The organism is Proteus sp. G2626 (genome assembly GCF_009915985.1).
GTDB classification, from domain to species: Bacteria; Pseudomonadota; Gammaproteobacteria; order Enterobacterales; family Enterobacteriaceae; genus Proteus; species Proteus vulgaris.
This window is the reverse complement of record NZ_JAABNH010000009.1, coordinates 115,343-346,028: the sequence shown is the minus strand read 5'-3', so window position 1 is coordinate 346,028 and position 230,686 is coordinate 115,343. Positions and strand designations below refer to the sequence as shown.

Genomic DNA, 230,686 nt, shown 5'->3' with positions numbered 1-230,686 from the left:
GAGTAATAAATATCCGCCTGCAATTGTCATGTTTTTCATAAACATTAATTGGTTCATGCCTTCAGCAAAATTACTGTGGAACAGTAACGCGGTTAAGAGAGTAAAGATCGCAGTAAAGATTGCTGTGGTGCGGGTTAAGAAACCAAATAAGATTGCTAATCCACCACCTAATTCTAATAAAATAGTCAGTGGTAATAAGAAACCGGGAACGCCCATTGCTTGCATATATTGCTGTGTACCTTCGTAACCACCAATTTTTCCATAGCCTGCGCTGATAAATAAAATTGGCATTAAAATACGGGCAATTAATAATGCAATGTCTTCAAATTTTTTCATGATGTTTATTCCTAATCAAACTCTATTATCTGCAATTTATATCTGTTTATATTTGTATTTTCGTTGGTTAATTTTCTTTTTTCAGAATTAATAACCACGGCTACAGTGTGAGAGATACAATAATGGGAAATTGAAAAAGAGGATATTAAGAAGAATTAACATTCATAGACAAAAAAATTGATGTTTAATCTGAGGTTTTTTTGAATGACTTCTGTATTGCTCTAATTAAGCCAAATGCACCGATAGCGCGTTGCCCTAACCGTATGATTTTTTTAGGGTGTTTAATACTATAAAGCGACATAAAACTGGCGCCTACTAAAAGGGCCGGTTTTAAAGAGACTAAAATGCGCCATGCTTTATCATAAGGCTCTGTTACATCAAGCCAAATTTGTGTACTTTGCCCTAAATCAGAGCGCTGTTGCTGAATTTTATTCAACAACAGCTTTTTACGTCTTGAGAGGATCGCCTGTTTATTTTGTCTGTTCATCATGATATTGCTCCAAAAGACGTTTATCTAATTCTAATTGCTGGCGAGTATCGCCTAACAGGGTAGAATTTCGCACTTTTCTTAATGTCATGATGGCGCCAATAAGCGCACAGATAAGTAAAACAGCCGTTGTGATAGCTAAAGCATAAATTCGATATTCAGGAGAAATAGCCCAAAAAACCAGTATAAGTAAGCTCATTAAACCAAATGCAGTGAGTAACAAGGTGACCCCAGTCATGAGAATAAGCTGGATCAACGTTGTTTTTTCTTCTTCTAGTTCAATGGCAATTAATCGTAGGCGAGTTTCAATCATGCCTATAACGATTGCACCAATTCTACTGAGAGAATTCAGAACCCCGGAAGCGGGGCCCTGTGGTCTTTGCGTGTCACTCATTATCAATTATCGTTTGGCAAGTAGAACACCAAGAACAACACCGACAGCAGCACCGATACCAATACCTGTCCATGGATTTTCACGAACGTAGTTATCTGCTTTTCCTGCCATTTCTTTAGTGTTATCAACAATTTCTCGGCCTGCATCGCTGAGTTTTGCTCGAGAACCTTTTATGGCAGATTCTGCTTTGGCTCGTAGGCTTTGGAGCTCTTCTTTGGATTTATCTGCAGAGGAGTTCAGCACTTCTTCTAGAGTATCAGCAAGAGATTTCAATTCACTACGCAGATCTTCGTTTGAACGTTGATGAGACATAAGTAACTCCTTTAATAGAGATAGAATGTGATACTTATAACAATAGACTAATTTGACAGCTTAATGAAATTAAATAATGACTTGATGGTAAAAAAAAGAGATAAATCTTAATTAAGTAGGGGGATTAAAAGAATGAAACAGGGATTAAGGAGTGAGCATTTGAAGAAAAAAGGCCTGTTTAATAAGATGAAACAGGCTTTTTTTACTGTGTAATGACAGTCAGAAAATCTTGATATTATTTGATAGGGATTAAGCCTTTGCTTTTTTTTTCTTTTTAATTACAACCCAGATACTACCAATTAAACCGATTACTAATAGGCAAACAGGTAATAGCATCAGGAAGTTCATTAAATGGTGTTCATATTGACGAAATAGTGGGCTATTACCTAATACATAACCCAATGTGGTCAGTATACCAACCCATAAAAGTCCACTTAGCCAATTGAAAATTTGAAAGCGAGTATTATTCAAGCCAGCAAGGCCTGCAATCGTTGGCAACAATGTTCTGACGAAAGCTAAAAAGCGACCGATAAGTAATGCGGCTAAGCCATGACGATGAAAAAGCCCATGTGCACGTTGGTGGTAATGTTCTGGTAGATGCGATAGCCAACTACGTACTAACTTTGTATTACCAAGCCATCGTCCTTGAAGATAGCCCAACCAACAGCCTAGGCTCGCACCTGCGGTTAAAATAAGTAAGGTTAATGGAAAGTCCATTGTGTCTTTAGCAATTAACACACCCACTAAAATTAATAAGCTATCTCCTGGTAAGAAAGCCGCGGGTAATACTCCGTTTTCTAGGAATAGTATGGTGAATAACAAAATGTAGATAATCCATATTAATGAGGGATTAGCTAAGGTTTCGTAATCTTGATGCCATAGCGCCAAGAAGAGCTCTCTTACGATTTCCATATAAAAGGCTTCCTAAAACTGAGTCATTTGGGGGTAAATATAAATTCAATAAGTGTTGTAATAAATTTACCCGTTTTCCACTTCATAGGGTCTATTTTTCATTGTTTAAAACAGCAACACTCTAACAAAATCAGGAAAAACTAGACAGAAAATTTTTCAACTCTATTACGATACAACTTACCCATAGATATGGGATCTTGAAAAATAGACATTTAATCTCTTTTTGAGTTCAGAGTAGGTGATTTTTTAAAAGAAAACCTTGAGAGAAAAGATATTAAAAAGAGAAATATCACATTTTATTTTTATCAAAAAAGATAAATTTTCAATATCAATTGAAAGAAAATAAAAGGTTATCTTATTTAAATCATTCATCTTTTTTGTTTATTATTTATACAAATTGTGCTTGGAGAGAGTGCGTGATTGTTAGTGATTATGTTAATAAAAAAACTATCAGTTGATTAAGATAACAAAAAAGAAGAGAAGAAAAATAAAAAACAAGGTATTTGGGTAAGTATAACTTACTGATAATAATAATTTCTTTCATTTTTGGTTGGTATACTAAAAAGAACAAAATCCTATTATGATCACAGATATGTTATTTATTTGTTAACAATGATGATTAATGCTGTATATTTTGCATAATCAGCTTTTCAGCGCGATTCAATTCCTTATACTGGCATTGCAAACACTCAAAAATGCCTTTTTTAAATATTATTTTAAGTAATGGAATAGCTATGGATAAACAACAATCCAGAGTCTTCAGCCTGTTCTTTAGGGGAAGCCTCGTCAAACAAATACTCATTGGTTTAGTTGCAGGGATCTTACTCGCTTGGTTAGCACCAGAAGTTGCCAAGATGATGAGCTTGTTAGGTACTCTGTTTATTAGTGCGCTGAAAGCCGTGGCGCCAGTGTTAGTCTGGGTTCTGGTAATGGCTTCGATTGCAAATCATCGCCAAGGGCAAAAATCGAATATTCGCCCTGTATTAATTTTATATCTATTAGCAACGTTCTTTGCTTCTTTAACGGCAGTTTTTGCAAGTTTTATGTTCCCATCTGTTTTAACACTAGTGGTCAACGAATCGCAATTAACTCCACCTGAAAATATCGCGGAGGTACTCAAAGGGGTGTTAATTAATGTGGTTGCTAACCCTGTTGATGCACTTATCAATGGTAACTATATGGGGATCTTAGCATGGTCTATTGGTTTAGGTTTGGCATTACGCCATGCAAGTGATACTACAAAAGCATTAACGCAAGATTTAGCTGACGCTGTAACAAATGTTGTACGTGTTGTTATTCGTCTAGCGCCTATTGGTATTTTTGGGTTGGTATCATCAACGATAGCAACAACAGGTTTTGAAGTTTTAGCCGGTTATTTACATGTTCTGGTGGTGTTGATTGGCAGTATGCTATTTGTTGCTTTAGTCGTGAATCCACTGATTGTATTTTGGAAAATCCGCAGTAACCCATATCCATTAGTATGGGCATGTTTGCGTGAAAGTGGCGTCACCGCCTTCTTTACACGTAGCTCAGCGGCAAATATTCCTGTGAATATGGCGATGTGCCGTCGCATGAATTTAAACGAAGATACTTATTCTGTTTCAATTCCATTAGGTGCGACAATCAATATGGGCGGAGCCGCAATCACCATTACTATTTTGACATTAGCCGCGGTAAATACATTGGGTATGTCTGTTGATGTGCCTACGGCATTGTTATTAAGTCTTGTTGCTGCTGTTTGTGCTTGTGGTGCATCAGGTGTTGCAGGGGGATCTTTACTGTTAATTCCATTGGCTTGTAGCATGTTTGGTATTAGCAATGATATCGCGATGCAAGTGGTTGCTGTGGGTGTGATGATTGGTGTATTACAAGATTCAGCAGAAACAGCACTTAACTCATCAACCGATGTTCTTTTTACGGCAACCGTCTGTATTGCTGAAGATAACCGTATTTCAGATAATCCATTAACTGAAAAAAATAATGGGTAAAATGGGTAAGTAGTAAGACAGGAAGAGTAGTAAAAAATAATAATTAATAATAAAAAAAGAACCCCACATTTTTATGTGGGGTTTCTTTTTACTCAGACATTGAAAAAGATATTAAATATCGAGCGCTAATTCTGTTCCTTGCCTAATAGCACGTTTTGCATCTAATGCACTGGCATCTTTGGCACCACCAATAAGATGAACTTTTTTATTGTCACTTTCTAAAGGAGCAAGTAATGGATGGTAAGCGCGTTGCCCTGTACACAAGATAATATTATCTGCGGGAATAAGTTGTTGTTTTCCCTCTTGTTCAATATAAAGCCCTTCAGAGGTGATTTTTTGATAAGCACAATGAGTTAAGAAGTTAACACCTTTATTTTCAAGTGTTAAACGATGTATCCACCCCGTTGTTTTACCTAAATTTAGCCCTATTTTGCCTGCTTTACGTTGTGTCATAATAATTTGTTTATTATCATCTTTTTTGGGGGTTGCAGGTTTTATACCACCACGATAAGAAAGTGTCGGATCAATACCCCATTCTTTATTAAAAGCACACGGGCTTAGGCTACTGCATTGGCCTTTTTGCGTAAGATAAAGGCCGGTATCAAAACCAATACCTCCGCTACCAATGATCACCACATTTTTACCTACAGCTTGATGGTGCTTTAACACATCAAGGTAAGTTTTAACAATCTCATTCTCTTGGCCGGTAATGTTAGGGCTGTGTGGAGTTACACCACTGGCTAAAATAACTTCATCAAAGTTTACCAGGTGATGAGGAGTGGCTTCGGTATTATTTTTAACAATCACCCCAGTGAGTTGTAGTTGTCGTTTAAAGTAGCGCAAGGTTTCTTGAAATTCTTCTTTGCCAGGAATTTGTCTGGCAATATTGAGTTGCCCACCAATTGCATCTTCTTTTTCAAAAAGTGTGACATGATGACCTCGTTTTGCCGCTGTTATAGCAAAAGATAATCCGGCAGGCCCTGCACCGACAACAGCTAACTTTTTAGGTTGTTGAGTTGGGATAATTAAGAGCTCGGTTTCTCGACAAGCAAAAGGATTGACTAAGCAAGTGGCTGGTTGGCCTGAAAATATTTCATCAAGGCAGGCTTGATTACAGGCAATACAGGTATTTATCTCATCTTCACGCCCTTGTTGGGCTTTAAGGACAAATTCTGGATCTGCGAGGAAAGGGCGTGCCATTGAAACCATATCGGCACAGCCTTCAGCCAAAATAGCTTCTGCCGTTTGTGGGGTGTTAATACGGTTTGAGGTGATGAGAGGAATATTCACTTTTCCCATTAGTTCACGTGTTACATTGGCAAATTGACCTCTTGGCACCATGGTAGCAATTGTTGGGATACGTGCCTCGTGCCAGCCGATCCCCGTATTGATCATGGTTGCACCCGCTTTTTCAATGGCGTTGGCTAGATAGAGTACCTCTGATGCATCTGAACCATCTTTAATTAAATCCAACATAGAAAGGCGGTAAATAATAATAAATTTTTCACCCACCGCTTTTTTTATACCTTTAAGAATACGTAAGGGGAAACGACAACGATTTTCAATATTTCCCCCCCATTGATCGTCTCGCTGGTTGGTATGATTAACTAAAAACTGATTAATTAAATAGCCTTCAGAACCCATAATTTCAACACCGTCATAACCTGCTTTTTGAGCTAATTGCGCACAACGAATGTAATCATCAATAGTTTGTTCTATTTGTTCATGACTCATTGCTCTCGGCATAAACGGGGTGATCGGGGATTGAATTGCACTTGGTGCAACTAAATCAGGTTGATAGCTATAGCGACCAGTATGCAATATCTGTAATGCAATTTTACCACCTTGCTGATGAACAGCATCAGTCACCAATTGATGTGGTGCAAGCTGGCATTCAGACATCAATGTTGCTGCGTGGGGTAATAATACACCCTGCTTATTAGGTGATATTCCACCTGTAACAATGAGTGCAACACCAGCCGCCGCCCTTTGTGCATAAAACTGTGCAAGTTTTGGAGCATCTTTAGGATCTTCTTCGAGTCCGGTATGCATAGAGCCCATTAAAATACGGTTTTTAAGTACAGTAAAGCCTAAATCAAGGGGCGAAAATAAGTGAGAATAATGTGCCATCAGATACCCTTTTTATACTGGTCAGATGAGATATCTATAGCATAACGAGAAGTGAGAGGTTAAGAGTTCATTATGTTAATAGGTTGTGATCTTAATCATGGAAAAGGTGATTAGGGTGTTATAAATCGATAATAATCTAAGTAATCGATTAATGAGAACAAATAATGATAATAAAAACTACACTCATTCATAATTATTCATCATATAATGGTTAATACCTATTAATACGTATTAAAAACACACATCATTATTTTGAATTTGGAGACGTTATGATTAATAAATTTAATCAACTTGTTGACTGTTCTGACTTGGGTAAGCTTGTACTACGTGTTTCTCTTGGTGTTTTAATGTTGTTGCATGGTCTTCATAAAATGGAACCAGGTGGATTAGCAGGTATTCAGGGAATGTTAGCTAACTTTAATCTACCTGCTTTTATTGCTTATGGTACGCTGGTTGGTGAAGTTGTTGCGCCTATTTTATTGATTATTGGTCTATTTACACGAGTATCTGCTTTGGTTTTAGCAGGTACCATGTTTGTTGCTGTACTCATGGTTCATTCTGGTGATTTGTTTGCATTAAACCCTAAAACAGGGGGATGGGCACCAGAAAGTGCTGGTTTCTATCTATTTGCTGCGATTGCAGTGATGTTTTTAGGTAGTGGCCGTTTTGCTGTTAAAAAAGATTAATAAATTTTATAGTCAGTATTCTTGAATGTGTTTATGGTGACTTGATTAAATTTGATGAATAAGCGCCCAGTTTAATAACAAACTGGGCGTTTTATTTTTCACTCTTCAAGGCTTATTTTTTATTGGGTGGTGTTAATTTAAAGACTTTTTCATTTTCTCCTAACCATTGGCGGGCGACTTGGTTGATATCATTCACTCTTAATGTTTTTATAATGGCTGGATTGGTGAGTAAACGCTGATATTGTTTGTCATCGGTTGCGACTTGTGCAAGGGCCTCTGTCCAATAACTTGCACTGTCATTGACCTGTGAATTTTCAGTTAGCCAGATATTTTTAGCCTCTTGTAACTCTTTCTCTGTAATACCTGATCGCTTAACTTCGTTGACGACTTTACGAGCTAAAGTGATAAGTTCATCAGCACGTTCTGGTGATGCGGTAAAATTTAAACGACCTGCGTAGTAACTTGTCGGTAATTTTGTGAGTATTTCAGAAAAACCCAGTGAGTAAATTCCACCTGCTTGTTCGCGTAAGTTAAGTCTTAAGCGTTGACTAACGACGGTATCTAGTAAATTCAGTGCCAGCACCTGTTGTTGTGACCATTGAGCAGGCGCTGCATATTGAATACTTACCATACTCTTATCACTGCTTGCGATAGGATATGTTTTGCTAAAGGAAGTCAGCTTTGGATTAATGGCTGGATCTGCCCAGAATAGACGTTGTTCAGAGCGTGTTGGCAGGCTGGCAACCCAGCGCTCAATCAGCGGTTTTATCTGATTAATATTGACAGAGCCACTGATAACTAATGTCATATCAGCAGGTTGCCCTAAAATCATTTGGTTGGTTTGTTTTAATTGTTGAGCTGTAAACTGTTTCCAAGCTCCTTGAGGCGAAACGATTAGACGCTCACCATTTTGATAACTTTCTTTATTGATATTATCTAAGAATGTGCGTTCAACAGGTGTTTTTGAAATACCTAATGCCATGGCTTGCTTCTGTTGATCTAACTTCTCACCATTAAACTGTGGAGAAGTTATTTTTAGATGCATTAATGTGAGTAAGGTTTCTAATTCGTCAATCGGGGCTTCGCCACGGAAACCATGGAATAACAGTTCACTGTAAGGACGTAAACTAATTTGGTGTTGTTTGGTAAATAACGCTAATTCACGTGCATTATAATGACCGTATCCACTTACTTCAGGTAATTTTAATGCCCACTGCACCATACCTAAGCTTTGATTCGTTTCAAGTGATGAGCCTCCTGGAATACGCAGAGAAACCTGAATATTATCTTTAAGATAATTGTCATTTTTTACAATCACTTTTACGTTATTGCTCAGTGTCCATTCTTGTGTTTTTTCAATCGGCAATGATTGTGTTGAAATAATTGAACCTGTGAGTTCAGGTTTAATATCTAACACAACAGCTTGCGTTTTTAACGTAAATGCCCCTAGGTTTGATTGTCTAATTTCTTGCCAGCGTTGTGCGACTTTGGTTGCATTAAACAAATTAGCATCACTATCAGGGCCAATGACGGCAACTCGTGGTGATGATTGTTTTAGGTATTGAGCAAAATAAGCTGATAATGTTTCAGGTGTGACTTTATTGATTAATTGATAACTTAAATTTAGCGCCTGTTTTTTAGTTTGAATTGGCATCTCCAATTCAATTGCCGTTGTGATTTGGTTGGCTAAATAATTGTGCTCATAATGCTCTTCACCCGTGGCTTGTTGGCTTAGACGTTTTAGCATTGCGTTACGGGCATTATCTAACTCTTCTTGAGTTACTGGAACAGAGGCTAGGCGTTGAACTTCTGTAAATAAGATATCTAATGCACCTTGATAATCATTGCCTTTAGGGTGCGCAATCATCAATTGTTGTGAACGACGAGAGTTCAGCATTGCGCCTTGCGTATTCGCACTAATAGAGGTAATTAAGCCATTATCAACGATAGTAGAGAAGCGTTGATTTAAAATTGATAACCATAATGAATCCATTAAATCTTCATATTGGCCCTGGCGACTGTTTAAAGGGGCGGGCAAAGTACGTTGCAAGGTGAACTGTAAGATACGTGAACCTTGCTCTTTGTCGAAAATCGTTTTAACCAGTAGATCTTTATGGTCAATAAAATTGTGCCAAGATGGTGAGTCAATGCCTTTATTCTCGCTATTTTTAGCATTAAATAGTTGTTTAATATCCGCAATAGCGTCACCTTGATTAAAGTTACCGACCAGCACTAATGCCATTCTTTCTGGTTGATACCAAGTATCATAATAGCGTTTGGCATCTTTGACATCGCCGTGCTTAACGATTTCCAAATCACCAATAGGATCACGTTCCAAATAACGACTACCGTAATAACGCAATTCTTCTAACTGACGGTTAATACGAAAACCGATACCTTGGCGTAAACGCCACTCTTCAACAATAACAGGGCGCTCTTTATCAAATTCAATAGGGTCAAATGTCATTTCAAATGCCCAGTCTGATAAGATCCTTAACCCTGTTTTAATCTGGATCGGGTTTGCATTCGGCAATGACAGTTTATAGGTCGTCGCATTTAAGCTTGTCGCGGCATTAACATGACTACCTAATTTCATGCCTAGGCTTTCAAGCTGTTTAAAGCCCGTAGTTCCCGGAAAATGAGTTGTCCCTTTAAATGCCATATGTTCAGTAAAGTGTGAAAAACCAAGCTGTTTTTCATCTTCTTGAACAGAACCACTTTTTACCAAAAGACGCATTTCAACACCTGTTTGTGGGCGTTGCAGTAAGTAGACCTCTAAACCATTATCTAGGGTAAAATGGCGAATATCAGGACGCAGCAATAGCGTGCTTTTGTCATTTTGATTCGAGGTGCTTGTCGCACAACCTAAAAGTGAAAGACTGACTGAAATAATCAGTAATTTACGATACATATTCGGTAACTCCAGCAGGTTGAGAGGAGGACTCGGTAGGGGCTTTGAGTGAAATCACATTATCTGCAATCACATGTGTAAAGCGTTGGTGGCTCACTAAGGCAATACCTGTAGTTGGCAGATGTTGTTTTAGCAACTGCAACATATTCAATGCATTTTGTTCATCAAGTGCAGAGGTGGTTTCATCTAATAAAATAAGATCAGGTTTATTGAGCAATAAACGGGCAAAAATAAGACGTTGTTGCTCACCGCCTGATAGACGTGTTGTCCAATCCGTTTCCAGTGAAAGTTGGTTTTTTATTTTGTCTAAGCCCACCAAATGAAGTACTTCTTCATACTCTTTAGTGGAGAATTGATTAGGCTGACAAGGATAAGCGAGCAAACTGTCTAAACGAGCAAAAGGCAGATACATACGTTGTGGGATCCAACACACATTTGGTGAACGTTGAATTTCCCCTTTGAAATAAGGCCAATGCCCACTTAATGCTCTAAGCAGTGTTGATTTACCTAAACCAGAGCAACCTTCAATAACGGTTAACTCACCTGCTTTTACAGAGAAGTTAATATCTTGGATTAACAGGCTGTCATCTTGCATAAACAGAGAAAGGTTGGCTTTCAATTTAGTCTGTTTATCATTTAAATCGGTGATTTCTGGCTCATGATCATGCTCTAAAAGTACCACGAAGTTATAAAGACGAGTCACCGTTGCCTGCCATGCGGCAATCTCTTTATAAGAGAAAATAAACCAGCTTAATGCACCTGCAACACTAGAGAATGCTTGTCTTAATTGCATTAATCCCCCTAGCATTAATTCGCCAGCAAGGAATTTAGGTAAGGCAAAAATAATCGGTGCCATTGCAGTCGCTTGTTGATAGCCCACAGTAAAGAATGCAAGATTTCTTTCGTAGCGAATGAGGTTGTTCCAGTTACGAATAACCCCTAAAAAACGACCCATTAATTCATTACGATCGCTCATTTCACCCCTCTGACCTGCAATTGCATCACCATGTTGTTTACGGGTGATGAGAGCAGTACGGTAATCAGCCTCTTTGCGCTGTTTATCCATATTAATCTTACGCAAGGGGGAGCCAATAAACTGCGTAATGGTGATCCCGATAATGGTATAGATAATGCAAGCCCAAAACATATACCCAGGAATAGTCCACTCACTCTTCCCTAATGTGAAAGAAATGGCACCAGACAATGACCAAAGAATGGTAGCAAAAGAGATAAGTGTGAGTAACGAGTGTAAGAACGTGACCGTTAAGCGCATTGTTGATTCAATTAGTAAACGAATATCTTCTGCAATACGCTGATCCGGGTTATCAGGCTCTTGAGACGTCAGTCTTAACATGTAGTGTTTACTGTTTTTTGATAACCAGCGACCGAGGACTTGTTCAGTCATGCCTTCTCGCCAGCGAATAACCATTTTTTGGCGTAAGAAATCACCCATTACCACGACAGTCATTAATCCCGCAATAATAACAACAAATTGTTGAAGAAGTGTGTAGAGCGCTTGTCCATCAAGTTGCTGTAATGCGTTATAGAAACTGCCATTCCATTCATTCATTTTGACGTTAAACCAGACGGATGACAGGGTTAAGGTCAAAGAGACAATCAATAGACACCAGCAGTAAAGGGCTTCACGCTGCCCCCAAAAAGGTGAAACTAAATAGAAAAATTGTTTTATTGTTTTCATTGCTTATTGGTCATATTTTTTATTGTGTATCGACTTGGTTGCTCACATTAACTTCAACTTCGGCAATTTATTAATAGTCGTAGCTGACTTGTAACCAGAACTGACGACCTGGTTCATACGATTTGTATTCTTTATCTTTGTAAGTAAAGTGATCAGCAACGTTTCGAGTATTTAATACGTTGTTAACTTCAATTGACATACCAACACCATGAGCAAACTCAGGTTGCCAGCTTAGTTTGGTATCCCAAGTAAAGCGGCTACTGTAGTTCTGTTTTTTATAGGCATAAATATAACCCGCTTCAGGTGTTTTAATTGGGTTGCCGTTATTGGTTTTTTCTGCTTGAGAGCGCCAGCTATTCCATTGTAATTGGTTAAACCAAGTCACATTCCATTCATCCCAAACACTCGTAAGATCTGCTGTGATTTTTAATGGAGAGTTGAAGTTACCAGAGGGTAAGTCTTTGGCATCAATGATTTTTCCGTCATATAGCACTTTGTTTCGGTTAACGTTTTGAGTATTTGGACTAAAGTCAGCATAACCTGAATCTTTAGGGGTATTGGTTTTGCTTTGTTGCCAACTTATTGAAGCATTAAAAATATGATCAGCTTGTGCTAATTCCCAAGGCTGGCTATTTTTCACCGATAAAGTCACAGTATCGTGTGAACTACGACCCTTGTTATTGAATGCACGAATATTCATTTTTTCGTAATTAGTGCTACCTGGATATTTTGTATCACTACGCACTTCATCACGACCATTACGATGAACGTATTGTAAACGCCAAGTGGTTGAGGCGATTTCTTGTTGCAAGCCTAATGTGAATTCGTCGTTGTAAGGCGTTTTTAAAGAATCTAGACCGTCAAAGTCTGTACGGTTATTCCAATTGGCATTAGGTGATTCGCAATTGAAGTAACAGTGTTGCAAGCCTGCATTTTGTGCCCCATACAATGCATAAGTTAACATGGAGCGGCCGTAGTAACGGTTTACACCACCGATTAAGAGCGTATTGCCTGTGCCCCAAATATCATAAGTACCACTTAAACGAGGTGAAATATTGTTTCTTTGAACAAAATCATCTCTATCTAAACGAATACCAGGACGCAGTGTTAAGCGTTTATATTGAATATTATCATCAAGATAGATTGCATAGTTTGTATAGGTTGCACTATGGCTTCCTGATCGGAAGCGTGTTGTATTTGAACGTCCGCCACTCCACTCGTTTGTATCGGGATTAGTTATTCCTGTATAGAAATAACTATAAAAATCTTTATCTCTGATATAAGAGCCTTTAGTTCGAGCAACTTCAAAACCCGTTGTGGGCTGGTGTATGGTTGAGCCTAAGTCGAACGCGTTAAAGCGCATTATCGCTTTAGTGCTTACGGTTTCTTGATTACTCTTTAGATCACCCTGACCCCCACTGTTATAACTTGTTGGTGTTGACCAACCAGTAATTGCATCATCTAAACGAATAAAGTAATTTTGATCATTCGTTCGTTTATCTTCTAGTTTTTGATAACCCGTTGTTAATTCTAATGTACCGAGATCTAATTTATGTTTATAAAGCGCAGTGAAACTTAAACCATTATGCTCATTATCATAGCCTGAGTTATAGACTGAACCTGAGAATAAATAGCTTTTATAACGCGCGATATTACTTGATAAATCAAGAGATTGGGTCTCTGAAATATCCCAAGAATATTTAATAAAATAGTTATCTGAAGTACGAGTTTGGTCGCGATAACCTGCGTTTTGTTCAACTTGTTCTAATTGATAGTCAGGTGTGTGAATAAAACCACCCGCACTACTCATCATCATCGGAATGGTTGATTCACGGCGAGAAGCAGAGAATATTAAACCTGTATGCTCAGTTAACCCTGTTTCAAACCAACCACCAAAGTTTTGTTTGTCGTATTTTTTCTGGAAACGGGCAGGATTACTAAAATCATTATTGGCTGTATCAAAATTTAGTTTTGGATCAGTAAAAATATTATTCCAACTTGAGCGCGTTGTGCGGTAATAAGCATTAGCATGAGTTTCACCAGACCAGCGACGACTTTGCACATCAACGGTGCCTCCTGTAAACCCGCCAAATTCAACAGGAATATTGTTATCGTAAACCGTGACGCTATCAATTAAACGACTATCAAGGTACATCCCTTGTTCATCACTGGTCACTCGAGTATTGGTTTCACCATTACCTGAATTAGCCGGATCAAAGTCATTGTTAAAACTGACACCATCAAGTTTATAAGAGTTTTGATAACTGCTAGAACCATGAATAGAAATACGTGAAGGTTTAATTTCACCCTGATTCATTGACGTGCTGTCATTATTGGAGAATTGAACTGCGGGGTTACTTTTTAGTAAGTCAGTGATGTTGCCATCACCGGTATTACGCTGTTTTATCTCTTCTGACGTGAGGTATTGAGGTGCTGAAACAACATCGGTAGCAGGATGATAAGTACTACCGACACCCGTGACTTTTACTTCAGGAATAATAATCGCGTTAGTCGTTACGAGAGGGCGAATAACAAATCCACTTCCTTGTGGAATAATGTCTAACCCACTACCTATTAAAACTTTTTGTAATGCAGTTTGAGTGTCAAATTGACCAGAAAGTGCTGGAGCACGTAGATTTTTGACCGAATTTGCATCAAATAAAATTTGGACTTGTCCTTGTTTTGCAATAGTGCTCAATGAGTCAGCCAAAGACTGTTCTGGTAAGGCCACAGAAATGGTAGATGCATAAGCACAAGGTACAGCAATAGTGGTACTTATAAGTAACGCTAGCAGAGACCTCTTAAGGGTCTCTTTTTTGTTATTCATTTTCATTTCACCAATCCCATTCACTAACTTAATAATTGTTGTTACTAAAGAAGAGGTGGAAATGAGAATTATCCTCACATGCAAAAAAGAATATTTTTCATATTTATTTTTACTTATTGATAATTAACGCATTATTTTTATCGGTGAAAACGACATTAACCGGCAATATAAGTGGGATTGCAGTAATAAAGCCTTTTGCATCGCTAATATTGGCAACACCAGAGACTTTCATTTTGGCAATATCGGGTGAGGCAATTTGAATATTAATATCAAGGTAAGGTTTGAGTTTAGTTATCACTTCATTCAATGGTTGTTCAAAGAAATGCAGTTGACCAAAACGCCAACTTCCTACGGCATCAATATTAACCGAAGAGATAACAAAACTATCGTTGTCTAATTTGCTGGTGGCCTGAGAACCGGCATACAAAAAAGCTGGAGAAGATTTAGGAGTTGCTTTTACTTCAACGATCCCTTCATGTACTGCAACATTAATTTGGTTGTTATTATAGCGATTGACTTCGAATTCAGTACCAACAACTTTGATTAATCGTGAGTCTGCTTGTACATAGAATGGACGATAAGGATTTGATTTTACTTTGAAATAAGCTTGACCTTTATCTAGCCATAATCGTCTTTCTTCTTGTACATAAGCGACTCTGACTTGTGTATTTCTGTCTAAGTAGACTTGAGAGCCATCAGCTAAAGTCATTTCTTTTGGTAAGTCGCTGGTTGCAAGCGTCATATTATCCATTAGTAATGCGGGTAAATGACTATAAGGGAGATATAAAACAGTGAGTAGGCAAAAAGTTGCGGTAGTGTGGATGACGGGGCGCCAAAGAGAACGTTTTTTCTTTTCAACAGTAGTTATTGTTGGTCGTGATAATGCATCACATTGACGCCAAATACCCGCAATATCTTGATACGCTTGCTGATTGACATCATTTTCTATCCAGTCTTTAAATTCTTGGCGTTGTTTGGGGGTCATCCTTTGGCTGTGTTGTCGGGTGAACCAAAGGGCTGCTTGCTCGTCAATAGAATCATTGAGTAATTCATCATCAGCTCCTAAGAAAAGAGGAGCGGTTTCCTCATTTGTATGAGGTTTAGTTTCCGGTATGTTTTTTTCCGGCTTACTCATCATTCGTGCATTTCTCCTGTCCTGCATCGACGTATCTTTTGCAATGTAATAGCGCAGCTGCAATATGTTTTTCCACCATACTGATTGAGATTTCCATTTGTTCTGCAATTTCGCTTTGTGATAAACCATCAAAACGATAAAGAATAAACGCTTCTCGTCGGCGTGGGGGCAATGTTGCAATTGCTTCACTAAGTAGATCTAAACGTTGTTGATGCTCTAGGACATACCCAGGATCGAGCTCAGTTGTATAATTTTGAGCAACATCATCTAATTGATAATCATCCTGATAGATATCTTTTTGCTTTTGATTTTTTCTCCAATGGTCAATCAAAACATGGTTCGCTATTTTAAACAGAAAAGCACGCTGTTGTTGCACCGGTGTTTGTTCTTTTCTGTTTAACCATAGTGTAAACACATCTTGAGACAAATCATCCGCATCATGGTAATTCCCCGTACGTTTGTGGAAAAAACGCACAAGTTGTCCATAGGTTGATTGATAGGCACAACTAATTTTTTGTGCCAATGATTTATCGCTAGCCATATTCTCTGGTGTCTAAAAAAGAGTGAAATAATAAGCTCTTACTGCTTCTCAAGCGAACAAGTTATAATAATTATCAAGCTAATTTTTTATTGTATTATTAATAATAAGCAATATCATTTGTGTTTGTATTATGCCTATAATTCATCAGAAAGAAAATCAGAGGCAAGAATTATGAGTAGTATGTCGGCGACTTTTCAACGCCGTTGGTCGTTTTCTCTTGGTGGATTAACTGCCAGTATTTTATTTCATACAACGCTAGTCGTTATCGCCATTGGCTGGATAACCTCTAAAGATGAACGTCATGGCGTTTTACCTCCCGCAATGACAATGGATCTTGGTATCTATCAATTAGCTCAGACAGAAACAAAAGATGTTCCTGTTGGGCCTGAAAAAGTGATGTCTGTTCCTGAGCCCGCAGAAACAGAACCTGAGCCAATTAAAGAAGTATTGGATTTACCAAAAATGCCGGTGGTTGAACAAGGAACTTATGAACATATTCCCGAAAAGCCAAAAGTAAAGCCAGTGGTTAAGCCAAAACCCGTTGCAGTAAAAGTCCCTGATGATCTCCCTATCTCAGAAGCCCCCTCTGAAGTAACGAGTGCACCGATTTCTGGGACGAGTACAGCCAGTAGTGCGCAATTTAATAGTTTCTCATCTTCTTCCGTAAGTGGGCAAATGGGGTGGGAAAGTTTGGTACATAGTCATATTGAGATGTATAAACGCTATCCAAGAACAGCGATACGTTTTAAAGCGACAGGTGTGACACAGGTTTCTATTGTGTTAAATGCCAAAGGTGAATTATTAGAGGCCAAAGTGGAAACATCATCAGGTAATCGCATTCTTGATCGAGAAGCGTTAAATACTATTAAACGGGCTTCGCCATTTCCTGCACCAGAAAGTTATCGTTTAGACAATGGGAGTATTTCATTTACAGCGCCTTTAAGCTTTGATTATAGGCAAGAGAGTTAATTAATACTGATTTACAAGTATTTATTAAATAAAAGATAATAAAAGAATTATTTAAATATAATCTAAATACAAAAAAGCAGAGAATAATCTCTGCTTTTTTGTTATCGCATAGAGTCAATAAATTCGATTATTTACTCATACGTTTGTACTTCATGCGACGAGGCTGAATAGCATCGTTACCTAATGTACGTTTTTTGTACTCTTCATATTCAGTAAAGTTACCTTCGAAGAATTCCACTTTACCTTCATCTTGGTAATCGATGATATGTGTGGCAATACGGTCAAGGAACCAACGGTCATGGGAAATAACCATGGCGCAACCAGGGAACTCTAACAGCGCATTTTCTAATGCACGTAAGGTTTCAACGTCGAGGTCGTTGGTTGGTTCATCGAGCAGTAACATGTTACCGCCAACTTGTAGCAGTTTAGCAAGGTGTAAACGACCACGTTCACCACCAGAAAGTTCGCCAACACGTTTACCTTGGTCAACGCCTTTAAAGTTAAAGCGGCCAACATAAGCACGACTTGGAATTTCAAAGTTACCAATACGCATAATGTCTTGGCCACCTGAGACTTCTTCCCAAACAGTTTTACTATCATCCATGCTGTCGCGGAACTGATCAACAGATGCTAACTTAACAGTATCACCTAGCACTAAAGTACCTGAGTCTGGTTGTTCTTGACCTGAGATCATACGAAATAGCGTTGATTTACCCGCACCGTTAGGGCCGATAATACCAACAATAGCACCTTTAGGGATAGAGAAGCTGAGATCATCAATCAGAACACGATCACCATAAGATTTTGTTAGATTATTAATTTCTAACACTTTATCCCCTAAACGTGGCCCAGGTGGAATAAAGAGTTCACTGGTTTCATTACGTTTTTGATAATCAACGCTATTCAGTTCTTCAAAGCGAGCCAGACGTGCTTTGCCTTTTGCTTGACGACCTTTAGGATTTTGACGGATCCACTCAAGCTCTTTTTGAATTGATTTATGGCGAGCAGCTTCTGTTGCGGCTTCTTGCTCTAGACGCGCATCTTTTTGCTCTAACCATGAAGAGTAGTTTCCTTCCCATGGAATACCTTCACCACGGTCAAGTTCTAAGATCCAACCCGCGACGTTATCAAGGAAGTAACGGTCGTGCGTGATTGCAACAACAGTACCTTCATAATCGTGTAAGAAGCGTTCTAACCAAGCCACCGATTCAGCATCTAAGTGGTTAGTTGGTTCATCTAATAACAGCATATCTGGTTTTTCTAACAGAAGACGGCAGATAGCAACACGACGGCGTTCACCTCCTGAAAGTTTCTCAATTTTTGCGTCCCATTCAGGTAAACGCAACGCTTCTGCTGCACGCTCTAGTTGATTTTCAAGGTTATGGCCATCATGAGATTGGATAATTGCTTCTAATTGACCTTGTTCTTTAGCTAATTTATCGAAATCAGCATCAGGATCAGCATAAGCAGCATAAACTTCATCGAGGCGGTTTAATGCGTTTTTCAGTTCGCTAACGGCTTCTTCAACGGCTTCACGTACTGTATGTTCGGGGTTTAATTTTGGTTCTTGTGGTAAATAACCAATTTTGATACCAGGTTGTGGGCGTGCTTCACCTTCAATATCGGTATCGATACCCGCCATAATGCGAAGTAATGTTGATTTACCGGCACCATTTAGACCCAGTACACCAATTTTCGCACCCGGGAAGAAGCTGAGTGAAATGTTTTTAAGGATATGTCGTTTGGGTGGGACAATTTTCCCGACACGCAACATACTATAAACGTATTGAGCCACTATAATTACCCTTTGATTATAAAAGAGATTTTCTCTGAGGCGCCGTTTTTCGCGATAAAAACAAATTTTTTGTAATTAAGTCGCGTTTTTAAGGCACCTAAATGAACAATAGCAAAGTCAATGCCAGTAATTTGCCAAAGACCCGAAAAAGATGAAAGTCGCCAGTATACCCGATTTATAAAAGAAAACCTTAGTCAAAAGCGAGGTTTTTATCTACCTTTCGTGCTTCCTCTGAAAGTAATGAAAATTTCTCTTAAAGAGGGGAACTTACATTGTTAATGATTATCATATTAGCTAATGTATTCAGTATTTGGTGGTTTATTCGAGGTGGGAGATATTACGTGGTTAAGCAAAAGTGGTCATTAGCAGTCGCAATAGGAGCTTTGTGTTTTTCAACATGGGCACAAGCAGATTCATTAAGTGAACAACGTGTTCGCTACCAAGAGATTAAGGCTGCATGGGATCTTAAAAAAACAGATGAAGTAGAAAAATTACTCCCGACATTAGAAAACTATCCACTTTACCCTTATCTGGAATATCGCCAAATTACCGATAATCTTGATGTTATTGCACCGGCTGTGGTGACTGAGTTTGTGGCCAAATACCCAACATTACCACCAGCAAAAGCACTTCCTTCGCTATTTGTAAATGAATTGGCTAAGCGTCAAGAGTGGCAAAATCTACTGACCTTTAGTCCTAATCCACCAAATCCTAAAGCGGCTAGATGTAACTATTATTATGCTAAGTGGGCAACCGGTGATATTCAAACGGCATGGATAGGGGCTAAAGAAGCATGGCTAAATGGCACATCAATGCCATCAAGTTGTGATCCTCTTTTTGATGAATGGGAAAAAGCTAATCAATTAACACCAGAACTAGTATTAGAACGGATTAACTTAGCAATTAAAAATGGTAATACAGGGCTTGCGGCATATTTAGCAAGACGTCTTCCAGAAAATTATCAAACGATGAGTGATGCGTTGGTTGAATTACAAGACTTTCCAAACTTAGTGGGGCGTTATGCAACCGTGCTTTCACCGACTGATTTCTCTCGTTCCATCATACAATCTGCATTTTCACGTTGGGCGAGAAAAGATGCAGATGCAGCTCGAGCTCAACTGGATAATATTGCGCATGCACAAAAAATGACGGCAAGTGAACGTCAGTTAATGCGTGATACCGTGGCATGGCAATATATGCCTTATGCGACACCTGAGCAGGTAAAATGGCGCGATAGTGTGATCCAAGATACTGCATCTGATACCTTGCGTGAACGTCGTGTACGTTTAGCATTAAGCCAAAATCAACCTGCTGAATTGTCATTGTGGTTAGAAAGGCTCTCTCCTGAAAGTAAAAATAAGGAAGAGTGGCGTTATTGGCGTGCAATGGTGTTGCAATCACAAGGTAAAAATAGTGAAGCACAAGCGATTTTAGAAGCACTAACACAAAATCGTGGCTTTTACCCAATGGTTGCTGCTTCTAAGCTCGGTAAGCCTTATGTAATGGTGATAGATAAAGCACCGAGTGTTTCATCAAGCATCCCTAATCAGCCAGAAGTACAACGTGTTCGTGAATTAATGTATTGGCAAATGGACAACTTGGCGCGCTCAGAGTGGGCAAACTACGTTGTCTCACAACCAGCACAAATGCAATCTCAATTAGCACGTTATGCATTTGAACAAAAATGGGCTGATTTAGCAGTACAAGCCACTATTACAGGAAAAATGTGGGATCATTTAGAAGAGCGTTTTCCACTTGCTTGGAAAAATGAGTTTGAGCAATACACAAAAGATAAATCTATAGATCGTAATTATGCGATGGCAATTGCTCGCCAAGAAAGTGCATGGAACCCACAAGCACGCTCTTCAGCTGGTGCAACAGGGTTAATGCAGGTAATGCCAAAAACTGCTGAGTTTACAGTAAAACAAGCGGGTATTACCGGCTATGTCAGTAGCGCGCAGTTAACAAACCCGGTGAAAAATATTGAGATTGGTACTGCTTATCTGGATTCTGTCTATCAAAGGTTTAACCAAAACCGTATTTTAGCTAGTGCTGCATATAATGCAGGCCCCGCGCGTGTTGATCGTTGGTTATCTGATGCAAATGGCCAATTAGATGCTATTGCGTTTGTAGAAAGTATTCCTTTTGCAGAAACCCGTGGTTATGTAAAAAATGTACTCTCTTTTGCTGTTTTTTATAGTTATTTTGCGGGCGAACAGCAACCGATATTAACTGAGAATGAATGGAATAGCCGTTATTAAGGGATAAAACAGCGATTTATCGTGAGAGCCTCTTTGTCCATTAGCAAAGTATGATATAGTTTGTACTAGTTAATGAGTGTGGCAAAAAGAGGCTTCCACGATGCAAGATCCTGCATTATCACCTGAAGAGAATGAGCACTGGCTAAGATTTGTTGAGTTATTACAACATGCATTTGAGCAAGATGTGCAATTTCCTATTTTACAGCTTTTAATGACACCTGATGAACGTAGTGCTTTAGCGACACGAGTACGCATTGTGCAAGAGTTAATGCGGGGAGACTTAAGTCAGCGTGAGCTAAAAGAAGAGTTAGGCGTTGGTATTGCTACTATCACTAGAGGCTCTAATAGTTTAAAAACTGCGCCACATGAAGTGAAGTTATGGCTTGAAAAAGAGCTAATGACAAAAAAATAGTTGCATTATGACTATGTAAATTAGAATAATAAAAAGCCATTTAATCACATGATTAAATGGCTTTTTGCTTTCTTTTTATCTAAAAAAACCGATCAGGTTAGTTGTTAATCTTCTTTTTGATTGAGTTCTTTATAGATAGCATGAGTTACAGGCACTAATGCCAGAACTAATGCTTGCTGATAAACAGACGTACGACTGAGTAGGCCATCGGTAAAATAACCAATTGCACCACCGCGCTGTTTAATGTTATCAATTTTGGTTAAGAAGGCCATTTCATCACCAAGCTCTCTGCCTTCACGGATCCCTTTTAAGATCTGTTCTGGTAGCATAAGACTTGCAGAGCGTGATTCACCTCGAATTTGTCCATGCTCGACAACAATCCAAGCAAAAGTCATATCATCTTCAATACCGGCTTCAACACCAACCCAAAAATCTGCTTCTGGACGAACTTGTCGGGCTGCCATCACGCGTTGACGTGCGCCAGTTCTCGTTTCTGTATTTCCGATAGGTTGTTGTGGAACACGGCTATCGACATTAATATCTTCAATATCAAAGGTATCTTTACCGAACACTTGCTCAAAAGCGAGTTTTATCGCGTTGATTTTTGCTGGATTCGTAGTGGCTGCAATGACATGATACATAATGAATTAATCATCCTTTGAAAAATTAGAGCAGTATAACGGAAAAAATGTATGTTACAGGTCTATCTTGTTCGCCACGGTGAAACTGAATGGAACGTGGCGAGACGTATTCAAGGGCAATCTGATAGCCCACTGACAGCAAATGGTGTGCGTCAAGCACAGCAAGTTGCTGAAAAAGTAAAATCAGCAGGCATTACCCATATTATCTCAAGCGATCTTGGCCGTACTCGTCAAACGGCAGAAATCATTGCACAAGCTTGTGGCTGTGAAGTAATCACTGACTCACGTTTACGTGAACTCAATATGGGCGTTCTTGAACAGCGAGAGATCGCAACATTAAAGACACAAGAAGAGGCTTGGCGCAAGAGTTTGATTGATGGTACACCTGATGGGCGAATTCCCCAAGGAGAATCAATGGCAGAATTAGCGACCCGAATGAAGGCTGCGTTAAATCAATGCCTTGATTTACCCCAAAATAGCCGTCCACTTTTAGTGAGCCATGGTATTGCATTAGGGTGTTTATTGAGTACAGTTTTGGGATTACCTGCATATGCAGAACGTCGTTTAAGACTGCGTAATTGTTCAATATCACGTGTCGATTATCAAAATAGTCCTTGGCTTGCCAATGGTTGGGTGATTGAAACGGCAGGTGATGTAAGTCATCTTACTGATACTGCATTAGATGAAGTTCAACGTTAAAAAATAAAAGCTCTCTTTGAAATGATTATCAAGAGAGCTTTTTCTTATGCGGTTACATCTTCACGTTTAATGGGGATGTAATATTCAAAGCGTTCGATATGATCTTGTGGTTCAGTTACCATCTCATTACTGTAACGCACATTTTTAAGATAGTATTTTTCGACGTCATAACCTTTACGGCGAGTTAGCCCCATAGTGGGTAAACAAACACCATAAATCAGGAATAAAAACTCCTGCATTGCACCTCGTTTCGCCTCACCTTCGAAATCAAAGCGAATATAATCGCCACCGGCTAATGAGACCTCATTGGCTGCATCATCCTCAATAAATGTTGCATAGTCAGGTTCAACTGCAGTGGTGTAAAGTACACGTTGTTCATCTTCATGTTCATCACTATGTTGTGCATGATGAAGACCATAAACTTGGTGAGGAACCGCATTTATTTTGCTCATATAGTAACGCCAAAATGTTTGGCGCATATCAGAACAGGCATCAGCCCATTGTTCAAGTGTATGGCTACATGTTTGCTCAATACCAATGAGTTTTTTCTCAGATAACTGCACAAATTCCCATTTAGGTAAATGTTGAGGATCTAAGGTAATTGGTGGGCAAATTCCTACCGCACACCATTCATCAGTGCGACGATAAAGAGCTGGAGTTCTATTAAATTGCTTTTTAAAAGCACGGGTAAACGTTTGTTGGGAATCAAAACGATATTGCAAAGCAATGTCTAAAATAGGGCGGCTCGTTAAACGTAATGCAACGGCAGCGCGAGATAGACGCCTTGAACGAATATAAGAACCAATCGCTTGTCCTGTAACTTCTTTAAACATGCGTTGTAGATGCCACTTGGAGTAGCCTGCTTTGGTTGCGACATTATCGAGGGATAATGGCTTATCGAGGTTACTATCAAGCCAAGCGAGCAAATCACGTATGATGTTGGTTTGATCCATACATCTCCCTTAGTCATATTCGTTTATTTATTGTTGTAGATGGTAAATAGGCTAAACACCTATAACAAGTTATATTGTTAGGTAATCGTAAAATATAGTCTTTTTCGGTGATAGATGTACACAAATTCTTCTATCAGTTAGCAAAAGATTGTTTTATTCTAGGTTTAATTATTTTCTCATCTTTTCAATGGAACAAAGTAAATATGTTAAATTTCAAAAAGATGCTAGCTGTGTCTATCTTACTCCCTTTTTCTTTGATGGCAAAAGCGGAAGAAATTGGCTATGTCGATACTGTGTTTAAGTTTTTTGGTGCTAACCATAAAATTGTGATTGAAGCGTTTGATGATCCTGAAGTTAAAAATGTGACTTGCTATTTAAGCCGAGCAAAAACGGGAGGGATCTCAGGAAGTTTAGGTCTTGCTGAGGATACGGCAGATGCGGCAATTTCTTGCCAGCAAGTGGGGCCTATTGAGTTAAGTGAAAAGGTGATAAAAGGAAAAAATCGAGGTGATGTTGTTTTCCAAAAAAGAACGTCTTTAGTCTTTAAAAAGCTTCAAGTTGTCCGTTTTTACGATAAAGAGCGTCATGCGCTGATTTACCTAACCTATTCCGATAAAGTCATTGATGGATCGCCAAAAAACGCGATTAGTGCAGTGCCTATTATGCCGTGGAAAGAGTGATTTTGAATTATTAGATAACTCAATGGTTAATAAAATTAATCTGAATAAGGTTTGAAATTTTTTTTAACAAGTCGCTCTATTTTTTTTCAAAATAGTTGCTGAGATCAATTTTCACCTTTTGTGATTTTATTAAGACGATTTTAGATAAAAGAAAACCCCCGAATAAAAATCGGGGGTTTTTTTATAAATTAACTATTTGATATAGAATCAAATTACTCGTCTAAATCACCACAGAAACGATAACCTTCACCATGGATTGTGGCAATGATTTCAGGAGTATCTGGTGTAGATTCGAAATGCTTACGAATACGACGAATTGTAACGTCGACAGTACGATCATGCGGTTTCAATTCACGACCTGTCATTTTCTTCAGTAATTCTGCTCGAGTTTGGATTTTTCCAGGATTCTCGCAGAAATGTAGCATCGCACGAAATTCACTGCGTGGTAATTTGTATTGTTCACCAGCAGGACTGATCAGTGAGCGACTATTAATATCAAGCTCCCAACCATTGAATTTATAGCTCTCGACTAAACGGCGTTCTTCTGTGCCATTAACTAAATTCATGGTACGTGACAACAAGTTACGAGCACGAATCGTTAATTCACGAGGATTAAAAGGTTTAGTTATGTAATCATCAGCACCAATTTCAAGGCCTAAGATTTTATCAACTTCATTATCACGACCCGTTAGGAACATTAATGCAACACTTGCCTGTTCTCGTAATTCACGAGCCAGTAACAGCCCATTTTTACCAGGAAGGTTAATGTCCATAATGACCAGATTAATATCGTGATCAGAGAGAACATTGTGCATTTCGTTGCCATCAGTGGCTTCGTGTACGATATACCCTTCAGCTTCGAATATGCTTTTCAGGGTATTACGAGTAACTACTTCGTCTTCAACAATCAGAATGTGCGGGGTTTGCATATTTGCTACCTAAAATTACCAAAAATAGAAAAAGGAAATCTGTGTTTAACTTCTGTGTGTGCACTTGTGTGGTTATTCATTTTTGTTATTAGCACGCAAAAACTAGACCCAGATTGAAATTCGATAAATAACCATCACGTTATTACAAAAAAATTACGATTTTAATCGACAATGAACGCTAAAATCAGAATGCAAAACGCCCATAGTCTATTAACAGCAATATAACACCAGTTGTATTAAATACCATCTAAAAAGCTAACTTTTGTTGACACATATCAAAATCAAGATAACAGCTTAACCCTGATTTCAATAGTTAACTATATAATTTGATTTATGTAATGTAAAAGAAAAATATATGTTAAATATAGTGGGGATTATTTTTTTTACCAGTTTTGTTACACAAATTAAAGGAGCCTAAAATACCTTATTCCTTATAAAAGTACAAATCCCCAAATAACACCAAAATAGTAGCTTTATTTTCTTTATTTATCCCTTTGTGATAGCAATATCTATACTACAATAGGAGTAACGATCGAATATATTTCATTTAGGTGAAATTTATTTTTTGAGTAAAAAAAAGAAAAAAATTGACATCTCTCTCGCTTTGCTTTAACCAGTATATAGTCAAACTAAATTTGAGACAGACAGGATAGTTATGCGTAGTTACAGCCCAGTTAAAATGACAATTATTACCACCACCGGAATTTTATATTGCGGGACGGGCTGTCGCATATAAAAAACGAAAATCGAAAAAGCCCGCATTGAGAAATGCGGGTTTTTTTTTGGGTGAAAAATCAGGAGAGTTGTATGCGAGTGTTAAAATTTGGAGGAACTTCAGTTGCCAATGCCGAGCGTGTGCTGAATGTTGCTGATATCGCTGAGAAAAAAAGAGAGCAAGGACAAGTCGCTCTTGTATTATCAGCACCAGCTAAAATAACAAATTATTTGGTTGCAATGATTGAAAAAACGGCAGAAGGCGAAGATCCCCTCACTCAAGTACGAGAAGCCGAACAAATTTTTGCCAATTTATTACAAGGTTTAAGAGAAAAACAGCCTGGTTTCGATTATGAACGTTTAAAAGATAAAGTTGAGCGTGAATTTGCTGAAATTAAACATATCCTTCATGGAATTTCGTTATTAGGACAATGTCCTGATAGCATCAATGCGGCAATGATTTGTCGTGGTGAAAAGCTCTCGATCGCCATTATGGAATCGGTTTTACAAGCTCGTGGCTATAATGTCACTGTTATTGATCCTGTAAAAAACTTACTCGCACAAGGTCACTATCTAGAATCTACCGTTGATATCCCTGAATCGACTCGTCGCATTTTGGAACTTAATATCGTGAAAGACGATATGATTTTAATGGCAGGTTTTACCGCCGGTAATGAAAAAGGTGAACTGGTTGTATTAGGTCGCAATGGTTCAGACTACTCAGCTGCAGTATTAGCAGCCTGTTTACGTGCTAAATGCTGTGAAATTTGGACTGATGTTGACGGTGTTTATACTTGTGATCCACGTTTAGTGCCTGATGCACGTTTGTTAAAAGGCATGTCATATCAAGAGGCAATGGAACTGTCTTACTTTGGTGCCAAGGTACTTCATCCTCGTACAATTGCGCCTATTGCCCAATTCCAAATACCTTGTTTAATTAAAAATACGGGCAATCCAGATGCGCCGGGTACCTTGATTGGTGATGGTCAAAAAGATGAGAGCACACCTGTTAAAGGAATAACTAACCTTAATAATATGGCAATGATCAACGTATCTGGGCCTGGAATGAAAGGAATGGTAGGAATGGCGGCTCGCGTGTTCTCGGTAATGTCGAGAGCGGGGATTTCAGTTGTTCTAATCACACAGTCTTCTTCTGAATACAGCATTAGTTTTTGTGTGCCACAAAAAGAGCTGATAAGAGCGCAAAAAGCATTATCAGATGAATTCTATTTAGAATTAAAAGATGGCGTACTTGATCCATTAGATATTATGGAAAATGTAGCGATTATCTCTGTGGTGGGTGATGGTATGCGTACCCTGAAAGGGATTTCAGCACGATTCTTCTCTGCATTAACACGTGGCAATATCAATATTGTTGCTATTGCTCAAGGGTCCTCTGAACGTTCTATTTCTGCGGTTATTGCTAATGATTCAGCAACCAATGCGGTACGTTTATGCCATCAAATGTTATTCAATACAAATCAAATTGTTGAAGTTTTTGTGATTGGTGTGGGGGGAGTAGGTAATGCATTAATCGAACAAATTCATCGTCAACAGGCATGGTTGAAAAATAAGCACATTGATCTTCGTGTATGTGGTATTGCTAATTCGCGCGCGATGTTAACGAATATGCAGGGTATTGATTTAGATAATTGGCAACAAGCATTAAAAGAAGCCAAAGCGCCTTTTAGCTTTAGTCAACTTATTCGTTTAGAAAAAGAGTACCACTTCTTAAATCCAGTGATTGTTGATTGCACATCAAATGAGGAAATTGCGCAACAGTATGCAAATTTCTTACAAAATGGCTTTAATGTGGTTACACCAAACAAAAAAGCGAATACGCTGTCGATGGATTATTACTATCAAATCCGAAAAGCCGCGGAAGCTTCACGTCGCAAATTTTTGTATGACACTAACGTGGGTGCCGGTTTACCAGTTATTGAAAACTTACAAAACTTGCTTAATGCAGGTGATGAACTAGTTCAATTTAATGGTATTCTCTCTGGCTCGCTCTCTTACATTTTTGGCCAGTTAGATGAAGGTAAGAGCTTGTCAGAAGCAACACTTTCAGCGAAAGAAAAAGGCTTTACAGAACCGGATCCTCGAGATGATCTTTCTGGTATGGATGTCGCACGTAAATTACTGATTTTAGCTCGTGAAGCGGGTTATAAATTAGAGTTAAGTGATATCGATGTAGAGCCTGTATTACCGGCTTCATTTGACAGCACGGGTGATGTTGCTAATTTCTTAAGCCGTTTACCTCAAGTTGATGTTGAGTTTGATGCTAAAGTCGAAGAAGCGCAGAAAGAAGGTAAAGTATTACGTTATGTTGGTATTATTAATGAGGGGCAGTGCCAAGTTAAAATGATGGCTGTTGATGCTAATGATCCTCTGTTTAAAGTAAAAAATGGTGAAAATGCTTTAGCCTTTTACACTCGCTACTATCAGCCAATCCCATTAGTGCTACGTGGGTATGGTGCGGGTAATGATGTTACTGCTGCTGGAGTGTTTGCAGATGTATTACGTACCTTATCATGGAAATTGGGAGTTTAAGCGTGGTTAAAGTTTACGCACCGGCATCAATAGGTAACGTGAGCGTCGGATTTGATGTTCTCGGCGCCGCAGTTTCACCTATTGATGGGCAATTACTTGGCGACTGTGTCGCAATTGAAGCAGCATCATCATTTACACTGGAAAGTAAAGGGCATTTTGTTAGCAAATTGCCTGCTGATCCTAAACAAAATATTGTGTATCAATGTTGGCAATTATTCTGTGAAAAACTAGGCAAAGAACTTCCAGTTGCAATGACACTTGAGAAGAATATGCCAATTGGTTCAGGTTTAGGATCAAGTGCTTGTTCTGTTGTTGCCGCATTAGTTGCACTTAACGAATTTGCTAAAAAACCCTTCAACGAAAGACAATTATTATTAATGATGGGTGAATTAGAAGGGCGTATTTCGGGGAGTGTACATTTTGATAATGTTGCGCCTTGTTATTTAGGTGGATTACAACTCATTCTTGAGCAAAATGATATTATTTGCCAATCAGTGCCTGCATTTGATGACTGGTACTGGGTAATGGCCTACCCAGGAATTAAAGTCTCTACGGCACAAGCTAGAGCGATTTTGCCAAAACAGTATTCAAAAGAAGATATTATTAATCATGGCCGTTATTTATCTGGATTTATTCATGCTTGCCATACACAGCAATCCGAGCTGGCAGCCAATTTAATGAAAGATGTGATAGCAGAGCCTTATCGTACTCAATTGCTTCCGGGATTTGAAAAGGCCAGAGAAGCTTCTCAAAAAAAAGGGGCATTGGCTTGTGGCATTTCCGGCTCAGGTCCTACTCTTTTTACCATCACCGATTCATTAGAAATTGCACAAGATATGGCCGAATGGTTAAAACAACACTATGTACAAAACAGTGAAGGTTTTGTGCATATCTGCCGTTTAGATACGCGTGGCGCAAGACAGATAGGGTAAGTCATGAAATTATACAATTTAAAAGATAATCAAGAGCAAGTGAGCTTTGCTCAAGCAGTAAAGCAAGGTTTAGGTAAACACCAAGGCCTCTTTTTCCCACAGGACTTACCATCGTTTTCTAAAGATGAAATTGATGAATTATTAGCGCTTGATTTTGCAACGCGCAGTAGCCGTATTTTAACGGCATTTATAGGTGATGAAATTCCAGCTGATGTATTAGCAAAACGAATTAAAACTGCATTTGCATTTCCTGCCCCAGTGACTCAGGTTGAAGATGATATTAGCTGTTTAGAGCTTTTCCATGGCCCCACACTGGCATTTAAAGACTTTGGTGGCCGCTTTATGGCGCAAATGTTGTCAGAAGTAGCAGGCAATCAACCGGTTACTATTTTAACTGCAACATCCGGTGATACGGGGGCTGCTGTTGCTCATGCATTTTACAAATTAGAAAATGTACAAGTGGTTATTCTTTATCCTGAAGGCAAAATTAGCCCATTACAGGAAAAACTGTTCTGTACATTAGGTGAAAATATTCACACTGTTGCAATTAAGGATGACTTCGATGCTTGCCAAACATTAGTAAAACAAGCTTTTGATGATGAGTTTTTAAAGAAAACAATGTATTTGAATTCAGCAAACTCTATCAATATTAGTCGATTACTTGCTCAAATTTGTTATTACTTTGAAGCGGTTGCTCAAATTCCTACTGAAAAGCATGAACAGCTCGTGATTTCTGTACCAAGTGGTAACTTTGGTGATTTAACGGCAGGTTTGTTAGCAAAATCTTTAGGTTTACCTGTTAAGCGTTTTATTGCGGCAACAAACGTCAATGATACAGTTCCTCGTTATTTAGATAATGGAAAATGGGAACCCCATCGTACTGTTGCAACATTGTCTAATGCAATGGATGTTAGTCAACCTAATAACTGGCCTCGTATTGAAGAATTGTACCGTCGTAAAGGGTGGGATCTTTCTGATCTTTCTCATGGTGCTGTCACGGATAAAACAACCGAAGAAACTGTACGGGAATTAGCAAAAAAAGGTTATATTTCAGAACCTCATGCGGCAGTTGCTTACCGTTTACTGCGCGATGAACTTCAAGAGGGAGAATACGGACTATTTTTAGGTACTGCACATCCAGCAAAATTCAAAGAAAGTGTAGAACGTATTTTAGGTGGTGAGTTGCCACTTCCTAGAGAGCTAGCAGAACGTGCGGATAAAGAATTGTTATCACACTTCTTACCCGCCGATTTTGCTCAATTACGTGCATTCCTACTTGAAAGAGCACCTAAGTAATAATTACTTTAAATAATTAAATTTATATTTAATTAAATAGCCCAATAAAGTATTGGGCTATTTTTTTATTAAAAATAAGAAAATAAGCATTTAAAATAAATAAAAATTAATTTATATAGTTTATTTCTAATAGCTTAATTTTATAAAATAAGGAAATTAAATATGAATGGATTCAAAAAAATTGCATTTAATGATGATATAAATAAAATTGTATTAAAAATAGAATGTCATATAAAAGAAAATAATAAAGAGTTATTCTTTTCTCTTAATTCAGTAAAAAGAGTTTTAATTGAAAACTATATATCCATTTTTATTTCTCAAAATGAGTATGCGGCAAATGAATTTATAGAAAATATAAATAATAATTTTTTACTCTATAATAAAAATGAATTTACTAAATGTCTTGATTTTATTAAAAAAGAAATTAATTCAAGTATAGAAAATTTGTTTTTTAATAGTGCAAAATTAGCAGGGAGAGAACCTAATAAAATACAAAAAGAAAAACTAAATTTATTAATGCGCCATAATTTATCTGGTGATTATTACCTTACGTTAGAAAATGGAAAATTATTTATACAAATAGATAATGAAAGTCATAATTTTAGTATTATTGATTTTGATGGGAATGTTGAGTTCTTTTATGATAAAAATAACCTCATTAATAAAATTAATGAGGTTATAAAAAATAAAGATAATAATAGTTTCTTACATTATCGATTTTATAATAAGAGAGAATATATTGGTTATTTTAATCTAACTCAAAGTTGGAAAGTAAGTAATAAAGATATTATTAGAGAAATTATCAATGATATTAAAATAAAAAAACAGATAACTATTAATAAAGATATCAGCATCGAACTTAATGAGAGTTATTCTTATAAAAATATCTTTATTATTAGGGATAAACTAAATAAGACAGAAAAGGTACTGCATATTTATGTCGATGATATAGAAGAAGCATTTACAATTGCAAAATCTAAATATGCTCAGATAACAGACAGTGGAGAACATTTACTTTATAAAGTTGGTACAGGTTGGTTTATTACTAAAATGAAAAATAATAGTATAAAAATTTTTTCACAATATATTGATCTATTAAAACCACTAGAAAGAGTAATGAGTCGAGTTAATCTAATTACTTCCACAGAAACTAATTATGATTTTAGTCATATTCATACTCTTGCTGGGTTATGTTATGGCCTGAGTTTGAATTATTTAGTTGAAGTTAGAAATAATGGTCTAGAAGGAGGAAACAAATATTTATTCTGGTTAAAAGAAAATATACGTTCTTATCAAGATAAAATTGAAGTCATAGCTGATAAATTTGATTCTATTATATTTAGTGGTATACAAGAATATGAAATATTAAATCTAATCAAAGAAATTAAGAATATTATATTGTCTCAACATTTTCAAATGGAGAGATTAAGTGAAAAAGCACAATATTTTATTTTTGACTCATTAAATTCGACTGAATTTAGCAAAATATTAGAGGATAGAGGACTAAAAAAATCACATATAAAAAAAATAGTGTTTGATAAAGATAAAATAAATGAACACTTAGAATATGTTATGAAAAATTATGATGATTATTATGCTATTATTGCTTTTAAAGATCATGCGATTGCTATTTCGTACAAAAAATATTCTGAAAGTAATCATAAATTTTCCTTGTTTGATTCTAATAGTGAATTACTAGAGCATTCTAGTATTTCATCTATAAATGAAGTTTTGGCGAGTAAAATGGATTTTTATGGATCTCATGAAGTTGATAATAAAAAATATATTATTTTTGATGAATATAAAAGAAGAGAAACTTCAAATTACCGAAGTGCATGGGACTATAATAATATAGAGATAAATAAGGGAGTTGCTGAAAATATAAAGAAGATAGGTTTTGCATTACCTTTCAATGATAATATTGTTGGGCGTGTTATTCATTATAGTGAACAAGTGGGGCTTGTTGTCGAGCTTAAAATAGAGAGTAAAATAGTAGAAGTCATTGTGAAAAATTCAAATGTTGATGACGGTGTTTATTTAATAAAAAATCATCTTGAGCAAATAATAGAAAATAGTGAAGCAAGTAAGATTATTTTAAATAAATATGATAATGACGATTTTGATATCGAAGAAGTTGAATTTGGTTCTTTTCAAGAAATAAGGAAAGGTAAGGGATATATAGAGTTTAGTGATACATACTATCCTGAATTAATTAAGATTAATAGCTACCTATTAAAAGGGAATAAAATAGTTTTATTAAATGAGATAATTTCTTTAATAAATGGGTTAAATGGGAATATATATTTTGATAAACTAGTTTCAAGCTTTTCTCTTATTAATAAAATTGGTATTTTTAATCAGAATAATAAAAATATCTCACTTAAAAGTATATTGAGTAAAGTAAAAGATAAACTAGAGAATAAATTATTTTATGATGAGTTTATTTATGGAAAAAATAATTTGATAGCACTAGCTGAAAAAAATAGTTTAGTTGCTGCAAAACTTTATCAATTAATGCTTAATGAAATTAATGAAGGTACAAGGGGTATTAGTAACTTTATTTATGATAATATCATTGAAAGCCCTTATTTATTATCGGATAAAAATAGAAATATGGGCGTTTATGGATATGATTATACTATTGAATTTAAAGAAAACTACCAATATTTAAATGAGATAATTAAAGGAATAGATATTCCTGAATTAAAAAATACATTATTGATAGAAGATCACAACAAACTACATCTAAAAGATAATTATAAAAATCTATTAGAGTATAAAAACAACAAATATGTAAATAAGTTACTTGATTTAATTAAGAATGAAATAGATTTAAAAAGAAATAATAGGTTGGGATCTTATCATGATTTATTTTTTGATTTTTTTATAAACCAGCAATTTAATAATAAAATGATTATTCATGAAATAGGTCAGTTAGAAAATTATTTTCTTAATCATTATAGAGAAAAAAATTATGGATACCATCTAAAGGATTTCTATATTCATGAAGATAATCCATATGTTCTTTTAGAAAAATCATTATGGCAAAATAAAAATAAAATAGATTGTAGCTATTTATTATTTGATGATGATGATGAAAATTTTAAATTCTTATTTTCTGAAAATTCGACTCTGACGGGTAAAATAATAGACAATATTATTGTTGATAATATAGATTATTGTTATCAAGATGATATTATAATATACTTTTATAATGGAGTTAAAAGTGAAGAGTTAGCACTCTACTTAGATAATAAGCCAGAAATAAGTCAGTTTTTAGATTATTGCTTAAAAAATAGAATACGTGTTACTGTAACAGGAAATCAAAAGCAAAATCTTTTTAATCAATCGTTTATTAGACAAAAAAATGAGGTTGAATCCTTATATAATATTATTATAGAAAATCAGTTTTTTAATGAAAGAACAATAATTTTTGCTAAAAAAGAGAAGTTGTTAAGTTATCAATACGGTGATTTTTTTATTGAAGGCATTGCTCAACGATTAAATATGCCTATTTATAAAATTAGTAATAATACGATATCGCTCTCAAAAGAGCATGTTATTATTAAGCCCGTTACGGAAAGAAATTATATTGATAAGCCGTTGTTAACGAATGTAACATTGTCTAATTTTATTACGCCTGAAGCGGAATATAAAGATATTACATCTATTTCATCAGAGGAAAAATTAAAAATAGAAAATAAACATTTAACTAAAGATGTTTATCAATTTGTTTCTGAGTTATATCCTAGTTATCGTGATAATATTGAATTTAAAAAAGGCTATCGAAAAGATATTAAAACCTTAATATATGATTATTCAGATAATATAACTATAGCAGATATTTTTAACTATATTCAAATAAATCGTTATGATCTTACAATTGAAGAAATTGGAACGTTAATTAAGAAAGTAGATATTATTAATAATGAACAGCATAGAGAGGTATTAAGAGATCTAAGTGATAAAATTATTAATAATAATATTTCTATACATGATGCCTATTTAATATATCCAGAATCGTTATCAGCTATTTTTAGAGTCGCTGATGAAAATATGATCAAAAGTCAGTTTATACAAGTAATATATGATCCATTAATTAATAGAGAATTTAATAAATATTTAATGGGTGAAATTTCTTTTGACCATGTATTTTTAAATCACCAATATGAAGCTGATAATTCAACATTAACTGAAAAAGCAAATAGAGCAATTGAACTGATTCATGCAATATATGACAATCCAAGTTTAATAAAAAATTTAAGTTTATTATCAGAAAAATTACTTTCTTCATTTTTTGATGAAAAGAGAAAGGGTATTTTATATAGAGTATTATTAGATGGAATTTCTACATTTGAAAACTATAAATATTTAATTACTAAGCTTCAATGTATGATTTATACAGATAGTGATAAAAACGTATTTGAGGGATTGTCGCCTGCCAAAGCAATTGACAAGATAAGTCATTTAAATATTTTAGATTATCTAAATAATAGTAATAATATTTTATCTAATAAAAATAAAGAAATAGTAAAAATAAATAATCTTTCTTTTGATAAAATGCTATTAATTCATCTAGGAGCAAAAATAGATGGTAAAAAAATAGATTTAATTTCATTAAGTACTATCGATAAATGGGAAGAAAAATTAACATTTGATCCATCTTGTTTTAATGATTATTTTTTGTCACTTTCTGGAACTGAAGAAGATAAGAAAGTCATTTCTATTTTAAAGTTTCTATTAAATAATAAAAAAGATAAAATTAAATATCTTCTTTCTAGCGATACAAATAGAATTGATTATCTAGTAGCCTCTGAAAGATTGTCTGAAATTATTAATCTAGATAATAAAAAATATGATCATAATGATTGGGATACTTTGAGGCAGTTCTCATTAAATATTCCTCGCCATATGCGAATAATTAGTAAAATTGGTTACTCAAATATTACTTTTAGCACGTGGCAATCTATTAATGCTACATTTATGCTTGCTGAACAGCTTAATAATCCACTATTAGTAGCAAAAGAACGTAAAGAAATTATTCATAATCTTGCTATTATGTGGTCTGAAATGGCTTACAATGGTCTTTCTGAAATAATTGAAATAGCTTTGGCTAAAGGATTATTAAAATATCGTCATAATCCATTAGAATATATCAATAAAATAAGTACTAGAGTTGGTGTCGGTCTTAATATGCTTTCTATTGGATTTGATATTTATAATGTTTACGATAATTTTAATCGAATTTCAGATGCGCCTAATGAAAAACAACGTATTGATTATATTGTCAATGGCTCTTTGGCTGTAGTATCTGGATTGGTAACATTGGGGGTTTCTATTGCTATGCTCGCAGGCTCTACTATTGCAGGCCCCATTGGTATTGTTGCTGGTGCTGTTATTGCTTTAGCAACCTCAATTTATACAGCAGTAAGACTAATTGAAGAATCAAAAACAAAAGTGCATTTTACGCCATTTGAAGAACTCAATAATGGCTTTTATGCATTTTTGATGGGAGATCTTATTCCGGATAAAAAAAATGAAATTATTTATTTGGAAACGGAAGCGCAATTAGAATTAATGATTGATAAAAATGCGATTAATTATCTTGATGAAATAAAAAAACAATCTGATTCTGCTCGTTATTTTTATACTAATGAAAAACAAATATATCAAGAATATTATTATTATAAAGTTATTCCTAATTTAATGGGAAAAACATTAGATTCAATTTTAAATCCGCTTGGTGAGTATGTTGCTCAGCGAATATCATTAAACATGAGCCAAAAAGAAGCAGAGAAAATAGCTGCACTCTCTTATCATTTTCGTTTGGAAAAAACAGAATATAAATATTATATTCCTAAAGAAGCTATAGCTACAAATGAAATACTTATTTTTGATATGGATTTTTATATTAATGAATTGAAGCGTTATTCTATAGATATTATTTCTGATAATGATTCACCTATTTTTGATGATATCGTTGAGAGTGACTTTTTTAGAAAAATAAAAACAACACGAGAAAATAGTATTCTTCTACTGGGTGAAGAAAGGATTGCTGAAAATTTAATAAAAGTTAACCAATATAAAAAATATTATAAATCAGATTGGAGTGAATACGACGCTTTCTATTTTAATACTTATAATGGTGATGATATTATTGCCGCCCCTTCAAATACTCAAAATAACTTCGATATTTATAATGGAACGAAAAGAATAAGTGGAGGAAATAAAAGTGATATATTCAATTTATTTACTTCAGATTCACCTCTTTATGCCAGTCGTTTTTATGGACGAGAGGGATGTGACACACTTCGTATTATTAAAACAACAAATAAATATACTGGTTATGAAGTGAGTTTATTAGATAATTATGTTAAATTTAAAAAATCAGCAGAAGAAACAAATAGCCAAAATTTTCATTCTAAGCTTTTTCTCTATCAAGAGAACGGGCGCCTTTACTCTAAGCAATTAGTTGATTCTATGCCTAACATCGTATTACAAACTCAAAAAGTTATTGCTTACTTAGACAGTATTGAAAATGTCATAGGAAGTGAAATAGGCAATGACACTATTTATGGTAATCAAGAAGATAATTATTTAGATGGAGGTGGTGGTACTGATTTATTATATGGGTTAGAAGGAAATGATACTTTAGTATTACAGGAGGGATATGCTGAAGGTGGCGAAGGAAATGATAGTTATATTATTTTAAGATCATCGTTAGAAAAAAATTACAATGTTCAGTTTGAAACTATTATTAATGAAAAAAGTGAATTGCAATCTAGTATTGTAAGGTTAAATTATAATTTTGATGAAATATACTCTATTCGACGTTATGGGAAAGATATTGTTTTTTATATTAAAGTTAATGATGGAAATAGAAATAATGAGACTATTTTTCATTTAATAACACTAAAAAATGTTTATAATGAAAAGGAAAATAATTTATTAGCTCATCGATATACTTTAACTACAATGGATGGTTTTATCTTGACAGCGAATGAAAATAAAACCATTGAAAATAATATATTATATAAATTTAGTTATATAGATAAATATAGTAATAATAAAGAAGAGCTTCAATCTTTATATATAGATGATGAAACTCATTCCTTGCTAATTTCATACCCTAATAAGACTAAAAAAATTAATTTATTGCCACAATTACAATATAGTGGATTTTCTTCAGGTGAAAATTTACAATTTACTATTCTGGGAAATAATCAAGATAATCAATATGTTGGTATTACAAAGAATTCGTTTATTACGTTAAGTGCAGGCAATGATAGTTATCAAATTAGAACATTTTTAGTTTCGGATAAAAATGACACTATCAGTCTTTCATTTTCTAAACAGATAGACATATTATCTCAGCACGATACTAGTAATTTCTTTTTATCCGATATTAGTGGTTTTGATTTGATATTTAGTGACGGTATTTTATCACATCGTTATCATCCAGACTCACACTTAAAACTGTTTTTTGAGCCGTCGAGTATTAACGCTATTTTTGGATCGGGTATGAATCTTCGTTTTATTGATAAAGATAATATTATTTTTACTCTTCCAACCAAAGAAAGTATGCAACGTTTGCTTATACCTATTACTGATTTAAATTTAGCGATGAATACAGAAGATAATGTACTGATGATCCCTGAATCACTAGCCTTAAATAAAGAGGCATTATCTGCCTATTCTCTTTATCCTTTTGACTCTCAATTAATGCCTATTCCCGTCACCTTGCAAGAGGAGCAAAGTCAAGCGATAGACTTATTGTCAGTTCTCTATCTTATGGATGGGAATGATATCGTTGTTAATCATAATAAAAATAGTTCTGTCATAGATGCGGGGGCAGGAGATGATCATATTGTAGTGAATCATGGACATCATATTTTAATTGCAAGAGAAGGTAATGATAATCTCAGTGCTGGGAGCGGGAATGATTTATTAATCTCTGAGTTTGGTAATGACTATTTAAGTGGTGGGGCTGGCAATAATGTTTATATTGTGAAAAAACGTCATGGTGAAGTTATTGTTTATGATGAGGGAAATCACAGTCACCTTTTTATTTCCGGATTATCTGAACATGAGAGACTTACTGCTTTTCAAGTAGGGGATGATATACAGTATAAAACTCAGGATAATCAGTTTGTTTTAACTGTAAAAAAGAAGCCAAATGAGATTAATCGATCCGTAACGGTTATTGAAAAGCAAAGTATACTGTCTGAGGCGTCTCTTGCGGTTATTATTCAAGAAATGGCTCAATTTAATGAGCAACAACTGACAATAATGCAAGGCAGTGAATTTGTTCCATCACCTACATGGTCACCTTTACCGTTAGTAACAAAACATTTGTGATCCTTAATATAAAAAACAGCACTTATTTTAGTGCTGCTTTTATTGTTGATAACTAAAGATAAATATTTTTATTTGACGAGTGATTCAGCGCGTTTAAATACTAAGGTGTTGCCTTCTGATGCGGCTGCATTAAACTGATAACCCTCTAAATCAAATTCTTTAAGTTGTGTTTTATTAGTGAGCTTTTCTTGAATAATAAAACGGCTCATTAATCCGCGAGCTTTTTTAGCATAAAAGCTAATAACTTTAAATTTGCCATTTTTTTCATCAAGAAAAACGGGTTTAATAATCTCTGCATTGAGTTTTTGTGGGTTAACTGATTTAAAATATTCATCAGACGCTAAATTAATTAAAATGTTATCACCTTGTTCTTCAAGAGCTTTATTTAGCGTTTCTGTAATGGTGTTTCCCCAAAACTGGTATAAATCCCTACCTTTTTTATTTTTTAGTTTTACTCCCATTTCAAGGCGATAAGGTTGCATTAAATCAAGAGGCCGCAATACACCATATAAACCTGAAAGTATGCGCAAATGTTGTTGAGCAAATTGAAAATTATCTTCAGAAAAAAGCTCAGCTTGCATTCCCGTATAAACATCACCTTTAAATGCTAAAATGGCTTGGCGTGCATTTTCTGGTGTGAAATTAGGTTGCCACTCACCGAAACGAGCTGCATTTAATCCGGCGAGTTTATCGCTTATTTTCATCAAGCTTGCAATATCACTTGAAGATAACTTTCGACACTCTTCGATAAGTTGCTGGGAATATTTTAGCAATTCAGGTTGGGTGAAATGCGTTGTTGCTAAAGGCGATTCGAAGTCCAGTGTTTTCGCTGGTGAAATAGTAATTAGCATAATTCCCTCAATTGGCTATTTTAATATTGATCGAATATAACAAATTCTGTCGATAATAGGCTAAATTATAGTGATAGGAAAAAACAATGGTTTCTCTTATTTGAGGTAAAAACCGATAATTTAAACGATTCAGCTTGCGGTATTCTTCTGTTTTTTTCCGTTTTTGTTTCGCGAAAACGTTTGGCATTCAAATAATTGCTTTGTATGAATTTAAGCGTCTTGTAGTGTGAGCAGTCCATGTTATTATCAATAGATATCCGCAGGTGACTGCAAACAGATTTACCTAGTAGATGAGATAAACAAAATGACCAACAAATTGACTTCTTTGCGTAAACTGACAACCGTTGTTGCTGACACTGGCGACATTGCAGCAATGAAACTGTATCAGCCTCAAGACGCAACTACCAACCCATCTTTAATTTTAAATGCAGCTCAAATTCCTGAATATCGTAAATTAATTGATGAAGCGATTGAATGGGCTCGCTCACAAAGCAATTCACGTGAACAACAAATCGTTGATGCTTGTGACAAGCTGGCAGTAAATATTGGCTTAGAAATTTTAAAACTGATCCCTGGCCGTATCTCGACAGAAGTGGATGCACGTCTGTCTTATGATACTCAAGCATGTATCGAAAAAGCGCGTCATTTAATGAAGCTGTATAACGATGCAGGTATTAGTAACGACCGTATTCTTATCAAATTAGCATCTACTTGGCAGGGAATTCGTGCCGCAGAGCAATTAGAAAAAGAAGGTATCAACTGTAATCTGACTTTACTGTTCTCTTTCGCTCAAGCGCGTGCATGTGCTGAAGCAGGTGTTTACCTGATTTCTCCATTTGTTGGTCGTATCATGGATTGGTATAAAGCCAATACAGATAAAAAAGAATTTGCCCCTGCTGAAGATCCGGGTGTGATTTCTGTTACTGAAATCTATAACTATTACAAACAACACGGTTATAACACAGTAGTTATGGGCGCAAGCTTCCGTAATATAGGTGAGATTTTAGAATTAGCCGGTTGTGACCGCTTAACTATCGCGCCAGCACTGCTAAAAGAATTATCAGAAGCTGAAGGCGAAGTTGAACATAAATTATCTTATAAAGGTGAAGTGAAAGCACGTCCAGAGGCTATCACTGAAGCTCAATTCTATTGGGAACATAATGCAGACCCAATGGCAGTAGATAAATTATCTGATGGTATTCGTAAATTTGCTGTCGATCAGGAAAAATTAGAGAAAATGATTGCGGATTTATTATAATTCGTCGTTAAATTCTTATAAAAATCTTAAATACCCATCTTTTATAGGTGGGTATTTTCATTTTTTTCTTCTCAAAATAACATTTAAGAAAATTTTAAGATTAAATTGATTGGAATATATTATTTATCCAGTAATAATTATAAAAATATATTATTAAAATACTCTATTTATTATTGGTGAATTATGAAAAAGATTGTCTTGGCAACGGTACTTGCATCGTTATTTCTTAGTGGCGCTGCAATGGCAGAGAGTAAAACCGCGTTCTCTTTACCTGCAATTGAAAAAAGTGCTGAAAGTGGAAACTCAGCATCTCAATATCAATTGGGCGTAAAATATGAGAATGGTGAAGGTGTTGAACAAGATGCACAAAAAGCGTTGGAATGGTATACCAAAGCTGCTGAACAAGGCCATGCTGAAGCACAGTTAAACTTAGCGCTTATGTATGATATGAGCGATGAGATTGAGCGTGATGCAGAAAAAGCGGTTTACTGGTATAACAAAGCTGCGGTTCAAGGCGTTTCTTTAGCACAATATAACCTAGCTGTTTCTTATGATGATGGTGATGGTGTAGAGCAAGATCATGAGAAAGCAGTATATTGGTACACTAAAGCCGGTGAGCAAGGTGATAGTGATGCACAATACAACCTCGGTATCTCTTATGATGAAGGTATTGGTGTAGCACAAGATCATGAAAAAGCGGTTGTTTGGTATACAAAAGCAGCAGAACAAGGCCACTCTGATGCACAATACAATCTTGCTGTCTCTTATGATGATGGTGAAGGAGTTGAACGTAACGGCACTAAAGCTGTTTTTTGGTACACCAAGGCTGCAAACCAAGGTAATCGTGACGCACAAAATAACTTAGGTGTGATGTACGATGAAGGCGATGGTGTGGCTAAAGATGCACGTAAAGCTGTTGAGTGGTACAGAAAATCAGCTATTCAAGGTAATGGTCTTGCGCAAAATAACCTTGCGTTAAATTATTACTATGGCAAAGGCGTTAAACGTGATCTGAAAGAAGCTTATGCATGGTTCTCTGTTGCCGTTGAAAATGGTGATGGTGATGAAGCGATGCTAAAACGCACCGCTCGTGCATTAAATGCAGCACAATTAGCTGAAGCAAAAAGTTTAGCTGCGTCTTATATTGCTAAATATATTGATGAGTAATATTAATTAGTATTATTCAAGATTAAAGAGGGGGAGCTTATGCTCCCTTTTTCTATATTTAGCTAACGATAAATAAATATAGATCTTTATCATTTTTTATTATCCATTCTCAATAATCAAATATTAAACATCAGTAATATATTGAGATTGTTTTTAATTCTCTTGTGTTCTCATGGTAATATCTGCGCGTAAGTTAGATGGTCATTGATTAATTGAGGTTGATATGAATGAATTACGCATAGGGTTAGTTTCTGTTTCTGATCGCGCATCAAGTGGGGTTTATGAAGATAAAGGTCTACCCGCTTTAGAGGCTTGGCTAAAAGCTGCGTTAACAACGCCTTTTCATATCGAATCTCGGTTGATCCCGGATGAGCAATTAATGATTGAGCAAACACTTTGTGAACTTGTTGATGAATCGGGTTGCCATTTAGTCCTTACAACCGGTGGAACGGGCCCTGCTCGCCGTGATGTTACGCCTGATGCGACTTTGGCTATTGCAGATAGAGAGATGCCTGGTTTTGGCGAACAAATGCGTCAAATTAGTCTGAAATTTGTACCAACAGCGATTTTGTCTCGGCAAGTTGGTGTTATACGTAACCAAGCATTAATTTTAAACTTACCTGGACAACCTAAAGCGATTGCAGAAACGCTGGAAGGGTTAAAAGACAGTGACGGTAAAGTCATTGTGAGTGGCATTTTTGCAAGCGTGCCTTATTGTATCCAATTGTTAGATGGTCCTTACATTGAAACAAACGAAAATATTGTTACCGCATTTAGACCAAAATCAGCCCGTCGTTCTACTTCTGCCTAAATAATTTAAGAGGTTATTCTAACTGTTTGTTTGTATGAGTGGATAGAATTCATACTATATTCAAGTAGTACAAAAATAACCTCATTTCTATTTAATCCCTTTTTCCTAGTGTTTTTTTTTTAAAAATACTTTGTTATCAATGTATTGTGGTTCTATTTTGAGTCTAATCTTCAGTCAATTGTATTAATTCGTTATGATATTATTTATTTTTGAAGTAATGTATTGATAAATAAACCTTTTTTGTTTATTGAGGCTTGTTTAACCTATTTTTTTCGCATTTTTTGCATTTTTTTTCATGATTCCCCTTGATGAATGTATTTATGACCCCATCTTCTTTTCAACTGCAATTACCACTCTTGAGTTGCGTTGATTTTATATCCGCTTTGAGATGATGTTGTAATAAGTCTATTAATTTGTGACTTGAAAAATGAATATTCATCCTCATATAGATTGGTAGTCAAATTGATAAAGAATTCTCTTTGGAGGCGTTTAAATGGGTAAAATTATTGGTATTGACCTGGGTACAACTAACTCTTGTGTTGCTGTAATGGATGGCAAAAATGCCCGGGTTATTGAAAACGCTGAAGGTGACCGCACAACACCTTCAATCGTTGCATATGCACAAGATGGTGAAATCTTAGTTGGTCAACCAGCAAAACGTCAGGCTGTGACTAACCCACAAAATACTTTATTTGCCATCAAACGTTTAATTGGTCGTCGCTTCGAAGATAGTGAAGTTCAGCGTGACGTTGCTATCATGCCTTACAAAATTGTAAAAGCTGATAACGGTGATGCGTGGATTGAAGCACGTAACGATAAAATGGCTCCACCACAAGTATCTGCTGAAGTCCTGAAGAAAATGAAGAAAACAGCAGAAGACTATTTAGGTGAAACAATTACAGAAGCCGTTATTACTGTTCCTGCTTACTTTAACGATGCTCAACGTCAAGCAACTAAAGATGCGGGGCGTATCGCCGGTCTTGAAGTTAAACGTATTATCAACGAACCAACTGCGGCAGCTCTGGCTTACGGCTTAGATCGTGAAGTAGGCAACCGCACTATCGCTGTTTACGACTTAGGTGGTGGTACATTCGATATCTCTATCATTGAAATTGATGAAGTAGATGGCGAAAAAACCTATGAAGTTCTGTCAACTAATGGTGATACTCATTTAGGTGGTGAAGACTTCGATAGCCGTTTAATCAACTACTTAGTTGATGAATTTAAAAAAGAACAAGGCATTGATCTGCGTAACGATCCATTAGCAATGCAACGTCTGAAAGAATCTGCTGAAAAAGCGAAAATTGAATTATCTTCAGCACAACAAACAGATGTTAACTTGCCGTATGTTACTGCTGATGCAACAGGCCCTAAACACTTAAATATCAAAGTAACTCGTGCAAAACTAGAATCTTTAGTTGAAGATTTAGTGAAACGCTCAATGGAGCCAGTACGTGTTGCTTTAGAAGATGCAGGCTTGAAAGTTAGCGAAATTAACGACGTTATCCTGGTTGGTGGTCAAACTCGTATGCCAATGGTTCAAAAAACCGTTGCTGATTTCTTTGGTAAAGAGCCACGTAAGGATGTTAACCCAGATGAAGCGGTTGCAATGGGGGCGGCTGTTCAAGGTGGTGTATTAGCCGGTGATGTTAAAGACGTTCTGTTACTTGACGTAACTCCACTGTCTTTAGGTATCGAAACAATGGGGGGAGTAATGACTTCTCTGATTGCGAAAAATACCACAATCCCAACTAAACATAGCCAAGTGTTCTCTACCGCAGAAGATAATCAATCTGCAGTAACTATTCATGTATTACAAGGTGAACGTAAACGTGCGAGCGATAACAAATCGCTGGGTCAGTTTAACTTAGATGGTATTCAAGCAGCACCACGCGGTATGCCACAAATTGAAGTAACTTTTGATATTGATGCTGATGGTATTTTGCATGTATCAGCTAAAGATAAAAACAGTGGACGTGAGCAAAACATCACCATTAAAGCTTCTTCTGGTTTAAATGAAGAAGAAATCCAAAAAATGGTACGTGATGCAGAAGCGAACGCAGAAGCTGACCGTAAGTTTGAAGAATTAGTGCAAACTCGTAACCAAGCTGACCAATTAGTTCACGGTACTCGTAAACAAATTGAAGAAGCTGGTGATAAATTACCAGCGAACGATAAAGAAGCTATCGAAAAAGCGGTAAGCGAGTTAGAAATAGCTTCTAAAGGCGAAGATAAAGACGCTATCGAAGCAAAAATTAAAGCATTAGTTGAAGCTTCTGAAAAGCTGTTAGAAATTGCACAACAACAAGCACAAGCGGGTGCTGCAGGTAATGCTGCTGACGCAGAGGCGAGTGCGAAGAAAGATGATGATGTTGTCGATGCAGAGTTTGAAGAAGTTGACGGTAAAGACAAGAAATAATGCCCTTAACGGGCCACGGTAACTCACCTGTGAATAGTTACTGATACCGAACACGGGCGTCGAGGAAACTCAACGCCCGTGTGCTTATGTCAAGGGTAATCTAGAATGGCGAAAAGAGATTTTTACGAAGTACTCGGTTTAAGTAAAAGTGCCGACGAAAAAGAAATTAAACGTGCATATAAGCGTTTAGCAATGAAATATCACCCAGACCGTAATCAGGGTGATAAAGAGTCAGAATCAAAATTTAAAGAAATCAAAGAAGCCTACGAAATTTTAAGTGATGCACAGAAACGTGCTGCTTACGATCAATATGGCCATGCAGCCTTTGAGCAAGGCGGGTTTGGTGGCCAAGGTGGTGGTGGTTTCGGTGGTGGCGCTGACTTTGGTGATATTTTCGGTGATGTTTTTGGTGATATTTTTGGTGGTGGTCGCCGTCAACAACGTGCATCACGAGGGTCTGACTTACAATACAACATGGACTTAACGCTTGAAGAAGCTGTTCGTGGTATTACCAAAGAAATTCGTATACCTACACTAGAAACATGTGACAAATGCCATGGTAGCGGTGCTAAAGAAGGTACATCAGCTGAAACATGCTCTACCTGTCATGGTGCGGGTCAGGTTCATTTACGTCAAGGCTTCTTCACTGTACAACAAGCATGTCCAACGTGTCATGGTCGAGGTAAAGTGATTAAAGAGCCTTGCTCTAAATGTCATGGTGATGGTCGTGTCGAGCGTTATAAAACCCTGTCTGTTAAAATTCCAGCTGGCGTTGATACGGGTGATCGCATTCGCTTAAGTGGTGAAGGTGAAGCAGGTGAAAATGGTGCACCAGCAGGCGATTTATATGTACAGGTTCATGTTCGCCAACATCATATTTTTGAGCGTGATGGCAATAACCTGTATTGTGAAGTTCCGATTAACTTTGCGATTGCGGCTTTGGGAGGCGAAATTGAAGTTCCTACACTGGATGGCCGTGTAAAACTTAAAATCCCAGCAGAAACTCAAACGGGCAAAATGTTCCGTATGAAAGGTAAAGGCGTCAAGTCAGTACGTAGTAGCACTGTCGGTGATTTGATGTGCCGTGTTGTTGTTGAAACACCGGTTAAACTCAATGAGAAACAAAAAGAGTTAATGGAACAACTTGGTGAATCATTTGGTGGTAAAAGTGGTGAGAAAAATACACCGCGCTCTAAAAGCTTCCTAGATGGTGTGAAAAAATTCTTTGATGATTTAACCAAATAATTTTTATTCCCCCTTTCAAAAAGGCCTGATGACAGTATTTATCATCGGGCCTTTTTATTTTAATATGGCTCAATATTATCCCATCTTGATGGCGACAATCCCCGTTAAAATGACTAAGCACGCTAAGAGTTGTTTACGGTTAAATTGCTCTTTTAGCAAATAAACAGATAAGACCATGGCAAATAGTACACTGGTTTCTCTTAATGCCGCGACAAGCACAATAGAGGCATGACTCATTGCCCAAATTACAATGCCATAACTGACTAATTGCATGACACCACCTAAAAACGCGGGCTTCCAATAATCTTTTATTTTGGTTTTTAAGTACTGGCGATAACGAAGCCATGCCAGTAAATACATCGCAATACCATTTAAAAAGAAGAGCCACAAAATATAAGCAAAAGGTGTTTCACCCACACGGGATCCATTACCATCAGATAGAGTATAACTTGCGGTAAATAATGCAGTAAGGAGCGCAAAAAAGAGCGCATCTTTACGCAAATTCAGTGTTGCTATTTTTCGGCTACGTGAAATAAGGATAATACCTAAAATAATCAATAGAATACCGATTAATCCAGTAATGGGGAGTGTTTCATGAAAAAGAAAAAAACCAAGAACTGCGGTCATTAATGGTGCACTACCACGAGAAATTGGGTAGATCTGGTTAAAGTCTGCCAAGGTATAACATCGGCTTAAAGAGAGTGTGTAACCAATATGAAATAGGACGGAAAGAATAAGCCATTTCCATGCACCTATATCAGGTAATCCAACCAAAAACAGCGCGGGGATTGTTACAATACCTGAAAAAAAGGTCAGTAACGAGATCCCTAGAAATCGATCACTGCCGACTTTGACTAATGCATTCCAACATGCATGGAAGACAGCGGCAAATAGTACGGCAACAAAAATGGTAATCGACATATTGATAGAAGCCTTAGTACAAAAGCGAAAATTATTTTTATAAAACCATAGCACAATGGTTAAATAGTGAAATATATAACATTTTCTTTTTTCTTATAATCTTAGGATGCTGTAAATAAAAAAGAGAGAAAGGGTATTGTTTGGTGTGGTTGAAAATTAGTCTATTTGCTCTATTTTATCAGTTGGGAGTATTTATTCAATTAGATGTCTATTTTTACTTATTTGTTAAAATATTAGCTATTTATCAATAGATTAAATTTAATTAATTTAATTATTTTTTATTTTCTCTATTGGGAAATAATATTGATTAATTTCGACTACCTATCTTGTTTCTCTTAATATTTCCTATTTAATTCGAATAATCCGAGCTATTATCCATAAATAAACTGTTTTTTACGAATTCATGGTTAGCATATTATTAACAAGATTAGTAATCTTGAGGTTAATATTATGACGGCAATTATTAGACAATTTTTGAGATTAGAGGCATCAGGCGGTATTCTTCTGATTATTGCTGCTATTATCGCATTGATTATGGCGAATACACCTCTAAGTGCTTTGTATAATGAGTTTTTATCTATTCCTATCATGATCAAGTTTGGTGCATTCGAACTTGATAAGCCACTCTTGCTTTGGGTAAATGATGCCTTAATGGCTATTTTCTTTTTAGTGGTTGGATTAGAAGTTAAACGCGAGTTAAAAGAAGGTTCTTTAGCTCAACGTGATAGAGCTATTTTTCCTGCAATTGCTGCTGTGGGAGGGATGTTAGCGCCTGCATTAGTTTATCTCATGTTCAATCATACAGATGCTGTTGGGCAACAAGGTTGGGCTATTCCGGCGGCAACGGATATTGCATTTGCATTGGGCGTTATGGCGCTATTAGGTAAACGTGTCCCTGTTGAGTTAAAAGTTTTCTTATTAGCTTTGGCGATTATCGATGACCTAGGCGTTATTGTGATTATTGCACTCTTTTATTCAAAGAGTATTGCATTGATGCCGTTGGCTTTGGCTGGGGTGATTGTTATTACTCTAGGCCTAATGAATTGGCGTAAAGTTGGTAATACCGCAGCTTATTTGGTTCTTGGATTTATTTTGTGGGTGTGTATTTTAAAATCAGGCATTCATGCCACCATTGCGGGTGTCATCGTCGGGTTCCTTATCCCATTAAGAAATAATGAAGGTGATTCACCTTCTGAGGAATTAGAGCATGTGCTACACCCTTGGGTTGCTTATTTAATTTTGCCACTGTTTGCATTTAGTAATGCAGGGGTATCCTTAAATGGAGTGACATTGGATGGTATGTTATCAGCATTACCATTAGGTATCGCATTAGGCCTATTTTTAGGTAAGCCGATCGGAATTTTCCTCTTTAGTTGGGTTTCGGTAAAACTAGGCATTGCAAAATTACCAGATGCGATTAATCTTAAACAAATATTTGCAGTATCTGTGCTCTGTGGTATCGGTTTTACTATGTCTATCTTTATCGCAGGATTAGCTTTTGATGGTGCAGATGAAGCTTATAATACCTACTCTAAGCTTGGTATTTTAGTAGGTTCAACGATAGCTGCTATTGTGGGATATTTGTTGCTTCGTTCTGTTTTACCGAAGTTAAAAACGAAGTCAATATAAGGAAATTTATTACGGATTTGAGTTTCTCAACACAATAAATACCGAGCAATATATTTAAACCTACGGTGCAATACAGTGTATTGTGCCGTAGGTGTTTTTATGAGGATTGGATGCAAGGAAAGCCAATCGCAAACTAATGCGTTATTACATAGTCTGTGTCTAGATCACAGAAGTTGAAAGGAAGATAACTATGCGGGTGTCACATCTCAATTTTAACCATCTTTATTATTTTTGGCATGTGTGTAAAGAAGGCTCTGTTGTAGGTGCAGCAGAAGCCCTGTATCTGACACCTCAGACAATTACAGGGCAGATTAAAGCATTAGAAGAAAGATTAGGTGGTAAGTTGTTTAAACGCCAAGGAAGGGGACTGGTTCCTTCAGAATTGGGGCAACTTATTTTCCGTTATGCTGATAAAATGTTTATGCTAAGTCAAGAAATGCTGGATATCGTCAACTATAGTCGTGAATCGAGCTTATTATTTGATGTCGGTGTCGCAGATGCATTATCTAAACAACTAGTTAGCCGCATATTGGAAACAGCTGTGATTGATCATGAGCAAATCCACCTGCGCTGTTTTGAATCAACGCATGAATTATTATTAGAACAATTAAGTCAGCATAAACTGGATATGATTTTATCAGATTGCCCGGTCGATTCTTCTCAGCAAGAAGGTTTATTTTCTGTAAAACTCGGTGAATGTAATATGAGCTTTTTTTGCAGTCACCCACTTCCTGAAAAACCATTTCCTGAATGCTTAGAAGAGCGAAAACTACTCATTCCAGGTCGTCGATATATGTTAGGTCGCCATTTATTAACGTGGATACGCAATAAAAATCTGCAAGTGGAAATATTGGGAGAGTTTGATGATGCGGCATTAATGAAAGCATTTGGATTAAATTATAATGCTATTTTTGTTGCACCTTCACTGTATACCGATGAAACTTTCGCTCATAGTAATATCGAAGAGATTGGGATGCTCGACACTGTAAAAGAAGAGTACTACGCGATTTTTGCAGAACGAATGATCCAACATCCAGCGGTTCAACGTGTTTGTAATACTGATTTTTCGGCACTTTTTAATGGAGATAAAAAGAGTGTTGTAAGCCCATAAGTGGGTTGCAGTTCAAAGGGAGAAAATAAAAAACCGGCTTAAGCCGGTTTTTTATAACACAAGAAAGCAATATTACATTGCTTTGATTTGTGCTTGCAGATTAGCTTTATGACGTGCAGCTTTATTCTTATGAATTAAGCCTTTAGTTGCCTGACGGTCAACAATTGGTTGCATGTCATTAAATGCTTTTTGTGCTGCTTCTTTATCACCTGAAGCAACTGCTGCGTATACTTTTTTAATGTAAGTACGCATCATAGAACGACGGCTTGCGTTGTGCTGACGACGCTTTTCAGACTGAACCGCACGTTTCTTAGCTGATTTGATATTAGCCAAGTTCCAACTCCCAAATATATTCTAGCGAGGACAAATACAAAGGTGAAGGAATATGCCTTTTCAACCTAAGTTTGTCAATGGATTTATACAAAATTAGCGTCGTTGTACGCGACACTTGTTTCGTTGTGATGGCGCAAGATTTTATCAGTTAAGACGGGTAGAATACAGTCCTTTGAGTGAAAAAATCATCAAAATCGTGTATATGAGTAATAAATAATAGATTCTAATAGGATCTACGATTGATTTTATGCGATTTTATAACCAAGAAGTGAGTGATAGTCCATTTTTGTTTGATGTGAGTAGTCACATTTAAGAATAACAGTGAATCGACTCGTTGAGATATTACTCATCAATAAACATTGATATATTGGGTTACTCTCAAGCCTTTGACAAGGTATAATCCAATAATTTCCACGGTATTGAGCCAGTTATGGAGCTAATTCGCGGTATACAGAATATTAGAGCGCTACATCATGGTTGCGTTCTGACGATTGGGAATTTTGATGGTGTCCATCGAGGCCATCAGGCATTATTGAAACATTTGAAGCAAGAAGCTTCACAACGAGGGTTACCCACGGTTGTGATGACATTTGAGCCTCAGCCACTTGAGTTCTTTTTACCAGAAAAGGCGCCAGCACGTCTGACTCGTTTGCGAGACAAGATAAAGTATTTGGCTGAATGTGGTATTGACTACCTTTTGTGTGTCAAATTTGATAAACAGTTTGCTGCACAAACACCTGAAGAGTTTGTTTCATCCCTGCTGGTCAATAAATTAGGGGTGAAGTTTCTTGCTATTGGTGATGACTTTCGCTTTGGCAAACATCGTGAAGGTGATTTCCACTTTTTGCAACAAGCGGGCGTTCGGTATGGATTTGACGTCGCGAATACAGAAAGTTATTGCGATAAAGGATTACGTATCAGTAGCACCGCGGTACGAGAAGCGTTACTCAATGATGATTTAGTGCTTGCTGAATCACTTCTTGGACACCCTTACAGTGTTTGTGGACGAGTTGTTCATGGTAATGAATTGGGTAGAACTATTGGTTTTCCGACAGCCAATATTCCAATGAAGCGCTTGGTTGCACCAGTGAAAGGTGTTTATGCCGTTGATGTCTATTTATCAGATAATCAATTGCCTTTGCCTGGTGTGGCAAATATCGGAAGTCGCCCAACTGTAAAAGGGAAGGGCGTACAATTAGAAGTTCATTTAATCGACGTTAATATGGATTTATATGGACGTTGTATTGATGTTGTGTTACGAAAGAAATTACGTAATGAACAGCGATTTGCATCATTGGATGCATTGAAGCAGCAAATCGCAGATGATGTGGCTACTGCTAGGGATTTTTTATCACAGCGGTCGGAGTCATAAACTAGCGGAAAATTGGAACTGAGAATCGAATGAGTGACTATAAAAATACCCTGAACTTACCAGAAACAGGGTTCCCTATGCGCGGGGATTTAGCAAAGCGCGAACCAGAGATGTTATCACGTTGGTACAAAGAAGGTTTGTATCAAGCTATTCGTCAGGCTAAAAGTGGTAAAAAAACATTTATTTTGCATGATGGCCCTCCATACGCCAACGGCAATATTCATATTGGTCACTCAGTAAACAAAATTCTCAAAGATATTATTATTAAATCCAAAGGGCTGTCAGGCTTTGACTCTCCGTACATTCCAGGATGGGATTGTCACGGATTACCTATCGAACTAAAAGTTGAACAAATCGTAGGTAAACCAGGAGAAAAAATATCGGCAGCACAATTCCGCGAGGAATGTCGTAAATACGCTTACGAGCAAATCGAAGCACAGAAAAAAGATTTTATTCGTTTAGGTGTTCTAGGGGATTGGGAAAAACCTTATCTTACAATGGATTATAAAACCGAAGCGAATACTATCCGTGCATTAGCGCGTATTATCGCAAATGGTCACTTGTTAAAAGGGGCGAAACCTGTTCACTGGTGTACGGCGTGTGGTTCATCACTGGCAGAAGCCGAAGTTGAATATTACGACAAAACATCCCCTTCTATCGATGTGCGTTTCACCGCCGTAGATTCAAAAGCCGTTGCTGCTAAATTTGGTTCAGCAACAGATAAACCAATTTCTTTGGTTATCTGGACAACAACGCCTTGGACATTACCTGCTAACCGCGCTATCGCATTAAATGCAGAGTTTAATTATGCCTTAGTCTCTTTTAATGATGAATGCGTGATTTTGGCGGCTGATCTTGTTGAAGGCGTAATGAAGCGTATTGGCGTAACTGGCTGGGCTGTTTTAGGTGAATGTAAAGGTACAGATCTAGAACTGTTGCGCTTTAATCATCCATTTATGGGCTTTGATGTACCTGCTATTTTAGGTGATCACGTTACTTTAGAAGCGGGTACTGGTGCGGTACATACTGCACCAGGCCATGGTCCTGATGACTTCGTGGTTGGCCAAAAATACGGTTTAGAAGTTGCAAACCCAGTTGGGCCAAATGGTTGTTATTTACCTGGCACTTATCCAACATTAGATGGCGTTTTTGTTTTTAAAGCAAATGATGTCATTGTTGAATTGCTAAAAGAAAAAGGCGCTCTGTTACATCATGAAGCGTTGCAGCACAGTTATCCTTGCTGTTGGAGACATAAAACTCCAGTTATTTTCCGTGCAACACCACAATGGTTTATTGGTATGGATAAAAACGGGTTACGTCAACAGTCATTAAAAGAGATCAAAGGTGTTAAATGGATCCCTGATTGGGGCCAAGCACGTATTGAATCAATGGTTGAGAACCGTCCAGACTGGTGTATTTCTCGTCAACGGACTTGGGGGACGCCAATGTCTCTGTTTGTCCACAAAGAGACTCAAGAGCCACATCCACGTACTTTAGAGTTGATGGAAGAAGTTGCAAAACGTGTTGAAGTGAGTGGGATTCAAGCATGGTGGGATTTAGATATCCGCGAAGTGCTGGGTGATGAAGCTGACGATTACATGAAAACACCAGACACACTGGATGTTTGGTTTGATTCAGGATCAACACACTCAACTGTTGTCGATGATCGCCCTGAATTCCATGGTAATTCTGCTGACATGTATTTAGAAGGCTCTGACCAGCATCGTGGCTGGTTTATGTCTTCACTGATGATATCAACCGCAATTAAAGGCAAAGCGCCTTACCGTGAAGTGTTAACACACGGTTTTACCGTAGATGGACAAGGCCGTAAAATGTCCAAATCTATTGGTAATACTGTTAGTCCACAAGATGTGATGGATAAATTAGGTGCTGATATCTTACGTTTATGGGTTGCATCAACAGATTATACGGGTGAAATTGCCGTTTCAGATGAAATCTTAAAACGTGCGGCGGATACTTATCGTCGTATTCGTAATACTGCACGTTTCTTCTTAGCGAACTTAAACGGTTTTGATCCTGCAAAACACCAAGTTAAGCCAGAAGAGATGGTGACACTTGATCGATGGGCTGTAGGTCGTGCGAAAGCAGCACAAGCGGATATCCTAAAACATTATGAAAATTACGATTTCCATAATGTTATTCAGCGCTTAATGCAGTTCTGTTCAGTGGAAATGGGCTCTTTCTACTTAGATATCATCAAAGACAGACAATACACCGCGAAAAGCGATAGCGTTGCGCGTCGTAGTTGCCAAACAGCATTATTCCACATCATTGAAGCATTAGTCCGTTGGATGGCGCCAGTTATGTCATTCACTGCTGATGAGATCTGGAATGAACTGCCAGGTGAACGTGCAAAATACGTTTTAACTGAAGAGTGGTATACCGATTTATTTGGTTTAGATGCATCCGAAACCTTAAATGATGATTACTGGGCTGAATTACTGGCCGTTCGTGGTGAAGTCAATAAGGTATTAGAGCAAGCGCGTACAGATAAACAACTGCGTGGCTCTTTAGAAGCATCCGTCACACTGTATGCAGATAAAGAATTGGCAGACAAATTAAATGCATTAGGTAATGAACTGCGTTTTGTTTTATTAACATCTCAAGCGACAGTCGCAGATATTAATGATGCACCAGCAACAGCATTAGTGTCTGATATGGCGGGTTTAAAAATCGCCTTTAACAAAGCCGATGGTGAAAAATGTCCTCGTTGCTGGCACTATGCAACAGATATCGGTCAAGTAGCGGAACACGCTGAGTTATGTGGACGCTGTGTTACTAACGTAGCCGGTAACGGTGAAGAACGTAAGTTTGCTTAATTAATGAAGAAAACACTTTGCTCTACAGGTTTACGCTGGTTATGGCTAGCGATCGCTGTAGTGGTGTTGGATTTAGGTACGAAACAGTATTTCATGCAGACATTTCGTCTGTATGAATCTGTTGCCGTAATACCTTTTTTCAACTTCACTTACGCACATAATTATGGTGCTGCCTTTAGCTTTTTAGCGGATAAAGGGGGATGGCAACGTTGGTTTTTTGCACTGATTGCATTAGCAATCTGCATTACTTTATTAGTGATGATGTATAAAAATAAAGCGAGTGCCAGACTAAGTAACATTGCTTATGCGCTTATTATTGGCGGAGCATTGGGTAATCTTTCTGATCGTCTGATCCACGGGTTTGTTATCGATTTCCTTGATGTTTATGTCGGAGATTGGCATTGGCCCACTTTTAATATTGCTGATATGGGGATTTGTATTGGTGCTGGGCTTATTATCATTGAAAGCTTTTTCCCTGATAAAAATGTCAGCCCGCAAGATACAAAAAAGCAAAAGTAATCAGACAATGAGTTAACTAAAATAACCCCTGCCTTATGGCGGGGGTTACGCTTAATAGAAGGTATTAGTATGGTTATGCAGGTACTCAACAACAGCGCAGTATTGTTGAATTTCACTTTAAAATTAGCCGATGGCTCTGTTGCTGAATCTACACAAGCACATGGTAAACCCGCTCTTTTTCGTTTAGGTGATGAAAGTTTATCGCCAGCCTTAGAAGCTGAATTATTGGGGTTATCAACGGGAGATAAAAAAACCTTTACGCTTGCAGGTGAACATCTTTTTGGTAAATATAATCCTGACTTGATCCAATACTTTATGCCTTCTGACTTTGCAGAATCTGGTGTGCCTGAGGCGGGCACTATCATGCTATTTACAGCAATGAATGGCAGTGAAATGCCGGGCATTGTAAGAGATGTCACTGAAGATTCCGTCACTGTCGATTTTAATCATCCGTTAGCGTCAGAAGAAGTGACATTTGATATTGAAGTGGTCAGTATCGATCCTGAGGAGGAAACAACACATGCAAATATTGCTGGCTAACCCACGAGGCTTTTGTGCGGGAGTTGACCGAGCTATCAGCATTGTTGACCGTGCTCTGGAAATCTATGGCGCACCTATTTATGTTCGTCACGAAGTAGTTCATAACCGTTATGTGGTTAACGATTTACGTGAACGTGGCGCTATTTTTATTGAAGAAATTTCAGAAGTGCCTGATAACGCGATTTTAATTTTTTCAGCTCATGGTGTTTCTCAAGCCATTCGCCAAGAAGCTCGCTCGCGTAATTTAACGATGCTTTTTGATGCCACTTGCCCACTCGTGACTAAAGTTCATATGGAAGTGGCAAGAGCGAGTCGTAAAGGTAAAGAGGCGATTTTAATCGGTCATGCTGGACATCCCGAAGTTGAAGGTACAATGGGGCAATATAGTAACCCTGAAGGGGGGATGTATTTAGTTGAATCGCCTGCGGATGTCTGGAAATTAGAAGTCAAAGATGAAGACAATCTTTGCTTTATGACACAAACAACACTTTCTGTAGATGATACATCTGAAGTGATTGATGCTTTAAATACGCGTTTTCCCAAAATTATTGGACCTCGTAAAGACGATATTTGTTATGCAACAACGAATCGCCAAGAAGCGGCAAGAGAACTTGCTGAAAAAGCCGATGTTGTTTTTGTTGTTGGTTCTAAGAACTCATCGAATTCAAACCGCTTAGCAGAATTGGCACAGCGTGCAGGGAAACCGTCTTATCTTATCGATAGTTTTGAAGATATTGATGAGTCATGGGTGACTGATGTTAATATTGTCGGAGTGACCGCGGGGGCTTCTGCGCCTGATATTTTAGTACAGCAGGTGTTAGAGCGTTTAAAAAGCTTTGGTGCTGATGAAGTCATCGAATTATCAGGACGAGAAGAAAACATTGTTTTTGAAGTGCCTAAAGAGCTTCGACTCGATTATAAAGTTATTGAATAAGGCATATAAAAAGAGAGTTTTTTAAAAGCAGAGTTGAAATCTCTGCTTTTTTTATACCTAAAGTTAAATGAATAATCATGCTACTCATCTCTTTTACTGATAATTAGTACGATTTGGTGTGTTTTTCTTATCTGGAACGTTAAATGCTGGCATCAAACGGATGACATCGCTAATCTGTAAACAATAAATAGAGATCATAAGTATTGTTAAGGAGAAATTTAGTTATGTCTGCAAAAGAACTTCGTCTTGCTGTTGTGGGTGCAGGTGGACGCATGGGACGCCAATTAATTCAGGCAATTTCTCAACAAGAAGGAACCGTGCTAGGTGCTGCTTTTGAGCGTACAAATTCTTCATTGATTGGCTCGGATGCGGGTGAATTGGCTGGCATTGGTCATATTGGTGTCACAGTATCCGATAACCTATTAGCACAAGCGCATGCATTTGATGTATTAATTGATTTTACACGCCCAGAAGGCACTCTTTCACATATTGAGTTTTGTGTGGAACAACAAAAAGGCATGATTATTGGCACGACAGGCTTTGATGATGAAGGTAAAAAAGCCATAGATGATGCAGCAAAAATTATCCCCATCGTGTTTGCTGCCAACTTTAGTGTTGGTGTTAATTTAGTGCTTAAATTACTTGAAAAGGCGGCTAAAGTGATGGGAACCTACAGTGATATTGAAATTGTAGAAGCACATCATCGCCATAAGGTTGATGCTCCATCAGGCACTGCATTAGCAATGGGTGAATCTATTGCCGATGCATTAGGCCGTGATCTTAAAAAATGCGCTGTCTATGAGCGAGTAGGGTATACAGGAGAGCGTGATCCCCAAAGTATTGGTTTTGCTACCATTCGTGCGGGGGATATTGTGGGTGAACACACCGCGATTTTTGCTGATATTGGCGAACGCGTCGAGATAAGCCATAAGGCTTCTAGTCGAATGACATTTGCAAATGGCGCAGTAAAGGCGGCTATTTGGCTAAGTTCTAAAAAATCAGGTCTTTATAATATGAAAGATGTGCTTTCTTTAGAGGATTTATGATTTATTGTTATTTGTAATATATTGAAAGCTCATGGTTATTTTTTTAACTATGAGTTTTTTTTCTTTTGTTGATTATTTTTTTCTCTTCTTTCTTGTTTTTCTTGTTTATCCCTTGCTTTTTCCTGTTTTTTTTCTAAAAGTAGACAGTATTCTGCTGTATTTCCTTTTAAAGTCTCATTTTTAAATTATCTTAGTAAGCAAACGGTTAAATTCGTAAGATTTGTTATATTAATTGTCACTTGGTTGATTAGATTGCTAATGGTTGATGTTTTTTTAATTAAAAAGGTGTTTTTTCTAGACATCTGCCTAAGGGATCTTTAGAATGCGCCCAATTTGCCAAAAATTTGCCCAATTTTATGTTTTTGGCATTGATTTAGAGGCTTAAATCTGAATTAATATGCATGAAATGTGATTTATTATTCTCTGGAGGGCGTTTTGATTAAATCAGCTATACTGGTTCTAGAAGATGGGACCGAATTCCACGGCAAGTCGATTGGCGCAGAAGGCGCCGCCATCGGTGAAGTCGTTTTTAATACTTCAATGACTGGTTATCAAGAAATATTAACCGACCCGTCTTACTCCCAACAAATTGTTACTCTCACCTATCCCCACATTGGCAACACCGGCGTTAATCATTCAGATGAAGAATCAGAAACCATCCATGCTCAAGGCTTAATTATTCGTGATTTACCATTAGTGATGAGCAATTATCGTGCACAAGAAACATTATCTGATTATCTTAAACGCCATAATATCGTTGCAATTGCAGATATTGATACACGTAAGCTAACGCGCTTATTGAGAGAAAAAGGCGCACAAAATGGCTGTATTATCGCAGGGGATTGCCTAGATACCCATGTTGCGCTCGAAAAGGCTAAATCATTTCCGGGTTTAAAAGGAATGGATTTAGCCAAAACAGTAACCGTTAAACAGCCTTATCAGTGGACTCAAGGAAGTTGGACACTAGAGAGTGAATTACCCAAAGCTAAATCAGCGAATGAATTGCCATTGCACATTGTGGCATATGATTTTGGTGTGAAACGTAATATTTTACGTATGCTGGTGGATAGGGGGTGCCGAGTCACCGTTGTACCAGCACAGACATCAGCACACGATATTTTAGCGCTTTCACCTGATGGTATTTTTCTTTCAAATGGCCCCGGGGATCCAGAGCCCTGTGAATATGCCATTAACGCCATTCAAACGTTTTTAACAACCGATATTCCTCTCTTTGGTATCTGTTTAGGTCATCAGCTTTTAGCGTTAGCTAGCGGTGCAAAAACCATCAAAATGAAATTTGGGCATCATGGTGGTAACCATCCTGTAAAAGATTTAGATAAAAATACCGTGATGATCACAGCACAGAATCATGGATTTGCCGTTGATGAAACTTCACTTCCTGCCAATTTACGTGTGACACATAAGTCTCTATTTGATGGTTCTTTGCAAGGTATTCATCGTACAGATAAACCTGCGTTCAGTTTCCAAGGCCATCCAGAAGCCAGCCCTGGGCCACATGATGCCGCACCTCTTTTTGATCACTTTATCGAGCTAATCGCGCAATATCGTCAAAACCTGCAATCAGTAACAACAAAATAAATCAGGAGCGAAAGAAAATGGCTAAAAGAACAGATATCAAAACAATCCTGATTTTAGGTGCTGGACCGATTGTTATCGGACAAGCGTGTGAATTTGACTATTCAGGCGCTCAAGCATGTAAAGCTTTACGTGAAGAGGGATATCGAGTTGTTTTGGTAAATTCAAACCCTGCAACCATTATGACCGATCCTGAGATGGCTGATGCAACGTACATCGAGCCTATTCACTGGCAAGTTGTGAGAAAAATTATCGAAAAAGAACGTCCCGATGCGGTACTACCGACAATGGGCGGGCAAACAGCACTGAACTGTGCTTTAGAATTAGAGCGCCAAGGCGTTTTAGCTGAATTTGGTGTCACCATGATTGGGGCAACAGCCGATGCAATTGATAAAGCAGAAGATAGACAACGCTTTGATAAAGCGATGAAGAAAATAGGCTTAGATACAGCGCGTTCAGGTATTGCACATAACCTTGATGAAGCGTTTGCGGTCGCACAACAGGTTGGTTTTCCTTGTATCATTCGTCCTTCATTCACGATGGGAGGAACCGGTGGTGGTATTGCCTATAATCGCGAAGAATTTGAAGAAATCTGTATTCGCGGTTTAGATTTATCACCAACCAATGAACTATTAATTGATGAATCACTGATTGGTTGGAAAGAGTACGAAATGGAAGTCGTGCGTGATAAAAACGACAACTGCATTATCGTCTGTTCTATCGAAAACTTCGATGCAATGGGAATTCATACGGGCGACTCCATTACTGTTGCACCAGCACAAACACTTACCGACAAAGAATATCAAATTATGCGTAACGCCTCGATGGCAGTATTACGTGAGATAGGTGTTGAAACTGGTGGCTCTAACGTTCAGTTTGCTGTTGATCCTAAAACAGGGCGTTTGATTGTTATTGAAATGAATCCTCGTGTCTCACGCTCTTCTGCCTTGGCATCCAAAGCAACCGGCTTTCCGATTGCTAAAGTTGCCGCAAAATTAGCGGTAGGTTATACCCTTGATGAGCTGATGAATGATATCACAGGAGGAAGAACACCTGCCTCTTTCGAGCCTTCAATCGACTATGTTGTGACAAAAATCCCTCGCTTTAACTTTGAAAAATTTGCAGGAACAAATGACAGACTAACAACGCAAATGAAATCTGTTGGCGAAGTGATGGCAATTGGTAGAACGCTACAAGAATCTATGCAAAAAGCGTTACGAGGTCTTGAAGTTGGTGCTACTGGTTTTGATCCCAAAGTCGATTTAGACGACCCTGAAGCATTAACCAAAATTCGTCGAGAGTTAAAAGAAGCAGGTTCAGACAGAATTTGGTATATCGCAGATGCTTTCCGCGCTGGATTATCTGTTGATGGTGTCTTTAATCTCACCAATATTGATCGCTGGTTCTTAGTTCAAATTGAAGAAATCGTTCGTCTGGAAGAAAAAGTCAGTGAAGTTGGTATAAAAGGATTAAGTGCTGATTTTTTACGTCAATTAAAGCGTAAAGGTTTTGCCGATGCGCGTTTAGCTAAAATACTTAACGTAAAAGAATATGCTATTCGCCAATTACGTGAGCAATATCAGCTACATCCAGTCTATAAACGTGTTGATACTTGTGCGGCAGAATTTGCAACTGATACGGCTTATATGTACTCGACTTATGAAGAAGAGTGCGAGGCAAATCCACATCAAAATAAACCCAAAGTGATGATCTTAGGCGGTGGGCCCAATCGTATAGGTCAAGGGATTGAATTTGATTATTGTTGTGTTCATGCGGCGCTTGCACTACGTGAAGACGGTTACGAAACCATTATGGTGAACTGTAATCCTGAAACGGTTTCAACGGATTATGACACCTCTGACAGACTCTATTTCGAACCTGTCACATTAGAAGATGTGCTTGAAATTGTGCGTATCGAAAAACCGAAAGGGGTTATCGTGCAATATGGTGGTCAAACACCGTTAAAATTAGCAAGAGCGTTAGAAGCTGAAGGTGTGCCAGTCATTGGCACAACGCCTGATGCAATCGATAAAGCCGAAGATCGTGAGCGTTTCCAAAAAGCGGTTGATAAATTAGGGCTAAAACAGCCTGAAAATACCACTGTGACCGCTTTAGAAGAGGCGGTAGAAAAAGCGCAATTAATTGGCTATCCGCTGGTGGTTCGTCCTTCTTATGTGCTTGGTGGACGTGCCATGGAAATTGTTTATGATGAAGTTGATTTACGTCGTTATTTCCAAACTGCCGTCAGTGTGTCAAACGATGCCCCTGTATTATTAGACCGTTTTCTAGATGATGCGATTGAAGTTGATATTGATGCAATTTGTGACGGTAAACAAGTCGTGATTGGCGGTATTATGGAACATATCGAACAAGCAGGTGTTCACTCCGGTGATTCAGCTTGTTCATTACCTGCGTATACCTTAAGCAAAGAAATTCAAGATGTGATGCGTAAACAAGTTCGTGAGCTTGCTTTTGAATTAGGTGTAAAAGGGCTGATGAATGCACAATTTGCGGTAAAAGGTGATGATGTTTATCTTATCGAAGTTAATCCTCGAGCGGCTCGCACAGTGCCTTTTGTGTCAAAAGCCACTGGTGTGCCATTAGCCAAAGTCGCTGCACGTGTCATGATAGGACAAAGCCTTGAAGAGCAAGGGATAACAAAAGAAGTTATTCCCCCTTATTACTCTGTAAAAGAAGTGGTTTTACCTTTCAATAAGTTTGCAGGTGTTGATCCTATTTTAGGGCCGGAAATGCGTTCAACTGGCGAAGTAATGGGAGTCGGAGCAACCTTTGCTCAAGCTTTTGCTAAAGCGATGTTAGGCAGTAGCTCTACGATGAAGAAAAAAGGTAGAGCACTTCTCTCTGTGCGCGAAGGTGATAAAAAGCGTGTTGTTGATTTAGCCACTAAATTGCTAAAAAGTGGGTTCGAATTAGATGCGACACACGGTACAGCCATTGTATTAGGTGAAGCGGGAATAAATCCACGTTTAGTGAATAAAGTTCATGAAGGGCGACCGCATATTGAAGATAGAATTAAAAATGGTGAATATGACTATATTGTTAATACAACTTCGGGTCGCCAAGCTATTGAAGATTCTAAGATTATTCGTCGTAGTGCATTAAGATATAAAGTCCATTATGACACAACGTTAAATGGTGGATTTGCGACTACGCTGTCATTAACGGCGGATCCGACGGCGAGTGTTATTTCCGTTCAAGAAATGCATAAAAAGATAAGCAACGCTTAAGTTTGTTTGTCGTTTTAATTATGATCCTGAATAGAAGGAAACGTCTATTCAGGATTTTTTATTTTGTCATTTAAAAATGGCTGATAATAAAAAGAAAACACCCATAATATTTAATTTTTATGGGTGTTAATAAAAGCCTATTTTTTTAATAAGTTAACTGTCTAACGTATTGATTTATTATAAATTACATGGACATTATTGCCTTGTGCGCTACCTGAACCTTCCCAAGTAACAGCTTGTTGGAATTCTTTTTTCACACCATAGATCTCCATTTCGGTGATTAATGTTGCTGAGCCTGAATCAGGGGCGCCTATGGGACGTTGATAACAATCTTCTTTCATTGCGAGTGAAGGATAGGTGTCAGCTTTGGAATCATTATGAATAGAAGAAGAATAACTAGTGCTATCTTTATAATCTACTTCATTTCGACTGGAATCACCTTGAATATTAACAAGCCTATGAGAAATATGTACAGGATATAAGAGTTTATTCGTTCCGAATCCGATTGACGTTACTGGAACAGCCATAACATGAGTCATGGGCTCTGTGGCTAATGTCCGACATGAACTCGTCAACTTACCGTTATTACTTGTTTCAACAAAATTGATGTGTCCATCAAAACTATATTCCATAAATTGTGGAGTAACAGGTTCTACTTTTAATGGATAAAACTCAGGGTACTCTTTATTACTATTTCCCCAATCGAATGCAATCGCTTTGATCTCTATTTTTGCACCTTTATCGAAGAAGCTTTTTTCAGCGTGAAACGTGGTTGTTTTTTCTAAATTAGAAGTATCAGGAATATTCTCATTTTTACTATATGTTTTTCCATTAATCATTAATTCAATATTTACCGCTGTTTGACTAGCAGTGTCATCATCTTTTAGTTTCCAAGTTATTTGAATGGTGTCGTTATCATAGATAGGTGTCCAGCGAATAGTTTTTTGTGTTGAAACAGAAAGCTCTTTATCAAGGAATTGATTATCAACTCGACGGGCTATTGAGAGTATTTTTACACTAGGAATAGCTCTTACTTCAATTTCATAGCTTCCTTGAGAGGCTAAGAAATATTGGTTTTCCAAGACCTGTAATGAAATAACGCTTTTACCTTTACTTAGTGCTGTTATTTCTCCTGTATCTTTAATGGCGACAACATTAGGGTTCGATGAAAGCCATATTGCTTTTATTTCAGGAGGAATTTGTTTGTCAGGTTGTTGTACTTTTACACCTAATTGATCATCTGATAATACGACGCTTTTATTAGCAAAATTAATAACGAAAGTTCCTTTTTTTTGTTCATAATCAATAGTATGAGTATCTGCTAAGAATTGTTCAGTTGCCTCACTTTGTACTTTTATTTTTGTTTTCCCCGGCATTATGGCATTTAATACCCCTTTATCATCTACAGTGGTAATAGAAGGATTGTCGCTGGAAAAACTGACAGTGATATTTTTTGCATCTGTATTATCAAATCGGGTAAGTATTTTTTGAGTTATACCATCATTCCACGTTGATTGTATGTTGAGTGGAGACATGATTTTCAGATGTGGTTTCGCTTTTTCAATGACCAAAGGATAACTACTTTGAGCTGGTTGATATTGCTCGTTTCCTGACGTTTGCAGTGTAATGATTACTGTGCCTGCTTTTTTCATCGAGATTTTGCCACTATTGGTGTCAATCGAGGCAATAGTCGGCTCTGAGCTAGACCACATCACATTAATATTATTAGGTAATCCCGTATAACTTAATGCATTGATTGGCGCAGAAGCATAGGTTTCTTGTTGGATCTGCTTAGCAAATATAATGGTTGGTTTAGGAATAGTGACTTTAATGGTTAATGATTTTGCAATGGTGATCCCATCGGCTTCAGCCGTTAAAATAATATCTGTTTTAACATTCGAAGTAAGTGTGGTCTGGTAATTACCATTTCCTAATGGATTTAATGGGTTATGACTAAAGTTAGCTTTACCATTGATTGCTTTAATTGAAACGGTTTTACCATCAATAGTATTACTGTATTTATCCATTAAATTTACAGTAATTAAGGCGTTATCTTTATTATCACCACCAATTGATTGACGATTACTACTGAAGATTGATTTATTCGCATCGATATTAGCAGGAGTGACAGTGACATCTTGTATCGCTTTGTGATTGCTTAAATCAAGATACGCACTCATTTTTAAAATACCCGCAACATGGCTGGTCACTTTGGTTCTTGCGATACCGTGAGCATCTGTATAGGTACTAAAGTCATAGTCATCAGCTAAACCTTGTAATTTCCATGACACAATGACGTTAGGTAATATATTGTCATTAGCATCGACAATAGTTGCTTGATAATTAACGCCTTTATCACCAGCAATCATGGTCGTTCTATCTACATTAGTGGCTTTTATTTTCCATGTTGTTGCATCAGCACGAAGTTGCAAGGTTTTTTGTTTTTTGAAATCAACACCATTCACTTTGACACTTAATTGTGCTGTGCCGGATTTAGTCCCCGTTGCTTCAATTTCATAATGGCCCGGAGAGACTTGTTTAGCCGCGCTAAATTGTATCGTTGGGTTATTAGAGATCCCTTCAACTTGCTGATCAGGTAAAATATTACCGCCTTTATCTTTAATCGTTAAAGTGAGTAATGTCTTATCCGTACCATTGGCAATGATTGATGCAGGTATTAAGTTGATTTCTGAACGATTTTCATCCACATCATCGGCCACAAAATTGACATCAGGAGCGGGGTAACGACCTGAAATTAATATGGCGTTAACTTTAGCAATACCCGCAGGGTTACGAGTTAACTTAACCTCTGCAATACCTTTGCTGTCTGTAAATGTGAGTGGTTTGGCAAGTAGACTCTCTTTGTCCGTTGTCCATGTTACGTTGACGCCACTATTGACAGGATTATCATTTTTATCGCTGATATAAGCACTATAAGTGATGGTGTCGCCCGCATGAGGTTTTGTATCACTAATCACAAACTTATCAACTTTTGCCGTTTGACTATTAGGCAGAACCGTTAATAATGCAGTGTGTGTGAGTGTTACACGATCTATTTTTGCACTGATTGTTGTTTGGCCGGCTTTTAATGCGCTAACTTGTGCTTGATAAACCCCCGTTGAGATTTCTTTAAATGCTGTCGTTGTTGCCGTTAAATCAGTGCTGTAGCTAACGCTAATTTTATTCTCTAATCCTGTTAATAAATTATCGTATTTATCTTTTAGCGTTAAAGTAATGTGAGATTGTTCGACCTCAGAAATAATGGTGTTAGGAATAAGTGATAGCTGAGATTTATCAGCAGAAATGGTATCAGTATTAAAATTAATCAAATGATCAGCATCGAGAGATTGTTGGCTGTCTAACATTGCGGTCACTTGTGCTGAACCTGCTTGTGTGCTGATTAACGTAATTTCCGCTATCCCATTTTTATTGGTTTTACTGATAGGTTGTGAGAGTCGACCTAGTGAGGTTATCCAACCCACAGCAATTCCTTCCATGCCAGGGTTACCTTGCTTATCAACAATTTTTGCGCGAATAACCACTTTATCCGTACCATTTGCGATGACATCAAAAGGTGCGACCACATTAACTGCATTAATTGTGGCGTTTTGCTTATCAGCAATAAAACCAAGAGGTTGTGCTAAAGTAAATGTATTACTTATATTGGTATATTTAGCGTTAATGGTGCTAATACCTTCTTGTTTACCCTTGATTGAGGTTTGGTAAACACCGTTATCTATTTCTTTTATGGCGCTAAATTGAATAGTGGGGTTATCACCCGTTAGCGTTATCAATTTCTCTTGTTTTGGCACAGGATTACCGAATGTATCTTTTAGGGTAATAGTACCTGTGGCGAGTGATTGGCCATTGGCAATAATAGATTGCGGTTCAATCAAAAATGTACTTTGTGATGACTTGACCTGGCCTGCGATGAAGTGAATGTTTTGTGTTGCACTTTGGTTATTTTCTAATATTGCTGTGACAGTTGTTGGTAGGGCTTTAGTGCCTTTTATCTCTATTTTTACATCACCATTATCATCTGTTTTTGTCATGTTAGTGCTAAGCGTATTATGAGTTGAATGCCAAAATACAGATTGTTTGATTAATGGATTATTTTCAGCATCAGTAACATGCGCTGATAAGGTAATGGTATCGTGATTATCTGCTATCGCTTCTGTTTTATTATTTTCAGTCGTTAGGACAATATTAGCACTATTAGGATTCGCAATAGCAGTTAGGGCGAGTTGTGCTTTTTCTTTATTTTCAAGTGTAACGATAATTTCGGTTACACCTGCTTTTTTAGTGCGTATTTGATTGGTTGTTTGTCCTTGATTGTCAGTCACACTCTTTTGCTTATCGAGAGTTGCAGAGGCGTTGGATTGCCATTTAACGGTTACATTAGGTAATTTATTCCCGAATTTATCTTTTACTACAGCAGTTAATATCGCTTGCTCTGTATTATCTGCAACTAATTGAGTTTTATTACTTGTTAAGGTAATTAAACCGTGTTGATTATTAGCAATAAAGGAAATCGGTTTTGCATCAAATGATTCATTACTGAGTCTAGCGGTTACAATGACATCAAAAGCGTGAGTACTGGTTACTGTTGTTTTAGCAATACCTTGGTTATCTGTCGTTGATACCTCATTAATACCCACGATACTTTGATCTCGATTAGTAGACCAAATCACCTTGGCATTAGGTATTACATTGTGATTTTTATCTTTAACGATAGCAGTAAAAATTACGGGGGTATTGCCATCAGCAATATAAGGTGGGGTTGATGGTGTTACCGAAATAATTTTACCTTCAGAGTCTGTATTCTTCTGCCCAATAATCGTTGCGCCATTATCTGCAGTAAAAGAGACCGGATAGTTAGGAATTCTATTGGTATTAATATCGGTTACGATGACTTGAATTTTATTTTGGCTTTTACCATCAGCGGGTGCATGGTTTTTAATTACGGTTAACCCACCTTGAGCAATAATGGCTGAATGAGTATCAGCGACAAAAGTCACCTGTGCCTGATTAAAGATATTATCCCTGAATTTTGGGGTTAACGTTACAATTTCAGGTGTGCTTCCTGCGGTTATTGTTGCTTGATATTTTCCTGTATCAATTCGACTGAAATTTGAGACTCGACTATTGCCAATAGGATTATCGGATTGGATCTTTAGTGATAGTTCTTTTATATCGATATCAACGGGAAGCTTATCATTATCGAAAATTGATAAGGTGAGATTTTGTACAGAATGATTGTCTGCAGGAAGTTGTGTTGATTTAGGCGTAAATTGGCTATTTTGTGTATTGATAGCGGATTGATCAACCGTAATGTGACTTTGTACAGGATCAGAACGGTTGCCCTGTTCATCAATCGCAACGGCGTTTATTGTGTAGCTATTTTCTTCCGTTAAACCAGATAGATGACGCGGAAGGATTATGGAGTAATTAAGATTATTATTGTGATTAATTTTACCTCCGTTAGCGATTAAACGACTGGCAGACCATTCAATTTGTTTAACTGGATATTTAGAGTGAACTTGTACTCCCAAATCTTTTTCTTCTTTGGCATAACCATTGATTGTTGGTGTGAGGGAAAGGAAGACTAAGGTTTTCTTTTTATATTCCAAAACAATTTCATTATTTCTATTTACGAAATCATAGCGATTTCCTGACATTAAACGTGTTGATCGAACATTATTAGGATTGAGTTGTGAAGAGAGTGATTCACCGAGTCGATATTGGATACTGACGTCAAATTTATTATCACTATTATCATTTAATCCAAAACGACGTTCAGCACCAAATGTAATTAATGGCACTGGGGTATAGGTTAATCCAGCAGTATAAGCATGCGGATTTTCTTGGCGATTATCTTTACTAAATAAGCCAACTTCTTTTCCGTAATATTGCTCAAAAATAAGCTTAGCACCTAATTGCGGATAAGCAGGTAGATACCCTTCCGTTCTAATATCCCAACCATTTGCTGGACGTTCATTATAATCCATCACATCGTCAGAAGTACGCCAGTTGGATAAGCGATGATAGTGATTTATGTTTAATTTAAAATAATCTCGCCATACCTCAGCACCAATACCGAATCGACTATGATAGCGACTCAAATCGTAGTCATAAAAAGCATTTAAACCGACCATAAATTTATCGGTAAAATGACGATAGCCAATCCCTTGATTTAATTGACTACGAGCATTTTTGCGGTGATAACTGGTTTGAGTAAAAACTAAGTTTTTCTCACTATCATAGACAGGAATAAGAAGATCAGCAGAACTCCCTTCTAAAGTGAAATGTTTATCCGTGGAAAGTGATACTCGAGCATGGCCAAATTGATTAAGCCATTGTTCTATTTGTTGATTTGCTTTATTGGATATTCTGCTTATTGCATATTGTGTTGCATCGGTGTCTCTATTTAATAGAGAAGAATTATCGACAATAATTTGAGCCAGTTCTTGTCCGTTAGTGGTAGGAATAGAAGTATCTTGGTCATTGTTATTATTAAGCCATTTTTTTGTTGGTAAAGACTCATCGGGAATATTGAGTGTAATCCCTGCTTTTACTTTTAATTTTCCAACTAAAGAAACATAATCAGGATTAGCTTCAATAAGTTTAAACAACTTTATATTGAATTTTTTTGCAATTGATTCTGGCGTGTCATTTGCTTGAACCTGATAAGTGCTCTTTTTTTTTAACAAATTAATTGTCTGTTTTTCTTGGTTATTCTCTCTTGCAAATACATTGGCTGGAATTGTTGCTGAAATAGGAAATGCTAGTTGAATAAAGATATTAAACCAAGCAACTTTCTTTGTAATGGAAGAGAGTTGAGGTGTTAGTCCACTTTTAAATTTTGTCATTTTTAAACTCACCGTAACAAATAATGATGAGATTTTCGTATTTATATATGTTTTAGATATCAGAAAGTGAACTTGAATTAATTGATTTCTAAATATATAAAAATTAATGATCAAAAAAATAAAATAGATATAAAGATAAAAAGCCAATAGAAAATAATCTCTATTGGCTTGGTAATTGTAAATTAAAAATTAGATATCAACAAAAATATCAGGATCAGGACCTAAGCGTTTTTTCTTCTCAAGTGTCGTTATTTCAGCAACTTCTTCTTTTTCTAATTTAAAATCAAAAATACGGAAATTCTCTTCAATACGAGATGGTGTAATTGATTTAGGTATCGCCACAAGCCCACTATCTAAATGCCAGCGTAAAACAATTTGTGCTGGTGTTTTATGATATTTCTCAGCAAGTTTTTGAATCATCGGTTGATCAAAGACACCTTCACCACCTTGTGCTAATGGGCTCCAAGATTCAGTCACAATATTATGAGTTGTGTTCCATGCTCTTAATGACGCTTGTTGCATTAAAGGATGAATTTCAATTTGGTTAATTACGGGGGTTACACCCGTTTCAGTAATGATCCGTTCAAGGTGTTCTTCTTTAAAATTACAGACACCAATGCTTTTTACTAAGCCTTCTTTTTGCAAAATAATCATTTGTTTCCACGCATCAACATAAAGCTCACGCGATGGTACTGGCCAATGCATTAAGTAGAGGTCAATATAATCAAGTTGCAAACGCTGGAGGCTTTCTAATAAGGCACCACGGGCATGGGATTGATCGTTATTCCATAATTTTGTGGTGATAAAAAGTTCATCACGGGGAATTGATGTCTGTTTGAGTGCTTTACCGACGCCTTCTTCATTGTGGTAAATCGCAGCCGTATCAAAAAGACGATAGCCTGTATCAAGAGCGTGATGAATTGCGTTAACAACTTGATGATTATCTGCTTGCCAAACACCAAGCCCAAGTTGTGGGATAGCATTTCCATCAGATAACTTGATTAGTTTAGGTTTATCCATTTTTGTCTCCAAAGTCGCATTAAAGCACTTAGAGTGCTGCTGTATAAATACGTTGACTGACTTCTAATGTGATATCTTGATGCTCGCCTAGTGCGGTTTGTCCATGCTCTTCCAATTTATGCACTAAAGCAGGAATGTCTTCTTCAGTGATTTTGAAATCAGCCAGTCGAGTTCTAAGTCCCATTAATTCAAAGAATTTTCGAGTTTCATTAATCGCAGTTTCAATTTTAAAAGCGTCAGAACCTTGGTTTATACCCCAAACTTTTTGTGCATATTGGATTAACTTCTCATATTTAGCCTGTCGTTTTTCATTTAATAGGGCCGGTAAAACGATGGCGAGAGTTTGTGCATGATCTAGCCCATGTAAAGCCGTAAGTTCATGACCTAATGCATGCGTAGCCCAATCTTGAGGAACACCAACACCAAGGATGCCATTAAGGGCTTGTGATGCTGTCCACATTATATTAGCACGGATATCATAATCTGTAGGCGATGTCAGCGCTTTTGGTCCTTGATCTATCAAGATACGTAAAAGACCTTCTGCATACTCATCTTGTACACGAGCATTCACAGGATAAGTGAGGTATTGCTCTAATATATGAATAAAAGCATCAACCACACCGTTAGCGGTTTGTCTTGGCGGTAAAGAATAAGTTGTTGTTGGATCTAAAATCGCGCAATGAGGATAAACATGAGGACTGGCAAAGCTTTGCTTATCCATCGTCTGTTTTCTACTAATAACAGAGAAGCTGTTAGTTTCCGTACCGGTCGCAGGCAGTGTCAATACACAACTCAAAGGTATCGCTTTTTCGATTACTTTACCGCGACTTGTCACGATTTCCCAAGGTTCACCTTTATAAGGTATAGCCGCAGCAATAAATTTTGTACCATCAATAACTGAGCCACCGCCGACTGCTAGTAAGTGTGTAATACCGTGGTATCTTGCATAAGAAACAGCTTTCATTAGCGTTTCATAAGAAGGGTTGGGTTCAATCCCACTAAATTCATGAATTTGATAGCCTGGAAGAGCGGTATAAATCTGATCTAATACACCATTGCGCTTAATACTACCACCACCGTAAGTAAGTAGAATTCTTTCATTTTTCCCAATTTCAGAACGAAGTTTATCTATTTGTCCTTGACCAAAATGAAGGCGAGTTGGCGAGTAATAAGTAAAGTTTTGCATTTTGTTTCCACCTTAATTCGATGTTCTGAAGCATGACAATTAATCAGGGAAAAGTTTTCCACTGTGTCTAGACAGGATAGCCCGATATAACTATAACCTCTAAGGTTGTAGAAATAAGAGATGAATTATTTTTTTTAATGGCTACAACAATTCAATTGTAGTTAATTTATAAGGAGTAATATGGAAAGTCATTATTTAACATTAAACCAAGAACACTGGGATAAACAAGCTGTAATGGAAAATCAGTGGTCTAAGCCTGTGAGTGATGAAGAAATTATGGCGGCAAAGCAAGGCAACTGGAAAGTACATTTAACACCTAGTCCTGTTAAGAATGAGTGGTTAGCGGACATTAAAGGTAAAAAAATACTCTGTTTAGCGTCTGCTGGTGGACAACAAGCACCTATTTTGGCCGCCGCTGGTGGTATCGTAACCGTATTTGATTTATCAGAAGGGCAATTAAGTAAAGATCGCCAATTGGCACAAGAACATCAGTTAAATTTGGTAACAGTACAAGGTGATATGGCTGATTTAACTGCATTTACTGATGAAAGCTTTGATATTATTTTTCACCCTATCTCAAACTTATATGTGCCAGATGTGAATCCAGTGTGGCAAGAATGCTACCGTGTTTTGAAAAAAGGCGGTGTGCTGATGGCGAGTTTTTATAATCCAGTTGTATTTGTTGATGATAGAGATCCGCAATTGCGCTCACAGGGATTAATAAGACCAACTTATCGCTTACCATATAGCGATCAAGGTTCACTGCCTTTGGATATTCTGCAAGAAAAAGTTGCCAAAGGTGATGGGCTCGTATTTGGCCACTCTCTGACTGATCTTATTGGTGGACAGTTAACGGCAGGTTTTTTATTGCAAGATTTTGTTGAAGAATTTGCTCCTCATGCTCGTTTTCTCATTGACAGTTATATTCCAACATTTCTTGCTTCAAAAGCGATTAAGCTTTAAAAAAATAGAGTAGGAAGAATATGATTGTGATTTATATAAATGGATTTTTAGTCAGATATTAATAGGTGTGGAGATAAGACAATGAGCAACTGAACTCTTGAAATATTAGATGGTTAAAACACGCCATTATGATGATTAAAATAATGGCGTGTTTTTTTATTATTTATTGTTGGTGCTATTTTTGCGATGGCGAATATACATCACAATCGAACCAATTAAGCCAGCGCTTAAAAGCAATACGGGTAATGTCATCAGAATATTCATCACTAATGTTTCATGCTTTTGAATGAAGGGAATTAAATTCAATACATAACCTAGTGAAACAATAATACCTACCCATAAAAAGCCACTTAACCAGTTAAATATTTGGAAGCGACGTTGTTGCAATTCCGATAAGCCCGCTAATGTTGGTAATAATGTTCGTACAAAACCGATGAAACGACCAATTAATAGTGCATACAACCCTTGTCGATGGAAAAGATCATTGGCTTTATGGTGATATTGCTCTGGTAATTGAGCCATCCAGCGTTTAACGATTTTTGTATCACTTAGCCAGCGACCTTGTAAAAAGCCAAGCCAACTCCCAAAACTGGCGGCAGTACCTAATATGATGATTGTTGGAAAGAAGTGTAAAACATCTTTTGCAATTAAGGCACCGCAAAGAATAAGCAGTGTATCTCCAGGTAAAAATGCGGCGGGTAATACCCCGTTTTCCAGCATAATAATAACAAAAAGAACAATATAGATAACCCATAACACATTAGGATTAGCCAACACCATATAATCGTGTTGCATTAATGCGTGAATTATCTCTTTTAATGTACTCATTAGCGAACTCGTATTAAAAAGACTTTATGTTCGTTATTCTAACGCAAAATAAAGATAACAGTTTGATTTAATCCCTGTGGTTCCACAGGGATAGATTTTTTTTAATAAAAAATTCATTATTTATTAGGAAATACGTAAAAACGCGCACTCTAGATCTTCAATAAGATCGTCTACATTTTCTAATCCGATATGGATGCGAAATAACGTTCCTGTAAATGTGGATTGAGTTTCATATTGGCGCATCGATTTAATATCATTGGGGTGATAACCTAAAATTAAAGATTCAAATCCTCCCCATGAAAATGCCATTTTAAATAATGAAAAGTTATCTAAGAAAAGTGAAAATTCTTCAGGCGTTAAAATTCTCTTTAAACTAAAAGAGAACAAACCGTTGCTACCGGAGAAATCACGTTGAAAATATTCATGCCCTGGGCAAGAGGCTAGTGCAGGGTGATAAACATTATCAACTAATGGGTGTTGTTTTAGCCAACGAGCAACTTCCAATGCACTTTGCTCATGTTGCTTCATTCTCACTGGTAATGTTCTTAATCCTCTCGCTGTCATATAAGCAGTATCAGGATCAACACATTGACCTAATAAATAGGTATTTTCTCGTAACTGCTCCCAACAACGTTCATTCGCTACAGCAAAACCTAACATGCCATCGGAGTGGCCATTAATATATTTTGTGGCAGATTGGATTGAAATATCGACATCGAAAGTAAGTGGTTTAAGCAGGTATCCTGCCGCCCAAGTGTTATCAATCATTATAATGATTTCAGGATTATATTGGCGAATCGAGCTGACTATTCCTTGTAGATCTTGAATTTCCATCGTGATTGAACCGGGGGATTCAAGAAAAACAATTTTTGTTTCAGGTCGTAGTAGTTGACTGATGTTTTTACCGATTAGAGGATCAAAATAGGTTGTTGTGACGGAAAATTTGCGCAAGATCTGATCACAAAAATTTTGTGTTGGATCGTAAGCTGATCCTGTCACAAGAATATGCGAGCCTTGCTCAACAAACGCGAGTATTGACTGTGTAATAGCTGCCGCACCCGAAGGGAAAAGTGCACAACCTGCACCTTGTTCTAATTCAGTTAGGGCTTCTTGTAAGGCAAAGTGAGTGGTTGTGCCTCGACGTCCATAAAAAAGTGTACCTTCAGCACGTTTTTTCGTTGCTTCACGTTTTTGTGCAACCGAATCAAAAATAACGGATGAAGTTCGTTGTATAATTGGGTTTACTGCGCTTTGGGCATATTTTTTATCTCGACCAGAAAGGAGGAGTGAGGTTTCTTGTTTTTTTAGCGTCATCCTTAATACCTTCTTTTTAATTGATGGTGTGTTTACTTCACGGTAATTCATTTTTTGGATAAGTACAAAAGACGATCGACATAGTTGATAAAATTTCACGTTACGTGAAATAACGATAATTTGTCTTAAAAATCGACAAATGAAAAAAAAATAGCCAAATAGTAATGATAATTACTATCAAAATGCTTCATGTTTGATATCATTTGAGCGTTTTCTCTTTCCTGATGGCAAACAGGATGATTGTAAGCGAACGATTTTGGGTAAGTAGTGACTGAAAAGCGTCATTACTGAATAAATAAATAGATAAAAAAGAGAGTAAAAGGCCAACTGATGCGTAATTTGACAGCTTCTATTCTATTGGCAATAGGTCTGACAGGCTCTGCTTTTGCGGATACGACTCCTGCCACACCAACCGAACAGCCAACTACTGCTGCCGTTTCTTCAACAGCTTCTACACAGGGAACTGCTACAACCGCAACACCGACAACAGACTCATCTGCTAATACAGGCAATGAAGTTAAAACGCCGGGATCTGAACCGGCTAAGCTTGAGGGTGAAAATACATCACTTACAACGGCTGAAAACGCAGAAAATACTCCGCCAGCGACAGAAAATATGTCATCACAAGTAGAGCCAGAAATGGTGACAGGGGGAGGATTTGCAGAAGATCTGTCCGTTATGGGCATGTATCGTAATGCCGATTTAGTCGTTAAGAGCGTTATGATTGGCTTACTGTTAGCGTCTATTGTGACGTGGGCATTATTTTTCGCCAAAGGAAGCTACTTACTTTCATTGCGTCGTCGATTAAGAAATGAAACAGCGCAATTAGTTGATGCTAAATCACTTAATGATGCTTTAGCTATTAGCAAAAAATTCGGTAATAAGAGCGCGACGGCTGATTTCTTTAATGATGCTGAATTAGAGCGTACTTACTCTCAAGAAAGTAAAGTGGCATCAGGCATTAAAGAACGTGTTGAAATGCGTATGGAACGTCGAGTTGCTGCTATTGTTCGTGAGTTAGGCCGTGGTAATGGCTACTTAGCTACTATTGGCGCAATTTCTCCATTTATTGGTCTTTTTGGTACGGTTTGGGGAATTATGAACAGCTTTATTGGTATTGCACATTCTCAAACGACTAACTTGGCGGTTGTTGCTCCAGGGATTGCTGAAGCCTTATTAGCGACTGCGATTGGTCTGATTGCTGCAATTCCGGCCGTTATCATTTATAACATTTTTGCTCGTATGATCGCAGGCTATCGTGGTGAAATTGGTGATATTGCAACAGGTGTGGTGACATTAGTTAGCCGTGACTTAGATATCGAAAACAGCAAAGCAAGGTAATGAATTATGGCAATGCGTCTTGGTGATGATTCAGGTGATGATAATGAATTACATGATATCAATGTGACGCCTTTTATTGATGTCATGTTGGTTCTGCTCATTATCTTTATGGTAGCCGCGCCTTTAGCTACCGTTGATATAAAAGTAAATTTACCCGCTTCAAGTGCAAAACCACAGCCTCGCCCTGAAAAGCCTGTTTATTTGACCATAAAGTCTGATAAGCAAATTTTCATTGGTGAAGAGAGGGTCACACATGAAACGATGGCTAATGTGTTAGATACCATGACACAAGCAAACAAGGAGACCACCATCTTTTTCCAGGCAGATAAAACGGTTGATTATGAAACGTTAATGGCTGCAATGGATTCGTTAAGAAAGGCGGGGTATCTTAAAGTTGGATTAGTAGGAATGGAAACTGTCTCTACAGGCAATTAACATTTAAAAATATGCTCTTCAACTAAGTATTATTACGCTATTTAAAAAGTACTTTATTTGTCGTTGTGAAATGATGAATAAAGTGCTTTTTTATTATACAAAAAATAACGGTTATATTTTTACTGCTTTTAGTTATTAACAAGGTTATTAATAAAATTGAGTTAGAATCAAATTTAGCTTTAGTCTTAAATAATGTTAATAATAGGTAGATTAATTTTAAGAATAAGCAATTAATTTAGTTTGCTCGGTAAAAATAAGCTGAATCAATTAATGCTAAGTAGATATTATTATTTCAACTTACTTTACATTAATATTCATTAACTCTTCATTTTTTTTCACTTTTAGATTTGTTGATATTTGCTTTTTTAAGTTAAATTTTTCTATAACCATATGATTAGTGGTGTTTTTGTTTTAATTTGATTTAAGTGTAAAAATGCTTGCGCAAAAAATCTTATTGGATATAATGCATTCACATTACAAATTGAAACATTTTGTAATGTGCCAGAACGCCTAATTTATTTATTATCTAAGTTATCCGTATTTGGATACTTATTTTTTTATTGCACCAGGTAGACCGTTGTTTTCAGTCATTCCAATTTCTGGTAAGTAGATTTTATTTACTTATTCAAACCACTTCTTGTCTTTGATAAGCGGTGAGTACAATAAAACGTGAAAGGCAGAGAACTACACATAGCATTTTATTATTTTAATAAATTTAAAGGCCATAACATTTCGGTGTTATGGCCTTTTATTTTGTTGATGGGATCTATTTTTATCACTCCAGTCATTCCAAGGTGTTAATCTAAAGCACATAGACCTTACTTTTATCTCCTTATTCTTGGTTTTTCTCCCACTCTCACAAGGTTTTGTCAGACTGAATAGTACAAACAGTTAACAAAGTGTTTTTCTATTTTTCAGATTTATGAGCACTTCTTTCATCTATTCTTACAAAAATAAGAAATATGCTTTATTTGGGGATTTTTTATCGATAATTTGTATTTTTTTATCTATAAAAACAACAAAAATTTAACATAAAAATTTAGCTAGGTTAATTTCGTTATAAATTCGATAGGTTATAAAATAACTTTATGTAATTATCCCCATGGTTTACTAGTTAGTAATTATTAATGATCAGATCTTTTGAATATCAGTTCTCATTATTATGTATTTAATTATATAACGATTTCATAGTAGGGGATTATCTTATTCCAAAAACGAATATACATATAACTATATGAAAAATGATAAGAAAAATAGGTTGGTTTTTGGTTAAAAAATAAGCAGAGTTATGATGGTTAAAAATGAATAACAAAAGAAAATGGACTAAATTAGTCATTAAAATAAGCTGAAATTAAATATATTAATGTAATCATTTATTGTTTATGAAATGCAATTTTTAACATTATTTATGATGTAATGTAAAGGTTGATAATATGAAAACAAGAGTCGTCATTATAATTAAAGAATATATTTAAATTAATTTTTAATAACTTTTATTAGAAAGTTAAAATAATTAATTATTAATTTTGTATTATTTTAAATATATTGTCTTATAAATTGATTGTTTTTTGACTTACTTGTATCTTTATGATTATTAACAATTTAAATATTTATAACTCTTCATCTATCGAGTTAATGAGAATTATTTCTATTTCTTTTATCATTTCTAAATAAAGTCGTAATAAATTTAAAATGACGAAATATATAAAAAATAGATATTAAACCTTATATTGCTGAAACGTTTTTACTCACATAAAAGAATAATTTATTTTTTAATGAATTATCGCTTGATAATGATCAAGTCATTATTGTGTCGTAGTGTTAAAAAGGCGGTGTTTTAAAATTATTCCAATTAAAAATCATCATATCAGGAGAGATATATGGCCTTGGGGAATAATGTTTTTTCCCATCATGGTATTAACCGACGCGATTTTATGAAATTGTGTGCTGCGTTGTCAGCTACCATGGGATTAAGCGGCAAAGCTGCCGCAGAAATGTCAGAAGCAATGGTGTCAACTGAACGCCCACCGGTTATTTGGATTGGTGCTCAGGAGTGTACAGGGTGTACGGAGTCTTTATTACGTGCGACTCACCCGACTCTGGAAAATCTTGTGCTTGATGTTATTGCACTCGAATATCACGAAGTGCTTTCTTCGGCTTTTGGTGATCAAGCTGAAGAAAATAAACACAATGCGATGGAGAAATATAAAGGTAAGTACGTTCTCGTTGTCGATGGTTCAATCCCAGACAAAGATGGCGGTGTTTACTGTATGGTTGCAGGAAAACCTATTATTGAGCATATCAAAGAAGCCGCTGAAGGGGCCGCTGCGATTATTGCGATTGGTTCATGTTCTGCATGGGGGGGAGTGCCTGCTACTGGAGGTAACCCAACAGGTGCTAAATCACTGGAAGCGATTTTACCAGGTAAAACTGTTATCAATATTCCAGGATGCCCACCAAACCCACATAACTTCTTAGCGACGGTTGCACATATTATTACTTTCAATAAATTGCCTAAGTTAGATAGCAAGAACAGACCGCTTTTTGCTTATGAGCGTTTAATTCACGAAAACTGTGAACGTCGCCCTCATTTTGACGCGGGTCGTTTTGCTAAAGAGTTTGGTGATGAAGGTCATCGTCAAGGTTGGTGTTTATACCATTTAGGCTGTAAAGGGCCTGAAACCTATGGTAACTGCCCGACATTGGAATTCTGCGATGTTGGTGGTGGAATTTGGCCTGTAGGTATTGGTCACCCTTGTTACGGATGTAATGAAGAAGGGATTGGCTTTACTAAAGGTATTTTCCAATTAGCGAATGTTTATCAGCCAACACCAAAAGCGCAAGTACCTGATGTTAATGCGAAAGAAGGTGGTGGCGTGTCTTATGGTGCTGCAGGCTTGCTCGGTGCTGTTGTCGGTGCGGTTGCCGGTGTCAGTGTGATGGCTGTGCGTCAATTAGGCCGTGACAAGAATGCCACAGGAGCCTCACAGGAGGATAAACGGTGAATAGGCGTCATTTCTTTAAGCTGGCATCAGGTGGGGTTCTCCTTGCGGGAATGGCTCCCACTGCGAGTCATGCTGCGGCGCAGAACCGTCCCCCGATTCCTGGGTCTCTCGGTATGCTCTACGACTCTACATTATGTGTAGGCTGTCAAGCATGTGTCACTAAATGTCAGGAAATCAATCATCCGGAGCCAATGGAGCGTGGTGATACTTACGCTAATGGCGATCCGATTTGGTCAAACAACGATAAATTAAGTCCTTACACAAATAATATTATTCAAATTTGGCGTGATGGTACGGGTGAAAATAAAGACCAACTGGAAAACGGTTATGCTTTCATTAAGAAACAATGTATGCATTGTGTTGATGCGAACTGCGTTTCCGTTTGCCCTGTTTCTGCGTTAACCAAAGATCCAAAAACCGGTATTGTCCATTATCACGCGGATATCTGTACAGGTTGTCGTTACTGTATGGTGGGATGCCCTTATAACATTCCAAAATACGATTATGATGATCCATTTGGTAAGCTCTATAAATGCGAGCTTTGTAACCAAAAAGGTGTTGAGCGTTTAGATAAAGGCTTATTACCAGGCTGTGTTGAAGTTTGTCCTACTGGTGCAGTTATTTTCGGTACACGCGAAGAATTGCTAGAAGAAGCAAAACGTCGTTTAGCGAAAAAAGCGGGTGAAGAATATCATTACCCACGTCAAACCATTAGTGGTGGCGATACTTATCTACATAAAATTCCTGAATATCAAGATCATATCTATGGTGAGTTTGAAGGTGGCGGTACGCAAGTCATGGTACTTTCTGCGGTTCCTTTCGACAATTTAGGAATGCCAGAAGTGGCACCATTATCAACGGGTGCGCGTTCTGAACATATTCAACATACGCTTTATAAAGGCATGGTATTACCAATAGCAGCCCTTGCAGGGATCACCTATTTGGTTAACCGTAATAGTAAAAAACAAGAGCAGGAACACCACAAGGAGGATAACGATGTCGAGTCATGATCCTCGTCCACTTGGCGGTAAGTTATTTACTCTAGCAGTAAGAGTATTTTTACCGCTTGCTGTGCTCGGTTTTATTCTTATTGGTAAGCGTTTGGTATTAGGTCTGGGCGATGTCTCTGACCTGAATGGGGGATACCCTTGGGGTATTTGGATTGCCTTTGACTTATTGATAGGAACAGGCTTTGCATGTGGCGGTTGGGCACTTGCATGGGCTGTTTATGTCTTTAATAAAGGGGAGTTTCACCCATTAGTGCGTCCTGCATTACTCGCGAGCTTGTTTGGCTATTCATTAGGTGGTTTATCCATCGCTATTGATATTGGTCGTTATTGGAACATGCCTCACTTCTTTATGCCGCAATACTTTAACGTTAACTCAGTGTTGTTTGAAACAGCGACCTGTATGACCATCTATATTATGGTGATGGCATTAGAATTCTTACCTGCGTTATTAGAACGTTTAGGTTGGAAAGTGTCGTTGAAACGTCTTAATAAAGCGATGTTCTTTATTATTGGTCTTGGTGCTTTACTGCCAACCATGCACCAATCCTCAATGGGATCATTAATGATTTCAGCGGGTTGGAAAGTACATCCACTGTGGCAATCTTATGAGATGTTACCGCTGTTTTCTTTACTAACAGCCTTTATTCTCGGTTTCACTATCGTTATTTTTGAAGGTTCGCTGTTAAAAGCAAGCCGTACCATGAATGATGACGAAACACCATTGTTTACCAAGCTAACACGAGTGATCGAAGTGTTATTGATTACTTTCTTGGTACTACGTTGGGGCGAGGTAATTTGGAACGGTAAACTCAGTTATATCGCAAATGGGGATATGTTCTCTTGGTTATTCATTGCTGAAAGTGCATTGTTGCTTATCCCACTTGTGCTTATGCATCTGAATGATAATCGTCGTAACCCAAGAATGTTGTTTGTATGCGCATTATTTATGCTTATTGGCGCAGCAATGTGGCGTATGAATTACTCTTTAGTTGCTTATAATCCAGGCAATGGTTACCACTATTTCCCAACAGCAAGTGAATTATTGATTTCTATTGGCTTCGTTGCATTTGAAGTAACTGCTTACATTCTTATTATCCGTTTATTGCCGGTTTTACCTGCACAAACAGATTCAAATATACAATTAAAAAAGGCTGAGGTTAAATCATGAGCCAACGCATTACTATTGATCCTATTACCCGTATTGAAGGGCATTTACGCGTCGATTGTGAAATTGATAACGGAAAAGTTGTTAAGGCTTGGTCTTCCGGTACCATGTGGCGCGGAATGGAGGAGATCCTAAAAGGAAGCGATCCTCGTGATGCATGGATTATCGTGCAACGTATTTGTGGTGTTTGTACGACAGTTCACGCGATTGCCTCAGTACGTGCAGTTGAAGATGCCTTAGGTATGGATATTCCTGTCAATGCGCAATATATCCGTAACATTATTTTGGCTTCTCATATTCTTCATGACCATATCGTTCACTTCTATCAGCTTTCTGCGATGGACTGGGTTGATATTACTTCTGCATTACAAGCCGATCCTGAAAAAGCATCAGCGATGCTGAAAGGCGTTTCTAAGTGGCAATTAAATTCTGCTGAAGAATTTAGAAAAGTACAGAAAAAAATCCAAGATTTAGTAGATAGCGGTCAGTTAGGTATTTTCGCTAATGGTTATTGGGGTCACTCAGCCATGAAATTACCACCAGAAGTTAACTTGATTGCCGTTGCTCACTATCTGCAAGCTCTTGAATGTCAGCGTGATGCAAACCGTATCGTTGCTGTTCTTGGTGGTAAAACACCTCATATCCAAAACTTGGCTGTGGGGGGGGTTGCTAACCCAATTAATCTTGATGCACCAAGTGTTCTTAACTTAGAACGTTTAATGTATGTGAAGCACTTTATCGATAATCTTGGTGATTTTATTGAACAAGTTTATAAAGTCGATACCGCTATTTTTGCTGCTTATTATCCAGAGTGGCTAAAAATTGGTAAAGGAGCTAACTACTATTTATCTGTACCTGAGTTACCAATCAATGGTAATAACACCGAGTTTTTACTGTCTGGTGGTTATATGGAAGGCGTTGATTTCTCAACGTATCGTCCAATTAAAAACTGGAAAGATGAAAACCTGAAAGACGGTATAGAAGAAAGTGGTAAACACGCATGGTATGAAGATGATGAACCATTAAAACCATGGGAAGGCTTAACTCGTCCTAAATACACAGGCTGGGATGAAAACAATAAATACTCATGGGTTAAATCACCAACATTCTATGGCAAACCTGTAGAAGTCGGCACATTAGCGTGGTTAGTGTGTGGTTTAGCAGGTAAGCACGAAGGTACTGTTAAGCACTATAACGAAGTTAATGAGATATATACTAAATTAACAGGTGAAACACTGGTTAATGAGCAGTTAGAGTCAACTTGGGGACGTATTATTGGACGTACTGTTCATGCTTGCGTATTACAAGATTCTCTGAACTTCTTATGGCAATCACTGGTTGATAATATTGGTCGTGGTGACACAACTGCCTTTATTAAACCAGAGTTTGAACCAGGTAAAGAGTATCGTGGGGTGGGTTTTGAAGAAGCCTCTCGCGGTATGTTATCTCACTGGATCGTGTTTAAAGACGGTAAAATTACTAACTATCAGGCCGTTGTTCCATCAACATGGAATGCGGGTCCTCGTAACTTTAATGATGAACCGGGTCCTTATGAGTTATCACTTGTTGGTACACCTGTTGCTGATCCTAAAAAACCATTAGAAGTGGTAAGAACGATCCACTCCTTTGACCCATGTATGGCATGTGCTGTACATATGGTTGATTTAACAGGTAAAGAACTGAGTAAGGTGAAGGTATTATAATGCGTACACTTGTCTTAGGTATTGGTAATTTATTACTAAGCGATGAAGGCATTGGTGTTCGTATCGTAGAGGCGCTCGAAGAGCGCTTCTCTTTACCAGAGAACGTCGATGTTATTGATGGTGGCACATCAGGAATGGAAATTTTGCAAGATATCGCTGCAAGAGACCTCCTGATTGTTGCCGATGCGGTAAGAAGTAATCATGAACCAGGCAGTATTTTTGTTTTACATGATGATGATGTTCCTGCGCTTTTTACACAGAAGATCTCGCCTCATCAACTAGGTTTATCTGATGTGTTAATGGCTTTACGTATGACGGATGAATTTCCACGTAAGCTTATTTTAGTGGGTATTGAGCCAGCATCATTAGAGCCGAGTATGTCATTGTCTGACATTGGTGAAAAATCAATGGAGATTGCGCTAGAACATGTGGTGAATATTTTGCGTGAATACGGCATTCCTGTCACACCTAAAGAGGTAACAGCATGAGTGAATTAAGCTGGGATATCCTAGGATATGATGAACCGCCTGTTGAGCAACTTGAAGCACGTTTTAGTGAAATTGCTGAAAAAGAGATGAAAAGTCTTCCTTTTTATCGCGAGGGTATTCCTGTAAAAGCAGGAGGCTTTACCTTATTTGAAAATCAATGGATTGGTGCTGTTTTAACGCCTTGGATGTTAGAACTTGTCGTTTTTCCAGGACCGTCACAAGAATGGCCACATCGTAAAGTGGGTGATCGCATAGGGTTAGAGCTACCTTGTGGTCAGATTAAATTCGTTGTGGGTGAACTTGCGGGTGGAATGCAATACCTTGCTTGTTCATTAATGTCGCCACTTGATAGACATTTAGTAGCGGAACATGCTGTGGAGTTGGTTGAAAATAGTGTGAAAATGGCTCTTTCTCTTCCTGTTCAGACACAATCCGTAGCAGAAGTTGATTTAAGTCGTCGTTCTCTCTTCCGAGGTCAGTTAAGATCATAGTGTAGAAATTTTACGCGACACAGAGTCACATTCTTCTTATTGAATAGTACAGGAGTCAGAATATGTGTAGCACTTGCGGTTGTGGCGAAGGCAATGTCAGAATTGAAGGCGTAGAGCCTCATTCACATGAGCACCATCATCATCACTCTCACTCTCATGATCATCACGACCATGGTCATCATCATGATCACGGCCACCATGGACATGATCATCATCATGAACACACTGCTACTCCAGCGAATACTGTTCATAAATATATTGATAAGTCTGAGCAAAAGCATAAGCATAACTACGAAACCAATGGTCAGCCTATCATTGTTCATCACCACTATTATCATAACAGTGGTGATGTTCATCTTCATTTTCATAACGATGCACAGCTAAACGAAACGCCTGTTTTCCATGAACATCATCATGGACATAACGCTCATCATGAGCACGATCATGCACATGATCATTCTCATCAGCACGACCATGAGCACGAGAGCGAAGAACAATTCAGTCCAGTGATTGAAAATCAGAATATGCATTATGGCCAAGGTGAAGCAGGAACACATGCACCTGGGATTAGCCAAAAGCGTATGCTGAAGATTGAAATGGATGTACTGGATAAAAATAATCGTATTGCGATTCATAACCGTGAACATTTTGAACAGCAAAATGTGTTGGCATTAAATCTAGTTTCAAGCCCTGGTTCTGGTAAAACAACACTGTTAACACAAACATTAAAACAGTTAGCCCAACGTGTACCTTGTGCTGTGATCGAAGGCGATCAACAAACGACGAATGATGCGGATCGTATTCGTGAAACGGGTGTTCCAGCTATTCAAGTGAATACAGGTAAAGGTTGTCACCTTGATGCGCAAATGGTGCATGATGCAACGCACCAATTAGGCGTGCAGGATAACAGCATTCTCTTTATTGAGAATGTGGGGAATTTAGTGTGCCCAGCCAGCTTTGATTTGGGTGAAAAACATAAAGTGGCTATTCTTTCTGTCACTGAAGGTGAAGATAAGCCACTGAAATATCCGCATATGTTTGCCGCTGCTGATTTAATGATTATCAATAAGATTGATTTAGTGCCACATCTTAATATTGATGTTCAAACCTGTATCGAATCCGCTCGTCGTGTGAATCCTAATATCGAAATCATTGCGTTATCAGCAACAACGGGTGAAGGCATGGAAGCGTGGTTAGCTTGGTTGGAGAGTCGTTTATGTGCTTAGGTGTCCCTGCTAAGATTGTTGAGGTGGGCGAAGATGTCCACCAACTCGCTTATGCCGAAGTCAGTGGCGTCAAACGTGCGGTTAATATTTCAATGGTATGTGAAGGCGAACCTAGTGAATTATTAGGCAAATGGGTACTTATTCATGTGGGATTTGCCATGAGTATTCTTGATGAGCAAGAAGCACAAGATACTCTTGATGCATTACAGCATGTCTATGGTGTGACCCTCGAAGAGGCTGATGATGCAGTACGTTGATGAATTTCGTGATCCCGAACTTGCGAAAGCTTTACTAGCCCAAATTCGTGAAACTATTTCACAATGGCCTCACCCTATTAAACGTCCATTACAAATCATGGAAGTGTGCGGTGGGCATACACATGCCATTTTCAAATTTGGTTTAGACCGCTTATTACCAGAAGAAATTGAATTTGTTCACGGGCCGGGTTGTCCTGTTTGTGTATTACCGATGGGGCGAATTGATGCATGTTTAGAAATTGCAGCCCGTCCTGATGTGATTTTCTGCACATTTGGTGATGCAATGCGAGTACCGGGTCGTAATGGCTCAATGCTTGATGCACGTCGTCGTGGTAGTGATATTCGTATTGTCTATTCACCACTCGATTCACTCAAAATCGCACAAGATAATCCAGACAAACAAGTGGTTTTCTTTGGTTTAGGTTTTGAAACAACCATGCCAAGTACGGCAATGACGCTACAACAAGCAAAATTGCGTGGACTTAAAAACTTTTCTCTATTTTGTCAGCACATTACCATCGTACCGACTTTGCGTTGTCTACTAGAGCAAGACGATGTTCGCATTGATGGCTTTATTGCACCGGGGCATGTGAGTATGGTGATTGGATGTACACCATATCAACCGTTATGTGATGCATTTGAAAAGCCTTTTGTGGTGACAGGATTTGAACCATTAGATTTATTGCAAGCTATACTGATGGTCATTAAACAACTTAAAGCAAAAGCAGAAAATGCAGATTATGTTTTAAGTATTGAAAACCAATATAGTCGCATTGTACCGAATGAAGGTAATAAGTTAGCCCAAAAAGCACTTAACGAAGTGTTTATGTTAAAAGAAACCAGTGAATGGCGTGGATTGGGTGAGATCCCAATGTCAGGTATTCAATTAACACCCGCTTATTCTGAGTTTGATGCAGAATTACGTTTTACACCAGCACCACAAAAAGTGGCCGATAATCCACAATCTCGCTGTGGTGATGTATTAACAGGACGATGCAAACCTTCGGATTGCCCGCTCTTTGGCAAAAGTTGTACACCAGAAACCGCATTGGGTGCTTTAATGGTGTCATCAGAAGGGGCGTGTGCGGCTTATTATCAGTATCGCCGTGAAGGTAATATATGAAACAACCTGATGAAATCACTTTAGCCCAAGGAAATGGTGGGCAAGGTATGCAACAATTGATCGAAGGCTTATTTTTAAAAGCATTCGATAATCCATTATTGAATGAAAAAGAAGATCAAGCACGGATCGCATTAAATGAGTTAACGACGCTTGGCGATCGTCTTGCTTTTAGCACAGATAGTTATGTGATTGATCCGATCATTTTTCCTGGCGGGAATATTGGTAAATTATCTGTTTGTGGTACGGCTAATGATCTTTCTGTTGGTGGTGCTGTGCCTCGTTATCTTTCATGTGGTTTTATTCTCGAAGAAGGGCTTCCATTTGAAACCCTTGAAGTGCTTGTATTCGCGATGGCAAAAGCTGCTTCACAAGCGGGAATACAAATTGTCACGGGAGATACTAAAGTAGTTCCTCGTGGTGCGGCGGATAAGATTTTTATCAATACTGCGGGTATTGGCGTTATTCCAACAGCAGTTAATTGGGCTGCAAGCAATATCAAAGCGGGCGATAAGATCTTAGTGAGCGGTACTATTGGCGATCACGGCGCAACAATCCTAAATCTGCGTGAAAATTTAGGACTAGAAGCGGATCTACAAAGTGATTGTGCTGTTCTTGAGCCAATGATTGCGCCTTTACGCCAAATTACAGGTATTCGTGCCTTACGTGATGCAACCCGAGGTGGCGTGACTGCTATTTTGCATGAATTTGCTCAAGCTAGCGGTTGTGGCATGAATGTGCATGAAAGTAAATTACCAATGAAACAAGCTGTTCGTGGTGTGTGTGAATTATTAGGGCTTGAAGCACTGAATTTTGCTAATGAAGGTAAAATTGTTTTAGTGGTATCGCCTGACGCTGAAGCACAAGTCCTTGAGGCTTTACATCAACATACTTTAGGGAAAGAGGCTTGTACTATTGGTGAAGTTACCGAGGATAATTATATTCGGTTAACGGGAATTTTCGGGACTAGCCGTATCCTTGACTTACCATATAACGAGCCATTACCACGTATTTGCTAATTACTTACTTCCCACTTATAAATTGAAATGACCATAAGATTTATAAGTGGGATAAGTTGCCAGCCTGTTACAAAAAATTTGTTATAGCGCAAATTTCTCTCATTTATCTGAATACTGACCCTTTGATAAAAAAATTATTGGAGTAACATGTTCGGCCAATCCTACTGCGTGGAGAGGGTCTCTCGTAGAGGTAAGTTCTAGGAAAAAACATGTCTTGGTCAGAATTTAAATCTCAATACCTGATCCGTTTTTGGAAGCCTCTTCCAGCGGTGATTGCGGCAGGTATCTTATCAACTTACTACTTTGGTTTAACCGGCACGTTCTGGGCTGTCACGGGAGAATTTACTCGTTGGGGCGGTCACGTAATGCAATGGTTTGGTGCTCACCCTGAAGAATGGGGTTATTTTAAAATTATCGGTCTTGAAGGTACGCCATTAACGCGTATTGACGGTGTGATGATTATTGGCATGTTTGGAGGTTGTATTATGGCTGCGCTTTGGGCCAACAACGTCAAACTTCGCCATCCTCAGCATAAAATTCGTATTATTCAGGCAGTGCTTGGGGGGATTATTGCGGGTTTTGGTGCACGTTTAGCGATGGGCTGTAACCTCGCTGCTTTCTTTACGGGGATCCCCCAGTTTTCTTTACATGCTTGGTTTTTTGCGGTTGCAACAGCGATTGGCTCTTATTTTGGTGCCAAACTTTCACTGATGCCTCTGTTTCGTATTCCTGTAAAACTACAAAAAGTTAGTCAAGCTTCACCGATTACTCAAGATAAACAGCGTGCAAAACGTCGCTTTAGATTGGGAATGGTTATCTTTTTTGCCATGATTGCGTGGTCTTTCATTATTCTCTTTGATTCACCCAAACTGGGCTTTGCGATGTTAGGCGGTATTGGTTTTGGTATTTTAATCGAACGAGCGCAAATCTGTTTTACCTCTGCCTTTCGTGATTTATGGATAACAGGCAGAACTCATATGGCAAAAGCGATTATCATTGGTATGGCGGTGAGTGCGGTTGGGATCTTCAGCTATGTCCAATTAGGTGCTGCGCCTAAAATTATGTGGGCAGGGCCGAATGCTGTCATTGGCGGTTTACTCTTTGGTTTCGGTATTGTACTTGCGGGTGGGTGTGAAACAGGCTGGATGTATCGCGCTGTAGAAGGTCAAATTCACTTTTGGTGGGTTGGATTGGGTAACGTTATCGGCTCGACATTATTGGCTTACTACTGGGATGATTTTGCCTCAGTGATCGCGACTGATTATGACAAGATTAACTTACTCGACACCTTTGGTCCAGTGGGAGGATTAGGTGTGACATATCTGATGCTTGGTGTGTCATTTATATTATTACTTTGGTGGGAAAAACACTTTTTCCGTAAAAAGGCGCAACAAGCACAATCTATTTCAACACAAGTTAATAAGGAAATCGCATGAGTCAGAAAGACACCATTATTCCTGATTATCGTCTAGATATGGTTGGTGAACCTTGTCCTTATCCTGCGGTAGCAACGCTTGAAGCTATGCCATCACTGAAAAAAGGCGAAATTTTAGAGGTAGTAAGTGATTGCCCTCAATCCATTAACAATATTCCGCTTGATGCGAAAAATTATGGTTATACCGTGTTAGATATCCAACAAGATGGCCCGACAATTCGGTATTTAATTCAAAAATAAATTTTACTAAATAAAAAACAGCCTATTTAGATAAAATGATAGGCTGTTATTCTTTAATAAGATGGTGTTATTCTGCTTCGCCACCGAGCACTTCTGTCACGCGTTCAATGAGTGCGCTTAACTCCCCCGTCATTAAAACAAAGTCGGCATCAAAACGTTGAGCAAAATCAGCTTTATCAATATCATCATTTTGTTCTCGTAATGTTTCACTGAATTTGATCCGTTTTATTGAGCCATCATCACAAAGCATAAATTGTAGGCGATCTTCCCAGTCCACGGAAAGCTTGGTGACAACTTTACCTGCTTCAATATGAGTCGCAATTTCATCAGAGACTAATTCTTGTTTTTTACAACGGATCACACCACCTTCTTCCAGCACGGCTTTTAGCTCCGCTTCATCCATTAAGGTAAAGCCAGCCGGGAGTTCTCCGGAGCGTACCCACTCTGTCATTTTTAATTCAACGGATTCATTAAAGTTCAGTGGAACAACAGGTAATGAACCTAACGTTTTGCGCAACAAAGCTAAGTTATCTTCAGCGCGTTTTGCACTGCCAGAATCAACAATGACTAATTGTTTTTCTAAATCTAGCCAAATAAAAGTTTGTGAGAATTTACTAAATGCACGAGGAAGCAGGGTATGTACCACTTCATCTTTTAAGGTGGCTTTCTCTGTTTTTTTCAGCTTACGACCTTGTTCACCTTCAAGCTTTTCAACTTTCTCTTGTAAGGCGTTTTTAATCACTGTTGCAGGTAAGATTTTATCTTCTTTTCGCGCGCATATCATCACGTGCTTGCCAGCTACATGAATAAGCGCTTCACCACGATCCCCCATAGGTGAAACCCAACCTGTTTTGGTCATGTCTTGGCTACTGCAAGGTGTGAATGCCAATGAAGCAAGCTGTTGTTCTAACTCATCCATTGACAGTGCTATCTCTTTATTTAAGCGATAGACCAAAATATTTTTAAACCACAGCATCTGACATTCCCCTTAATCATTATTTACCGCATTATGATACTGAATGTTTAGGGTATCTAAAAGGTAATATCCCTTAAAAGAAAATATCTATAATGTTATTTAATAAAAAAGAAAAAAGCTGAAACGAATAATTAGTAAATTTACTGAGTGATAATGAGTTTCATTCTTATTTTTATTGGATTAATTAAGGATAATAATAATAAAATAACGTGATTTTTAGCATAATCTCTAATGTGATGATGATCACTTAATTTCATTTTTATGCTATTTTTTATTTACAACATGAAATCATTTTCAGATTTATCTCTGCATTAATTTACAAAACAAAAATCTTCTTGACGATTGCATGTGATAATTGTCACAAAAATAGGAAAATATAAAGAGTGACATTTCACAAGTAACAAAGTGATTAGGATCACAAATTTGGATATTTATTTTTTAAATATCGTTAAAATAACACGATAGGGCTTTTTATATTAACCAAGGTTATAGTTTAGATTTTGTAATGTTTTTTGGGAGTTCTTTATTACATGTACGTATTGATTAGATATTGTGATTGAATGGTATTCTTGTGCTTCTCTTTTTGGTATTTGTAGTTAATTATTCTTTTTTTGAGGGAGTGTTACTCGTTACCACTGGTTAAATTGTATTTAAATATGATTTCGTTTTTATTTAAATAAGAAATAAATATAAAGATAAAAAATTATTAATTAGGAATAACAATATTCAAATCTTTAGTGTTATTTATTTAGTGGTTAAAATTAATACTTCCTTTTAAATATATTAAATAGGGGGATAAATTTTTTATTAGCAAAAAAAAGAGTCTTGTAACAAAATGAAATCTAAAAGAAAAATCTAAAAGTGTTATTTTTAAAAAGTTGATTTAGTTCAAAAAACACGTATCTTTACCTTTAATTGTGACGCTTATCACTTCGGTATGTAACTGTGAAATCGCATGTTGGTGTAATTGTGGGCTACATCACGAAAGAAGGGCTTTTTTTTGAGTAACATGCCAACGAAAATTCAATGACCAATTTCTTTTTCTAACAGAAATAAAAGCAATGCCCTTATTTAAAATATAATGAGGATATTATTTTTGTGTCTTATTGGTGATTACGTCTGTGTCAAGGAAATTAAAACCTTTAAGAAAATTTTGTAGAGTCATCATTAGTAGCTATAAAAATTATCAATTGTGAGAGCGATTTTCTTTTTCGAAATTCGTGGCAGAGATCTTTTGTCTGAATATCAGGTCAACTATATACGGCGGTATTATTTTTGACCTTAAAGAAAATCATAAAACTATAGAAAATAGATGGGTATTTTAATCATGAAAAGCTTGAAGCCTCTAGCAGCACTGGTTGGTTTGTTGGTTCTTTCTGGATCGGCAAACGCAGTAAACGTGTATAACGATAAAGGTACACGTTTTGATGTAAACGGTCAGTTCCGTTTAAAAACACAAGTGACTAGCCAAAATCATGAAATGAAAATGAATGATGACGGTAGCCGTATCGGTTTCTTTGGTTCACACGAACTGACTAACGATATCAAAGTATTTGGTAAATTAGAGTGGGGGTCAGACACTCAAAAAACGAACAGTGACAACCCTAAATCAAACTTTGAAATGTACAACCGTGTAGGTTATGTGGGTTTCTCTCACCGTGATTATGGACAAATCCAATTTGGTCGTACATATATTCCGATCGATTGGGTGAAAAAATCAAGCTACGGCTATGGTAACACAGGTGTGTTCTATTTTAGTGATGTATTAGGTCGTGCTGTAGGTTATAGCAATGGTTATGCTGATGGTAAAGGTGTTGGTAAAAACAACTTTATGACCCGTTTACCACAAACTATCTTTATTGAAACTAACCGTTACGAAGGTTTCAAATTAGCGGGTACCGTTACAGGTAAAACGGGTGATGATAATACTCGTACTACTGGTGATATCACTCGTGCTTACTCATTAGTTGGTTTCTATAAATCAACCTTCGGTTTAGAATTTGATGCGGGTTACTCTGCGGCTAAAGGTGAAGCGACTCATAGCAGTAAGAGCACAGTTCAAGGAAAAACACCTGAAAACAGTATATTAGCATTTGGCGCTGAATACTTCTTCCCAGGCCGTGAGTTCTCTATTGGTTTAGACTATGGTCAATCTCGTGGTAAAAATTCAGGTTTAACTTTAGCAAGTAATGCAACTTCAAAAGATTATAAATGGAACTCTGTTAAAGGCGATTGGAAAGCTGATTTGTACGGTGTTGGTGTGAAATGGCACTGGGATCGTATCGAAAGTGGTATGTATGCGGGTTACTATTTGCGTGATGGTGATGCTAACACGTTCAACTACAAAAAAGAAACCTATACTGTGGGTGTAGATAAACGTTTTGCGGTATCTAAATACAACAACTTACGTTTATTCGCTGAAATGGCATATGATGATGCACGCAGTGACAATGAAGCATATAAAGACACTAAACAATATATCTTCGAAACGGGTATGCGTCTGTATTTCTAGTCTTTTCAACGAGGCTGTTTGACAGAAGTAACGAAAGGAGAGCCATTTTGCTCTCCTGTTAACCAATATATAAGGGGTGTGTAATGGTTAAGAATGTGTTGAAAATTTCAACATTAGCAATGTTTGTTGCATTCAACGTGAATGCTGCGACAGTCGATCTTCGTATTATGGAGACGTCTGATGTTCACAGTAACTTAATCGACTTTGATTACTTCAAAGACAAACCAACAGAACAGTTTGGTTATGTCCGTACAGCTAATTTAATTAAAGCAGCAAAAGCTGAAGCAACCAATGCGATTTTAGTTGATAACGGCGACTTGATCCAAGGTAGCCCGCTGGCTGACTACCAAGCAGCTAAAGGTTTAGAAAAAGGCGAATCTCATCCAGCCCATCAGCTGATGAACACCATGGGCTACACCGTAGGTAACTTTGGTAACCATGAATTTAACTATGGTTTAGATTACCTGAAAAAAGCCATTGCGGGTGCTAAATTCCCTTACATCAACGCCAACGTGATGGATGCGAAAACAGGCAAAAACTATTTCACACCTTATATCATTGTTGATACACCAGTAAAAGATCGTGATGGTAAAGAACACACTATCAAGATTGGTTATATCGGCTTCGTACCACCACAGATCTTAATCTGGGATAAAGCCAATCTGGATGGTAAGGTCGTTGTAAATGATATTACAGAAACAGCGAAAAAATTCGTCCCTCAAATGAAAAAAGAGGGTGCTGACCTGATTGTGGCTATTCCTCACTCTGGTTTCGCGTCAGAGCCGTACAAAGCAATGGCTGAGAACTCAGTTTATTATTTAAGTGAAGTTGAAGGCATTAATGCAATCATGTTTGGTCACGCTCATGGCGTATTTCCAAGCAAAGAATTTGAAGGCATTAAAGGTGTTGATGTTGCTAAAGGCACTGTAAACGGCGTTCCTGCGGTTATGCCAGGCCAATGGGGTGATCACTTAGGTGTCGTTGATATGGTTATCAACAACGACAGCGGTAAGTGGGTGATGACACAAGCAACAGGTGAAGCACGTCCTATCTTTGATAAAGCAAATAAAAAAGCCTTAGTTGAACGTGATGCTGAATTAGCGCAAATCATCGAAAAAGCACACCAAGGTACCCGTGATTTCGTGGGTAAACACATTGGTAAAGCTTCTGCCAATATGTACAGCTTCTTAGCATTAGTACAAAGCGATCCAACGGTACAAATCGTTAATGATGCACAAGTTGATTACACCAAACACTTTATTCAAGGTGATCCGAACTTAGACGGTTTACCTGTATTAGGTGCAGCCGCGCCGTTTAAAGCGGGTGGTCGTAAAAATGCACCAGCAGACTTCGTAGAAGTTGAAAAAGGTGATTTAACATTCCGTAACGCTGCAGATTTATATCTGTATCCAAACACATTAGTGGTTGTTAAAGCGACCGGTGCGGATGTTGTTGAGTGGTTAGAATGTTCAGCGGGTATGTGGAATCAAGTTGATCCTAATTCAACTAAACCACAATATTTAATCAACTGGGATGGTTTCCGTACTTATAACTTCGACACTATCAGCGGTGTGAACTATAAAGTTGACTTAACTCAACCGGCGAAATATGACGTTGATTGTCAAGTTGTTAATAAAGATGCGAATCGTATTAAAGAAGTGACTTACGAAGGCAAACCAATCGATCCTAAAGCAACATTCCTGATCGCAACAAATAACTACCGTGGATACGGTGGTAAATTTGCGGGTACCGGTGAAGCGAATATTGCGTTTGCATCCCCAGATGAAAACCGTGCAATCTTAGCGTCTTATATTGCTAAGCAAACAAAAGAGAATGGCGAAGTGGCAACAAAAGCCGCTAATAATTGGTCTTTCTTACCGATTAAGACAGATAAACAATTAGATGTTCGCTTTGAAACGTCACCTAGTGAAAAAGCGGCTAACTTTATTAAAGATTTTGCTCAGTATCCAATGACCTTTGTGGGAAATGATGACATCGGTTTTGCTATTTACAAAATTGATTTAACTGAGAAGAAATAAGCAATTAAACCTGCCCATTCTGGGCAGGCTTTTCTTACCTTTTTGAACCAAGAGAGTAAAATTTATTGCTCTTTAAGGGGATTTTATGCGCTTTATGAAGCTATTACCTGCTGCTTTTGCTTTAGTATTAGCAGGATGTGCAACGCAAGCACCTGAAATTACAGAACCATTAAAACCTCAAGCTAAATTAGTTGAAGGCGTATCTTGTATTCTACCTGATGCTCCAACAGCACCTTACGACTACATTGCTTCTCATGATCGCTATGGTCAAAACAGCACAGCATCAACAGATTACTTTAAGTTAGCAATTAACTACTCACCGGCTTTTTGTGATTATAAAAGTAATAATATTAAGCGTTTAAATAACGACAATGAAAAAGATCGTGCAAAACGTGAGTACGATAAATTTGAAATCCAATGTTTCTCAGATAATAAATTTGGTTGGATTGTTCATGGGCTGTGGGCTGAAACCTGTGATGGTAAATCGTGGGAAGACTGCCGTGATTGGAAAGACATACGCAAGCATCCTCGTTTATGTAAAGGCGATTTACCACCTTTAGAATACTCTGCTATCAAACCTTATCTGTGCGATTCTCCGGGTATCGATCTGTTACAAGGTGAATGGGAAAAACATGGTGTTTGTGCGTTTGATACACCAGATGCATTCTTTGGTAAACAAAAAGAGTTGTATGAAGCGTTAGTATTACCAGAGGGCCGTCCTTCAAATAGTGCATTGATTAAGTTCTTAAAAGAAAACAATCCATCACTGAAGGATAAAGAAATTCAAATTAATCGAGATGAATTCTATATCTGTTATAGCAAAGATTTCGAAGTCATTGATTGTCCGAAACGTGAATTTTGATCTTAGGGATAAATTGTAAATGAAGCATAAATATAAACTCGTTGCACTTGCAGTAAGCTCTGTCTTATTAGCTGGTTGTGCAAAGAACTACGACGAAGCTAATGTTGTTGATGTGCGTGTTATCGCAATGAACGACTTCCATGGTGCGCTAAAAGCGCCAGGTCCAAACAAACCTGGTGGCATTGAGCACATGGCTACGTTAATTAAAGAAATGAAGAAAGATAACCCGAACAACATCGTTGTTGCGGCTGGTGATATGGTTGGTGCAAGCCCACTGTTATCTTCAATGTTCCATGATGAGCCTTCAATCGAAGCATTATCATTAGCAGGCTTAGAAGCAACTTCAGTGGGTAACCACGAATTTGATAAAGGCATGGGCGAGTTACTGCGTAAACAAAACGGTGGTTGTCACCCAGTAACGGGTTGCCAAGGCCCAACTGAGTTTAAAGGCGCAGATTTCCAATACTTAGCGGCTAACGTTATTGTTAACGAAACGGGCAAAACATTATTCCCAGAATACGTTATTAAAGAATTCAACGGTATTCCTGTTGCCTTCATCGGTTTAACTTTAGAAGGTACTGCAGCTATCGTAACCCCTAAAGGAACCGAAGGCTTAAGCTTCCACAATGAAGCAAAAACAATTAACGCACTAGTACCTCAGTTAAAAGCCAAAGGCGTTCAAGCAATTGGTGTTCTGATCCACGAAGGTGCAGCACAGCGTCGTGATGGTGGTCCAGTTAATATCAACGCATGTAATGGTATTACAGGTAAAGTACTGGGTGTTGTTGAACAATTAGATCCAGCTATCGACTTCGTTGTTACTGGTCATACTCACCAAGCTTATAACTGTACTATCAACGGTAAATCAGTGACATCGGCACAGTCTAATGGTGCAATGTTAACGCGTATCGACTTGAAATTAGATAAAACAACGAAAGATGTTGTTGATATCGAAGCTCGTAACATTTGGGTTGATAACCGTAAATATGAAAAAGATCCTGCAGTGACTAAACTGTTAGAAGCTTACGAAAAAATTGCTACCCCATTAGCTAACCGTATTATCGGTAAGTTAGAAGGTAACCTGAACAAGCAAACGAATGACGCGGGTGAATCTGCACTGGGTCAAGTGATTGCGGATGCGCATTTATATACTGCAAAACCAAAAGATATGGGTGGCGCACAAATCGCATTTATGAACAGCGGTGGTATTCGTGCTGATATGACTGGTGGTGACGTTTCTTATAACGCAATCTACACTGTACAGCCATTCTCTAACGTACTGTTAACTCAAACGTTAACGGGTGAACAAATCAAACGCCTATTAGAACAACAATGGGATCGTTCACGTCCACAAGTGTTAGCTGTTTCAGGCAACTTCCAATATACATGGGATAGCAAAGCCTCTAATGGTAACCGTGTTATCGTCGAATCCATGAAAATTGATGGCAAACCAGTGGATATGAAAGCCTCTTACCGTGTTGTGGCTAACGAATACTTAGCAACAGGTGGTAGTAATTTCTCTGTACTGAAAGAAGGTAAAGATCCAGTTTACAGCGTGCCAGATGTTGATGCAGTCGTGAAATACTTTGCTGAGCAGTCTCCAATTGCTCAACCAAAAGCAAACAACATCACACGTAAATAACGTATTTTCATACGCCTTGTGAAAATCGCACCTTTTACTTCGGTAAGGGGTGCGTAAATAAATAAAGAGAGCAAAGTGTTGAACACAAAGGGTCCATCCCTACCTTTGTATTCATTGCGCACTTTGCTCTTTTTTATAGGATTTTTATAGTGAAGGCATAATACCACCTCTCTTTTTCTGTGGGCATGTAATAAAAAAAAGCCCACAGTGGCTGTGGGCAAGGAATGAAAGTAAAAAAAGAGGGTATTATTTAGGGTCTTTTGTCAGATGTCTGTTCTAACTCTTATTTGAAGATTTTAAAGCGAGCGTCATCTTCAATATAATTCTTCTCGCCGGCCTCTTGTTCGATTGAACCAAAGACCATTTGCGCTCTTAATTTCCATGTTTTTGGCAGATCCCAAGTTGCATGAACTTCGTCATCAATAATTGGGTTGTAGTGTTGTAATGAAGCACCTACGTTCTCTGCTGCTAATGCAGTCCAAACAGAAAGTTGTGCCATACCACTTGCTTGTTCTGACCATACAGGGAAGTTATCCGCATACAGTGGGAATTGCTCTTGAAGACCTTTTACGATATCGGTGTCTTCAAAATACAGAATTGAACCCGCACCTGCAGCGAAGCTATTAATTTTTGCTTCAGTAGCACTAAATGCTTCTGCTGGAACTAATTTTTTCAGTGTGTTTTTAACGATATCCCACAGTTTTTGATGTTGTTCACCAAACAGAACAACAACACGCGATGTTTGTGAGTTAAATGCTGTTGGGCTTTCTTTAACCGCTTCTTTGATAATCGCAGTGACTCTGTCTTCGCTAATTGGAAGTTGATTACCTAAATGATAAATTGTTCTACGTTTTTTCATTAAATCAGTAAATGCGTTAGACATGGTGTCTCCTTGATAAATTTAGGCGCTTAAAGCGTGTCTTAGCTTGAGCTAATCTATGAACATACTATAGGGCTTAGCAGTGATTTATTGATATATAAAAAATTTAATCAGTTACGTCAAAATATTCGACCTAGTTTTTAACTGATTGATTTGTAATTTTTTTATCTATATATCTAAATTCAGGTGCCAGTTGGCTTATCCCTAATCCCCCAGCTTTCTTCACTTTAATCTGAACTGGAATGCGTTCTTTCATTGCTTCTACGTGACTAATCACACCAATAATTTTGCCCGATGCATTTAGACTATCGAGCGCATCAAGTGCGATATCTAACGTATCAGGATCGAGTGTGCCAAAGCCCTCATCTAGAAACAGCGATTCAATCTGTGTCTTATTACTTACTAAATCTGAAAGCGCGAGAGCGAGTGATAAACTGACTAAAAAACTTTCACCACCAGAGAGAGTTCGTGTATCTCGCAGTGCATCTGCTTGCCATGTGTCTGCAATTTGTAGTTCAAGGCTTGCAGGTGTTTTACGTTGTAAGAAATAACGCCCATGCAGTTTTTCTAAACGACGATTGGCTAAATAAATCAAATGATCTAGCGTTAATCCTTGAGCAAAACGACTGAATTTATCTCCTGAGGCAGATCCCACTAATTCATTTAAATAACTCCAATCATCAAAATGAGCCTGCTGATTAGCTATATGAGTCAGTAGGTTTTGTTGCTCTTTACGCTTTTCTTCATCCGTTCGCAGTTGCTCTTGAATGCGAAATTTTGTCTCTTGTAATTGCGTAAATTGTGTTTCTAACAGCAATAATTGAGCGTTGATTTGTTCAAGATTTTGCTGGGTTGCCAATAATGGTTGTTGTGATAAATGTTGTTGATAGGCATTTTCTTGTGTATCTAAGCGTGTTTTTTCTTGTAGTAGCTTGTCTAGTCGCTGTTTTTGCTGTTCTTGTAAGCGATTTCTTTCCTCGACGGATAGCAAAGAGGCTAAAAATGCATTTTCATCAGCAAAAGGACTGTTTTTTAATTTATTTTGATATTGTTCAACAGTGTTCTGTGAGTGAATTTGAAGTCGTTGTAGTGATTTTTTATTTTCCTGATATTGGCCAATAAGCTGATTTAAACGAATTTCAAGTTGGTTCTTGTCTTCGCTATATTGCTCAATATCTTTTTGTAATAACTGACTTTTTTGTTCTAATTCATTCCGTGCATCTTCGGTGGATTGTGTCCCGAATAAAGCTTGACGTTGTGCTTTTAACTGTTCTTGTTGTTGATGTAATTGGTGTAAATGAGCTAAGCCTGTATCAAGTTCTTTTTGGGTTTCCGCTAAATAACGTTTTCTTTCTTCTTGTGTTAATGACAATTCACGAATTGTTTGCAGTAATTCCTGATATTTTTTTAATGTTGATTGATATTGTTGACTCTCTTTTTTACGCGCATTAAGCCATTGTGTTTTTTCTTCAAATCGGCATAACTGATAGCCTTGCTGTTCAACACGAGATTGAATATCTTGCGCTAATTGTGTCTTCTGTTGAAGATATTGAGCCGTTTGTTGTTGTTGATTGGTGACTTCTTTTTGTTGTTGAGTCAATTCACTTTGTTGATAAAGAATAGCTTGCTGTTGTTGGTTAAACTGCTCTTTGTTATCAGATAACAGCTTGTATTCTTGCTGAATTCGGGCTTCTAATGCTTGGTAATTTATTTGCGTTTGAGTGAGTAGACTAGCTTCTTTTTCAAACTCGGCATCTAATTTAGTCAAAGCTTCTTCTTCACAGTCAGCATCAGGCAATGTGTGCGTTTGTGCTAAGATTTGCCATTGTTGTTTTAATGTCGCGATATCTTGGGTGAGTTGTTCACTATCTTCATTGAGTTTTTTGTTTTGAGCTTGATAGTTAGCGCATTGTGTTTTTTGTTCCACTAACTCTATTGTTAATGCATGAATTTGTTGTGTTAAAAGATCTAATCGTGTTTTTGTTTCATCTGGTTTAATTTCTTTATATTTTTCAACATAAGGATGTTCAGTTGAACCACAAACAGGGCAGGGGTTATCTTTAACTAAACGTTGTCTCTCTTCTTCATATTCTGCCAATTTTCGTATTAAGAGATAATTGGCATTTAAATCTTTAAGATGTTGTTCTTTCTCTTTTAAAATAATGTCATTTTTGTGAATGCTTTCAGTCAGCATGACTATTTTTTGCTGATTTTCTGACTGGATTTTTTTGTGTTGGTGTTCAGTTTTTATCGCTCGTTGTAATTGAGCTTGTAATCCCATCAGCTTAGCGAGTGCATTCTTTTGTTGTGATATTTGCTGTAAACGAGGGGGGATATCTGTAATAGCGTTAGCTTTATTTTGTTGCTCAAGCTGTGTCTGTAATTTATTTAATTGTTGTTGCTGTAAGTTCAAGTTGTGTTGCTGATCTTCTAGTGCTTTAGTCGCTTTTTCTAGCGTATGTTTGAGAGATTTTTCTTTTTCTTGTGCTGTTTTTTCACTCTTTTGGCTAATAAGATATTTTTCTGTGACTTCATCATATTGTTCAAAATAGCGTTGCCATAACGGTAAATTTTCAGCAAGTTGAGCATAAACCGTATGATAAGTTAAATAATCATTTAATTCATTGGCTTGTTTTTGTGATGTAGTTAGCTGGTGTGCCGTTGATTGAATTTTTTCCAGATATTCAGATTGTGTTTTTTCGAGTGTGTTTTTTTGCTGTGTTTTTGCTGAAATGTCTTGTTGTAGTAAGACTAATTGACTATCTAATGGCGCTACTTTCTCACGAATAAGGTGTAATATTTGCTGTTTTTTTTCATTGTGTTGTTTAAGTGTGTCACGAGCTTTGACTAAATGCTGATTAATAGGCTGGCTTTGTTGTTCAATAAGCTGTTTTTCTGTTTTTAATGTTGAGCGTTGTGACTCAATATAGGCTTGTTCTTTTAATAGGCGATTTTTTTCATCATAAATAGGGCGAATTTTTTCCGCGGGTTCGCTCTTTTCAAGACGTTGAATATCGGGGGTTGCAGCAACTAATGCCTCTTGTGCTAAGTTAACCGCGGTTTGTGCTAATATTTTGTTTTTATTGAGCTCGATTTCTTTTTCTTGCCACTGCTTTGCTGCTTGATATTCTTGTTGTTCCTTTTGTAATAGGCTCTCTTTTGCAAAAAGGGTGGTTTGTTCTGTTAATAAAGCTTGGCGATCATGTTCATCTAATAACGCCATCATTTCAGCTTGCTGTTTTAGCGTTTTTAAGGTTTGTTCTTCTTCTCGCCAATGTTTAAAGATAGATTGGGAAATATGACGATAAATATCTGTACCAGTGAGTTCTTCGAGTAACTCTGCACGAGATTTGTCATCAGCATTAAGAAATGCTGCAAATTGTCCTTGTGAAAGCAACATAGACTTAGTAAATCGGTCAAAATCTAGCCCCGTAATATTAATGATCATCTCTTTTACTTGGCTTATTTTGCTCGCTAATATTTTGTCTTCACCTCCTGTGATATTTATTTTGACGAGTTCAGCCTGTGGTGCTTGAAGATTACCATCTTCTTTATAATTGGCTCGGCGTTGTTCCCAAAAAGCACGATAAGCAATACCTTTAACTTCAAATTCAACTTCCGCCAAACACTCTGCAGTATGACGAGTCATTAATTCATTTTGAGATTGTGTGACTTTATCTAATCGTGGGGTTCTATGATAAAGCGCTAAACTAATAGCATCTAAAAGGGTTGTTTTTCCCGCACCGGTAGGGCCTGTTATCGCAAATAATCCGTTGCTAATAAAAGGTTCTTGGTTGAAGTTAATTTTCCATTCGCCTTTTAAGGAGTTAATATTTTTAAATCGCAGACTTAAGATTTTCATTTTGTTTCGTTATCCTCTTGTTCTGCCTTTTCAACTGCTTGTTTAAATAATGTGGTTAATCGCGTTTTAGTCTCTTCTGAATCAAACTGATGTTGTTCTAAGCGTCTTTCAAAAACATCATAAACCGTTAATTCTGTCAGTGTTTCTTTCTCATTTTGGGTGAGTGCCTGGCGCTGTTTTCTAGCTCTTCTTAATAAAACCACATCAAAAAGTGGGTCGTTAGTCAGTTCTTGAATTCGAGTTTGTATATCACTGAGATAATCTTGTGTAGAAACTTCAATATCCAACCAGATAGTCGTATCTGTTTCAGTATATTGTTTCTTTAAATTTTCAAGCTGTGTGGCTATCTCTTTTAAGGAGCCAGTAATTGTGCGCAATAGCTGAAATTCGGGGATAGGGAGTAGCGTAAGCTCGGTTAATTTATCTTGCTCAAAATCGATAAGACAGACGCTTTTTTGTTGCCCACTCTCATCAAAACTTAAAGGAATTGGAGAACCACTATAACGAATATGTCCTGATTTATTCACCACTTGAGGGCGATGAATGTGGCCAAGAGCAATATAATCAAATTCAGGAAACAGGGTCGCAGAGAAGGCTTCTAAAGTACCGATATATATTTCACGTACAGAATCGGTCATACTTGCACCAATCGTTGTTAGGTGACCTGTCGCAATAATAGGGATGTTTATATTTAATTGATTACGCAAATCGAGAGCGGCTTGATATTGAGCTTGATAATAATCAGCAATCGCTTCTTTTAGGGCATTTTGTTTCTCAGCACCGGATTGTCCACTTCGACTAGTTATCATATCTCTAGGACGTAGATAAGGGATCGCACAAAGTAACGCACCTGGCGTGTTATCTTTTTGACGAAGAATTAGTGGTACTTGTGGTGCTTCAGTATGCACATTGGCAATAACAGTAGTATTTAAACACGCCAATAGTGATTTAGATTCATTGAGTGTTGCGACAGAATCGTGATTGCCACCTAAAATAATCAATTGGCATTGTGTTTCTCTCATGGCAACAACAAAGCGGTTATAAAGTTCTCGGGCATAACTTGGGGGAGAGCCTGTATCAAATATATCGCCAGCAACAATCAGGGCATCGACTTGATTATCCTTAATTTGGACTAATAACCAATCAAGAAATTGTTGATGTTCTTGTACGCGGGTTTTCGTAAAAAAGTATTGCCCTAAATGCCAGTCTGATGTGTGAATAATCCGCATTGCTATCCCTCTTTTTTATTTGATGAAGAGTATAGCGCACCTTGCTTTTTTAGTGAAAACTCAACAATAAACCCCATTTTTGAGTGATATTTCACCAAAAAATGATTTATTGACCTTAACAACAGGGATCTATTTCAGTAATGTTAAGGTTAGTCATAAATCTGTCATAAAACTGCATCATAATCATTTTGACCCTCTATATACATTACACAGGATAGAGTATGGCAAGGCGTATTCTTGTTGTTGAAGATGAAACCGCAATTCGAGAAATGATCTGTTTTGTTTTAGAACAAAATGGTTTTCAACCAATTGAAGCAGAGGATTATGATTCTGCATTGAGTTTTCTTATTGATCCTTACCCTGATCTGGTTTTATTAGATTGGATGATCCCCGGTGGCTCAGGTTTACAGGTAATAAAACAGATGAAGCGAGAAAGTAATACTCGTGACATTCCTATTATTATGTTAACAGCAAAAGGGGAAGAAGAAGATAAAGTCCAAGGCTTAGAAACAGGTGCAGATGATTATGTTATTAAACCTTTTTCACCTAAAGAGCTTGTTGCCCGTGTGAAGGCGATTTTACGGCGTTTGTCACCAATGTCAGCGGAAGATATTATCGAGTTCAATGGGTTAGCACTTGATCCTGTTTCTCATCGCGTCACCAGTCAAGATAAACCTATTGATATGGGGCCTACTGAATTTAAACTCCTGCACTTTTTTATGACACATCCTGAACGTGTGTATAGTAGAGAACAACTGCTAAACTATGTTTGGGGAACGAATGTTTATGTCGAAGACCGTACCGTGGATGTGCATATTCGTCGTTTACGTAAAGCCATTGAAGAAGATGGTCATGACCGAATGATACAGACAGTACGTGGAACGGGATATCGTTTCTCTGCCCGTTTCTAAGTCAATATGGGAGTAATCGTCAGGTGTTAGAACGACTATCGTGGAAAGCCCTCGTTTGGGGGCTATGTCTATTTTGCTTACCTGCTTTTGTATTATCGCTTTTTATTGGTCATCTTCCTTGGTTGCTGGTGGTATCACTCCTCAGTGCTTTGGTCTGGCATGCTTATAATTTGATGAAATTGTCTAAATGGTTATGGCTAGATCGCTCTGTCTTACCACCAGAAGGCAGAGGAGGATGGGAACCTATTTTTTATGGCATTCGACAAACACAACAACGCAATCGTAAACGGCGTCGAGAATTAGGAGACTTAATAAAACGCTTTAGAAGTGGCGCTGAAAGTTTACCTGATGCGGTTGTGATGATGACAAATGAAGGTAACATTTTTTGGTGTAACAGCCTTGCTCAACACTTGTTAGGTTTTCGGTGGCCGGAAGACAATGGGCAAACTATTTTTAACTTATTACGTTACCCGGATTTTTTGCACTATTTTACTGCGAATGATTTTAGCCGACCTTTAACCATTTCGCTCAACAATGGTTCTATTGTGGAGTTTCGTGTGATGCCGTATAGCGAAGATCAGCGCTTGATGGTAGCTCGCGATGTAACAGAAAAAAATAAATTGGAAAATTCGCGACGAGATTTTTTTGCTAATGTCAGTCATGAGCTAAGAACACCATTAACCGTTATTCAAGGCTATCTTGAAATGATGGAAGAAACTTGTGTCGCGAAACCTGCAGAGCATAAGGCAATAGTCACAATGCAAGAGCAAGCTAAACGTATGGATACACTTGTTCAGCAACTCTTACAACTTTCACGTATTGAATCTGCTCCTCATATTGATTTAAACAAGATTGTTGATATTCCTGCTATTTTGGTTTTATTAGAACAAGAAGCGAACGCATTGAGCCAAGGTCAGCATCACATTATTTTTGATATTGATGGGAATTGGGCTGTTCGTGGTAATGAAGAGCAACTACGTAGTGCGGTTTCTAATTTAGTCTATAACGCCATTAATCACACTGAGAAAGGTACGACAATTAAAGTCTGTTGGAAGAAAATTCCACAAGGTATGTTATTTAGTGTGTCTGATAATGGTGCGGGGATCAGTGCTGAGCACTTAACGCGTTTAACCGAACGTTTCTATCGTGTTGATAAAGCCCGTTCCCGCCATGCAGGGGGCACAGGGTTAGGTTTGGCGATTGTGAAAAAATCGCTTATTCATCACCACTCTCAATTGAATATTGAAAGTAAAGTAGGAAGTGGAAGTACTTTCTCATTTATCTTGCCTCAAACATTGTTATCCACTAAAAAAGCACACTAATAACACTTCTTTTCTTAAAGCCTTTATCACTTATTTTTTAATCAATGATAAAGGCTTTTTGTCACTTTTTTATTTTATTGATATCAAAAAAAATTAATATCGTAGTGTTAAATTTTAATATTATTAATTAATAATAACTTTAAATGTTGTTAATGCCCCATTTTATTGGTGATAAAATGCACAAATCATATCGTGTATATTCGATGATATATGATAGTTATAACTAGTGCTTAAAAATAGTTTAGATGATTATTCTGGTTTTTAGATTGGCTATTGCCTTTTTCCATTATAAAAGTTTTACTTGTGACCAGTTATCGGCAATTTTTTCTATTTGATACCTAATTGCTCTGCATTAAATGATTATATATGGATATTATCCTGAATAATGATGATATGAGCTTGAATAGATATTGTTGATTTTATGTTACGTCATTTTGATGTAATTAACCGTTATCGTAACTACATATTAACAAAACTTATGGCACATAGATTAACTTCTAGAGATATTCTGGCATTAGGGTTTATGACATTCGCCCTATTTGTTGGCGCTGGCAATATTATTTTTCCTCCAATGGTGGGTTTACAATCCGGTGAATTTGTCTGGACAGCAGCAATAGGATTTCTTGTTACAGGCGTCGGTTTACCGGTATTAACCATTGTTGCATTAGCAAAAGTAGGTGGAGGAATTGAGGCATTAAGTACACCTATTGGTAAATCAATGGGGCTATTATTAGCCATTGTTGCTTATCTTGCTGTTGGCCCTCTTTTCGCTACACCGCGTACTGCAACCGTCTCCTTTAAGGTGGGTATTGCTCCTTTAGTGGGTGATACTGAATTATCATTGCTGATTTACAGCATTGTCTATTTTTTAATTGTTATTGGGATTTCGCTTTATCCTGGAAAATTGTTAGATAGTGTTGGTCATATTTTGGCACCAATTAAAATTTTGGCATTGGGGGTATTAGGTGTTGCAGCAGTATTTTGGCCTGCGGGAGGCGCTATTCCGGCCACTGATGCTTATCGTGATATGGCATTGACTCAAGGCTTTATTAACGGTTACCTCACTATGGATACCTTAGGCGCAATGGTTTTTGGTATCGTGATTGTTAATGCGGCACGTTCTCGGGGCATTGATAATTCCTCACTGTTAACACGTTATACCATGTGGGCTGGTATTATTGCGGGGATATTGTTAACTGCGATTTATTTAAGTTTATTTAAATTAGGTTCTAGCAGTGGCAGCATTATTCCGGGTGCACAAGATGGTGCAGATATTTTACATGCCTATGTTCAGTATACTTTCGGTAATTTTGGCAGCTTTTTCTTAGCGGTGCTGATTTTCTTAGCCTGTATGGTGACAGCTGTTGGTTTAACGTGTGCATGTGCTGAGTTCTTTAGTCGCTATTTACCTATCTCTTATCGTACATTGGTATTGATCTTAGCGATATTCTCTGCTGTTGTTTCAAACTTAGGGTTAAGTAAACTGATCGCGTTTTCTATTCCTGTGCTGATCATGATTTATCCACCTTGTATTGTGATTATTTTAATGAGTTTCACATTACGATTGTGGAATAATCCAAGCCGTATTATTGCCCCTGCAATGGCGATTAGCTTATTTTTCGGTATTTTTGATGCCATAAAAGCGTCTGATTATCTGAAACATTTATTACCAGAGTGGGCGACAAAATTACCATTAAGTGAGCAAGGTTTAGCGTGGTTGATCCCAGTATTAGTGACGATTGTTGTATGTGGTATTTACGATAAAATTGCAGGCTCACAGAGTAAAAAAGTGATCCATACTGAAATGCTTAATAAGCAATAAAGTACATTGATTTGAAAAGTAAAAAGGGAAACGAAAGTTTCCCTTTTTTAATGGTATATGTTTGAGGTATTAATTAATAAAAGTAGAGCCCTGTTTTATATCCGCAATAGGATGCTGATCTTCATCTAAATAGTAATGAACTCCGGCGACGATACCCTCTTCACCTTCATAGAAGATCTTAAAGCGAGTACGATTGCCGTCGTGATATGCAATTACGGCACTACCGCCTTTTCCTAAGCAGAACTGATGAAGATTACCTGTTGAGATACAAATACTGTCGTCACCAGATACTGTGACTTTACAGTTATCTCCAGTATTAATCGCAACGGCGTTGTGTCCTGTGACATTGATTTGCGCTAAATCACCCGTATTCGCAATTTTAGCGCGAGGTTGAGAGGCCGTAATAAAATTACGCATACCACTGTTTGCAATATGAACACCATTGCCTGAGGCATAAATTTTGACATCATTACCACTATTACAAATGCGAGAACGGCCACCTAAACTACCAATACGGCACTGATTTCCTGTATTACACATTTTTCCTGCAAAACCGGAATTCATGAGTTGATTACTATAGCCTGTATTGGCAATGCTATTTTCATCACCAGAAAAAGCCACAATGTTATTACTACCACATAAAGCAAGATCAGTGCTGAGTTGCTGACTTTGTAAAATTAGCTGATGCCATTCGGTAGAAAATTGAATATTTTCAGAGGTAGGTAAAGTATTGTGATAGGGCAGACGTTGTAATGTGATGCCTTGCGGTTGTTTATTACCGAGCAGGAACAAGATGTTTTCCATGACTTCTTGTTCCTGTTTGGCAAAGGAGGCTTCGCTAAAATGACGCAAATAAATATATTGAATCAAGCTTTCTATCCATTGTGTACGGCGCTGTTTTATTAACTCACTATGGATAGCTCTGTAAGTGCCTCCATCCGGAAAATAACGTAAAAACCAACGATAAAGCGAAGTGGAAACATGCAGTTGTCGTAAGTCTTCTTTTGTTAATGTGATATTTTCCTTTGAAGGGACTGACATATAAGCTCCTTAATAAATCTCTTTATTAGTGTCTGTGATAGCCATCAACCATACTGCGAAATGTTTGAAACGGTGTTCTTCCTGTTGTACACAGATAAAGGTGGCCAATGATAAAAAAGACACTACATACTGCTAATATCTGGTGTGCGATTAATAACCATGCTTTAAACATTACTGCATCAGCAGGAATAAACGTTGGGTTTTGAAGTAAAACACCTGTTATCAAAAGCAGTGGAACTAATGCATACATCACACCTAAATAGGCCATTTGTTGCAGTGGATTAAACTTCACATTAGGGGTTGCAGGGAAGGGGTGATCTTCTCCTTTAATAATCCCATAAAGATAAAAACGAGTTTGCATAAAGGCACGTTGAAACCAGTTTTTACTATCAATGCGGTAAAACTTACCATTACCGCCGACAAGATTAATAAATACAAAGGATAACCAGCATACTAAGAGTAGATAACCACAGATCTCATGCACACTGACCAATAACGCCGTATCGTGAGTAGAAAGGAGAGCGAAATGGTTAATGCCACCACTAACGAGCAATAAAATAAATAAAGAGGCGTTACTCCAATGCCATAAACGTACAGCTTTAGAGTAAAGATAGAGTTTCTCTTCTTGGTGTGATTGACCATGTGGTGTGGCAAAGCGATAACGTAAAAAACCATGAAGTGCGAGCACGAGTAGCATGCCAACAAACAATACACCTGCAATAATTAACCAAAGTGGTAAATAGTCTGGTGTATAAATTAAGACATACTCTTTTAGTGTGGCTTGGAACTGCGCACTGTCTGGCATAGTATTGACGATACTCATACTTTACCCTCCTCTTGAGCATGAGGCCCTACACGGCGATAAAGATGGGGTTTTCCTACACCATCAAGTTGATAAATATAATACTCGTGTGTTTTAAGCCATTCTCGAATTTGAGGGCTGTCCTCTCTACCAAATAACAAGGCATTTTGTGGACAAGCACTCACACAAATTGGTGGGAAGCCTTTTTGTAATCGAGACTCAAGACAAAAATCACATTTATCAGCAACATGTGTCACAGGGTTAAGATAACGTACTTGATATGGACATGCTGATATACAGTAGCTACAGCCGATACATTTCTCTTTATTTACACGTACAATGCCATTAGTTTCATCACGCCAAGAGGCACCTGTAGGGCATACAGGAATACAAGGTGCATCCTCACATTGCTGGCAAGAGTGTCTAAAGAAATGGTACTTGTCGTTATCTTCTTTTAGGCTCAATGGAATATGAGCAATATCCATTCTTGCCATTCCAGTTGGAACTTTATTTAATCGACGGCATGCAGTGGCACAAATATTACAGCCATTACAAAGTGTCTCATCATGGATCATGGCATAACGGATTGGTTTCTTTTCAGCGGTTGCCGCAAGCGCATTTCCTAATGGCGCACTGAAAAAAATGACCGATCCCATGCCTGCTACAAATTTACGGCGAGAAACACGCATTATTTTTGCTCCTCAGTCTGATGATGTTGTAATACCCATATGACATTTCGTGGATAAGATAGAACGTTAAGGATTTTCATGTTGTTCTACCTCTATCCATTCAGTTAAGCCGCGTGCTTTGCCATAACTCATTAACGTATTGCTAAAGAGATAAGGGGCATCGTTAGACGCTAAAATTTGCTGAATATCTTGAAAGTCAGGGTGGTCTTTCATCAGGGTCAGTGCATCTTCAATCTCTGAAGCCGTGTAATGAAAGGGGTCAGACATCAACATGCTTTGTTTCAATGGGCGAGGATAGGTTTCGCACTCAAATCGAACCACTCCCGCAATTGCGGTACAAATATCCGCATGGTGGTTTAATAATTGCAATTGTGCGAAGTTATCTGACATAAATTCATCAGAGTAAAAATAATCCTCACCATTGAGACTTAAATGGGCGATATCAATAAACTCGTCACTTTTTAACGCGGTTTCTAACTGCACAATATCCTCTTGAGTCAAAGAATAAGGCGCATCATACAGCGTTGAAATAGCTAGTAGTTCACCTTCTTTTGAACATTGACGTATTGCATTCGCGAGATGTTGTTCAGCAGATAATTCTGCGATTTCTTCAACCTGTTCTTCTTCAAGTCCCATTGTGGTGTTAGCACTGCGTCCAACACCTGTTTCTGATAATGGTAGTAGCCAACGGCGACGAGAAATATCAGGTTGCTCTAACGCAATATCTGCATCATCAGCAATATCCGGTGGTATAGAAGCTGATGCATTTTGTTCTATCATCATGATCTCCTTCTTTTACCGATTAACTTGGTAATAAACCACGAGATGCTAAATCGTCAGCAATATCTTGCAATCCAAGGCGAACCAACGTTTCTTTTGTTGGGCAACCTAATTGCGGATCCCAACCCATTTCTTCATAGAACATGGTGAGAGAAAGTTGCATATCATCTCTGTCCATTTTGTCTGTACCTTCAGTAAAGACAGGAATATCAGGATCTTTATCGAATACCCATGAGCAAATTTGGTCATGCTCATTACGCATATCCATGGTATTCATTAATTTAACGGTATAAGCACGGTGTAAAGTAAAGATACGCTCTGAAGCTAAATCCAGATCTTTAGAGGTTGTCGGTTCACCCGTGATAGCGGTAAAGAATTTGGCTTCCATTTCTAAGTCGCCACGATAATTACGGCTCTTATGAGGTGAAACTGTCATTGGCCAAACCCAGTTACATAAAGTGACAGCATCGTGTAAGCAACTACGTAAAATTGTCCATTTGGTGTAAGCAATTTTGGCTTTATTGATTGGTGTGTAGTTTTTGGTTTCATCAAAGGCATCACCAGAACCAAATAGCTCACCCGCAATCTCTTTTTGTAGTTTCAGAGGCAAACCACTGCCAATATAGTTAATATGAGTATGTGTCATCGCATCGCGGTTAAACATACAGTTAACGATAGAACCGACTTGGGCAGAGGCTTCATTGGCGTGGTGAATAGGGAAGCCCATTGGTGACCAGAGCTTATTTTTCTTGTTCGCCCAATACTCTTCACCTAAATTCCAGCGTTGTGCTATTAGGTAAGAGCCATCAGCAAGGTGACTAAATTCACCTTTACGGTGCGCTAAGCGATAATAGAAATCTTTGATAAATTCAGGATCACCTTCTTCAAGCTTATCCCAAGGGATATCATTATATTCTTCTTCAGAAAGCACACGCTTAAATACGCCGTGGGTATAACAATAGGTAAAGTCACGATGAAGTTGGCCGTAGTTACACCAAAGTCCCATATCATCAAAAATATTCAGACCGACTAAGTTACCTACAACGTTACCATCTCCTTTTTTCTCTATATCTTTAGGGCCATTAGGGAAAATGGTTGTGTGAACGAAGTTTGCAACACAAGTATTACCACCTGTTTGTGGTACACCGAACTTTTTCGCTTGTGGAACATTGAGTTGAGCCATACAACGGATAGGGCAAGAGTGGCAACCTCCCATTTTTACGGTGTATTCTTCAGCTTCAGGACCTAAGTCAAAGGTTGATTTCATCGTTCTGAAACCAACAGTATTGATATCACCTGGAGGGATTTCACCAGTCTCAATAGGGCCACCTTCTGCTGCTCCCCAATAAAGCCCTTTACGTGCAGTCCAACGAGAGCCTGGGTGAGAATATTCAGCCCAAGATTGTGGTGTGCTTGGTACAACGTGATTGTTATTAGAGCCAATCAGTTGTGTCATCATGTAGTCGTTAAGCTCTTTTAATGCTTTACGATCAGCAACGTTAACGCCACGACTGCCTTCTACCACAATGGCTTTTAATTTTTTAGAACCTAATATGGCACCTACACCCGCACCGCCACTGTGGTTACGGCTATTAATGATGCCAGATAAAGGTACGAGATTCTCACCTGCCGGGCCAATGGTTGCGACACAAGCCTCAGGGCTTGTTTGCGCACACAATTCTTCTGTGGTTTGACGAACACCTTTTCCCCATAAGAAAGAGGCATCTTCAATTGAAACTTGGTCATCATCAATATGGATCCAAACAGGCTTATCTGATTTACCTTCAATAATCAGTGAGTCATAGCCAGCAAATTTCATCCATGCGGCAAAAAAACCCCCCATATGGGCATCAACAACGAGATTGCCACGTGTAAATGTGGAAAGAGAAGTGATATTAACGCGAGAGCTACAAGGTGCACCTGATCCAGTTAAAGGTCCTACCGCGAAGACAACTTTGTTTTCTTCATCAAAGGGTTTAACACCAGGACCAACTTCGTCATACATTATTTTATAACCAAAGCCCATACCACCAATTAAGGATTTAAATTTGCTTGAGCTTTCGCGAGTGATGGCACCGGTAGTTAAATTAATTCTTAGAATATTTCCAGTCCAGCCGTTAATCATAATATTGCTTCCTAATCTAAATGTGGTTCAGTGATGTGATTGTATGGATTTTATTAAACAGTAATTTCTTTCCATTCAATGATTTGCAACGCACCTGTTGGGCACGCTGATGCACACTCGCCACATAAATTACATTTGCCGGATTTTTTAGTTTGTGGATTGACCGTCGCCATCATCCACGGGCAAGCCGTTGTACAGGCCGCACAACCGATACAACGACGCGTATCAACGACAATACAGCCGAATTCTTCTTGATAGCGGATCGCTTTTACAGGACAAACTTTCATACATTCTGGATCTTTACATTGACGACAAGTATCCGTTGTAAAGTTTAAATCACCATAAAGCCCACCACCGGAGCCAATGCCTTTATCACCAAAATAGAAATGACGATGAATTTTAGTTCGAGAGAAGAAAGAACCAACACTTCCATCGTTCCAGGTTGTACATGCTGTTTCACAACGGTGACAGCCAGTACAACGTGCTCGATTAGTGACTAAAACACCTTTAGGTGTCGTGGTTAATTGAATGATGCCGCTGTCTATTTCTTCTTGCTTACAACCTAAAAGAGAAAGCAATGCGGGTGCTATAGTGATCCCTGCAAGCCCTTTACCGGATATTCGCAGAAACTCTAGTCTTGATAGCCCAATATCTAATATTGGACGATGATGTGTATCAGACATTAATATTTATCTCCGCTTAACTAATTTAATAAGAAATAAGTTGTGATGATAAATTCTTTATTTATCCGCTTGCTTTACCGCTATATAAAAAATATAATAACGATATCGTTAGAAGATATATTATAAATTTAAACTTTTTTATGATTAAAAAACACGTTGTAGTAAAATGTTAAATATTTGTATTTACAATGTGTTATCTCCATTTTTTCACGTATTTTTATTATCCTTTCTGATAGTGTGGTTATTAAAAAATTTATTCTGTGATTACTATCATAGAAATAAAAATAATTCGTGATATTTAATTTTTTTAATTAAATGATTATTGTTTTTATCTGTAGTTACGAAAGAGAATAAATACCATTTATATATATTCTATTATTGAAGTTAAATTAAAGGTGATTTGCTCTTATATTATTTCTAATATTATTATTTTAATAATAAATTGATATTTGATGTTAATTAATTATTTAATCAAAAACGGGTATTGATTATTATTAATAGAATAAAATATGAATGAATTGTAAAACCATGACTAGATCATTTTTATAAAAAAAGAAACCTTTTCTAATCAAGAGAAGGTTTCTTATATTACTATTATTCTGTGGTTTAGTGATCAGTAACCCACAGCCTTACCTGCAGGGCGACGAACATCATTTGAGCCATAAAGATAACCTTCACGTACTGCGCCAGAAACAGCAGAATCATTACCTGATGATGCAGGGATCACACCTTCCTCTCCAGGGAGTCCGACCATAATGAGTTCAGCTGCTCCCCATGGCGTTTGCTCTACCATTTTATATCCCATAGCCGTGAGTTTTTCTAACGTATCTTTTGATAGCCCGCGTTGTTCATAATAAACCTCATCAGGTAACCATTGATGATGAATACGAGGGCTATTAACCGCTTCTTGTGGTGGCATACCAAACTCAATGATATTAAGTGCAGTTTGTAAGGTGATTGAGATAATACGAGAGCCTCCTGGTGATCCTAAAATCAGGAAAGGTTTGCCTTCTTTAGTGACAATAGTTGGGCTCATTGACGATAGTGGGCGTTTTAATGGTGCAATGCTATTACGTTCACCTTGCACTAAACCATAGAGGTTTTTTTCACCGACTTTGGTTGTAAAATCATCCATCTCATTATTAAGGAAAAAGCCTGTGCCTGGGGCAATAACAACAGCACCAAAACGACCATTAATGGTGTAAGTGGTCGAAACTGCATTGCCGTCTTTATCCATTACAGAATAGTGTGTTGTTTCAGGACTTTCATGAGGCGCTATGCCAGGTTGTACATTTTCTGATGGCGTTGCTTTATTCGGTTTAATTTGTTGGCGGAGTTCGGTGGCATAAGTTTTACTTAATAACTTTTCTGTTGGATTTTTAATAAATTGAGGATCACCAAGGAACGTGTTTCTGTCCATATAAGCATGGCGCATTGCTTCTGTCAGAGTATGAACATATTCAGCAGAGTTAAAGCCCATCGATTTAAGATCGTAACCTTCTAAAATATTCAACGTTTGACAGATAGTGATGCCACCCGAACTTGGCGGTGGTGCAGAAATAAACTCATAACCTCGATAAGTACAGGTGATAGGTTTGGTTTCTGTAATCGTGAAGTTAGCAAAATCTTCTTGGGTTAACAGACCATTATGTTGTTTCGACGCCTCTTCAACTTTTTTAGGGATTTCACCTTGATAAAATGCATCAGCACCTTGGTTTGCAATCAGTTCAAGTGTATTGGCTAAGTCAGTTTGAATTAGACGATCACCCGGTTGCCATGGAGTTCCATCTGGCTTTAAGAAAATTTTTGCCGATTCAGGATCTTGTTTAAAGCGCTCTGTTGTTGTTTCTAATACATCCGTATCAGCACGCGTTAAAATATAGCCTTCTCTTGCAAGCTTAATAGCAGGTGCCATGACATCTTTACGTGAAAGTGTACCGTATTTTTCTAACGCAGAATCAAGACCTTTGACTGTACCGGGGACGCCTGACGCAAGATAACCGTATAAACTGGCATCTTTAATTAAATTACCTTCTTTATCTAAATACATATTTTTAGAAGCCGCTGTGGGTGCTGTTTCCCTAAAATTAATAAAGGTATTTGTGCCATCAGCAAGGTGTATGGTCATAAAACCACCACCACCAATATTACCACAGCAAGCATTTACGACAGCTTGCGCATAACCAACAGCAACGGCTGCATCAATGGCATTCCCTCCTTTTTGTAAAATATCATTCCCTACTTGGGATGCTAAATGTTGAGAAGAGACAACCATACCATGTTGTGCTTCAACAGCAGGCTCATAGGCTGCATAAAGTGAATGTGAAAAAAGGGCAGTGAGTAACAGCAGGTGAGTTCTTTTTATAATAATCATTATTATCTCCATTAATAACAGTGAGTTATCTTAAATAAAGACAAGCAAAATAGGAGTGGTATACGCTGTTATTAATATTAATTAACAATTGCGTAACAATAAGTATAGAGAGAGGTTATTGTTGAGGTGAATTTTTTTTGATGTGATGATCACAAAATTCTCTTTAAGCTGGCAAATAATAAGATTATGGATAATTAATAATGGTAATAAGGGGATGATTTAAGAATAGATAAGTGAGGCGATAAACAATAAAAAAGCCTGTTTTCACAGGCTTTTAGAAATACTTTAGCTTACTGTTAAATTACAGTTTGCCAGAGTTTGCTTTCAGGTATTTAGCAACGCCGTCTGGAGATGCGCCCATACCTTCTTGACCTTTTTCCCACTGTGCTGGGCAAACATCGCCGTGCTCTTCGTGGAATTGCAGTGCGTCAACCATACGGATCATTTCATCAATGTTACGACCTAATGGCAGATCGTTAACGACTTGGTGACGAACAACACCTTCTTTGTCAATTAAGAATGAACCACGTAGTGCAACGCCCGCTTCTGGGTGTTCGATGCCGTAAGCTTTGATGATGTCATGTTTGATATCAGCAACCATTGGGTATCTAACTTCACCAATACCACCATCATCAATTGGGGTTTTACGCCATGCGTTATGAACAAATTCTGAGTCCATAGAAACACCGATGATTTCAACACCACGTTTTTTGAACTCTTCAAAACGGTGATCAAATGCAATCAGCTCTGAAGGGCAAACAAAAGTAAAATCCATTGGCCAGAAGAAAATAACGGCAGGTTTGCCTTTGATAAATGAATGCAGGTTGAAATCATTAACAATCTCACCATTACCTAAAACGGCAGCAGCTGTGAAATCAGGGGCTTTGCGAGTAACCAGAACCATAATGTACTCCTGTAAATTGAAAGAGTTTAGAGGGGTTATATTCGTCATATTTCAAGTTGTAGCGTTGTTGACTGCATTGACTCGCACTAGCCTCATACTATTGTATGCTTCTAGTGACTCATTTACTTGTCGCCTAGCTACACTTCGAACTATTTAGAGTATGTACCCTGTTTTTAAATAATAACTACAGCATAAATAATCAATCGCTATTGATAAAGTTAAACAGAACAATCTATTTGATAGATTATAACTATTAACTGAATACAACAAAGTAGGATTATTTATGACTCCTTGTATGACGGCTTATTCTAATCAACTTTGAAAATGAATACTATGCTTGTTAACAAATCGTTACGAATAATATGATACGTTGACTTAGAATCTCTTTGGTTTATCAAATGTGATCTCAAAATATGACAAAAAGATGAACGTCAAAAGGGCTTTAAATGTATCAGTCATCGAGTTGATGATGCTGTGCTCTTTCTAGCAATTGTGGATAAAACTGCCAAAAAATCTCACTTAATTCATCATAATGAGTTTCAAGTACAATATAAGAGCCGGCTAGCGCACTTAATCGTGGCCTTCTTCTCGCCATTCCTTTCAATGTTTGAGCAATATAAGACTTATCAGCGTAACGAATTAACCAAGCTTGTGACCACAAATACTCGTTGAGCTCTTGAAATTTTTCAGGCGTTTGCCATAAATCAGGTTCAATAATATTTCGAGTTTGGATGACAAATTCAGTTAACGGTATATTTGGTTCGAATTTTAACCAATTTAAAGAAAGGAAATGATCCCAAAAAACATCTAAGGTAATCGGTGAAACGCGACGATATTCATCAGGAAAGAAAAGGCGAGCTTGTTTAACTAATGGATGAGTGTCAGTGAGTACATCGATACGCCTATGCATACGAATGCCCTCAATAACAGCTTGGCTGTAATCAGAGCTAGGTGTGCCTTTGACGTAATCTGCCATCATATTGCCTAATAGAGAGCTTTTTGCTCTAAAGGCCAGATGTAAGTGAGCAAGATAATTCATCTCATCATCATAACGCTTTTTGAATAAAAAAGGGCTTCTTTGTTGCACTGACAAGCGGGCAGCACTAGACTAGTCCGCCTGTTTTTTATGAAAGTAGTCGTTTAATTATGCGTGTATCAGACTTTACATTTAAGTTGCCAGAAGCTTTGATTGCTCACTATCCACAACCTCAACGCAGTGGTTGTCGATTGCTCTCTTTAGAAGGAGAGACAGGTGCTTTATCACACGGTATTTTTACTGATGTATTAGATAAAATAAATGCCGGTGACCTGTTGGTTTTTAATAACACTCGCGTGATCCCTGCGCGTATTTATGGTCGTAAGGCGTCAGGCGGTAAAATCGAAGTGTTAGTTGAGCGTATGCTTGATGAACATCGTGTTCTTGCTCATGTTAGAGCCTCTAAGTCACCGAAAGAAGGCGCTACGCTGGTGCTAGGTGAAGATGAAAGTGTACAAGCAACTATGGTTGCGCGTCATGATACACTTTTTGAAATTCGTTTTGATGATGAAAGAGATGTTCTGACCCTTCTTAATAGCATTGGGCATATGCCTTTACCTCCTTACATTGATCGCCCTGATGAAGAATCGGATAAAGAGCTTTATCAAACGGTTTATAATGAGCGTCCCGGCGCCGTTGCAGCACCAACAGCAGGGCTACATTTTGATGAGCCATTACTTCAAGCCTTAAAAGAAAAAGGCGTTGAGATGGCGTTTGTTACACTGCATGTTGGTGCAGGAACTTTCCAACCTGTACGTGTTGATAATATCGAAGAGCACACGATGCATTCAGAATACGCAGAAGTGCCACAAGAGGTGGTTGATGCAGTATTAGCGTGTAAAGCACGTGGTAATCGCGTGATTGCTGTCGGTACAACGTCGGTTCGTTCGTTAGAAAGTGCTGCGAAAGCAACAAACGATGCGTTAATCGCCCCTTTCTTTGATGATACCCAAATCTTTATTTATCCAGGTTACCAATACCAAGTTATTGATGCGTTGATTACTAATTTCCATCTACCTGAATCAACATTAATCATGCTGGTTTCTGCTTTTGCTGGGTATAAAAACACCATGAATGCTTATAAAGAAGCGGTTGAGCAAGCGTATCGTTTTTTCAGCTATGGTGATGCGATGTTTATTACGCGTAATCCTTTAGCTATCAATGAAAAAATCGGACAAGAATAAAGATTTATTATTTTTTTAACGGTTTTCTTCATTTTATGAAGTGTTATTTCAATTTTATGATTTAATCCCATTGACTAAGTATAGGTTTTTGTTGAAGTAACATATACAGCCGTCTAACAAATGATTAGAATGTGCTGTTTTTTATTGCGCATTGGACTGTTTTTCTGATGCTTGGAGGATGAGTGAAATACGAATTAGATAAAATCGACGGCAATGCTCGCCGTGGGCGCCTTATTTTTGAGCGTGGTGTTGTTGAAACACCCGCATTTATGCCTGTGGGGACTTACGGCACCGTGAAAGGAATGACGCCTGAAGAAGTAAAAGCAACAGGTGCGCAAATTCTTTTAGGTAACACTTTCCACTTATGGTTACGCCCTGGTCAAGAAATCATGAAATTACACGGTGATTTACATGACTTTATGCAATGGCAAGGCCCTATTTTAACGGATTCAGGTGGTTTCCAAGTCTTTAGTTTAGGCGCAATGCGTAAAATTAAAGAAGAGGGAGTTCACTTCCGTAACCCTATTAATGGCGAAAAGATTTTTTTAAGCCCAGAAAAATCAATGGAAATCCAATACGATTTGGGTTCTGACATTGTGATGATTTTTGATGAGTGTACACCATACCCTTCAGACTGGGATTATGCGAAAAATTCAATGGAAATGTCATTACGCTGGGCTAAACGTAGTCGTGAACGTTTTGATGAACTTAATAACAAAAATTCATTATTCGGTATTATCCAAGGTGGTGTTTACGAAGATTTACGTGATATCTCTGTAAAAGGACTAGTCGAAATTGGTTTTGACGGTTACGCTGTCGGCGGCCTTGCAGTAGGCGAACCTAAAGAAGATATGCATCGTATTTTAGAGCACGTTTGCCCGCAAATCCCTGCGGATAAACCGCGTTATTTAATGGGTGTTGGTAAGCCAGAAGATTTAGTTGAAGGTGTTCGTCGTGGTATCGATATGTTTGACTGCGTGATGCCAACACGAAATGCACGCAATGGTCATCTGTTTGTGACTGATGGTGTGATTAAAATTCGTAATGCAAAACATCGTTCAGATACATCAACATTAGATGAACATTGTGACTGCTATACTTGTAAAAATTATAGCCGTGCCTATTTACATCATCTTGATCGCTGTAACGAAATTTTAGGCGCAAGGCTGAACACTATCCACAACTTGCGGTATTATCAGCGTCTCATGGCTGAAATTCGTCAGTCTATTGAAGATTCACGTTTTGAAGAGTTCGTACATGAATTCTACGAACGTATTGGAAAACCCGTACCACCGCTAAATGGCAGTGCGAGTAAGTGTGATTAATGTATACGAGAAAGCCCAATTCTGTGTATGATATTGGGCTTATAACTTGAATATCGTCGATATCGACAACAATGAGGAAAAGTGAATGAGTTTTTTCATTTCTGATGCTGTTGCTTCTGCTGGACAAGCAGCGCCTGAAGCTAGCTTTATGTCTATTCTACCGATGTTAGTGATCTTTATTTTGATTTTCTATTTTATGATCCTACGTCCACAGCAAAAACGTACTAAAGAACATCGTAAACTGATGGATTCTATCGGTAAAGGTGATGAAGTTTTAACAACGGGTGGTTTAATCGGTCGTGTTGTTAAGGTTTCAGATAACGGCTATATCGTTGTTGCCCTGAATGAAACAACTGAAGTAACTATTAAACGTGACTTTGTTGCCGCTGTATTACCTAAAGGCACAATGAAAGCTATTTAATTACATTTCCCCAAAGGGAAAAGGGAACTGCCGTGCTAAACCGTTATCCTTTGTGGAAGTACCTGATGTTGATAGCCGCTATCCTCATCGGTCTGCTTTACGCACTTCCTAACCTATATGGTGAGGATCCGGCTGTTCAAATCACTGGCGCGCGGGGAACCGCCGCCAATGAGCAAACACTGGATCAAGTTCGATCTTTACTAGATAAAGAAAAAATTGAAGCGAAATCTATTGCACTTGAAAATGGTGCGATTTTGGCTCGCTTCAGTAACCCTGATATTCAGTTACGTGCCCGTGAAGTGTTGTTGCCTGCATTAGGCGACCAATTCGTTGTTGCACTTAATCTTGCACCTGCGACACCAAAATGGTTAGAAGCCATTGGCGGTGAGCCGATGAAGCTGGGGTTAGACTTACGTGGTGGTGTTCACTTCCTGATGGAAGTTGATATGGAAACTGCGTTAGGTAAACTTCAAGAACAAAATGTTGAGAGTCTACGTACCTTATTACGTGACGAAGGCATTCCGTATTCTTCTATCCGTAAAACGGATAATTATGGTGTTGAAATCCGTTTCCGTAACTCGGATGATCGCGCTAAAGCATCAGATTACCTGACTCGTCGTAACCAAGATCTTATTTTTAGAGATGGTGCAAATAACTCATTAAGAGCTATTTTTACTGACGAACGTTTACGTGATGCGCGTACTTATGCTGTACAGCAAAATATTACTATCCTACGTAATCGTGTTAACCAGTTAGGTGTTGCTGAGCCATTAGTTCAACGCCAAGGCGCTGACCGAATTGTTGTTGAATTGCCTGGTATCCAAGATACCGCTCGCGCTAAAGAAATCTTAGGCGCGACAGCAACATTAGAATTCCGTTTAGTCAATACTACTATTGATCCTTCCGCTTTAGAGACTGGCCGTATTCCGGGTGACTCAGAAGTGAAATATACTCGTGAAGGTATGCCAACTATCCTCTATAAACGCGTTATTTTAACGGGTGACCACATTACTGACTCAACCTCTCAGGCTGATGAATATGGTCAACCACAAGTGAGCATTTCACTTGATAGCGCAGGTGGATCTATTATGTCTAACTTTACGAAAGATAACGTCGGTAAACCGATGGCTACACTATTCGTAGAGTATAAAGACAGTGGTAAACGTGATGAGAACGATCGCGCAGTATTGGTGAAAAGTGAAGAAGTTATTAACGTTGCGAATATTCAAAGTCGTTTAGGAAATAGCTTCCGTATCACAGGCATTTCAAATGCGAATGAAGCACGTCAGTTATCACTGTTGTTACGTGCTGGTGCGTTGATTGCACCGATTCAAATTGTTGAAGAAAGAACGATTGGACCCACTTTAGGCCTGCAAAATATTACGCAAGGTCTAGAAGCGTGTTTATGGGGGCTGATTGCGTCTATAACCTTTATGATTATTTATTATCGTAAATTTGGTGTGATTGCGAGTACCGCATTAATGGCAAACTTAGTGTTAATCGTTGGGGTAATGTCATTATTACCAGGCGCAACACTGACCATGCCTGGTATTGCCGGTATCGTACTAACACTTGCCGTTGCCGTTGATGCTAACGTACTGATAAACGAACGTATCAAAGAAGAGTTACGTAATGGTCGATCAGTACAACAAGCAATCCATGAAGGTTATAAAGGTGCCTTCTCCAGTATTATTGATGCGAACTTAACCACATTGATTACAGCTGTGATCCTTTATGCAGTCGGTACCGGCTCGATTAAAGGTTTTGCTATCACAACTGCAATCGGGGTTGCAACCTCTATGTTTACCGCTATTGTTGGTACGCGTGCGATTGTAAACCTGTTGTATGGTGGTAAACGCGTTAAGAAACTGTCTATTTAAGGAGCACGTTGTGGCACAGGATTATACTGTTGAACAATTAAACCATGGTCGTAGAGTCATTGACTTTATGCGTTGGGACAACGTCGCCTTTAGTATTTCGTTTCTGCTTTTGGTAGCATCAATTGCTATCATTTCCGTGAAAGGATTTAACTGGGGACTGGATTTTACAGGTGGTACAGTAATTGAGATCAATCTCAGTCAACCAGCCGACCTTGATAAAATGCGTGATAGCCTAGATGCATCAGGCTTTAAAGATCCTCTGTTACAAAACTTTGGTAGCAGTCGCGATATTATGGTGCGTTTGCCTCCTGTTGAAGGACAGGCTGGTCAAGAATTAGGTAAAAAAGTTATTGATGTTATCAATGCTAAGGTTGATAACGACGCAGTGGTAAAACGTATTGAATTTGTTGGGCCAAGTGTGGGTAGCGAATTGGCTCAAACAGGTGCAATGGCGTTATTATCAGCACTTATCTGTATTCTTATCTATGTTGGATTCCGTTTTGAATGGCGTTTGGCGTTAGGTGCTGTTATTGCACTTGCGCATGACGTGATTATTACGCTGGGTGTGCTTTCACTGTTCCATATAGAGGTTGACTTAACCATTGTGGCGTCATTGATGTCTGTTATCGGTTACTCACTAAACGATAGTATTGTTGTATCAGACCGTATTCGTGAGAATTTCCGTAAAATTCGTCGAGGAACATCATATGAAATTATGAACGTTTCTCTGACACAGACATTAAGCCGTACCATCATGACATCAGCAACAACATTATTGGTTGTCTTAATGCTGTATATCTTCGGTGGTTCAATGCTTCAAGGCTTCTCTTTAGTCATGTTAATCGGTGTTTCAATTGGTACTATTTCTTCTATTTATGTGGCTTCAGCATTAGCACTGAAAATGGGAATGAAACGTGAACACTTGATTATACAAAAAGTGGAAAAAGAGGGTGCAGATCAGACAACACTCTTACCATAATAGAGCGTTTTTCTGATAAAACATCGCAAACACCCTGCCAGTGTATACTGACAGGGTGTTTTTTGTTCACTGAACAGGTACACTGTTTATGAGTATTGTCAAAAGTAGGAATAACTATGCATTGCCCATTTTGTGGAGCCGTAGATACCAAGGTAATTGATTCCAGACTTGTTGGTGATGGTTCACAAGTGCGCCGTCGTCGCCAATGTCTTGTTTGTCATGAACGTTTTACGACCTTTGAAGTAGCAGAACTTGTAATGCCTCGTGTTGTGAAAAGTGATGAAATACGTGAGCCTTTTGATGAAGAGAAACTCCGTCGAGGCATGCTTAAAGCATTAGAAAAACGTCCAGTCAGCTCGGATGATGTTGAGGCTGCGATAAGCCATATCAAATCACAATTAAGAGCAACCGGTGAAAGGGAAATACCTTCAAAAGAAATTGGCAATTTTGTTATGGAACAACTTAAGAAACTAGATAAAGTTGCATATATCCGTTTTGCTTCTGTGTATCGTAGTTTTGAAGATATTCGAGATTTCGGTGAAGAAATCGCAAAATTACAAGATTGATACTGCGCTTTATTGAATGATTTGAAAAATAACGATAAATAATAAAATTACATGTAATTATTATGACAAACAACAACAGCAACAATCTAAGTGAAAATGAAAGTCTGCATGATGAACACTATATGCGCCGAGCCATTGAGCTTGCAGCATTAGGTCGCTTTACAACATCACCTAATCCGAATGTAGGTTGTGTAATTGTAAAAGAAGGCGAAATTATCGGTGAAGGTTATCATCATCATGCTGGCGGTCCACATGCAGAAGTGAATGCGTTGAAAATGGCCGGTGATAAGGCAAAAGGGGCAACAGCCTATGTTACGCTTGAGCCTTGTAGTCATTTCGGTAAAACACCACCTTGCGCTGATGCTTTGATTAATGCGGGTATAAAGCGCGTTGTTGCTGCGATGCAAGATCCTAATCCTCAAGTTGCAGGACGAGGATTACACAAATTATTATCAGCCGGAATTGATGTTTCACACGGTGTTTTAATGCAAGAAGCTGAAAAACTTAACATCGGTTTTTTTAAACGAATGAGAACGGGCTTCCCTTATATCCAGCTAAAATTAGGTACATCTTTAGATGGTAAAACGGCATTAGCATCAGGTGAAAGTCAATGGATAACCTCTAAAGCATCTCGTCGAGATGTACAAAATTTCCGGGCTCAAGCTAGCGCTATTCTAACGACAAGTGCAACCGTAGTTGCTGATAATCCTTCTATGAATGTACGTTGGGATGAGCTTTCAGATGAAATCAAAGCGATTTATCCAGAAGAAACGCTACGCCAACCTATTCGTATTGTCGCCGATAGTCAAAATAGAGTGACTGAAAACCATAAAATCACTCAAATTGAAGGCGAATGTTGGTTAGCACGCACGCGATCTCATCCAAATGATTGGCAAGGCAATGTTTCAGAAATTCTATTACCAACGAATGCTAAAAATAGTGGCGTAGATTTAGTATTACTAATGATGCAATTAGGGCGCCGCAATATTAACACCGTATGGGTTGAAAGTGGGGCGCATTTTGCAGGAGCCTTATTGGAAGCTGGGCTTGTTGATGAACTTATTATTTATATCGCACCTAAAATTTTAGGGAGTGATGCGCGAGATTTATTTGTACTTTCTCCTCTTTCCTCATTATCTGAAGCGCCTGAATTTAAAGTAGATTCTCTTCAACAAATTGGCTCTGATATCAGAGTTTGTTTAAAACCTCGTTATTAATAGACGCAAATAAGTGTGTCTACGGCGCTATTTGTAGTAAAATGGCGCCGTGTGTGTTATTTCCTGTCGTTACGACATCGTTATCAGCCAACTAAATACCTTGATTTATCAAGGATTTTTGGCACCCTTGCTGTGTAATAATAAAACAGAGCGCAGTAAGGGAAAGAATATGATAAAATCCGCGCCCCGCGGATAGGAGAAAAAGGTAACCTATGAACGTAATCAAAGGTGTTGTCGCGGCGCCAAATGCACGCGTAGCAATTGCAATTGCCCGTTTTAATAACTTCATCAATGACAGCCTACTTGAAGGCGCGGTTGATGCATTAGAACGTATTGGACAAGTTTCTTCTGAAAATATTACCGTCGTTTGGGTTCCAGGTGCTTACGAGCTACCGTTAACAGTTAAAGCTTTAGCTGAAAGCGACAAATACGATGCAGTTATCGCGTTAGGTACTGTTATCCGTGGTGGAACCGCACATTTTGAATACGTTGCTGGCGAATGTAGCTCTGGTTTATCTCAAGTTGCAATGCAAAGTGAGATCCCTGTGACTTTTGGTGTTTTAACCACTGAAAATATTGAGCAGGCTATTGAACGCGCTGGAACCAAAGCGGGCAACAAAGGTGCTGAAGCTGCAATGACAGCACTTGAAATGATCAATGTACTTAAAGCCATAAAAGGCTAATCATCTGTTTTAACTAAAGGGGAATTTTGTGAAACCTGCTGCTCGTCGTCGTGCTCGTGAGTGTGCTGTTCAGGCTATCTACTCATGGCAATTATCCGGAAATGACATCGCGGATGTGGAATTGGAGTTTTTATCCGAGCAGGATACCCAAGGTGTAGATATTGCTTATTTTCGTGAGCTTTTAGTGGGTGTTGCCATTAATGCAACACGTTTAGATAAGGCAATGGCGCCTTATTTATCCCGCCAACTTGAAGAACTTGGTCAAGTTGAAAAAGCAATTTTACGTTTAGCAATGTTTGAACTAAGCTTCCGCGAAGATGTTCCTTACAAAGTTGCGATTAACGAAGCGATTGAACTGGCTAAGGTATTTGGTGCTGACGATAGCCATAAGTTTGTTAATGGCGTGCTTGATAAAGCAGCACCAACAGTACGACGTAAAAAATAACGTTTTTTCACGTTTCCTCTATGGTAAATAATTCAAGGCCGGTATTTCCGGCCTTTTGTTTAATAAAACGAGTTTAGTAGGCACAGCTAAATAGGAAATTGATAATGCCTTGTGGTGAATTCTCCCTTATCAAACAATATTTCACGTCACAGCCTGTAAAACGAAAAGACGTAAGTACAGGTATTGGTGATGATTGCGCAATATTGACAGTACCTGAAAAGCAGCAAGTGGCGATTAGCACCGACACTTTAGTCAGTGGCATTCACTTCCTTCCTTCTATCTCACCTGAAGATTTAGCGTATAAAGCATTGGCTGTAAATATTAGTGATTTAGCCGCTGTGGGGGCTGATCCTTCTTGGGCATCTCTGGCATTAACATTACCTGATACAAACAGTGAATGGCTTGAGGCTTTTAGTCGTTCTTTCTTTGCATTAGCAGATTATTATGCAATCCAGTTAATTGGCGGTGATACGACTCGTGGACCTTTAAGTTTAACAATCACAATACAAGGACTAGTTCCTCAAGGAACGGCATTATTGCGTTCTGGTGCAAAAATAGGTGATTGGATCTACGTTACGGGCTTTTTAGGGGATAGTGCCGCAGGGCTTGCCGTATTACAAAATAGATTACAGCCAACAGAAAAAGAACATAGTGATTATTTTGTTGCAAGGCATTTACGCCCTCAGCCTCGTTTATTGCAAGGCCAAGCATTGCGTCATTTAGCGACATCTGCAATTGATATTTCTGATGGGTTGATTTCGGATTTGAATCATATTCTCACAGCTAGTGGCTGTGGTGCGCGTTTAAATTTAGACTCATTACCTTATTCACCTGCGATGAAAGCCGAAGTCAGTGAAGAACAAGCGGAGATTTGGGCATTAAGTGGTGGTGAGGATTATGAATTATGTTTTACAGTACCAGAGATCAATCGAGGTGCGTTAGAGATCGCATTGGCGCATACAGGGGCTGACTTTCATTGTATAGGGCAAATTATGCCGATTGCTGAAGGGATCCGTTACTTACGTGATGGTAAAGATGTACACCCTAATCTTAAAGGGTTTGATCACTTTAGTGATGCTAATGAGTAACCTTACTTTAATCAAAAGGCGCTTTATTCGCGCCTTTAAGAATATTGGTAATATCTAACTTTATGTTTAAATAGATTATTAATAATCTTCTATCTTAGCTTTTCTTCACAAATTCAGATTTTAATTTCATTGAGCCAAAGCCATCAATTTTACAATCAATGTTATGGTCGCCTTCGACTAAACGGATACCTTTTACTTTAGTACCAATTTTTAGCATGGTTGAACTGCCCTTGACTTTCAGATCTTTGATCACGGTGACGGAGTCGCCATCTGCCAATAAGTTACCGTTGGCATCTTTAACTACTAACTCATCATTATCAACCACAGATTCAGCATCGTTCCACTCATGAGCACACTCAGGGCAAACATACATTGCACCATCTTCATAGGTGTATTCTGAATTGCACTTAGGACAAGAAGGTAATGACATAATAATACTCTCAAATTTTATCAAAATGGGAAGTGATTAATCGTCACAATGAGGATAACACTTGCCCCATAAATTAAAGGACACATTATCGTTTAAGAGTGAAAATTCTAAGCAATTCCCTTAATGGTATTGCCTCTGATAATGCGAAAGGGCGATAGTATAATAGATTTGATGTAAATTTGCATCTTTCACAGGTTGTGACATAAAGAATTAGGAAAAGTTGGTTAGATATAGCGAGTTAAATAGAAAATAATGATAAATAAAAGTAGTTTTAAATATTATCTAACTTAATGATATTAAGGTTATAAATTTATAAATATAACTAAAAATAAATGCTCTCATCTTAAAAGAGAGCATCATCAATAATAGTATTAATCTTCTTGTCGTGATTTTACAAAATTACTCACTGAGCCACGCTCTATCAGTTTAGGTGTAAGCACCAAAACATTGTCATCAGCATCGATATTTTCCATACGATGCAATAATTGGCTGACAGCGAGTTTACCCAATTCGTCTTTGGGTTGGTGAATGGTTGAAAGAGGGGGGATCATATAAGAGGCTAGATCGATATCGTCATAACCTATGATGGAAATATCATACGGTACGCGCAAGCCTTTTTGATAAATAGCTTGGTAAGCACCAACAGCCATTGCATCATTACAGGTAAAAACTGCTTGTGGTCGTACAGGAAGTGAGAGCAGTTTTTGCATTGAACTAAATCCACCTGCGAACTCAAAATCGCTTGTTAATACAAACTCTTCTCGAATGGTTAATCCTGCTTTTTGCATGGCATTGTAATAGCCTTGCAAACGATGTTTTGCCGGGAGTTTATCTTGAGGGCCTGCAATACAGGCAATTTCGGTAAAGCCTTTTTCAACCAGATAATTGGTGGCAATTTCTCCCCCGAGTAAGGAGTTGTCTTGAATAATATCTCCGCCGTATTCAAACGGAGACCAATCCATCATCACCATAGGTAAACGAGGATAACGATTTAGTACTTCATGAGAGGGTGCTCGGGCTTCTGTTGACATCAATAATAAACCGTCAACACGTTTTTGCAGTAACGTTTCAAGGCTACTATCCATGCGCTCATAATCCCCTTCCGTGTTGCATAAAATTAAGCTATAGCCTTTTTCGTAGCAACTACGTTCAACACCGCGTACAACCTCGGCATAAAAGGGATTACTACTGGCTGTTACTAACATACCAATAGTATGAGTACAGTTCATTTTTAAACTACGTGCTAACGCTGAAGGGGCGTAATTCAAGGTTTCAATAGCTTCATTCACCTTTTTACGGATGCCTTCGCTAACATAACGATTGTTATTGATAACGTGAGAAACCGTTGATGTCGAAACGCCCGCCAAACGGGCGACATCTTTCATTGTTGCCAAAGTTTTATGCTCGCTCTGCTAAAAATGATTCAATTTCATGACGCCAAGGAACGGAAGATTGTGCACCATGACGTGTAACTGCAATGGCAGCCGCTGCATGGGCAAAACGAATAGCCTCAACAGAAGGTTTGCCTTCTAATATTGCTGTGACAAATGCACCATTAAATGTATCACCTGCGGCAATGGTATCAACAGCTTCGACACGAAATCCTGGAATTATCATGCCTTTCTCTTGCTCACTAAACCATACACCACGACGACCTAAAGTGATAAGCACTTGTTTGATACCTTTGCAATGTAAAATATTGGCCGCTTTTGCGGCACCGGCTTCATCATGTACAGAAACACCTGTTAATATTTCAGCTTCTGTTTCATTTGGAGTGATAACATCAATAAAACTCAGAAATTCGTCGGATAATGGTTGGGCGGGAGCTGGATTTAAAATGACTTTAGTTTGATGTGATTTTGCCCGTTTTGCAGCCTCAAAAACAGTCTCTAATGGTGACTCCAATTGCATTAACAAAGCATCAGCGTGTTCAATAACGTGATGATATTGCTGAAAATGTACTGGCGTTAGTGCGCCATTGGCACCAGCGACTATGCTAATTACGTTTTCACCTTGATCATTTACAAGGATCATGGCTACGCCTGTCGGTGTTTGCGGAATAATACTAATTGCATCGATATGAATATTGTCTGTTTTAAGTTGTGAGATTATCTCACTACCAATCGCATCATCACCGACACAGGCAATAAAGGTAATATCGGCACCACTACGACCACAAGCAACGGCTTGATTCGCACCTTTGCCACCAAAGGCTATTTTGTATTGATGACCAATAATGGTTTCACCTGGTTTGGGGAATTGTGAAATGTTCATAATGTGGTCAACATTGATGCTGCCTAGCACAGCAAGGCGAGGTGTTGTCATAGCCTTTAATCCTTGTAAAACGTGTTGTGATCATTAAAGCCACCACGGAGCATTATCACTCCGTGGTATTTATTGTTGTTATTTTTTAATAACTAACTCAAGTTCGACAGGGATTGTTGGATCCACTTTTTCGCCTTTGAGAATTTTATCAGCTGTTTGGATGCCGATAATACCAATTTGATCTGGGCGCTGAGCAATGGTTGCACCTAACATGCCACGGTTTACTGCTTTGATACCATCATCTGTGCCATCAAAACCTACAACTAATACATCAGTACGACCTGCGGTTTGTAACGCACGTAATGCGCCTAATGCCATTTCATCATTTTGTGCAAAAACAGCTTGAACAGCAGGATAAGCTGTTAATAGGTTTTGCATCACGTTAAGGCCTTTTGTACGGTCAAAATCAGCGGGTTGGCTTGCAAGTACATTCAATTTATGAGCATCAACAGCTTGTTTAAAGCCTTCACCACGTTCACGAGATGCAGAGGTTCCTGTGATCCCTTCTAATTGGATCACTTTGGCATCATTAGCCACTTTCTCTGCAATGTAATCACCCGCCATTTTTCCTCCAAGACGGTTATCAGAAGCGACGTGGCTGACGACTTCACCTTTATTTGCAACACGGTCTAAGGTGATCACTGGGATCTTAGCTTTATTCGCTAAAATAACCGCATTCCCCACCGCATCTGAGTCTGTCGGGTTGATTAACATTAATCGTGTGCCTTTTACGGTTAAATCTTGCACATTAGCAAGCTCTTTAGCTGGGTTATCCATGGAATCGAGCACAACTAAGTCATAACCTAAACGATTGGCTTCTTTCTGTGCACTGTCTTTCATGGTGACAAAGAAAGGATTATTAAGCGTAGAGATAACAAGCGCGATAGATTCTTTGGCCAATGCATTGGCGCTAATTGTGGCGCTTAATGCAACAACAGAAAGTAGTGTCGCCATTTTTTTGAGTTTCATAATATAAGTTCCTGTCGGGGTTCGGATTAAGAGAATAGAGAGTTATTTTTTGTTATCTACCAAAACAGCAAGTAAGATGACCACCGCTTTTACTATCATTTGATAATTTGATGATATTCCTAATAAATTCAGTGCATTATTTAAGAAACCTAAAATAAGTGCACCAATTAGCGTGCCGATAATACGACCTTTACCACCAGCAAGACTGGTGCCCCCCAGAACAACGGCAGCAATGGCATCCAATTCATAACCATTACCAGCCATCGGTTGTGCTGATGAAAGGCGAGCAACTTCAATCACGCTAGCAAGAGCGGCTAATAAACCACAAAGTGCATAAACAATAATTTTGATTTTATCGACACTAATACCGGATAAACGTGTTGCTGATTCATTTCCCCCAAGCGCATAAATATAACGACCTAAACGGGTATGATGTAATAAATACCACGCGCTCAAAAAGACAATCATCATGAGCCAGATTGGGGTTGGAATACCAAACGGACGACCAATACCAAACCAGCTAAAGAGATCAGCATTATCGCTAAAGCCAGTATTAATAGGGCTACCGTCGGTATAAACACGGGTAACACCGCGCAGTAATAGCATCATGACTAAGGTGGCGATAAAAGCTTGAACTTTACCTTTTGCCACGATAATCCCGGTGACACCACCAATGGCAGCGCCGAGTGCTAATGCACCGACAACAGCAACAAGGGCATTGACATCAGCGCCAACCATAGAGGCCGCGACAGCTCCCGTTAACGCAAGTAATGATCCTACCGATAAGTCGATACCAGAGGTTAAAATAACAAGAGTCATGCCAACCGCCATAATGGCGTTAACCGATGTTTGTTGGAGAATGTTGAAGATATTATTTAAGGTAAAAAAGTTAGGACTGAGTGTGGAAACGACAACAATCAGAAGTAACAGTGCAATCAGAGATTTCTGTTCTAATAACCATGCTTTTGAGAACCAACGTTTTGACGCTGGAATTGAATTCGTGCTCATATCAAACTCCTATTTTAGCGTCATATTGTTTACCAACAGCGGCTGCCATTAGCATTTCTTGTGTGACATTGTGAGCTGAAAACTCACCGCTAATACGACCTTCATGCATCACCAAAATACGGTCACTCATTCCCATTACCTCAGGCATTTCAGAAGAAATTAAGATAATGCTTAATCCTTCTTGTTTAAATTTATTGATTAGCTGATAAATTTCTTTTTTAGCGCCTACGTCTACACCTCGAGTGGGTTCATCAAGAATAAGCACTTTGGGGCGAGTCATTAGGCCTCTTGCGATAGCGACTTTTTGCTGATTCCCCCCGGATAAAAAGCCAATGGTTTGATCCATTGAAGGGGTTTTTATATTGAATAACTTAATAAAATCGCCGACGGTCAGTTGTTCTTCTTTATGATTGAGTACGCCCATGCCTCGGCTAAAATAGCGAAGTGCAGTTAGCGACATATTTTCTTTCACTGACATGCCTAGTACTAAACCATCACGTTTTCTGTCTTCAGAGATATAAACAATACCGTGCTCAAGCCCTTCTACCGGCTTTCTGATTTGACAAGGTTTACCATCTAGCGCTATGGTTCCACTCGTTTTAGGTAATGCACCATAGATAATTTTCATTAATTCTGTACGTCCAGCACCCATTAAGCCTGAAATACCCAGAATTTCACTTTCATGTAATGAGAAACTGACATCGTGAACATCTTCACCACTAAGATTAATAACGTTGAGTTTGGTCTTGCCTTGAGGAATATTGATACGAGGGTATTGATCTTCTAGTTTACGGCCAACCATCATTTCAATGAGCGTATCTTCTTTTAACGAAGCGACAGGTTTCTCTCCAATAAACTGGCCATCCCGAAGTACCGTCACATCATCACAAATCTCAAAGATTTCTTTTAAACGATGCGAGATATAGACAATGCCACAACCTTGCTCTCTCAATTCGCGAATAACACTAAACAGTGATTCAGTTTCTGTATCGGTTAATGCATCGGTTGGTTCGTCCATAATAATCACTTTAGAACCAAAGCTGAGTACTTTGGCGATTTCCACCATTTGCTGATCACCAATTGATAATTCAGACACTAAACGGTGGCTACTGTAAGCGAGGTTTAATCGTGCTAATAACTTATCAGCCTCAGCATACATTCTCTTCCAATCGATAGCCCCAAAAGCACGCGTAAACTCACGACCTAAGAAGATATTTTCTGCAATGGTTAATTCTGGGATAAGGTTAAGTTCTTGGTGAATAATGCCTATTCCTGCTTCTTGTGATGATTTAGGACCATTGAAGGAGCAATGTTCACCTTGATAAATGACTTCCCCCGCATCTTTTTTATAGATACCGGTGAGTACTTTCATTAATGTTGATTTGCCTGCCCCATTCTCACCGACCAAAGCCATTACTCGACCAGGGTAAATTCGTAGAGTAGCGCCTGATAGTGCTTTTACACCAGGAAATGACTTATCAATATCTTTAAGTTCGAGTAAAGGTTCCATATTGTCCTCAGAAAGTCACACCAGAAAACAACACAATATTGGCATAAGGTGTACATTCACCCGTTCTAATAACCGCTTTATTTTCAGGAAGTTGTTTTTTGAATACTTCATGAAGAACATACGTTATTTGAATAGGTTTCTTCTGCTCTTGCTCTAATAAATTGAGGTAAGAGAGTATTTCATTAAAAAGGGAGGGATTAATGGTCTTAATTTCTTCTGCCAGCATCACGGCTTCTATTTGCATTTCATGAGTGACAGTTTGTAATACTGACATAAAGTCAGGTATTCCCTGTGTTAGAGCGAGGTCAATACGTTCGACAGAAGAGGGAATAGGTAATCCGGCATCTGCAATGGTGATTTTATCAGTGTGTCCTAAACGTGAAATTACGCTAGAAATAGGACTATTTAGTAATACGCCTTTTTTCATATTTTCTCCTCAGCGAAACGTTTCGCTGTGTATATAGTAGAAAAGAAAAGAGGGAAAACAAGTTTGATTTATTCATATTGTGAGCATGATCGAAACGTTTCGTTGGTAAGTAAAAAGAAAGAAAAATCTAACTGGTTGAATAAATTAAAGCTGAATGGATTCAATAAGGAGAACTATTGTTTGCAGTGATTTTCATGAAAATGTGATTTACTACAAAGGTTATAAAAAGCAAAAACAGAGAATCAAAAATGACTATTTTTATATGAACAGGTGAGTACAAATGATGGCTCTCTCCCACTTATAAAGCAGGAGAGGTTTTTAAAGGCGAAAAGTACTCACTATTTAGTTTGATAATCCATAATGGATTTTTCGATACCAATAGCATCAAGTCCTAAATCAGCTCTGATCTCTTCTTGTCCACCTTGTGGTACAAACAGGTCAGGGATACCTAGGTTTAAGACCGGCACTAAGCAACGCTCTTGCATGAGTAACTCATTTACACCACTACCAGCGCCACCCATGATGGCATTCTCTTCTAGCGTTACCAACATATCATGTTGCTCTGCCAGCAAAAGAATAAGTGATTTATCTAATGGTTTGATAAAGCGCATATCCGCAACAGTAGCATCTAGTTTTTCTGCGACTTCTAATGCTTCTGGCAGTAATGTACCAAAGTTTAAAATAGCAATGCCTTTACCTTGACGACGAATAATTCCTTTCCCCATAGGTAGTGCATTAAGTGGTTGTAATGGTGCGCCAACACTTGAACCTCTTGGATAACGTACGGCAACAGGGCCATCTTGATAGTGGTAACCCGTATGAAGCATTTGGCGACATTCATTTTCATCACTCGGCGCCATAATGACCATATTAGGAATACAACGTAAGAACGAAAGGTCAAATGCACCTTGGTGAGTTTGTCCATCTGCTCCCACAATACCGCCACGATCAATGGCAAATAAAACAGGCAGTTTTTGAATGGCAATATCGTGGATCACTTGGTCATAAGCACGTTGTAAGAATGTTGAGTAGATAGCAACAATCGGTTTATATCCCCCAATCGCTAAACCTGCGGCAAAGGTAACGGCGTGTTGTTCAGCAATCGCAACATCAAAATATTGTGAAGGGTATTCTTTTGAGAAACGGACCATGCCAGAGCCTTCGCGCATAGCAGGGGTAATTGCCATCAGTTTTGGATCAGTTGAGGCTTCTTCACATAACCAGTCACCAAAGATCTTGGAAAATGTAGGTCGTGCATTAGGGCTTTTAGGTAATGTACCTGTTTGTGGATCAAACTTAGGTACCGCGTGCCAGCTAATAGGATCACGTTCAGCAGGTGCATATCCACGACCTTTCTTAGTCATAATATGCAGAAGTTGAGGACCTTTTAAATCACGCATATTAGCGAGTGTTTGCACTAACGCAATAACATCATGACCATCAACTGGGCCGATATAATTAAAACCCAACTCTTCAAACATGGTGCCGGGAACAACCATGCCTTTAATATGTTCTTCCGTTTTTTTCAGTAATTCTTTAATTGGTGGAATACCAGAAAAGACCTTTTTTCCACCTTCACGTAAGGTGGTATACAGTTTGCCTGATAACAATTGAGCAAGATGATTATTCAATGCACCAACATTTTCGGAGATTGACATCTCATTGTCATTAAGTACAACGAGCATATCTGGCTCAATGTCACCAGCGTGGTTCATTGCTTCAAAAGCCATACCTGCAGTAATTGCACCATCACCAATCACACAAACTGTTTTTCTGTTCAGCTTTTCTTGTTCAGCTGCAACAGCCATACCTAAACCTGCACTGATAGAGGTTGAAGAGTGGCCGACACAAAGTTTATCGTATTCACTCTCTTCTCGCCAAGGGAAGGGGTGTAACCCATTTTTTTGACGGATAGTATCAATGCGGTCACGGCGACCCGTTAAGATCTTATGGGGATAGGCTTGATGACCAACATCCCAAATAAGATTATCAAAAGGGGTTTTATAGACGTAATGAAGAGCAACCGTTAACTCAATAGCACCTAAACCTGAGGCGAAGTGACCACTTGAGCGGCTGACACTGTTAAGAAGAAATAGCCTTAGCTCATCACAGAGTTTAGGTAAACTCTCTTTTGGTAATAGGCGCAAATCTTCTGGTGTTTCAACCAACGCCAATGTGGGATATTTTTCGATATCAATGCTCATGTGATGCCTATTAATTAATCTCTTGTAATAGGGAAAGAACAGGTAAGCTGCTCTCTTTATTTTTTATTAGTTTTTCCGTTCGACGATAAAACTCGCTAATTGTTTAAGCGTGGTCGTATCGTACTCGTATTGCTCAAGAAACGCTAAGGCATCCAGTGCTTCGTTATACAATTCCTGTGCTTTCTTTTGAGCTTGCTCTAACCCAAGAAGAGCCGGATAGGTACTTTTTCCTGATTCTTGGTCGCTACCTTGTCGTTTTCCAGTTTCTTCAGTACTACCAATGACATCTAAAATGTCATCTTGCACTTGGAATGCAAGGCCAATGGAGTGAGCATATTTATCTAATGCGGGTAATACATCATGACCTTTAGAACCCGCACTATATGCTCCTAAGCGAACAGCCGCACGAATTAATGCACCTGTTTTATGTAAATGGATTTTTTCAAGGGATTCGAGATCAATCGATTTATCTTCAGCTTCCAGATCAAGTGCCTGACCACCACACATACCTGAAAGTCCACTGGCTGTGGCTAATTCAGCAATCATTGCGACGCGATCAGCCATTGATACATCGGGCATTGGGTTTTTTGCTAAGATCTCAAAAGCTAATGTTTGCAGTGCATCACCGGCTAAAATAGCATTTGCCTCACCAAATTCGATATGGCACGTTGGTTTACCTCGGCGTAGATCATCATCATCCATTGCAGGTAAATCGTCATGAATCAGGGAATAAGCGTGAATACATTCTACTGCGGCTGCCGGAGCATCAAGGTTGAGTACTGGAACTTTAAACATTTCGCCAACAGCATAAACAAGGAAAGGACGTAAGCGTTTACCACCTAAAAGAGCGCCATAGTGCATTGCCTTACCTAGAGGCATATCAGCAAAAGGGAGCGATAATAAGGCTTGGTTTAATGCATTATCAACACGCTGGTGGGTGGAATTTAATTTATGACGGAACGCATCCGTACTTGAAGTTGCGTTGCTCAATTATTCTGCCTCTTGGATAAAATCATCAGGAGTGGCATTGTCATCTTCTTTTAAAAGAATACGAACGCGTTGTTCAGCGTCTTGTAATGTTTTTTGTCCAACACGGGCTAGACGAATGCCATGTTCAAACTCATTAAGCGCGTCTTCTAAAGGGAGCTCACCGGATTCTAAGCGGTTTACGATTTGTTCAAGTTCTTGCATAGATGCTTCGAAACTTGGTGCTTGTGCGATGTCTTCGTTAATTGATGTCGTTTTCTTAGCCATAATATTTTTGATAATAAAGCATGTGAGTGCTGAATAATAGCGATCATCTTACTACAACTAAGAAGAAAATTTCTTATTCAGTCGATGATTTTTGCGGGTGAGGCCTAAATATTGGTGATATACTTTGTGACTTTTATAAACTCCAGTCAATTTACATCACTGTAGTTTATGTTTCTACTTAATAACCTATGACCATTGACTATGAAGTTTATTATTAAATTATTCCCCGAAATCACGATCAAAAGCCAATCTGTTCGTATACGTTTTATCAAAATTCTCACTAGCAATATCCGTAATGTCTTAAGTTCAATTGGTGATGAAATCACAGTTGTCCGTAATTGGGATAACATTGTGGTTGTGAGTAAAGATGAAAGTAAAAGTGAAGCAGTATGTGATGCATTAACACGTATTCCTGGTATTCATCACTTTTTACAAGTCGAAGAACATCCTTATACCGATTTACATAATATTTTTGAGCAAACTTTTGCAGCATTTAAGCATTTAGTTGAAAACAAAACATTTTGTGTTCGTGCCAAACGTCGTGGTAAACACAGTTTTACTTCAAATGAAGTTGAGCGCTATGTTGGTGGTGGTTTTAACCAACACGTTGAAAGCGCTAAAGTGAAATTAACCCGTCCAGATGTCACCATTAATTTGGAAATTGAAGATGACAAACTTATTCTGGTGAATGCGCGTTATGAAGGCATTGGTGGTTTCCCAATTGGTACACAAGAAGATGTTTTATCACTGATCTCTGGTGGTTATGACTCAGGTGTATCGAGCTATATGTTAATGCGTCGTGGTAGCCGGGTTCACTATTGTTTCTTTAACTTAGGTGGTTCTGCTCACGAAATTGGCGTTAAACAAGTTGCGTATTATTTATGGAACCGTTTTGGTCGTTCACATAAAGTGCATTTCGTTGCTGTTGATTTTGAGCCTGTTGTCGCAGAAATCTTAGAAAAAGTCGATGATGGCCAAATGGGTGTTGTATTAAAACGTATGATGGTACGTGCAGCATCAAGAGTGGCAGAGCGTTATGGTGTTCAAGCAATTGTTACAGGCGAAGCATTAGGGCAGGTTTCTAGCCAAACCTTAACTAACTTACGTTTAATTGATAATGCGACAGACACGTTAATTTTACGCCCTCTTATCACTCATGATAAAGAGAACATTATCAATATCGCACGTCAAATTGGTACAGAAGATTTCGCTCGCACTATGCCTGAATTCTGTGGTGTGATTTCAAAAAGCCCAACAGTGAAAGCGGTAAAAGCGAAGATCGAAGCAGAAGAAGAGAAGTTTGATTTTTCTATTCTTGATAGCGTTGTTGAAAATGCTAAGAATATGGATATTCGTCGTATTGCCGAAGAAACCGTACAGCAAGTTACTGAAGTTGAAATGGTCTCTGAATTTGGGGCTAACGACGTTATTCTGGATATTCGCTCACCAGAAGAGCAAGAAACGTCACCATTAAAGATAGAAGGAGTTGATGTTAAAGAGCTACCTTTCTATAAACTAAGCACTCAGTTTGGTGATTTAGATAAAGCAAAAACCTATTTACTGTATTGTGATCGTGGAATGATGAGCCGTTTACAAGCGCTTTATTTACGTGAGCAAGGTTTTGAGAACGTTAAAGTCTATCGTAAAAAATAATATATAACGTTTATATTTTTGATAAAAAGCCACTATAAAGTGGCTTTTTTTAATTATACAACTTTTATGTTGGGGAATGTCGTTGCCATTCTCCGGATGATTACTTTGCTCTTATTGCTTGACCATCATCATGGTGCTTGCGCGAGCCCACATTTTTTACAAAATGCTTCATATTTATAGAGCCAAGGGCGTATGTTGGCTCTTAAGCTAGAAATATTATCTAGAACTAAGGAATATATATTAATCTTAAAAAGAGATCAAATTCAAAGATTACTTAAAAGGCAGATTGCAGTAGAACATGTTAATCCTGATCTATTTAATTTTATAGTTGCTGTATTTAATGTTGTTCCCGAAAATAATATTATAATGATTTAATCTATTAATATCGAAATCTGGGTTTATTTTCCAAGAAGAAAATAATGCCGAATTTTTTTTGGGGACTTTTTTAATTATTTCTTTATTTAAATAGCTGTTAATCACTTCATCCACAGTATATTTAATAAATACATTATTGTAAGATATCGATCTTAAACGACGAGAGATCCGTCTTGTCAATGAGAATGGTATTGTTGTCGATAATGGCATAACGATGAATAAAATATCTTCATTTGTTATCTTAGATCTTATTTTATTTAAAATGATTAAGAAAGAAGGTTTAAATTTATATAGCTCACTTATTGTAATTTTATAGTTATAGATTCCTTTTAACGAATATATTAAAGGGTTGCCATCTTTATCGTTATTACTCGACGTTCATGCTGAGTATTTAAAGTAATTATTTTATTTTCAGAAATATCTATACCCGGAAGATTGTATCCTTATATATTAATTGAGTAACTAAATTTGTTTATAATAATATTAGCATGTTGAAAGCATTCTAAATATAAAGAATATCAGGAATGAAACTAGAACCACTTAAACAATATTTATATTTTAAACAGTTCTAGTTATTTTTCTATCTATCCCCGAACCCAGTAAATTCATCTCGGTAATTATAAATACCGGGTGGTAATACAAGTTGTTTGGCAACATCGGCAGCGACTTCTTTACCTTTTAAGCGTTCGATAATTTTTAGTGCAAAATCGATAGATGTTGCGGGCGCTTGGCTAGTAATTAAGTTTACTCTTTCATCAAAATAGACTCGGTAATCAACCCATTTTTTCGGTGATATTTTATCTTTTAATGCAGGGAAGCCTGTCATATTTCCAATAGGAAAAATATTATGAGTTTCAAGAATGATTGCAGGAGCAGCACAAATCGCAGCCACAAGTTTATTTTCACTGTGCATGCGACGTACTTTTTCGACCACTAAAGGGCTATCTCTCAATGTTTCAGTACCTTGTAATCCACCGGGGAGAATAATAACGTCATAGTGATGATCAACAACACGAACTAGAGGCGCATCAGCGACAAGTTTAATACCACGAGAACAAGTGATAACAAGATCATCAACATCATCTTCTGCACTAGCAAGTACCACATGAATGCCCGCTCTTATTAATAAGTCTGCGGTGGTCACGACTTCTGTTTCTTCGCTTCCATTAGCTAGGCAGATGATCGCTGATATGGTCATAATTACCTTCCTGTTGTTTGATAAATTGAAAAAGGTGGTTATTTTCCGGTAAAACAAGGCCTTGCGCTGACGCTCGACGTAATAAATAACCGGTAATATAGTCAATCTCTGTGTGACGTTGATACTTCACATCTTGATACATAGATGAATAATTATTTGCCGTTTGTTCTATGGTATCAATAATGTAGCCATGCAGATGTGTTTTAGACGTAGGGATAACACCTTCACGCTCCATCACTTGATAAACTTCATCACAAATTTTGTGAATATGCTCAGGGTAGCGCAATAAATCCCCATTACGACACTGATAATAAACAGTTAATGGATTAATAACACAATTTACAGCTAATTTTAGCCAACTAATGGTATGGATATCATTGTGCCAAGCAACATCGGGTAATGCATGATGAAGTATTTCTGCTAAATGACTGTATTGCTGAGCAACACTATTTAATGGGCCAATATGTGTTATACCTGTAGCTGTGTGAATAACGTTCTGGCCTTGTTGATAAGCACCATGAGTAATAATGCCTTGCAAAATGGGTCTAGTGATAAGGTGTTGTGTTGCTGTTAATTCATCAGCAGTTCCCATACCATTATGAATTAATAAGATAGGACATTGTGCGGATAAATAAGGTAGAAGTGCATTTACAGCATCTGAGACTTGCCACGATTTTAAGCAAACAATAAGTAATTCGCTTTGTTTTAACCATTCAAGTTGATTCGCGATAATGCGCTGATAAAAAGGCTCACCATTAATATTATCGACACTCACATCTAAAAAAGGTTGTGGCACTCTTAGCCAGCCTTGTACTTCATGAGTTTGAAGTGTTAATGCGGCGATCCAAAGTTTACCTATTGAACCACATCCTAAAACGGTAATTTTCATTGTGCCTCTTCTTTTAAAAATCGTAATAGAGTAAGGCGGTGACTTGCTATCACTAGAGTATCTTTCTGAAATTATAACATTGATTGTGCTTCTCTGTTTAAAGTATGTTTGCTCTTTACTATCAGTATGAATTTGAGTGATAAAGTCGTTATTGAATGTGCAATGCTTTTTTGCAACCTTAAAAGAAGCTATTATTTGGATTGTATTTATTTATTGAGGAAGAAAGAATGCCATCTTTTGATATCGTATCTGAAGTTGACTTACATGAAGTGCGTAATGCGGTGGAAAACGCACAACGTGAACTGACTACTCGTTGGGATTTTCGTAATGTCGAAGCCAGTTTTGAATTAAACGAAAAAGCAGAGTCAGTGAAAACAACCAGCGTATCTGAATTTCAAGTTCAGCAATTATTAGATATTCTGCGTGAGAAAATGGCAAAAAGAGGGATCGATGGTGCAGTATTAAATATCCCCGAAGAAATGACTCACAGTGGAAAAATGTACAGCGTAGAAGCCACTTTAAAACAAGGGATTGATACTGTATTAGCAAAGAAAATTGTTAAGTTAATTAAAGACAGTAAATTAAAAGTACAAGCTCAAATTCAAGGTGAACAAGTTCGTGTTACAGGCAAATCCCGTGATGATTTACAAGCTGTAATGAAATTAGTCCGAGAAGGTGAGCTAGGGCAGCCATTCCAATTTAATAACTTCCGTGACTAACAATTTATTTAGTCATAAAAATGCGCTGTTTATTCAGCGCATTTTTGTTTTCATTCTATAGAAGAGATTAAGGACTCTAATGTTGCTCTCGGTGTTTGTTTGGTGTCCACTTTGATATAGGCGCTTTGCTCATCAGCAATAATCACAACTTCATTAACACCTGGTTGTTGTTTAAATATTTGTTGTAGTTTTTGTTGCTGACCTAAAGACAGATTAGACGGTAATTCAATACGTAAACTGCTAACATAAGCGGGTTGACGTAAGGTTAAACTAATCAAAAACCAAATAATGCCAATCACTAAACAGCCTAGAAATACGATTTGTGCATCATAATGCTGATAAAGCCATCCACCTAAAATACCTCCCAATGCCACACCTAAAAATTGGCTGGTGGAATAAATTCCCATTGCTGTACCTTTATAGCCAGCGGGTGCTTCTTTACTAATTAATGAAGGTAGTAGTGCTTCCATAATATTAAAGCCAATAAAAAAGACCTGAATGCCAGCAATAATTAGCCATAAACTAGAGTCAGAGCTTATTAAAATAACTTGAGCGATAATCAGTAAAAAGATACAGAATAAGAAAACCTGTTTCATTTTACGTTTTTTTTCTGCGTAGATAATAAAAGGCAATACAGTAATAAAAGCGATAAGCATGGTGACAAGATAAACAATCCAGTGTTTTTCTTTTGCTAAACCGGCGCTATTCATAACCAGAGGAAGCGCAACAAATGCAGCCATTAATAAAGTATGTAGTGAAAAAATACCCGTATTCAACTTAAGAAGCTGTGGGTCAAATAAGACTTTTTTTACACTGCCACGGACAAAACCAGATTCTCGATTAAGAATATGGTGTTCACTATTGGGAACGGTAAAAAGCGTAATAAGAATTCCACCAAAGGCAAGTAGGGCGATCCCCCAAAAGAGTCCATGTAAACCAAAAATATGTGTTAAGACTGGTCCTAAAACGAGGGCTAAAGCAAAGGTTATCCCAAAGCTGATACCGATAAAAGCCATCGCTTTTGTTCTATTTTGTTCCCGAGTTAAGTCAGACAGTAAAGCCATAACTGCGGCCGATATGGCTCCCGCACCTTGTAGCGCTCGACCAATAATAATGCCATAAATATTGTCACTCAGAGCGGCAATGAGACTTCCGACAATAAAAATAATTAGGCCGAAAACAATCATAGGTTTTCGACCAAATTTATCAGAGAAGATACCAAAAGGAATTTGGAATACCGCTTGTGTTAATCCATAAATACCGATGGCTAATCCAATGAGTGATTCTGTTGCATGCTGTAGTTGAAGCCCATAAGTGGTTAAAACAGGGAGTACCATAAACATGCCAAGCATGCGAAGAGAAAAAACAGTGCCTAGTCCCCATGTCGCTTTGCGCTCTAATGGGGTCATTTTATTATCATTCATGGATTACCTCGTATTACTGATACCCCATTGTAATGACATTTTATAACGAGGTTAATCAATAAATAGAATGCAAAAAAGCCAAAATTGTACTGATATCTTCTTAAGTCGTAAAAAAGGATAAAAAAAGACCAGTCAGAAGGCTGACTGGTCTTTCGGTTATTTTAATAAATACATTATCTTAGATAAGCAAGGACAGTTTCTGTTGAGCTTGTTGGATCAACCGACATCATTACACTTAATGAAGTGATTGCTACAATAGAGAAAATAAATAATTTTCGTGCCCACACTTTATCATTGGTTGCTTTGTAACCGGATAAAGCCATGCCTAACCACCAAATACTGACGGCTGAAGCGACTATCAGATATTTATAGCCTGCATATCCAACTAATGTCAGCATTAAGGTTGCAATCATAAATGCCAGAATATAAAGAATGATATGGCGTTTAGCGACTGAGATCCCCTTAATAACGGGCAATACTGGAATATTGGCTGCTTGATAGTCTTTAAATCGGAAAATCGCAATGGCATAAGAGTGAGGCATCTGCCACAAACTAAAGATAAGTAATAGGATTGCCGCACCCGCATCAAACTCACCGCTAACGGCACAATAACCGATAACAGGTGGTGCAGAGCCAGATAAACTTCCAATCAGCGTACCGTAAACAGATTTACGCTTCATGTAGAGGCTATAAACCCCAACATAAATAATAAAACCAAATACAGCGATAAACATTGCAAGCGGGTTGGCTGCTACATAGAGCAGCACAACACCTGCAATACCTAATACTGAGGCATAAATCAGGCTAATTCGAGGGTCAATTAATCCTTTAACTAATGGGCGATTCTTCGTTCTTTCCATGATACGGTCAATATCACGGTCAATATAGTTGTTAAAAACACAACCAGAAGCAACGACCAGAGACACCCCAAGTAGAGTCGCGACAAATAGGGGGTAGTCAATTTCACCTTTGGAGGCGAGAAGAAAACCACCTATTACAGAAATTAAATTTCCGAAAATAATTCCTGGTTTGGTGACTTGTAGGTATTGCTTAATCATAGCGACAACTCTTAATCCATCATCATATTGATGTTCAGGTTGTACATAATCCACAACGAGCCTACGACAACAATGCCGATAATAAGCAGTGTGAACAGGAATGCGACGACGTTCCAGCGCTCTTCTGATGACGTATTCATATGTAAGAAGCAGACTAAATGAACAACAATCTGCACAACTGCCATACCGACAACGGTCCATAGAATGGTTGCTGGTGTCGCTGTTCCTTCCATCACCATCCAAAATGGAATAACGGTGAGGATAACAGACAGAATAAAGCCAATCAGATAAGACTTCATGCTGCCGTGGCTTGCGCCTGAAGGAGAAGTATTTGGATGACTCATTACATCGCTCCCATCAGATAAACTACGGTGAACACACAAATCCAGACAACGTCAAGGAAGTGCCAGAACAGACTTAAACAGCTTAAACGAGTACGGTTAACTTCAGTTAAACCACGGCGTGATACTTGGATCATCATAATCACAATCCAAATTAAACCTGCTGTTACGTGAAGGCCGTGCGTTGAAACTAATGCAAAGAATGCAGATAAGAATGCACTGCGATCTGGGCCATAACCTTCTGCAATCAATTCATGGAATTCGTAAACTTCCATGATGACGAAACCTAAGCCGAATAAGAAAGTGACAAATAACCACAGATTAACTTGGCTAACACTGCCTTTATTCATGCTCAGCATAGCGAAACCAAAAGTAATACTACTAAACAGCAGTAAGAAGGTTTCAACTAAAACAAAAGGTAAGCTAAAAATTTCTTTACCAGAAGGACCGTCTGCAATCCCGTTGACAAGCACCGCATAAGTGGCAAATAAGCTGGCAAACAGGATAAGGTCGCTCATTAGGTAGATCCAGAAGCCGAAAACTTTCGTCGCTCCTGCATCGTGGTGCCCATGATGCTCATGGGCGTTTGTGTTATTTACAGTTTGAGTAGACATTATTTTACACCTGCTTTTTTCAGTTCTTCATAATGCTTATTCTCGATAGCTTCAATTTCAGGTACTTGGACATAGTAATCGACATCTGTATCGAAGCTTTTCACGATCCAAGTGACAATCATGCCAGCGAAACCAACGATAGCTAACCACCAGATATGCCAGATCATGGCAAAGCCAAGGACTAAGCTGAATGCTGAAATAATCACACCTGCGCCTGTATTTTTTGGCATATGGATGGGTTCGTATTTCGTTGGGCGCTGGTAAGCAGTGCCTTTTTCTTTTTGATCCCACCACTCATCACGAGTTTGCACATTAGGTTCAACAGCGAAGTTGTAGAAAGGTGCAGGTGAAGAAATTGACCACTCGAGAGTACGTCCACCCCATGGATCGCCCGTTAAATCACGGTTTTGATCACGGTCGCGAATACTTACGTAAATTTGGATAACCTGGCAAGCAATACCGATAGCAATTAGTGCAGCTCCCCCAGCGGCAACTAGCAGCATTGGGTTAAATTCTGGATTGATATTTTGGCTTAAACGACGAGTCATACCCATAAAGCCAAGAATATACAGTGGCATAAAGGCCATAAAGAACCCGATAAACCAGAACCAGAATGCACGAATCCCCCATTTTTCATTTAGGGTGAAACCGAATGCTTTAGGGAACCAGTAAGTCATACCAGCGAAACAGCCGAACACTACACCACCGATAATCACGTTATGGAAGTGAGCAATTAAGAATAAACTGTTATGTAAAACAAAGTTTGCACCCGGAACGGCTAACAGAACGCCGGTCATTCCCCCTACAGAGAAGGTAATAAGGAAACCGATAGTCCATAACATTGGGCTTTTGTATTCGATACGACCTTGATACATCGTAAACAGCCAGTTAAAGATCTTAACCCCTGTCGGTATGGCGATGATCATGGTGGCGATACCAAAGAAGGCGTTTACGTTAGCGCCAGAGCCCATGGTAAAGAAGTGGTGTAACCAAACGATAAATGATAATACGGTAATTACAACAGTCGCACCGACTAATGAGGTATAACCAAATAACCGTTTTTTAGAGAAAGTTGCCGTGACTTCAGAGAACACGCCAAAGACAGGCAGAACAAGGATATAAACTTCTGGATGACCCCAAGCCCATACGAGGTTGATATACATCATCATGTTACCGCCCATATCATTGGTAAAGAAGTGTGTACCAAGATAGCGGTCTAACGTTAACAATGTAATCGTGACGGTTAAAATAGGGAATGCTGCGATAATCAGGACGTTAGTACATAAAGCCGCCCAAGAGAATACTGGCATTTTCATCATGCTCATACCCGGCGCACGCATACGCAAGATAGTCGCGAAGAAGTTAACCCCTGTTAGAAGTGTACCAATACCAGATATCTGTAAACTCCATATCCAATAATCGACCCCGACTCCTGGGTTATATTCCAAGCCTGAAAGTGGTGGATAAGCTAACCAACCTGTTTGCGCGAATTCACCAATACCTAAAGAGATGTTGATTAACAACACACCCACGACAAAGAACCAGAAGCTTAATGAGTTTAGGAATGGGAATGCCACATCACGAGCACCAATCTGTAAAGGTACAACGAGGTTCATCAGACCCACAACAAAAGGTGTTGCCATGAAGAAAATCATGATAACGCCGTGTGCGGTAAAAATCTGATCATAGTGATGAGGAGGTAAGAAGCCTGCTTCACCTGCAGAGGCGAGTGCTTGTTGGCTTCTCATCATAATGGCATCGGCAAAGCCACGGAACATCATGACCATTGCAACGATGATATACATAATACCAATTTTTTTATGGTCAACGCTGGTTAACCATTCGCTCCACAACCATTTCCATTTACGAAAATAAGTTAGTGCGCCAACAACAGCAAGCCCACCAAGAACAATACCGAGTAAAGTGACTACGATAATTGGTTCATGTAGCGGGATTGCATCAAGAGTTAATTTTCCGAACATGCCTTTATTCCTCTGCTCCTGCATGCGCCGCATGGCCCATGTTCATATTCATTGTTGCATCAGCATGTGCTGTCTGATTGCTACTGGTGTGAGCGCCATGACCAGTGTGACCAAATTTAGAAATGGTCTCTTGGAATAGCATTGGCTTCACGCTTGAATAGTAGGTCACTGGATTTTTCTGGCTTGGTTTAGCAAGTTCATTAAATGCAGCAGTGGTATTTAACGTATCTGATGATTGTTTTACTTTCTCAACCCATGCATCAAAACCAGCACGATCAGGCGTTGCTATTGCTGTAAACTTCATATCAGAGAAACCATGCCCACTATAGCTTGCTGATATTCCTGGGTATTCTCCAGGCTCGTTAGCAATTAGGTGAAGTTTGGTCTGCATTCCAGCCATCGCATAGATTTGGCCACCTAAGCGAGGGATAAAGAATGAGTTCATGACGGAGTCAGACGTGATTTTGAAATTAACAGGCACATTAGCAGGAAACGCTAATTCATTGACTGTTGCAATACCTTGTTCTGGATAGATAAACAACCATTTCCAATCCATTGAAATAACTTCAATAGTGATTGGTTTTTCTGTGGACTCTAAAGGCTTGTAAGGATCAAGCTCATGGGTTGTTTTCCAAGTGATGCTAGCCAAAATCACGATAATGATAATTGGCACAGTCCAAACAACGAGTTCAATTTTATTTGAGTGAGCCCAGTTTGGGCGGTAGGTAGCTTTTGTATTGGATTCACGGTAGCGATAAGCGAAAACAATCACCATCAATATTACCGGTATCACAACAATCAACATTAAACCAAGTGCAATGAGGATTAATGTTTTTTGCTCAGCGCCGATAGCGCCTTTGGGATCCATTAACGCCATCTCACAGCCACTTAATAAGAGCGTGGCTACTAATAGCGAAAATGTCCCAATACTTTTTATGTATTTCATAAGTCTCATCCAACGACCTAAATGACAAAGGTTCTATTGTTGTTTCATCAGTATCAGTAAGGACATTTTACGGTAAGGTTGCGACAGTGTAAACAATTGTAATGGTAAGTAAGGTGTTGGTTAGTCTTTTGTGTTAATGTGATCACAAGTAACTGGGTTATTAAATAATTGTTAACTTAATTATTAGATCTTAACGATAATTTCATAAAGTACCATACTTATAAAATAAATACATATTTTTACAAATAAAAATGCAGTAAAAAGTGTAAGAAAACGTATTTTGAGTAAAAAAGTAGCAATAGGGAGGTCGGAGGAGAGTTTGTGAGATAAATTCTTTTTATTTTGACGTTTAATATTTAAATTTGTCTACTACATAATTTTTAATATCGATAATAGATTGTTTGTTGAATGTTTATATCCAATGAGAACATTTTACTTTAAGTGAGAAAAAAGAATTACAGCGGATAAAAACCAATCCGCTGTAATAAAAATTAACAATTTTCTATCAGAAATTATATTTCAAGCTATATACAATACCGTCTTGCAGAAAATTCTCTCCTAGCTTTTTATAAGCATAACGATATTGAATACCAGTAGTGATAGATGTTGTTGGATGCCACCAAATGGCTAAAGCGCCATTAATGCCATTTTTACCTCCATTGCCATAACGTTTATGTCTCTGAAACTCCATTTCATGCCAGTTTGTCAGGCTAAATTTTTGATTTTTTATATTAAAATCATACCCTGCAATCCAACCAGCGACATAACCGTTGTTACCTGAATATTTAGACTGGTCGACATAATGAAGGGCAATAAAAGGTTTGAACCACAAATTAGCAATTTGTGTGTTATAGCCAAAACCGTAAAGTGTATTTACTTCATGGAAGTTGCCACCGTATTTTTTACCGGGAAGTGACCATGTTCCATAAACATGTCCATATAAATTAAAGTTACTATTACCTAAATAAATACGAGCGGTGCTTTTAACGGTATAGCGCTGATTATCTCCTGGCTGAGTTTCTTTTTTATTAAAGGGGTTTTCTAAATCGAAAAAACCATAAAACTCTCCCCATGAAAAATTGGCGCCACCTTCAAGTTCTAAATAGGCAAAATCATCTTTATGGGACGTTTTGCCAGTTTTGTGTGTGGTATGTGTTGTCCAATCTAAGTAGTTAATACTGGTGCTGGCAAATCCTCCTAAATAACTTGCTTGAGAAGATAAAGAGAATGTTGTTGCGATGACAAACAAAAATGGTTTTTTGATCATAAATTTTCTCGATGGTTTATGGTCGATTATAGTTGCGGTGAATGTTTAGCTTTTCTTTTTTATTAGAATAATAAACTATAAAAATCCATTTTCTAGAAATTAGATGTTTAAATGAGATCTGTTTCTGGAATTTTTATATTAGTTTAAAAAATAGGAAGTTTTGTATTTTTTATTTGTTTTTTTCGAGTTAATAGTAAAAATAAAAAAAAGAACACGTGAAAAGAAGAGGAAATTTAAGAAGATAATGATAGAAAAAGGTGCTTAGATTAAAAAGTAATATGAACAGTGAAAAAATACCTCACGACACAAGAATGAAGGGGTAGTATCATTAGTTAATATTTATTTTTATCTTACTTGGAATTTTCATTGTGACCTCATTTGCTGAACTTAACGCACTGCCTGCTGAACAACTCGCTAATCTTAATGAATTGGGTTATTTAACTATGACTTCTGTTCAAGAAGCTGCTTTACCCGCTATTCTTGCAGGAAAAGACGTCCGTGCTCAGGCAAAAACAGGTAGTGGTAAAACGGCGGCTTTTGGTTTGGGCGTATTACAACATATTGATGCAAAACAGTTTAATACCCAATCACTAATCTTATGCCCAACGAGAGAGCTTGCTGATCAGGTTGCAAATGAATTACGTCGCCTTGCTCGTTATTTACCTAATATTAAAGTATTAACTTTATGCGGGGGAGTTCCCTTTAGTATTCAACGTGATTCATTAATTCACGCAGCTCACATTATTGTGGCGACACCGGGGAGATTGCTCGATCACTTGAAAAAAGAGACGGTCACTTTAGATGATGTAAAAACATTAGTACTGGATGAAGCTGATAGAATGCTGGATATGGGTTTTTTTGATGATATCAATGATATTATTTCTCGTATACCAACGGCTCGCCAAACACTACTTTTTTCCGCAACATGGCCAAATGAAATCGCTACAATTAGCCGTAAAATACAGCAAAATCCGATTACTATTGAAATAAATTCAGTTGATGAGCTTCCTGCTGTTGAACAGCAATTTTATGAAATATCGCGTCATGGCAAAATAGGGTTATTGCAAAAATTATTAAGTCGTGAGCAACCCGCCTCTTGTGTGGTGTTCTGTAATACAAAAAGAGATTGCCAAGATGTGTATGAAACACTGACAGAAAGCAATCAGAGTGTGCTTGCATTACATGGCGATATGGAGCAACGGGAACGTGACCAAACTTTAATTCGTTTTTCTAATGGTAGCTGTCGTGTGTTAGTGGCAACAGATGTTGCAGCTCGTGGGCTTGATATTAAAGCGTTGGAAATGGTGATTAATTACGAATTATCGTGGGATCCTGAAGTGCATGTTCACCGTATTGGCCGTACAGCAAGAGCGGGTGAAAGCGGATTAGCAATTAGTTTTTGTGCTCCCGAAGAAATTCAGCGTGCTAATGCATTAGAAGAAATGCTTCATATGAAGATAAATTGGCTACCTGTCCCTAGTGGTCTGCAAATCACCCCACTTGAGGCGATGATGGCAACATTATGTATTGATGGTGGTAAAAAAGCTAAAATGCGTCCGGGTGATATTTTAGGCGCATTAACTGGGGATATGGGGTTTAGTGGTGCTGATATTGGCAAAATTATGATTAATCAGACCCATGCTTATGTTGCGGTAAAACAATCTATTGCTAAACAAGTTTGGAAGCAGTTACAACAAGGCAAAATTAAAGGTAAATCAGTTAAAGTAAGACTATTTAGATAAATAAAATAATCAGTAACTGTTTTTGTTAAGATAAAGAAAAAGGACAGCTTAGGCTGTCCTTTTCTCATTAACATACAGAAATATAACGAAACTAGTGTGTTGTTTTTCTGAGTGCTAAATAATCTAATATTGTACCAACAACGAGACTTACGGCACCAATAATGACACCATATAAAAAGAGTGATGATGCCCAATGACTTAATAATTTAATATTGATTGATTGAATAAAATCAATAGATTGAAATAGTTCTAAGCTTGGCAGTGAGTTAGTAATAACTAGTATTAAGCTACAAATAAAGAAGAGTACGGCCAGTATCAAACCATAGAGAGCAAAACGGTATTGTTTTATAAATTGTGTTCTTCTAAGAAATTCGCCCGTTTTTTGCGTATAAATAAGTGTGTTTTTTGAAATTAGCAGTAGGATAAGACCAGGAACAGAAGCAATGATAGAGAAAATATAAAAGGCTTCCCAACCGTGACTTTCAACATACCAACCTGCAACAGGGCCAACATAAACACGACCTATAGCAGAGAGTGCAGAAAGAAGAGCAAATTGTGTTGCTGAAAAGGAGAGGTGACATAGTGTCATTAATAAAGCAACAAATGCTGCAGTTCCCATACCGCCACAAATATTTTCAAAGGCAACCACAGCACCCATGCTATAAATGCTTTGTTCTGAGACGGCGAGATACCAATATCCAATATTTGAGCCACCTTGTAAAATACCAAAAACCATCAGAGCTTTAAATAAGCTCCAGCGACGCATTAATAAACCACCTAATAATGCACCCACAATAGTGGCAGCAAGTCCTAGTGTTTTATTAACTAATCCGACTTCACCAGCATCAAATCCAGCACCACGAATCAGAAAGGTTGTACTTAAACTAAGGGCAAACGCATCGCCCATTTTATAAAGTACAATAAGTAGTAAAATTAACCATGCATTATTACGAGAGAAAAATTCATATAAAGGCTCAATAACTGCTTCATAGAGTGTACGAGGTGGTTTTACGGCGGTTTCTGGCTCTTGGGCAAGTAGTGTGGCAAGAATACCTACGCCCATTAAGGCTGCCATTAACCAGTACATGTTTTGCCAGCCAATATATTTATCAGCAAGCCAAAGCGCCATTCCGCCAGAAACAAGCATTGCTATGCGATAACCTAATACAGAAACCGCAGCACCAGTACCGCGCTCATTGGCTTTTAATATATCCGTTTTATAGGCATCAAAAACAATATCTTGTGAGGCAGAGCAAAAAGCAACAATAACCGCTAAAGAGGCAAGCCACCATAAATGGTCATTAGGATTTAAAAAACCCATTCCCGCAATACCGAGTATTAACCCTATTTGGGTGAGTAACATCCATCCTCGACGTCGACCAAGAAAAGAAGGGGTATAGCGATCCATAAAAGGCGACCAAAGAAATTTAAAAACATAAGCTTGTCCCACCAATGAGAAGAAACCGATGGTTTTTAAATCAATATTTTCTACTGTCATCCACGCTTGTAATGTACCTGCTGTTAACGCCAGTGGTAACCCAGAAGTAAAGCCAAGTAACAGAAGAATAAATGATTTATACCAAGTGGTTTGTTTGAAGGCGGGCTGAACCATGCAAAATTCCTTTCAACGACCTGTTTTAGACAACAGGCCGTTTATTTTAAATAAAATTAACGAGCGTTAGATTTGATAAATTGACTGATTGAGGCGTCTTTTGCCATATCGCTAACAAGTTCACTTAAGACATTGTTAATCGCAGCCGCAATTTTCTCATTGGTTGCACCAAATGGACCCTGAACATTGTAGCTAGTACGGAATGTTTTGGTATTGGAACTGCCATTTGGTAAGGTGACGATAACGGAAATATCTGCTTTGGCACTGATATTATGACGAACACTACCTTCGCCAACATCTGCATTGAGTTTATTGATAACAATAATCACATCAGCACTAGCAGGAGAACCCACCATAAAACCACGGGCTGTCATTTGTTTTTGCAACACTTCTTGCATTAAAAATGCAATATCACGTGTTGGAACAAGTACTTCTAGTTTTCCGTTACGGTTAATTTCCGCGAGGTTTTTTGATGGACGTTTGTCTTGGCTTGAAATATTCAGTGAGATTAGGCGCATAGTGGGATCGGCCGCAGGAACTGACATCACAGGCTCAATAGAAAGTTTGTTACTAGGAGTTGCACAACCTGAAAGCAGTGTTAATGCAAAAACAGCACAGAGTAAATTTTTAATCATGAGGTCATCTCGGTTAAATATGTCTGTTGTCTTAACAAGTAGAATAGGCTTCAAACTTTAGCCTATCATACCACTGCTGATAGGTTGCTAATATCCCTTTAACGAACGAAATTATCTGATTTTATCAATTGATTTTATTTCAAATTACCCCCATTTTTGCTCATGCATTTGACAATATTTAGTCAATGGTTTTACTCAAGATGAAAAATAAGCGATTATCATCAGCAAAATTAAAAAGAATAAGCTCATCATTTTGTATTGATAAAGACTTTATCAATATAATCTGGTCAACTTATTTTTTGTTCGCCATGATATAAAGGCAGAGTATTAGGGGCAGAGATGATCCGTGATAATATTGAGAATAAGCTGATTTCGCGCTTTTCACCGCATTTTTTACAAGTAATAAACGAAAGCCATCGCCATAATGTGCCTGAAGGCTCTGAAAGCCACTTTAAAGTCATTATCGTTAGTGATGAATTTAATGACAAACGCAGTGTTTCACGCCATCGCGATGTGTATCAAACTTTAGCGCACGAAATGGAAAATGGTGTTCATGCACTTGCATTGCACACTTTTACGTTGAATGAATGGAATGAACAACAGGATAAGGCATTACGCTCTCCTGGATGTCGTGGTGGAAGCCAAGAAGATTAACGATATTGTCGTTAATCATGAGTAAATAGATCCTAAGATGCGTATTTTTTGTTCTTTGTAGAGGGAAAAAGGGGCGACTTACTCGATTTTATGAAAAAATTGAGGAATAAAACGGCTCTTTCTCGACTCAACCCCTCTAGATCGTTATAATGTCGCGTCTAATTTTCAGTAAGGTTTCGGGATGCTTCTGATATCAGGGATCCTCGTTTTTTTAAATGTGGCGGCCCCGGTTCTGAAAGGAAAATAACTCTCAATATGCCAATGTCATATTAGTTTCCTTTAAAGTAGACCGAGCACTAAAACTTATTTTGAGGTAACAAGATGCAAGTTTCTGTTGAAACGACTCAAGGCCTAGGGCGTCGTGTCACAATCACCGTACCAGCCGCTGATATCCAAACTGCTGTAGACAGTGAACTGAAAAAAGCTGCTAAAACTGTTCGCATTGATGGTTTCCGTAAAGGTCACGTTCCAATGTCTATGGTTAAACAGCGTTACGGTATGTCTGTACTGAATGATGTTCTCGGTGATTTAATGTCGCGTAATTTCATTAACGCTATCATCGAAAACAAAGTAAACCCAGTTGGCGCGCCTGACTACAAACCAGAGCAATACAAAGAAGGTGAAGACTTTGTTTACTCTGTGGAATTCGAAGTTTTCCCAGAAATCGAACTGAAAGGTCTGGAAAGCATTGAAGTTGTAAAACCTGTTGTCACTGTTAAAGACGAAGACGTTGATAACATGTTAGAAACACTGCGTAAGCAACAAGCAGAGTGGAAAGACAAAGACGGCGCAGTTGCTGCAGAAGATCGCGTAACTGTTGATTTCAACGGTTCTATTGACGGTGAAGAATTCGAAGGCGGAAAAGCTGAAGATTTCGTACTGGCAATGGGGCAAGGTCGTATGATCCCAGGTTTTGAAGAAGGTGTTATCGGTCATAAAGCTGGTGAAGAATTCACAATTGATGTGACGTTCCCGGAAGATTACCACGCTGAAAACCTGAAAGGTAAAAAAGCACAATTCGCTATCAACCTGAAAAAAGTTGAAGAGCGTGAACTGCCAGAATTAACGGAAGAGTTCATCAAGCGTTTTGGTATTGCTGATGGTTCTGTTGATGGTTTACGTGCAGAAGTACGTAAAAACATGGAACGTGAACTGAAAAATGCAATCCGTACTCGTGTTAAAACACAAGTTATTGATGGCTTAGTTAAAGCGAACGAAGTTGACGTACCTGCAGCCGCTGTAGACAGCGAAATTGAAGTACTGCAACGTCAAGCAGCTCAACGCTTTGGTGGTGACGAGAAGCAAGCTCTGCAATTACCACGTGAACTGTTCGAAGAACAAGCTAAACGTCGTGTAATCGTTGGATTACTGTTAGGTGAAGTGATCAATAGTAATGAACTGAAAGCAGAAGAAGAACGTGTTAATACATTGATCGACGAAATGGCTTCAGCTTACGAAGATCCATCAGAAGTTGTTGAGTTCTACAACAAGAACGAACAACTGATGAATAACATCCGTAATCTTGCATTAGAAGAGCAAGCGGTAGAAAAAATCTTAGCAAATGCTAAAGTAACTGAAAAAGAAACTAACTTCACTGAACTGATGAATGAAGTTCAAATGGGTTAATTCTTAACCGCGAATATCGGTTTTAAGCAAAAACCCGTGGTTTTTACCACGGGTTTTTTTCAGTTTGTATATATTTATCAAAATTTGCCTTGAAATCTGAGCGATTATCTCCAGATAATTCTATATTCTCTTTATCACTCCTCGCGAGGCGCCTTGAATGTCTTGTGAGAGATTAGATCATTAGAAATGGTCATGATCAATTATCTCAAGTAAAATTGTTGTCATTGGCACCAATAAGAATGCAATAGGAGACAGACATGTCATTTAACGACACACAGGAACAATTCGCACCTAATATGGCTCTGGTGCCGATGGTTATAGAGCAAACTTCGCGAGGAGAGCGTTCTTACGACATTTATTCACGTTTATTAAAAGAACGTATTATTTTCCTGACTGGCCAAGTTGAAGATCATATGGCGAACTTGATCGTCGCTCAAATGCTATTTTTAGAAGCAGAAAACCCAGAAAAAGACATCAATTTATATATTAACTCACCAGGTGGTGTGATTACAGCAGGTATGTCTATTTATGACACCATGCAATATATCAAAGCAGATGTCAGCACGATTTGCATGGGGCAAGCGTGCTCAATGGGCGCTTTCTTGCTATCAGCCGGTGCTAAGGGTAAACGTATTTGCTTACCTAATTCTCGTGTGATGATCCACCAACCACTGGGTGGTTACCAAGGTCAAGCAACAGATATTCAAATTCATGCGCAAGAAATTTTGAAAGTAAAATCGCGTATGAATGAGTTAATGGCTCAGCATACGGGGAAATCTATTGAAGAAATAGAAAGAGACACTGAGCGAGATCGTTTCTTATCCGCTAACGAAGCGTTAGAATACGGATTAGTGGATAAAGTCTATACACAACGTACGTAGCTAATTATCGCGCGTTGTAATAGCAAATGAATTAATACGTTTCCTTTGTTAGTCAATAACATAAAGGAAGCGGCTATCAATATCTATGTAAAAAAGTCTTTCTTCTTCTTATAAATTGATAAGAAGAATAACTAAGTGAGGTTGACTGATGACAGATAAGCGCAAAGATAGCTCCGGGAAGCTTCTGTATTGCTCTTTCTGCGGTAAAAGCCAGCATGAAGTGAAAAAGTTAATTGCTGGTCCGTCGGTTTATATCTGTGATGAATGTGTTGACCTTTGTGTCGATATTATTCGTGAAGAAATAAAAGAACTGGCGCCTCATCATGAACGCAGTGAATTGCCGACGCCACATGAAATTCGTAAGCACCTTGATGACTATGTTATTGGTCAAGAATTGGCTAAAAAAGTTCTGGCTGTTGCCGTTTATAATCACTATAAACGCCTGCGTAATGGCGATAAAGCCAATGGTGTTGAGCTAGGGAAAAGTAATATTCTGCTGATTGGACCGACTGGTAGTGGTAAAACGCTATTAGCGGAAACATTAGCACGCTACCTTGATGTCCCTTTTACTATGGCAGATGCCACAACGCTGACAGAAGCGGGTTATGTGGGTGAAGATGTTGAAAACATTATTCAAAAACTGCTACAAAAATGTGATTACGACGTGCAAAAAGCACAACGTGGTATTGTTTATATTGATGAAATTGACAAGATCACACGTAAATCTGAAAATCCATCAATCACACGCGATGTGTCTGGTGAAGGTGTACAACAAGCATTATTGAAATTAGTTGAAGGGACAGTGGCTTCGGTTCCTCCGCAAGGAGGGCGTAAGCATCCACAACAAGAGTTTTTACAGGTTGATACTTCTAAAATCCTCTTCATTTGTGGTGGTGCATTTGCTGGTCTTGATAAAGTTGTTGCACAACGTTTAAATACACACTCAGGCATTGGCTTTGGCGCAGAAGTGAAAAGCCAAAAAGAGAAAGCCAGCGAAGGTGAACTATTAGCTCAAGTAGAGCCAGAAGATCTAATTAAATTTGGACTTATTCCTGAATTTATTGGACGTTTGCCTGTTGTTGCGACATTAGGTGAATTAAACGAAGATGCGTTGATCCAAATCTTACAAGAGCCTAAAAATGCGCTGACAAAACAATATCAGGCATTATTTAAGTTAGAAGGTGTGGATTTAGAATTTCGTAAAGAAGCACTGACCGCAATCGCGAAAAAAGCCATGGTACGTAAAACGGGTGCTCGTGGTTTACGTTCGATTGTTGAAGCTGCATTACTTGATACGATGTATGACCTTCCTTCATTTGAAAATGCAGAGAAAGTTGTTATTGATGAAGGTGTCATCAATGGAAAATCTGAGCCGTTGATTATTTATAGTCAACCAGAAAACCAGGCATCAGGTGAATAATGCATCGTAATTTGGCAATGTCTCTTATCTGACATTATCTGTAATTCTTTCCTAATTAGGCGAGAAATTTAAGATAAAGCGCGCCAACGCAATAAAAATGAGGGAATTTTCCCTCATTTTGTTTTTTTAATGGGTAAGGCTATTGAATGTCAGAAAAGTGCCCTTATATATTTTGACAATCCGTGGAATTAATTTTATTTGGTACATACGAATAAAATTACCTGTAAAAGCGTTAAGCTAAAAACGAAGAGAGAGCTCTATGAATCCTGAGCGTCCAGAATGTATTGAAATACCTGTATTGCCACTGCGTGATGTCGTTGTATATCCGCATATGGTGATCCCGTTGTTCGTTGGTCGTGAAAAATCAATTCATTGCTTAGAAGCGGCGATGAACGACAACAAACAAATTATGCTGGTTGCGCAGAAAGATGCATCTACTGACGAACCAGGTGTTAATGATCTTTTTTCTGTTGGTACAGTAGCGTCTGTTTTACAGATGCTAAAATTGCCTGATGGAACTGTGAAAGTCCTTGTTGAAGGTATTCGTCGTGCGAAAATTACGATGTTATCTGATAATGGCGAGTATTTTCAGGCGAAAGCAGAATACCTTGAAACGCCAGCTGTTGATGAGCGTGAACAAGAAGTTTTAAATCGTACGACGATTAATCAGTTTGAAGGTTATATCAAACTGAATAAAAAAATTCCGCCAGAGGTATTGGCCTCATTACACGCTATCGAAGAATCAGCAAAATTAGCAGATACCATTGCGTCTCATATGCCGCTGAAACTGAAAGATAAGCAAGCTGTACTTGAAATGTCTGATGTAACTGAACGCCTAGAGTATTTAATGGCGATGATGGAATCAGAAATCGATCTGCTACAAGTCGAAAAACGCATTCGTAATCGCGTTAAAAAGCAGATGGAAAAAAGTCAGCGAGAGTATTATCTCAATGAACAAATGAAAGCGATTCAAAAAGAGCTAGGTGAGATGGATGATGCGCCTGATGAAATGGAATCGCTGAAACGTAAAATCGATGCTGCAAAAATGCCCAAAGAGGCGAAAGAAAAGACAGAAGCGGAACTTCAGAAATTAAAAATGATGTCGCCAATGTCAGCAGAAGCTACGGTTGTACGTAGTTATATCGACTGGATGGTTCAAGTTCCTTGGAATAGCCGTAGCAAAGTTAAAAAAGACTTAGTGAAAGCGCAAGAAGTGCTTGATACTGACCATTATGGTTTAGAACGAGTAAAAGAGCGTATCCTTGAATACCTCGCGGTACAGTCTCGTGTTAGCAAAATTAAAGGGCCAATTTTGTGTTTGGTAGGGCCTCCTGGTGTAGGTAAAACCTCACTAGGCCAATCCATTGCTAAAGCAACAGGCCGTAAATATGTTCGCATGGCGTTAGGTGGTGTGCGTGATGAAGCTGAAATACGTGGTCACCGCCGTACTTATATTGGTTCTATGCCGGGTAAATTAATTCAGAAAATGGCAAAAGTTGGCGTGAAAAACCCACTTTTCCTATTAGATGAAATTGACAAGATGTCATCAGATATGCGAGGCGATCCTGCATCTGCGCTGTTAGAGGTGTTAGATCCCGAACAAAATATCGCATTTAATGACCATTATCTGGAAGTTGATTACGATCTGTCTGATGTTATGTTTGTGGCGACATCTAATTCCATGAATATACCGGCACCGCTGTTAGATCGTATGGAAGTGATTCGTTTATCGGGTTATACCGAAGATGAAAAGCTGAACATTGCTAAACAGCACTTGTTACCAAAACAGATTGAACGTAATGCATTAAAACCAAATGAGCTGACAATTCATGACAGCGCCATTATGGGCATTATTCGTTATTACACTCGTGAAGCGGGTGTACGTAGTTTAGAACGTGAAATTTCTAAATTATGCCGTAAAGCCGTGAAACAACTGCTCATGGATAGCACCATCAAACATATTGAGATCAATGAAGATAATCTCAAAGACTACTTAGGTGTTCGTAAAGTCGACTATGGTCGTGCTGATACAGAAAACCGAGTAGGTATGGTAACAGGACTTGCATGGACTGAAGTTGGTGGCGATCTCCTGACAATTGAAACAGCGAGTGTACCGGGTAAAGGCAAGCTAACATTCACAGGCTCTTTAGGTGAAGTAATGCAAGAGTCTATCCAAGCGGCAATGACGGTTGTTCGTGCTCGCGCGGATAAGCTGGGTATCAATAGCGATTTCTATGAAAAACGCGATATACACGTTCACGTTCCTGAAGGGGCGACACCAAAAGATGGTCCAAGTGCGGGTATCGCAATGTGTACCGCATTGGTATCAAGCTTAACGGGTAACCCTGTTCGTTCTGATGTTGCTATGACGGGTGAAATTACGTTACGTGGACAAGTATTGCCAATTGGTGGACTGAAAGAAAAGTTACTTGCTGCACATCGTGGTGGAATTAAGACAGTTCTTATCCCAGATGAAAATAAACGTGATTTAGAAGAAATTCCTGAAAATATTGTTGCTGACCTGGATATTCATCCGGTGAAAACAATTGAGGAAGTTTTATCGTTAGCCCTACAAAACTCGCCATTTGGCGTGGAAATTGTGACGGATAAATCGCACTAAAGAGTGATACTAGTCATAAATTATAGCTAAAAAAAAGGCTGGATAAGTAATAAAAGCTTGCCAGCCTTTTTTTGTGTCGCTAATTTAATGGGGATTTTAATTAAAAATGCTGTTTTATCGGTCTTGCTATATCTAAAAAGGCTTGATATAACGACGTTTGCAAAATTTGCCATTAATGGTGAAAAATAACGCATAAAATTATGGGGATGAAAGCGTGAATAAAACTCAACTGATCGATAAAATTGCTGCAAATGCAGATATCTCAAAAGCGGCAGCGGGTCGTGTTGTAGATGCTCTGGTTGCTTCTATCACTGAATCTTTACAAAAAGGTGATGATGTAGCGTTAGTAGGTTTCGGTACTTTTACTGTCCGTGATCGTGCAGCTCGTACTGGCCGTAACCCACAAACAGGTAAAGAAATTCAAATTGAAGCTGCAAAAGTTCCTGCATTCCGTGCGGGTAAAGGCTTAAAAGACGCAGTTAATCAATAATAGTTGAACGAACTTTCTGCCAAAGAGTTATTAATTTAACGTTATGGATAAACAGAAAACGACTCAATTAAAAAATGAAGCGCATCTTTTTGAGATGCGCTTTTCTTTTTTTAGACGTTAAATCACGATTAAACCTTGAATTCTCTAGCGATAAGACGTGAAACTAAAGTAGTCATTTGATAGAATATCGCGTTGTTCTATAACTAAAATAGACAACAATGAATGATTCAGTGGTTAATCAAATCAATGAATCAAATATTGCTGTTTAGTTTTATTAGCGATAGAAGTGCGTGTTAAGACTGTATATTGAATACGGGACTGGCTGTTTTTAATGATTGTCGCGTGTCGCGATATTTTGATATTAAGCCAGCATGGGCATATTATCTTTTCGCTGTGCTCAAAATAGTCGTGTAACACTCATAAAAATAATTTTTATTTCACCAAACGGAGCCTCGTCTCGTTATGATGGACAACATTCGTTCAACTGCTAATAATCCCTTTATCAAGATTTTATTAGCTGTGATCATCCTCTCTTTCGTCCTAACTGGTGTGGGCGGATATCTTTTTAGTTCTGGCGTTAATGATGCTGCGGAAGTTAACGGATATAAAATTAGCCGTTCTCAATTAGAACAAGCTTACCAGCAACGTCGTGCTCAGTTGCAACAAGATATGGGTGAAAACTTTGCTGCTCTTGCTTCATCAGAAGAAGGGCAGAAACTGATCCGCCAACAATCACTTGATTTATTGATTAATCAAGCATTACTTGATCAATTTGCACAAAACCTCGGTATTTCAGCGGGTGATCAACAAATTAGAGATGCAATTTTTGCACTTCCTTACTTTCAAACTGATGGTAAATTTGACAATAAGAAATACGTCGATTTATTGAAAGGCAATAATATTGATGCAGATGCGTTTGCGGAAGGTATTCGCCAAAATCTGATTAATCAGCAAGTGAGATTCTCTATTCAAGGTACTGATTTTGCCTTAGATAGCGAAGTTAAAGAATTTGCGGGACTGATGCTACAAAGCCGTAATGTACGTTTAGCGTCATTAGATATTCAGCCATTCCTTGAAAAAGAAACGGCATCTGATGATGAAGTGAAGGCGTTCTATGAACAAAATAACCAAATGTTTATCGCGCCAGAGCAATTTAAAGTGAGTTATATCCAATTAAATGCTCAAAAAGATCTTAATGGTATTAACATTACTGATGATGAAGCGAAAGCGTATTACGACAGCAATATTGATGAATTTACTGCCGCAGGACAGAAACAATACAGCATTTTAGTATTAGCTGATGAAGCAGCAGCTAAAGCCGCAGCAGAAGAACTGAAAAAAGGTGCTGATTTCGTTACGTTAGTCAAAGAAAAATCAATTGATACGTTCTCTGCAAAACAAAATGGTTCTTTAGGTTGGATAACTATTGGACAAGAGTTGCCAGAACTGGCTAAGGCAAGTTTGACTGAAAAAGGTCAAATTTCTGCACCTGTTAAAATTAGCAATGGTTACGCAATTTTCCGCCTTGATGACATTAAACAATCTGTTGTAAAACCGTTTGATGAAGTCAAAACAGATTTATTGGCAAAAATGCGTGAAAACAAAGCCATTGATGATTTCTTTGCATTACAACAGAAAGTGAGCCAAGCGGCTTCTAATGATAACGATACATTAGCACCTGCAGCTAAAGCAGGTAATGTGACTGTTGTTGATACAGATTGGTTTGACGAAAATACCGTACCAGCACCATTAAATAATGAAAAGCTGACCCAATTAATATTTGGTGGTTCATTAGTTGATGAAAATGGCCCTACGGGCATGAATTCAGATATGGTAACGTTAGGTAATGATAGTGCATTTGTCGTGCGTGTAGAAGGTTATAAGCCTTCAGCGAGTCTACCGTTAGATAAAGTACGTGATCAAGTTGTTATGCTGGTTAAACAGCAAAAAGCATCACAAGCAATGAATGCACAAGCTCAAAAACTGTTAGCTGCATTGAAAGAAGGCAAAGGTGAAGAAGCACTGAAAGCTGCAAATATTTCGTTTGGTAATGAAGAAAGCATGGTGCACTCATCTGCAACAGATGTGGTACAAACCGCTATTTTTGCTATGCCAAAACCAGCTGAAGGTAAAAAAGAGTATAGTATGACTAATGTACCTGGTACTAAAGTCGTCCTTATTCAATTAGATAGCGTAACAGATGGCAAGCCAACATCAGAGCAATTAGAGTTTATGACTAACCTCTATCGTGCACAGATGGGAGAAGAAGCCTTACAATTGATTTTACGTGACTTAAAAGACAACGCTAAAATTGAGATCTTCGACAAAGACTATCAATAAGTTATCTTTAAACTTAAACAAAAGACCCAGCTTAGGCTGGGTTTTTTTATGGATATTACATATTGATATAGTGTGTTTATATCTATTTTTTCTTAAAACAGGATATTTGGGAGCAGCCCCGATAATTTTTTTGTAACTCTATCTTTATTCATTTTATTTTTCCTGTTTCCTCGATATTTTATTTTTATGTAATTGTATATTTATCAATATGTTGTCATCATTTCTTGGCATTCAGGAAATACTGTTTGCTATTGAATTTAAAATTATTTTATAAAAGGAAATTATGATTATGACGATGGATAAAAAAACATTATCAGGATTTATGGCTTCAATTTGTCTTGCTTTAGGATTAGGACTTTCCCCCCTTTCTTATGCAGAAGAGACGCCTGTTTCAATACCAACCATTTCTATTGAAACGAGTACATCCGTTGATAAAGAAGCTAAAGAAGTAAAAGCCAATGCAGAAGGTAAGGTTGATTTAAATACAGCGACGGTTGATGAGTTAATGACACTTAAAGGCATTGGTAAAGCGAAAGCTCAAGCTATTATTGATTACCGTGAACAACTAGGTCGATTTACTTCTATTGAACAACTCGAAAAAGTATTTGGTATAGGAATGAAATTAGTCGAACAAAATCGTGATTCTATCGTCATAAATTAATAGGCTAGATTACATTTTATATTGAATGTAGTGCATTTACTGAAAATATAAATATCGATTTAATAACCTGTGTTTCTCTTTGTAATAAGGGAAACACATTTACATCAATTTGATTCGTTAAAAGAGGTGAAAGATAAAAGAGTGAGTTTAAAACATTACTAAATTTATTTTTTTGACTATATTAACTGTATCGCAAAGAAACGTTATCAAAAAAACTTACTATAATAATCAAGAGGTAATGGATTGATATGAGTACATTAATTAAAGTTTATGGTTTTCATTTAGATGTTTTTGAACATGTAAATAATGCACGTTACCTTGAGTTTTTAGAACAGGCTCGATGGGATTGGATTGAACAACATTTAGACTTTGCTTGGTTTAAGCGTAATGGCTTAGCGTTAGTGGTTGCTAATATCAATATTAATTATCGCTTACCTGCAAGCCTTGGTGATGAATTACTTATTGATTGTGAAGTTGCTGAAGTTGGGATTAAAAGTGGTGTGCTATCTCAAAAGATAGTGAGAAAAAAAGATGGTGCACTTATCTCTGACGCATTAATCACATTTGTTCTTGTTGATATTAATACTAAAAAAGCACTGACATTAACGGATCAATTAAGGGAAAAACTAGAATATGTACGTCAGTCATCATAATACAGCGTAATTTTTCATTATAAATAAAAGTAATGCGCTCAATATGAATTAATTTAACATAATTTAAGGCAGTGATAATGCCTATTTAGTTATCACTGTCTTAGCGAGTAAGTTGCAGTGATAACGATAAGCGGGCGATATTATAGTATTTATTTCAATCCTATCTTCTGTTTCATTGCCTGCATAATTAGCGTTTTATCGGCTAAATAGGTGCTTAATCCGCGTTGTCTTAAATGGCAAGCTGCGCATTCACCACAACCATCACCTTGAATACCGTTATAGCATGTTAAGGTTTCATGACGAACGAAATCTAATTTTTGATAATAATCCGCTAATGCCCAAGTTTCTGCTTTATCTAGCCACATTAGGGGGGTGATAAATTTAATATCACGTGCAATACCTAAATTGACCGCATGATTTAGCGCTTTGACAAACTCATCACGACAATCAGGATAGCCAGAAAAATCAGTTTCACAAACGCCAGTAATGACACTTTCAGCCCCAATCTGGTAAGCGTAAATGGCGGCTAAAGTGAGGAAAACAATATTTCTACCTGGGACAAAAGTACTTGGAATATCACTTTTTTCACTTTCTTTGAAATCAGGAACAGGTATATTGTCGCGAGTTAAGCTACTGATAGCGAGTTCATTGAGTAAATTTACATCCAAAACTTTATGCGCAGTTGCCCCCAGCAATTGACTTACTTTTTGTGCTACCTCAATTTCTTCTTTATGACGTTGTCCATAATTAAATGTAATGCAATGTACTTCATCGTACTTTTCTTTTGCTTGAATAAGGCATGTTGTCGAATCTTGTCCACCACTAAAGACAACGACCGTTTTTTTCATCGGAATACTCCTGAAAATTGAATTTACATAAGGATTAGTACGCATAAAAGTACATATATTATGACAATTTATTACCGATTTATCATTAGATGATTACTCTTATAGTCAGGGGCAGGTTATCATTATTTTTGTAGGGGCATATTTTGAAGGAGTATCTATGTTAGATAAGATTGACCGTAAATTATTAGCGCTGTTACAGGAAGATTCAAGCCTCTCACTGAATACTTTGGCTGAGGCTGTTAACCTAACCTCAACACCTTGCTGGAAACGATTGAAACGACTTGAGGATGAAGGGTATATTCGTAAGCGAGTTGCTCTACTTGATAGCGAAAAAATTGGGCTAGGTCTAACAGTTATTGTTATGATTAGAACACAGCAACATAATAGCGAATGGTACGAACAGTTTGTTTCATTTGTTAAGCAAATGCCAGAAGTACTGACATTCTATCGAATGGCGGGTGAGTGTGATTATCTAATGCATGTTGAAGTGGTAGACATGAAAAGTTACGATCTGTTTTATAAGCGTATGGTTAATGGTGTACCAGGCCTTATTGACGTGACTTCTAACTTCGCAATGGAAAAAATTAAATACACAACGGCAATGCCGATACCTGAATAAGGTTCATCTTTACCAACTGGCACTTTTATTTTTTGTATAACCTTAGGATTTAAGGCGTGGCTCTATTTTCACAGCTCAGTTGGTATTTCCTCAGTGAATGGCGTCGTTATGTCGGTGCTATTTTCTTATTGATGGTTATCGCAGTATTACAGGTGATCCCGCCTAAAATTGTTGGGATCATTGTGGATGGTGTCGATAACCATAATCTGTCGTTTAGCCAAGTAATGAATTGGGTTGGCGTGATGGTGTTAATTGCTATTGCGGTTTATCTTTTGCGTTATTTTTGGCGTCTTTGGTTATTTGGGGCCTCTTATCAATTAGCTGTAAAGCTACGAATGCAGATTTATCAACAGCTTAATCAGCAATCTTCCTCTTTTTATCACCGCTATCGCACTGGTGATTTAATTGCACGTACCACGAATGACGTCGATAAAGTCGTTTTTGCTGCTGGCGAAGGTGTTTTAACTTTAGTCGATTCAATGGTGATGGGACTTGCTGTACTTGTGATGATGAGCATCCAGTTAAGCTGGGAACTCACTTTAATTTCACTGTTACCTATGCCATTAATGGCAATGTTGATTAAACGTTATGGTGATAAATTACATAGCCGTTTTAAAACCGCACAGGCACTTTTTTCTTCATTGAATAATCAAGCTCAAGAAAGCCTGAGCAGTATTCGCATGATCAAATCATTCGGGCTTGAACAACAGCATGCCACTCGTTTTGAGGATGTTGCAAAAGAAACGGGGCGACAAAATATGCGTGTCGCAAGAATTGATGCTTTGTTTGACCCCACCATTTTTATGGCGATCGGTTTTGCTAATTTATTCGCCGTTGCTGGCGGGAGCTATCTTGTACTCAATGACAAGATGACACTAGGTGAATTAACCAGTTTTGTTATGTATTTAGGGCAAATGATTTGGCCTATGTTGGCGCTGGCATGGATGTTTAATATTGTTGAACGTGGTAGTGCAGCTTATAGCAGAATTAATAGCTTATTGAATGAGAAACTCGATATGATTGATGGTGATTTATCACCAAAACAAGGCCGAGGTGTATTATCGGTTGATATCGAGCGCTTTCAGTATCCTGAACAAACGACTGAGGTGCTGAAAAATATTCATTTCATCTTATCCCCTGGTGATATGTTGGGAATTTGTGGAATGACAGGAAGTGGTAAAAGCACACTGCTTACTGTTATTCAACGACTTTATGATGTGACAGAAGGGGAGATTTGTTTTCAATCCATACCTATTTATCAATTAAAACTCGATGAATGGCGAGCACGTTTAGCCGTGGTTAATCAAACACCTTTTTTATTTTCAGATACCATTGCAGGAAATATTGCACTAGGACGTCCTAATGCAACCAAAGATGAAATTGAAGCAGTGGCAAAACTGGCGAATATTCATGACGATATTTTACGTTTACCTGAAGGGTATCAAACACAGGTAGGTGAAAAAGGCGTGATGCTATCCGGTGGGCAGAAGCAACGTATTTCTATTGCGCGAGCACTACTTTTAGATGCGGAAATCTTGTTATTAGATGATGCATTATCTGCCGTTGATGGGCAAACTGAATATCAAATTTTACAAAATTTGTCGCAATGGCGAAAAGATAGAACGTTGATTATCAGTGCACATCGTTTATCTGCTTTGGTCGGCGCCACTCATATCCTAGTGTTAAAACAAGGTGAAATAGTAGAACAAGGTACGCATCAACAACTAATATCAATACCTGGTTGGTATCAAGATATGTACCATTATCAGCAATTAGAGGCTGCGCTGGATGACGATGAATAAAAATAAATCCGTTAAAGCGCTATTCCCTGCATTAAAGCGCCTGTTAACTTATGGTAAAACTTATCGCAAACCTATGACATGGGGTGTCATTATGTTGTGGCTCGCGGCTGTTGCAGAAGTGGGTGGGCCATTAATTGTGGGTTATTTCATTGATGCGAAAGTGGCTACGAATAATGTTGAATTAGTCTCTTCATTAAGTTTGGCATTGGCATTTATTCTCTTACAAATAATTGCTGCTGCTCTTCACTATTATCAGGCGATTGTATTTAATTATGCCGCGGTCGGTGTTGTGCAACAATTACGCACTGACGTAATGAGTGCGGCGCTAAAACAACCTTTAAGTGCTTTTGATAATCAGCCAGTAGGTCAATTAATTTCTCGTGTAACAAATGATACTGAAACAATTAAAGATTTATTTGTTAACGTATTACCGACATTATTCCGCGCCATTGCGTTAGTGGTTGTTATGTTAATTGCTATGTTCTTATTAGAGTGGCAAATGGCATTAGTGGCGATGACTATCTTTCCTGCCGTTATTGGTGTGATGATGCTTTATCAGCGACTCAGTACACCGATAGTCCGTAATGTGCGCCATTTTCTTGCCAATATTAATGATGGTTTCCATGAAGTCATCAATGGGATGTCAGTGATCCAGCAATTTAGGCAACAAGCTCGATTTGGTAAAAGAATGTCTGATGATAGCTGGCAACATTACCAAGCTCGTATGAAGGCATTAAAACTCGATGGTCTGTTATTACGTCCTTTGTTAAGTATGCTCTCTGCATTGGTTTTATGTGGCTTATTGATGCTATTTGGTTATCAAGGCAGTGCTGTTATTGGTGTTGGGGTCATTTATGCGTTTATTAGTTATTTAGGACGTTTAAATGAACCCTTAATCACACTGACATCTCAACAGTCTATTTTGCAACAAGCAGTTGTTTCAGGTGAGCGAGTGTTTGAATTAATGGATGCACCTTTGCAACATTACGGTTCATCATCACATATCATTACTCAAGGTCATATCGATGTTAATTCCCTATGGTTTGCCTATCGCGATGAACAATGGGTATTAAAAGATATCAATTTAGCCATTCCTGCACGCCATTTTGTGGCATTCGTTGGGCATACTGGAAGTGGTAAGAGTACGTTAGCAAGCCTGTTAATGGGAAATTACCCTTGGCAAAAAGGGAATATCTATTTAGATGGCCAACCTTTAGAGGATTACTCTCATTATGCGTTGCGTAGTGGTATTGCCATGGTGCAACAAGATCCGGTCTTATTGTCCGGTTCGTTACATGACAACATTACATTAGGGCGAGAATATGACGAGTCACGTCTATGGCAGGTGTTAGAAACAGTACAACTCGATCAATGGGTGAACGCATTACCTCAAGGATTACAAACAGAACTCGGTGAACAAGGTAGTCGATTATCAGCGGGGCAAAAACAGTTACTTGCATTAGCTCGTGTATTATTACTACCACCTCGCATTCTTATTCTTGATGAAGCAACAGCCAATATTGATTCAGGAACAGAACAAGCCATACAGAAGGCATTAAAAGTCGTAAGAGAGAAAACAACCCTAATTGTTATTGCCCATCGGCTTTCTACGATTATTGAAGCTAATGAAATCGTGGTGCTTCATCGTGGTGCAATTGTAGAGCAGGGTGATCACGCGAAATTGCTCTCACAAAAAGGGCGATACTATAATATGTATCAATTACAGCAAGTCAGAGAGTCTTTACAAGAACAAGCTCCTGTTGAAGTAGAATAATTGACTTAAAATTAACATCTGATTTTTTAGAGGGCACATAAAAATTATGTGCCCTTTTTTATTTTCCCGACTATTTTGCTTTTATCAAAATAGTCGGCTTATTGTTGCACCAATACGGTGAATTTATTTATTTTATTTTTTGATGATTTAATTTTCTTTTTAAATATCAATGTATTAATAGTTGGCATATCTTTTGCTCTATAAACGTTGTTCTTTCTCACATCGACGAGGTTTATATGAAATATATCATTGCCATTATTAAGCCATTTAAATTAGAAGAGGTCAGAGAATTACTTTCTGAGTTAGGTATAAAAGGGATGACAATTAGTGAAGTAAAAGGATATGGACGGCAAAAAGGGCATGCTGAGCTTTATCGAGGAGCTGAATACGAAGTTAATTTTCTCCCTAAAGTAAAAATAGAACTCGCTGTCTGCGATGAACAACTAGAGCCTGTTATGCAAACGATCATGCAAGCGACAGACACCGGCAAAGTGGGAGATGGCAAAATTTTTGTTTTGGAATTATTGCAAGCTGTTCGTATTCGTACGGGTGAGTTTGGTGATGAAGCACTTTAAAGGAGAATTTTGATGAAAAGCTTATTTTCTTTATTATTAATGTTAGTGCTTACAAACTTTCCTTCATCAGCACTTGCCACTGAAGTCACTGTAATTGATAACGCGGACAATGGTTTTATGTTGATATGTACTGCGTTGGTCTTTTTTATGACTATTCCTGGCATTGCCTTGTTTTATGGCGGATTGCTGAGAAGTAAAAATGTACTTTCGTTGATAACACAAGTGATGATGATCTTTAGTGTTGTGGTCATTCTTTGGATAACGTTCGGTTATAGTTTGGCTTTTACTGCAGGTAATAAAATTTGGGGTGGGTGGTCACTTACTTTCTTGAATAATGTTTCTCTAGGATCTGTTTCTGGTTCAATTAATCAATATGTTCATATTGCCTTTCAAGGCTCTTTTGCTGTGATAACGATTGCATTGATTGTTGGAGCACTGGGTGAACGTGTCCGTTTTTCAGCATTGGTAATTTTTACGGTTATTTGGTTCACGTTTTCTTATATCCCGATTGCTCACATGGTATGGGGAGAAGGCGGCTGGTTAATTGATGATGGAGCACTCGATTTTGCCGGAGGAACAGTGGTTCATATCAATGCCGCTATTGCAGCCCTTGTTGGTGCTTACTTACTTGGAAAGCGTCGTGACTATCAACATACAGCACTTAAACCGCATAATTTACCGATGGTATTTACAGGAACGGCTGTACTTTACATTGGTTGGTTTGGCTTTAATGCCGGCTCTGCTGGTAGTGCAAATGCGATTGCGGCATTAGCATTTTTAAATACGGTAATCGCAACGGCAGGAGCTGTACTTTCTTGGACTTTATCTGAATGGTTAGTCAGAGGAAAACCATCGATGCTAGGCAGTTGCTCTGGTTGTATTGCTGGGCTGGTGGCGATTACGCCAGCAGCTGGTACTGTTGGTGTTATGGGGGCGTTATTTATTGGTGTAACAGGTGGAATTATCGGACTTTGGGGCGTTGTTATTTTAAAACGGTGGTTAAAAGTTGATGATGTTTGTGATGTCTTCGGTATTCATGGTACTTGTGGTATTGCGGGATGTTTGTTAACGGGGGTATTTACGGCTTCATTTTTAGGGGGAGTGGGCTATAGCGATGGCATGACATTAAGCAAGCAAGTTTTAATACAGTTAATGAGTGTCGTTATTACGGTGATTTGGTCAGGTGTTGTGGCTTATATTGGTTTTAAAATCGCAGATAAGCTGGTGGGATTACGTGTTTCTGAAGAAGAAGAGCATGATGGGTTAGATTTAACGTCTCATGGTGAAAGAGCTTATCAGCAGTAATTGTCTATTCCCCCTCTTTTGAGGGGGGAATATGCTGATTTATTATTTTGTATGCTTAGGGCGTTTTTGGCGAATAACCCCTTCTTGAACGGATGAAGCAACTAACTGACCATTTGTATTAAAGAATTTCCCTCTAACAAATCCTCTTCCTCCTGATGCTGATGGGCTTTCAATCACATACAGTAACCAATCATCAATACGAAATGGACGATGAAACCACATGGAATGGTCAATTGTGGCCACTTGAAGGCTTGGATCCATAAATCCTAAACCATAAGGTTGAAGTGCCGTAGGTAAGAAGTCAAAATCAGAAACATAACCTAACATATATTGATGTAGAAATGGATCTGATGGCATGTTGCCACGACTACGATACCAAACATAGCGTTCTGCGGGGGCTTTAGAGTAGCCAAAAGGGTTAAAGTATTGCACTGGGCGTGCTTCAAAAGGCGTTTCTCGTAATGCTAAAGATTTAATGGGTTCTGGTAATTTAGGAGCCATTTTTTTCAAAATATCATCTTGAGAGATAAGCTCATTGGGAAACGGAACATCAGGCATTGTATCTTGATGTTCAAAGCCCTCTTCAAACTCTTGAAAAGAAACTGTCATATAAAAAATGGGCTTACCATGCTGAATCGCACTGACTCTACGAGTACTGAATGAACCACCATCACGAATAAACTCTACGTCATAAACAATGGGTTTATGGCTATCACCAGGACGTAAAAAATAGCTGTGAAAGGAATTGATATAGCGGTTATCTGCTATTGTTTGTTTTGCTGCGTACAGCGCTTGTCCTACAACTTGTCCACCAAAAACTTGAGGTAGCCCTAAATCTTCGCTTTGCCCTCTAAATAGGCCTTCTTCTATTTTTTCAAGTGCCATCAAGTTGATGAGATCTTTTAATGCCTGACTCATAGTGTACCTGTACCATTAGATCGGGTTATTTTTTATAAAGTGATTATATACAATCCTAAGAATATAAAAAAATAATCTCCTTTTTATCTTAGATCTCAACCTAATGTTTTATGAACATAGTTGATGAGATTATTATTTATTAGCTTATTGAATACGGTCTGATGGATTTATGAGAGGCAAAAAGAGTGTTAAAGGCTATTAAATAAGAGATAATCCTTGATTTGGGTAATTAATCATCACTTAGGCTTACTGTCCTTGCTATTTTGGCGAGATTAAAACATAATGCGTGTCGTCTTAGCAATAAGGCAATCTATGGGGTCTTGTTGGTTCTCCCGCAACGCTAACTTGTTAACTCGGTCAGGTCCGGAAGGAAGCAGCCATGGCAGGTGTCGCGTGTGCCGGGATGTCGCTGGCAAGGCCCCACCCAATTTTAACCCTCTTAAATTCGTACCCTCCTATTTTTTATCTCCAATAATAGCATTTTTTGCATGTTATATTTTCTTGCGAATATCAATATCGTCTATATGGGAAATAATAAATTTAATGTATTGATGCGTCATTTGAAAATGAATGATGATATTTGTAAATGGGGTATTTTGGGTAAAATAGTGCTGTCATGCCGTAATAAGTTAACGGCATGATGGTGTGTAATCATTCTACTGATAAGAAAACGTGAATAAAAAAACGATATCTAAATTAAGAAATAATAACCCTACTATAATAAAAAATAAAAATAGCAAAAATAAAATTAAGATAATTAAATAGTGCTAGATTATCTTACGAACTTCCAAACAGAAGCTGGAATTTTGTCATAGAGCTTATTCATAGTCAGTTCAGCCAAACGATGATCAGCTGCTGAATAAAACAGCTCTAGTTCATCATCAGAGAGCTCATATTTGTTTTTTTCAATTACTCGCTCTAATGTTTCGATTGAGGTACATTTTCTTAAACGCATTAGATAGTCTGTCTTAGTCATGTTGTCTTTTCTCTATTATTTCAAATAAAACTAAAGATAATTAAATTTACTTAATATAACTTTTGGGATTTTTAGCAATAAGAGTTAAAAGCGAATGGTTTAACTCTTTCCAATTATTGATATCTGTGTAAGAAATTGAAGTATTACCAAATAAACGATATGTCTCTTCAAGGTACTCTTCCATAAGAGTATTAATTACTTGTTTATCTGGATGTTTTATCTTAAATTTCCAACTAAAGTCCATAATGTGTTCAATTAAGACATTGAGGTCAACACTTTTTGTGCTACTCAGATCATTGTGCCAAACAGTGTTATTTTTATCTAAAGAGTCTAAAGCTTGCTGTAATAGCTCCTCACATAAAAACGACAATTCAGCTAAATCTACTTTTTCTGGTGAATATTCGTCCATAACTTATCGTGGGTGAATTAATAGGAAATATTCATTAATAATGGTAAATACGTAGAATGAACAATTATTAATGAGACATATCACATAATTCATTAATGGATTAATAAAAAAAACATAAACTTAAAATCAGGTATTTATATTTACCTGTATGCTAAAAGCGTTTAATAATTATATTTATTATTTCTAACAAAGTAATAGCATATCGAAAGGCGATATCAAACACTCGATTGCATACAAGAGAGTTTAAAAATGACACAATAAAATGTTTCTTTGCTTAATATAGCACTATTATCGCATAAGTCACTATCTGAACAACAGAAATTTGTCTATTTTCGTAAAAATTAAGAAATCCCAATCAAGATGATCATTTTTTAACATCATGATTATCTTTATTTTTATTGGTGTTTACATGTTTAAGCGTGTAAATGAGGTATATTTACTGTTGTTATTTATAAATAACAGTATTGTTTGATTTTGACAAAAAGTCATATATAAGAAAAAAAATAAAATGCGTTTATTGATTAAAGGGATATTTTTTTAAAATAATATACTGAGAGAAGTTTTCATTTTAAACGATATATCAATAGATAAAGAAAAAGGCCACTTACGTGGCCTTTTTGTATTCACAACAAATTAGTGTGAATTACTTGGATGCTCTAAATCTTCATTTTTCTTCGTAAATCGTCTACGGATCACGACGAAGAAAATAGGAACGAAATAGATAGCGAGGGAGGTTGCGGCAATCATACCACCGAATACACCTGTACCTACAGAGTTCTGTGCACCAGAACCCGCACCATTACTTAATACAAGGGGAATAACCCCTAACATAAAGGCCAGAGAGGTCATTAGAATTGGACGTAGACGCATTCTAACAGAGTCTAACGTTGCTTCTATGAGTCCTTTTCCTTCTTTTTCCATCAAGTCTTTGGCGAATTCAACAATCAAGATTGCGTTTTTCGCCGATAACCCAATGGTTGTTAAGAGCCCAACCTTAAAGTAAACGTCGTTCTCAAGACCCCTTAATGAGGTTAATGCAAGCGCGCCAATGACACCCAGAGGGACGACTAACATAACGGAGAAGGGGACTGACCAGCTTTCATAAAGAGCAGCAAGGCAGAGGAATACGACTATCAAGGAAATGGTATACAGCGCAGGCGCTTGGTTACCAGATAAACGCTCTTGATATGACATTCCTGTCCATTCGTAACCGATACCACTTGGTAATTTACTTGCGAGATCTTCCATCATCAGCATTGCATCACCACTACTTTGACCCGGTGTTGCACTACCTTGAATTTGGACAGCAGGTAAACCGTTATAACGCTCTAAACGTGGAGAGCCATATAACCAAGGATCTTTACTTGTATCAATGAACGATGAGAATGGAACCATCTGACCGACATTGTTACGAACATAAAGATTACCGATATCTTGTGGCAACATACGGAATTGTGATTCAGCTTGAACATAAACTTTTTTAACACGACCACGGTCGATAAAGTCGTTGACGTAGCTGCCACCAAACATGGTACCTAATGTTGAATAGATATCGCTAATTGCAACACCTTGAGCTTGCGCTTTTTCTAGATCGATATATAGACGATACTGTGATGTATCTTCCTGACCATTAGGACGTACACCCATTAACATTTGAGGTTGTTGTGCCGCCATTCCGAGTAATTGATTTCGCGCTTCCATGAGTTTTTCATGGCCGAGGTTAGCTTTATCGACTAACTCGAATTCGAAACCCCCCGCAGAGCCTAACTCAACAATCGCTGGAATATTAAATGAGTAAACAAAGGCTTCTTTAATTTGAGATAATGCCATATTGGCACGACCTACAATTGCCGGAACCTTGTCTTCATCTGCTTTACGTTCATCCCAATCATTCAATACCACGAAGACTAGACCCATATTTTGCCCTTGACCACCGAAGCCGAAGCCACTTACGGTAAAGACGGACTTAACGAGTTCTTTTTCATCAGTATTGAAGTAGTCATTTACTCTTTCTAATACGTCTTGAGTTTGTTCCTGTGTAGAGCCAGCAGGTAACTGAACCATTGTCAGTAATACCCCTTGGTCTTCTTCAGGTAAGAACGATGCGGGTAAGCGGATAAACATTAACGCCATGCCCACGACTAATAAAACGTAAATTAATAAGTAACGACCAGTTCCACGAAGAGTACGGGATACACTGTCAGTATAGTGATGGCTACTTTTTTCAAAGGTACGGTTAAACCAACCAAAGAAGCCAGTTTGCACACCATGACTGCCTTTGGGTACAGGCTTTAACATTGTTGCACAAAGTGCAGGTGTTAAAATCAATGCAACGAAAACAGACAGGATCATGGCTGATACGATGGTGATCGAGAACTGACGATAGATAGCCCCCGTTGAACCACCAAAGAATGCCATTGGAATAAATACCGCAGAAAGCACAAGGGCGATACCGACCAGCGCACTTTGGATTTGCCCCATAGATTTACGAGTTGCTTCTTTAGGTGACAACCCTTCTTCTTGCATAACACGTTCGACGTTTTCTACTACAACGATGGCGTCATCCACCAGAAGCCCGATGGCAAGAACCATTGCGAACATCGTCAAAGTATTTATCGAATAACCAAACGCCGAGAGTATGGCAAAAGTACCTAATAAAACAACCGGTACTGCGATTGTTGGGATTAACGTAGCTCGGAAATTCTGTAAGAACAGATACATAACTACGAATACCAGCATGATGGCTTCAATAAGCGTTTTTACCACTTCGAAAATAGAGATCTTAACGAATGGCGTTGTATCATAAGGATAAACGACCTCTAATCCCGCAGGGAAAAATGGTTCCATTTCAGCTAATGCAGCACGTACTGCCGTTGCGGTATCTAATGCGTTGGCCCCCGTTGCTAACTTAATACCAATACCAGAAGCAGGTAGGCCATTAAAGCGAGCAATAGTACTGTAGTTTTCAGCACCCATTTCAACAATACCGAGATCTTTTAGCTTAACCTGCGAACCGTCAGTGTTGACTTTCATTAGGATGTCGCCAAATTGCTCTGCGGTATTAAGTCGAGTTTGAGCAATAATAGATACGTTTAAACGCTGACCAGGAACAGGAGGGGTGCCCCCTAATTGACCCGCTGCCACTTGGTTATTCTGTGCTTTGATTGCACCAATAACGTCAAGCGTTGTCATGTTATATTTTACTAGTTTATCGGGATCTAACCAGATACGCATTGCGTATTGGGTACCAAATAACTGAGTTTCACCCACACCAGTAACACGGCTTAACGGGTCTTTAATTGTTGCACCTACATAGTCTGCGATATCATCTTGTGACATTGAGCCGTCAGCAGAGATGAACCCCGCAACCATCAAGAATGAACTTGAGGATTTATCAACACTGATCCCTTGTTGTTGCACTTCCTGAGGTAATAACGGCATAGCAAGTTGCAGTTTATTTTGCACCTGTACTTGCGCGATATCAGGATCAGTACCTGCTTCAAAGGTCAGAGTGATATTCATCATACCGGCTGAATCACTGGTTGCAGACATATACACCATATTATCGATACCATTCATATTTTGTTCGATAACTTGGGTAACAGTGTTCTGCACAGTGGTGGCGTCAGCACCAGGATAAACCGCAGAGATAGAAATCGCTGGCGGTGCAATCGTTGGATACTGGGCAACAGGCAGTTTGATGAGTGCCAGAAGACCTGCGAGCATGGTAATTATCGCAATTACCCACGCAAATATCGGTCTATCTATAAAAAACTTAGGCATGGATCACCGACTCCTTATTGAGGATTCTTAGCTGGCTCAGTTTGTTCAGGTGATGGCTTTGCATCTAAATTTTCCTCTTGAGGCGTTACTGTCATTTTGGGTTTTGCTTTTTGCAATCCAGAAACGATAACGCGCTCACCCGCCTGAACACCACTATTCACTAGCCATTTATTACCAACAGCTTGTGACACATCAATGGTACGAACTTCAACAACATTGTCTTTATTAACAACCATTGCTGTTGCATCCCCACGAGCTGTACGAATAACGGCCTGCTGTGGGATCAAAATTGCATTTTGACGAATACCATTTTCTAATTTAGTACGGACAAACATACCTGGTAATAATTCACCATTGGGGTTAGGTATGATAGCACGCATCGTAATTGAGCCTGTGGTTTCATCAACAGTCACATCAGAAAATTCTAAATGACCTTTCTGTGCGTAAGCTTGCCCATTGGTCAATGTTAAATGAACAACAGGTTTACCTTGTTCTTGACGGATAACACCACTTTCAATTTCATTTTTAAGTTTCAGGTAATCTTCACTCGATTGTGTCACGTTGACATAAATCGGATCGATTTGCTGAACAGTGGTGAGTGCCACTTGTTGACCTGGCGCGACAAGTGCGCCTTCAGTCACAGTAGACTTACCTGAGCGACCTGAAATGGGCGCAGTCACTTTTGTATATTCAAGATTAATCTTTGCTGTCGTTACAGCAGCTTCACCTGCTCTAACGGCCGCAACAGCTTGCGCATATTGAGACGTTGCAGTATCAAAATCTTGTTTGCTGACATAGTTTGTACCCAGTAGAGGCTTATAACGCTCCACAGTGAGACGAGCTATTTCAGCATTAGCTTTAGCTTTCGCTAATTCAGCTTGCGCACTATTTAACGTTGCTTCAAAAATAGCTGGGTCGATTTGGTACAAAGATGTACCTGCTTCTACATAGCTACCTTCTTTGTAATTGCGGTTTAAAATAATGCCGCCAACTTGAGGGCGAACTTCAGCAATACGGAAGGCTGATGTACGACCTGGTAGATCAGTGGTGATTGTCAGAGATTGCGCTCCTAAAGTCACAACACCGACAGCCGGTGCAGGAGGTGGACCCCCAGCAGACTGTTTAGCTTTGTCGTCACATCCAGCAAGAACCAAGCTGCCTGATAGCACTAACAGAGCCAGAGGCAAAACCCCTCTGTTTTTTCGCATAAGAAAACCTCTATTCAAACGTTGTTTCCCGGGATAAAAATAATTAAGTTGATGATTGATTGCGATGTATAGTACAAACATACATGAATGTATGTAAATTAACTTCAGTCAAAATCGAGGAATAATGGCACGAAAAACTAAACGACAGGCACAAGAGACAAGACAGCAGATAATTGATGCTGCACTTAGGCTGTTTACTGTGCAAGGCGTTTCTGCCACATCACTTTCAGATATTGCCACCGCTGCCGGTGTTACTCGTGGTGCAATATATTGGCACTTTAAAAATAAAGTGGATTTATTTACTGAAGCGTGCGAACTCACCGACTTAAAAATAGAATCTTTAGAAATAGAGTATCAAACAAAATACCCAGATGATCCACTATTTGTATTAAGAGAATTGCTTATTTACATATTGACATCGATTGTCGAAGATCCTAAACATAATGCACTTTTGGAAATATATTTCCATAAATGCGAATTTGTCGGAGAAATGACACCAATTGTTGAAATTCGTAGAGAATTGTGTGCAGCTGATTACTCTAGAATAGAGCAATCTTTATCTCGTTGTGTTGAAAAAAAACAACTCCCATCCAACCTTAATTTAAGAAGGGCCGCCATCATGTTAAGAGCCATGATGACTGGTCTTGCCGAAAACTGGTTATTTTCACCAGAAAGTTTTTCTATCAAAGATGAAAGTCAATATTTGGTTGATAGCTTTATTGATATGATAAAGCACAGTGCAAATATGAGAATATCTGCACCCTCTTAATCTATTATTAAACAAAAGGGAGACATTCATGAGTAAGGTATTAGTTATTGCTAATGGTGCGGCTTATGGTAATGAGTCATTATTTAACGCGTTGCGTTTATCTATTACATTAAAAGAACAGCACCCAGAAACTCAATTAAATATCTTTTTAATGTCGGATGCTGTTACGGGAGCTTTAGCTCGCCAACAGCCTAAAGAAGGTTATAACTTACAACAAATGCTGGAAATTTTAACAGCACAAAATGTTCCTGTTAAATTATGCAAAACATGTACAGATACCCGCGGTATCAGTGACTTACCATTAGTTGATGGTGCAGAGTTAGGCACATTAGTTGATTTAGCACAGTGGACGCTAGATGCAGATAAAATACTAACCTTCTGATCATTATTTCGGTTTCTCAGGCGAGAAACATCCAAGCAACTTGTTCTGTTTACACTGCCAATTTAACGTAATTGGATTATACTAATAAACAGTTTTTCAATATTAATTGAACAAGTTGCTTAATCATGCGGATACATACTTTTTTTTCTTCCTTTAATAATCGAATGACGACGATTGTCGCTATCACGGTTATTATTTTTATTCTTTGGTGCCTCTCCATCACCTCCGTTTTAGCTGCGGTTCCCACCAATTTACCTACTCAAGAAAATATTCAAAATCAGCTCAATTTATTAAACAAACGTAGCGAGTTAAGCGCAGAAGATAAATTAACTATTGCGGATTTAGAACAATCACTTTTATTACTTGATAATATTCAACAGCTAGAAAAAAAATCAGTAAATTATAATAAAACCGTAGAGCAACTACCTGAGAAACTGCGTAGTACGCAATATCAACTCAATCAATTAAAACAAAAAGTTGCCAATAAAGAAGTGGATGACTACCAAAAATCATTGGAAACATTACCATTAGCAACATTGGAATCACAATTAGAAAGTGTCTTGCAATCTTTACAAAAATCTCAAGATGATTTGGCTAATTACAGTAATGAACTTATCGTATTACAAACTCAGCCTGAAAGGGCGCAATCTATTTTATTTAATAATTCAGAAAGACTGCAACAAATAAGAACATTGCTGAATAAAAGTAGTGCAGATAAAGCGCAGATGCGACCTTCTGCTGTGCAGTTATTGCAATTAGAGCAATATTACCTTCAACAACAAAACAATTTTCAAAAGCGCACGCTACAGTCAAATGTGCAATTACAAAGCTTATTACAACTTCAACGTGACTATAGTTCTGCGTATATCGACCTTTCACAAGAACGTGCACAGTGGCTTCAAGAAGCCATCAGTGATAAACGCCTAGATAGCTCAGAAGAAACAGCGAAAGAAGCGCAAAGTACGGAGCTTGATAATCAAGCCATTAATAATGATCCCTTTTATTTAGCGCAAACAGAAATTAATAAGCGCCTTAGTGATAAGCTAATTGTTACAACACAAAATAATAATGAGTTAAATCGCCATAGTTTAATGGTGAAAAACCGCCTAGACAGAGCTATTCAATCTGAACGAAACCTAAAAGAACAAATTGATGTATTAAAAGGAAGTTTGTTACTTTCCCGAATTTTATTTGAAGAACAAGTTGATTTGCCGGATGGTATTTTTATTAATAATTTACCTGATAAAATCGCTGATTTGCGGTTAGAGCAATTTGAAATTAATAAACAACGTGATCAGATAATACAACCCAATATCTATCTTGATCAGTTGATGCAGGAATACCAAACAGCTCATCCTGAAGTTACCGATCCTAATGCACTAAAAGAGTTACGTAGTGCATTAGAATTACTTGTTGATGCGCGTCGAGAGTTGCTTGATAAACTTAATAATCAATTAGGTAATCAAATTTCAGGTTCGATAAACCTGCAAATGGATCAGCAACAATTACGCAGTGTTGTAAGCTCTTTAGAAGGTACATTAGCACAACAGATTTTCTGGGTGAGTAGTAACAAACCTATCAATCTCAATTGGTTTTCAACGTTTCCTTCTCAAGCAGTGGCAGAATTTCAAAGTTTTAAATTGAATTGGTCAAATGAAAATCTGTTGATCGGGGCTAAGAAATCACTCCCTGTCCTTATTGCGTTGATTCTGTTTGGTTCAATACTGATTTGGCAACGTAAAAAACTAGATACTCAGTTTGAAAAGCTGAATGGGGATATTAATAAGCTCAATAAAGATTCTCAGCTACATACACCTCTGGCGTTAGGCATTGTTTTCCTAAAAACATTACCTCTTTCTTGTTTTGTTTTAGCGATTGGTTATTGGCTAATAAATAGTTTTAATGTGCAACAAGAATTTATCTGGTCTTTTGCTTGGCAATTTGCGGTATTTTGGCTGATGTTTGAATGGTCTTATCGTTTAATGTCTGATAATGGCGTTGCTGTAAAACATTTTAAAATCCCTGTAGAGCGAGTTCAGCAAAATCGTAAACGTTTATTACGTCTTTCTTTTCCTATGCTACCAATTATTTTGCTTTCTGCTTATGGTATTAATAACCCATTATTACTGGTGGGTGATGTTATTGGGCAATTGGTTGCGATTATTTCACTGTTTTGTATTAGTTTATGTGCGTTGCCATTTTGCCGTGAAATGTGGCAAGAAAAGGGCAATCATGTTGTTAGAACGGTTGTGATCACCCTATTAACGTTCTCGCCTTTAATTTTAATGGGGTTAGTGATTTTTGGTTATTACTATACGGCGTTACGTTTAGCAAATCGCTGGATTGATAGCTTATATCTGCTTATGTTGTGGTTCATTGCTTATCATGCCAGTTTGCGGGGATTAACCGTGGCGGCTCGAAGGCTTGCTTACCGTCGAGCTATCGAGCGTAGGCAAGCGATGTTAAAAGAAAAAAAAGAGAGCGAAGATAATAGTCTTGAGCCAATTCAAGAGCCACCCATGGATATGGAGCAAATCAATCAGCAATCATTAAGACTGACAACAATGATTTTATTTATCATTTTTGCGTCTAGCTTCTACGGTATCTGGTCTGATTTTATTACTGTATTTACCTATTTAGATGGTATCTCGCTCTGGAGTTACACTTTACCTACTGAGTTAGGCAATGTTGTCAAAGCTGTCACCGTAGCAGATCTCTTATTGTCTATTTCTATTATGGCAATTTCTTGGTTTTTGACGCGAAACTTACCCGGTTTATTAGAAGTATTAATTTTATCGCGCATCAAATTGCAACAAGGCGCTTCTTATGCCATTACGACCATTCTAACCTACGTTATTATTGCTATGGGTACTATTGTTTCTCTAGGAATATTAGGTGTGGCATGGGAAAAATTACAATGGTTAGCAGCTGCTTTAACGGTAGGGTTAGGGTTTGGTTTACAAGAGATATTTGCAAACTTTGTGTCTGGTTTAATCATCTTGTTTGAAAGACCGGTCAGAATTGGCGATACCGTTACTATCGGGAGCTATTCTGGTACTGTTAGTCGAATTCGAATAAGGGCAACGACTGTGACAGACTTTGATCGTAAAGAAGTGATTATTCCCAATAAAGCCTTTGTAACAGAACGTCTTATTAACTGGACATTATCGGATACAGTCACACGTATTATTATTCAGGTGGGGGTGGCTTATGGATCTGATCTTGATAAGGTCAAAGCTATCTTAATGAAAGCGGCAAAAGAGAATGCCAGAGTGATGACTGAGCCTGAGCCAGTCGTCTTATTCACTGAGTTTGGCGCCAGTACGCTAAACCACGATTTACGTTTTTATGTCAGAACATTAGGGGATAGAAGCATTGCAATTGATGAAGTTAATCGTGCTATTGATAAGCTTTGTAATGAAAACGACATTAATATTGCATTTAATCAACTTGATGTTTATTTGCATAATAAACAAGGTGATGAAGTACAAGAGATAAAACGCCCTCTTGATGGTTCAACACCTGGAACGAATCCCCCTTTGGCTTAATTAAGGGGAATATTTGTTGATTGTGCCGCCAATTTGTTTTCATAATCTTGGCGCACAATCTCAAGGGCTTCTAGTGCTGTTTTAGGATCAATATGGTGACTTTCAAGTAAATAGATAAGATCAACAGCCAACTGAACAGATTCTGGGGCTTCTTTTAAACTCATAATAATCGCCTTAAAATTTATCCTCTTGTTTTTCAATGCTTTTTTCGATAGAGAAAAGGGCGTTTTTACAGCGTGCTAGGCGATTCTCCAGTGTGGCAATTTCTTTTTGCAATTCTTGTTGCTGCATAAAACTCTGTGCTTGCGTTAATGAAAGTTCTCTATCTTGGATCATGGCCTGTAGTCTGCGCTCATAATCCTGATGTTGGGCAAGTTTTTGGTATAAATCGACACTTTTTTTTCGTTGAGTAAGTTGGTTCTCTTGCTTTCTTAGTGTTTGTGTCGATAATTCACGAGTTAATGCTTCTATTTGTTGTAGGATTTGTGTGGCCAGAAATTTAACTTGCTGGCTTCGTTGTGCCTCAACACAAGCGATTAACTGGGTAAAATTATCGCGGATCTGTTGCATATAGCCGCCAAGAGAATCACTTCGGCGGTGGAATAGTGCTGTGTCGAAGCAAGGTGCTGCAATTTTTTTGTTTGCAATAGGCGCCAGTGTTTCGGCAAGATTGTCTATCTGTTTTTTAAACAAGCTTAAAGGATCAGGTTTATTCATCAGGTTCTTGTCCTTGTTTTGATAAAAACATGAATTGACTTAAAGCAACAAAAAAGAGTTGTTAACTGGCTTTCTGTTGCATTTTAACGGCATATTGCATAGATTCTATCGTTTCGTTTTTTATTATGGCACTGATTATGACTGCTAACGCGCAACAACTGCAATTTATTAAAGACAGTATTGAAACCATTCCTGATTATCCAAAAGAAGGGATATTATTTCGTGATATCACTACATTACTGGATAATCCTGCTGCATATCAGGCAACCATTGATTTATTGGTAGAACACTATCAAGGTCAGGGTATCACTAAAGTCGTGGGTACCGAAGCTCGCGGTTTCTTATTTGGTGCTCCGGTCGCTCTACGTCTTGGTGTTGGTTTCGTTCCTGTTCGTAAAAAAGGTAAATTGCCTCGCGAAACGCTCAGTGAAACTTATGATTTGGAATACGGCACAGATACTTTAGAGATCCACAAAGACAGTATCACGGATAAAGATAAAGTATTAATGGTTGATGATTTACTGGCAACAGGTGGCACCATTGAAGCAACTGCACGTCTTATCCGTCGTTTAGGTGGAACTGTGACAGAAGCAGCCTTTATTATCTGCTTACCTGATTTAGGCGGTATTGAACGCTTAGAAAAACAAGGTGTTCACAGCTTTACACTAGTTGATTTTCCAGGACATTAATATCTTCACTGTTTAGAGTGTGGTGATTCACACCATTATTTTAAACATGAGTAATAGTGCGGGTACTTTTGTGTTATTTGTGTGTGATATATAAATATCCATGGCCCGCACAATTGATTTTCTTTTCTGACACACGTCAAATATTCGACGGTTCTTTCATCAATATCTCATTTGTTTCTGACAAATCTCGCTCAATGGGGCGTCCCTGTGTTAGCATAGAGATAAATCTCGTTCAAATTTAGCGGAATCAATGAGCTATCAGGTACTTGCCCGTAAGTGGCGCCCACAAACTTTTCACGATGTTGTCGGTCAACGTCATGTGTTGACGGCTTTAGCTAATGGTCTAGATCATCAGCGACTTCATCACGCCTATCTTTTTTCAGGCACTCGAGGTGTCGGAAAAACCACTATTGCCCGCTTATTTGCTAAAGGGCTCAATTGTGAAACAGGCATTACGAGTAAACCTTGTGGTCAATGTGCAAATTGCCTTGAAATAGAACAGGGGCGTTTTGTTGATTTAATTGAAATAGATGCTGCATCGCGTACCAAGGTAGAAGATACCCGTGAACTGCTTGATAATGTGCAATATGCGCCAGCACGTGGACGTTTCAAAGTCTACTTGATTGACGAAGTTCATATGCTTTCTCGTCACAGTTTTAATGCGCTATTAAAAACATTAGAAGAACCACCAGAGCACGTTAAATTCCTACTAGCGACGACAGATCCACAAAAATTACCGGTCACGATTTTATCGCGTTGTTTACAGTTTCATTTGCGCGCGTTAGATATCGACCAGATTGCGACTCAACTCGAAAAAGTACTTACCGCTGAGCATATTGAAAATGATGTAAGAGCACGTCAGCTTATTGCTCGAGCAGCCGATGGCAGTATGCGAGATGCTTTAAGTTTAACGGACCAAGCTATTGCAAGTGGTGAAGGGGTTGTCAGTACTGAAGTTGTTAGCCAAATGCTTGGTACTATTGATGATGCTCAGCCTTTAGCACTGATTGAAGCTCTAGTAAAAGCAGATGGTCAACAAGTGATGTCACTAGTTAATGAAGTGGCTTCAAGGGGCACCGATTGGGAAAACTTCTTGGTTGAAACACTTTCATTATTGCATCAAATTGCCATGTTGCAATTATTGCCAAGTGAAGATAATCCCCAAGAACAATTTACCCAAGAACGTTTGCGCCTATTGGCTAAATCTGTTTCACCACAAGACTTACAACTCTATTATCAAACCTTATTGGTTGGACGAAAAGAACTGGCTTATGCACCAGATAGACGCATGGGCGTTGAAATGACGTTATTAAGGGCGTTGGCTTTTCATCCAAAAACAGTGATTGATGAGGTTTCTTCTGCACCATTAGCACAAACTTTACCTTCTACGTCATTGCCTACGAATAGAATGTCTGAACACAATGCCCAACAAGTGCCTCAGATACATTCGTCACAAAATACACGTTCTTCTTCACCTATGAATAATGCCTCATTAGGTAATAGTCCAGCAGCACAACTTTTAAGAGCACGGCAGGCGATAAAGGGGACGGAACAACAAACTCCGCCAAAAAAGTCTGAACCGGCAATGCCAAATCAGGCTAAGCCGGCTGCTAGTGCATTAGAGCGGCTAGCAGCCGTGAGTGAAAGACGTCAGCAAGTTGCTAAGCGTCAATCTAATCCTAATGCACTCGAGAAAAAGAAAAAAGAAGCGTATCAATGGCGTCCACAAAATCCTGAGTTGATGTCAACGCAAGAGACGGTATCTTCGCCTAAAGAGATCAAAGAAGTTCTCGAATACGAAAAAACCCCTGAATTAGCGGCAAAAATCGCGAAAGAATCACAAGAAAGAGATGCATGGGCTGCTGAAATTGAAAAAATGCCATTACCTAAATTGGTGCAACAACTGGCATTAAATGCGTATAAAGAGACAGTAAGTGAAGAAAACGTGATTTTGCATTTACGAACGAGACAGAAACATTTAAATTCTGCAAATGCGCTACGCACACTCACAAATGCATTAAGTGAATTGCATGGAAAAGCAATTTCACTCACAATTATAGAAGATGATGATCCCGCGGTAAAAACTCCGCTGGAGTGGCGACAAGCCATTTATGATGAAAAGTTGGCGTTATCGCGTCAATCGATTATTACGGATAAAACAATTCAAACATTACAGCAATATTTTGATGCTGAATTGGATGAAGAGAGTATCCGACCTGTTTAATCGCAACATGTTGTATGACTTCATACTGTGTGGCTTTTACAAAGAGAGACAATTATGTTCGGAAAAGGTGGTTTGGGCAATCTGATGAAGCAAGCCCAACAAATGCAAGACAAAATGCAACAAATGCAAGAAGAGATCGCGAACTTAGAAGTGACCGGTGAATCTGGCGCTGGCTTAGTCAAGATCACTATCAATGGTGCTCATAATTGCCGTCGTGTTGAAATCGATCCTAGTCTGCTAGAAGATGACAAAGAGATGTTAGAAGATCTGATTGCAGCCGCCTTTAATGATGCTGCGCGTCGTATCGATGAAACACAAAAAGAGAAAATGGCCTCTGTCTCTAATGGTATGCAATTACCACCAGGCTTTAAGATGCCATTCTAATGCAAACTAGCCCACTTCTTGAATCATTAATGGAAGCGTTGCGTTGTTTGCCTGGTGTCGGGCCTAAATCAGCGCAACGAATGGCTTTCCAACTGCTTCAGCGTGATAGAAGCGGTGGTATGCGACTTGCACAAGCGTTAACGCGTGCAATGTCTGAAATCGGTCATTGCTGTGATTGCCGTACTTTTACTGAAGAAGAGCGTTGCACCATTTGTGCCAATGTTCGTCGTCAGCAGAATGGGCAAATTTGTGTTGTGGAAAGTCCTGCAGATATTCATGCTATTGAGCAGACAGGGCAGTTTGCGGGCCGATACTTCGTTTTAATGGGGCATTTATCCCCTTTAGATGGCATCGGACCGATGGATATTGGTTTAGATAGACTTGAAGAGCGTTTGAGCCAAGAAACGATTTCAGAAGTTATCTTGGCAACAAACCCGACAGTGGAAGGTGAAGCGACAGCTAATTATATTGCTGAGATCTGTGCTCAGTATGATATTACGGCAAGCCGAATTGCTCACGGGGTTCCTGTGGGAGGCGAGCTTGAAATGGTTGATGGTACAACGCTTTCACACTCTATTGCTGGACGTCAAAAAATCTATTATTAATATAATAAATATTTTATTTGAAAAGCACCTTTTACTTAATGTAACAAGGTGCTTTTTTCATTTAATATTATGAAAAATATCGTAATTCTAATTTAAAATAATATTTTTAAGTCTTAAAACCGACTTTTTCTAAGAAATATCTTTATCTTCAAATTATTGTTTTTTTCTTTCTGATGAATTTTGCGCCTTTATGTTACATTAATCATTATCATGAAAAATAATAACTGAATGATGGAGCATCTTATGATCCCTGACGTAGCCTTAGTTGATAACAGTGAACAACGTACCCCTCTGATCTTAGTGTTAGATAGTTCTGGTAGTATGTATGGTCAGCCTATTCAACAATTAAATGAAGGCCTTAAACTACTTGAACAAGAACTAAAAAATGACGTTATCGCAGCGAAACGTGTGCGTATTTTAGTGATTGAATATGGTGGATATGACCAATGTACGGTGCATGGTGATTGGAAAGATGCGATGGACTTTACGGCTCCCGTTTTAGAAGCAAATGGCACAACCCCAATGGGACAAGCAATCATGTTGGCGCTTGAAGAGATAGAAGCTGAAAAACAACGCTTTAAACAAGCGGGTGTTGCTTATACTCGTCCTTGGCTATTTTTAATGTCTGATGGTGTACCAACTGATCAGTGGGAACAAGCCGCACAGCTTTGTCGCCAAGCAGAAGAAAGTCAAAAAACAGCAGTATTTCCAATTATGGTTGATGGTGCATCAGCAGAAGTGATGGGAAGTTTTAGTCGTAATGGTGTTAATGGTGTGAAAATGCTTAAAGGGCTGCAATTTAAAGAATTATTCTTGTGGTTAAGTGCCAGTATGCAAGTGGTTTCTCAATCAACACCGGGTGGCACTGCACAATTACCTTCAACAGATTCTTGGGCGAGTGTACCTGTTTGATGAATGATTGGTTAGCTTATGGGGCATCGGTGACAGGTATTGCCCATCAAGAACGTCAAATTCCTTGTCAGGATGCGTATTTTATTCGCCGCAAGGGCGAGTATCTTATCGCAGCTGTTTGTGATGGTGCTGGTTCATCTCGTTATAGTGAGCAAGGTGCTCAACTTGTGGCGCGGTTATTTACACTACGCATTACAGAGTGGCCAAATATTGATTTATTAACCGAAAAACAGATAGCACAGGGTACAAAACAACTTATTGAAGATATTCGCAGTCAACTTGCTGAATATGCAGAAATAAAACAGTGTGCACTTAATGAATATGCATCCACTCTTGTGGCATGTTGGATTGGTGATGAAGGTGGCTACTTATTCCATTTAGGTGATGGTATTGCGGTTGTGGAATACAGTGATGGTACAAGTTATGTTTCTCAACCAGAAAATGGCGAATATGCCAATCAAACCTGGTTTGTGACGTCTGAGAACTGGGAAGCACACCTACGTGTTATACCTCTCAATAAACCAGTGAAGCAAGTTATTTTAATGTCAGATGGTGTACAGCCTTTTGCCATGAATAAAGCGTGTGATGCTCTTTACGAGCCTTTCATTACCCCCGTTATTCGTTATTTAAAAACAGTCTCAGAAGACTGTGGAAGTGAAGCACTCGCGGGAACATTGGCAGATCCTCGTACACATTCAATTACGGGTGATGATAAAACTTTAGTGATTTGCATCAGGGATGAAACGTTGTGGTAAAAGCGAGAAAAAAAAGAATAGTGACATCTGGTGCGACACAACTGCAAGATGAAAATGGTAAGATTTATCAAATTGGTGAGTTGATAAAAAGTGGGGGGGCAGGAAGTGTTAGTCACATTAATAATGCCTCTTTCCAAGTATCAAAGGTTTATCATGATAAAATTGATAAAGCTTATTATCTGAAAAAGATCACGGCAATGCAGAAGCTAAAACCTGCATTAGAAGCCATTTCTGTTAATGATACCCCAATAATTCAACTCGCATGGCCAGAAGCACGTTTATACAATAGCCAAAAGCAATTTGTTGGCTTTGTAATGCCTGAACTGGATGTGAAAAACACCATAGAGTTGGAGTATATTCTTCAAGAGCGTCAAGCAAAAGCTCATAACTTACCCACAGGGATGGGCGCTAAGGTTAGTCTGGCTTATAATCTTTGTACATTGATTGATGCATTGCATCAACAAGGACATCGTATTATTGATATGAAACCGTTAAACCTGCGGTTTTATAAATCAAGCTTATACATGTCTCTTCTTGATTGTGATGGTTTTAGTATTCAAGGTGAAAATATACGCTATCCCGCAGGGCAATTTACGGTTGAATACTTAGCGCCAGAATTTCAAGCAAAGCAAACTATTCCACAAGAGCAAGAAGAGTCGCAAGACCGATTTGCATTAGCTGTCATTATTTTTCAACTGCTTAATTTTGGTATTCACCCCTTTAGTGGTCGTCCTAAAAATGACAGTGTTCCTACTGATATTCCAAGACGTATTGCTGGTCGTTTTTATGGCTATGGCGTAAAGGCACATAATTTAATTACACCCAGTGTGGCGAGTGGACATAAACAATTACCTGATACATTAAGAATACTTTTTGATAAAGCGTTTTCTGGTGCACCTTCATTAAGACCAAGTGCCAAAACATGGGCGACGGCACTTTATGAATATGCACAACCTGAAAAACAGCAAATGGTGGTTTGTCAGAAAGATAAAAACCACCAGCATTTTGCAGGTAAAGCCTGTGTAGCATGTGCAAGACAAGCTCAATTACAGCAAGTTGCAACGACTCAAAAACAAAACCAAACGCAACGTGAGCAAGTTCGTCAAAAAAGAGTACAAAATGCGAATATCCGACAAGCGCCAACTCAAACTACGCCAGCGAAACCTATTCAACCGCCTGCGATATTTATTGCAGTTAAAAATGCAATAAACCAAGTACCCAAAGTCATATTACATACTGCTATTGCCATGATTGTTCCTGTGATTTTGGGGGTATTACTGATGAACTTTATTCCACAAGGAGCCAGCAGTAGTTTAGGTTCTAGTTGGATCGCTGATTTAATCAAAGCGGATTATATTGAACAAATACTAATAACGATGTTGAGTGTGATGTTTTTAATGGTTTCAGCCATTATCTTGTTAGTTATTTTTGTTTTCCCTTCAATGCATATTTTGAAAAGAAAGCCATAGTTTAGGGAAATAACATGAAAAAAAGAATAAAGCTGATCCTCATTATTATTGGCGTTATAACGTTACTGTTCCCTTTTTGGTTGCCAGCCTTCTTAGTTTCAACCTTTAGTTTGATTGATGGTGTTAATAGCCAAATTCTCCCCTCATCTGTTCGCTTTGATGAGCGTAATTTCTTACTGGGATTATGGCTAGGCTCTCTCATTATGACGATTGTAATGTTATTGCAATCGTGGAGAGCTAAAAATATTTACTATTTATTCGGTGGGGGGCTAGTGCTTTTAATGGCGCTGGGCGTGTCATTTTCAGTGATCCCAACGAGTGAATTGGAAGATCGTCGTCGTTTTGTTTTACAAAGTATCGAACAATCTGAATGGCAAAATTATCATTATCTTGTTGTTAATAGTGAAAATGAGATCCGTAACATTATCCGGTCTAATCAATCTAAAGCGCTGGCATCTATTAGCGCTATTGAGAAAGTGCGAATTACTTTACCAGGATTGGATTATTTTAGTGATGATGTGGCAGTAGCGACAAAAGCGAAAGAAGCTTATTTAGTTCATACCAAGGGAACATCAGAATATGCGGAAGCTGCAAAAATACTCAATTTTTATGGCGACTGGCTATTAAATCAACCTGAGATTATGGTTGCTCAGGCATTAGCTTCCCTTTCAAATAGTAATGATGCTCAATTAACGCAATCAGGTATTAATGTTATTGCTGTTGCACCATTATCACCTGAGGCATGGCAAGTTTTAGCACTTACTTATATTGCTCATCGTTCTTTGGATACACAAATTGAAAAAGCGATGTTAGCTTTAATGGTGGCAGATACGCTCAAGCAAGCTAAGCAAGGCCATAATGATATTTCAGCACAACAATTGTTGAAAAAAGCAATTTCAGAGCTTACTGAAAATCAGCGCCAGATTTATCAAATATTACAAGCGCGTGTTGTTGAAGATCGTTTTTATCGACAAAGCAGTACACCACCAGAAGAAGTCACTAAGCTTGCTAATCAGCGATTACCAGTGAGTAATGCAATTAATAATGATTTAACCACTTATCTTGAAATGCAATCAATGATGGGAAAAGAGTATCCCGGAGAAGTGATTGTTGAATCACCTAATGAAGTGAAAAACTTAACTGAGATCCGTTATCCAACAATCAGAAAATATATCCCTCGTGCAGATGTTATTTTATCCGTTGATGTTGATCCTCAAGGGCGTATTTCAGGACTTTGGGTGCAAAATAGTAGTGGTATTCATGCTTTCGATGATCAAGCTGTGAAAGCTGCTCGTCATTGGCGTTTTATGCCAAACAAAGACGGATATCGCCAACGTGTGACAGTCCGTTTTGAAAGTACCCGTCTTGGTTGGAAAGAGTATGCGGTTAAGCAACAATCAACATTGATAACATTGGTTAAAGCTTATGCGAGACAAGATGTAAAAGGGATAACACTGACTGAAAATGCTTATACAGAACTGAAAAAGCAAGCACCTGAATTAGAAGATGGAAGAGAAGCAACTCGCTCTAGCTATGATCCTTATGCTTCTTATTACCCTAGATTATCTCAACAACAGCAAGAAAAGCGTGCAGCGTTACAAGCTATCTTAAAAGAGTTGCAGACATTGCCTAATGGTAAAAATAACCATGAAAGTTGGGATAATAGCATTCGCTTTTTAAATGAAAAACTTGCTCTTCATCAGGATAATGCTGATATCGTGAGAACAGTGGCACGTTTTGAATTGCAATATTACAACGTAGGAACCAATAATTTAGCCAGTTCTCCGAAAATTTATCCTCAAGATAAAGAATATTGGCAAACTTTATTACTCAATGCGCGTACTCACTTTGAACAGGCCATTGCATTAGAACCCGATCGTGAAGATGTTTGGTTAGGTTGGGGGATAACATGGTTAGATGAAGATCCTGAAATTGCAGCAGGTGCATTTGCTAAAGCGGCACAGCAAAAATCAAAAGAGAGTATTAGCTCTTTAATGCAAATGCTAGAAATGAGAATGGTGATAAATACACTTGAGGGTGCTCGCTTAGAGCGCTATCAAACCTTGCGAGCAAGAATGGATATGCGTTATTTACCAGAAGGTATTGAAGTCAAACCTTCAGATGATTATCTCAGTGATGACTTAACACAAATTCAGTTAGCTCAACGTGCAATACCAGCATCAGAACCGAATAGCAAAGTTATTCGCTCACCGTTAAGTGTTGATAGAGTTGAGCAATCAAATCGGATATTTAGTGTTGATTTCTCATCAGCAAATATCAAAGGCAGTAATCAGCCGTTACCAAAAGTGAATGCACCTAACTCCGCACCTAAAACAGGGGATATGATCTTACAACTTGATATTGATCCTCAAGGTGTTCCTACAGTGGTGATGCTAAAAAGCAGTAGTGGTGATATGAGCATTGATAATGCTGTGATTGATGTTGCTTATCAGTGGCGATTTAATGGTTCACCTTCTCGAAAAGGTAATGTACTTTTGATATCCGTTCAATTTAGTCAATAATTTTACTTTGTTTAAATAATGTTATAAAAAAACGCCTTTTTTGTTGATGTTGAGGCGTTTTTTTTTGTATTTTATTATTCTATAACTTATTGAAAGTCATAAAATTGTTATCTAGATCACAAAAAAATCGCCTTTTGAAAACAGCAAAACCACTTAACTAAGAAAATAGACCGCTTAATTCGGTATACAACCGCTAAGCGATTTAGTCACACCATGTCAGTGTCAAAATTCTTATTATGTAGCTGCGGGCAGTTATCTCTCAGATTCGCTTAAATCATTCTTTACTGTCCCGCATTACTCTTTGGCTGTTCGGTCTTGCCTGAAAAAAAGGTGTCTCATGAACAAAAATGCATTTTTAAAGCACGTACCTTGGGTGGTCCTCGGGATTATCGGTGCTTTTTGTCTTTCAGTGGTTGCACTTCGTCGTGGTGAACACGTTAGTGCTCTATGGATAGTTGTTGCTTCTGTAGCTGTCTACTTAGTTGCTTATCGTTATTACAGTCTTTATATCGCTCAAAAAGTGATGAAGCTTGATCCAACGAGAGCAACACCTTCTGTTGTTAATAATGACGGATTGAACTATGTTCCGACTAACCGTTATGTTTTATTTGGTCACCACTTTGCGGCTATTGCAGGCGCTGGTCCTTTAGTTGGCCCGGTTCTTGCGGCTCAAATGGGGTACTTACCCGGCACACTTTGGTTATTAGCAGGGGTTGTGCTAGCGGGGGCAGTACAAGACTTTATGGTGTTGTTTATTTCAACACGCCGTAATGGTAACTCACTTGGTGAGATGATAAAGAAAGAGATGGGTCCAATTCCGGGTACTATCGCTTTATTCGGCTGTTTCCTTATCATGATCATCATTCTTGCAGTACTTGCACTTATCGTTGTTAAAGCATTAGCTGAAAGCCCATGGGGGGTGTTCACTGTTTGTTCAACAGTGCCGATTGCCCTGTTTATGGGTATTTATATGCGCTATATCCGTCCAGGTCGTGTGGGCGAAGTTTCGGTTATTGGTATTGTCTTACTGATCGCAGCGATTTGGTTTGGCGGTGTTATTGCGAATGATCCGTACTGGGGGCCAGCGTTAACCTTTAAAGATACAACAATTACCTTTGGTCTTATTGGTTATGCTTTTGTGTCTGCATTACTGCCAGTATGGTTAATTCTTGCGCCTCGTGACTACTTAGCAACGTTCTTAAAAATTGGCGTTATCGTTGGTTTGGCCGTGGGGATTGTTATTTTAAACCCTGAATTGAAAATGCCGGCGGTTACTCAATATATCGATGGTACTGGTCCATTATGGAAAGGGGCTTTATTCCCATTCTTATTTATTACTATCGCTTGTGGTGCCGTTTCAGGCTTCCATGCTCTGATTGCTTCAGGTACAACACCTAAGCTTATCGCAAATGAAATGGATGCTCGTTTTATTGGTTATGGTGCCATGTTAATGGAATCGTTCGTTGCGATTATGGCGCTAGTGGCTGCATCTATCATTGAACCTGGTCTGTATTTCGCAATGAATACACCACCTGCAGGCTTAGGCATTACTATGCCAAACCTACACGAATTAGGGGGTGAAAATACGGCAGTGATCATGGGGCAACTAAAAGAAGTTACTGTACATGCAGCTGCAACAGTAAGTTCATGGGGCTTTGTCATCTCTCCGGAAGAAATCTTACAAACAGCGAAAGATATTGGTGAGCCTTCAGTATTAAACCGTGCTGGTGGTGCACCTACTTTAGCGGTTGGTATCGCGATGGTATTCCATAAGATCATTCCTGCTGCAGATATGGGCTTCTGGTATCACTTTGGTATTTTATTCGAAGCGCTCTTTATTTTAACGGCGTTAGATGCCGGTACACGTTCTGGTCGCTTTATGCTTCAAGACTTGTTAGGTAACTTTATCCCTTATCTGAAGAAAACAAATTCGTTTATTCCGGGTGTTATTGGTACGGCGGGTTGCGTAGGTTTATGGGGATATCTGTTATACCAAGGTGTTGTTGACCCACTAGGTGGTGTTAAGAGTCTATGGCCATTGTTTGGTATTTCAAACCAAATGTTAGCGGCTGTTGCTCTGGTATTAGGTACGGTTATCTTAATTAAGATGAAACGCACTAAATATATTTGGGTAACTGTTATTCCAGCAGTATGGCTATTGATTTGTACAACATGGGCATTAGGTCTGAAACTTCTAAGTGATGACCCACAAATGGAAGGTTTCTTCTACTTAGCAAATGAATACAAAGCGAAGATTTTAGCAGGAGGTGCCGACTTAACCGCGGCAGAGATTACCAATATGAATCATATTGTAATCAATAACTACACTAATGCAGGCTTAAGTATTCTGTTCTTAGTGGTTGTTTACAGCATCATTTTCTACGGTTTCCGTACCGCAATGAAAGCACGTAAAAACCCAAAAGAAACAGCACAAGAAACACCATATGCTCCTATGCCAAAAGACGTTAAAGTGTCCTCTGGTCACTAATATTCGGTAAACAGTTTAACTCCGTACTGGTTTAGCTGGTACGGAGTTTAGGAGAAACGTATGTTTGGCAATTTAGGACAAGCTGGAAAATATCTAGGACAAGCTGCACGTATGCTGATAGGTATTCCTGATTATGACAACTATGTACAGCATATGAAAGATAACCATCCAGATAAGCCAGTTATGACCTATAACGAGTTTTTCCGTGAACGTCAGGAAGCTCGTTATGGCGGTGGTGACGGTAAAGGCGGTTTTCGCTGTTGCTAATAATCTGTAAAGGAGACACATTATGGAACCTATTGCAGTTACGATATTGACTGGTTTTTTAGGATCAGGAAAAACAACGCTTTTGCGTCATATGCTCAATGAAGAGCATGGTTATAAAATCGCTGTTATTGAAAATGAATTTGGTGAAGTGCCTATTGATGACGAAATTATTGGTGATAGAGCCACTCAAATTAAAACGCTTACCAATGGTTGTATTTGTTGCAGCAAATCGAATGAATTAGAAGACACGTTATTAGATTTATGTGACAGTCTCGATCGTGGTGAAATTCAGTTTGATAGATTAGTCATTGAATGTACTGGTATGGCTGATCCTGGCCCGATTAGCCAAACATTTTTTTCTCATGAAGTAATTTGCCAACGCTATTTGTTGGATGGAATTATTACTGTTGTCGATAATATTCATGCTCAACAACAGCTTGATCAATTTACGATTGCTCAGTCTCAAATAGGTTATGCTGACCGCATTTTGTTAACGAAAACAGATATCACACCAGCCTCTCCTGAATTAATGGCGCGTTTAAGACGTATTAATGCAAGAGCCCCCGTTAATACCGTTATTCATGGGCAAATTGATTTAGGATTATTGTTTAACGTAAAAGGTTTTATGTTGAACGATAATCTTGATGTAAAACAGCCTTTGTTTCGTTATCAAGCAGATAAGCAAGATGATATTCATTCCATTGTGCTGAAATTCGATTATCCCGTTGAATTGCAAAAAGTCTCAGATGTAATGGAAAAATTATTATTAAGCTTTGCTGATAATCTTTTGCGTTATAAGGGGATATTAAATATTAAAGATCAACCTAATCGCTTGTTATTCCAAGGAGTACAACGTCTTTACAGTGCTGATTGGGATAGACCATGGCATGAGGATGAAACTCGCCAAAGCACATTGGTCTTTATTGGCATTCAATTACCAGAAGAAGAGATAAGAGCCAGTTTTGATGCATTGATGCCTAGCACAGAAGAGAAGACATATTAACCTAATACCCTGTAGTGAGTGTTAGAAAGTAGTAAGAAGTAGAGAAGTAACCGTAGTAGTCGTAAAAATAGCAGTAACGAATATTGATAAGCTCCTGACTTGAGGAGGATCCTGTTCCTAGGATCTTATGTTTCACCCCATAATAACCAACATTATGGGGTGCTTTTTTTTAAACGTTCAAATTAGCCATTAGCAACAGCTTTATATTCCATGATCTCAATAATTTGGACATCAGTATGTTGCATTGCACGGCTTGCTAATGCACACAGATTTTCAATTGTAGAGTCAACATCATGAGCGACAATACCGTCATTACCTGTCACATAAGTATTATCTAGCGCCATTAATACAGCTTTATAAGCCGCACTTGCTCCTGTTGAAACTTTCATTGCACAGCTATTTGATGCGCCATCACAAATTACACCACTAATATCACCAATCATGCTACTAATTGCCATTGCCATGGATTCATAGCGTTCATCCATTAGCCATGCAATTGCACCTGCAGCACCCATTGATGCGGTTGTTGCTGCACATAACGCAGATAACGCGGGGAATTTATGATGAATATAGATTGCGAGTAAATGAGAAAGCATTAATGCTCTCGCCATTTTCTCTTCGCTGACCTTCAAATATTCAGCAACGACGACGACAGGCATTGTTGCCGCAATACCTTGGTTACCTGAGCCAGAATTACTCATAGCAGGTAAAACGGCACCACCCATACGTGCATCAGATGCAGCAGAAGTACGGATCATAATTTCAGATAATAAATCTTTTGCTAATAAACCACGCTGTTGTTGGCGTTGTAAAGTTTGCCCAATATGTAAACCATAAGTATTGTTCAAACCTTCTTTTGATAACGCATCATTTAAGTGTGCTGATTCAAGGATAAAAGAAATTTCTTCTACTGGTATTTGAGTAACAAATTGATAAATTTCTTGGGTATTTGTTTGAGTCAGTGTTTCTTTGATTTCGCAAGGCGATGTTGATTGTTCAGCATCGTCACAAGTGTTATCAAAAATAACATTGTTGTTATGAATGATTTTAACAATATTGGTGTGATTGCCTGCAATAATGACAGTTGCGCTGTTTTCGCCATCTTCAACAGTAACTTCGCTGTAGAGTACTTCTTGGCATGCTTTTTTAATCGAAACATTCACAATGCCAGAAGCTAATAGTGCTTTGCTTTGTTCAACATGGTCTGGTGTTGCATTTTTTAATACTTCGAGGCCAGCTTTACAATCACCACCAACGGCACCCAAGCTTGCGGCAATGGATAAACCTACCATACCCGTACCTGGTACGGTTACGCCCATGCCGTTTTTCATTAAATTAGGAGAGACTTCTGCACTAATGCGGGTAATCGCGTGTTGTAAGTAACTTGCTGCTGTTGCAGCTGCTAATGCAAGCGAAATAGGTTCTGTACAACCTAAAGCGGGTTTGACTTGTTGTTTTACTGCCGCTATTAATATTTTCCAACGAGAGGATAATTGTTCTTTCATTGCATGTATCCAATAAACAGTATGAAAATTAATGAGTTATTCTATTTTTAATACCATCATAATACTGAATTTATAGGAGAAAGTTTTTTCCGAATTTACTAGCATTGCGTAAAATTTAAGAAATTATTACTCTTTATGATGTCAATCTTGGTAGTTTTTTCCACAATAAATAAAAGTAAATATTTTGGCGCCCTTGTGCAATTTTTTAGTGTAAAAGCGGGTGTTTTGTATCTTATTTATTAATAAAAAATAGAATGAAATAATTTGAATATCTAACGGTGAGATAAAATAAAAAGGCAATAGAACGAATACACAGTTCTATTGCTAGTATAATATTCATACTGAATGTGGGCTAACTTAGGAATGTTAAAATAAAGGCAATGAGTGCTTCAAGCATCACACGATTATCTTAACAGAATAGATAATAAGCTCTTTATTTTCGAGAGTATAAGAATAATCTTTTATTCTTTTGTTAATATTTTCATAGTAATAGCATCAATGCTTTATTTGAAAATAGAAATATATTTTTATAAAAAGATATAATTAATTTTTTATTATCTAAATAACAATCAAATATCTTTATCTATTTTTAATATGTTTATTATTTGAAAATAACCTGAAGCAAAAATATAGCTTCAGGTTTATTTATTAATAATAGAAAATAGCAATAATAGCGCTATGGAATATAAAACCAACCATAAGTGGTATTGCTGTCCTTTTTACAACATCAAATGGTTGTAGCTTTGCACCACTAGATACTGCAATGATAACCCCAGCTACAGGAGACATACCTCGTCCCATATGTGATGCTTGTTGCATAGGTAAAATCATCGCAATTGGGTTTACTCCCATACTATGAGCAATTTGTGGAATTAGTTCAACGAATGCAAGGAATGGCGCATTACCTGAACCCATAATAATCGCGGCTGCTAATGTGACGATAGCGAAAACGAGTGCCATTGCAAATGGAGGCAGGCCAACAGACTCTGCCATAATGATCAAACTCTCTATAGCACCACTCACTTTAATACCATGAGCAAAAACACCTGCAGCGACTAATAAACCCACAACATTACTAAATGCAGAGCCCATACCTTTTAAGAAATGCTGAAAGCCGGCACATACTGATTTAAAATCACGTAAGCGTAGGGATTCAATTAGCATACAAATTGCCATTGAAATCAATACGATTGTGACCACATCAAGGTGAATGCCTTTAACAAATAGGCTTGATGAACTTACCGCCATCATAATGGGTAACATTGGCAATAAGGCATAAAAGCCAGGTACGTTTTTATTACTTTTTACTTCTTCAGATATTGTGCCTAATTGAGGCATAAATCCAGCTTTGCGGTCACAATGACGTTGCCAAAAGATATGCGTAATACCAATAGCTAATACGGTTGCGACAGCTGCTGGCCCTTGGTAATAAAGCACATATTCAACAACCCCTAAATCAACGGCTTTTGCACCACGAATGGCATCAATTGCAGTCGGGGTATAAGCAACACCCAATGAAGTTGCAATCACACCCGCAGCAGAGGCTGGAGATAAACCAAGTCCTATCATAATCGGGAACATGGTGCCCATTAATAGAACGGCCAATCCAGTTGCTGAAGGAATAGCAAGTTGCAAAATACTCGCGAGTAAAAAAGAGAAAAATAGCAACACATAAGGTGAGCGCATATTTTTCAATGGGCGAGTTGCAACACGTACAACGGCCTCATTGGCGCCAATATGATCCATATAATGCGCAAATCCCATCAGTGCCATGATCATTAAACCAAGATCAGCCGCACGACTACTAAAGAGATCACGCATTACTTCAAAAGGATCTAACCAGCCAATACCTGTTGTTTTGACATTTTTAGGAAGAATATCTCCCCAACCAAACAGCATGGTGAGTGCCATTAAGGCTAAACCTGCTATTAACAAAACAGGTTCGGCTTTATATCCTTTCAAGATCATTCTGGCGACAATAACGACGACTACTAAGACCGCAAGAATTTGGATCATGCTTTAGCTCCAGGTGCAAAACGCTCCGCCGTGATCGTCACGACAGATTTTAAGACATCACTAGCAGCGTAAAGCGATTTAACTGGCAGATATTCATAAATAGAGTGGAAATTATGCGCACCGGTAAAGATATTAGGACAAGGCAGACCATTTTGAGAGAGCGCTGCGCCATCATAACCACCACGCATTGGAATTGGACGAGGGGTAATGCCATTTGCTTCATAAGCAGCCACAGCAATATCAATCGGATAACGGTTATCACCTTGCAGGCTATTAAAGACGTTGGCATAGCGGTCAGCTTGTTTACAAACGACAGAACCTTCCCCCCATAAGCCTTCACAATATTCTGAAAGCTGCTTTAAAAATGCCATACGTTGTGCATAGCCTTTTTCGGTAAAATCACGCACATCCATTTTTAATATCGTGCGAGCACTATTACCAGCTAATTGTTTTACCCAATAATAACCCTCACGGCCTTCGGTATATTCTGGAGCTTCACCGCCCGGCAACATTGCAACGAATTTGTGTGCCATTAATAATGAGTTTTTTAATTTACCTTTTGCTGACATCGGATGAGCTGATGCACCCGTAAATGTGATTTCAACATCACCTGCATTCCAGTTTTCATAAACTAATTCACCAATACCGCAACAATCCAATGTATAAGCAAAATCGGCGCCAAATTCTTTAGTATCAAAAGCTTTTGCACCTCGTAGACCTTGCTCTTCATCTGGCACAAAACCAATTTTAACCGTACCATGTTTAACTTCAGGATGTTGTTTAAAGTACTGCAACATATCCATAATAGAGGCGATAGCTGCTTTATCGTCAGCACCTAATAAACTGGTACCATCAGTGACAATAATATCATCACCAATATAGTTCTCTAATTCAGGAAATTCACTTTGACGTAAATAAATATCAAGATCTTTATTTAAGCAAAGATCACCCCCTTTATAAGGTAAGATTTGCGCTTTGGTATCTTTAGTCTGTTCTGCACTAGTGTCTAAATGACCAAAGAAAGCAACAGTAGGTACTTCATAATCAAGATTAGAAGGTAGTGTCGCAGTAACAATCGCAGTATCACGAATTTTAATATCTTCAACACCTAACGCTTTTAGCTCTTCGACTAATTGTAGAGCAAGCACTCGCTGACCTTCTGAGGAAGGCATAATGCCAGCAGCGCCATTTTCTCTATTTGTTGTTGTATTCACTTTTGTATAAGAAATAAATCGTTTAACGAGATTCATAACAAGACTCCATTGTATTTTTAATTGTATTCTCTGTATTGATGATTAGTGATCTCATTTATTAGAAAATGACTAATGCTTACTTGTATCATAAAAAAAACAATAGGGAATTAGAGAAAAAGAATTATTTTTACAAAAAAAATTTAATGTTGAATATTATTTAATCTTTGGTTTTTCTTTTATTAAAAAAAATAGTGTTTTTTGTAGGTGAGGTTATTTTATTTAACTTATAGGACTGTATTTCTGTGATCTTAATCATGAAAAAGGCTCTTCGCATAAAAAATGTTAAAAATATAAAATTAATCATTATTTATTTTAATGTATTGATTTCTTTAATGGTTATAATTTATTTATCTTTTGATGGAATTTAATCGAAAATAATGAATAAAATAACGTAACTTATTGATAGAGAATAATTATAATGTACGATTTAATTCTCTTAAAACGAATAGGAGGATATATGTATATAAATAATGTAGTTAGAAGCACATTTTCAGCGATACAAAATATTGAAAATAAAGGCGATAATTTTAAAATTAGTTTAAATAGCGTAATATTGGTTTGCTATAATACGATTGTTAGTTTTATAAAACCTATTTTAAATAAAAATATAAATTATCTGGGGTTGAATAAAAATATTTCTAACATTGAAAATAAAATCCATCGAAGAAAAAGTAAAATTATACTATTAAAAAATAATAATGAGCTTAATAGAATAGAAGTTAATGATTTTGTAGATGAGCATTTATCTGAAGCTAAAAGAAAAGTAAAAAGTGATAAAATAAAAGAGAGTGTAATTAGTAATATTATCTCTTCTTTAGAAGAAATATCTACGTTAGATAAAGAAATAATTATAAATTTCAATAATGAATTACATTTTCACTCTAAATGGATTTTATTTTCTGGTAATACAATTTCATTGAAAGAAATAAAAAATGAATTTTTAGAGTCAATAATAGATACTATATTAAATTCAGATTATAGAATAAAATCTAAATTTGGCAATATTGATAGTTATAAATATTTTTTACGCGATGATATCAACAATGCTGTTGAGAGCATTCTTTATAAGAATTAGTTTGATGTATTTATTTTTGAATAGTATTGGTTATATAGATGGTGGATAAATGGTAGATGGAAAGAAAATATAATATAGAATATTGCCTATGTTAAATTCATAGGATGATCATGATGTATTATACGAAAATAACAGATGTTAAATTACAAGGAAGTTCTTCAAATATATTAAATCAATCATCAAGTGATGCTCTTAGCATTAAACCTAGAAAATTTTTCTAAATAAGAAATTCAAAAATTCAGATTTCTAATGCTAGCTCTTCCGATAAAAAAATCTAATAGATGATGAACCCATTTATATGAAAATGAATAAGAGTGTAGATAACGTTACAAATACTTATAATAATGATTCATATAGTTATCTTTTTTAGAAAAGTTTATTCATTAATAATAAAAAATAATTTTTTTGTTGAGTTAATTGAGAAAGAAGTAGAATTAATATTTAGTGATCTAAAAAATAAAAATGATGATATTAATAAATTGAAAACTATAGAGTCATTAAATTTACCCGTTGATAGTTTAAAGAAAGACATTGTTGAAGAAAATATTTATGAAGAAATAGATAATGATTGTTATTTAAGTGAAAAATTAGAGTAAATAGATGCTTTGTCTGAAGCTGTTTCTAAGAATAAAAAATTAAAAGGAATTTTTAAAGATCATCTAATTATAATTTTAGATAAAATTTCATTAAATGAGTTGTTTTTTTAAGTGATAGGTATGAAGAGTTATATGAAATAGAAGAATTTTTTAATTAGTAAATTTATTTTACTATTTATAGAAAGTTTTAATAAGTTAAATAAAAATAAAATTAGATGATAATTTAAAAAGAGAATTAAATTCTATTATCCTTTTGAAAAGCCTAAAATTAAAAGATAATAAGATTATTTATCAAATTCCCCCGATAAAAAAAATATCGGGGGAATTTAATAGTTATATATCTAAGCGCTTGGCTTGCCATCTACGAGAATGCCAACGCCATGCGTTAGTTAAGCCTCGTAACCACTCATCACAAAGAAAACCAATCCAGATACCTATTAAGCCCATTTCCATCTTAATACCAAGGAAATAACCCACAGGAATAGCGACTCCCCACATAAAGCAAATTGCGGTTATAAGGGGGAATTTAGCATCGCCGGCCGCACGTAAGGCATTAACCATCACGATATTAAATGTACGACCTGGTTCTAAAAAGACCGATAAAATAAACAGAGGAATTAATTGGTTGATAATGCGTTGATCTTCAGTAATGGAATACAAAATAGGATCACGCATAAACCAATAAATAATAACAACCCCAATCGTGAATATCACACCGGTTTTTAAACTTTTCCAACCACGATTAAAGGCATCATCAAAGCGTTTTGCACCAACTAAGTGACCCACTAATATTTCATTACCAATACTAATCGCAATACCAAAAAGCATTAAAAATAGTGATAATTGGAAATAAAGCGTTTGTGCTGCAAGAGGAACTTCACCCATTAAACCAATAAAGGCAGATGCAGTCATATAATGTAAAATCCAAACCAAGTTTTCTCCCGCGGCGGGTAAACCAATATGTAGGATCTTCCCTAACATATTTTTAGACCACACGACGAGTTGTTTGGCTTCGAATTTAATACGTAAACCGTAGAACAGTAATCCACACAGTAAAATAACGGCAATAATACGACCGACAACGGTAGACCAAGCAACGCCCACTAATCCGTATTGTGGTAAACCAAAGAAGCCGTAAAGTACAATCATATTACCAATCACGGTAACAATATTGGCTATCAATGTGACATACATGGCTGCTTTAGATTTGCCATAAACTCTCAGACAAGCTGCAAGAATAATCGAGATTGCCTCAGGAATAAGGCAAATACCAATAATATGTAGGTAATTGTAGCCATCTTGCACTAAATGCTCAGGCGTATTCATAAGATGTAGAATATTGTAGCCAAAGAAAAGAATGATCAAAGCGCTACTAATACCTAGCAAAGAGTTAAAAGCGATAGAAATATGGATGGCTTGGCTGGCTTTTTCTCTTTTACCTGCACCTAAATATTGTGCAATAACAACGCTACATCCCACACTAATAAAGCTAAAGATGGTGATAAAAAGGTCAAAAACTTGGTTACCGACGCCCATAGCTGCTAAGTAAGCAGTGGAAACGTGGCTTACCATGTAAGTATTAATTAATAGTGTGGCTAGATGTAGGAATATATCTATAAATATCGGCCAACTAAGAGAGAAAAGCGAGCGATCCGCTACATCAGATTGATGCATTGAAAACCTTCTTAAAAACAGAGTGAAATCGATTTATTAATATAACGCGTAGGAAGGTAGAAGATTCTACAAGGTTTATTTATAAGGTAATAGCGCAAATAATGTTTATCTGGCAAAAAAGATATTTATATGGTTTATTCATTGATAACTAATCACTATTATCATTAAGAGATGATTAACGTTAAAGTCAGGGGAATTAATGAATACTAAAATAAAAGTAGCGATTGTAGGTTATGGCAATATTGGTCGATTTGCATTAGAGGCTGTTCAAGCGGCTCAAGATTTTGAATTAATAGGTGTTGTTCGTCGTGATATTAATAATATTCCAGAAGAACTGCAAAATATTACCGTGACTAACGATATCAAAACATTAGGTAATGTTGATGTTGCGCTCTTGTGTTCACCGACACGTGCAATTAAAGAGTTAGCTAAATCTATTTTAAGTTTAGGCATTAATACAGTAGATAGTTTTGATGTTCACAGTGAAATCGTGTCATTGAAAACAGAACTAGATGAAGTCGCGAAAAAACATGATCGCGTAGCTGTTATTTCTGCGGGATGGGATCCGGGTTCTGATTCCATCATTCGAACTTTAATGTTAGTCATGGCGCCAAAAGGGATCACTTATACAAACTTTGGCCCTGGTATGAGCATGGGGCATAGCGTAGCAACCAAAGCTATTGATGGTGTAAAAGATGCGCTTTCAATGACTATTCCATTAGGGACTGGTGTCCATCGTCGTATGGTTTACGTGGAGTTAGAAGCTGGGACAAATTTTAATCAAGTAGAGCAAGCGATTAAAGCTGATAGCTATTTCTCTTCTGATGAAACCCATGTTAAGCAAGTCGATTGTGTCGATAGCTTAAAAGATGTTGGGCATGGTGTTCATATGACTCATAAAGGTGTTTCGGGTAAAACGCATAATCAATTATTTGAATATTCAATGCGTATTAACAATCCTGCATTGACGTCTCAATTTATGGTCTCAGCGGCAAGAGCTAGTATGAAGCAACGCGCGGGTGCATATACGGTTATTGAGATCCCACCTGTTGATTTCTTAGCGGGTGATTTAAATACATTAATTGCAAAATTGGTCTAATTTTCATTAGTACTTTCTGTATAAAATATTGCCCACATAATGTGGGCAATATAGGTTAACGCTTAGGCAAACTTGATGATTTTGAATTAGCGTTTAATACTTTTAAATTCTTTGGTCGTTGCGGTTAATGCCACTTCTGTTGGTAAACGTTCCATTGAACTTGCACCATAGAAGCCGTGACAATCAGGGCAATTATCTAAGATATATTGTGCATCTTCTGGCGTTGCAATTGGACCACCATGACAAAGCACAATGACATCAGAACGCACAGCTTTAGCGGCTTTTGCCCAGTCATTAATTAAAGGAACACAGTCCGCTAATGTCAGCGCGGTTTCTGCACCAATGTTACCGCCAGTAGTTAATCCCATATGTGGCACAATAATATCTGCGCCAGCCTCAGTCATTGCAATGGCGTCTTCACGACTAAAGACGTAAGGTGTGGTTAGTAGATCTTTTTCGTGAGCTAGACGGATCATCTCCACTTCAAGCCCATATCCCATACCCGTTTCTTCTAAATTCGCACGGAAATTACCGTCAATTAAGCCAACAGTTGGGAAATTTTGTACACCGGCAAATCCTGTCGCTTTGACATCATCTAAAAACTTATCAAAGTTACAGAATGGATCGGTGCCATTTACTCCTGCAAGTACTGGGGTATGTTTAACAACAGGTAAGACTTCTTTTGCCATATCCATCACGATTTCATTAGCGTTACCATAAGCTAATAAACCTGCTAAAGATCCTCGGCCTGCCATACGGTAACGACCTGAGTTATAAATAACAATAAGGTCTATACCACCGGCTTCTTCACATTTAGCAGAAAGGCCGGTGCCTGCACCACCACCAATAATTGGTTCATGGCGCGCGATCATTTCGTTGAATTTTTTTAGTAATGTTTCACGTGAATGAGTCATTCTTCTTTCTCCGTGGTTAACAAATAAGTTCCTGGTGTAAATCATAAATTTGCTGAGTAAACTCAGCTGAGTTTATGTGATAAGGACTGATGACTAATTGACGAGTCTCTGTCTCTTTAAATGTTGTTATAAATGCATCAAAAAACGCTTGATTTGCTTTTGGATCCCAAAAAGGACCCCCTTCAATATCCAGAGCAGAAAAACCGCCCTGTGGTAATACAAACCGTAATGGACCTTCACACTGATTCATTTTTTCAGCGATCCAAATACCCAATTGACGGTTTTCCTCTGGTGTTGTGCGCATTAAGGTGACTTGTGCATTATGATGATAAAATTGACGCCCTTTATACTTCTCAGGAACACTAGAAGGGCGACCAAAATTCACCATATCTAATGCACCGCAAGAACCGATATAAGGGGTTTTAGTACGGGCGATTGCACCAAAACGATCTTCATCACAAGCAAGTACACCATCAAACAAGTAATCACATACTTCGGTTGTGGTAAGATCTAACACACTATGAAGTAGGTGACTGTCTGCCAGTTTTTCCATGGCTTTACCGCCACTTCCTGTTGCATGAAAAACAAGGCAGTCATAATTATTTTCAAGTTTTTTTGTGAGTTGTTGTACACAAGGCGTGGTGACACCAAACATCGTTAGTGCTACCGCAGGCTTATCAACAACATGTTCTTCTTGGTAAAAATAAACAGCACCAGCGATTTGATTCGCTGCATTTCTTAATACCTTGCGAGAAATGCGATTTAAGCCGGATACATCCGTAACGGAGTACATCATTGAGATATCACTTGCGCCGATATAGCCTGAAATATCGCCAGACGCCATCGTCGATACCATCAATTTAGGTACACCAATTGGCAAAGATTGCATTGCTGGTGTAATCAGTGCCGTTCCCCCTGATCCGCCTAGCCCAAGAATGGCTAAGACATCATCTTGGTGAGTTAAATAGTGTTCAAATGCGATTGACATTGCTTCTATTGCTTTCCCTCTGTCGCCACAGAAAACAACTTCTGGGCCATTGGGGTGAAAGCGTGCAACTTCAGCTGCTGTGACATCAGCTTCTCTTGCTAATGCCGTGGGTTTTGTTGTCAAATCAACTGTTTTAACAGGAAGGCCTGCTTTTTTAATTAAATCACTGACATAAAAAATCTCAGCACTTTTAGTATCAAGCGTTGTGGCAATATAAATAGAACCAGCATACTGTTTCATAAGCCTTCCCATACCTTTTATGATTATCGACGAATAGATTATAATCATAATGAGACTTGAGTTTCATTTATCATAGCACCATTTTGAGACACCTGTCTCATAATTTTTATTTTTTGTACGCTAAAGGTCGATAAGGTGTGATTAATCACCTAAAGTAAACGTCAAGTTTTGTGAGTATTTAGCTTAAGGTAAGCTAGGCATATATAAGTCAGACATATAAAAAAGTAGAAATAACGAAGGATTTTTTATGAGTTACAGTGATGAAACGGATGCAATGTCCGGTACACGAAAAAGGACCCATCAATTATTGGTGACAACAGCGTTGGGGCTTTTCGAGCAAGGGATGTTACCGACAGTGTCGGAATTAGCGGCACATGCAGGTGTTTCGAGAGCAACCGCATATCGTTATTTTCCCACACAAAGTGATTTAATTAGTGCTACAGTTGATGCAAGTTTAGCACCGATCATTGCATGGACGCCAACTCCTGAAGATAATACGCAACAGCGTATTACTAAATTGCTCGATCTTGCCTACCCACAAATGTTTAAACATGAAGGTGCACTGCGTGGTGCATTACAAGTTTCATTACAGCAATGGGCAAAAGAGAGACAATCGAGTGAATACGCAGAAAAACGATTTATTCGCGGTCATCGTAAAGAGATCCTACTCAAAGTAATTGAGCCTTTAAAAGCACATTATCCTCAAGAAATGTGGGATAAAGTGATTAAATCATTCTCTTTGATTTATGGTTCTGAAGTCTTTTTAGTAATGAAAGATATCTGGAAAATGGATGATCAACAGGTTATTGATATGACTCAATGGATGGCAAAAGCTATCCTAAATCAGGCAAAATCTGATTATCCCGCAGATAACGATTAATTATTTGAATAAATCGGTTAAAATTGTATAAATCATTTACGTTTTAGCTATTGCAGGGATCGTTATGTCACACAAAACAGAAGACCAAGAGTGGCTGGTAGAACAACTACAATTTATTGCACAAGGCATTGGTAAAACATTATCGCCTTTTTGTGAAGTTGTACTTCATGATCTAACCGATAGTGAAAATACCATTATGGTCATTGAAAATAACCTATCAGGTAGAAAAGTTGGGGACAGAGCAACTGAGCTGGGAATGGCGCGTATTGAATCGTCAGATTTCCCTCAAATAGTGGCTAATTATCCCAATCAGTTCCCTGATGGTAGAACAGCAAAAAGTACTTCTATCGGTATTAAAGATAAGCAAGGCAATTATGTCGCAGCGTTATGTTTAAATATTGATATTTCAATGATCAAAGGATTACAAATGGTACTTAACCAATTTGCGACCCTTGAAGAAGGTAATGACATTATTGAAACCTTTAGTTCAGTGACTGAAGATTCGCTGAAAAAACGTATTGATGAGTTTTCTGCGACTTATTCGGTCACTCCAAGAGCATTAAAACCGCATCAACGACGCGAATTGCTACTGTGTTTACAGGATGAAGGTTATCTTTCACTGCGTAAGGCAATGGAAATTACCGCACAATACCTTGGTGTTTCAAGAGCGACCGTGTATAACGATTTAAAAGAGTAGTATTTTTTAAGTATAATGATTAGTCATTAATAAAGAATAAATAAATTTTTTTAAAAAAAGATATCATTTATTGATATCTTTTTTTATTTATATTTTTTTAGTTTTATAATATGTCGTATTTTTATTAAAAGTGGTTAACTGATTACTATTGTGTGATTTTTATAAACATAAAAAAAGGAGAAGAATAAAATGAGTGATAAATAGTTTAATTAAGTATTTAGGTGAAAATTATGAATGTAAATGGATTGAAGAGTTTTGATGCAAGAATTTCGTTTTCAACTAGTCGTGTTGTTTTTGATAACGATAAATTAACTATTACGAAAAATATAAAAAATATAAAAAATATATCTAACACAACGACAAAGTTTAACTTTGTCAAGAAAGTATTTAATGCAATGAGAAAATTTTCTACGCTATTAATGATGAGTCAAAGCGGGAGAATGGGAATAGAAAATAGAAAAGGAAATATTGTTAGATATACAGATGAAATGAATATTCTAAATAGCAGATTTAATGAATGTTTTGAACTTCAAAATGAAAATTCAAAGGAGTTAAAAAATAAAGGCAATGAATTGGATTCATTGATAATAAATAGAGAAAATTTAAAGTTAACATTACTTAATAATGATATATTTAATGAATTTATACATAACGAAAAAGAGTTGGAATTGATTTTAAATGATCCTGAAAAATTAAAGGAATTAATAAATAACAATGAGAGTTTTAAAAGTAAAATAGATAATGATGAAAAAATAGGAAAAATAATAAAAAATTTTTTAAAAAGTAATAGAATAGAATTAGAAAAAAATTTAGAAAGCGCTATTGATTTAAAAAATAAATTAATAATAGAGGAAAGAAAAGTAGATCATTTTTTATCTTTAATAGAAAATGAGAATGTATCCTTCAACGATAGATATAGTTTTTTTAACTACTTAAATGAGTTAAAAAGAGCAGAGTCTTTTTGCCAACAATCTGGAAATCCTAGTGATGAGCAACTTGCTGATGTATTTAAAAATATCTTTGAAGAAAGAATTTCAAGAGTAAAAGAAAGTGATGTTAAAAAAATATATAGTGAAGTAATAGACACTTATCATTATGAAACCTTTTTTTTAAAAGAAAATAAGAGCATTTTAGCTAATTTTTCCTCCAATAATGAGAAAGAGAAATTTCTTTCTAAAATTAATTTCTTAGTTTCCATCTCAGAGAGTCACCCAGATATATTGAATAATCTTTTTGATCAAAATATCTCTGATAAATTACATGATATAATGCATACAATACTTAATGAAGAATATCATGACTCTGGAGTGAATATTTCTTATTTTAATACTAAGAATACTTGGATTAAAGAGTACATGAATGAGTTTTATGGGAGTGAAAGAAAAATAACAACTCAAAGTGTAGGTACAAATACTGAAAATGAAAAAATAACTCAAAGTGTAGGTACAAATACTGAAAATGAAAATGAAAAAATAACTCAAAGTGTAGGTACAAATACTGAAAATGAAAATGAAAAAATAACTCAAAGTGAGGGTACAAATACTGATATTCAAGATGTAGATAGTTATAACAATAATGCTGTTTATTCTAATGAAAAATCTCATGATGGAGAGGTTTTTTTTGAGATTGAAGGCTTAGATTCCATTTTGAAAGAATTCAGCACTGAATTAAAGAATAGGGATATATCTAATTATAGTCAATTCAATGATGCTATCAAAAATATGTTGGATAAACTTTCTGTTTTGAGTGATGTTATTACGGAAACTCTTGAATCACCAATAGTAGAAGAAAAAAAATTATTGGTCTCAGTAGAAAATATGGAGATTTTTTCAAAGACTATTTATTCTATTCAACAACAACTAGTGTCAATTAAACCTGATTACGCTTCTGGATTAGGTAACATCAATAACTTTTATCCTGAAATTCAGCGTTCAACAGAGGATATTTCTGATGCATTTGAGAATATTATCAATATAATAACGCCATCTCGTGGTAGTGATTCAACAAAATCTGAAATAAAAACATTATTGAGTCGTGTTTTTAATAAAATAAATACGTCTAAAATCGTTTTAAGAAAAGAAATGCTGAATGTTGCTATAGAATTATTTGATAAACTAGTTAAAGAATCAGAATCTAAACTAACGGATGATTTTTCTGAGGTAAAAGGGAAAAAAAACACTGTATTAACTAATAATAAGATTAAATAAATAGATGAATATATACCAACGTTGGGAAGGCGTATTCGTATTAATAATAAAGTAGCATCAAATAATAAAGTAGTATCAAATAGTGATTCAAAAACAAACAGCGAGCTTTCAAAAAGTAAATCAAAAGAAAGATACAATGCTATCAATAGGTCGATTGATAATGTACTTTCAGATATTAAGGAGCTTATTGAAGGTAATGATAAAAAACCAGTGATAATCAAAAATATTTCCTTAAATAATATTTTTTATCACTAATCGGATAATTTTCTAACGTGCCAAATATCTCAAATCCCTGCTTTTGGTAAAAAGGCAGGGCTTGAAAGCTAAAGGTATCGACCTCAGCATATTTGGCGCCTTTCTCTTTTGCTGTGTTTTCCATTGTTTGCAGTAATTCTGTACCTATGTTTTGTCCACGATAGGCTTTATCTACCCATAAATAGCGGATCCGTAGCCAATTTCCTAAAATATCCCCCGTGATCCCACCTATTTTTTTACCGTTCTCTTCTTTAAAAACAGCAAGTGGAGTGTATTGCTCCATCTGAATATAATGAAGATTGTGGGTTAGCAATCCTTCATAAATTTCATTGATCTCATTCGGTGTTGGATTTGTGGTAATTTTTAACGACATAATTGGCTCTTAATATTAATAAAAATAATAATTACATTATCACTATTTGGTTATTAAATATTTATATAAATGCTAGGATAAAACAATAATTAAAAAACTGGATAACACAACATGTCGTTTTTAAAAACTCTGCCTGGTATTCTATTTTGTGCATTAATAGGCGGTGTTCTTACCCTTTCAGGTTTACCCATGGCACTGATGTTTGGGCCAATTATTGTCGTTATTATCGCTTATCGCTTTAAATGGGAGCTTGCGGTTCCTAAGCATACATTAACCTTTATTCAGCTTACTTTAGGAACCTCGGTTGGTTTAATGTTTAACCAAGTTCATTTAGGTAGTGCTGATAATTTAATGATTTTATTACTCACTCTTGTTGTTTGTTTAGCTATTCAGTTTTTTGTTAGTTATTTTTGGTTCTATCGTCATATTGGTTGGACGAAAGAAGAGTCAATGCTTGGTGCTGTGCCCGGCGCGATGGCTGCTATTCTAGCATTAACTGATCATACGAAAACACCTCCTCAAAAAATCGTTATTTCTCATACCATCCGTTTAATGGTGCTGATTATTATGGCGGGTTTTATTGTTGGAGCAGATAAAGCCAATATGCCTGAGTTTGCTATACCCGAAATGACGTTGATTTCATTGTTGTGGTTATTATTGATTGTGGCTTTAGGGCTAGGTGCGGGGCTTTTATTGCAGAAAATCCGATTTCCAGCTCCTTTTATGTTGACTTCATTAGGCAGTGCGATATTAGTTCAATCGTTTGTCAGCGAACCTATTGCTTTTCCTATGTTACTTAATGAGTTGAGCATGGTTTTAATTGGTATGAATATTGGTGCGCACTTTGTTGTTTTTCCACTTTCATCACTAATTAAAAATGCTTTTTCTTCTGTACAAGTTGTTATTATTAATGTGATTTTAACGGTGATTGTAGCGTATGGGGCTGCCTATTTAACGGGAGTGCCTTGGGCAACATTAGTATTAGCATGGGCGCCGGGAAGTATGGAAGCCATGACCTTTGCTGCAATAACGATGAATGTAGATGCTGCTTTTGTGATGTCGAATCATATTTTTAGAATGCTGATTATTCAAAGTATTCCTTCTATCGCTCTGTATTGGAATGAATATAGACAGAAGAAAGATAGCTAGCACAAAGAAGAATAAAGAGTAGGAAAGCAAATCAGCTTTTTTGATAACCTCTATTTAGTTGCGTGATAGTGTTTTTATTAAATAAGCAGACTATTTTAAGAGGTTATCTTATTCTATCAATCCAATTGTGACTTAATAGAGGCATTAATAGTTTAATAAACTGAGAGATTTATTAGCTAGCAATTGGCATTTTTTATTGTGTGATACTTCAATACCTTTTAGATCATTGTAGCTATCTTCATTTAATTGGCCCATTGGCAATGTCGAGTAATTACTAACATCCCATTGTTGCGAACGAGAAAAGACCATTAAGGCTCTTTCAATTTTAGATTTTGATATTTGCTCATAACCACAATCTTTATTTAAAAAAAGGTAGATGGCGGTTAAATCTGCCAAGTCTTCTGCTTGTGTATAGGTTAATGCTTTTGCACTTGAAGAAACGAGCATAAAAAAAGAAAGCGTTAACGTGCAGAACAAGGCGAACATTTTTTTCATTAGGTATGCTGTTCCTTTGTGTGATGATTTAGCAAGTTTTGTTATTTGGCTTAATGTAGTTAAAAGTTTTGCAAAGACCCGCTATTTTGTTGGGTTTTAAATTGACCTTCCAGTAAGGGGAAACTTTAGCATCGGTAATAGGTTACAAGGCTTTTTTATTCGTCTTATCTCAATAAAGACAGAATAACTTGTTTTTATTCAAAGGAATATATTATGCAACGTCGTGAATTTTTAAAATTAGGCGCAACATTGAGTGCTGTAACATTATTGCCGAGCTGGAGTCGTTTTGCGTTCGCCCAAAGTAACACGCCTTCATTGGCTATTCCACCTCAAATTACGCCTGATGCTCAACAAAAGATTGTTCTTAATATTCAACAAGGTGTTTCCCAATTTATTCCCAATGCAAGCACAACCACATGGGGTTATAACGGCAGTTTATTAGGTCCCGCTCTGAAACTTAAACGAGGCCAACCAGTCACTATTAATATCAATAATAAATTGCCAGAAACGACAACGGTTCATTGGCATGGTCTTGAAATTAGCGGTGAAGAAGACGGTGGCCCACAAGCAATGATTGAACCTGGGAAATCTCGTACAGTCACTTTTACACCAAATCAAGCAGAATCTACGTGCTGGTTCCACCCTCATACTCATGGCGTTACGGGACAACAAGTCGCTATGGGATTAGGCGGATTGGTCATTATTGAAGATGATGAAACCGCAAGCCGTAAATTGCCAAATCGCTGGGGTGTTGATGATTTGCCCGTTATTTTACAAGACAAGCGTTTAGACAGTGATGGACAAATCGATTATCAACTCGATGTTATGAGTGCTGCAATTGGTTGGTTTGGCGATATGATGTTAACTAACGGTGCAATTCAACCACAACATATTGTGCCAAAAGGCTGGATCAGATTACGCTTCTTAAATGGTTGTAATGCGCGAAGTTTAAACCTTGCCACAAGTGATGGTAGACCAATGTATGTTATTGCTAGCGATGGAGGGTTGTTAGCGGAACCTGTCAAAGTGACTGAATTGCCGATTTTAATGGGTGAGCGCTTTGAAGTTTTAGTGGATACGTCTGATGGGCGTGATTTTGATATTGTTACTTTACCCGTACGCCAAATGGGGATGGTTTTAGCGCCATTTGACAATGTACTCCCTGTGTTGCGTTTATTACCATCAGCAGAAAAAGGGCAAGGCTTATTACCTGAGCAATTAGCACTTATTCCAGCATTACCAACACTCAGCAATCTTTCAACGCGGACATTACATTTACGTATGGATATGCGTTTAGATATGCAAGGTATGATGCTATTAACAGAACGTTATGGTGATAAAGCATTAGCGGGCATTCATCATGGGATGAGTCATATGCGACAAGGTAACGGCAGTGGCATGATGGGCGGTGGGATGAATTGCGGTCATGGAAATGGTGATTTAGATATCTATAATGCCAATAGTATCAATGGTATTCCATTCTCAATGACTGAACCTGCATTTGATGTGAAACAAGGCGTTTATGAGCGTTGGGTTGTTTCTGGTCGTGGTGACATGATGCTACATCCATTCCATGTTCATGGTACACAATTTCGTATTTTATCTGAAAATGGTAGAGCACCAGAGAAGCATCGCCAAGGTTGGAAAGATATTGTGAAAGTTGAAGGACAACTTAGCGAAATTCTTGCAAAGTTTGACCATTTAGCGACAAAACAGCACCCATTTATGGCACACTGCCATTTATTAGAACATGAAGATACGGGGATGATGGCAGGATTTACCGTGAGTAAATAATCTATCACTATAAAAATTATTAATATCAGTAAGATAAATTGATAAAGAGCACAAGATTAATATTTTGTGCCTTTATTTTCATTAAATCAGATCATCGCATGATGAGGGAAGTTCTGGTACAATCGTTTGCTTTCCCCGTTAACCCAATCGAAATTAATCATGAAACATATTGTTGATGTCATGATCTCTGAAGAAGAGATCAAACAGCGTATTGCTGAGCTAGGTCGTGAAATCACAGAACATTACCGCCCACGTCAAGGTCAACATGATCTTGTCTTAATCGGCTTGTTAAAAGGTTCTTTTATTTTTATGGCAGATTTATGCCGTGAAATTGACGTGAACCATGAAGTCGATTTTATGACTGTATCAAGTTACGGTAATGGGATGACGTCAACGCGTGACGTTAAAATCATTAAAGATCTCGATGAAGATATCCGTGGTAAAGATGTTCTGATTGTTGAAGATATCATTGACTCAGGTAATACCTTAAACCGCGTTAAAGAGATTTTAAGCTTACGTGAGCCTGCTTCTATTTCTATCTGTACTCTGTTGGATAAACCCTCTCGCCGTGAAGTAGATGTACCCGTTGAGTGGATTGGTTATTCCATCGAAGATAAATTCGTTATTGGTTACGGTATTGATTACGCACAGCGTTATCGCCATCTGCCTTATATTGGGCATGTAACATTATTAGATGAGTAATTATTTGTTGACTTAAAATAGAAGTGAAAAAACCCGCTTTAGGCGGGTTTTTTATTGAATAGAATGTGTTTATTAACGTGGATGACTTAATTTTGCCATTGCTTGACGATAAGAAAGTTCAAGCTTTTCACGGCTATCTGAGGTGACATCGAGATCGTGCAATTCACCATTATTTAAACCATAAACCCAGCCGTGGATCATCACTTTTTGCCCACGTTTCCACGCGGCTTGCATTATAGTAGAGTGACCGAGGTTATACACTTGTTCGATAACGTTGAGTTCACAAAGTAGGTTTAACCTATCTTGTGGGGCAAGTTCACCTAACATTGAGCTGTGCTTGTACCAAATATCGCGGATATGCAGTAACCAGTTATTGATAAGTCCTAATTCAGTTCCTTCAATGGCCGCTTCAATGCCACCACAGCCATAGTGTCCACAGACAATAATATGCTCAACTTGTAATACATCAACCGCATATTGGATCACTGAAAGGCAGTTTAAATCGGTATGGATGACTAAGTTTGCTACATTACGGTGAACAAATAAGTCACCCGGTGCTGCATTGATCAATTTTTCTGCTGGAACGCGGCTGTCTGAGCAACCAATCCATAAAAAATGAGGCTTTTGACCTTTACAGAGATCTTTAAAAAACTGAGGGTTTTCTTCAGTAACAGATTCTGACCATTGCTTGTTATTGGCTAACAGTTCTTCAATTTTTCTCATCATGACGTGACTGCCTGTAAATTCGGTTTCCCACCATTTGCGCTGACAGTACGCCAACACGAAATAGCTCTTGTGTTATTGTTGGATGCGAGAGATCCATTAAGAAAGGGTATTTTTATACCATTACTTTTGAATTAATCAGAGGGCTTTTTAAAGCCAATTGACAGATAATTGTCTATATTTTTTCGCTTTCAAATAAGATAGATCTTTTTATAGCATTTGTTTAATGAATTTATCAATACATTCTTTGATGTAAATCAAATGTATAAAAAGATAACTGTTTGTTAATCTTGTCATTGTCTTATTCGAAAAACAATTTCCATAAACATTATATAAATAAATCTTATGTTTATGTTTTTAGCTGTTTTTACTATGGTGAGCAAATTGATATGCAAATCTATAATCATCATTGATTGGGAGCGATAAATAGCGAGATGATATCTATCAGTCAGATTGAGGAACAAGGGCAATAATTTTATTGCTATCAGTTAGGCTAAATGATTGCATCAAGGGATGAATGGATTAAGACATTAGGAATATAAGCAAGAAATAACAGTACAGAGTATCTTAGCCGTTTATTTTTGCTTACACTGAAATTTATTTTTATTAACTGTAATAGTTAAAATAAATTTATTTATTCATTTGTGTCATGAGCTCTAAAACGGTTTATTTACGGCCCGATTTTCTCTAGAATATCTTATTCCATTTTGATTTTATTGAACTAAGTTTATTTTCTAATTCGAAGCGTGTGAGCAATACGTAGCATTAGTAAGACTTAGTTGAATAGCTACTTTCTGATTTCAGCTCAGTTAATGCTGAATAATGCTGTTGATAAAAGGTAATTCCCACTTATGACGTATGCATTGGAGTTAACGGAGTTAACGAAAACTTATCACAATGGCGTAAAAGCGCTAAAAGGAATTAATCTAACCGTTGAAGCGGGTGATTTTTATGCTTTATTAGGCCCAAATGGTGCAGGAAAATCGACCACTATTGGTATTATCAGCTCTTTAGTTAATAAAAGCAGTGGCAAAGTCAACGTCTTTGGCTATGACACCGATACCGATATGGTTAATGCAAAACGCCAGCTAGGATTAGTGCCACAAGAATTCAATTTCAATCCTTTTGAAACCGTATTACAAATAGTCCTCAATCAAGCTGGTTATTATGGTGTTCCACGTAAATTAGCATTAGAGCGTGCTGAAACTTATTTAACCCAGTTAGATTTATGGGAAAAACGTGATGATAGAGCTCGTTTTTTATCTGGAGGAATGAAGCGCCGTTTAATGATTGCTCGTGCATTAATGCATCAGCCAAAATTACTTATTCTCGATGAGCCAACCGCTGGTGTTGATATTGAATTACGTCGCTCAATGTGGACGTTTTTAAAACAACTAAATGCTGAAGGGACAACGATTATTTTAACGACGCACTATTTAGAAGAAGCAGAAATGTTGTGCCGGAATATCGGTATTATTCAACGTGGTGAATTAGTTGAAAATACCAGTATGAAAAATCTATTAAGTAAATTAGAGTCTGAAACTTTTATTTTAGATCTCGCGCCAAAAAGTCCATTACCTGAATTACAAAATTATCAATATCGATTAATGGATACTTCAACATTAGAAGTCGATGTTAAAAGAGAACAAGGCTTAAACAGTGTTTTTGCTCAACTTAATGCACAAGGCATTCAAGTGTTAAGTATGAGAAATAAAGCCAATCGCCTAGAAGAATTATTTGTTCATTTGGTTAATGAAGAGCATACAGTAGAAGGAGAGAGGGAATGATTCAGCTGTATTGGGTAGCCCTCAAAACAATTTGGATTAAAGAAGTCACCCGTTTTGGTCGTATTTGGGTGCAAACATTAATTCCACCTGTGATAACCATGTCTCTCTATTTCGTTATTTTCGGTAACCTAATTGGTAAACGAATTGGCGATATGGGGGGGGTTGATTATATGCAGTTTATTGTTCCTGGCCTGATTATGATGGCCGTAATAACAAACTCTTATGCCAATGTTTCCTCTTCATTTTTTGGCGCCAAGTTTCAGCGTAGTATTGAAGAGTTATTAGTTTCGCCTGTGCCCACGCATGTTGTTATTGCCGGTTTTGTTGGGGGTGGTGTTGCTCGTGGTATTTGTGTTGGTATCTTAGTGACTTTAGTTTCACTGTTTTTTGTGCCATTAGAAATGCATTCTTGGACAATGGTGGTGGTGACATTACTGATGACTTCCATTGTTTTTTCTCTCGCAGGATTATTAAATGCAATTTTTGCGAAAACCTTTGATGATATCAGTATTATCCCAACGTTTGTTTTAACACCATTAACTTATTTAGGAGGGGTGTTTTATTCACTTTCACTCTTACCTGAATTTTGGCAAGGCGTGTCTAAATTAAACCCTATTGTGTATATGATTAGTGGTTTTCGTTATGGTTTTCTGGGCATTACGGATGTCTCTTTAACCGTAACGATTAGTGTTTTGTGTCTTTTCATTGCCGTGTTTTACGTTATTGCATGGTATTTAATTGAAAAAGGCCGTGGTTTAAGAAGCTAATCAAAAAGCAAAATAGAAAGTGATAAAAGTTGGAAATCGGTGTCTTATTTAGAGATACCGATTTTTTTTAGCCATTTTTTCAGCATAAATGTTAATTTTTCTTTAATTTAATACTTTGCTATTAACAAAATGGTTTTTCTTGTTTAGTATACTAAACACTTTGATAGGGGATAGAAAGGATATGTAATGACAACGGCAAGCCAAACAGGCAAAGCGCCTGAGGCAATCTCTCGTAATAAGCTTTTATGTATCGCTGGTATGGGCTGGACTTTTGATGCAATGGATGTGGGGCTACTTGCTTTTTTGCTCACCGCATTAAAAGAAGATTGGGGATTAACAGCATCACAATTAGGTTGGATTGGCAGTGTAAATTCAATTGGAATGGCGGTTGGCGCTTTCGTGTTTGGCATTATTGCCGATAGAAAAGGGCGAAAACCCGTCTTTATCTTTACTTTATTGCTGTTTAGCTTAGGGTGTGGCTTAACTGCATTAGCAAGCTCTTTGATGGTTGTCCTTGTTTTACGTTTCTTTATTGGAATGGGATTAGGTGGGGAATTACCCGTTGCTTCTACACTTGTCAGTGAAAGTGTTGAAACGCATGAGCGAGGCCGTATTGTTGTTTTATTAGAGAGTTTTTGGGCTGTCGGTTGGTTAATTGCGGCTTTGATTGCTTATTTTATTATTCCTGATTATGGCTGGCGTATGGCGATGTTATTAAGTGCATTACCTGCGGTATATGCTCTTTATTTACGATCAAAATTACCTGAACCAACCTCATCTCATATTTCACAGAAAAAAACACGTTTATCGATTCGCCAATCAATGGCATTAATTTGGTCACCCCAGTATCGACGTTCAACGCTAATGCTGTGGATCTTATGGTTCTGTGTTGTTTTCTCTTATTACGGTATTTTCTTATGGCTACCAAGTGTGGCTATGTTAAAAGGCTTTAGTTTAATTAAAAGCTTTCAATATGTACTTATTATGACCTTAGCTCAGCTACCTGGTTATTTTACCGCTGCGTGGTTAATTGAACGCTATGGGCGAAAGTTTGTGTTAGTCTCGTATTTAGCAGGAACCGCCGTGAGTGCCTATTATTTTAGTGTGGCAGAGACCACGACAACGTTACTTGTGTTTGGCATGTTGTTGTCATTCTTTAATTTAGGAGCTTGGGGAGCCTTATATGCTTATACACCAGAGCAATACCCTGATGGAATACGCGCAACAGGTGCAGGAACAGCAACAGCAATTGGGCGTATTGGCGGAATATTAGGGCCTTTAATGGTAGGATATTTAGTCCAATATCAATTTGAAATAAGTTCTATATTTCTTATTTTCAGCTTTTCTATTGTGATTGGGATATTGGCAGTGATGTTATTAGGTAAAGAGACAAAGAATAAACCACTTAACTCAATTTAATTACACTTTGTGTGACTAAAAATACAGAAATCCCCTTACTTGTAATATGATAGCGATTAAGAATTTTATGAAGAAAGGGGATTAATCATGTCTCATTATGATGAAGTGGTTAAACAGGTTGATGATGCTATTGCAACAACGAGTATTGAAACCATGAATGAACTTTTAGTTGAATTAGGCAAAGATAAAACGATTGAATATCCACTGCGTTATGAGCAACAAGAGCGTTTACGCACGGCTATTTTTCATCACGGTGAAAAACAGCGTTAATTGGATTGTCGCTAAGAAATAAGCATTAAAAAAGCGTTTAACCGTTTTAATAAACAGGTGTAAACGCTTTTTTCTTTTTACTGCATTGTATCAATACGGATCAAAAAGTCTTTTTACCTTCAAGTACTGCAATTCTATTTTCAATGGATGGGTGAGTTGAAAAAATAGAATCTCCTTTATTAAAAATAAAGGCCGCTTTGCGATAAGCTCGTCCTGTTGAACCATCTTCAAAATTTTCAGTGTCATGTTGTGCTGAAATTTTCTTTAATGCATTAATCATCGCTTGATTATCTTGAGTTAAATCAACGGCTACTGCATCAGCCATATATTCACGAGTACGAGATAAATAGAAATAGAGCACTTGTGTAATGATCGGTAAAACAAAGTTTAAAATAATTAAAATCAGTCGTGCTTTGCTTGCAGCATCATTGCTTTTACCCCCTCGGCTACTAGACGCAATATACAAACGGCTACCAAAGATATTCGTGACCGTTAAAATAACGTTAGCGAGTATACCGACATATAATGTTAATCGTGAATCACCATGAATAATATGCCCTGTTTCATGCGCTAATACGGCTTGCACTTCTTGACGATTCAGGCGATTGAGCAACCCTGTTGTGATACCAATAAAAGCATTTTTCTCAGACCAACCGGCAGCAAAGGCATTGGCTTCTGGTGTATCAAGAAGATAGAGTTTGGGTATATAGCCTAGTGTTGCACTTAAACTAAGCTCTTCAACAATATTAAGCAATTGGCGCTCTTGTGCATTTAAAGTATCATCTGGACTAATTAATCGTGCATTCATCCCTGTTAGCATGATTTTGTGCCCTTTAAAGTGGATAAAAAGAAGCAATAAAATCGAGATGGCTAAAATAATCAGTGAAGCAATGGGGAGAGACTGGAAAGTCAGAAATGCCAACATATTATCGGTTAGATTTAAGTCGGGATTTGCCCCAATAGCGGTATCCACTAGTAAACCAATGATGAGCATTAATAATAAATAAGTTGCTATAACCAAACGAGTTCGAATAGCATTTTTTCGTAGAACATTTCTGAAATCCATTAGTGACTCCAAACAGCACCGTTAAGTGCTGTTTTTATCAATCTAGAAAGAACAAATCTCTTTTTATTACGCTAAAATTAATCAAAATTAATGCGACGGGCTTCTTCTGTTTTAATTGTTTCTTCATCCAAGCGCCAGTACTCTTTATCAATAACCAGACTTGGGAAAATTTTGACGATAAACACCGCGGGAATAGCGGCAATAAAAGCGCGATATTGTTCTAAAGTACGGTTATAACCGCGTTTTGCAAAAGAGAGTTTATTTTCCGTTGAAACAATCTCTTCTTGTAAATTTGCCATAATGGTGTCGGATTTTAATTCAGGGTAATTTTCAACCGCAACATTAATGGCACCACTCGATACAATTTTTGATAATTCATCTTCAGCCGCTTTGGCTTCTTTGCCATTTGCACTTTGGGCTTGTGTTCTTAATTCAGTAATTTTAGTAAAGACTTCGGATTCATGGCTGAGGTATTTTTTGACAGTGGCTAATAAACTATCAAACACTTTGCCACGACGATCTAATTGTACTGAGATTTCAGTTTCACTTGAGATCACCGCTTCACGCATAGAGATAATACGGTTGTAATAATAAAAAATAAGACCCAATAACGCGATGGTAATAATTAATCCAGTCATGGTGAAGTGCTCTCTTTTTTAATAGTAAACAGGGAATTGTATTAAATCTTTGATGCTAATTTTGCCTATTATTGATAAAGATAGCTAGATGATTATTTCATCAAAAACAAAAAGAGTGTGAGTTAAAGTAAAATATAATGATATTAGTGAGATAAAAAATACCCCGAATAAATTCGGGGTAAAATTAAAGGTAGCGTTAGGGTAAATAAAAAGTATCAAGTGAAACATAGGGGATGAATCTGAGTTAAATAAGCATGTTAATGTGGCTATTTAACTCAGAGATAAACTATTTAGAACCAAGGCGCTTGCGCCATTACATTGCCATAAAACAGCATTCTTCCCGTGATTTCGCCACTAAATAGTATCAAAATGGCGGCAATAGAGAGCGAGATTTTGGTAAATGACGTGCTGTGAGACAAAGTAATAATACAGATACCAATAATCAGACTAGCAATCACTTGCCACCATAATAATAGACTTGCAACATCTGCTCCGGGCACTTGTGTTCTCATAACCAAGCCGACAAGAACTAATAATGTACCAACTAAGGCTCCTACTTTTAATGAGTTACTAATGGTTTTACCTTGTAAACGCAACCAAGGTATCATCGAGCCAAAACCAAGCAATAACGCTGTGCCAATAAAACTCATTTGTGTTGCCGGTGTATGCCAAAGAGGGTGAGTCTGCATTTGGTAATAGATTTGTGCTGTCACTAAAATAACAGGTAAACCCATTACGCCACAAAACAACCCAAGCAGACTATTACGGCGAATAGCATGAGGTTGTACCCAAGTGGCTAGCGCCCATAATGAAATTAAGCCATTTAACATCACAAAGGCAATTGCTTCGCGACTTAACCAAGAATGCGCAATACCTAATACAGAACGATAAGCACCAAGTGGATCACCTAAGTGTCCCATCGACATTGATGAACCCACAACTTCAATCAGCCAAATTAGTGCAATGGTTGTTCGTAATGCTTTGGAGCTTAACATTGCACCGTTTTGAGTTTGGTTTTGCCATTGATACAGTGAAAGTGCCAAGACCGCACCAATCCCCCATTGACTCATAACCGTAAACAGGACTAACGGCAGTTGATAATCATGCATGATTAATCCTCCATACCAATAATGACAATATTAGGATGACTAATGGTGTGATCGGGTACACCATAGCGTTTTTCTAATAAAGCCCAATTTGTCGTGTGTTTTTTACGTAGATCTTCAATTTCACCAAACTCAATGGCGCCAGTAGGGCAAGATTCAACACAACGGGGCTTCAGGCCTTCATCAAGTCTATCTGCACACATATTGCATTTACTCGTTTTTCCTTCTGCCGGATCGTAAACCGGAGCGTTATAAGGGCATGCCATGATGCACATTTGACAACCGATACATTTGTCATGATCTTGCACGACAATACCATCTTCACGTTTAGTATAAGTGTCAGCAGGGCACACTTTTAGGCACTGTGGATCGTCACAATGATTACAAGACATGGTAATAAAAGCTTGTGCATTGGGTTGGTCTTCATTGAATTCACGAACTCGACGCCACAGCACACCGGGGGGAGTCACGTTTTCAGATTTACAAGCCATTGAGCAAGTTCGGCACCCATAGCAATCTTTGGTATTTATTAGAAAACCATACTGTTTCTTCGCCATGATCATGCCTCCCGTCTTACGTTAACCAAGGTACTATTACAGCAATGACCATTACCTAAAGGTTCAACGTGGTCATTGGTGACATGGCTACTGCTTCCGCCTTGTTGTTCCCACCATCCATTATCTAATGAAACAACGCCTTGCTTAATATGCGTGGTCACAACGGCAATTGCGCGGTGCTCTCCTCGATCATTAAACGCGATAGCCCATTCACCGTCTTTGATTCCTCTGGCTAAGGCATCATTAGGATGGATAAGAATATTAGGTTGATTACGCTGCACTTCTAAGATCCACTCATTCATACCATGGCTAGAGTGAACACTACGAGCGAGTTTGCGTTGTACTGCCATCAGTGGATATTTTTTAGCGAGTTCAGGTGAGCCTTTTGTCGATTCTTTTACGGGATAATAGGTGACAATAGGAGAGAAGTTTTTATCCTGCCACTCTTCAATAAAGAAGTGTGCTTTTTTCGTTGAAGTACGGAAAACACCCTCTTTAAAGGGGATCCAATCGCCTTCAACTGGACGCACTGGGCCTTTTTCTAACATTTCACGAGTAATGCCGGAGCCTTCAAGACAAGCATCAATATAGTGTTCAATAGGTTGGTTGAACACGTCACCAAATCCAAAACGTTCGGCTAGACGAGCAAAGATCCAATAATCAGGTTTTGCTTCTCCTGGTGGCTCAACTGCTTTTTCCATTAATTGTACATATTGACTACGAACGCCAGCCATTAAACTAGTATCTTCAAAAATAGTGGTAACAGGGAGTACAAGATCGGCATAAAGTGCAGTGGATGACATCAAGTTATCAGCGACAACAACAAAAGGCACTTTTTTCAGTGCATTACGCACCATATTAGTGTTAGGAAGTTGCGTCATCACACCCATGGTCATGATCCACCAAAAATTAATTGGGTGTGGTCTTTCATTGACAATCCAATCACCGACTTTTGCAACAGGGATAGGCTTGATGGGTTTTGTATTAGGTGCTGGTGGAATAATTGGACTAAATTTCGCCATTTGACGAGCACCACCAGCATCACAAATTCCAGCGCCTTTTTTACCGATATTGCCGGTTAATAAGGCGAGATAAAACTGGCTAGCAGCAACATAAGCACCGAATTCTGTTCGTTGAGCACCGGACATATTTTGCACAATCATCGCGGGTTTAGTCGTGGCATAATCACGCGCTAAACGAATAATCGTTTCTTTCGGGATATCCGTTTCTTGACTGGTTTTTTCGACAGTCCAAGGTTGTGCTTGTTGATAAATCTGCTCAAAGACAGTCACATAATCAGCGTTAGCAGGTAGTTCATCATGCGTTAACGCAGGGATAATATTCGGTGTGTCATGGTGAACAAGTTGCTGACTTAAAGTATCAAAAACTAGATAACTATCTTGATCATCATCAGATTGACGTAATAGTTTTTGTTGTGAGTTAACAAGGTAAACAGCACCCGTATGCGCACGTAAAAAAGGTTTATCAGTGAGATTTTCTTCAATGATAATTTTTATCATACCTAATGCAAGTGCCGTATCAGTACCAGGAATGATAGAGATCCACTCATCGGCTTTAGCCGCAGTTTCATTAAAGCGAGGATCAATAACCACCATTCTGGCACCATTTCGGCGAGCTTGATTGTAGTTTTTAAAATAGGCTTGCATGGTGACAGCCGGATTATTCCCCCAGCAAAGAATATAGCGACTGTCTTTTACAGTATCACGTGTATCAGCATAACGTAGGCCGACCATTGGGATCATCGCCGCGGTTACCGCAGAGCAACAAAGAGAGCCAGCTTGTTTTGTTGAACCGCCTAAGTAATCAAAAAAGGCCTTACCCATATCATTTTTAATTGAGTCCATATTGCCCGCATGAGTGGAGATAAACAGTCCCTCATTACCAAACTTATCAATGGTTTCTCTAATATTTTTTTCAATGAGATCGAGCGCTTCATCCCAACTAATGGGTTTGAACTCTGCTTTTCCTTTTTCACCAACACGTAATAAAGGTGTCGTTAGACGATCTTTATGATATACCCATTTAGTTCGACTCATGCCACGCAAACAGCATTTCACATTAAAGCCTTCGGTGGCTTCAATTTTGATGAGTTGTCCTTTATGTGTAAAAGCTGTTAGGTTGCAGTGTAAACATTCCATCGCACAGGTTGAACGAAAGGTTTTATATTCGGATAGTTTGATCCGTGGTTTCTGGTTAAATATGGGTTTATTTTCATTAGCTAGACTGAACACGTTAGGGGAAAGAGCTGCCACACCAATGGCACCCATTCCTTTTAACAATGCTCTTCTATTTAATTCCCATTTTTGATTTTTAGACATAGACATTCTCACGCACAAGAAAAGTTAACTATATATAAACTCAATTCATATATAGTTAACATTGAGGTAGATCATCTAAAAACAGACAAAGAAAATAATCGATAGAAAATGATTAAAAAGCCCTATTTAAAATAAGGTTTCAGTGAAATAAACTAGTAAAAATGACTAAAAAAGAATAATGAGATATCGTCATAAAAAAAAGTAAATAACGAATAGGTGTGGGAAAAATAAATGCAGAATTCTCAAGGAGTTAACTCGGTTGATATTGCTATTACTATTCTTGAATTTATTGCTTCGAATGGAGGTATTGCCCGATCGTCAGATATTGCAAAAGCCTGTTCGCTTTCAAAAAGTCGCTTACATAAATATTTAGTTTCACTTTGTCGCTCTGAAATGTTGTATCAAGAGTGTGAAGGAAGCCAATATTGTTTAGGCAGTAA

General features: G+C 37.8%; 182 protein-coding genes and 1 other RNA gene (2 of these 183 cut by a window edge). 104 read left to right on the top strand and 79 right to left on the bottom strand.

The window, feature by feature from the left end:
* From GWJ05_RS05880 to GWJ05_RS05860, 5 genes are all read right to left on the bottom strand, one after another.
* Positions 1–336 carry the 5' portion of a DoxX family protein gene (locus GWJ05_RS05880; protein WP_036933013.1) on the bottom strand. It extends 57 nt beyond the left edge of the window, so the window shows 336 of its 393 coding nt (coding positions 1–336); the start codon lies at positions 334–336; the stop codon falls past the left edge of the window.
* A gap of 184 nt (positions 337–520) precedes the next feature.
* Complete coding sequence (locus GWJ05_RS05875) at positions 521–826, bottom strand: YqjK-like family protein (RefSeq protein ID WP_224215430.1); 306 nt, start codon at positions 824–826, stop codon at positions 521–523.
* Positions 807–1,217, bottom strand: a complete 411-nt coding sequence (locus tag GWJ05_RS05870; RefSeq protein WP_036933012.1) for a phage holin family protein — start codon at positions 1,215–1,217, stop codon at positions 807–809. The genes GWJ05_RS05875 and GWJ05_RS05870 overlap by 20 nt, the downstream gene beginning before the upstream one ends.
* A gap of 6 nt (positions 1,218–1,223) precedes the next feature.
* Positions 1,224–1,529, bottom strand: coding sequence for a DUF883 family protein (locus GWJ05_RS05865; RefSeq protein ID WP_036933011.1), 306 nt, complete (start codon positions 1,527–1,529; stop codon positions 1,224–1,226).
* Positions 1,530–1,778: 249 nt separating this feature from the next.
* Entirely contained in the window at positions 1,779–2,441 is a 663-nt protein-coding gene (locus GWJ05_RS05860; RefSeq protein WP_036933010.1) for a DedA family protein, read from the bottom strand.
* 734 nt (positions 2,442–3,175) lie between these two features.
* Between GWJ05_RS05860 and sstT the strand changes: the two genes are divergently transcribed.
* Entirely contained in the window at positions 3,176–4,429 is a 1,254-nt protein-coding gene (gene sstT / locus GWJ05_RS05855; protein ID WP_036933008.1) for a serine/threonine transporter SstT, read from the top strand.
* Between the two features lie 111 nt (positions 4,430–4,540).
* Here the strand turns inward: sstT and GWJ05_RS05850 are convergent, their stop codons facing one another.
* Positions 4,541–6,559: an oxidoreductase gene (locus GWJ05_RS05850; protein WP_036933007.1), complete on the bottom strand. Its 2,019-nt coding sequence runs from the start codon at positions 6,557–6,559 to the stop codon at positions 4,541–4,543.
* A gap of 269 nt (positions 6,560–6,828) precedes the next feature.
* On the opposite strand from GWJ05_RS05850, the gene GWJ05_RS05845 reads away from it, so the two are divergent.
* Entirely contained in the window at positions 6,829–7,245 is a 417-nt protein-coding gene (locus GWJ05_RS05845) for a DoxX family protein (RefSeq protein WP_036933006.1), read from the top strand.
* 112 nt (positions 7,246–7,357) lie between these two features.
* Here GWJ05_RS05845 and GWJ05_RS05840 read toward each other — a convergent pair whose 3' ends face one another.
* From GWJ05_RS05840 to GWJ05_RS05820, 5 genes are all read right to left on the bottom strand, one after another.
* Positions 7,358–10,156: a M16 family metallopeptidase gene (locus GWJ05_RS05840; protein ID WP_161681167.1), complete on the bottom strand. Its 2,799-nt coding sequence runs from the start codon at positions 10,154–10,156 to the stop codon at positions 7,358–7,360.
* The gene (locus GWJ05_RS05835) at positions 10,146–11,855 is read right to left on the bottom strand and encodes an ABC transporter ATP-binding protein/permease (RefSeq protein WP_103005017.1); all 1,710 of its coding nucleotides are present in this window, start codon (positions 11,853–11,855) and stop codon (positions 10,146–10,148) included. The genes GWJ05_RS05840 and GWJ05_RS05835 overlap by 11 nt, the downstream gene beginning before the upstream one ends.
* 70 nt (positions 11,856–11,925) lie before the next feature.
* Entirely contained in the window at positions 11,926–14,688 is a 2,763-nt protein-coding gene (locus GWJ05_RS05830; RefSeq protein WP_123821911.1) for a TonB-dependent receptor, read from the bottom strand.
* Between the two features lie 103 nt (positions 14,689–14,791).
* A complete protein-coding gene (locus GWJ05_RS05825) occupies positions 14,792–15,820 on the bottom strand; it encodes a FecR family protein (protein WP_237585077.1) in 1,029 nt (342 codons plus the stop codon).
* Entirely contained in the window at positions 15,810–16,358 is a 549-nt protein-coding gene (locus tag GWJ05_RS05820) for an RNA polymerase sigma factor (RefSeq protein ID WP_036933001.1), read from the bottom strand. Before GWJ05_RS05820 ends, GWJ05_RS05825 begins: the two co-directional genes overlap by 11 nt.
* Before the next feature lie 171 nt (positions 16,359–16,529).
* Between GWJ05_RS05820 and GWJ05_RS05815 the strand changes: the two genes are divergently transcribed.
* Positions 16,530–17,327: an energy transducer TonB gene (locus tag GWJ05_RS05815; protein WP_036933000.1), complete on the top strand. Its 798-nt coding sequence runs from the start codon at positions 16,530–16,532 to the stop codon at positions 17,325–17,327.
* A 127-nt stretch (positions 17,328–17,454) separates the two neighbouring features.
* On the opposite strand, the gene ettA is transcribed toward GWJ05_RS05815, so the two are convergent.
* Positions 17,455–19,122: an energy-dependent translational throttle protein EttA gene (gene ettA / locus GWJ05_RS05810; RefSeq protein WP_036932999.1), complete on the bottom strand. Its 1,668-nt coding sequence runs from the start codon at positions 19,120–19,122 to the stop codon at positions 17,455–17,457.
* A 341-nt stretch (positions 19,123–19,463) separates the two neighbouring features.
* Between ettA and sltY the strand changes: the two genes are divergently transcribed.
* On the top strand, positions 19,464–21,383 hold the full coding sequence (gene sltY, locus GWJ05_RS05805; protein ID WP_036938683.1) for a murein transglycosylase: 1,920 nt from the start codon (positions 19,464–19,466) through the stop codon (positions 21,381–21,383).
* Between the two features lie 100 nt (positions 21,384–21,483).
* Positions 21,484–21,795 carry a trp operon repressor gene (trpR, locus tag GWJ05_RS05800; RefSeq protein WP_036932998.1) on the top strand — a complete coding sequence of 104 codons (312 nt, stop codon included), beginning with the start codon at positions 21,484–21,486 and terminating at the stop codon, positions 21,793–21,795.
* Positions 21,796–21,899: 104 nt separating this feature from the next.
* Here the strand turns inward: trpR and yjjX are convergent, their stop codons facing one another.
* Positions 21,900–22,436, bottom strand: a complete 537-nt coding sequence (gene yjjX / locus GWJ05_RS05795) for an inosine/xanthosine triphosphatase (RefSeq protein ID WP_036932996.1) — start codon at positions 22,434–22,436, stop codon at positions 21,900–21,902.
* 51 nt (positions 22,437–22,487) lie between these two features.
* Here yjjX and gpmB point away from each other — a divergent pair, with 51 nt between their 5' ends.
* The gene (gene gpmB, locus GWJ05_RS05790) at positions 22,488–23,135 is read left to right on the top strand and encodes a 2,3-diphosphoglycerate-dependent phosphoglycerate mutase GpmB (RefSeq protein WP_087802936.1); all 648 of its coding nucleotides are present in this window, start codon (positions 22,488–22,490) and stop codon (positions 23,133–23,135) included.
* A gap of 44 nt (positions 23,136–23,179) precedes the next feature.
* Here gpmB and robA read toward each other — a convergent pair whose 3' ends face one another.
* Positions 23,180–24,088 carry an MDR efflux pump AcrAB transcriptional activator RobA gene (gene robA / locus GWJ05_RS05785; RefSeq protein ID WP_036932993.1) on the bottom strand — a complete coding sequence of 303 codons (909 nt, stop codon included), beginning with the start codon at positions 24,086–24,088 and terminating at the stop codon, positions 23,180–23,182.
* 221 nt (positions 24,089–24,309) lie between these two features.
* On the opposite strand from robA, the gene creA reads away from it, so the two are divergent.
* Positions 24,310–24,768, top strand: coding sequence for a protein CreA (creA, locus tag GWJ05_RS05780; RefSeq protein ID WP_174704115.1), 459 nt, complete (start codon positions 24,310–24,312; stop codon positions 24,766–24,768).
* A gap of 212 nt (positions 24,769–24,980) precedes the next feature.
* On the opposite strand, the gene arcA is transcribed toward creA, so the two are convergent.
* The gene (gene arcA, locus GWJ05_RS05775; protein ID WP_006535263.1) at positions 24,981–25,697 is read right to left on the bottom strand and encodes a two-component system response regulator ArcA; all 717 of its coding nucleotides are present in this window, start codon (positions 25,695–25,697) and stop codon (positions 24,981–24,983) included.
* Positions 25,698–26,504: 807 nt separating this feature from the next.
* On the opposite strand from arcA, the gene thrA reads away from it, so the two are divergent.
* The 4 genes from thrA (at position 26,505) to GWJ05_RS05755 (ending at position 39,550) form a co-directional block, all read left to right on the top strand.
* Positions 26,505–28,964: a bifunctional aspartate kinase/homoserine dehydrogenase I gene (thrA, locus tag GWJ05_RS05770; protein WP_161681165.1), complete on the top strand. Its 2,460-nt coding sequence runs from the start codon at positions 26,505–26,507 to the stop codon at positions 28,962–28,964.
* The gene (gene thrB / locus GWJ05_RS05765; protein ID WP_036932988.1) at positions 28,946–29,896 is read left to right on the top strand and encodes a homoserine kinase; all 951 of its coding nucleotides are present in this window, start codon (positions 28,946–28,948) and stop codon (positions 29,894–29,896) included. The genes thrA and thrB overlap by 19 nt, the downstream gene beginning before the upstream one ends.
* Before the next feature lie 3 nt (positions 29,897–29,899).
* Positions 29,900–31,192: a threonine synthase gene (gene thrC, locus GWJ05_RS05760; RefSeq protein ID WP_087802938.1), complete on the top strand. Its 1,293-nt coding sequence runs from the start codon at positions 29,900–29,902 to the stop codon at positions 31,190–31,192.
* A 162-nt stretch (positions 31,193–31,354) separates the two neighbouring features.
* Entirely contained in the window at positions 31,355–39,550 is an 8,196-nt protein-coding gene (locus GWJ05_RS05755) for an RTX toxin (protein WP_161681163.1), read from the top strand.
* Between the two features lie 68 nt (positions 39,551–39,618).
* Here the strand turns inward: GWJ05_RS05755 and yaaA are convergent, their stop codons facing one another.
* On the bottom strand, positions 39,619–40,401 hold the full coding sequence (gene yaaA / locus GWJ05_RS05750) for a peroxide stress protein YaaA (protein WP_036932985.1): 783 nt from the start codon (positions 40,399–40,401) through the stop codon (positions 39,619–39,621).
* 304 nt (positions 40,402–40,705) lie between these two features.
* On the opposite strand from yaaA, the gene tal reads away from it, so the two are divergent.
* From tal to dnaJ, 5 genes are all read left to right on the top strand, one after another.
* Positions 40,706–41,659 carry a transaldolase gene (gene tal, locus GWJ05_RS05745; RefSeq protein ID WP_036932984.1) on the top strand — a complete coding sequence of 318 codons (954 nt, stop codon included), beginning with the start codon at positions 40,706–40,708 and terminating at the stop codon, positions 41,657–41,659.
* 183 nt (positions 41,660–41,842) lie between these two features.
* On the top strand, positions 41,843–42,826 hold the full coding sequence (locus tag GWJ05_RS05740; RefSeq protein WP_103005020.1) for a tetratricopeptide repeat protein: 984 nt from the start codon (positions 41,843–41,845) through the stop codon (positions 42,824–42,826).
* Between the two features lie 223 nt (positions 42,827–43,049).
* Positions 43,050–43,637: a molybdopterin adenylyltransferase gene (mog, locus tag GWJ05_RS05735; protein ID WP_036932982.1), complete on the top strand. Its 588-nt coding sequence runs from the start codon at positions 43,050–43,052 to the stop codon at positions 43,635–43,637.
* A 493-nt stretch (positions 43,638–44,130) separates the two neighbouring features.
* Positions 44,131–46,056: a molecular chaperone DnaK gene (gene dnaK, locus GWJ05_RS05730; RefSeq protein ID WP_036932980.1), complete on the top strand. Its 1,926-nt coding sequence runs from the start codon at positions 44,131–44,133 to the stop codon at positions 46,054–46,056.
* A gap of 105 nt (positions 46,057–46,161) precedes the next feature.
* Positions 46,162–47,301, top strand: a complete 1,140-nt coding sequence (gene dnaJ / locus GWJ05_RS05725; RefSeq protein WP_036932979.1) for a molecular chaperone DnaJ — start codon at positions 46,162–46,164, stop codon at positions 47,299–47,301.
* Between the two features lie 75 nt (positions 47,302–47,376).
* Here the strand turns inward: dnaJ and GWJ05_RS05720 are convergent, their stop codons facing one another.
* Positions 47,377–48,222 carry a DMT family transporter gene (locus GWJ05_RS05720; protein WP_087802944.1) on the bottom strand — a complete coding sequence of 282 codons (846 nt, stop codon included), beginning with the start codon at positions 48,220–48,222 and terminating at the stop codon, positions 47,377–47,379.
* A gap of 450 nt (positions 48,223–48,672) precedes the next feature.
* Here GWJ05_RS05720 and nhaA point away from each other — a divergent pair, with 450 nt between their 5' ends.
* Positions 48,673–49,851 carry a Na+/H+ antiporter NhaA gene (gene nhaA, locus GWJ05_RS05715; protein ID WP_036932978.1) on the top strand — a complete coding sequence of 393 codons (1,179 nt, stop codon included), beginning with the start codon at positions 48,673–48,675 and terminating at the stop codon, positions 49,849–49,851.
* Positions 49,852–50,041: 190 nt separating this feature from the next.
* Positions 50,042–50,962 carry a transcriptional activator NhaR gene (gene nhaR, locus GWJ05_RS05710; protein ID WP_036932977.1) on the top strand — a complete coding sequence of 307 codons (921 nt, stop codon included), beginning with the start codon at positions 50,042–50,044 and terminating at the stop codon, positions 50,960–50,962.
* Positions 50,963–51,034: 72 nt separating this feature from the next.
* Here nhaR and rpsT read toward each other — a convergent pair whose 3' ends face one another.
* Positions 51,035–51,295, bottom strand: a complete 261-nt coding sequence (rpsT, locus tag GWJ05_RS05705; protein WP_004248964.1) for a 30S ribosomal protein S20 — start codon at positions 51,293–51,295, stop codon at positions 51,035–51,037.
* Between the two features lie 430 nt (positions 51,296–51,725).
* On the opposite strand from rpsT, the gene ribF reads away from it, so the two are divergent.
* From ribF to carB, 8 genes are all read left to right on the top strand, one after another.
* Positions 51,726–52,667 carry a bifunctional riboflavin kinase/FAD synthetase gene (ribF, locus tag GWJ05_RS05700; RefSeq protein WP_036932976.1) on the top strand — a complete coding sequence of 314 codons (942 nt, stop codon included), beginning with the start codon at positions 51,726–51,728 and terminating at the stop codon, positions 52,665–52,667.
* A 29-nt stretch (positions 52,668–52,696) separates the two neighbouring features.
* A complete protein-coding gene (ileS, locus tag GWJ05_RS05695) occupies positions 52,697–55,507 on the top strand; it encodes an isoleucine--tRNA ligase (RefSeq protein ID WP_036932974.1) in 2,811 nt (936 codons plus the stop codon).
* A gap of 3 nt (positions 55,508–55,510) precedes the next feature.
* Positions 55,511–56,026: a signal peptidase II gene (gene lspA, locus GWJ05_RS05690; RefSeq protein WP_161681161.1), complete on the top strand. Its 516-nt coding sequence runs from the start codon at positions 55,511–55,513 to the stop codon at positions 56,024–56,026.
* A gap of 69 nt (positions 56,027–56,095) precedes the next feature.
* Positions 56,096–56,566, top strand: coding sequence for an FKBP-type peptidyl-prolyl cis-trans isomerase (fkpB, locus tag GWJ05_RS05685; RefSeq protein WP_036932972.1), 471 nt, complete (start codon positions 56,096–56,098; stop codon positions 56,564–56,566).
* Complete coding sequence (gene ispH, locus GWJ05_RS05680; RefSeq protein ID WP_036932971.1) at positions 56,547–57,500, top strand: 4-hydroxy-3-methylbut-2-enyl diphosphate reductase; 954 nt, start codon at positions 56,547–56,549, stop codon at positions 57,498–57,500. Before fkpB ends, ispH begins: the two co-directional genes overlap by 20 nt.
* A 224-nt stretch (positions 57,501–57,724) precedes the next feature.
* Positions 57,725–58,546: a 4-hydroxy-tetrahydrodipicolinate reductase gene (dapB, locus tag GWJ05_RS05675; RefSeq protein ID WP_036932970.1), complete on the top strand. Its 822-nt coding sequence runs from the start codon at positions 57,725–57,727 to the stop codon at positions 58,544–58,546.
* Positions 58,547–58,981: 435 nt separating this feature from the next.
* Complete coding sequence (gene carA / locus GWJ05_RS05670; RefSeq protein ID WP_036932969.1) at positions 58,982–60,145, top strand: glutamine-hydrolyzing carbamoyl-phosphate synthase small subunit; 1,164 nt, start codon at positions 58,982–58,984, stop codon at positions 60,143–60,145.
* Between the two features lie 17 nt (positions 60,146–60,162).
* A complete protein-coding gene (carB, locus tag GWJ05_RS05665; RefSeq protein ID WP_036932968.1) occupies positions 60,163–63,390 on the top strand; it encodes a carbamoyl-phosphate synthase large subunit in 3,228 nt (1,075 codons plus the stop codon).
* A gap of 161 nt (positions 63,391–63,551) precedes the next feature.
* Here the strand turns inward: carB and GWJ05_RS05660 are convergent, their stop codons facing one another.
* From GWJ05_RS05660 to GWJ05_RS05650, 3 genes are all read right to left on the bottom strand, one after another.
* On the bottom strand, positions 63,552–70,259 hold the full coding sequence (locus GWJ05_RS05660; protein ID WP_161681159.1) for an Ig-like domain-containing protein: 6,708 nt from the start codon (positions 70,257–70,259) through the stop codon (positions 63,552–63,554).
* Positions 70,260–70,448: 189 nt separating this feature from the next.
* A complete protein-coding gene (dkgA, locus tag GWJ05_RS05655) occupies positions 70,449–71,279 on the bottom strand; it encodes a 2,5-didehydrogluconate reductase DkgA (RefSeq protein ID WP_036932967.1) in 831 nt (276 codons plus the stop codon).
* Between the two features lie 28 nt (positions 71,280–71,307).
* Positions 71,308–72,465, bottom strand: coding sequence for an iron-containing alcohol dehydrogenase (locus GWJ05_RS05650; protein ID WP_036932966.1), 1,158 nt, complete (start codon positions 72,463–72,465; stop codon positions 71,308–71,310).
* A 180-nt stretch (positions 72,466–72,645) separates the two neighbouring features.
* Between GWJ05_RS05650 and GWJ05_RS05645 the strand changes: the two genes are divergently transcribed.
* The gene (locus GWJ05_RS05645) at positions 72,646–73,428 is read left to right on the top strand and encodes a class I SAM-dependent methyltransferase (RefSeq protein ID WP_087802950.1); all 783 of its coding nucleotides are present in this window, start codon (positions 72,646–72,648) and stop codon (positions 73,426–73,428) included.
* A gap of 159 nt (positions 73,429–73,587) precedes the next feature.
* Here the strand turns inward: GWJ05_RS05645 and GWJ05_RS05640 are convergent, their stop codons facing one another.
* Together GWJ05_RS05640 and metC are read right to left on the bottom strand one after the other, a co-directional pair.
* Positions 73,588–74,256, bottom strand: a complete 669-nt coding sequence (locus GWJ05_RS05640; RefSeq protein WP_036932964.1) for a DedA family protein — start codon at positions 74,254–74,256, stop codon at positions 73,588–73,590.
* A gap of 123 nt (positions 74,257–74,379) precedes the next feature.
* Complete coding sequence (metC, locus tag GWJ05_RS05635; protein WP_036932962.1) at positions 74,380–75,570, bottom strand: cystathionine beta-lyase; 1,191 nt, start codon at positions 75,568–75,570, stop codon at positions 74,380–74,382.
* A gap of 330 nt (positions 75,571–75,900) precedes the next feature.
* Here metC and exbB point away from each other — a divergent pair, with 330 nt between their 5' ends.
* The 14 genes from exbB (at position 75,901) to yedF (ending at position 90,505) form a co-directional block, all read left to right on the top strand.
* The gene (gene exbB, locus GWJ05_RS05630) at positions 75,901–76,911 is read left to right on the top strand and encodes a tonB-system energizer ExbB (protein WP_036932960.1); all 1,011 of its coding nucleotides are present in this window, start codon (positions 75,901–75,903) and stop codon (positions 76,909–76,911) included.
* Positions 76,912–76,917: 6 nt separating this feature from the next.
* Entirely contained in the window at positions 76,918–77,346 is a 429-nt protein-coding gene (gene exbD / locus GWJ05_RS05625; protein ID WP_036932959.1) for a TonB system transport protein ExbD, read from the top strand.
* 1,880 nt (positions 77,347–79,226) lie between these two features.
* Positions 79,227–80,351 carry a hydrogenase 2 small subunit gene (gene hybO, locus GWJ05_RS05620; RefSeq protein ID WP_036932958.1) on the top strand — a complete coding sequence of 375 codons (1,125 nt, stop codon included), beginning with the start codon at positions 79,227–79,229 and terminating at the stop codon, positions 80,349–80,351.
* Positions 80,348–81,361, top strand: coding sequence for a hydrogenase 2 operon protein HybA (gene hybA / locus GWJ05_RS05615; RefSeq protein WP_036911746.1), 1,014 nt, complete (start codon positions 80,348–80,350; stop codon positions 81,359–81,361). Before hybO ends, hybA begins: the two co-directional genes overlap by 4 nt.
* The gene (gene hybB, locus GWJ05_RS05610) at positions 81,348–82,529 is read left to right on the top strand and encodes a Ni/Fe-hydrogenase cytochrome b subunit (protein WP_036932957.1); all 1,182 of its coding nucleotides are present in this window, start codon (positions 81,348–81,350) and stop codon (positions 82,527–82,529) included. Before hybA ends, hybB begins: the two co-directional genes overlap by 14 nt.
* Positions 82,526–84,229: a hydrogenase 2 large subunit gene (gene hybC / locus GWJ05_RS05605; protein ID WP_161681157.1), complete on the top strand. Its 1,704-nt coding sequence runs from the start codon at positions 82,526–82,528 to the stop codon at positions 84,227–84,229. The genes hybB and hybC overlap by 4 nt, the downstream gene beginning before the upstream one ends.
* On the top strand, positions 84,229–84,717 hold the full coding sequence (locus tag GWJ05_RS05600; RefSeq protein ID WP_036932954.1) for a HyaD/HybD family hydrogenase maturation endopeptidase: 489 nt from the start codon (positions 84,229–84,231) through the stop codon (positions 84,715–84,717). Before hybC ends, GWJ05_RS05600 begins: the two co-directional genes overlap by 1 nt.
* The gene (hybE, locus tag GWJ05_RS05595) at positions 84,714–85,208 is read left to right on the top strand and encodes a hydrogenase-2 assembly chaperone (RefSeq protein WP_036932953.1); all 495 of its coding nucleotides are present in this window, start codon (positions 84,714–84,716) and stop codon (positions 85,206–85,208) included. Before GWJ05_RS05600 ends, hybE begins: the two co-directional genes overlap by 4 nt.
* Before the next feature lie 62 nt (positions 85,209–85,270).
* On the top strand, positions 85,271–86,434 hold the full coding sequence (hypB, locus tag GWJ05_RS05590) for a hydrogenase nickel incorporation protein HypB (protein ID WP_036932951.1): 1,164 nt from the start codon (positions 85,271–85,273) through the stop codon (positions 86,432–86,434).
* The gene (gene hybG / locus GWJ05_RS05585; RefSeq protein WP_006535180.1) at positions 86,425–86,691 is read left to right on the top strand and encodes a hydrogenase maturation factor HybG; all 267 of its coding nucleotides are present in this window, start codon (positions 86,425–86,427) and stop codon (positions 86,689–86,691) included. The genes hypB and hybG overlap by 10 nt, the downstream gene beginning before the upstream one ends.
* Positions 86,678–87,814 carry a hydrogenase formation protein HypD gene (gene hypD, locus GWJ05_RS05580; RefSeq protein ID WP_036932950.1) on the top strand — a complete coding sequence of 379 codons (1,137 nt, stop codon included), beginning with the start codon at positions 86,678–86,680 and terminating at the stop codon, positions 87,812–87,814. The genes hybG and hypD overlap by 14 nt, the downstream gene beginning before the upstream one ends.
* Complete coding sequence (hypE, locus tag GWJ05_RS05575; protein ID WP_036932948.1) at positions 87,811–88,830, top strand: hydrogenase expression/formation protein HypE; 1,020 nt, start codon at positions 87,811–87,813, stop codon at positions 88,828–88,830. Before hypD ends, hypE begins: the two co-directional genes overlap by 4 nt.
* 209 nt (positions 88,831–89,039) lie before the next feature.
* Positions 89,040–90,266, top strand: a complete 1,227-nt coding sequence (gene yedE, locus GWJ05_RS05570; RefSeq protein WP_036932947.1) for a selenium metabolism membrane protein YedE/FdhT — start codon at positions 89,040–89,042, stop codon at positions 90,264–90,266.
* Positions 90,263–90,505 (top strand): sulfurtransferase-like selenium metabolism protein YedF, encoded by a 243-nt coding sequence (gene yedF / locus GWJ05_RS05565; RefSeq protein WP_006535172.1) that lies wholly within the window; start codon positions 90,263–90,265, stop codon positions 90,503–90,505. The genes yedE and yedF overlap by 4 nt, the downstream gene beginning before the upstream one ends.
* Positions 90,506–90,572: 67 nt before the next feature.
* Here the strand turns inward: yedF and rdgC are convergent, their stop codons facing one another.
* Positions 90,573–91,481, bottom strand: a complete 909-nt coding sequence (gene rdgC, locus GWJ05_RS05560) for a recombination-associated protein RdgC (protein ID WP_036932945.1) — start codon at positions 91,479–91,481, stop codon at positions 90,573–90,575.
* Between the two features lie 1,327 nt (positions 91,482–92,808).
* Here rdgC and GWJ05_RS05555 point away from each other — a divergent pair.
* From GWJ05_RS05555 to GWJ05_RS05540, 4 genes are all read left to right on the top strand, one after another.
* Positions 92,809–93,993, top strand: a complete 1,185-nt coding sequence (locus GWJ05_RS05555) for a porin (protein WP_224215435.1) — start codon at positions 92,809–92,811, stop codon at positions 93,991–93,993.
* An 83-nt stretch (positions 93,994–94,076) separates the two neighbouring features.
* Entirely contained in the window at positions 94,077–96,032 is a 1,956-nt protein-coding gene (locus GWJ05_RS05550; RefSeq protein ID WP_036932943.1) for a bifunctional 2',3'-cyclic-nucleotide 2'-phosphodiesterase/3'-nucleotidase, read from the top strand.
* Positions 96,033–96,117: 85 nt separating this feature from the next.
* Complete coding sequence (locus GWJ05_RS05545; protein WP_036932942.1) at positions 96,118–96,894, top strand: ribonuclease T2 family protein; 777 nt, start codon at positions 96,118–96,120, stop codon at positions 96,892–96,894.
* 19 nt (positions 96,895–96,913) lie between these two features.
* Positions 96,914–98,536, top strand: coding sequence for a bifunctional metallophosphatase/5'-nucleotidase (locus GWJ05_RS05540; protein WP_036932940.1), 1,623 nt, complete (start codon positions 96,914–96,916; stop codon positions 98,534–98,536).
* A 283-nt stretch (positions 98,537–98,819) separates the two neighbouring features.
* On the opposite strand, the gene GWJ05_RS05535 is transcribed toward GWJ05_RS05540, so the two are convergent.
* From GWJ05_RS05535 to sbcD, 3 genes are all read right to left on the bottom strand, one after another.
* On the bottom strand, positions 98,820–99,419 hold the full coding sequence (locus GWJ05_RS05535; RefSeq protein ID WP_036932939.1) for a nitroreductase family protein: 600 nt from the start codon (positions 99,417–99,419) through the stop codon (positions 98,820–98,822).
* Between the two features lie 130 nt (positions 99,420–99,549).
* Positions 99,550–103,278 carry an AAA family ATPase gene (locus GWJ05_RS05530; RefSeq protein ID WP_161681155.1) on the bottom strand — a complete coding sequence of 1,243 codons (3,729 nt, stop codon included), beginning with the start codon at positions 103,276–103,278 and terminating at the stop codon, positions 99,550–99,552.
* Complete coding sequence (gene sbcD / locus GWJ05_RS05525; RefSeq protein ID WP_036932937.1) at positions 103,275–104,507, bottom strand: exonuclease subunit SbcD; 1,233 nt, start codon at positions 104,505–104,507, stop codon at positions 103,275–103,277. The genes GWJ05_RS05530 and sbcD overlap by 4 nt, the downstream gene beginning before the upstream one ends.
* A gap of 221 nt (positions 104,508–104,728) precedes the next feature.
* On the opposite strand from sbcD, the gene phoB reads away from it, so the two are divergent.
* From phoB to brnQ, 3 genes are all read left to right on the top strand, one after another.
* Complete coding sequence (gene phoB, locus GWJ05_RS05520) at positions 104,729–105,418, top strand: phosphate regulon transcriptional regulator PhoB (RefSeq protein ID WP_036932936.1); 690 nt, start codon at positions 104,729–104,731, stop codon at positions 105,416–105,418.
* A gap of 23 nt (positions 105,419–105,441) precedes the next feature.
* Entirely contained in the window at positions 105,442–106,740 is a 1,299-nt protein-coding gene (gene phoR, locus GWJ05_RS05515) for a phosphate regulon sensor histidine kinase PhoR (RefSeq protein WP_087802958.1), read from the top strand.
* Between the two features lie 478 nt (positions 106,741–107,218).
* Positions 107,219–108,562, top strand: a complete 1,344-nt coding sequence (brnQ, locus tag GWJ05_RS05510; protein ID WP_036938677.1) for a branched-chain amino acid transport system II carrier protein — start codon at positions 107,219–107,221, stop codon at positions 108,560–108,562.
* A 69-nt stretch (positions 108,563–108,631) separates the two neighbouring features.
* Here brnQ and ydhT read toward each other — a convergent pair whose 3' ends face one another.
* From ydhT to GWJ05_RS05465, 9 genes are all read right to left on the bottom strand, one after another.
* Positions 108,632–109,603, bottom strand: coding sequence for a protein YdhT (gene ydhT / locus GWJ05_RS05505; RefSeq protein ID WP_087802960.1), 972 nt, complete (start codon positions 109,601–109,603; stop codon positions 108,632–108,634).
* A 25-nt stretch (positions 109,604–109,628) separates the two neighbouring features.
* Positions 109,629–110,426 carry a thiosulfate reductase cytochrome B subunit gene (gene phsC / locus GWJ05_RS05500; protein ID WP_036932930.1) on the bottom strand — a complete coding sequence of 266 codons (798 nt, stop codon included), beginning with the start codon at positions 110,424–110,426 and terminating at the stop codon, positions 109,629–109,631.
* Complete coding sequence (locus GWJ05_RS05495; protein ID WP_036932928.1) at positions 110,423–111,094, bottom strand: 4Fe-4S dicluster domain-containing protein; 672 nt, start codon at positions 111,092–111,094, stop codon at positions 110,423–110,425. Before GWJ05_RS05495 ends, phsC begins: the two co-directional genes overlap by 4 nt.
* Positions 111,095–111,160: 66 nt before the next feature.
* The gene (locus GWJ05_RS05490) at positions 111,161–111,874 is read right to left on the bottom strand and encodes a YdhW family putative oxidoreductase system protein (protein ID WP_226905399.1); all 714 of its coding nucleotides are present in this window, start codon (positions 111,872–111,874) and stop codon (positions 111,161–111,163) included.
* Positions 111,875–111,896: 22 nt separating this feature from the next.
* Positions 111,897–113,999 carry an aldehyde ferredoxin oxidoreductase gene (locus GWJ05_RS05485; protein WP_087802966.1) on the bottom strand — a complete coding sequence of 701 codons (2,103 nt, stop codon included), beginning with the start codon at positions 113,997–113,999 and terminating at the stop codon, positions 111,897–111,899.
* Between the two features lie 53 nt (positions 114,000–114,052).
* Entirely contained in the window at positions 114,053–114,682 is a 630-nt protein-coding gene (locus GWJ05_RS05480) for a ferredoxin-like protein (protein WP_006535141.1), read from the bottom strand.
* 613 nt (positions 114,683–115,295) lie between these two features.
* Entirely contained in the window at positions 115,296–117,056 is a 1,761-nt protein-coding gene (ggt, locus tag GWJ05_RS05475; RefSeq protein WP_087802968.1) for a gamma-glutamyltransferase, read from the bottom strand.
* A 301-nt stretch (positions 117,057–117,357) separates the two neighbouring features.
* Positions 117,358–117,960, bottom strand: a complete 603-nt coding sequence (locus GWJ05_RS05470) for a peroxiredoxin C (protein ID WP_036911731.1) — start codon at positions 117,958–117,960, stop codon at positions 117,358–117,360.
* 451 nt (positions 117,961–118,411) lie between these two features.
* On the bottom strand, positions 118,412–118,999 hold the full coding sequence (locus tag GWJ05_RS05465; RefSeq protein ID WP_036938675.1) for an acyl carrier protein phosphodiesterase: 588 nt from the start codon (positions 118,997–118,999) through the stop codon (positions 118,412–118,414).
* A 107-nt stretch (positions 119,000–119,106) separates the two neighbouring features.
* Between GWJ05_RS05465 and queA the strand changes: the two genes are divergently transcribed.
* The 10 genes from queA (at position 119,107) to thiL (ending at position 128,784) form a co-directional block, all read left to right on the top strand.
* A complete protein-coding gene (gene queA, locus GWJ05_RS05460; protein WP_036932923.1) occupies positions 119,107–120,180 on the top strand; it encodes a tRNA preQ1(34) S-adenosylmethionine ribosyltransferase-isomerase QueA in 1,074 nt (357 codons plus the stop codon).
* Between the two features lie 182 nt (positions 120,181–120,362).
* Positions 120,363–121,505 carry a tRNA guanosine(34) transglycosylase Tgt gene (gene tgt / locus GWJ05_RS05455; protein ID WP_036932921.1) on the top strand — a complete coding sequence of 381 codons (1,143 nt, stop codon included), beginning with the start codon at positions 120,363–120,365 and terminating at the stop codon, positions 121,503–121,505.
* A gap of 85 nt (positions 121,506–121,590) precedes the next feature.
* On the top strand, positions 121,591–121,926 hold the full coding sequence (yajC, locus tag GWJ05_RS05450; protein ID WP_006535133.1) for a preprotein translocase subunit YajC: 336 nt from the start codon (positions 121,591–121,593) through the stop codon (positions 121,924–121,926).
* Between the two features lie 32 nt (positions 121,927–121,958).
* The gene (gene secD, locus GWJ05_RS05445) at positions 121,959–123,806 is read left to right on the top strand and encodes a protein translocase subunit SecD (protein WP_072024185.1); all 1,848 of its coding nucleotides are present in this window, start codon (positions 121,959–121,961) and stop codon (positions 123,804–123,806) included.
* A gap of 10 nt (positions 123,807–123,816) precedes the next feature.
* The gene (gene secF, locus GWJ05_RS05440; protein WP_036932918.1) at positions 123,817–124,785 is read left to right on the top strand and encodes a protein translocase subunit SecF; all 969 of its coding nucleotides are present in this window, start codon (positions 123,817–123,819) and stop codon (positions 124,783–124,785) included.
* A 116-nt stretch (positions 124,786–124,901) separates the two neighbouring features.
* Positions 124,902–125,351, top strand: a complete 450-nt coding sequence (nrdR, locus tag GWJ05_RS05435) for a transcriptional regulator NrdR (protein WP_006535128.1) — start codon at positions 124,902–124,904, stop codon at positions 125,349–125,351.
* Positions 125,352–125,413: 62 nt separating this feature from the next.
* The gene (gene ribD / locus GWJ05_RS05430; protein ID WP_196738616.1) at positions 125,414–126,568 is read left to right on the top strand and encodes a bifunctional diaminohydroxyphosphoribosylaminopyrimidine deaminase/5-amino-6-(5-phosphoribosylamino)uracil reductase RibD; all 1,155 of its coding nucleotides are present in this window, start codon (positions 125,414–125,416) and stop codon (positions 126,566–126,568) included.
* Positions 126,569–126,780: 212 nt separating this feature from the next.
* Complete coding sequence (ribH, locus tag GWJ05_RS05425) at positions 126,781–127,251, top strand: 6,7-dimethyl-8-ribityllumazine synthase (protein ID WP_036932916.1); 471 nt, start codon at positions 126,781–126,783, stop codon at positions 127,249–127,251.
* Positions 127,252–127,279: 28 nt separating this feature from the next.
* Entirely contained in the window at positions 127,280–127,696 is a 417-nt protein-coding gene (gene nusB / locus GWJ05_RS05420) for a transcription antitermination factor NusB (protein WP_036932915.1), read from the top strand.
* A gap of 104 nt (positions 127,697–127,800) precedes the next feature.
* Entirely contained in the window at positions 127,801–128,784 is a 984-nt protein-coding gene (gene thiL / locus GWJ05_RS05415; protein ID WP_036932914.1) for a thiamine-phosphate kinase, read from the top strand.
* 94 nt (positions 128,785–128,878) lie between these two features.
* Here the strand turns inward: thiL and GWJ05_RS05410 are convergent, their stop codons facing one another.
* From GWJ05_RS05410 to xseB, 10 genes are all read right to left on the bottom strand, one after another.
* Positions 128,879–129,214 carry a zinc ribbon domain-containing protein YjdM gene (locus GWJ05_RS05410; protein ID WP_036932912.1) on the bottom strand — a complete coding sequence of 112 codons (336 nt, stop codon included), beginning with the start codon at positions 129,212–129,214 and terminating at the stop codon, positions 128,879–128,881.
* Positions 129,215–129,585: 371 nt separating this feature from the next.
* Positions 129,586–130,608, bottom strand: coding sequence for a ribose operon transcriptional repressor RbsR (rbsR, locus tag GWJ05_RS05405; RefSeq protein WP_180978776.1), 1,023 nt, complete (start codon positions 130,606–130,608; stop codon positions 129,586–129,588).
* A 4-nt stretch (positions 130,609–130,612) separates the two neighbouring features.
* Complete coding sequence (rbsK, locus tag GWJ05_RS05400) at positions 130,613–131,539, bottom strand: ribokinase (protein WP_161681153.1); 927 nt, start codon at positions 131,537–131,539, stop codon at positions 130,613–130,615.
* Positions 131,540–131,617: 78 nt separating this feature from the next.
* Positions 131,618–132,508: a ribose ABC transporter substrate-binding protein RbsB gene (gene rbsB, locus GWJ05_RS05395; RefSeq protein WP_036932909.1), complete on the bottom strand. Its 891-nt coding sequence runs from the start codon at positions 132,506–132,508 to the stop codon at positions 131,618–131,620.
* Positions 132,509–132,550: 42 nt separating this feature from the next.
* Positions 132,551–133,516, bottom strand: coding sequence for a ribose ABC transporter permease (gene rbsC / locus GWJ05_RS05390; RefSeq protein WP_036932908.1), 966 nt, complete (start codon positions 133,514–133,516; stop codon positions 132,551–132,553).
* A gap of 1 nt (position 133,517) precedes the next feature.
* Complete coding sequence (gene rbsA / locus GWJ05_RS05385; protein WP_036932907.1) at positions 133,518–135,026, bottom strand: ribose ABC transporter ATP-binding protein RbsA; 1,509 nt, start codon at positions 135,024–135,026, stop codon at positions 133,518–133,520.
* Positions 135,027–135,033: 7 nt separating this feature from the next.
* Positions 135,034–135,453, bottom strand: a complete 420-nt coding sequence (gene rbsD, locus GWJ05_RS05380) for a D-ribose pyranase (protein WP_036932906.1) — start codon at positions 135,451–135,453, stop codon at positions 135,034–135,036.
* A gap of 338 nt (positions 135,454–135,791) precedes the next feature.
* Positions 135,792–137,657 (bottom strand): 1-deoxy-D-xylulose-5-phosphate synthase, encoded by a 1,866-nt coding sequence (dxs, locus tag GWJ05_RS05375; RefSeq protein WP_036932904.1) that lies wholly within the window; start codon positions 137,655–137,657, stop codon positions 135,792–135,794.
* A gap of 66 nt (positions 137,658–137,723) precedes the next feature.
* Positions 137,724–138,647 (bottom strand): (2E,6E)-farnesyl diphosphate synthase, encoded by a 924-nt coding sequence (gene ispA / locus GWJ05_RS05370; protein ID WP_036932902.1) that lies wholly within the window; start codon positions 138,645–138,647, stop codon positions 137,724–137,726.
* A complete protein-coding gene (xseB, locus tag GWJ05_RS05365; RefSeq protein ID WP_052038405.1) occupies positions 138,648–138,911 on the bottom strand; it encodes an exodeoxyribonuclease VII small subunit in 264 nt (87 codons plus the stop codon).
* A gap of 201 nt (positions 138,912–139,112) precedes the next feature.
* On the opposite strand from xseB, the gene thiI reads away from it, so the two are divergent.
* Positions 139,113–140,564: a tRNA uracil 4-sulfurtransferase ThiI gene (gene thiI / locus GWJ05_RS05360; RefSeq protein ID WP_036932900.1), complete on the top strand. Its 1,452-nt coding sequence runs from the start codon at positions 139,113–139,115 to the stop codon at positions 140,562–140,564.
* Between the two features lie 955 nt (positions 140,565–141,519).
* On the opposite strand, the gene yajL is transcribed toward thiI, so the two are convergent.
* Both yajL and panE read right to left on the bottom strand, forming a co-directional pair.
* Positions 141,520–142,137 (bottom strand): protein deglycase YajL, encoded by a 618-nt coding sequence (gene yajL, locus GWJ05_RS05355; RefSeq protein WP_036932896.1) that lies wholly within the window; start codon positions 142,135–142,137, stop codon positions 141,520–141,522.
* Positions 142,106–143,026, bottom strand: a complete 921-nt coding sequence (panE, locus tag GWJ05_RS05350) for a 2-dehydropantoate 2-reductase (protein ID WP_036932895.1) — start codon at positions 143,024–143,026, stop codon at positions 142,106–142,108. Before panE ends, yajL begins: the two co-directional genes overlap by 32 nt.
* A 227-nt stretch (positions 143,027–143,253) precedes the next feature.
* Here panE and GWJ05_RS05345 point away from each other — a divergent pair, with 227 nt between their 5' ends.
* Positions 143,254–143,745, top strand: a complete 492-nt coding sequence (locus tag GWJ05_RS05345) for a YajQ family cyclic di-GMP-binding protein (protein WP_036932894.1) — start codon at positions 143,254–143,256, stop codon at positions 143,743–143,745.
* A gap of 50 nt (positions 143,746–143,795) precedes the next feature.
* On the opposite strand, the gene GWJ05_RS05340 is transcribed toward GWJ05_RS05345, so the two are convergent.
* The 7 genes from GWJ05_RS05340 to GWJ05_RS05310 all read right to left on the bottom strand — a co-directional run bounded on the left by GWJ05_RS05340 (position 143,796) and on the right by GWJ05_RS05310 (position 151,377).
* Positions 143,796–145,169: an MFS transporter gene (locus tag GWJ05_RS05340; RefSeq protein WP_036932893.1), complete on the bottom strand. Its 1,374-nt coding sequence runs from the start codon at positions 145,167–145,169 to the stop codon at positions 143,796–143,798.
* Positions 145,170–145,342: 173 nt separating this feature from the next.
* Complete coding sequence (gene cyoE, locus GWJ05_RS05335) at positions 145,343–146,227, bottom strand: heme o synthase (protein ID WP_087803036.1); 885 nt, start codon at positions 146,225–146,227, stop codon at positions 145,343–145,345.
* Positions 146,228–146,238: 11 nt separating this feature from the next.
* Entirely contained in the window at positions 146,239–146,571 is a 333-nt protein-coding gene (locus tag GWJ05_RS05330) for a cytochrome o ubiquinol oxidase subunit IV (RefSeq protein WP_006535101.1), read from the bottom strand.
* A complete protein-coding gene (locus GWJ05_RS05325) occupies positions 146,571–147,182 on the bottom strand; it encodes a cytochrome o ubiquinol oxidase subunit III (RefSeq protein WP_036932890.1) in 612 nt (203 codons plus the stop codon). Before GWJ05_RS05325 ends, GWJ05_RS05330 begins: the two co-directional genes overlap by 1 nt.
* A complete protein-coding gene (cyoB, locus tag GWJ05_RS05320; RefSeq protein ID WP_087802972.1) occupies positions 147,182–149,164 on the bottom strand; it encodes a cytochrome o ubiquinol oxidase subunit I in 1,983 nt (660 codons plus the stop codon). The genes GWJ05_RS05325 and cyoB overlap by 1 nt, the downstream gene beginning before the upstream one ends.
* A 4-nt stretch (positions 149,165–149,168) precedes the next feature.
* Positions 149,169–150,119 carry a cytochrome o ubiquinol oxidase subunit II gene (gene cyoA / locus GWJ05_RS05315; protein WP_036932888.1) on the bottom strand — a complete coding sequence of 317 codons (951 nt, stop codon included), beginning with the start codon at positions 150,117–150,119 and terminating at the stop codon, positions 149,169–149,171.
* A 496-nt stretch (positions 150,120–150,615) separates the two neighbouring features.
* On the bottom strand, positions 150,616–151,377 hold the full coding sequence (locus GWJ05_RS05310) for a nucleoside-specific channel-forming Tsx family protein (RefSeq protein ID WP_036932887.1): 762 nt from the start codon (positions 151,375–151,377) through the stop codon (positions 150,616–150,618).
* Between the two features lie 368 nt (positions 151,378–151,745).
* Between GWJ05_RS05310 and dbpA the strand changes: the two genes are divergently transcribed.
* On the top strand, positions 151,746–153,119 hold the full coding sequence (dbpA, locus tag GWJ05_RS05305) for an ATP-dependent RNA helicase DbpA (RefSeq protein ID WP_036932886.1): 1,374 nt from the start codon (positions 151,746–151,748) through the stop codon (positions 153,117–153,119).
* 91 nt (positions 153,120–153,210) lie between these two features.
* On the opposite strand, the gene ampG is transcribed toward dbpA, so the two are convergent.
* Both ampG and GWJ05_RS05295 read right to left on the bottom strand, forming a co-directional pair.
* Positions 153,211–154,731 (bottom strand): muropeptide MFS transporter AmpG, encoded by a 1,521-nt coding sequence (gene ampG / locus GWJ05_RS05300; RefSeq protein WP_103005032.1) that lies wholly within the window; start codon positions 154,729–154,731, stop codon positions 153,211–153,213.
* Positions 154,732–154,787: 56 nt separating this feature from the next.
* Positions 154,788–155,366, bottom strand: a complete 579-nt coding sequence (locus tag GWJ05_RS05295; protein ID WP_161681151.1) for a YajG family lipoprotein — start codon at positions 155,364–155,366, stop codon at positions 154,788–154,790.
* Positions 155,367–155,705: 339 nt separating this feature from the next.
* Between GWJ05_RS05295 and bolA the strand changes: the two genes are divergently transcribed.
* From bolA to GWJ05_RS05250, 9 genes are all read left to right on the top strand, one after another.
* Entirely contained in the window at positions 155,706–156,020 is a 315-nt protein-coding gene (gene bolA / locus GWJ05_RS05290) for a transcriptional regulator BolA (RefSeq protein ID WP_036932883.1), read from the top strand.
* A 321-nt stretch (positions 156,021–156,341) separates the two neighbouring features.
* The gene (gene tig, locus GWJ05_RS05285; protein ID WP_036932882.1) at positions 156,342–157,646 is read left to right on the top strand and encodes a trigger factor; all 1,305 of its coding nucleotides are present in this window, start codon (positions 156,342–156,344) and stop codon (positions 157,644–157,646) included.
* A 257-nt stretch (positions 157,647–157,903) separates the two neighbouring features.
* Entirely contained in the window at positions 157,904–158,527 is a 624-nt protein-coding gene (clpP, locus tag GWJ05_RS05280) for an ATP-dependent Clp endopeptidase proteolytic subunit ClpP (RefSeq protein WP_161681149.1), read from the top strand.
* A 148-nt stretch (positions 158,528–158,675) separates the two neighbouring features.
* The gene (gene clpX / locus GWJ05_RS05275) at positions 158,676–159,947 is read left to right on the top strand and encodes an ATP-dependent protease ATP-binding subunit ClpX (RefSeq protein ID WP_036932880.1); all 1,272 of its coding nucleotides are present in this window, start codon (positions 158,676–158,678) and stop codon (positions 159,945–159,947) included.
* Positions 159,948–160,206: 259 nt separating this feature from the next.
* Positions 160,207–162,567, top strand: coding sequence for an endopeptidase La (gene lon / locus GWJ05_RS05270; protein ID WP_036932879.1), 2,361 nt, complete (start codon positions 160,207–160,209; stop codon positions 162,565–162,567).
* Between the two features lie 214 nt (positions 162,568–162,781).
* Positions 162,782–163,057 carry a nucleoid-associated protein HU-beta gene (hupB, locus tag GWJ05_RS05265; RefSeq protein WP_036911695.1) on the top strand — a complete coding sequence of 92 codons (276 nt, stop codon included), beginning with the start codon at positions 162,782–162,784 and terminating at the stop codon, positions 163,055–163,057.
* A 462-nt stretch (positions 163,058–163,519) separates the two neighbouring features.
* Positions 163,520–165,397, top strand: a complete 1,878-nt coding sequence (gene ppiD, locus GWJ05_RS05260; protein ID WP_087802974.1) for a peptidylprolyl isomerase — start codon at positions 163,520–163,522, stop codon at positions 165,395–165,397.
* A gap of 286 nt (positions 165,398–165,683) precedes the next feature.
* Positions 165,684–166,058: a ComEA family DNA-binding protein gene (locus tag GWJ05_RS05255; protein ID WP_052038536.1), complete on the top strand. Its 375-nt coding sequence runs from the start codon at positions 165,684–165,686 to the stop codon at positions 166,056–166,058.
* 248 nt (positions 166,059–166,306) lie between these two features.
* Positions 166,307–166,711: an acyl-CoA thioesterase gene (locus GWJ05_RS05250; protein ID WP_036932875.1), complete on the top strand. Its 405-nt coding sequence runs from the start codon at positions 166,307–166,309 to the stop codon at positions 166,709–166,711.
* Positions 166,712–166,860: 149 nt separating this feature from the next.
* Here the strand turns inward: GWJ05_RS05250 and queC are convergent, their stop codons facing one another.
* A complete protein-coding gene (queC, locus tag GWJ05_RS05245) occupies positions 166,861–167,559 on the bottom strand; it encodes a 7-cyano-7-deazaguanine synthase QueC (RefSeq protein ID WP_036932874.1) in 699 nt (232 codons plus the stop codon).
* A gap of 157 nt (positions 167,560–167,716) precedes the next feature.
* Here queC and GWJ05_RS05240 point away from each other — a divergent pair, with 157 nt between their 5' ends.
* The 5 genes from GWJ05_RS05240 (at position 167,717) to amtB (ending at position 173,634) form a co-directional block, all read left to right on the top strand.
* Positions 167,717–168,178: an Lrp/AsnC family transcriptional regulator gene (locus GWJ05_RS05240; RefSeq protein WP_036911686.1), complete on the top strand. Its 462-nt coding sequence runs from the start codon at positions 167,717–167,719 to the stop codon at positions 168,176–168,178.
* A gap of 56 nt (positions 168,179–168,234) precedes the next feature.
* Positions 168,235–169,980, top strand: a complete 1,746-nt coding sequence (locus GWJ05_RS05235) for a SmdA family multidrug ABC transporter permease/ATP-binding protein (RefSeq protein ID WP_036932873.1) — start codon at positions 168,235–168,237, stop codon at positions 169,978–169,980.
* A complete protein-coding gene (locus tag GWJ05_RS05230) occupies positions 169,967–171,754 on the top strand; it encodes a SmdB family multidrug efflux ABC transporter permease/ATP-binding protein (protein ID WP_036932871.1) in 1,788 nt (595 codons plus the stop codon). The genes GWJ05_RS05235 and GWJ05_RS05230 overlap by 14 nt, the downstream gene beginning before the upstream one ends.
* 236 nt (positions 171,755–171,990) lie before the next feature.
* On the top strand, positions 171,991–172,329 hold the full coding sequence (locus tag GWJ05_RS05225) for a P-II family nitrogen regulator (RefSeq protein ID WP_036932870.1): 339 nt from the start codon (positions 171,991–171,993) through the stop codon (positions 172,327–172,329).
* A 12-nt stretch (positions 172,330–172,341) separates the two neighbouring features.
* Entirely contained in the window at positions 172,342–173,634 is a 1,293-nt protein-coding gene (amtB, locus tag GWJ05_RS05220; protein WP_036932869.1) for an ammonium transporter AmtB, read from the top strand.
* Between the two features lie 42 nt (positions 173,635–173,676).
* Here amtB and tesB read toward each other — a convergent pair whose 3' ends face one another.
* Positions 173,677–174,552 (bottom strand): acyl-CoA thioesterase II, encoded by an 876-nt coding sequence (gene tesB / locus GWJ05_RS05215; protein WP_161681147.1) that lies wholly within the window; start codon positions 174,550–174,552, stop codon positions 173,677–173,679.
* Between the two features lie 321 nt (positions 174,553–174,873).
* Between tesB and ffs the strand changes: the two genes are divergently transcribed.
* An RNA gene (ffs, locus tag GWJ05_RS05210) (signal recognition particle sRNA small type) lies at positions 174,874–174,970 on the top strand.
* A gap of 354 nt (positions 174,971–175,324) precedes the next feature.
* Here ffs and GWJ05_RS05205 read toward each other — a convergent pair.
* From GWJ05_RS05205 to GWJ05_RS05190, 4 genes are all read right to left on the bottom strand, one after another.
* The gene (locus GWJ05_RS05205) at positions 175,325–175,528 is read right to left on the bottom strand and encodes an HHA domain-containing protein (RefSeq protein ID WP_006535062.1); all 204 of its coding nucleotides are present in this window, start codon (positions 175,526–175,528) and stop codon (positions 175,325–175,327) included.
* Between the two features lie 46 nt (positions 175,529–175,574).
* Positions 175,575–175,937 (bottom strand): Hha toxicity modulator TomB, encoded by a 363-nt coding sequence (gene tomB, locus GWJ05_RS05200; protein ID WP_036932865.1) that lies wholly within the window; start codon positions 175,935–175,937, stop codon positions 175,575–175,577.
* Positions 175,938–176,570: 633 nt separating this feature from the next.
* Positions 176,571–179,720 (bottom strand): efflux RND transporter permease subunit, encoded by a 3,150-nt coding sequence (locus GWJ05_RS05195; RefSeq protein ID WP_036932863.1) that lies wholly within the window; start codon positions 179,718–179,720, stop codon positions 176,571–176,573.
* A 14-nt stretch (positions 179,721–179,734) separates the two neighbouring features.
* Positions 179,735–180,928 (bottom strand): efflux RND transporter periplasmic adaptor subunit, encoded by a 1,194-nt coding sequence (locus GWJ05_RS05190; RefSeq protein ID WP_036932862.1) that lies wholly within the window; start codon positions 180,926–180,928, stop codon positions 179,735–179,737.
* 124 nt (positions 180,929–181,052) lie between these two features.
* On the opposite strand from GWJ05_RS05190, the gene acrR reads away from it, so the two are divergent.
* From acrR to mscK, 3 genes are all read left to right on the top strand, one after another.
* Positions 181,053–181,697, top strand: a complete 645-nt coding sequence (gene acrR / locus GWJ05_RS05185; protein ID WP_036932861.1) for a multidrug efflux transporter transcriptional repressor AcrR — start codon at positions 181,053–181,055, stop codon at positions 181,695–181,697.
* Between the two features lie 28 nt (positions 181,698–181,725).
* Positions 181,726–182,079: a DsrE/DsrF/TusD sulfur relay family protein gene (locus tag GWJ05_RS05180; RefSeq protein ID WP_072069368.1), complete on the top strand. Its 354-nt coding sequence runs from the start codon at positions 181,726–181,728 to the stop codon at positions 182,077–182,079.
* A 125-nt stretch (positions 182,080–182,204) separates the two neighbouring features.
* Positions 182,205–185,627 carry a mechanosensitive channel MscK gene (mscK, locus tag GWJ05_RS05175; RefSeq protein ID WP_161681144.1) on the top strand — a complete coding sequence of 1,141 codons (3,423 nt, stop codon included), beginning with the start codon at positions 182,205–182,207 and terminating at the stop codon, positions 185,625–185,627.
* Here mscK and rsmS read toward each other — a convergent pair.
* A complete protein-coding gene (gene rsmS, locus GWJ05_RS05170) occupies positions 185,624–185,791 on the bottom strand; it encodes a pleiotropic regulatory protein RsmS (RefSeq protein ID WP_072024184.1) in 168 nt (55 codons plus the stop codon). The two genes, mscK and rsmS, sit on opposite strands and share 4 nt — an antisense overlap.
* A gap of 10 nt (positions 185,792–185,801) precedes the next feature.
* Positions 185,802–186,344 carry a primosomal replication protein PriC gene (gene priC / locus GWJ05_RS05165; RefSeq protein ID WP_036932857.1) on the bottom strand — a complete coding sequence of 181 codons (543 nt, stop codon included), beginning with the start codon at positions 186,342–186,344 and terminating at the stop codon, positions 185,802–185,804.
* Between the two features lie 137 nt (positions 186,345–186,481).
* Between priC and apt the strand changes: the two genes are divergently transcribed.
* From apt to yjiA, 11 genes are all read left to right on the top strand, one after another.
* Positions 186,482–187,033: an adenine phosphoribosyltransferase gene (gene apt, locus GWJ05_RS05160; RefSeq protein ID WP_036932856.1), complete on the top strand. Its 552-nt coding sequence runs from the start codon at positions 186,482–186,484 to the stop codon at positions 187,031–187,033.
* Between the two features lie 250 nt (positions 187,034–187,283).
* Positions 187,284–189,257: a DNA polymerase III subunit gamma/tau gene (dnaX, locus tag GWJ05_RS05155; RefSeq protein ID WP_103005037.1), complete on the top strand. Its 1,974-nt coding sequence runs from the start codon at positions 187,284–187,286 to the stop codon at positions 189,255–189,257.
* 54 nt (positions 189,258–189,311) lie between these two features.
* Positions 189,312–189,641 (top strand): YbaB/EbfC family nucleoid-associated protein, encoded by a 330-nt coding sequence (locus GWJ05_RS05150; protein ID WP_036932854.1) that lies wholly within the window; start codon positions 189,312–189,314, stop codon positions 189,639–189,641.
* The gene (recR, locus tag GWJ05_RS05145; protein WP_036932853.1) at positions 189,641–190,246 is read left to right on the top strand and encodes a recombination mediator RecR; all 606 of its coding nucleotides are present in this window, start codon (positions 189,641–189,643) and stop codon (positions 190,244–190,246) included. Before GWJ05_RS05150 ends, recR begins: the two co-directional genes overlap by 1 nt.
* 243 nt (positions 190,247–190,489) lie before the next feature.
* Positions 190,490–191,158, top strand: a complete 669-nt coding sequence (locus GWJ05_RS05140) for a vWA domain-containing protein (RefSeq protein ID WP_036932852.1) — start codon at positions 190,490–190,492, stop codon at positions 191,156–191,158.
* Complete coding sequence (locus GWJ05_RS05135) at positions 191,158–191,913, top strand: PP2C family serine/threonine-protein phosphatase (RefSeq protein ID WP_036932851.1); 756 nt, start codon at positions 191,158–191,160, stop codon at positions 191,911–191,913. The genes GWJ05_RS05140 and GWJ05_RS05135 overlap by 1 nt, the downstream gene beginning before the upstream one ends.
* Positions 191,907–193,382 carry a DNA-binding protein gene (locus GWJ05_RS05130; protein WP_161681142.1) on the top strand — a complete coding sequence of 492 codons (1,476 nt, stop codon included), beginning with the start codon at positions 191,907–191,909 and terminating at the stop codon, positions 193,380–193,382. Before GWJ05_RS05135 ends, GWJ05_RS05130 begins: the two co-directional genes overlap by 7 nt.
* Before the next feature lie 14 nt (positions 193,383–193,396).
* Positions 193,397–195,904 (top strand): energy transducer TonB family protein, encoded by a 2,508-nt coding sequence (locus GWJ05_RS05125; RefSeq protein WP_103005040.1) that lies wholly within the window; start codon positions 193,397–193,399, stop codon positions 195,902–195,904.
* A gap of 337 nt (positions 195,905–196,241) precedes the next feature.
* Positions 196,242–198,392 carry a carbon starvation CstA family protein gene (locus GWJ05_RS05120; RefSeq protein ID WP_036932847.1) on the top strand — a complete coding sequence of 717 codons (2,151 nt, stop codon included), beginning with the start codon at positions 196,242–196,244 and terminating at the stop codon, positions 198,390–198,392.
* Positions 198,393–198,452: 60 nt separating this feature from the next.
* On the top strand, positions 198,453–198,659 hold the full coding sequence (locus GWJ05_RS05115) for a YbdD/YjiX family protein (RefSeq protein ID WP_004245057.1): 207 nt from the start codon (positions 198,453–198,455) through the stop codon (positions 198,657–198,659).
* 22 nt (positions 198,660–198,681) lie between these two features.
* Entirely contained in the window at positions 198,682–199,662 is a 981-nt protein-coding gene (yjiA, locus tag GWJ05_RS05110; protein WP_036932846.1) for a GTPase, read from the top strand.
* A 182-nt stretch (positions 199,663–199,844) separates the two neighbouring features.
* Here yjiA and GWJ05_RS05105 read toward each other — a convergent pair whose 3' ends face one another.
* The 3 genes from GWJ05_RS05105 to pepT form a co-directional block, all read right to left on the bottom strand.
* On the bottom strand, positions 199,845–201,167 hold the full coding sequence (locus tag GWJ05_RS05105) for an L-cysteine desulfidase family protein (protein WP_036932844.1): 1,323 nt from the start codon (positions 201,165–201,167) through the stop codon (positions 199,845–199,847).
* A gap of 648 nt (positions 201,168–201,815) precedes the next feature.
* Positions 201,816–203,183, bottom strand: a complete 1,368-nt coding sequence (dcuC, locus tag GWJ05_RS05100) for a C4-dicarboxylate transporter DcuC (protein ID WP_087802986.1) — start codon at positions 203,181–203,183, stop codon at positions 201,816–201,818.
* Positions 203,180–204,433: a peptidase T gene (gene pepT, locus GWJ05_RS05095; protein WP_161681140.1), complete on the bottom strand. Its 1,254-nt coding sequence runs from the start codon at positions 204,431–204,433 to the stop codon at positions 203,180–203,182. The genes dcuC and pepT overlap by 4 nt, the downstream gene beginning before the upstream one ends.
* A 460-nt stretch (positions 204,434–204,893) precedes the next feature.
* Here pepT and GWJ05_RS05090 point away from each other — a divergent pair, with 460 nt between their 5' ends.
* Together GWJ05_RS05090 and GWJ05_RS05085 are read left to right on the top strand one after the other, a co-directional pair.
* Positions 204,894–205,511 (top strand): hypothetical protein, encoded by a 618-nt coding sequence (locus GWJ05_RS05090; RefSeq protein WP_036932840.1) that lies wholly within the window; start codon positions 204,894–204,896, stop codon positions 205,509–205,511.
* Between the two features lie 344 nt (positions 205,512–205,855).
* Positions 205,856–206,107, top strand: coding sequence for a hypothetical protein (locus GWJ05_RS05085; RefSeq protein WP_036932838.1), 252 nt, complete (start codon positions 205,856–205,858; stop codon positions 206,105–206,107).
* 333 nt (positions 206,108–206,440) lie between these two features.
* Here GWJ05_RS05085 and GWJ05_RS05080 read toward each other — a convergent pair whose 3' ends face one another.
* On the bottom strand, positions 206,441–207,781 hold the full coding sequence (locus tag GWJ05_RS05080; RefSeq protein WP_036932837.1) for an MATE family efflux transporter: 1,341 nt from the start codon (positions 207,779–207,781) through the stop codon (positions 206,441–206,443).
* A 199-nt stretch (positions 207,782–207,980) separates the two neighbouring features.
* Between GWJ05_RS05080 and GWJ05_RS05075 the strand changes: the two genes are divergently transcribed.
* The gene (locus GWJ05_RS05075) at positions 207,981–208,880 is read left to right on the top strand and encodes a diaminopimelate dehydrogenase (protein WP_161681138.1); all 900 of its coding nucleotides are present in this window, start codon (positions 207,981–207,983) and stop codon (positions 208,878–208,880) included.
* An 86-nt stretch (positions 208,881–208,966) separates the two neighbouring features.
* Here GWJ05_RS05075 and GWJ05_RS05070 read toward each other — a convergent pair whose 3' ends face one another.
* Positions 208,967–209,794 (bottom strand): phosphoenolpyruvate hydrolase family protein, encoded by an 828-nt coding sequence (locus GWJ05_RS05070; RefSeq protein WP_036932835.1) that lies wholly within the window; start codon positions 209,792–209,794, stop codon positions 208,967–208,969.
* 16 nt (positions 209,795–209,810) lie between these two features.
* Entirely contained in the window at positions 209,811–211,022 is a 1,212-nt protein-coding gene (locus GWJ05_RS05065; RefSeq protein ID WP_036932833.1) for a Tm-1-like ATP-binding domain-containing protein, read from the bottom strand.
* A 247-nt stretch (positions 211,023–211,269) separates the two neighbouring features.
* On the opposite strand from GWJ05_RS05065, the gene GWJ05_RS05060 reads away from it, so the two are divergent.
* From GWJ05_RS05060 to GWJ05_RS05050, 3 genes are all read left to right on the top strand, one after another.
* Complete coding sequence (locus GWJ05_RS05060; RefSeq protein WP_036932832.1) at positions 211,270–211,902, top strand: TetR/AcrR family transcriptional regulator; 633 nt, start codon at positions 211,270–211,272, stop codon at positions 211,900–211,902.
* Positions 211,903–211,966: 64 nt separating this feature from the next.
* Positions 211,967–212,599 carry a helix-turn-helix transcriptional regulator gene (locus GWJ05_RS05055; protein WP_006535016.1) on the top strand — a complete coding sequence of 211 codons (633 nt, stop codon included), beginning with the start codon at positions 211,967–211,969 and terminating at the stop codon, positions 212,597–212,599.
* A gap of 230 nt (positions 212,600–212,829) precedes the next feature.
* Complete coding sequence (locus GWJ05_RS05050) at positions 212,830–214,806, top strand: hypothetical protein (RefSeq protein ID WP_161681136.1); 1,977 nt, start codon at positions 212,830–212,832, stop codon at positions 214,804–214,806.
* A gap of 217 nt (positions 214,807–215,023) precedes the next feature.
* On the opposite strand, the gene GWJ05_RS05045 is transcribed toward GWJ05_RS05050, so the two are convergent.
* Positions 215,024–215,434, bottom strand: a complete 411-nt coding sequence (locus GWJ05_RS05045; protein ID WP_036932828.1) for a GNAT family N-acetyltransferase — start codon at positions 215,432–215,434, stop codon at positions 215,024–215,026.
* A gap of 111 nt (positions 215,435–215,545) precedes the next feature.
* Here GWJ05_RS05045 and GWJ05_RS05040 point away from each other — a divergent pair, with 111 nt between their 5' ends.
* Positions 215,546–216,583 (top strand): AbrB family transcriptional regulator, encoded by a 1,038-nt coding sequence (locus GWJ05_RS05040; RefSeq protein WP_036932827.1) that lies wholly within the window; start codon positions 215,546–215,548, stop codon positions 216,581–216,583.
* Positions 216,584–216,727: 144 nt separating this feature from the next.
* Here GWJ05_RS05040 and GWJ05_RS05035 read toward each other — a convergent pair whose 3' ends face one another.
* On the bottom strand, positions 216,728–217,078 hold the full coding sequence (locus GWJ05_RS05035; RefSeq protein WP_161681134.1) for a YacC family pilotin-like protein: 351 nt from the start codon (positions 217,076–217,078) through the stop codon (positions 216,728–216,730).
* Between the two features lie 213 nt (positions 217,079–217,291).
* Between GWJ05_RS05035 and cueO the strand changes: the two genes are divergently transcribed.
* Both cueO and hpt read left to right on the top strand, forming a co-directional pair.
* Positions 217,292–218,872, top strand: a complete 1,581-nt coding sequence (cueO, locus tag GWJ05_RS05030; RefSeq protein WP_161681133.1) for a multicopper oxidase CueO — start codon at positions 217,292–217,294, stop codon at positions 218,870–218,872.
* 159 nt (positions 218,873–219,031) lie between these two features.
* Positions 219,032–219,574 (top strand): hypoxanthine phosphoribosyltransferase, encoded by a 543-nt coding sequence (gene hpt / locus GWJ05_RS05025; protein ID WP_036932823.1) that lies wholly within the window; start codon positions 219,032–219,034, stop codon positions 219,572–219,574.
* 72 nt (positions 219,575–219,646) lie between these two features.
* Here hpt and can read toward each other — a convergent pair whose 3' ends face one another.
* Positions 219,647–220,300 (bottom strand): carbonate dehydratase, encoded by a 654-nt coding sequence (can, locus tag GWJ05_RS05020; protein ID WP_036932822.1) that lies wholly within the window; start codon positions 220,298–220,300, stop codon positions 219,647–219,649.
* Between the two features lie 848 nt (positions 220,301–221,148).
* Here can and GWJ05_RS05015 point away from each other — a divergent pair.
* The 4 genes from GWJ05_RS05015 to GWJ05_RS05000 all read left to right on the top strand — a co-directional run bounded on the left by GWJ05_RS05015 (position 221,149) and on the right by GWJ05_RS05000 (position 224,540).
* Complete coding sequence (locus GWJ05_RS05015) at positions 221,149–222,084, top strand: ABC transporter ATP-binding protein (protein WP_036932821.1); 936 nt, start codon at positions 221,149–221,151, stop codon at positions 222,082–222,084.
* Positions 222,081–222,851: an ABC transporter permease gene (locus GWJ05_RS05010; RefSeq protein WP_036932820.1), complete on the top strand. Its 771-nt coding sequence runs from the start codon at positions 222,081–222,083 to the stop codon at positions 222,849–222,851. Before GWJ05_RS05015 ends, GWJ05_RS05010 begins: the two co-directional genes overlap by 4 nt.
* A gap of 186 nt (positions 222,852–223,037) precedes the next feature.
* Positions 223,038–224,270, top strand: a complete 1,233-nt coding sequence (locus GWJ05_RS05005) for an MFS transporter (protein ID WP_036932819.1) — start codon at positions 223,038–223,040, stop codon at positions 224,268–224,270.
* An 87-nt stretch (positions 224,271–224,357) separates the two neighbouring features.
* A complete protein-coding gene (locus GWJ05_RS05000) occupies positions 224,358–224,540 on the top strand; it encodes a DUF2526 family protein (RefSeq protein WP_036932818.1) in 183 nt (60 codons plus the stop codon).
* A gap of 100 nt (positions 224,541–224,640) precedes the next feature.
* On the opposite strand, the gene htpX is transcribed toward GWJ05_RS05000, so the two are convergent.
* The 5 genes from htpX to GWJ05_RS04975 form a co-directional block, all read right to left on the bottom strand.
* On the bottom strand, positions 224,641–225,606 hold the full coding sequence (gene htpX, locus GWJ05_RS04995) for a zinc metalloprotease HtpX (protein WP_103005049.1): 966 nt from the start codon (positions 225,604–225,606) through the stop codon (positions 224,641–224,643).
* Between the two features lie 77 nt (positions 225,607–225,683).
* Complete coding sequence (locus GWJ05_RS04990; RefSeq protein WP_036932815.1) at positions 225,684–226,244, bottom strand: LemA family protein; 561 nt, start codon at positions 226,242–226,244, stop codon at positions 225,684–225,686.
* A gap of 290 nt (positions 226,245–226,534) precedes the next feature.
* Positions 226,535–227,353 (bottom strand): dimethyl sulfoxide reductase anchor subunit family protein, encoded by an 819-nt coding sequence (locus tag GWJ05_RS04985; protein WP_036932814.1) that lies wholly within the window; start codon positions 227,351–227,353, stop codon positions 226,535–226,537.
* A 2-nt stretch (positions 227,354–227,355) separates the two neighbouring features.
* A complete protein-coding gene (locus GWJ05_RS04980; protein ID WP_036932813.1) occupies positions 227,356–227,907 on the bottom strand; it encodes a 4Fe-4S dicluster domain-containing protein in 552 nt (183 codons plus the stop codon).
* A gap of 2 nt (positions 227,908–227,909) precedes the next feature.
* Positions 227,910–230,246, bottom strand: a complete 2,337-nt coding sequence (locus tag GWJ05_RS04975; RefSeq protein ID WP_036932812.1) for a molybdopterin-containing oxidoreductase family protein — start codon at positions 230,244–230,246, stop codon at positions 227,910–227,912.
* 231 nt (positions 230,247–230,477) lie between these two features.
* On the opposite strand from GWJ05_RS04975, the gene GWJ05_RS04970 reads away from it, so the two are divergent.
* Positions 230,478–230,686 carry the start of an IclR family transcriptional regulator gene (locus GWJ05_RS04970; protein WP_036932811.1) on the top strand. 481 nt of this gene lie beyond the right edge of the window, so only the first 209 of its 690 coding nucleotides appear in the window; the start codon lies at positions 230,478–230,480; its stop codon lies beyond the right edge, outside the window.

Coding starts and splice junctions, on each gene's coding strand:
- GWJ05_RS05875 (WP_224215430.1), bottom strand. CDS start 826: ATGATGAACAGACAAAATAAACAGGCGATCCTCTCAAGACGTAAAAAG.
- GWJ05_RS05870 (WP_036933012.1), bottom strand. CDS start 1,217: ATGAGTGACACGCAAAGACCACAGGGCCCCGCTTCCGGGGTTCTGAAT.
- GWJ05_RS05865 (WP_036933011.1), bottom strand. CDS start 1,529: ATGTCTCATCAACGTTCAAACGAAGATCTGCGTAGTGAATTGAAATCT.
- GWJ05_RS05860 (WP_036933010.1), bottom strand. CDS start 2,441: ATGGAAATCGTAAGAGAGCTCTTCTTGGCGCTATGGCATCAAGATTAC.
- sstT (WP_036933008.1), top strand. CDS start 3,176: ATGGATAAACAACAATCCAGAGTCTTCAGCCTGTTCTTTAGGGGAAGC.
- GWJ05_RS05850 (WP_036933007.1), bottom strand. CDS start 6,559: ATGGCACATTATTCTCACTTATTTTCGCCCCTTGATTTAGGCTTTACT.
- GWJ05_RS05845 (WP_036933006.1), top strand. CDS start 6,829: ATGATTAATAAATTTAATCAACTTGTTGACTGTTCTGACTTGGGTAAG.
- GWJ05_RS05840 (WP_161681167.1), bottom strand. CDS start 10,156: ATGTATCGTAAATTACTGATTATTTCAGTCAGTCTTTCACTTTTAGGT.
- GWJ05_RS05835 (WP_103005017.1), bottom strand. CDS start 11,855: ATGAAAACAATAAAACAATTTTTCTATTTAGTTTCACCTTTTTGGGGG.
- GWJ05_RS05830 (WP_123821911.1), bottom strand. CDS start 14,688: ATGAAAATGAATAACAAAAAAGAGACCCTTAAGAGGTCTCTGCTAGCG.
- GWJ05_RS05825 (WP_237585077.1), bottom strand. CDS start 15,820: ATGATGAGTAAGCCGGAAAAAAACATACCGGAAACTAAACCTCATACA.
- GWJ05_RS05820 (WP_036933001.1), bottom strand. CDS start 16,358: ATGGCTAGCGATAAATCATTGGCACAAAAAATTAGTTGTGCCTATCAA.
- GWJ05_RS05815 (WP_036933000.1), top strand. CDS start 16,530: ATGAGTAGTATGTCGGCGACTTTTCAACGCCGTTGGTCGTTTTCTCTT.
- trpR (WP_036932998.1), top strand. CDS start 21,484: ATGCAAGATCCTGCATTATCACCTGAAGAGAATGAGCACTGGCTAAGA.
- yjjX (WP_036932996.1), bottom strand. CDS start 22,436: ATGTATCATGTCATTGCAGCCACTACGAATCCAGCAAAAATCAACGCG.
- gpmB (WP_087802936.1), top strand. CDS start 22,488: ATGTTACAGGTCTATCTTGTTCGCCACGGTGAAACTGAATGGAACGTG.
- robA (WP_036932993.1), bottom strand. CDS start 24,088: ATGGATCAAACCAACATCATACGTGATTTGCTCGCTTGGCTTGATAGT.
- creA (WP_174704115.1), top strand. CDS start 24,310: ATGCTAGCTGTGTCTATCTTACTCCCTTTTTCTTTGATGGCAAAAGCG.
- arcA (WP_006535263.1), bottom strand. CDS start 25,697: ATGCAAACCCCGCACATTCTGATTGTTGAAGACGAAGTAGTTACTCGT.
- thrA (WP_161681165.1), top strand. CDS start 26,505: ATGCGAGTGTTAAAATTTGGAGGAACTTCAGTTGCCAATGCCGAGCGT.
- thrB (WP_036932988.1), top strand. CDS start 28,946: ATGGAAATTGGGAGTTTAAGCGTGGTTAAAGTTTACGCACCGGCATCA.
- thrC (WP_087802938.1), top strand. CDS start 29,900: ATGAAATTATACAATTTAAAAGATAATCAAGAGCAAGTGAGCTTTGCT.
- GWJ05_RS05755 (WP_161681163.1), top strand. CDS start 31,355: ATGAATGGATTCAAAAAAATTGCATTTAATGATGATATAAATAAAATT.
- yaaA (WP_036932985.1), bottom strand. CDS start 40,401: ATGCTAATTACTATTTCACCAGCGAAAACACTGGACTTCGAATCGCCT.
- tal (WP_036932984.1), top strand. CDS start 40,706: ATGACCAACAAATTGACTTCTTTGCGTAAACTGACAACCGTTGTTGCT.
- GWJ05_RS05740 (WP_103005020.1), top strand. CDS start 41,843: ATGAAAAAGATTGTCTTGGCAACGGTACTTGCATCGTTATTTCTTAGT.
- mog (WP_036932982.1), top strand. CDS start 43,050: ATGAATGAATTACGCATAGGGTTAGTTTCTGTTTCTGATCGCGCATCA.
- dnaK (WP_036932980.1), top strand. CDS start 44,131: ATGGGTAAAATTATTGGTATTGACCTGGGTACAACTAACTCTTGTGTT.
- dnaJ (WP_036932979.1), top strand. CDS start 46,162: ATGGCGAAAAGAGATTTTTACGAAGTACTCGGTTTAAGTAAAAGTGCC.
- GWJ05_RS05720 (WP_087802944.1), bottom strand. CDS start 48,222: ATGTCGATTACCATTTTTGTTGCCGTACTATTTGCCGCTGTCTTCCAT.
- nhaA (WP_036932978.1), top strand. CDS start 48,673: ATGACGGCAATTATTAGACAATTTTTGAGATTAGAGGCATCAGGCGGT.
- nhaR (WP_036932977.1), top strand. CDS start 50,042: ATGCGGGTGTCACATCTCAATTTTAACCATCTTTATTATTTTTGGCAT.
- ribF (WP_036932976.1), top strand. CDS start 51,726: ATGGAGCTAATTCGCGGTATACAGAATATTAGAGCGCTACATCATGGT.
- ileS (WP_036932974.1), top strand. CDS start 52,697: ATGAGTGACTATAAAAATACCCTGAACTTACCAGAAACAGGGTTCCCT.
- lspA (WP_161681161.1), top strand. CDS start 55,511: ATGAAGAAAACACTTTGCTCTACAGGTTTACGCTGGTTATGGCTAGCG.
- fkpB (WP_036932972.1), top strand. CDS start 56,096: ATGGTTATGCAGGTACTCAACAACAGCGCAGTATTGTTGAATTTCACT.
- ispH (WP_036932971.1), top strand. CDS start 56,547: ATGCAAATATTGCTGGCTAACCCACGAGGCTTTTGTGCGGGAGTTGAC.
- dapB (WP_036932970.1), top strand. CDS start 57,725: ATGTCTGCAAAAGAACTTCGTCTTGCTGTTGTGGGTGCAGGTGGACGC.
- carB (WP_036932968.1), top strand. CDS start 60,163: ATGGCTAAAAGAACAGATATCAAAACAATCCTGATTTTAGGTGCTGGA.
- GWJ05_RS05660 (WP_161681159.1), bottom strand. CDS start 70,259: ATGACAAAATTTAAAAGTGGACTAACACCTCAACTCTCTTCCATTACA.
- dkgA (WP_036932967.1), bottom strand. CDS start 71,279: ATGGATAAACCTAAACTAATCAAGTTATCTGATGGAAATGCTATCCCA.
- GWJ05_RS05650 (WP_036932966.1), bottom strand. CDS start 72,465: ATGCAAAACTTTACTTATTACTCGCCAACTCGCCTTCATTTTGGTCAA.
- GWJ05_RS05645 (WP_087802950.1), top strand. CDS start 72,646: ATGGAAAGTCATTATTTAACATTAAACCAAGAACACTGGGATAAACAA.
- GWJ05_RS05640 (WP_036932964.1), bottom strand. CDS start 74,256: ATGAGTACATTAAAAGAGATAATTCACGCATTAATGCAACACGATTAT.
- metC (WP_036932962.1), bottom strand. CDS start 75,570: ATGACGCTAAAAAAACAAGAAACCTCACTCCTCCTTTCTGGTCGAGAT.
- exbB (WP_036932960.1), top strand. CDS start 75,901: ATGCGTAATTTGACAGCTTCTATTCTATTGGCAATAGGTCTGACAGGC.
- exbD (WP_036932959.1), top strand. CDS start 76,918: ATGGCAATGCGTCTTGGTGATGATTCAGGTGATGATAATGAATTACAT.
- hybO (WP_036932958.1), top strand. CDS start 79,227: ATGGCCTTGGGGAATAATGTTTTTTCCCATCATGGTATTAACCGACGC.
- hybB (WP_036932957.1), top strand. CDS start 81,348: ATGTCGAGTCATGATCCTCGTCCACTTGGCGGTAAGTTATTTACTCTA.
- hybC (WP_161681157.1), top strand. CDS start 82,526: ATGAGCCAACGCATTACTATTGATCCTATTACCCGTATTGAAGGGCAT.
- GWJ05_RS05600 (WP_036932954.1), top strand. CDS start 84,229: ATGCGTACACTTGTCTTAGGTATTGGTAATTTATTACTAAGCGATGAA.
- hybE (WP_036932953.1), top strand. CDS start 84,714: ATGAGTGAATTAAGCTGGGATATCCTAGGATATGATGAACCGCCTGTT.
- hypB (WP_036932951.1), top strand. CDS start 85,271: ATGTGTAGCACTTGCGGTTGTGGCGAAGGCAATGTCAGAATTGAAGGC.
- hybG (WP_006535180.1), top strand. CDS start 86,425: ATGTGCTTAGGTGTCCCTGCTAAGATTGTTGAGGTGGGCGAAGATGTC.
- hypD (WP_036932950.1), top strand. CDS start 86,678: ATGCAGTACGTTGATGAATTTCGTGATCCCGAACTTGCGAAAGCTTTA.
- hypE (WP_036932948.1), top strand. CDS start 87,811: ATGAAACAACCTGATGAAATCACTTTAGCCCAAGGAAATGGTGGGCAA.
- yedE (WP_036932947.1), top strand. CDS start 89,040: ATGTCTTGGTCAGAATTTAAATCTCAATACCTGATCCGTTTTTGGAAG.
- yedF (WP_006535172.1), top strand. CDS start 90,263: ATGAGTCAGAAAGACACCATTATTCCTGATTATCGTCTAGATATGGTT.
- rdgC (WP_036932945.1), bottom strand. CDS start 91,481: ATGCTGTGGTTTAAAAATATTTTGGTCTATCGCTTAAATAAAGAGATA.
- GWJ05_RS05555 (WP_224215435.1), top strand. CDS start 92,809: ATGAAAAGCTTGAAGCCTCTAGCAGCACTGGTTGGTTTGTTGGTTCTT.
- GWJ05_RS05550 (WP_036932943.1), top strand. CDS start 94,077: ATGGTTAAGAATGTGTTGAAAATTTCAACATTAGCAATGTTTGTTGCA.
- GWJ05_RS05545 (WP_036932942.1), top strand. CDS start 96,118: ATGCGCTTTATGAAGCTATTACCTGCTGCTTTTGCTTTAGTATTAGCA.
- GWJ05_RS05540 (WP_036932940.1), top strand. CDS start 96,914: ATGAAGCATAAATATAAACTCGTTGCACTTGCAGTAAGCTCTGTCTTA.
- GWJ05_RS05535 (WP_036932939.1), bottom strand. CDS start 99,419: ATGTCTAACGCATTTACTGATTTAATGAAAAAACGTAGAACAATTTAT.
- GWJ05_RS05530 (WP_161681155.1), bottom strand. CDS start 103,278: ATGAAAATCTTAAGTCTGCGATTTAAAAATATTAACTCCTTAAAAGGC.
- sbcD (WP_036932937.1), bottom strand. CDS start 104,507: ATGCGGATTATTCACACATCAGACTGGCATTTAGGGCAATACTTTTTT.
- phoB (WP_036932936.1), top strand. CDS start 104,729: ATGGCAAGGCGTATTCTTGTTGTTGAAGATGAAACCGCAATTCGAGAA.
- brnQ (WP_036938677.1), top strand. CDS start 107,219: ATGGCACATAGATTAACTTCTAGAGATATTCTGGCATTAGGGTTTATG.
- ydhT (WP_087802960.1), bottom strand. CDS start 109,603: ATGTCAGTCCCTTCAAAGGAAAATATCACATTAACAAAAGAAGACTTA.
- phsC (WP_036932930.1), bottom strand. CDS start 110,426: ATGAGTATCGTCAATACTATGCCAGACAGTGCGCAGTTCCAAGCCACA.
- GWJ05_RS05495 (WP_036932928.1), bottom strand. CDS start 111,094: ATGCGTGTTTCTCGCCGTAAATTTGTAGCAGGCATGGGATCGGTCATT.
- GWJ05_RS05490 (WP_226905399.1), bottom strand. CDS start 111,874: ATGATAGAACAAAATGCATCAGCTTCTATACCACCGGATATTGCTGAT.
- GWJ05_RS05485 (WP_087802966.1), bottom strand. CDS start 113,999: ATGATTAACGGCTGGACTGGAAATATTCTAAGAATTAATTTAACTACC.
- GWJ05_RS05480 (WP_006535141.1), bottom strand. CDS start 114,682: ATGTCTGATACACATCATCGTCCAATATTAGATATTGGGCTATCAAGA.
- ggt (WP_087802968.1), bottom strand. CDS start 117,056: ATGATTATTATAAAAAGAACTCACCTGCTGTTACTCACTGCCCTTTTT.
- GWJ05_RS05470 (WP_036911731.1), bottom strand. CDS start 117,960: ATGGTTCTGGTTACTCGCAAAGCCCCTGATTTCACAGCTGCTGCCGTT.
- GWJ05_RS05465 (WP_036938675.1), bottom strand. CDS start 118,999: ATGAATTATCTTGCTCACTTACATCTGGCCTTTAGAGCAAAAAGCTCT.
- queA (WP_036932923.1), top strand. CDS start 119,107: ATGCGTGTATCAGACTTTACATTTAAGTTGCCAGAAGCTTTGATTGCT.
- yajC (WP_006535133.1), top strand. CDS start 121,591: ATGAGTTTTTTCATTTCTGATGCTGTTGCTTCTGCTGGACAAGCAGCG.
- nrdR (WP_006535128.1), top strand. CDS start 124,902: ATGCATTGCCCATTTTGTGGAGCCGTAGATACCAAGGTAATTGATTCC.
- ribD (WP_196738616.1), top strand. CDS start 125,414: ATGACAAACAACAACAGCAACAATCTAAGTGAAAATGAAAGTCTGCAT.
- ribH (WP_036932916.1), top strand. CDS start 126,781: ATGAACGTAATCAAAGGTGTTGTCGCGGCGCCAAATGCACGCGTAGCA.
- thiL (WP_036932914.1), top strand. CDS start 127,801: ATGCCTTGTGGTGAATTCTCCCTTATCAAACAATATTTCACGTCACAG.
- GWJ05_RS05410 (WP_036932912.1), bottom strand. CDS start 129,214: ATGTCATTACCTTCTTGTCCTAAGTGCAATTCAGAATACACCTATGAA.
- rbsK (WP_161681153.1), bottom strand. CDS start 131,539: ATGACAACACCTCGCCTTGCTGTGCTAGGCAGCATCAATGTTGACCAC.
- rbsB (WP_036932909.1), bottom strand. CDS start 132,508: ATGAAACTCAAAAAAATGGCGACACTACTTTCTGTTGTTGCATTAAGC.
- rbsC (WP_036932908.1), bottom strand. CDS start 133,516: ATGAGCACGAATTCAATTCCAGCGTCAAAACGTTGGTTCTCAAAAGCA.
- rbsA (WP_036932907.1), bottom strand. CDS start 135,026: ATGGAACCTTTACTCGAACTTAAAGATATTGATAAGTCATTTCCTGGT.
- rbsD (WP_036932906.1), bottom strand. CDS start 135,453: ATGAAAAAAGGCGTATTACTAAATAGTCCTATTTCTAGCGTAATTTCA.
- dxs (WP_036932904.1), bottom strand. CDS start 137,657: ATGAGCATTGATATCGAAAAATATCCCACATTGGCGTTGGTTGAAACA.
- xseB (WP_052038405.1), bottom strand. CDS start 138,911: ATGGCTAAGAAAACGACATCAATTAACGAAGACATCGCACAAGCACCA.
- thiI (WP_036932900.1), top strand. CDS start 139,113: ATGAAGTTTATTATTAAATTATTCCCCGAAATCACGATCAAAAGCCAA.
- yajL (WP_036932896.1), bottom strand. CDS start 142,137: ATGACCATATCAGCGATCATCTGCCTAGCTAATGGAAGCGAAGAAACA.
- panE (WP_036932895.1), bottom strand. CDS start 143,026: ATGAAAATTACCGTTTTAGGATGTGGTTCAATAGGTAAACTTTGGATC.
- GWJ05_RS05345 (WP_036932894.1), top strand. CDS start 143,254: ATGCCATCTTTTGATATCGTATCTGAAGTTGACTTACATGAAGTGCGT.
- GWJ05_RS05340 (WP_036932893.1), bottom strand. CDS start 145,169: ATGAATGATAATAAAATGACCCCATTAGAGCGCAAAGCGACATGGGGA.
- cyoE (WP_087803036.1), bottom strand. CDS start 146,227: ATGATTAAGCAATACCTACAAGTCACCAAACCAGGAATTATTTTCGGA.
- GWJ05_RS05330 (WP_006535101.1), bottom strand. CDS start 146,571: ATGAGTCATCCAAATACTTCTCCTTCAGGCGCAAGCCACGGCAGCATG.
- GWJ05_RS05325 (WP_036932890.1), bottom strand. CDS start 147,182: ATGTCTACTCAAACTGTAAATAACACAAACGCCCATGAGCATCATGGG.
- cyoB (WP_087802972.1), bottom strand. CDS start 149,164: ATGTTCGGAAAATTAACTCTTGATGCAATCCCGCTACATGAACCAATT.
- cyoA (WP_036932888.1), bottom strand. CDS start 150,119: ATGAGACTTATGAAATACATAAAAAGTATTGGGACATTTTCGCTATTA.
- GWJ05_RS05310 (WP_036932887.1), bottom strand. CDS start 151,377: ATGATCAAAAAACCATTTTTGTTTGTCATCGCAACAACATTCTCTTTA.
- ampG (WP_103005032.1), bottom strand. CDS start 154,731: ATGGTTCAGCCCGCCTTCAAACAAACCACTTGGTATAAATCATTTATT.
- GWJ05_RS05295 (WP_161681151.1), bottom strand. CDS start 155,366: ATGATTAAAAATTTACTCTGTGCTGTTTTTGCATTAACACTGCTTTCA.
- bolA (WP_036932883.1), top strand. CDS start 155,706: ATGATCCGTGATAATATTGAGAATAAGCTGATTTCGCGCTTTTCACCG.
- tig (WP_036932882.1), top strand. CDS start 156,342: ATGCAAGTTTCTGTTGAAACGACTCAAGGCCTAGGGCGTCGTGTCACA.
- clpP (WP_161681149.1), top strand. CDS start 157,904: ATGTCATTTAACGACACACAGGAACAATTCGCACCTAATATGGCTCTG.
- clpX (WP_036932880.1), top strand. CDS start 158,676: ATGACAGATAAGCGCAAAGATAGCTCCGGGAAGCTTCTGTATTGCTCT.
- lon (WP_036932879.1), top strand. CDS start 160,207: ATGAATCCTGAGCGTCCAGAATGTATTGAAATACCTGTATTGCCACTG.
- ppiD (WP_087802974.1), top strand. CDS start 163,520: ATGATGGACAACATTCGTTCAACTGCTAATAATCCCTTTATCAAGATT.
- GWJ05_RS05250 (WP_036932875.1), top strand. CDS start 166,307: ATGAGTACATTAATTAAAGTTTATGGTTTTCATTTAGATGTTTTTGAA.
- queC (WP_036932874.1), bottom strand. CDS start 167,559: ATGAAAAAAACGGTCGTTGTCTTTAGTGGTGGACAAGATTCGACAACA.
- GWJ05_RS05240 (WP_036911686.1), top strand. CDS start 167,717: ATGTTAGATAAGATTGACCGTAAATTATTAGCGCTGTTACAGGAAGAT.
- GWJ05_RS05230 (WP_036932871.1), top strand. CDS start 169,967: ATGACGATGAATAAAAATAAATCCGTTAAAGCGCTATTCCCTGCATTA.
- GWJ05_RS05225 (WP_036932870.1), top strand. CDS start 171,991: ATGAAATATATCATTGCCATTATTAAGCCATTTAAATTAGAAGAGGTC.
- amtB (WP_036932869.1), top strand. CDS start 172,342: ATGAAAAGCTTATTTTCTTTATTATTAATGTTAGTGCTTACAAACTTT.
- tesB (WP_161681147.1), bottom strand. CDS start 174,552: ATGAGTCAGGCATTAAAAGATCTCATCAACTTGATGGCACTTGAAAAA.
- GWJ05_RS05205 (WP_006535062.1), bottom strand. CDS start 175,528: ATGACTAAGACAGACTATCTAATGCGTTTAAGAAAATGTACCTCAATC.
- tomB (WP_036932865.1), bottom strand. CDS start 175,937: ATGGACGAATATTCACCAGAAAAAGTAGATTTAGCTGAATTGTCGTTT.
- GWJ05_RS05195 (WP_036932863.1), bottom strand. CDS start 179,720: ATGCCTAAGTTTTTTATAGATAGACCGATATTTGCGTGGGTAATTGCG.
- GWJ05_RS05190 (WP_036932862.1), bottom strand. CDS start 180,928: ATGCGAAAAAACAGAGGGGTTTTGCCTCTGGCTCTGTTAGTGCTATCA.
- acrR (WP_036932861.1), top strand. CDS start 181,053: ATGGCACGAAAAACTAAACGACAGGCACAAGAGACAAGACAGCAGATA.
- GWJ05_RS05180 (WP_072069368.1), top strand. CDS start 181,726: ATGAGTAAGGTATTAGTTATTGCTAATGGTGCGGCTTATGGTAATGAG.
- mscK (WP_161681144.1), top strand. CDS start 182,205: ATGCGGATACATACTTTTTTTTCTTCCTTTAATAATCGAATGACGACG.
- rsmS (WP_072024184.1), bottom strand. CDS start 185,791: ATGAGTTTAAAAGAAGCCCCAGAATCTGTTCAGTTGGCTGTTGATCTT.
- priC (WP_036932857.1), bottom strand. CDS start 186,344: ATGAATAAACCTGATCCTTTAAGCTTGTTTAAAAAACAGATAGACAAT.
- apt (WP_036932856.1), top strand. CDS start 186,482: ATGACTGCTAACGCGCAACAACTGCAATTTATTAAAGACAGTATTGAA.
- dnaX (WP_103005037.1), top strand. CDS start 187,284: ATGAGCTATCAGGTACTTGCCCGTAAGTGGCGCCCACAAACTTTTCAC.
- GWJ05_RS05150 (WP_036932854.1), top strand. CDS start 189,312: ATGTTCGGAAAAGGTGGTTTGGGCAATCTGATGAAGCAAGCCCAACAA.
- recR (WP_036932853.1), top strand. CDS start 189,641: ATGCAAACTAGCCCACTTCTTGAATCATTAATGGAAGCGTTGCGTTGT.
- GWJ05_RS05140 (WP_036932852.1), top strand. CDS start 190,490: ATGATCCCTGACGTAGCCTTAGTTGATAACAGTGAACAACGTACCCCT.
- GWJ05_RS05135 (WP_036932851.1), top strand. CDS start 191,158: ATGAATGATTGGTTAGCTTATGGGGCATCGGTGACAGGTATTGCCCAT.
- GWJ05_RS05125 (WP_103005040.1), top strand. CDS start 193,397: ATGAAAAAAAGAATAAAGCTGATCCTCATTATTATTGGCGTTATAACG.
- GWJ05_RS05120 (WP_036932847.1), top strand. CDS start 196,242: ATGAACAAAAATGCATTTTTAAAGCACGTACCTTGGGTGGTCCTCGGG.
- GWJ05_RS05115 (WP_004245057.1), top strand. CDS start 198,453: ATGTTTGGCAATTTAGGACAAGCTGGAAAATATCTAGGACAAGCTGCA.
- yjiA (WP_036932846.1), top strand. CDS start 198,682: ATGGAACCTATTGCAGTTACGATATTGACTGGTTTTTTAGGATCAGGA.
- GWJ05_RS05105 (WP_036932844.1), bottom strand. CDS start 201,167: ATGAAAGAACAATTATCCTCTCGTTGGAAAATATTAATAGCGGCAGTA.
- dcuC (WP_087802986.1), bottom strand. CDS start 203,183: ATGATCCAAATTCTTGCGGTCTTAGTAGTCGTCGTTATTGTCGCCAGA.
- pepT (WP_161681140.1), bottom strand. CDS start 204,433: ATGAATCTCGTTAAACGATTTATTTCTTATACAAAAGTGAATACAACA.
- GWJ05_RS05090 (WP_036932840.1), top strand. CDS start 204,894: ATGTATATAAATAATGTAGTTAGAAGCACATTTTCAGCGATACAAAAT.
- GWJ05_RS05085 (WP_036932838.1), top strand. CDS start 205,856: ATGATTCATATAGTTATCTTTTTTAGAAAAGTTTATTCATTAATAATA.
- GWJ05_RS05080 (WP_036932837.1), bottom strand. CDS start 207,781: ATGCATCAATCTGATGTAGCGGATCGCTCGCTTTTCTCTCTTAGTTGG.
- GWJ05_RS05075 (WP_161681138.1), top strand. CDS start 207,981: ATGAATACTAAAATAAAAGTAGCGATTGTAGGTTATGGCAATATTGGT.
- GWJ05_RS05070 (WP_036932835.1), bottom strand. CDS start 209,794: ATGACTCATTCACGTGAAACATTACTAAAAAAATTCAACGAAATGATC.
- GWJ05_RS05065 (WP_036932833.1), bottom strand. CDS start 211,022: ATGAAACAGTATGCTGGTTCTATTTATATTGCCACAACGCTTGATACT.
- GWJ05_RS05060 (WP_036932832.1), top strand. CDS start 211,270: ATGAGTTACAGTGATGAAACGGATGCAATGTCCGGTACACGAAAAAGG.
- GWJ05_RS05055 (WP_006535016.1), top strand. CDS start 211,967: ATGTCACACAAAACAGAAGACCAAGAGTGGCTGGTAGAACAACTACAA.
- GWJ05_RS05050 (WP_161681136.1), top strand. CDS start 212,830: ATGAATGTAAATGGATTGAAGAGTTTTGATGCAAGAATTTCGTTTTCA.
- GWJ05_RS05045 (WP_036932828.1), bottom strand. CDS start 215,434: ATGTCGTTAAAAATTACCACAAATCCAACACCGAATGAGATCAATGAA.
- GWJ05_RS05040 (WP_036932827.1), top strand. CDS start 215,546: ATGTCGTTTTTAAAAACTCTGCCTGGTATTCTATTTTGTGCATTAATA.
- GWJ05_RS05035 (WP_161681134.1), bottom strand. CDS start 217,078: ATGAAAAAAATGTTCGCCTTGTTCTGCACGTTAACGCTTTCTTTTTTT.
- cueO (WP_161681133.1), top strand. CDS start 217,292: ATGCAACGTCGTGAATTTTTAAAATTAGGCGCAACATTGAGTGCTGTA.
- hpt (WP_036932823.1), top strand. CDS start 219,032: ATGAAACATATTGTTGATGTCATGATCTCTGAAGAAGAGATCAAACAG.
- can (WP_036932822.1), bottom strand. CDS start 220,300: ATGATGAGAAAAATTGAAGAACTGTTAGCCAATAACAAGCAATGGTCA.
- GWJ05_RS05015 (WP_036932821.1), top strand. CDS start 221,149: ATGACGTATGCATTGGAGTTAACGGAGTTAACGAAAACTTATCACAAT.
- GWJ05_RS05010 (WP_036932820.1), top strand. CDS start 222,081: ATGATTCAGCTGTATTGGGTAGCCCTCAAAACAATTTGGATTAAAGAA.
- GWJ05_RS05005 (WP_036932819.1), top strand. CDS start 223,038: ATGACAACGGCAAGCCAAACAGGCAAAGCGCCTGAGGCAATCTCTCGT.
- GWJ05_RS05000 (WP_036932818.1), top strand. CDS start 224,358: ATGTCTCATTATGATGAAGTGGTTAAACAGGTTGATGATGCTATTGCA.
- htpX (WP_103005049.1), bottom strand. CDS start 225,606: ATGGATTTCAGAAATGTTCTACGAAAAAATGCTATTCGAACTCGTTTG.
- GWJ05_RS04990 (WP_036932815.1), bottom strand. CDS start 226,244: ATGACTGGATTAATTATTACCATCGCGTTATTGGGTCTTATTTTTTAT.
- GWJ05_RS04985 (WP_036932814.1), bottom strand. CDS start 227,353: ATGCATGATTATCAACTGCCGTTAGTCCTGTTTACGGTTATGAGTCAA.
- GWJ05_RS04980 (WP_036932813.1), bottom strand. CDS start 227,907: ATGGCGAAGAAACAGTATGGTTTTCTAATAAATACCAAAGATTGCTAT.
- GWJ05_RS04975 (WP_036932812.1), bottom strand. CDS start 230,246: ATGTCTAAAAATCAAAAATGGGAATTAAATAGAAGAGCATTGTTAAAA.